At 65.2% G+C, this 220,897-nt stretch carries 222 protein-coding genes, 2 tRNA genes, 3 rRNA genes and 2 pseudogenes (2 of these 229 cut by a window edge); 111 read left to right on the top strand and 118 right to left on the bottom strand.

Features of this window, described 5'->3' with window-relative positions; genetic code table 11:
* Both MUG98_RS08860 and mce read left to right on the top strand, forming a co-directional pair.
* Positions 1-442, top strand: partial view of an aldo/keto reductase gene (locus MUG98_RS08860; protein WP_265111771.1) — the 3' portion only. Its footprint begins 398 nt before the window's first position; only the last 442 of its 840 coding nucleotides appear in the window; its start codon lies beyond the left edge, outside the window; it ends in the stop codon at positions 440-442.
* 82 nt (positions 443-524) lie between these two features.
* Positions 525-908 (top strand): methylmalonyl-CoA epimerase, encoded by a 384-nt coding sequence (gene mce, locus MUG98_RS08855; RefSeq protein ID WP_265111770.1) that lies wholly within the window; start codon positions 525-527, stop codon positions 906-908.
* Between the two features lie 38 nt (positions 909-946).
* On the opposite strand, the gene MUG98_RS08850 is transcribed toward mce, so the two are convergent.
* Positions 947-1,321: a hypothetical protein gene (locus MUG98_RS08850; protein ID WP_265111769.1), complete on the bottom strand. Its 375-nt coding sequence runs from the start codon at positions 1,319-1,321 to the stop codon at positions 947-949.
* 341 nt (positions 1,322-1,662) lie between these two features.
* On the opposite strand from MUG98_RS08850, the gene MUG98_RS08845 reads away from it, so the two are divergent.
* Positions 1,663-2,448 carry a helix-turn-helix transcriptional regulator gene (locus MUG98_RS08845; RefSeq protein ID WP_265111768.1) on the top strand — a complete coding sequence of 262 codons (786 nt, stop codon included), beginning with the start codon at positions 1,663-1,665 and terminating at the stop codon, positions 2,446-2,448.
* Positions 2,449-2,529: 81 nt separating this feature from the next.
* On the opposite strand, the gene MUG98_RS08840 is transcribed toward MUG98_RS08845, so the two are convergent.
* The gene (locus MUG98_RS08840) at positions 2,530-3,195 is read right to left on the bottom strand and encodes an FAD-dependent oxidoreductase (protein WP_265111767.1); all 666 of its coding nucleotides are present in this window, start codon (positions 3,193-3,195) and stop codon (positions 2,530-2,532) included.
* 158 nt (positions 3,196-3,353) lie between these two features.
* Between MUG98_RS08840 and MUG98_RS08835 the strand changes: the two genes are divergently transcribed.
* Complete coding sequence (locus tag MUG98_RS08835) at positions 3,354-5,108, top strand: 2-oxoacid:acceptor oxidoreductase subunit alpha (RefSeq protein ID WP_265111766.1); 1,755 nt, start codon at positions 3,354-3,356, stop codon at positions 5,106-5,108.
* Positions 5,108-5,971 carry a 2-oxoacid:ferredoxin oxidoreductase subunit beta gene (locus MUG98_RS08830; protein WP_265111765.1) on the top strand — a complete coding sequence of 288 codons (864 nt, stop codon included), beginning with the start codon at positions 5,108-5,110 and terminating at the stop codon, positions 5,969-5,971. Before MUG98_RS08835 ends, MUG98_RS08830 begins: the two co-directional genes overlap by 1 nt.
* Positions 5,972-6,175: 204 nt before the next feature.
* Here MUG98_RS08830 and MUG98_RS08825 read toward each other — a convergent pair whose 3' ends face one another.
* Both MUG98_RS08825 and MUG98_RS08820 read right to left on the bottom strand, forming a co-directional pair.
* Entirely contained in the window at positions 6,176-6,463 is a 288-nt protein-coding gene (locus MUG98_RS08825) for a hypothetical protein (protein WP_265111764.1), read from the bottom strand.
* Positions 6,464-6,479: 16 nt separating this feature from the next.
* Entirely contained in the window at positions 6,480-7,016 is a 537-nt protein-coding gene (locus tag MUG98_RS08820; protein WP_265111763.1) for a DoxX family protein, read from the bottom strand.
* Between the two features lie 392 nt (positions 7,017-7,408).
* Here MUG98_RS08820 and MUG98_RS08815 point away from each other — a divergent pair, with 392 nt between their 5' ends.
* Positions 7,409-7,780 (top strand): helix-turn-helix domain-containing protein, encoded by a 372-nt coding sequence (locus MUG98_RS08815; RefSeq protein WP_265111762.1) that lies wholly within the window; start codon positions 7,409-7,411, stop codon positions 7,778-7,780.
* A 98-nt stretch (positions 7,781-7,878) separates the two neighbouring features.
* Here MUG98_RS08815 and MUG98_RS08810 read toward each other — a convergent pair whose 3' ends face one another.
* Entirely contained in the window at positions 7,879-8,523 is a 645-nt protein-coding gene (locus tag MUG98_RS08810; protein ID WP_265111761.1) for a helix-turn-helix domain-containing protein, read from the bottom strand.
* Between the two features lie 108 nt (positions 8,524-8,631).
* On the bottom strand, positions 8,632-9,255 hold the full coding sequence (locus MUG98_RS08805) for a helix-turn-helix domain-containing protein (RefSeq protein WP_265111760.1): 624 nt from the start codon (positions 9,253-9,255) through the stop codon (positions 8,632-8,634).
* A 169-nt stretch (positions 9,256-9,424) separates the two neighbouring features.
* Here MUG98_RS08805 and MUG98_RS08800 point away from each other — a divergent pair, with 169 nt between their 5' ends.
* From MUG98_RS08800 to MUG98_RS08775, 6 genes are all read left to right on the top strand, one after another.
* Positions 9,425-10,459 carry an Mrp/NBP35 family ATP-binding protein gene (locus tag MUG98_RS08800; RefSeq protein WP_265111759.1) on the top strand — a complete coding sequence of 345 codons (1,035 nt, stop codon included), beginning with the start codon at positions 9,425-9,427 and terminating at the stop codon, positions 10,457-10,459.
* Positions 10,460-10,633: 174 nt separating this feature from the next.
* Positions 10,634-11,410, top strand: a complete 777-nt coding sequence (locus tag MUG98_RS08795) for an electron transfer flavoprotein subunit beta/FixA family protein (protein ID WP_265111758.1) — start codon at positions 10,634-10,636, stop codon at positions 11,408-11,410.
* Entirely contained in the window at positions 11,407-12,429 is a 1,023-nt protein-coding gene (locus tag MUG98_RS08790) for an electron transfer flavoprotein subunit alpha/FixB family protein (RefSeq protein WP_265111757.1), read from the top strand. The genes MUG98_RS08795 and MUG98_RS08790 overlap by 4 nt, the downstream gene beginning before the upstream one ends.
* Positions 12,426-13,781, top strand: coding sequence for an FAD-dependent oxidoreductase (locus tag MUG98_RS08785; RefSeq protein WP_265111756.1), 1,356 nt, complete (start codon positions 12,426-12,428; stop codon positions 13,779-13,781). Before MUG98_RS08790 ends, MUG98_RS08785 begins: the two co-directional genes overlap by 4 nt.
* Before the next feature lies 1 nt (position 13,782).
* Positions 13,783-14,094 (top strand): ferredoxin family protein, encoded by a 312-nt coding sequence (locus tag MUG98_RS08780; protein WP_265111755.1) that lies wholly within the window; start codon positions 13,783-13,785, stop codon positions 14,092-14,094.
* Between the two features lie 145 nt (positions 14,095-14,239).
* Positions 14,240-14,473, top strand: a complete 234-nt coding sequence (locus MUG98_RS08775; protein WP_265111754.1) for a hypothetical protein — start codon at positions 14,240-14,242, stop codon at positions 14,471-14,473.
* 179 nt (positions 14,474-14,652) lie between these two features.
* Here the strand turns inward: MUG98_RS08775 and MUG98_RS08770 are convergent, their stop codons facing one another.
* Positions 14,653-15,315: a DUF6517 family protein gene (locus MUG98_RS08770; RefSeq protein ID WP_265111753.1), complete on the bottom strand. Its 663-nt coding sequence runs from the start codon at positions 15,313-15,315 to the stop codon at positions 14,653-14,655.
* A gap of 92 nt (positions 15,316-15,407) precedes the next feature.
* Here MUG98_RS08770 and MUG98_RS08765 point away from each other — a divergent pair, with 92 nt between their 5' ends.
* Together MUG98_RS08765 and MUG98_RS08760 are read left to right on the top strand one after the other, a co-directional pair.
* A complete protein-coding gene (locus tag MUG98_RS08765; protein WP_265111752.1) occupies positions 15,408-16,529 on the top strand; it encodes a pyridoxal phosphate-dependent aminotransferase in 1,122 nt (373 codons plus the stop codon).
* Between the two features lie 372 nt (positions 16,530-16,901).
* Positions 16,902-17,213 (top strand): hypothetical protein, encoded by a 312-nt coding sequence (locus MUG98_RS08760; protein WP_265111751.1) that lies wholly within the window; start codon positions 16,902-16,904, stop codon positions 17,211-17,213.
* An 89-nt stretch (positions 17,214-17,302) separates the two neighbouring features.
* Here the strand turns inward: MUG98_RS08760 and MUG98_RS08755 are convergent, their stop codons facing one another.
* On the bottom strand, positions 17,303-18,106 hold the full coding sequence (locus MUG98_RS08755; RefSeq protein WP_265111750.1) for an alpha/beta fold hydrolase: 804 nt from the start codon (positions 18,104-18,106) through the stop codon (positions 17,303-17,305).
* A 535-nt stretch (positions 18,107-18,641) separates the two neighbouring features.
* Positions 18,642-19,619 carry a DMT family transporter gene (locus MUG98_RS08750; protein WP_265111749.1) on the bottom strand — a complete coding sequence of 326 codons (978 nt, stop codon included), beginning with the start codon at positions 19,617-19,619 and terminating at the stop codon, positions 18,642-18,644.
* 245 nt (positions 19,620-19,864) lie between these two features.
* On the opposite strand from MUG98_RS08750, the gene MUG98_RS08745 reads away from it, so the two are divergent.
* Positions 19,865-20,659 (top strand): helix-turn-helix transcriptional regulator, encoded by a 795-nt coding sequence (locus MUG98_RS08745; protein WP_265111748.1) that lies wholly within the window; start codon positions 19,865-19,867, stop codon positions 20,657-20,659.
* Positions 20,660-20,673: 14 nt separating this feature from the next.
* Here MUG98_RS08745 and MUG98_RS08740 read toward each other — a convergent pair whose 3' ends face one another.
* Complete coding sequence (locus MUG98_RS08740) at positions 20,674-21,681, bottom strand: TIGR04024 family LLM class F420-dependent oxidoreductase (protein ID WP_265112434.1); 1,008 nt, start codon at positions 21,679-21,681, stop codon at positions 20,674-20,676.
* A 185-nt stretch (positions 21,682-21,866) separates the two neighbouring features.
* Here MUG98_RS08740 and MUG98_RS08735 point away from each other — a divergent pair, with 185 nt between their 5' ends.
* On the top strand, positions 21,867-23,216 hold the full coding sequence (locus tag MUG98_RS08735; RefSeq protein ID WP_265111747.1) for a sulfatase family protein: 1,350 nt from the start codon (positions 21,867-21,869) through the stop codon (positions 23,214-23,216).
* Between the two features lie 69 nt (positions 23,217-23,285).
* On the opposite strand, the gene MUG98_RS08730 is transcribed toward MUG98_RS08735, so the two are convergent.
* A complete protein-coding gene (locus MUG98_RS08730; RefSeq protein ID WP_265111746.1) occupies positions 23,286-23,609 on the bottom strand; it encodes a DsrE family protein in 324 nt (107 codons plus the stop codon).
* A gap of 102 nt (positions 23,610-23,711) precedes the next feature.
* Positions 23,712-24,011 carry a DUF8152 family protein gene (locus tag MUG98_RS08725; protein WP_265111745.1) on the bottom strand — a complete coding sequence of 100 codons (300 nt, stop codon included), beginning with the start codon at positions 24,009-24,011 and terminating at the stop codon, positions 23,712-23,714.
* A gap of 118 nt (positions 24,012-24,129) precedes the next feature.
* On the opposite strand from MUG98_RS08725, the gene MUG98_RS08720 reads away from it, so the two are divergent.
* Positions 24,130-25,560: an FAD-binding oxidoreductase gene (locus MUG98_RS08720; RefSeq protein ID WP_265111744.1), complete on the top strand. Its 1,431-nt coding sequence runs from the start codon at positions 24,130-24,132 to the stop codon at positions 25,558-25,560.
* A gap of 139 nt (positions 25,561-25,699) precedes the next feature.
* Here the strand turns inward: MUG98_RS08720 and MUG98_RS08715 are convergent, their stop codons facing one another.
* Positions 25,700-27,391 carry a thiamine pyrophosphate-binding protein gene (locus MUG98_RS08715; RefSeq protein ID WP_265111743.1) on the bottom strand — a complete coding sequence of 564 codons (1,692 nt, stop codon included), beginning with the start codon at positions 27,389-27,391 and terminating at the stop codon, positions 25,700-25,702.
* Between the two features lie 132 nt (positions 27,392-27,523).
* Between MUG98_RS08715 and MUG98_RS08710 the strand changes: the two genes are divergently transcribed.
* On the top strand, positions 27,524-28,384 hold the full coding sequence (locus MUG98_RS08710; RefSeq protein WP_265111742.1) for a UbiA family prenyltransferase: 861 nt from the start codon (positions 27,524-27,526) through the stop codon (positions 28,382-28,384).
* A gap of 45 nt (positions 28,385-28,429) precedes the next feature.
* Here the strand turns inward: MUG98_RS08710 and MUG98_RS08705 are convergent, their stop codons facing one another.
* Complete coding sequence (locus MUG98_RS08705; RefSeq protein ID WP_265111741.1) at positions 28,430-28,906, bottom strand: GNAT family N-acetyltransferase; 477 nt, start codon at positions 28,904-28,906, stop codon at positions 28,430-28,432.
* Between the two features lie 130 nt (positions 28,907-29,036).
* The gene (locus tag MUG98_RS08700; protein WP_265111740.1) at positions 29,037-30,215 is read right to left on the bottom strand and encodes a redox-regulated ATPase YchF; all 1,179 of its coding nucleotides are present in this window, start codon (positions 30,213-30,215) and stop codon (positions 29,037-29,039) included.
* 151 nt (positions 30,216-30,366) lie between these two features.
* Here MUG98_RS08700 and MUG98_RS08695 point away from each other — a divergent pair, with 151 nt between their 5' ends.
* A complete protein-coding gene (locus MUG98_RS08695) occupies positions 30,367-30,777 on the top strand; it encodes a DUF2267 domain-containing protein (RefSeq protein ID WP_265111739.1) in 411 nt (136 codons plus the stop codon).
* Between the two features lie 227 nt (positions 30,778-31,004).
* Here MUG98_RS08695 and MUG98_RS08690 read toward each other — a convergent pair whose 3' ends face one another.
* Positions 31,005-31,736, bottom strand: a complete 732-nt coding sequence (locus MUG98_RS08690; protein WP_265111738.1) for a GNAT family N-acetyltransferase — start codon at positions 31,734-31,736, stop codon at positions 31,005-31,007.
* Positions 31,737-31,923: 187 nt separating this feature from the next.
* On the opposite strand from MUG98_RS08690, the gene MUG98_RS08685 reads away from it, so the two are divergent.
* A complete protein-coding gene (locus MUG98_RS08685) occupies positions 31,924-32,388 on the top strand; it encodes a hypothetical protein (RefSeq protein WP_265111737.1) in 465 nt (154 codons plus the stop codon).
* 158 nt (positions 32,389-32,546) lie between these two features.
* Here MUG98_RS08685 and MUG98_RS08680 read toward each other — a convergent pair whose 3' ends face one another.
* On the bottom strand, positions 32,547-33,215 hold the full coding sequence (locus MUG98_RS08680) for a helix-turn-helix domain-containing protein (protein ID WP_265111736.1): 669 nt from the start codon (positions 33,213-33,215) through the stop codon (positions 32,547-32,549).
* A 239-nt stretch (positions 33,216-33,454) separates the two neighbouring features.
* On the opposite strand from MUG98_RS08680, the gene MUG98_RS08675 reads away from it, so the two are divergent.
* The gene (locus tag MUG98_RS08675) at positions 33,455-33,667 is read left to right on the top strand and encodes a hypothetical protein (protein WP_265111735.1); all 213 of its coding nucleotides are present in this window, start codon (positions 33,455-33,457) and stop codon (positions 33,665-33,667) included.
* Between the two features lie 91 nt (positions 33,668-33,758).
* Positions 33,759-33,917, top strand: coding sequence for a hypothetical protein (locus MUG98_RS08670; protein ID WP_265111734.1), 159 nt, complete (start codon positions 33,759-33,761; stop codon positions 33,915-33,917).
* 84 nt (positions 33,918-34,001) lie between these two features.
* Here MUG98_RS08670 and MUG98_RS08665 read toward each other — a convergent pair whose 3' ends face one another.
* Positions 34,002-34,400 carry an SPW repeat domain-containing protein gene (locus tag MUG98_RS08665; protein ID WP_265111733.1) on the bottom strand — a complete coding sequence of 133 codons (399 nt, stop codon included), beginning with the start codon at positions 34,398-34,400 and terminating at the stop codon, positions 34,002-34,004.
* A 165-nt stretch (positions 34,401-34,565) separates the two neighbouring features.
* Complete coding sequence (locus tag MUG98_RS08660) at positions 34,566-37,958, bottom strand: PAS domain-containing sensor histidine kinase (RefSeq protein WP_265111732.1); 3,393 nt, start codon at positions 37,956-37,958, stop codon at positions 34,566-34,568.
* Positions 37,959-38,278: 320 nt separating this feature from the next.
* On the opposite strand from MUG98_RS08660, the gene MUG98_RS08655 reads away from it, so the two are divergent.
* The gene (locus MUG98_RS08655) at positions 38,279-38,632 is read left to right on the top strand and encodes a DUF7344 domain-containing protein (protein ID WP_265111731.1); all 354 of its coding nucleotides are present in this window, start codon (positions 38,279-38,281) and stop codon (positions 38,630-38,632) included.
* Between the two features lie 520 nt (positions 38,633-39,152).
* On the opposite strand, the gene MUG98_RS08650 is transcribed toward MUG98_RS08655, so the two are convergent.
* Entirely contained in the window at positions 39,153-39,467 is a 315-nt protein-coding gene (locus tag MUG98_RS08650; protein ID WP_265111730.1) for a HalOD1 output domain-containing protein, read from the bottom strand.
* A 1,010-nt stretch (positions 39,468-40,477) separates the two neighbouring features.
* On the opposite strand from MUG98_RS08650, the gene MUG98_RS08645 reads away from it, so the two are divergent.
* Complete coding sequence (locus MUG98_RS08645) at positions 40,478-41,311, top strand: tyrosine-type recombinase/integrase (RefSeq protein WP_265111729.1); 834 nt, start codon at positions 40,478-40,480, stop codon at positions 41,309-41,311.
* A 693-nt stretch (positions 41,312-42,004) separates the two neighbouring features.
* On the top strand, positions 42,005-42,952 hold the full coding sequence (locus tag MUG98_RS08640; protein ID WP_265111728.1) for an outer membrane protein assembly factor BamB family protein: 948 nt from the start codon (positions 42,005-42,007) through the stop codon (positions 42,950-42,952).
* Between the two features lie 421 nt (positions 42,953-43,373).
* Here MUG98_RS08640 and MUG98_RS08635 read toward each other — a convergent pair.
* Together MUG98_RS08635 and MUG98_RS08630 are read right to left on the bottom strand one after the other, a co-directional pair.
* Positions 43,374-43,548: transfer RNA gene (locus tag MUG98_RS08635), tRNA-Trp, on the bottom strand.
* Between the two features lie 46 nt (positions 43,549-43,594).
* On the bottom strand, positions 43,595-44,593 hold the full coding sequence (locus MUG98_RS08630) for a DUF5794 domain-containing protein (RefSeq protein WP_265111727.1): 999 nt from the start codon (positions 44,591-44,593) through the stop codon (positions 43,595-43,597).
* Between the two features lie 540 nt (positions 44,594-45,133).
* On the opposite strand from MUG98_RS08630, the gene guaB reads away from it, so the two are divergent.
* Positions 45,134-46,636, top strand: a complete 1,503-nt coding sequence (guaB, locus tag MUG98_RS08625) for an IMP dehydrogenase (RefSeq protein WP_265111726.1) — start codon at positions 45,134-45,136, stop codon at positions 46,634-46,636.
* Positions 46,637-46,838: 202 nt separating this feature from the next.
* Here the strand turns inward: guaB and MUG98_RS08620 are convergent, their stop codons facing one another.
* Positions 46,839-47,318, bottom strand: coding sequence for a cupin domain-containing protein (locus MUG98_RS08620; protein ID WP_265111725.1), 480 nt, complete (start codon positions 47,316-47,318; stop codon positions 46,839-46,841).
* Between the two features lie 130 nt (positions 47,319-47,448).
* Here MUG98_RS08620 and MUG98_RS08615 point away from each other — a divergent pair, with 130 nt between their 5' ends.
* Positions 47,449-47,871, top strand: a complete 423-nt coding sequence (locus MUG98_RS08615; protein ID WP_265111724.1) for a GNAT family N-acetyltransferase — start codon at positions 47,449-47,451, stop codon at positions 47,869-47,871.
* Between the two features lie 86 nt (positions 47,872-47,957).
* Complete coding sequence (locus tag MUG98_RS08610; protein WP_265111723.1) at positions 47,958-48,422, top strand: twin-arginine translocation signal domain-containing protein; 465 nt, start codon at positions 47,958-47,960, stop codon at positions 48,420-48,422.
* A 28-nt stretch (positions 48,423-48,450) separates the two neighbouring features.
* Here the strand turns inward: MUG98_RS08610 and MUG98_RS08605 are convergent, their stop codons facing one another.
* The 10 genes from MUG98_RS08605 to MUG98_RS08560 all read right to left on the bottom strand — a co-directional run bounded on the left by MUG98_RS08605 (position 48,451) and on the right by MUG98_RS08560 (position 56,853).
* Positions 48,451-50,199 carry a YcaO-like family protein gene (locus MUG98_RS08605; RefSeq protein ID WP_265111722.1) on the bottom strand — a complete coding sequence of 583 codons (1,749 nt, stop codon included), beginning with the start codon at positions 50,197-50,199 and terminating at the stop codon, positions 48,451-48,453.
* A gap of 101 nt (positions 50,200-50,300) precedes the next feature.
* Positions 50,301-51,737: an MATE family efflux transporter gene (locus tag MUG98_RS08600; protein WP_265111721.1), complete on the bottom strand. Its 1,437-nt coding sequence runs from the start codon at positions 51,735-51,737 to the stop codon at positions 50,301-50,303.
* Positions 51,734-52,390 carry a TetR/AcrR family transcriptional regulator gene (locus tag MUG98_RS08595; protein WP_265111720.1) on the bottom strand — a complete coding sequence of 219 codons (657 nt, stop codon included), beginning with the start codon at positions 52,388-52,390 and terminating at the stop codon, positions 51,734-51,736. Before MUG98_RS08595 ends, MUG98_RS08600 begins: the two co-directional genes overlap by 4 nt.
* 128 nt (positions 52,391-52,518) lie before the next feature.
* Complete coding sequence (locus MUG98_RS08590; protein ID WP_265111719.1) at positions 52,519-52,956, bottom strand: RNA-binding protein; 438 nt, start codon at positions 52,954-52,956, stop codon at positions 52,519-52,521.
* Positions 52,957-53,007: 51 nt separating this feature from the next.
* Positions 53,008-53,211 (bottom strand): DUF1918 domain-containing protein, encoded by a 204-nt coding sequence (locus MUG98_RS08585; protein ID WP_265111718.1) that lies wholly within the window; start codon positions 53,209-53,211, stop codon positions 53,008-53,010.
* A 109-nt stretch (positions 53,212-53,320) separates the two neighbouring features.
* Complete coding sequence (locus MUG98_RS08580; protein WP_265111717.1) at positions 53,321-53,629, bottom strand: hypothetical protein; 309 nt, start codon at positions 53,627-53,629, stop codon at positions 53,321-53,323.
* The gene (locus MUG98_RS08575) at positions 53,626-54,435 is read right to left on the bottom strand and encodes a succinylglutamate desuccinylase/aspartoacylase family protein (RefSeq protein ID WP_265111716.1); all 810 of its coding nucleotides are present in this window, start codon (positions 54,433-54,435) and stop codon (positions 53,626-53,628) included. Before MUG98_RS08575 ends, MUG98_RS08580 begins: the two co-directional genes overlap by 4 nt.
* A gap of 165 nt (positions 54,436-54,600) precedes the next feature.
* Entirely contained in the window at positions 54,601-55,632 is a 1,032-nt protein-coding gene (locus MUG98_RS08570; RefSeq protein WP_265111715.1) for an aldo/keto reductase, read from the bottom strand.
* A 131-nt stretch (positions 55,633-55,763) separates the two neighbouring features.
* Positions 55,764-56,063 (bottom strand): hypothetical protein, encoded by a 300-nt coding sequence (locus MUG98_RS08565; protein ID WP_265111714.1) that lies wholly within the window; start codon positions 56,061-56,063, stop codon positions 55,764-55,766.
* A gap of 112 nt (positions 56,064-56,175) precedes the next feature.
* Positions 56,176-56,853 carry a type 1 glutamine amidotransferase domain-containing protein gene (locus tag MUG98_RS08560; RefSeq protein WP_265111713.1) on the bottom strand — a complete coding sequence of 226 codons (678 nt, stop codon included), beginning with the start codon at positions 56,851-56,853 and terminating at the stop codon, positions 56,176-56,178.
* A 150-nt stretch (positions 56,854-57,003) separates the two neighbouring features.
* Here MUG98_RS08560 and MUG98_RS08555 point away from each other — a divergent pair, with 150 nt between their 5' ends.
* Entirely contained in the window at positions 57,004-57,462 is a 459-nt protein-coding gene (locus MUG98_RS08555; protein WP_265111712.1) for an Hsp20/alpha crystallin family protein, read from the top strand.
* A gap of 3 nt (positions 57,463-57,465) precedes the next feature.
* Here MUG98_RS08555 and MUG98_RS08550 read toward each other — a convergent pair whose 3' ends face one another.
* Positions 57,466-58,467: a DHH family phosphoesterase gene (locus MUG98_RS08550; protein WP_265111711.1), complete on the bottom strand. Its 1,002-nt coding sequence runs from the start codon at positions 58,465-58,467 to the stop codon at positions 57,466-57,468.
* A 439-nt stretch (positions 58,468-58,906) separates the two neighbouring features.
* On the opposite strand from MUG98_RS08550, the gene MUG98_RS08545 reads away from it, so the two are divergent.
* Genes MUG98_RS08545 through MUG98_RS08535 form a run of 3 tightly spaced genes read left to right on the top strand, consistent with a single transcriptional unit; the run spans position 58,907 to position 61,782 of the window.
* Positions 58,907-60,088 (top strand): thiolase domain-containing protein, encoded by a 1,182-nt coding sequence (locus tag MUG98_RS08545; protein WP_265111710.1) that lies wholly within the window; start codon positions 58,907-58,909, stop codon positions 60,086-60,088.
* Positions 60,085-61,512 (top strand): zinc ribbon domain-containing protein, encoded by a 1,428-nt coding sequence (locus MUG98_RS08540; protein WP_265111709.1) that lies wholly within the window; start codon positions 60,085-60,087, stop codon positions 61,510-61,512. Before MUG98_RS08545 ends, MUG98_RS08540 begins: the two co-directional genes overlap by 4 nt.
* Positions 61,513-61,572: 60 nt before the next feature.
* On the top strand, positions 61,573-61,782 hold the full coding sequence (locus MUG98_RS08535; RefSeq protein ID WP_265111708.1) for a hypothetical protein: 210 nt from the start codon (positions 61,573-61,575) through the stop codon (positions 61,780-61,782).
* Positions 61,783-61,823: 41 nt separating this feature from the next.
* Here MUG98_RS08535 and MUG98_RS08530 read toward each other — a convergent pair whose 3' ends face one another.
* The 3 genes from MUG98_RS08530 to MUG98_RS08520 form a co-directional block, all read right to left on the bottom strand.
* Positions 61,824-62,819 (bottom strand): ornithine cyclodeaminase family protein, encoded by a 996-nt coding sequence (locus MUG98_RS08530; protein ID WP_265111707.1) that lies wholly within the window; start codon positions 62,817-62,819, stop codon positions 61,824-61,826.
* Positions 62,820-62,867: 48 nt separating this feature from the next.
* The gene (locus MUG98_RS08525; protein ID WP_265111706.1) at positions 62,868-63,083 is read right to left on the bottom strand and encodes a DUF8015 family protein; all 216 of its coding nucleotides are present in this window, start codon (positions 63,081-63,083) and stop codon (positions 62,868-62,870) included.
* A 386-nt stretch (positions 63,084-63,469) separates the two neighbouring features.
* Positions 63,470-63,895 (bottom strand): DUF3054 domain-containing protein, encoded by a 426-nt coding sequence (locus MUG98_RS08520; RefSeq protein ID WP_265111705.1) that lies wholly within the window; start codon positions 63,893-63,895, stop codon positions 63,470-63,472.
* Between the two features lie 321 nt (positions 63,896-64,216).
* On the opposite strand from MUG98_RS08520, the gene MUG98_RS08515 reads away from it, so the two are divergent.
* A complete protein-coding gene (locus MUG98_RS08515; protein WP_265111704.1) occupies positions 64,217-64,885 on the top strand; it encodes a J domain-containing protein in 669 nt (222 codons plus the stop codon).
* Here MUG98_RS08515 and MUG98_RS08510 read toward each other — a convergent pair.
* From MUG98_RS08510 to ligA, 9 genes are all read right to left on the bottom strand, one after another.
* Complete coding sequence (locus MUG98_RS08510; protein WP_265111703.1) at positions 64,849-65,490, bottom strand: toll/interleukin-1 receptor domain-containing protein; 642 nt, start codon at positions 65,488-65,490, stop codon at positions 64,849-64,851. The genes MUG98_RS08515 and MUG98_RS08510 overlap by 37 nt on opposite strands.
* Before the next feature lie 45 nt (positions 65,491-65,535).
* On the bottom strand, positions 65,536-65,955 hold the full coding sequence (locus tag MUG98_RS08505; RefSeq protein ID WP_265111702.1) for a DUF8159 domain-containing protein: 420 nt from the start codon (positions 65,953-65,955) through the stop codon (positions 65,536-65,538).
* A 60-nt stretch (positions 65,956-66,015) separates the two neighbouring features.
* Positions 66,016-66,660, bottom strand: a complete 645-nt coding sequence (gene tpiA, locus MUG98_RS08500) for a triose-phosphate isomerase (RefSeq protein ID WP_265111701.1) — start codon at positions 66,658-66,660, stop codon at positions 66,016-66,018.
* 179 nt (positions 66,661-66,839) lie between these two features.
* Positions 66,840-67,388 (bottom strand): multiprotein bridging factor aMBF1, encoded by a 549-nt coding sequence (locus MUG98_RS08495; RefSeq protein WP_320443123.1) that lies wholly within the window; start codon positions 67,386-67,388, stop codon positions 66,840-66,842.
* 69 nt (positions 67,389-67,457) lie between these two features.
* Positions 67,458-68,069, bottom strand: a complete 612-nt coding sequence (locus MUG98_RS08490) for a CDP-alcohol phosphatidyltransferase family protein (RefSeq protein WP_265111700.1) — start codon at positions 68,067-68,069, stop codon at positions 67,458-67,460.
* Entirely contained in the window at positions 68,066-68,602 is a 537-nt protein-coding gene (locus MUG98_RS08485) for an adenylate kinase family protein (RefSeq protein ID WP_265111699.1), read from the bottom strand. Before MUG98_RS08485 ends, MUG98_RS08490 begins: the two co-directional genes overlap by 4 nt.
* A complete protein-coding gene (hisC, locus tag MUG98_RS08480; RefSeq protein WP_265111698.1) occupies positions 68,599-69,762 on the bottom strand; it encodes a histidinol-phosphate transaminase in 1,164 nt (387 codons plus the stop codon). Before hisC ends, MUG98_RS08485 begins: the two co-directional genes overlap by 4 nt.
* A 212-nt stretch (positions 69,763-69,974) precedes the next feature.
* The gene (locus MUG98_RS08475) at positions 69,975-71,066 is read right to left on the bottom strand and encodes a molybdopterin-dependent oxidoreductase (RefSeq protein WP_265111697.1); all 1,092 of its coding nucleotides are present in this window, start codon (positions 71,064-71,066) and stop codon (positions 69,975-69,977) included.
* A gap of 175 nt (positions 71,067-71,241) precedes the next feature.
* Positions 71,242-72,969 carry an ATP-dependent DNA ligase LigA gene (ligA, locus tag MUG98_RS08470; protein ID WP_265111696.1) on the bottom strand — a complete coding sequence of 576 codons (1,728 nt, stop codon included), beginning with the start codon at positions 72,967-72,969 and terminating at the stop codon, positions 71,242-71,244.
* Between the two features lie 155 nt (positions 72,970-73,124).
* On the opposite strand from ligA, the gene MUG98_RS08465 reads away from it, so the two are divergent.
* The 4 genes from MUG98_RS08465 to MUG98_RS08450 all read left to right on the top strand — a co-directional run bounded on the left by MUG98_RS08465 (position 73,125) and on the right by MUG98_RS08450 (position 77,456).
* Entirely contained in the window at positions 73,125-74,684 is a 1,560-nt protein-coding gene (locus MUG98_RS08465) for a glutamate-cysteine ligase family protein (RefSeq protein ID WP_265111695.1), read from the top strand.
* A gap of 117 nt (positions 74,685-74,801) precedes the next feature.
* On the top strand, positions 74,802-75,602 hold the full coding sequence (locus MUG98_RS08460; RefSeq protein WP_265111694.1) for an aldo/keto reductase: 801 nt from the start codon (positions 74,802-74,804) through the stop codon (positions 75,600-75,602).
* A gap of 100 nt (positions 75,603-75,702) precedes the next feature.
* On the top strand, positions 75,703-76,695 hold the full coding sequence (cofD, locus tag MUG98_RS08455) for a 2-phospho-L-lactate transferase (protein WP_265111693.1): 993 nt from the start codon (positions 75,703-75,705) through the stop codon (positions 76,693-76,695).
* Positions 76,695-77,456, top strand: coding sequence for a tRNA-dihydrouridine synthase (locus MUG98_RS08450; protein ID WP_265111692.1), 762 nt, complete (start codon positions 76,695-76,697; stop codon positions 77,454-77,456). Before cofD ends, MUG98_RS08450 begins: the two co-directional genes overlap by 1 nt.
* Before the next feature lie 70 nt (positions 77,457-77,526).
* Here the strand turns inward: MUG98_RS08450 and MUG98_RS08445 are convergent, their stop codons facing one another.
* On the bottom strand, positions 77,527-78,738 hold the full coding sequence (locus MUG98_RS08445; protein WP_265111691.1) for a sensor histidine kinase: 1,212 nt from the start codon (positions 78,736-78,738) through the stop codon (positions 77,527-77,529).
* 171 nt (positions 78,739-78,909) lie between these two features.
* On the opposite strand from MUG98_RS08445, the gene MUG98_RS08440 reads away from it, so the two are divergent.
* The 4 genes from MUG98_RS08440 to MUG98_RS08425 all read left to right on the top strand — a co-directional run bounded on the left by MUG98_RS08440 (position 78,910) and on the right by MUG98_RS08425 (position 82,199).
* A complete protein-coding gene (locus tag MUG98_RS08440) occupies positions 78,910-79,758 on the top strand; it encodes a triphosphoribosyl-dephospho-CoA synthase (protein WP_265111690.1) in 849 nt (282 codons plus the stop codon).
* A complete protein-coding gene (locus MUG98_RS08435) occupies positions 79,755-80,387 on the top strand; it encodes a DUF447 domain-containing protein (RefSeq protein WP_265111689.1) in 633 nt (210 codons plus the stop codon). The genes MUG98_RS08440 and MUG98_RS08435 overlap by 4 nt, the downstream gene beginning before the upstream one ends.
* A 247-nt stretch (positions 80,388-80,634) precedes the next feature.
* Positions 80,635-81,864, top strand: a complete 1,230-nt coding sequence (locus tag MUG98_RS08430) for a cation:proton antiporter (protein ID WP_345779793.1) — start codon at positions 80,635-80,637, stop codon at positions 81,862-81,864.
* Positions 81,865-82,007: 143 nt separating this feature from the next.
* Positions 82,008-82,199, top strand: coding sequence for a 30S ribosomal protein S17e (locus MUG98_RS08425; protein ID WP_265111688.1), 192 nt, complete (start codon positions 82,008-82,010; stop codon positions 82,197-82,199).
* A 195-nt stretch (positions 82,200-82,394) separates the two neighbouring features.
* Here MUG98_RS08425 and MUG98_RS08420 read toward each other — a convergent pair whose 3' ends face one another.
* Entirely contained in the window at positions 82,395-82,658 is a 264-nt protein-coding gene (locus MUG98_RS08420) for a hypothetical protein (RefSeq protein ID WP_265111687.1), read from the bottom strand.
* A gap of 267 nt (positions 82,659-82,925) precedes the next feature.
* Here MUG98_RS08420 and asd point away from each other — a divergent pair, with 267 nt between their 5' ends.
* The 3 genes from asd to MUG98_RS08405 all read left to right on the top strand — a co-directional run bounded on the left by asd (position 82,926) and on the right by MUG98_RS08405 (position 85,839).
* Positions 82,926-83,960 carry an aspartate-semialdehyde dehydrogenase gene (gene asd / locus MUG98_RS08415; RefSeq protein WP_265111686.1) on the top strand — a complete coding sequence of 345 codons (1,035 nt, stop codon included), beginning with the start codon at positions 82,926-82,928 and terminating at the stop codon, positions 83,958-83,960.
* A 108-nt stretch (positions 83,961-84,068) separates the two neighbouring features.
* The gene (locus MUG98_RS08410) at positions 84,069-84,464 is read left to right on the top strand and encodes a DUF7344 domain-containing protein (RefSeq protein WP_320443122.1); all 396 of its coding nucleotides are present in this window, start codon (positions 84,069-84,071) and stop codon (positions 84,462-84,464) included.
* Between the two features lie 253 nt (positions 84,465-84,717).
* Positions 84,718-85,839, top strand: coding sequence for a DHH family phosphoesterase (locus tag MUG98_RS08405; protein WP_265111684.1), 1,122 nt, complete (start codon positions 84,718-84,720; stop codon positions 85,837-85,839).
* Positions 85,840-85,872: 33 nt separating this feature from the next.
* Here MUG98_RS08405 and MUG98_RS08400 read toward each other — a convergent pair whose 3' ends face one another.
* A complete protein-coding gene (locus MUG98_RS08400) occupies positions 85,873-86,877 on the bottom strand; it encodes a D-2-hydroxyacid dehydrogenase (protein ID WP_265111683.1) in 1,005 nt (334 codons plus the stop codon).
* 120 nt (positions 86,878-86,997) lie between these two features.
* Between MUG98_RS08400 and MUG98_RS08395 the strand changes: the two genes are divergently transcribed.
* Together MUG98_RS08395 and MUG98_RS08390 are read left to right on the top strand one after the other, a co-directional pair.
* On the top strand, positions 86,998-88,383 hold the full coding sequence (locus MUG98_RS08395; protein ID WP_265111682.1) for an NAD(P)/FAD-dependent oxidoreductase: 1,386 nt from the start codon (positions 86,998-87,000) through the stop codon (positions 88,381-88,383).
* Between the two features lie 129 nt (positions 88,384-88,512).
* A complete protein-coding gene (locus MUG98_RS08390; RefSeq protein ID WP_265111681.1) occupies positions 88,513-89,502 on the top strand; it encodes a cytochrome c oxidase subunit 3 in 990 nt (329 codons plus the stop codon).
* Between the two features lie 382 nt (positions 89,503-89,884).
* Here MUG98_RS08390 and MUG98_RS08385 read toward each other — a convergent pair whose 3' ends face one another.
* On the bottom strand, positions 89,885-90,436 hold the full coding sequence (locus MUG98_RS08385; RefSeq protein WP_265111680.1) for a DUF7979 domain-containing protein: 552 nt from the start codon (positions 90,434-90,436) through the stop codon (positions 89,885-89,887).
* Positions 90,426-92,717, bottom strand: a complete 2,292-nt coding sequence (locus MUG98_RS08380; protein ID WP_265111679.1) for a DUF6789 family protein — start codon at positions 92,715-92,717, stop codon at positions 90,426-90,428. Before MUG98_RS08380 ends, MUG98_RS08385 begins: the two co-directional genes overlap by 11 nt.
* A 237-nt stretch (positions 92,718-92,954) precedes the next feature.
* On the opposite strand from MUG98_RS08380, the gene coxB reads away from it, so the two are divergent.
* The gene (gene coxB / locus MUG98_RS08375; RefSeq protein WP_265111678.1) at positions 92,955-93,713 is read left to right on the top strand and encodes a cytochrome c oxidase subunit II; all 759 of its coding nucleotides are present in this window, start codon (positions 92,955-92,957) and stop codon (positions 93,711-93,713) included.
* Between the two features lie 363 nt (positions 93,714-94,076).
* Here the strand turns inward: coxB and MUG98_RS08370 are convergent, their stop codons facing one another.
* From MUG98_RS08370 to MUG98_RS08350, 5 genes are all read right to left on the bottom strand, one after another.
* Positions 94,077-94,481 carry a DUF7344 domain-containing protein gene (locus MUG98_RS08370; RefSeq protein WP_265111677.1) on the bottom strand — a complete coding sequence of 135 codons (405 nt, stop codon included), beginning with the start codon at positions 94,479-94,481 and terminating at the stop codon, positions 94,077-94,079.
* Between the two features lie 213 nt (positions 94,482-94,694).
* Positions 94,695-94,816: ribosomal RNA gene (rrf, locus tag MUG98_RS08365) — 5S ribosomal RNA — on the bottom strand.
* A 129-nt stretch (positions 94,817-94,945) separates the two neighbouring features.
* Positions 94,946-97,865 (bottom strand): 23S ribosomal RNA (locus MUG98_RS08360).
* 225 nt (positions 97,866-98,090) lie between these two features.
* Positions 98,091-98,162, bottom strand: a tRNA-Ala gene (locus MUG98_RS08355).
* 151 nt (positions 98,163-98,313) lie between these two features.
* Positions 98,314-99,788 (bottom strand): 16S ribosomal RNA (locus MUG98_RS08350).
* The 16S, 23S and 5S rRNA genes sit together here with 1 tRNA gene alongside, the layout of an rRNA operon.
* 901 nt (positions 99,789-100,689) lie before the next feature.
* Here MUG98_RS08350 and MUG98_RS08345 point away from each other — a divergent pair.
* Positions 100,690-100,815 (top strand): hypothetical protein, encoded by a 126-nt coding sequence (locus MUG98_RS08345; RefSeq protein ID WP_265111676.1) that lies wholly within the window; start codon positions 100,690-100,692, stop codon positions 100,813-100,815.
* A 53-nt stretch (positions 100,816-100,868) separates the two neighbouring features.
* On the opposite strand, the gene MUG98_RS08340 is transcribed toward MUG98_RS08345, so the two are convergent.
* The 4 genes from MUG98_RS08340 to MUG98_RS08325 form a co-directional block, all read right to left on the bottom strand.
* Positions 100,869-101,549 (bottom strand): DUF7546 family protein, encoded by a 681-nt coding sequence (locus tag MUG98_RS08340; RefSeq protein WP_265111675.1) that lies wholly within the window; start codon positions 101,547-101,549, stop codon positions 100,869-100,871.
* A 108-nt stretch (positions 101,550-101,657) separates the two neighbouring features.
* Positions 101,658-102,293, bottom strand: a complete 636-nt coding sequence (locus MUG98_RS08335) for a metal-dependent hydrolase (RefSeq protein WP_265111674.1) — start codon at positions 102,291-102,293, stop codon at positions 101,658-101,660.
* Positions 102,294-102,381: 88 nt separating this feature from the next.
* Positions 102,382-103,224: an NAD(P)H-binding protein gene (locus MUG98_RS08330; protein ID WP_265111673.1), complete on the bottom strand. Its 843-nt coding sequence runs from the start codon at positions 103,222-103,224 to the stop codon at positions 102,382-102,384.
* On the bottom strand, positions 103,221-103,415 hold the full coding sequence (locus tag MUG98_RS08325; RefSeq protein WP_265111672.1) for a Rossmann-fold NAD(P)-binding domain-containing protein: 195 nt from the start codon (positions 103,413-103,415) through the stop codon (positions 103,221-103,223). The genes MUG98_RS08330 and MUG98_RS08325 overlap by 4 nt, the downstream gene beginning before the upstream one ends.
* A 127-nt stretch (positions 103,416-103,542) precedes the next feature.
* On the opposite strand from MUG98_RS08325, the gene MUG98_RS08320 reads away from it, so the two are divergent.
* From MUG98_RS08320 to MUG98_RS08290, 7 genes are all read left to right on the top strand, one after another.
* Positions 103,543-104,094 (top strand): winged helix-turn-helix transcriptional regulator, encoded by a 552-nt coding sequence (locus MUG98_RS08320; RefSeq protein WP_265111671.1) that lies wholly within the window; start codon positions 103,543-103,545, stop codon positions 104,092-104,094.
* Positions 104,095-104,204: 110 nt separating this feature from the next.
* Positions 104,205-105,317, top strand: a complete 1,113-nt coding sequence (locus tag MUG98_RS08315) for an ABC transporter ATP-binding protein (RefSeq protein WP_265111670.1) — start codon at positions 104,205-104,207, stop codon at positions 105,315-105,317.
* Entirely contained in the window at positions 105,314-106,162 is an 849-nt protein-coding gene (locus MUG98_RS08310; RefSeq protein ID WP_265111669.1) for an ABC transporter permease, read from the top strand. The genes MUG98_RS08315 and MUG98_RS08310 overlap by 4 nt, the downstream gene beginning before the upstream one ends.
* 116 nt (positions 106,163-106,278) lie before the next feature.
* Positions 106,279-106,494, top strand: a complete 216-nt coding sequence (locus MUG98_RS08305; RefSeq protein ID WP_265111668.1) for a hypothetical protein — start codon at positions 106,279-106,281, stop codon at positions 106,492-106,494.
* Between the two features lie 37 nt (positions 106,495-106,531).
* Positions 106,532-107,845, top strand: coding sequence for a histidinol dehydrogenase (gene hisD, locus MUG98_RS08300; RefSeq protein ID WP_265111667.1), 1,314 nt, complete (start codon positions 106,532-106,534; stop codon positions 107,843-107,845).
* A gap of 118 nt (positions 107,846-107,963) precedes the next feature.
* Positions 107,964-108,179 carry a hypothetical protein gene (locus MUG98_RS08295; RefSeq protein WP_265111666.1) on the top strand — a complete coding sequence of 72 codons (216 nt, stop codon included), beginning with the start codon at positions 107,964-107,966 and terminating at the stop codon, positions 108,177-108,179.
* A gap of 218 nt (positions 108,180-108,397) precedes the next feature.
* Complete coding sequence (locus MUG98_RS08290; RefSeq protein ID WP_265111665.1) at positions 108,398-108,772, top strand: HesB/IscA family protein; 375 nt, start codon at positions 108,398-108,400, stop codon at positions 108,770-108,772.
* Between the two features lie 173 nt (positions 108,773-108,945).
* Here the strand turns inward: MUG98_RS08290 and MUG98_RS08285 are convergent, their stop codons facing one another.
* The 4 genes from MUG98_RS08285 to MUG98_RS08270 all read right to left on the bottom strand — a co-directional run bounded on the left by MUG98_RS08285 (position 108,946) and on the right by MUG98_RS08270 (position 111,564).
* Entirely contained in the window at positions 108,946-109,146 is a 201-nt protein-coding gene (locus MUG98_RS08285) for a dodecin (protein ID WP_265111664.1), read from the bottom strand.
* A 90-nt stretch (positions 109,147-109,236) separates the two neighbouring features.
* Positions 109,237-109,896, bottom strand: a complete 660-nt coding sequence (locus MUG98_RS08280; protein WP_265111663.1) for a DUF2238 domain-containing protein — start codon at positions 109,894-109,896, stop codon at positions 109,237-109,239.
* A complete protein-coding gene (locus tag MUG98_RS08275; protein WP_265111662.1) occupies positions 109,889-110,506 on the bottom strand; it encodes a hypothetical protein in 618 nt (205 codons plus the stop codon). The genes MUG98_RS08280 and MUG98_RS08275 overlap by 8 nt, the downstream gene beginning before the upstream one ends.
* Positions 110,507-110,580: 74 nt before the next feature.
* Positions 110,581-111,564 carry a metal-dependent hydrolase gene (locus MUG98_RS08270; protein WP_265111661.1) on the bottom strand — a complete coding sequence of 328 codons (984 nt, stop codon included), beginning with the start codon at positions 111,562-111,564 and terminating at the stop codon, positions 110,581-110,583.
* 173 nt (positions 111,565-111,737) lie between these two features.
* Here MUG98_RS08270 and MUG98_RS08265 point away from each other — a divergent pair.
* Positions 111,738-111,980: pseudogene (locus MUG98_RS08265) on the top strand (alanine--glyoxylate aminotransferase family protein); the annotation flags it as partial.
* A gap of 11 nt (positions 111,981-111,991) precedes the next feature.
* Here the strand turns inward: MUG98_RS08265 and MUG98_RS08260 are convergent.
* The gene (locus MUG98_RS08260) at positions 111,992-112,966 is read right to left on the bottom strand and encodes an ABC transporter permease (protein ID WP_265111660.1); all 975 of its coding nucleotides are present in this window, start codon (positions 112,964-112,966) and stop codon (positions 111,992-111,994) included.
* Positions 112,967-113,090: 124 nt separating this feature from the next.
* Here MUG98_RS08260 and MUG98_RS08255 point away from each other — a divergent pair, with 124 nt between their 5' ends.
* The 4 genes from MUG98_RS08255 (at position 113,091) to MUG98_RS08240 (ending at position 117,877) form a co-directional block, all read left to right on the top strand.
* Positions 113,091-114,287, top strand: coding sequence for an ABC transporter permease (locus MUG98_RS08255; protein ID WP_265111659.1), 1,197 nt, complete (start codon positions 113,091-113,093; stop codon positions 114,285-114,287).
* On the top strand, positions 114,284-115,333 hold the full coding sequence (locus MUG98_RS08250; RefSeq protein ID WP_265111658.1) for an ABC transporter ATP-binding protein: 1,050 nt from the start codon (positions 114,284-114,286) through the stop codon (positions 115,331-115,333). Before MUG98_RS08255 ends, MUG98_RS08250 begins: the two co-directional genes overlap by 4 nt.
* On the top strand, positions 115,326-116,543 hold the full coding sequence (locus tag MUG98_RS08245; protein ID WP_265111657.1) for an ABC transporter ATP-binding protein: 1,218 nt from the start codon (positions 115,326-115,328) through the stop codon (positions 116,541-116,543). Before MUG98_RS08250 ends, MUG98_RS08245 begins: the two co-directional genes overlap by 8 nt.
* A 128-nt stretch (positions 116,544-116,671) precedes the next feature.
* Positions 116,672-117,877, top strand: coding sequence for a pyridoxal-phosphate-dependent aminotransferase family protein (locus MUG98_RS08240; protein ID WP_265111656.1), 1,206 nt, complete (start codon positions 116,672-116,674; stop codon positions 117,875-117,877).
* Between the two features lie 13 nt (positions 117,878-117,890).
* On the opposite strand, the gene MUG98_RS08235 is transcribed toward MUG98_RS08240, so the two are convergent.
* Together MUG98_RS08235 and MUG98_RS08230 are read right to left on the bottom strand one after the other, a co-directional pair.
* Positions 117,891-118,196: a DUF7116 family protein gene (locus MUG98_RS08235; RefSeq protein ID WP_265112432.1), complete on the bottom strand. Its 306-nt coding sequence runs from the start codon at positions 118,194-118,196 to the stop codon at positions 117,891-117,893.
* Between the two features lie 246 nt (positions 118,197-118,442).
* Positions 118,443-118,682, bottom strand: a complete 240-nt coding sequence (locus MUG98_RS08230; protein WP_265111655.1) for a DUF5816 domain-containing protein — start codon at positions 118,680-118,682, stop codon at positions 118,443-118,445.
* Positions 118,683-118,832: 150 nt separating this feature from the next.
* Between MUG98_RS08230 and MUG98_RS08225 the strand changes: the two genes are divergently transcribed.
* On the top strand, positions 118,833-119,243 hold the full coding sequence (locus MUG98_RS08225; RefSeq protein WP_265111654.1) for a universal stress protein: 411 nt from the start codon (positions 118,833-118,835) through the stop codon (positions 119,241-119,243).
* Between the two features lie 11 nt (positions 119,244-119,254).
* Here the strand turns inward: MUG98_RS08225 and MUG98_RS08220 are convergent, their stop codons facing one another.
* Together MUG98_RS08220 and MUG98_RS08215 are read right to left on the bottom strand one after the other, a co-directional pair.
* Complete coding sequence (locus MUG98_RS08220) at positions 119,255-119,695, bottom strand: universal stress protein (RefSeq protein WP_265111653.1); 441 nt, start codon at positions 119,693-119,695, stop codon at positions 119,255-119,257.
* 78 nt (positions 119,696-119,773) lie between these two features.
* Positions 119,774-120,772: a mechanosensitive ion channel family protein gene (locus tag MUG98_RS08215; protein ID WP_265111652.1), complete on the bottom strand. Its 999-nt coding sequence runs from the start codon at positions 120,770-120,772 to the stop codon at positions 119,774-119,776.
* A 130-nt stretch (positions 120,773-120,902) separates the two neighbouring features.
* Here MUG98_RS08215 and trmB point away from each other — a divergent pair, with 130 nt between their 5' ends.
* The 6 genes from trmB (at position 120,903) to MUG98_RS08185 (ending at position 128,329) form a co-directional block, all read left to right on the top strand.
* Entirely contained in the window at positions 120,903-121,967 is a 1,065-nt protein-coding gene (gene trmB, locus MUG98_RS08210) for an HTH-type sugar sensing transcriptional regulator TrmB (protein WP_265111651.1), read from the top strand.
* 349 nt (positions 121,968-122,316) lie between these two features.
* Positions 122,317-123,786 carry an extracellular solute-binding protein gene (locus MUG98_RS08205; protein WP_265111650.1) on the top strand — a complete coding sequence of 490 codons (1,470 nt, stop codon included), beginning with the start codon at positions 122,317-122,319 and terminating at the stop codon, positions 123,784-123,786.
* Positions 123,776-124,855, top strand: a complete 1,080-nt coding sequence (locus MUG98_RS08200; RefSeq protein WP_425601083.1) for a carbohydrate ABC transporter permease — start codon at positions 123,776-123,778, stop codon at positions 124,853-124,855. The genes MUG98_RS08205 and MUG98_RS08200 overlap by 11 nt, the downstream gene beginning before the upstream one ends.
* Positions 124,855-125,913: a carbohydrate ABC transporter permease gene (locus MUG98_RS08195; RefSeq protein WP_265111649.1), complete on the top strand. Its 1,059-nt coding sequence runs from the start codon at positions 124,855-124,857 to the stop codon at positions 125,911-125,913. Before MUG98_RS08200 ends, MUG98_RS08195 begins: the two co-directional genes overlap by 1 nt.
* Before the next feature lie 13 nt (positions 125,914-125,926).
* Complete coding sequence (locus MUG98_RS08190; protein ID WP_265111648.1) at positions 125,927-127,114, top strand: ABC transporter ATP-binding protein; 1,188 nt, start codon at positions 125,927-125,929, stop codon at positions 127,112-127,114.
* A gap of 135 nt (positions 127,115-127,249) precedes the next feature.
* Entirely contained in the window at positions 127,250-128,329 is a 1,080-nt protein-coding gene (locus MUG98_RS08185; protein WP_265111647.1) for a Gfo/Idh/MocA family protein, read from the top strand.
* Positions 128,330-128,646: 317 nt separating this feature from the next.
* Here the strand turns inward: MUG98_RS08185 and MUG98_RS08180 are convergent, their stop codons facing one another.
* The 4 genes from MUG98_RS08180 to MUG98_RS08165 all read right to left on the bottom strand — a co-directional run bounded on the left by MUG98_RS08180 (position 128,647) and on the right by MUG98_RS08165 (position 133,454).
* Positions 128,647-129,018 (bottom strand): HalOD1 output domain-containing protein, encoded by a 372-nt coding sequence (locus MUG98_RS08180; protein WP_265111646.1) that lies wholly within the window; start codon positions 129,016-129,018, stop codon positions 128,647-128,649.
* A gap of 98 nt (positions 129,019-129,116) precedes the next feature.
* Positions 129,117-130,526, bottom strand: coding sequence for a cryptochrome/photolyase family protein (locus MUG98_RS08175; RefSeq protein WP_265111645.1), 1,410 nt, complete (start codon positions 130,524-130,526; stop codon positions 129,117-129,119).
* A 123-nt stretch (positions 130,527-130,649) separates the two neighbouring features.
* Positions 130,650-131,522: a phosphatase PAP2 family protein gene (locus tag MUG98_RS08170; protein WP_265112430.1), complete on the bottom strand. Its 873-nt coding sequence runs from the start codon at positions 131,520-131,522 to the stop codon at positions 130,650-130,652.
* Between the two features lie 186 nt (positions 131,523-131,708).
* Positions 131,709-133,454, bottom strand: coding sequence for an ABC transporter substrate-binding protein (locus MUG98_RS08165; RefSeq protein ID WP_265111644.1), 1,746 nt, complete (start codon positions 133,452-133,454; stop codon positions 131,709-131,711).
* 467 nt (positions 133,455-133,921) lie between these two features.
* On the opposite strand from MUG98_RS08165, the gene MUG98_RS08160 reads away from it, so the two are divergent.
* The 3 genes from MUG98_RS08160 to MUG98_RS08150 all read left to right on the top strand — a co-directional run bounded on the left by MUG98_RS08160 (position 133,922) and on the right by MUG98_RS08150 (position 137,418).
* Entirely contained in the window at positions 133,922-135,076 is a 1,155-nt protein-coding gene (locus MUG98_RS08160) for a tubulin/FtsZ family protein (RefSeq protein ID WP_265111643.1), read from the top strand.
* A gap of 236 nt (positions 135,077-135,312) precedes the next feature.
* Entirely contained in the window at positions 135,313-136,323 is a 1,011-nt protein-coding gene (locus MUG98_RS08155) for a TIGR04024 family LLM class F420-dependent oxidoreductase (RefSeq protein ID WP_265111642.1), read from the top strand.
* 129 nt (positions 136,324-136,452) lie between these two features.
* Complete coding sequence (locus MUG98_RS08150) at positions 136,453-137,418, top strand: MBL fold metallo-hydrolase (protein ID WP_265111641.1); 966 nt, start codon at positions 136,453-136,455, stop codon at positions 137,416-137,418.
* A gap of 103 nt (positions 137,419-137,521) precedes the next feature.
* Here the strand turns inward: MUG98_RS08150 and MUG98_RS08145 are convergent, their stop codons facing one another.
* From MUG98_RS08145 to MUG98_RS08135, 3 genes are all read right to left on the bottom strand, one after another.
* Positions 137,522-138,220: a 6-hydroxymethylpterin diphosphokinase MptE-like protein gene (locus MUG98_RS08145; protein ID WP_265111640.1), complete on the bottom strand. Its 699-nt coding sequence runs from the start codon at positions 138,218-138,220 to the stop codon at positions 137,522-137,524.
* A 132-nt stretch (positions 138,221-138,352) separates the two neighbouring features.
* Positions 138,353-139,546 carry a dihydropteroate synthase gene (folP, locus tag MUG98_RS08140; protein WP_265111639.1) on the bottom strand — a complete coding sequence of 398 codons (1,194 nt, stop codon included), beginning with the start codon at positions 139,544-139,546 and terminating at the stop codon, positions 138,353-138,355.
* A gap of 526 nt (positions 139,547-140,072) precedes the next feature.
* Positions 140,073-141,311, bottom strand: a complete 1,239-nt coding sequence (locus MUG98_RS08135; protein WP_265111638.1) for a Cdc6/Cdc18 family protein — start codon at positions 141,309-141,311, stop codon at positions 140,073-140,075.
* A 1,073-nt stretch (positions 141,312-142,384) separates the two neighbouring features.
* Between MUG98_RS08135 and MUG98_RS08130 the strand changes: the two genes are divergently transcribed.
* Positions 142,385-143,149: an RNA methyltransferase gene (locus MUG98_RS08130; protein WP_265111637.1), complete on the top strand. Its 765-nt coding sequence runs from the start codon at positions 142,385-142,387 to the stop codon at positions 143,147-143,149.
* A gap of 110 nt (positions 143,150-143,259) precedes the next feature.
* On the top strand, positions 143,260-144,300 hold the full coding sequence (locus MUG98_RS08125) for a hypothetical protein (protein WP_265111636.1): 1,041 nt from the start codon (positions 143,260-143,262) through the stop codon (positions 144,298-144,300).
* 117 nt (positions 144,301-144,417) lie between these two features.
* Here the strand turns inward: MUG98_RS08125 and MUG98_RS08120 are convergent, their stop codons facing one another.
* From MUG98_RS08120 to btuC, 8 genes and pseudogenes are all read right to left on the bottom strand, one after another.
* Complete coding sequence (locus MUG98_RS08120) at positions 144,418-145,038, bottom strand: HTH domain-containing protein (RefSeq protein ID WP_265111635.1); 621 nt, start codon at positions 145,036-145,038, stop codon at positions 144,418-144,420.
* A 181-nt stretch (positions 145,039-145,219) separates the two neighbouring features.
* On the bottom strand, positions 145,220-147,094 hold the full coding sequence (gene gatE, locus MUG98_RS08115) for a Glu-tRNA(Gln) amidotransferase subunit GatE (RefSeq protein WP_265111634.1): 1,875 nt from the start codon (positions 147,092-147,094) through the stop codon (positions 145,220-145,222).
* A 201-nt stretch (positions 147,095-147,295) separates the two neighbouring features.
* Complete coding sequence (locus MUG98_RS08110; RefSeq protein ID WP_265111633.1) at positions 147,296-147,850, bottom strand: cupredoxin domain-containing protein; 555 nt, start codon at positions 147,848-147,850, stop codon at positions 147,296-147,298.
* Positions 147,851-148,352: 502 nt separating this feature from the next.
* A complete protein-coding gene (locus tag MUG98_RS08105) occupies positions 148,353-148,652 on the bottom strand; it encodes an amphi-Trp domain-containing protein (protein ID WP_265111632.1) in 300 nt (99 codons plus the stop codon).
* Between the two features lie 48 nt (positions 148,653-148,700).
* On the bottom strand, positions 148,701-149,516 hold the full coding sequence (locus MUG98_RS08100) for a DUF7551 domain-containing protein (RefSeq protein WP_265111631.1): 816 nt from the start codon (positions 149,514-149,516) through the stop codon (positions 148,701-148,703).
* 3 nt (positions 149,517-149,519) lie between these two features.
* Positions 149,520-149,660 (bottom strand): annotated as a pseudogene (locus MUG98_RS25520) (hypothetical protein); the annotation flags it as partial.
* Complete coding sequence (locus MUG98_RS08095) at positions 149,657-151,051, bottom strand: heme ABC transporter ATP-binding protein (protein WP_425601082.1); 1,395 nt, start codon at positions 151,049-151,051, stop codon at positions 149,657-149,659. The gene MUG98_RS08095 and the pseudogene MUG98_RS25520, both read right to left, overlap by 4 nt.
* A complete protein-coding gene (gene btuC / locus MUG98_RS08090) occupies positions 151,048-152,145 on the bottom strand; it encodes a vitamin B12 ABC transporter permease BtuC (RefSeq protein WP_265111630.1) in 1,098 nt (365 codons plus the stop codon). Before btuC ends, MUG98_RS08095 begins: the two co-directional genes overlap by 4 nt.
* A 60-nt stretch (positions 152,146-152,205) precedes the next feature.
* On the opposite strand from btuC, the gene MUG98_RS08085 reads away from it, so the two are divergent.
* The 4 genes from MUG98_RS08085 to MUG98_RS08070 all read left to right on the top strand — a co-directional run bounded on the left by MUG98_RS08085 (position 152,206) and on the right by MUG98_RS08070 (position 155,064).
* The gene (locus MUG98_RS08085; RefSeq protein WP_265111629.1) at positions 152,206-153,315 is read left to right on the top strand and encodes a PGF-CTERM-anchored ABC transporter substrate-binding protein; all 1,110 of its coding nucleotides are present in this window, start codon (positions 152,206-152,208) and stop codon (positions 153,313-153,315) included.
* Between the two features lie 60 nt (positions 153,316-153,375).
* Positions 153,376-153,657 carry a signal recognition particle subunit SRP19 gene (srp19, locus tag MUG98_RS08080; RefSeq protein WP_265111628.1) on the top strand — a complete coding sequence of 94 codons (282 nt, stop codon included), beginning with the start codon at positions 153,376-153,378 and terminating at the stop codon, positions 153,655-153,657.
* Between the two features lie 2 nt (positions 153,658-153,659).
* Positions 153,660-153,896: an H/ACA ribonucleoprotein complex subunit GAR1 gene (locus MUG98_RS08075; protein WP_265111627.1), complete on the top strand. Its 237-nt coding sequence runs from the start codon at positions 153,660-153,662 to the stop codon at positions 153,894-153,896.
* Between the two features lie 106 nt (positions 153,897-154,002).
* Complete coding sequence (locus MUG98_RS08070) at positions 154,003-155,064, top strand: presenilin family intramembrane aspartyl protease PSH (protein ID WP_265111626.1); 1,062 nt, start codon at positions 154,003-154,005, stop codon at positions 155,062-155,064.
* A 67-nt stretch (positions 155,065-155,131) separates the two neighbouring features.
* Here MUG98_RS08070 and MUG98_RS08065 read toward each other — a convergent pair whose 3' ends face one another.
* Both MUG98_RS08065 and cysS read right to left on the bottom strand, forming a co-directional pair.
* Positions 155,132-155,824: a DUF6517 family protein gene (locus tag MUG98_RS08065; protein ID WP_265111625.1), complete on the bottom strand. Its 693-nt coding sequence runs from the start codon at positions 155,822-155,824 to the stop codon at positions 155,132-155,134.
* A gap of 197 nt (positions 155,825-156,021) precedes the next feature.
* A complete protein-coding gene (cysS, locus tag MUG98_RS08060) occupies positions 156,022-157,542 on the bottom strand; it encodes a cysteine--tRNA ligase (protein ID WP_265111624.1) in 1,521 nt (506 codons plus the stop codon).
* A gap of 197 nt (positions 157,543-157,739) precedes the next feature.
* On the opposite strand from cysS, the gene MUG98_RS08055 reads away from it, so the two are divergent.
* Positions 157,740-158,009 carry a hypothetical protein gene (locus MUG98_RS08055; RefSeq protein ID WP_265111623.1) on the top strand — a complete coding sequence of 90 codons (270 nt, stop codon included), beginning with the start codon at positions 157,740-157,742 and terminating at the stop codon, positions 158,007-158,009.
* Between the two features lie 40 nt (positions 158,010-158,049).
* Here MUG98_RS08055 and MUG98_RS08050 read toward each other — a convergent pair whose 3' ends face one another.
* On the bottom strand, positions 158,050-158,595 hold the full coding sequence (locus MUG98_RS08050; protein WP_265111622.1) for a DUF7523 family protein: 546 nt from the start codon (positions 158,593-158,595) through the stop codon (positions 158,050-158,052).
* Positions 158,596-158,760: 165 nt separating this feature from the next.
* Here MUG98_RS08050 and MUG98_RS08045 point away from each other — a divergent pair, with 165 nt between their 5' ends.
* The 11 genes from MUG98_RS08045 (at position 158,761) to MUG98_RS07995 (ending at position 171,225) form a co-directional block, all read left to right on the top strand.
* On the top strand, positions 158,761-159,018 hold the full coding sequence (locus tag MUG98_RS08045) for a BolA family protein (RefSeq protein ID WP_265111621.1): 258 nt from the start codon (positions 158,761-158,763) through the stop codon (positions 159,016-159,018).
* Between the two features lie 112 nt (positions 159,019-159,130).
* Complete coding sequence (locus tag MUG98_RS08040; protein WP_265111620.1) at positions 159,131-159,592, top strand: PH domain-containing protein; 462 nt, start codon at positions 159,131-159,133, stop codon at positions 159,590-159,592.
* The gene (locus tag MUG98_RS08035) at positions 159,589-161,340 is read left to right on the top strand and encodes a PH domain-containing protein (protein ID WP_265111619.1); all 1,752 of its coding nucleotides are present in this window, start codon (positions 159,589-159,591) and stop codon (positions 161,338-161,340) included. The genes MUG98_RS08040 and MUG98_RS08035 overlap by 4 nt, the downstream gene beginning before the upstream one ends.
* Positions 161,341-161,428: 88 nt before the next feature.
* Entirely contained in the window at positions 161,429-162,844 is a 1,416-nt protein-coding gene (locus tag MUG98_RS08030) for a class II fumarate hydratase (RefSeq protein WP_265111618.1), read from the top strand.
* Positions 162,845-163,095: 251 nt separating this feature from the next.
* Complete coding sequence (locus MUG98_RS08025) at positions 163,096-163,329, top strand: HVO_2901 family zinc finger protein (RefSeq protein WP_265111617.1); 234 nt, start codon at positions 163,096-163,098, stop codon at positions 163,327-163,329.
* 201 nt (positions 163,330-163,530) lie between these two features.
* A complete protein-coding gene (locus MUG98_RS08020) occupies positions 163,531-164,019 on the top strand; it encodes a PH domain-containing protein (RefSeq protein WP_265111616.1) in 489 nt (162 codons plus the stop codon).
* Positions 164,016-165,578, top strand: coding sequence for a PH domain-containing protein (locus MUG98_RS08015; protein WP_265111615.1), 1,563 nt, complete (start codon positions 164,016-164,018; stop codon positions 165,576-165,578). The genes MUG98_RS08020 and MUG98_RS08015 overlap by 4 nt, the downstream gene beginning before the upstream one ends.
* A gap of 212 nt (positions 165,579-165,790) precedes the next feature.
* Entirely contained in the window at positions 165,791-167,167 is a 1,377-nt protein-coding gene (locus MUG98_RS08010) for a carboxypeptidase-like regulatory domain-containing protein (RefSeq protein WP_265111614.1), read from the top strand.
* 1,241 nt (positions 167,168-168,408) lie between these two features.
* The gene (locus MUG98_RS08005; RefSeq protein WP_265111613.1) at positions 168,409-168,804 is read left to right on the top strand and encodes a DUF5805 domain-containing protein; all 396 of its coding nucleotides are present in this window, start codon (positions 168,409-168,411) and stop codon (positions 168,802-168,804) included.
* Positions 168,797-169,831 carry a tyrosine-type recombinase/integrase gene (locus MUG98_RS08000; RefSeq protein WP_265111612.1) on the top strand — a complete coding sequence of 345 codons (1,035 nt, stop codon included), beginning with the start codon at positions 168,797-168,799 and terminating at the stop codon, positions 169,829-169,831. Before MUG98_RS08005 ends, MUG98_RS08000 begins: the two co-directional genes overlap by 8 nt.
* Positions 169,832-170,052: 221 nt before the next feature.
* Entirely contained in the window at positions 170,053-171,225 is a 1,173-nt protein-coding gene (locus MUG98_RS07995; RefSeq protein WP_265111611.1) for an outer membrane protein assembly factor BamB family protein, read from the top strand.
* Between the two features lie 143 nt (positions 171,226-171,368).
* Here MUG98_RS07995 and MUG98_RS07990 read toward each other — a convergent pair whose 3' ends face one another.
* The 5 genes from MUG98_RS07990 to dph2 all read right to left on the bottom strand — a co-directional run bounded on the left by MUG98_RS07990 (position 171,369) and on the right by dph2 (position 177,508).
* Complete coding sequence (locus MUG98_RS07990) at positions 171,369-172,295, bottom strand: phosphoribosyltransferase HisG-related protein (RefSeq protein ID WP_265111610.1); 927 nt, start codon at positions 172,293-172,295, stop codon at positions 171,369-171,371.
* Positions 172,296-172,355: 60 nt separating this feature from the next.
* Entirely contained in the window at positions 172,356-173,921 is a 1,566-nt protein-coding gene (locus MUG98_RS07985) for an AAA family ATPase (protein WP_265111609.1), read from the bottom strand.
* A gap of 144 nt (positions 173,922-174,065) precedes the next feature.
* Positions 174,066-174,917 carry an MBL fold metallo-hydrolase gene (locus MUG98_RS07980; protein ID WP_265111608.1) on the bottom strand — a complete coding sequence of 284 codons (852 nt, stop codon included), beginning with the start codon at positions 174,915-174,917 and terminating at the stop codon, positions 174,066-174,068.
* 112 nt (positions 174,918-175,029) lie between these two features.
* Positions 175,030-175,767 carry a DUF7344 domain-containing protein gene (locus tag MUG98_RS07975; RefSeq protein ID WP_265111607.1) on the bottom strand — a complete coding sequence of 246 codons (738 nt, stop codon included), beginning with the start codon at positions 175,765-175,767 and terminating at the stop codon, positions 175,030-175,032.
* A gap of 691 nt (positions 175,768-176,458) precedes the next feature.
* Entirely contained in the window at positions 176,459-177,508 is a 1,050-nt protein-coding gene (dph2, locus tag MUG98_RS07970; RefSeq protein ID WP_265111606.1) for a diphthamide biosynthesis enzyme Dph2, read from the bottom strand.
* A gap of 345 nt (positions 177,509-177,853) precedes the next feature.
* On the opposite strand from dph2, the gene MUG98_RS07965 reads away from it, so the two are divergent.
* Entirely contained in the window at positions 177,854-178,762 is a 909-nt protein-coding gene (locus MUG98_RS07965; RefSeq protein ID WP_265111605.1) for a cell division protein CdpA domain-containing protein, read from the top strand.
* A gap of 96 nt (positions 178,763-178,858) precedes the next feature.
* A complete protein-coding gene (locus MUG98_RS07960; RefSeq protein WP_265111604.1) occupies positions 178,859-179,881 on the top strand; it encodes a disk-shape morphogenesis protein volactin in 1,023 nt (340 codons plus the stop codon).
* A gap of 141 nt (positions 179,882-180,022) precedes the next feature.
* Here MUG98_RS07960 and MUG98_RS07955 read toward each other — a convergent pair whose 3' ends face one another.
* Positions 180,023-180,193 carry a zinc finger domain-containing protein gene (locus MUG98_RS07955; protein WP_265111603.1) on the bottom strand — a complete coding sequence of 57 codons (171 nt, stop codon included), beginning with the start codon at positions 180,191-180,193 and terminating at the stop codon, positions 180,023-180,025.
* A gap of 187 nt (positions 180,194-180,380) precedes the next feature.
* Here MUG98_RS07955 and MUG98_RS07950 point away from each other — a divergent pair, with 187 nt between their 5' ends.
* Both MUG98_RS07950 and MUG98_RS07945 read left to right on the top strand, forming a co-directional pair.
* Positions 180,381-180,782, top strand: a complete 402-nt coding sequence (locus MUG98_RS07950; RefSeq protein ID WP_265111602.1) for a DUF7961 family protein — start codon at positions 180,381-180,383, stop codon at positions 180,780-180,782.
* A gap of 7 nt (positions 180,783-180,789) precedes the next feature.
* Positions 180,790-181,410 carry an METTL5 family protein gene (locus tag MUG98_RS07945; RefSeq protein ID WP_265111601.1) on the top strand — a complete coding sequence of 207 codons (621 nt, stop codon included), beginning with the start codon at positions 180,790-180,792 and terminating at the stop codon, positions 181,408-181,410.
* On the opposite strand, the gene MUG98_RS07940 is transcribed toward MUG98_RS07945, so the two are convergent.
* Entirely contained in the window at positions 181,407-183,230 is a 1,824-nt protein-coding gene (locus MUG98_RS07940; RefSeq protein WP_265111600.1) for a rhomboid family intramembrane serine protease, read from the bottom strand. The two genes, MUG98_RS07945 and MUG98_RS07940, sit on opposite strands and share 4 nt — an antisense overlap.
* 150 nt (positions 183,231-183,380) lie before the next feature.
* Here MUG98_RS07940 and MUG98_RS07935 point away from each other — a divergent pair, with 150 nt between their 5' ends.
* Entirely contained in the window at positions 183,381-183,665 is a 285-nt protein-coding gene (locus tag MUG98_RS07935; protein WP_265111599.1) for a DNA-directed RNA polymerase subunit L, read from the top strand.
* Positions 183,666-183,791: 126 nt separating this feature from the next.
* On the opposite strand, the gene MUG98_RS07930 is transcribed toward MUG98_RS07935, so the two are convergent.
* Positions 183,792-184,649, bottom strand: coding sequence for a hypothetical protein (locus tag MUG98_RS07930; protein ID WP_265111598.1), 858 nt, complete (start codon positions 184,647-184,649; stop codon positions 183,792-183,794).
* A 178-nt stretch (positions 184,650-184,827) separates the two neighbouring features.
* Between MUG98_RS07930 and MUG98_RS07925 the strand changes: the two genes are divergently transcribed.
* Positions 184,828-185,259 carry a TIGR03668 family PPOX class F420-dependent oxidoreductase gene (locus tag MUG98_RS07925; protein ID WP_265111597.1) on the top strand — a complete coding sequence of 144 codons (432 nt, stop codon included), beginning with the start codon at positions 184,828-184,830 and terminating at the stop codon, positions 185,257-185,259.
* Between the two features lie 147 nt (positions 185,260-185,406).
* On the opposite strand, the gene hisF is transcribed toward MUG98_RS07925, so the two are convergent.
* The 3 genes from hisF to MUG98_RS07910 form a co-directional block, all read right to left on the bottom strand.
* A complete protein-coding gene (gene hisF, locus MUG98_RS07920; protein ID WP_265111596.1) occupies positions 185,407-186,222 on the bottom strand; it encodes an imidazole glycerol phosphate synthase subunit HisF in 816 nt (271 codons plus the stop codon).
* 87 nt (positions 186,223-186,309) lie between these two features.
* Positions 186,310-187,680 carry a hypothetical protein gene (locus MUG98_RS07915; protein WP_265111595.1) on the bottom strand — a complete coding sequence of 457 codons (1,371 nt, stop codon included), beginning with the start codon at positions 187,678-187,680 and terminating at the stop codon, positions 186,310-186,312.
* Positions 187,677-188,348, bottom strand: coding sequence for a hypothetical protein (locus MUG98_RS07910; protein ID WP_265111594.1), 672 nt, complete (start codon positions 188,346-188,348; stop codon positions 187,677-187,679). Before MUG98_RS07910 ends, MUG98_RS07915 begins: the two co-directional genes overlap by 4 nt.
* A 168-nt stretch (positions 188,349-188,516) precedes the next feature.
* Between MUG98_RS07910 and MUG98_RS07905 the strand changes: the two genes are divergently transcribed.
* Positions 188,517-188,705, top strand: a complete 189-nt coding sequence (locus MUG98_RS07905) for a DUF7550 family protein (RefSeq protein ID WP_265111593.1) — start codon at positions 188,517-188,519, stop codon at positions 188,703-188,705.
* Between the two features lie 6 nt (positions 188,706-188,711).
* Here MUG98_RS07905 and MUG98_RS07900 read toward each other — a convergent pair whose 3' ends face one another.
* Together MUG98_RS07900 and MUG98_RS07895 are read right to left on the bottom strand one after the other, a co-directional pair.
* Positions 188,712-188,933: a ribbon-helix-helix domain-containing protein gene (locus tag MUG98_RS07900; RefSeq protein ID WP_076608356.1), complete on the bottom strand. Its 222-nt coding sequence runs from the start codon at positions 188,931-188,933 to the stop codon at positions 188,712-188,714.
* Positions 188,934-189,110: 177 nt separating this feature from the next.
* A complete protein-coding gene (locus MUG98_RS07895) occupies positions 189,111-189,410 on the bottom strand; it encodes a hypothetical protein (RefSeq protein WP_265111592.1) in 300 nt (99 codons plus the stop codon).
* Between the two features lie 286 nt (positions 189,411-189,696).
* On the opposite strand from MUG98_RS07895, the gene MUG98_RS07890 reads away from it, so the two are divergent.
* From MUG98_RS07890 to menD, 3 genes are all read left to right on the top strand, one after another.
* The gene (locus tag MUG98_RS07890; RefSeq protein WP_265111591.1) at positions 189,697-190,287 is read left to right on the top strand and encodes a sulfite oxidase-like oxidoreductase; all 591 of its coding nucleotides are present in this window, start codon (positions 189,697-189,699) and stop codon (positions 190,285-190,287) included.
* Positions 190,288-190,351: 64 nt separating this feature from the next.
* Positions 190,352-191,704, top strand: a complete 1,353-nt coding sequence (locus tag MUG98_RS07885; protein WP_265111590.1) for an isochorismate synthase — start codon at positions 190,352-190,354, stop codon at positions 191,702-191,704.
* A gap of 5 nt (positions 191,705-191,709) precedes the next feature.
* Positions 191,710-193,542, top strand: a complete 1,833-nt coding sequence (gene menD, locus MUG98_RS07880) for a 2-succinyl-5-enolpyruvyl-6-hydroxy-3-cyclohexene-1-carboxylic-acid synthase (RefSeq protein ID WP_265111589.1) — start codon at positions 191,710-191,712, stop codon at positions 193,540-193,542.
* On the opposite strand, the gene MUG98_RS07875 is transcribed toward menD, so the two are convergent.
* From MUG98_RS07875 to MUG98_RS07865, 3 genes are all read right to left on the bottom strand, one after another.
* On the bottom strand, positions 193,531-194,514 hold the full coding sequence (locus tag MUG98_RS07875) for a DnaJ domain-containing protein (RefSeq protein ID WP_265111588.1): 984 nt from the start codon (positions 194,512-194,514) through the stop codon (positions 193,531-193,533). The genes menD and MUG98_RS07875 overlap by 12 nt on opposite strands.
* A 524-nt stretch (positions 194,515-195,038) precedes the next feature.
* Positions 195,039-195,662: a plastocyanin/azurin family copper-binding protein gene (locus MUG98_RS07870; RefSeq protein WP_265111587.1), complete on the bottom strand. Its 624-nt coding sequence runs from the start codon at positions 195,660-195,662 to the stop codon at positions 195,039-195,041.
* 26 nt (positions 195,663-195,688) lie between these two features.
* Positions 195,689-196,342, bottom strand: a complete 654-nt coding sequence (locus MUG98_RS07865) for a hypothetical protein (protein WP_265111586.1) — start codon at positions 196,340-196,342, stop codon at positions 195,689-195,691.
* Between the two features lie 180 nt (positions 196,343-196,522).
* Between MUG98_RS07865 and MUG98_RS07860 the strand changes: the two genes are divergently transcribed.
* Together MUG98_RS07860 and MUG98_RS07855 are read left to right on the top strand one after the other, a co-directional pair.
* A complete protein-coding gene (locus tag MUG98_RS07860; RefSeq protein ID WP_265111585.1) occupies positions 196,523-196,864 on the top strand; it encodes an ArsR/SmtB family transcription factor in 342 nt (113 codons plus the stop codon).
* Entirely contained in the window at positions 196,864-197,157 is a 294-nt protein-coding gene (locus MUG98_RS07855; protein WP_265111584.1) for a DUF7521 family protein, read from the top strand. The genes MUG98_RS07860 and MUG98_RS07855 overlap by 1 nt, the downstream gene beginning before the upstream one ends.
* A 563-nt stretch (positions 197,158-197,720) precedes the next feature.
* On the opposite strand, the gene MUG98_RS07850 is transcribed toward MUG98_RS07855, so the two are convergent.
* The 7 genes from MUG98_RS07850 to MUG98_RS07820 form a co-directional block, all read right to left on the bottom strand.
* Positions 197,721-197,972, bottom strand: a complete 252-nt coding sequence (locus tag MUG98_RS07850; RefSeq protein ID WP_265111583.1) for a hypothetical protein — start codon at positions 197,970-197,972, stop codon at positions 197,721-197,723.
* Positions 197,973-198,144: 172 nt separating this feature from the next.
* On the bottom strand, positions 198,145-198,744 hold the full coding sequence (locus tag MUG98_RS07845; protein WP_265111582.1) for a helix-turn-helix transcriptional regulator: 600 nt from the start codon (positions 198,742-198,744) through the stop codon (positions 198,145-198,147).
* A gap of 129 nt (positions 198,745-198,873) precedes the next feature.
* The gene (locus tag MUG98_RS07840) at positions 198,874-200,265 is read right to left on the bottom strand and encodes a permease (protein ID WP_265111581.1); all 1,392 of its coding nucleotides are present in this window, start codon (positions 200,263-200,265) and stop codon (positions 198,874-198,876) included.
* Between the two features lie 575 nt (positions 200,266-200,840).
* The gene (locus MUG98_RS07835) at positions 200,841-201,263 is read right to left on the bottom strand and encodes a universal stress protein (RefSeq protein WP_265111580.1); all 423 of its coding nucleotides are present in this window, start codon (positions 201,261-201,263) and stop codon (positions 200,841-200,843) included.
* 324 nt (positions 201,264-201,587) lie between these two features.
* Positions 201,588-201,755, bottom strand: coding sequence for a universal stress protein (locus MUG98_RS07830; protein ID WP_265111579.1), 168 nt, complete (start codon positions 201,753-201,755; stop codon positions 201,588-201,590).
* A 276-nt stretch (positions 201,756-202,031) separates the two neighbouring features.
* On the bottom strand, positions 202,032-202,628 hold the full coding sequence (locus tag MUG98_RS07825; protein ID WP_265111578.1) for a methyltransferase family protein: 597 nt from the start codon (positions 202,626-202,628) through the stop codon (positions 202,032-202,034).
* Positions 202,625-203,362, bottom strand: a complete 738-nt coding sequence (locus tag MUG98_RS07820; protein ID WP_265111577.1) for an NAD(P)-dependent oxidoreductase — start codon at positions 203,360-203,362, stop codon at positions 202,625-202,627. Before MUG98_RS07820 ends, MUG98_RS07825 begins: the two co-directional genes overlap by 4 nt.
* A 431-nt stretch (positions 203,363-203,793) precedes the next feature.
* On the opposite strand from MUG98_RS07820, the gene MUG98_RS07815 reads away from it, so the two are divergent.
* On the top strand, positions 203,794-204,159 hold the full coding sequence (locus tag MUG98_RS07815; RefSeq protein ID WP_265111576.1) for an SHOCT domain-containing protein: 366 nt from the start codon (positions 203,794-203,796) through the stop codon (positions 204,157-204,159).
* A gap of 57 nt (positions 204,160-204,216) precedes the next feature.
* A complete protein-coding gene (locus tag MUG98_RS07810; RefSeq protein WP_265111575.1) occupies positions 204,217-204,828 on the top strand; it encodes a hypothetical protein in 612 nt (203 codons plus the stop codon).
* A 140-nt stretch (positions 204,829-204,968) separates the two neighbouring features.
* Here MUG98_RS07810 and MUG98_RS07805 read toward each other — a convergent pair whose 3' ends face one another.
* Positions 204,969-205,826 (bottom strand): class I SAM-dependent methyltransferase, encoded by an 858-nt coding sequence (locus MUG98_RS07805; RefSeq protein ID WP_265111574.1) that lies wholly within the window; start codon positions 205,824-205,826, stop codon positions 204,969-204,971.
* 208 nt (positions 205,827-206,034) lie between these two features.
* On the opposite strand from MUG98_RS07805, the gene MUG98_RS07800 reads away from it, so the two are divergent.
* The 6 genes from MUG98_RS07800 (at position 206,035) to MUG98_RS07775 (ending at position 211,892) form a co-directional block, all read left to right on the top strand.
* A complete protein-coding gene (locus MUG98_RS07800; protein ID WP_265112428.1) occupies positions 206,035-206,922 on the top strand; it encodes a 1,4-dihydroxy-2-naphthoyl-CoA synthase in 888 nt (295 codons plus the stop codon).
* Between the two features lie 96 nt (positions 206,923-207,018).
* Positions 207,019-207,963, top strand: coding sequence for a 1,4-dihydroxy-2-naphthoate polyprenyltransferase (locus MUG98_RS07795; protein ID WP_265111573.1), 945 nt, complete (start codon positions 207,019-207,021; stop codon positions 207,961-207,963).
* Positions 207,960-209,018 carry an o-succinylbenzoate synthase gene (gene menC / locus MUG98_RS07790; RefSeq protein WP_265111572.1) on the top strand — a complete coding sequence of 353 codons (1,059 nt, stop codon included), beginning with the start codon at positions 207,960-207,962 and terminating at the stop codon, positions 209,016-209,018. The genes MUG98_RS07795 and menC overlap by 4 nt, the downstream gene beginning before the upstream one ends.
* Complete coding sequence (locus MUG98_RS07785) at positions 209,006-210,619, top strand: class I adenylate-forming enzyme family protein (RefSeq protein ID WP_425601081.1); 1,614 nt, start codon at positions 209,006-209,008, stop codon at positions 210,617-210,619. The genes menC and MUG98_RS07785 overlap by 13 nt, the downstream gene beginning before the upstream one ends.
* A gap of 79 nt (positions 210,620-210,698) precedes the next feature.
* Positions 210,699-211,469, top strand: coding sequence for an NRDE family protein (locus MUG98_RS07780; RefSeq protein WP_265111571.1), 771 nt, complete (start codon positions 210,699-210,701; stop codon positions 211,467-211,469).
* 72 nt (positions 211,470-211,541) lie between these two features.
* The gene (locus MUG98_RS07775) at positions 211,542-211,892 is read left to right on the top strand and encodes a helix-turn-helix transcriptional regulator (RefSeq protein WP_265111570.1); all 351 of its coding nucleotides are present in this window, start codon (positions 211,542-211,544) and stop codon (positions 211,890-211,892) included.
* 146 nt (positions 211,893-212,038) lie between these two features.
* Here the strand turns inward: MUG98_RS07775 and MUG98_RS07770 are convergent, their stop codons facing one another.
* From MUG98_RS07770 to gatC, 3 genes are all read right to left on the bottom strand, one after another.
* The gene (locus MUG98_RS07770) at positions 212,039-212,833 is read right to left on the bottom strand and encodes a formate/nitrite transporter family protein (RefSeq protein ID WP_265111569.1); all 795 of its coding nucleotides are present in this window, start codon (positions 212,831-212,833) and stop codon (positions 212,039-212,041) included.
* Positions 212,834-213,331: 498 nt separating this feature from the next.
* On the bottom strand, positions 213,332-214,606 hold the full coding sequence (gene gatA, locus MUG98_RS07765; RefSeq protein WP_265111568.1) for an Asp-tRNA(Asn)/Glu-tRNA(Gln) amidotransferase subunit GatA: 1,275 nt from the start codon (positions 214,604-214,606) through the stop codon (positions 213,332-213,334).
* 2 nt (positions 214,607-214,608) lie between these two features.
* Positions 214,609-214,887 carry an Asp-tRNA(Asn)/Glu-tRNA(Gln) amidotransferase subunit GatC gene (gene gatC, locus MUG98_RS07760; RefSeq protein WP_265111567.1) on the bottom strand — a complete coding sequence of 93 codons (279 nt, stop codon included), beginning with the start codon at positions 214,885-214,887 and terminating at the stop codon, positions 214,609-214,611.
* 198 nt (positions 214,888-215,085) lie between these two features.
* On the opposite strand from gatC, the gene MUG98_RS07755 reads away from it, so the two are divergent.
* Positions 215,086-216,063 carry a transcription initiation factor IIB gene (locus MUG98_RS07755; protein ID WP_265111566.1) on the top strand — a complete coding sequence of 326 codons (978 nt, stop codon included), beginning with the start codon at positions 215,086-215,088 and terminating at the stop codon, positions 216,061-216,063.
* Positions 216,064-216,187: 124 nt separating this feature from the next.
* Positions 216,188-216,313 (top strand): hypothetical protein, encoded by a 126-nt coding sequence (locus tag MUG98_RS07750; RefSeq protein ID WP_265111565.1) that lies wholly within the window; start codon positions 216,188-216,190, stop codon positions 216,311-216,313.
* A gap of 100 nt (positions 216,314-216,413) precedes the next feature.
* Here the strand turns inward: MUG98_RS07750 and nirK are convergent, their stop codons facing one another.
* Positions 216,414-217,499 (bottom strand): copper-containing nitrite reductase, encoded by a 1,086-nt coding sequence (gene nirK, locus MUG98_RS07745; protein WP_265111564.1) that lies wholly within the window; start codon positions 217,497-217,499, stop codon positions 216,414-216,416.
* Positions 217,500-217,661: 162 nt separating this feature from the next.
* On the opposite strand from nirK, the gene MUG98_RS07740 reads away from it, so the two are divergent.
* A complete protein-coding gene (locus MUG98_RS07740) occupies positions 217,662-218,573 on the top strand; it encodes an alpha/beta fold hydrolase (RefSeq protein ID WP_265111563.1) in 912 nt (303 codons plus the stop codon).
* Positions 218,574-218,704: 131 nt separating this feature from the next.
* Here the strand turns inward: MUG98_RS07740 and MUG98_RS07735 are convergent, their stop codons facing one another.
* The 3 genes in view from MUG98_RS07735 to MUG98_RS07725 are tightly spaced (at most 5 nt apart) and all read right to left on the bottom strand, a layout consistent with a single transcriptional unit that may run on beyond the window.
* The gene (locus tag MUG98_RS07735; RefSeq protein ID WP_265111562.1) at positions 218,705-219,277 is read right to left on the bottom strand and encodes a hypothetical protein; all 573 of its coding nucleotides are present in this window, start codon (positions 219,275-219,277) and stop codon (positions 218,705-218,707) included.
* A 5-nt stretch (positions 219,278-219,282) separates the two neighbouring features.
* On the bottom strand, positions 219,283-220,179 hold the full coding sequence (locus MUG98_RS07730; RefSeq protein WP_265111561.1) for an ABC transporter permease: 897 nt from the start codon (positions 220,177-220,179) through the stop codon (positions 219,283-219,285).
* Positions 220,176-220,897 carry the 3' portion of an ABC transporter ATP-binding protein gene (locus tag MUG98_RS07725; protein ID WP_265111560.1) on the bottom strand. Its footprint extends 235 nt past the window's final position, so only the last 722 of its 957 coding nucleotides appear in the window; its start codon lies beyond the right edge, outside the window; it ends in the stop codon at positions 220,176-220,178. The genes MUG98_RS07730 and MUG98_RS07725 overlap by 4 nt, the downstream gene beginning before the upstream one ends.

Below are 220,897 nucleotides of genomic sequence, written 5' to 3'. Positions count from 1 at the left end.
CGAGGGCCTCGTCGAGCATATCGGGGTGAGCAACTTCTCCGTGGACCAACTCGAGACGGCCCGACAGCTCTCGGAGACGCCGATCGTCACGAATCAGGTGAAGTACCACCCGTATCGACACCAGGACGACCTGCTCGAGTACTGCGTCGACCATGGAATCTGCCTGACGGCGTACAGTCCGCTCGCGGAGGGGACGGTTCCGGGCGACGATCGGCTCGCGGCGATCGGCGAGGCGTACGGCAAATCCGCCGCACAGGTCGCCCTGCGGTGGCTCGTCCAGCAGCCGTTCGTGGCGGCGATTCCGAAAGCATCGAGTCGCGAACACATCGCGGCGAACGCGGCCGTCTTCGACTTCGAGTTGACGGCCGAGGAGATGCGTGCGGTCGCCGACGTGGGTGACGGCGTCTGGGATCGGCTGGCCGCCACACTCGGACTGCGCTGAGCGCGGTCCGTCTCGACGCCGGTACCGGATATCTCACGAAAAATCACAAAAGTAACACGCACCCCGCGTCGAGTACGACACGATGCACTTCGATCACGCCGGTATCGCGACCGACGACGCACAGGCACTCGCCGGGCTGTACGCCGACCTCTTCGGCCTCGAGATCGCCCACGAGGAGGAGTTCGACGGCATGCACGTCGTCTTCCTCGACTGCGACGGCGGCTACCTCGAACTGCTCGAACCGATCGAGGACGGGACCATCTCCAACTACCTCGAGAACAACGGCCCGGGCATCCACCACCTCGCGCTCGCGACCGACGGTATCGAGAGCGCGCTCACGACCGCGCGCGCGCACGACGTGCGAGTGATCGACGAGGAACCTCGCCCCGGCGCGTGGGGTCACGAGGTCGCGTTCCTGCATCCCAAAGACACGGGCGGGATCCTGATCGAATTCGTCGAACACTGACCCCCTCGTCGACGGGCCAGGGTCGACGAGTTACGGAGTTATTGCTCGTCGCCGTCCTCCCGCTCGACGTCGATGCGGTGCGGTTCGACGGGTTCGCGCTCCTTGCCCCCGCCACCGACCGGGATCTTCGTCCCGAGTTCGCTGGCGAACGACTGAACCCGATCGATCAGCGTCTCGACTTCCTCTTCGAACTGTTCGACGGATCGCTCGACGTAGTGGACCCGCCGCGAGGGGATCCGTCGAACGATATCGTGGCCTTCCTCGTCCTCGTCGGTCTTGATGATCCAGTGGTCCTGAAAGTAGGCGATGTGTTCGTTCGGGACCGTCTTCCGGACGGTCCCCTCGTCAGGTTCCTCGTAGACGATCGTCGCCTCGCCCAGATCGCGCTCGAGTTCGAGGTCTTCGTCGACCATATTGATCGGTATCGGACGAATGAGCGTAGGCACTGTGCTTGCGACGATCTACGTCCGATCGTGCTGATCGATTCGGACAGTGTAATCGGTGTCGGCTCTCGATATTTCGGGTACTTTGTTCTCGTTCTCGGTGGGGCTAACGTGTTATTGTACGTCATTGCGAGGAGCATCTCGCTCGCTCAGGCCGATCGAGTCTGAGGACCTCTCGGCAGAGCGTCGGCTGCCGATCGCTCCGCCCGGTGAATAGCAAACGTGCTACGCTACAGACAGTAAAATACGTTACAAAAATAAATTGTAGTTAAACTATAACAAATTTAATACATTATTCAGTGCTAGTATGTATGGAATCACCTGGCGAAGAGATACTCGGGCGTCTTGTCTCGGACAGGCGTGATTGTCTCGCAGCATTGGTAACTAAGCCTCGAACGAAACAGGAACTGACTAATCAACTGCCCTGCTCTCGGTCGACCGTTGATCGAGCGATCACGGACCTTTCGGATGCGCAACTCGTCGAGTACGCCGGTGGAAAATGGCGGACGACGTACGTCGGTGCATGCACATATCGGCAGTACGAAGCCTATTCCGGGCGGCTGTGCGATATCGCCGAAGCAGCGCCGGTTCTCGAGGCGCTTCCAGACGAGACGACGATGGAGGACGTGTTCGTGATCGGATCTTCCGTGTACGAGACGAATCCGTCCGTTCCGGACGGGACCTTGGATCCGATGTTTGCGTCCGTTCGAGATGCGACGCGAGTCCGCGTCGTCGTTCCGAAGGTGATGATCGGATTGGCGGATCGGTTCTATCGGAACGTGGCGACCGGAGAGACGTACGCACTGGAAGTCCTATCGGCAACGCACGTTCTCGAGCAGTTACGCGAGTTGGAGTTCGAACGCGGGACGGAGGCGATGGAAGATTCCAACGTCTCACTGTATCACGGACGGATCCCGTTTTCGTTCGGGTTCTGGATCTCTGACGAGATGGAAGTCGGCGTCATCGTCTACACGAAAACTGGTATCGCAGGGATCCTCGTCAACGACACTGACGAAGCGGTCGATCGAGCAGTGACGAAGTACGAATCAGTGAAGGTAGCTGCCGAGCCGGTTCCAACCCGTAGAGAATCCGGATAATCGCCAGTCGTCGCTACTCGACCCTCTTATCAGTGCGACGAGTTGCAAACGATGGCGGGCCCGGTCCGGAGTCGACAGGACTCAGCCGAAGTTCTCGATCAGCGCCTCGTCCGGGTCGCCACCCGCGTCGTCGATCGCGCTCGCGACGACCGTCACGAAATCGTCGAAACCGAAGGCGTAGACCTGGCCGTCGTCGTGGTAGGTTGCGATCGCGTCCGCGAGTTCGTCGTCGGCGTCCTCGTCGACGAATCGGACGTCGACGCCCTCGTCTTCGATCGCTTCGAGCCGATCGACGTGGGCCGGTTCGTCGTCCTGGTAGATGACGATCGCGTCGTGGCCCGCGTCGTGGGCCGCTTCGGCGATCGCGACGGCGGGCCCCACGCCCGGACCGCCCGCGATCGCCACGACGTCGCAGTCGCGCTCGTAAGTGATCGTCCCGAACGGGCCCTCGATGTGCACGGTTTCGCCGCCGTCCAGATCGGCGAGCCACGGCGAGAGGTCGCCGTCCGGATCGATCCCGACGGTGATCTCGAACGTTTCCCCGACCGACGGCGACGAGAGCGTGTAGTGGCGCATGACGACGTCGTCCTCGTCGACGTCCCGCTGATCGTCGCTCTCAGGGACCGCACGGAGCAATACGAACTGCCCGGGCACAGCGTCGAACTCGGCGGGCGCCTCGAGTTCGATCGCGACGGTGTCCGGGCCGACCTCGCGGACCGATTCGACGGAAACTGGCGTCCCTTTCATGTCGAACCGGTTCGGTGGGAGATTGAAAAGAGGTTCCGTTCGCCGTCCGATTCGAGCGAAGTTTTTCGCCGACGAGTGAAGATGGAAGCCGCTGATGCGGTGTATCGGCTGGGGTTTCAGAAGCCTTTTCATAGGTGGCGGGCAAGTTTCGCCCTAACATGGCTGAGGATCTCAACTGGGCGATCGGAGGCGAGGCCGGCGACGGTATCGACTCCACTGGGAAAATCTTCGCCCAGGCACTTTCCAGAGCCGGACGGCACGTATTCACGTCGAAAGACTTCGCGTCGCGAATCCGCGGTGGGTACACGGCCTACAAGATTCGGACCTCGGTCGAGGACGTGCAGAGCGTCGTCGATCGGCTGGACATTCTCGTCGCGCTGACACAGCGAACGATCGACGAGAACTTGGACGAACTCCACGAGGGGAGTGCCATCATCTACGACGGCGAACGCTCGTGGGAGGCCGAGATCCCCGACGAGATGACGGCCGTCGACGTCCCGCTGAAGTCGCTCGCCGAGGACGCGGGCGGTGCGATCATGCGCAACATCGTCGCGCTCGGTGCCGCGTGCGAGATCACGGGCTTCGACGTCGAGTACTTGGACGAGGCCCTCGAGAAGCGCTTCGGCGGCAAGGGCTCGAAAATCGTCGAGAACAACAAGGAAGCGGCCCGCCTCGGCCAGGAGCACGTCGAGGAGAACTACGACCTGGACCACCTCGGGTACAACCTCGAGACGACCGACGAGGACTACGTCCTCCTGAACGGCAACGAGGCGATCGGGATGGGCGCACTCGCCGCGGGGTGCCGGTTCTACGCCGGCTACCCGATCACGCCCGCGACGACGATCATGGAGTACCTGACGGGACGGATCGAAGACTACGGCGGGCACGTCGTCCAGGCCGAAGACGAGTTATCGGCGATCAACATGGCTCTCGGTGCCGCCCGCGGCGGCGCTCGAGCGATGACCGCGACGTCGGGAGCCGGGATCGACCTCATGACCGAAACCTTCGGCCTGGTCGCGACCAGCGAGACGCCGCTGGTCATCACCGACGTCCAGCGTTCCGGTCCGTCGACCGGGATGCCGACGAAACAGGAACAGGGCGACCTCAACATGGCGCTGTACGGCGGCCACGGCGAGGTCCCGCGGTTCATCGTCGCTCCCACGTCGATTACCGAATGTTTCTGGAAGACCGTCGAGGCGTTCAACCTCGCCGAGAAGTACCAGACGCCGGTCTTCCTCGTCTCCGACCTGGCGATGTCGGTCACCGAACAGACGTTCCCGCCGGAGGCCTTCGACATGGACGAGGTCGAGATCGATCGCGGCAAACTCGTCGACGAGGACGAGGTCGACGAGTGGCTCGACGCCCAGGGTCGATTCCGCGCTCACGCCGTCACCGAAGACGGCGTCAGCCCGCGTTCCATCCCCGGCGCGACCGACGGCGCACACATGAGCACGGGCCTCGAACACGACGAACTCGGTCGCCGGACCGAAGACGAGGACGAGCGCGTCCAGCAGGTCGACAAGCGCAACCGGAAGGTCGAGACGGCCAAAGAGCAGGAAGACTGGGACTACCGCGAGTTCGGCGATCCGGACGCGGACAACCTCGTCATCTCGTGGGGCTCGAACGAGGGCGCGCTCGTCGAGGCGCTCGGCTACCTCGAAGAGGAGGACGTCGACGTCCGCGTTATCTCGGTCCCCTACATCTTCCCGCGGCCGGATCTCGGCGAGGAGATCGAGGCCGCCGACGACGTCGTCGTCGTGGAGTGTAACGCGACCGGCCAGTTCGCCGACGTGATCGAACACGACGTGCTTACCCGCGTGAAACGCATCAACAAGTACACGGGGGTTCGCTTCAAGGCGGACGAACTCGCCGAAGAGATCACCGACAAACTCACCGAGGAGGTGCCCGCATAATGAGCTCCGACGTCAGATTCACCGACTTCAAATCCGACAAGCAGCCAACGTGGTGTCCCGGCTGTGGCGACTTCGGGACGATGAACGGCATGATGAAAGCCCTCGCGAACACCGGCAACGATCCCGACAACACCTTCGTGGTGGCCGGGATCGGCTGTTCCGGCAAGATCGGGACCTACATGCACAGCTACGCCCTGCACGGGGTTCACGGCCGTGCGCTCCCGGTCGGGACCGGCGTCAAGATGGCCCGCCCCGACATCGAGGTTATGGTCGCCGGCGGCGACGGTGACGGCTACTCGATCGGAGCCGGCCACTTCGTCCACGCCGTCCGCCGCAACGTCGACATGTCCTACGTCGTCATGGACAACCGCATCTACGGGCTGACCAAGGGACAGGCCTCGCCGACTTCGCGATCGGACTTCGAGACCTCGACGACGCCGGAAGGGCCGAAACAGCCCCCGGTCAACCCGCTCGCGCTGGCGCTCGCCTCCGGTGCGACCTTCATCGCCCAGTCGTTCGCGTCCGATGCGCTGCGCCACCAGGAGATCGTCCAGGAGGCGATCGAACACGACGGCTTCGGTTTCGTCAACGTCTTCAGCCCCTGTGTCACGTTCAACGACGTCGACACCTACGACTACTTCCGCGACACCCTCGTCGACCTCGAAGAGGAGGATCACGATCCGACCGACTACGAGGCCGCGAAGCAGGTCGTCCTCGACAGCGAGAAGGAGTACCAGGGCGTGATGTACCGGGACGAGACGTCGGTGCCGTACCACGAACAGCACGGCGTCACCGAGGATATGTCCGACATCCCGGACGAGGCGCCCGATGACGCGATGGACCTCGTCCGCGAGTTCTACTGAGAGCGACCCGCTACCGACTTTTCCCGCGACGATCGGCGTCGCCCCCGCCGTCCGAGTCCGACTCTGCCTGACGCCCCGTCGATCGACGATCCGACGGTCGGCGGAACAACGCCGCGTCGGAGACGGTCGCAAAGAAGCGGTCGAAAACCGGAGCCGCGCGAACGGCCAGTCGTGTCGGTTCGCCGATCCTCCCTGCAGTCGGTCTCAGTCGGCCGCCGGTGTCCCCTGTGCCTCGGTCACTTCGACGGTGGGAGGTCGCGTCAGTTTGTATATCGCGTAGCCCAGCCAGATCAGTAGCCCGAGCGCGATGAGATACGCCCGGAGGTCCGGCGAAACGACCGGGGCCGCGACGATCGCTCCCTCCTCCTCGACGGGCACGTGCGGTGCATCCGCGAGTACGTTCACGAACCCGAGGACGATGGTCCCGAGCAGGACCAGGCCGCCCCCGAACAGCATTGCGATGCGATCGGCCGTCGTGATGGTGTCTGTCATTCGTGGTCACCTCGTGTTAGCCCAGCAGGTAGCGCAGCCAGGGTCGGTTCTTCACTGCGTCGGTGCGTTCGAGGTAGGCGTCGACGCCCCAGACGCGACCGGCGGCGAAGACGATGACCGTCAGGAACAGTAGCAGCCCCATCAGGTCGCCGTTGACGAACCCGTGGCCCCAGTCGGCGTTCCCGAAGTAGAAGAACCCCATCAGGAGCGCGCCGTTGGCGGCGGCCAGTCGGGTCAGACAGCCCAGAATGAGCCCGAGCCCGATGGCGAACTCGCCCCACGGAACCATGAGGTTCGGGACGATCACCGCGTTCGTCGCGAACCACTCGGTGATCGGGTAGACGATCGTTCCCTCGGTTCCGAACAGCAGCCACCCCTCCGCATCGTAGAGGAGGCCGTGTTCGATGATTTTCCCGAGTCCGGACGAGAAGAACCACCAGCCCGTGAGCAGCCGAAGGAAGACCAGCCAGTAGCTGGCCCACGAGCCGTTGAGGCCGTACGACACCTCCCGCCCGAACAGACGAGTGTCGAACTGCAGGGTTTGCGTGGACATCTTCGTCACCTCGCATGTGACGGTACGAACGGGACGACGAACCGCCTGCTGCTACATAGTACAGTTGTTTATAAGGGGTCCGTTGCTGCGCCGGCGTTCGAAGTTCGATCGCCTGATCCGACCGAAGTATCCGGCACTCCCGTCGGTGGCCTTCGAGGGGGTGTCTTCGGCGCGCAGTCGGTGACCGCCGAGGGCGCATCTCCGGCGAACATGCCGCGCCGCCTTAAATACTGCTGTAATATACAGCAGGATGCCAACGACGACAGGGATCGAAGAGATCGTATGAACAGCCCTATGACAGGCGATCCACCGACGAACGTCCGAGCGACGGGTGGGACCGAGGCGGACTGTGAGGCGATCGGGCCACGACGCGTCGCGGGGGTGCGATCGACGTGACCGATCGAAGTGACATCGAACGGGTGTCGCTCTCGATGCTGATCCGGGACGTCGAATCGGTTCGCCACGTCCTGGCCTGTATCGACGACGTCCGGCCGGCAGTTCGAGTCGAGTCGATGGCCGTCGAGGCCCCGGGACAGTCCAGCGTCGAGGTCGACGTCGACGAGATCACGCCGAAGCAGTGGGAGGCGCTCGCGCTGGCGTTCGAGGAGGGGTACTACGACCGACCGCGGGACGCCGATCTCGAGTCGTTGGCCGCCGAACTCGAAATCTCCAAGTCGGCCGTCTCCCAGCGGCTCCGGGCCGCGGAGGCGACACTCATCGAGTCGATCGTGACCGAAAGACAGCCCGTGCTGGCCGACGGTTGAGACGCAGCCACGCTGGAACTAGGTCCGGGCACGTTCCGACGCTCATCCCGGCGCGATCGACAGCCTACCGTATGCCGATCGCGCCGGCTGTAGGTCGTCTATCCTCCGGGATCTCGGTCGACCAGCGACGTGACCAGCGTCGATTCGACGGCCGAGAGCCGCTGGGAGACGGCCGACTTCGAGACGTCGAGCCGATCGGCCAGTTCGTCGAGATCGGTCCGTCGAGGCGTCTCGTAGTAGCCGGATTTGACGGCAGTCAGGGCGGTCTCTCGCTGTTTGTCGGTGATTCCGTTCAGGTCGAGTTTCAGACGCTGGCCGTCGCTCTCACTGGACGGGGCCGTGAGACGCCGGAGCCGCACCGACGCACCGGTCTCACGAAGTGCGGCGACGATGGTCTCGAGTTCCGATCGATCGGGGACAGTGAGTTCGACCTCGAGGGTGCCCGCCTCGAAGCGTTCGATCGACGCGATACAGTCGTGGGACCGAAAGACCGGGCAGATACACCGGTCTCGAACGGCTCCCCCGACGAACTGTCTGTCGCCGCTGTTCGCGAGCGTCACCGCCGATCGACACTGGCAACCGCGTTCACAGGTGCCGTCCCGGCAAACGATGGCCTGACTCACGTTCTCACCGCGAGAGCCCGAGGCGAGGACCGCACAGTTGGTCTCCGGGTGCGGTTCGATCGTGAACACCGCCCGGAGGTGACCGCCGGATCGCTCGGTCGCCGTGCGTTCTCGCGACATCACGGGAGATACCTCGGCATACAGCGGCGTAAAACGGGGTGAGAAATTCCACTCGGTGGGAGTACCGCCGGACACGCGCGACCGGCCTGTGGCGCCGTCGTCGGCCGATCAGGTCGTCACGAAGGACTCGACCAGCGTCAGTTCCACGGCGGTGAGTCGCTGGGAGACGGCCGATTTCGAGACCCCGAGATGGTCGGCCAGGTCGGTGAGCGTCGCGCTCCGCGGCCGATCGTAGTAGCCGAGTTCGACCGCCAGTTCGACCGCTTCGCGTTGTTTGGCCGTGATATCCGTCGCGTCTATCTCGAGCGTGGCGTCCCCGTCGTTCGGCCGGTGTGCGAGTCGCTGGAGTCGGACCGTCGCACCGGATTTCCGGAGTGCGGAGACGATCCGGCCGAGCAACGACCGATCCTCGACGACCAGTGAGATCACGAGCGAGCCGTTCGTGACTTCCTCGACGTCGAACACGCAGTCGAACTCGCTGATCGTATCACAGACGCAGTAGCTCGTCGTCGCCGACGACACGTAGGATCGCTCGCAGTCGCCGCCGTCGACGACCGTGACCTCGCTGTGACAGCTACCGTCACCGGTGACGCTTCGGGTGACCGCCGCCGCGTTCGGTGCTTCCGAGACGACGGGACAGTCCCCGTCCGAAGCGGGTTCGACCTCGAGCGTCGCCCGAAGCGGCGGCGTTTCTGGACCCCCTGCCGATCGCTGCGCGGGCGTGACAGTCATGTGTATTGCTGGTGGCGCCGGGACGGTATAAGAGACGGGCGGTTCTTGATCAGTGGGGACGACCTGAACGTGTTCACCCGCCGATTCACGTTCCGGGAACGAGACCATCGGTTTTGGATCCGGCCTCTCGATCACTCTCGTATGGGATAGGGACCCATGTGATACTATGATGACAGCAGATCAGCTATGGGGTCGGCTTCGTGCAGTCGAAGACCCGGAACTGGGAGTGGATATCGTTTCGCTGGGACTCGTGACGGACGTTCACGTCACGGACGGGACCGCTGCAATCTCCCTCGCGTTCAACGCCCCGCTGTCACCTGCGGAGTGGACGATGTGCGACGAGGTCCGTGCGCTCTGTCGCGGCGTCGGACTCGAGCCACGAATTTACGCCGACGCGGACGATCGACGCGATCCCTTCCCTGGCGTCAAGAACGCGATCGCGATCGGAACGACCGACCCCGACGCCCGAACGGGGCTCGTGACCGCGAATCTGGCCATGGGCCTCGCGTCGCTCGGCGCTCGCGTCGGCGTGATCGACTGTCGGATCGACGAGAGCGGCGAGACCTGGCTCGAAACGGCCGATCCGCCGGATCTCTCGGCCGACCCGATCGTTCCTCCGACCGTCAGGGAGGTTCCGGTCGTCCGTCTCGGCCCGGCGATCCCGGACGGCGACGACCCGCCGTCGGGCGAGACCGTCTTCGAACTCGTCTTTCCGCCCATCCTGGAGGCACTCGAGTGGGGTCCGCTCGACTACCTGCTCGCGACGCTCCCGGAGGGAACCGATCGGATTCCGCGAGTCGTCGTCGAAGCGGCGCCGATCGACGGGACGATCGCGGTCGCATCCGCCGACGCGGACCCGACGGCCGTTCGAACGATGATCGAGACGTTCGATACGCTCGAATCCTCGATGCTCGGCGTCCTCGGGACCGTCGACGGTCTTTCGAGTGGCTCCGACGGGCGGGCGAGCGGACACGAATGGTGGGTCGATCGTCCCGGACCAGTCTCAGGGTGTCCGCCGCTCGGAATCGTCCCGTGCGATCGGAGTACGCTCGCAACGCCAGCGGATCTGTCCCGTTGTACTGGCCCCGACGCGGCGAGAGCGAGCGGGGACGATCGGTCGCCGTTCCGGCGACTCGCCGTGTCGGTCGCGGACCGCGTCGGGGCGGTCAACCGGCAAGGCGTCGCTCAGCGACAACGCGCCTGAGTCGGGACTCGCGCCGGACAGGGGCCTCCCGGCCGAGAGGGCCGGGATACCAACGCAGGGCCGGGAGGCCGCCGACTACATAAACGTCTGTACCCGTAAAGGAGGTTCTCACGCGGCTGGAAATGACGTAGTAGAACTCCCGTCTCGCGTCCTACGTCCGCACGTGGTGATACAATGACATGGACGATCGTCGTCGGGATCAAGCAGGTGCCCGACGCTGACGAGGTCGGCATCGATCCCGACACGGGGCGACTCGACAGGGCGAGCGCGCCCGCGGTCATGAACGGCCCCGATCGGCACGCGCTCGAGGCGGCCCTGACGATTCGGGACGCGGTCGACGGCGAGGTGATCGCGATGACGATGGGGCCGCCGAACGCGACGAGCATCCTCGAGGAGGCCGTCGCGATGGGCTGTGACGACGCGGTCCTGATCTCCGATCGAGCGTTCGCGGGCAGCGACACGTGGCCGACGAGCCTCACGCTCGCGCGCGCAGCGGCGGAACTCGGGGCCGACGTGGTCGTCGCCGGCGAGGAGACCACGGACTCCTCGACGGGGCAGGTTCCGCCGGGTATCGCGGCCCACAACGGCTGGGCGCAGTTGACCTACGCCGAGGCGGTCGATCCGCGGCCGGAGGAGGGACGACTCGTCGCCAGACGCGACGTCGAGGGCGGGTACGAACTCGTCGCCGCCGAGTTGCCGGTCGTCGTCGCCGTCGCGTTCGGCGAGTTCGACCCCCGGCCGGCACCGCTCCACCGCAAAATATACGGCGAAAACGACTTCGAGCCGACCGTCTGGGACGCCGAGGACCTCGGGATCGAGGACGAGGTCGGACTCGACGTCTCGCCGACGTCGGTCGGCCGGATGGAGACCGTCGATCCGGTCGAGCGGAAGAACGAGGTGGTCGACGACGTCGACGACCTCGCCGAGGCCATCACGGAGGTGACGGCATGACCGACGACGGACCCGCGATCGATCCGGGCGAGTACGAGGACGTCTGGGTGTTCGTCGAGGAACACGACGGCGACGTGATGCCCGTCTCCTGGGAACTCCTCGCGGAGGCCGAACGACTGACCGAGCAGACCGGCGACGATCTGGTTGCGCTGGCGATCGGCGAGGACCTAGCGGACGTGGCCGAGGAGGCGATCGCCCGCGGTGCCGATCGTGTGCTGGTCGCCGACGACCCGGTCTTCGAACCCTACCGCGCCGATCCGTACGGCGAACAGTTCCGCGCGATGGTCGAAGAACGGAAGCCCTCGATCGTCCTGATCGGCGGCACGCACACCGGCCGGGACTTCGCGGGCCGGGTCGCCGTCCCAGCCCACGCCGGCCTCACCGCCGACGTGACCGAGATCGACGTCGACGACGAGGGGATCCTGCAGGCCCGCCGGCCCGCGTTCGGCGGCGACATCCTCGCGACGATCCTCTGTGAGGAGCATCGGCCGCAGATGGCGACGATCCGGCCGGGCGTCTTCGAGGCTGCCGAACCGGATCCCGACCGGACCGACGGCGAGGTCGTCGAGGTCGACGTCGTCGTCGACGACGCGATCAGCGAGGTCCTCGAACGATCGGTCGGCGACACTGCGGACATCACGGAGGCCGATCGGATCGTGGCGGTCGGCCACGGCGTCGAGGGCGACCTCGAACCGGCCCGCGAACTGGCCGAGGCCCTCGACGCCGAACTCGCGGCGAGTCGCGCGGCGGTCGACGAGGGCTGGATCGACGGCGCGCGACAGGTCGGCCAGACCGGCAAGACGGTCAGGCCGGAGCTGTACGTCGCGGTCGGGATCAGCGGCGCGATCCAGCACGTCGAGGGAATGAACAAGAGCGAGACGGTCGTCGCGATCAACACCGATCCGAACGCACCGATCTTCGACCACGCCGACTACGGCATCGTGGGCGACCTCTTCGAGGTCTGTCCCGCGCTGGCCGATCGACTCGGAGACGAGCCGATCCAGGAGGTGGTACAATGAGCCCGGAGCTAGAAACTGACACGCCGGACGAACCGAACTACGACGACGAGTTCGACGCGATCGTCGTCGGGGCCGGGCTGGCGGGCAGCGCCGCGGCCCTGACGATGGCGAACCGCGGCCTCGAGGTACTGCTCGTCGAACGCGGCACCTCGCCGGGAGCGAAGAACGTCTTCGGCGGCGTCCTGTACACCCCGACGATCCGCGAACTGACCGACTTCGAGGACGCCCCGCTCGAGCGGTACGTCGCGGAGCGGCGGTTCAGCATGTTGAGCGACGAGGACGAGACCGCCGTCTCTCTGCGACCCGGCGAGTGGCACCGGGAACCCCACAACGACTCCTACACTGTGTTGCGCGGGGAGTTCGACGAGTGGTTCGCCGAGCAGGCGGTCGCGAACGGGGCGACGCTGGTGACCGAAACCACCGTCACCGGCCTCGTCCGGGAACGGGACCGCATCGTCGGCGTCGAGACCGATCGGCCCGACGGGACGATCAGGGCACCGTACGTCGTCCTCGCGGAGGGGGGTAACTCGCTGGTCAGCGAGGGGGCGAACCTCAAGGAGACCGAGAGCCGGGAGAACGTCGCCGTCGCGGCGAAAGAGGTCCTCGAATTCCCCGAGCGCGACGGGGTCATCGAGGATCGATTCCGGCTGGTCGACGACGCCGGCGTCTCCTACCACTACTTCGGAGAGGGGGCGGTCGGCGACGCCTTCGGCGGCGGGTTCGTCTACACCAACGAAGACACGGTCAGCGTCGGCGTCGCCTACCGGATCGAGGACGCCGTCGCGGCCGACCAGTCGCCCGAGGAGACGCTGAACGCGTTCAAGACCCACCCTGCCGTCGCACCCCTGCTCCGGAACGCCCGAACCGTCGAGTACAGCGCGAAGACCATCCCCGAAGGTGGCGCGGAGAGCATCCCCGAACTCGTCCACGACGGCGCGGTGATCGTCGGCGACGCCGCCGGACTGGTGCTCAACAACGGCGTCCACCTCGAGGGGACGAACATGGCCGTCGAGAGCGGCTACCACGCCGGCACCGCGATCGCACGGGCAGCCGAACGAGACCGCACGGGTGCCGACGCCCTGCGGGCCTACCCCGACGCGCTCGAACAGTCGTTCGTGGTACAGAACCTGGAGCGGTACGCGTGGATGATGGACGCGGTCGAGGAGGACCGCGACCTGCTGTTCGAGGACCTGCCGCGCGCGTTCGCCGACGCGGGCACGGAGTACTTCCGGATGGATCGCAACCCGAAGGAGGTCCACGCCGAGAACGCGAAGCACGCCGTGCTCGACGCGCTCGGCGGCTGGACCGGGGCCGCGAAACTGGCGTTTCGATACCGAAAGATGGTGACCTGAGATGAGCGCACAACCCCAGACGCCCGACGTGACCAACGACTCGATGGAGGATCGCCTCTACACCGTCAAGTACGACGACCCCGGTGAATCACACCTCGACGTGAAGGTGCCGGACATCTGTGCCGAGTGCGAGACGAACGACTGCGTGAAAGTCTGTCCGGCGAACGTCTGGCGCGAGGGCGAAGACGGCGTCCCCCACATCGCCTACGAGAACTGCCTCGAGTGTTCGAGCTGTCGGTTCGCCTGCCAGTACGACAACGTCGTCTGGGAGTACCCCGAGACCGGCGGCGGCGTGACGTTCAAACACGGGTGACTGTCCGCACACGTGTGCCGACGTCACGACCGGCGGGTGCACCGACCGGGATATAGGGACCTGTACCGGTCCATCCCGTTCCCAACCCGCGAGAACCGAATGATCGTTTCTTGGGTGACAACGACAACCGTACACGTGGAGGACCATGACCGACTCACTCACCGGCCACGACGACACGACCGGAGTCAAGACCAGAGAAGAAGCCGCCGTGCTCGCCTACGACACGCTAACGGACGCCGGTTGCGAGTCAGTCGTCACGTCGATGCCCCACCGCACGCGATCGACCTGGATCGTTCCCGCGACGAGCGAGTCCGGGGCGTGGCGGGTGCACATCGACCCCCGATCGGGAGCGACGCGCGTCGTCCGGAGCAAGGGATAGCCCCCCGACGACCGGGTCGGTCAGTGCCGAGACCGGGGTTCCGGCGAGTAATAGGACGCCAACACGCCCCACAGTCCGAGTTTTTGTACACTGCGAGCGGGTGTGACGACTGCCAATCGTGTGAACCAAGACGTGCCCGATGACGGGACGTGCCTGGTCCGAATATAGACGTGTCTGGCTCAGTTCGAGACCGGGTGTTCGACCGACTCCATCAACTCCTCGACCGCCGGCCCCTCGTCGGCGAGCATCTCGGGATAGCTCCCCAGCAACACGAGGATGTCGCCCTCGTGATCGAACGAGGTCATCCTGAGTTCGACGTCGACGCGCTCGCCGTAGATCTCGGTTTCGCCGACGAAGACGTCGACGTCGCGCGTCTCGTCAAGCACCTCCAGCGTGAACGACTCGTCGTGTTCGACGTCCTCGACTTGGCCGTGTTCGCCGTCCATCTCGCCGAGGAATTCGTCGAGGAGTTCCTCGTTCGTCATGTCGTCGAGGGGGTTGAGCGATCGGCCAGCGACCTCCATCGACGGTATCGAGATGGCTGCAAACAGGCTTGCCTCCATCTGTTGGCCCTTGTACCCCACCGTCTTCGTGTACGTCGAGAGCCAGACGGACGCACTGACCTCTCGCTCGACGCCGACGTCGACGCTCTCGTCGATCGCCTCTTCTCGGACCTCCCGCTCCTCGTAGTCCGTGTCGTCGAGCGTCGACTGTGTCGGTGCGACGCGGTCCGCGTGGAACTCGAGCGGTTCGGTCCCGCGGACGAAATCGAGACATCCCGCTGTCAGTGAGAGTCCGCCTACTGCTCCTGCGGCGAGAAACGCGCGTCGAGACGTGGTCATCATAACGGAGATGATCGAGACACGATAAATTAGTTTTGGCTGACCCCTCACATTCATCAAGAGTTATCGGGGTTCACCGCACCCGTCTAGGCATGACGGAATTTGCAGCCCGGGTCGAACAGGTGTCGATCAGCGGCATCCGTGAAGTCTTCGAAGCCGCGAGCGAGGACGCGATCAACCTCGGTCTCGGCCAGCCGGACTTTCCCACTCCCGAGCACGCCCGCCGCGAGGCGATCGACGCGATCGAGGACGGACTGACCGACGCCTACACCTCGAACAAGGGGACTCGGTCGCTCCGGGAAGCGATCGCGGCGAAGTACGACCGCGACTACGACATCGGGATCGATCCCGGGGACGTCATCGCCACCGCCGGCGGAAGCGAGGCGCTGCACCTCGTCCTCGAGGCCCACGTCGACCCGGACGAGGAAGTGATCTTCCCCGACCCGGGCTTCGTCTCCTACGATGCCCTGACCCGGATCGCCGACGGGACGCCGAAACCGGTCCCGCTTCGCGACGATCTCACCCTCGATCCGGCGACCGTCGAGGAGGCTATCACAGACGAGACCGCAGCGTTCGTCGTCAACAGCCCCGCGAACCCGACCGGGGCCGTCCAGAGCGAGGCCGACATGCGGGAGTTCGCTCGCATCGCCGACGAACACGACGTGCTCTGTCTCTCCGACGAGGTGTACGAGCACATCGTCTTCGAGGGCGACCACCGATCGCCGTTCGAGTTCGCCGAGACGGACAACGTCGTCGTCGTCAGCGCGTGCTCGAAGACCTACTCGATGACCGGCTGGCGACTCGGCTGGGTGGTCGCGTCGAATCGTCGGATCGAACGGATGCTCCGGGTCCACCAGTACGCCCAGGCCTGTGCCTCCGCACCCGCCCAGTACGCCGCCGAGGGGGCGCTAACGGGCCCACAGGAACCGGTACGGGAGATGGTCGACGCCTTCGAACGACGACGCGACGTCGTCCTCGACGGACTCGAGGACGCCGGACTCGACGTCCCGAAACCGGAGGGCGCGTTCTACGTCATGCCGAAGGTCCCCGAGGGCTGGTGTGAGGAAGTGCTCGATCGGGACGTCATCGTCGTCCCCGGTGACGCCTTCGGCGCGAACGGCGAGGGGTACGCCCGCCTCTCGTACGCGACGAGCACGGAGGAGTTGAAAGAGGCCCTCGAAATCATCGACGACGCGACGCGGGCGGTTCGGTAGGATCGATCCCGAACGCGTCCGGGAGAAGGGACGCCTATCGAACGACGAGAGCGCTATCGGCCACCGACGGTGTTTGCGCGTTCGTACTGAAAGCGGGCGGGATGCAACGCCGGGCGTACTCGCGATCGGATCGAATCGTTCGGTACGTAGCGCAGAGAGTGACAGACGATATTTTTAACCAGTGTACACGCTACTGAATCGTCGTGGTCGAACGATCCCCGACCACGTCGCGGAGAGGTACTTTGCCGGAGGAGTGACGATGCTGACCGCATTGTCCGGCTGTTCCGGCCTCTCTGCCAACGATGACACCACGGAGTCCGCCTCGAAAACGCCCCTCGAACGAATCGTCGTTCGGAGCGACACGGGGAGACGATGCCATTGCGGCTGACGCTGGTCTGTGGCCCTCGAGACGAGGATCCCGAACGTCCCGTCTTAGGCCCCGTTGACGCGCCTGCCGACGGCGAACCCACGACGGCAGTTCAGGAACTGGACACAGGGGCTGGCGTCTGCAGCCCGACTACGGCCTCGAAGCGTCACGCCGACCGCGAAGTTGCGTCGTTCAATTCGGTAGTTCAGCGCGGAGAGAACTTTCAATTCGAAGTCGTCGGAAAGCACGCCGGCGACCTCTGGGTCGATATAAACGACGCCGGGACCTCCATCTCGATTCCCGGATACGACAAGTAACGGGTCGACGCCGAGTTCGCACCTGTAGTGATCGATGCGACGAGGCGGGTCGAACTACGCGAGGCCGTCGTGGTGAACTCGGGGCGTATTCATCGAAGCGAGTCGACGAAATCGCTCAGCACCCGATTGAACCGGTCGGGTTCCTCGATCGTGAGACAGTGTCCGCTCTCCTCGAACAGTTCGAATCTGGCGTTCGGAACGAGGTCTGCCGCATATTCGACGGCTGGAACGCTCCGCCACTTCTCGTCGGCACCGGCGCATACTAACGTCGGGACGTCGATCTCGGGAAGCACGTCCCGGTAGTCGCAAATCGTCGTATCCGTGATGATCGTGCTCTTGATCGGCGGCGGACAGCGGGATAGCTCTTCAAATATCAGCGTTCGTTGCTCCGCGGACGGTGGCTCTTTGAGAACGGGCTCTGCGATTCGTTCGATAAAGCTTACGTGGTCCGTCTGGATGCTGGTCGTGATCTCTTTGAGGCGCTCGGCATCGTAGGTGCCGTGTTCGCTATCTTCCCAGCGGAACGGTGCTGGCTCCATGTCGATATTGACCAGCGCCCCGACCCGATCGGAACCGAACTGATCGACGTACTCCCACGAAACGAGCGCACCCATCGACCATCCGGCCAGAACGACGTCGTCGAGTTCTCGTCGTTCGAGGAAAGCACGGATATCTCGGGCGTACTGTGAGAGGGTATGTCCACCATGCGTTTTTTCGGACCGACCGTGTCCTCTGAAGTCGACGGCAATCGTCCGGTAGTCGTTCGATAGCCCGGTCAACTGCGACTCGAAGAACCTGAGCCCCGCCCACACCCCGTGGAGAAAGACGATCGGACGGCCCTCGCCGTACTCTTCGTAATAGAGGCCCGCACCGTTACACTGGCTGACAGGCATGGCGGGGATAGTACGTTACGCTCAACGATAATCGTATCAGGTCGGTCATCGGACTGTGAGGAAGGCAAACGGTGTCTTCGGTTCGCTAGTTCTGACACCATTTCGGTCGTCGAGTCACTCGGTGTTGAATAGAAGGCGCAAATAGAACTCGGTACTTGTTTAGGTGTATATCAAATTTGGCAAGGGAAACTCGTTCCCTCTAAATTCCTGTTTGGAGCGTTCAGAATTCGTAGTGAGCAATCTCTTGCCACTTACAGTTGGGACATTCGTCGACGTCTTCTGCGAGTTTTTCGCCGCAGTTTCGACACTCGTACAGCTCTGTATTGCTGGTTTTTCGCAGCGCTTTGAGCACCCCCATCTGTGACCCCCTCGTAGGTATTTCGGGTACGTCATTATTAATCCCGTTAGTCTCAGTAGAGAAAATCACGTTACATTCTCAGTCTGTACTGATCACGAGAGCTGGCTGTCCTCTCACCGAGTGGGAGCTATGATAACTCTCGATCGAACGCCGTCTCCGACCCGGGACCCTGGACGGTCAGTCCGACCTGAACCCTCTCGGTTCCTCCTGCGGGGGTTGATCCTCGATCGTTCGGAACCTCGCAGGCAGGTCGGGAAGTCGCGGCCGGACGTCGATCGACTCGGTACCTAGCACCGCGAAGCCGGCGAAGATCGTCAGGAAACCGACCACCGCGAGCGGTGCGATCGACTCACCGAGCAGGGCCCAGCCCCCGATCGTCGAGACAACCGGGACGACGTAGAAGACGAGGTTCGATCGGATCGCACCCGCCGAGTCGAGGAGGGCGAAGTAAGCGATGTACGCGAGCACGCCCGCGACGACGGCGACGTAGCCGAGCGACAGGACGGCCGCCGGCGTCCACGCGATCGTCGCCGTCGATTCGCCGGCGGACCAGGCGAAGCCGTGGGTGAGCAGTGCGGCCAGGGGGAGTCCCCACGCGATCCGGACCGTACTCGTGAGGGTGGGCTCGGCCCGCCGGATGAGCACGGCACCGAGCGCCGCGCTAATCGCGCCCGCGAACAGGATGGCTTTGCCGACGGCGTCGCCGCCGGCCAGCGTCGCGGGGTCAGGGCTGACCACGAGCGCGACGCCGAGGAGGCCGAGCCCCATCCCGATCGCGCCGCGGGCCGAGAGCCGTTCGTCCGAAAGGAGGACGGCCGCGAACACCGGGGTCAGGATCGGGTTGAGGCTGAAGACGATCGCGGCGACGGCGCTGGTGGCGTACTGCTGGCCGACGAACAGCAGGGCGTTCGTCAGGCCGATCACGAGCACGCCGGTCGCGAAGATTCCCGTGACGTCGCCCCGGGTCGACGGGAGCAGGTCGTCCCGCGTGGACGTGGCGAGGACGTAGCTCAGCAGGACGACGGCCGCGACGTCGAACCGGAGGGCGACGAACAGCAGGGGCGGGAAGTATTCGAGTCCGGCCTTGGCCGCGACGAACGTCCCGCCGAAGAACAGGCTCGACAGGACGAAGAAGGCGATCGTCCGACGGTTCACTGGCGGGCCAACACCTCCGGGGACGGCACTGTCCACCGGGGACTACCGTGGACGGCCGGGCGTCGATCGTAGATCATTGGTTACGAGAACGGAAGGGACCGAGCCATATAACATAATTCAGAAAGGCGTTCACGGAAAGAAAATGGGCGTTCCCGTGGCAGCGTTTCCTGGACCGACGCTCGTTCACGGAGTGAAAAGTATTCACCCTCCGAAACACACTTCTCCGATCGGAGTGAGTCCCCGGTATGGACGGGATTCTCGAGGAGATCGAGTTTCTCGCGCTGTCGGGGAATCGGATCGACGTGCTGAACGCCGTCAGTGCCACGCCCCGGACGCGACGGGAACTCGCGGAAATCACGGACGCGTCGCAGCCGACGCTCGGTCGGGTGCTCCGGGACTTCGACGATCGAAACTGGATCAGCCGGACCGGTGACGAGTACGAGGCGACGGCGACCGGCCGCCTCGTGGCCGACGGGATCACGGACCTCTACGACATCCTCGAGACTGAGTTGAAGCTCCGCGACATCGCCGCGTGGCTCCCCGAGGAGGCGATGACGTTCGATCTGCGACGGCTTCGGGACGCGACGATCGTCGTCCCGAGCCAGACGAGACCGAGTGCGCCAGTACGACGCGTGACGGATCTCGTCAGCCACGCCGATCGGGTCCGCGTCGTCTCCCACGCGTTCAACGAGCGCACGCTCGAGGGCGTCCGCGAACGCACGGTCGAAGAAGGGGGGACGTTCGAGGGGGTCTTCTCGGCGAGCGCGATCGAACCGGTCGCCGAGGACGCGGTGTTGCGACGACGCCTTCGAGACCTCACGACGGCAGCAAACGCGGACGTCCGGATCCACGACGGGGACGTGCCCCTCGCCGTGACCGTGGCCGACGGGGTCGTGAACATGCTGGTCCGCGACGACGACGGCATGTTGCAGGCGTCACTCGAAACCGACGACGAGACGGTTCGAGACTGGGCGCTCGAACTCCACGAGGGATACTGGGGGGACGCGCGGCCGCTCGAGGCGAGCGAACTCACGGACTAGCGCCGAATCGCGACTTACACCAGTTCGGCGAGTGCCTCCATCGTGGTCTCCTTGTCCGCGTCGGTCATCCCGTCGACGAACCCGACCCGCACGGCGTCGACCCCCTCGAGGTCCGCGTACTCTTCGACCCACTCGCGAACCTCGTCGGGTGTCCCGGCCGGTGCGAGGTCGTCGAGCACCTCATCCGGCAGTCTCGCGGCCATGGCATTCGTGTCGCGTTCCCGCCACGCCGCCCGGACGTCCGCGACGACGTCGGGATACCCCTGTTCGGCGACCGAATCGCCGTAGTAAGGCCCGTAGGCTCCGAGCATAAACGCGATCGTTCCGCGCGCCAGTTCGCGGGCGCGCTCGCGGTCCTCGGCGGCGATCCCGCGGACAATCGGACTGACGCGCAGGTCCGAGAGATCCTTGCCGGCGAGGTCGGCACCGCGCTCCAGATCCTCGAGTCGATCCGCGAGGCCGTCTTTCGTGAACATCTGGGGCGCCCAGCCGTCGCCGAACCGGCCCGCCATCTCCGTCGCCTTCGGGCCGAGCGTTCCGAGGTCGATCGGCGGCGGAGATTCGGGAACCTCGCGTTCGTAGTTCAGCCCCTGAATCTCGAAGATGTCGCCCTCGTAGGCGGGATTGCCCTCCTCGTAGACCGTCCGGATCACCTCGATCGCCTCCCGCGTGCGCCGCAGCGGCCGATCGAACGATTCGCCGTGCCAGCGTTCGGTGATCGCCGGCGAACTCGGCCCGAGTCCGAACCGGAACCGGCCGTCGGCGGCGTCGTGCAGCGTCAGCGCAGTCTGTGCGAGCATCGCCGGCGACCGCCCGAACGGCGAGATGACGTCGTTCGAGACGCCGAGTTCGTCGGTGCGGTCCGCGACGAGCGTCAGCGGCGGGACGATGTTCCAGCCCGTCGTCTCGCCCATCGAGACGCGATCGAAGCCCAGTTCCTCGGCCTGGACGGCCCGGTCGGCGACGTCCTGTGGGCGATCGTAGTCGTTGAGTCTGACGAGCAAATCCAGTTCGGCGATCACGCGACTCCCCTCCGCGGCGTTCGAGGCGTCCGATCCATCATCATCGTTCACCGGGCGGCCGATCGACTTAAAACTGCGTGGAGCGGCGCTGAACGTTCGGAGACGACGCGAGCCTGGCGAAACCGGCACCGCCAGCACGTGTACCCTCCAACACTTATCCGATCGGTCATGGTAGTGACGGACTCATGGACGGTTCGCGACCGAACGTGCTCCTGATCCACTGCCACGACCTCGGCCGGCACCTCGGCTGTTACGGTGTCGACGTCGAGACGCCGGCGATCGACGCGCTGGCGGCCGACGGCGTCCTCTTCGAGAACCACTTCGCGACGGCACCCCAGTGTTCGCCGAGTCGCGGGAGCCTCATGACCGGCCGATACCCCCACGTGAACGGGCTGATGGGGCTCGCACACACGCACTGGGAGTTCCACGAGGACGAGCGGATCCTCCCACACTACCTCGACGACGCCGGTTACGAGACCCACCTCTTCGGCCTGCAACACGTCACGCAGGACACCGACGATCTGGGGTACGACCACATCCACTCGGAGGGGAACCTGTTTCCGGGTGTGTCGCCGTCGGTCCACCAGACGAACCGGGCACAGGCCGTCTCGGCCGTCGTCTCGTCGTTTCTCGAACGAGGCGGATACGAGGAGCCGTTTTTCGCGTCGATCGGGTTCTTCGAGTGCCACCGGGTCGAGGAGGAGAACGGCCGGTTCGGCTTCGACGCCGACCGCTACGACACCGACGACCCCGACGAGGTCCGGCCGCTCACGTACCTCCCGGACCGACGGGGAATCAGACAGGACCTGGCGGAGATGCACGGGATGGTCCGGGCGGTCGACGACGGGGTCGAGACGATCCTCGCGGCGCTCGAGGACGCCGGACTCGCCGACGACACGGTCGTGGTCTTCACGACGGAACACGGCATCGCCTTCCCGCTCGCGAAGGGGAGCTGTTACGACCCCGGGATCGAGGCGACGTTGGTCGTTCGCTATCCCGACGTCGCAGACGGCGGGCGACGGTACGAGCAACTCGTGAGCAACGTCGACGTGCTCCCGACGCTGCTCGAACTACTCGGGATCGGCGTGCCGGACGACCTCGACGGCCGGAGTTTCCTGCCGCTTCTGACCGACGACGGGTACGAGCCGCGCGATCGGGTATTCGCCGAGATGACCTGGCACGACCTGTACAACCCGGTCCGGGCGATCCGGACGGAGCGGTACAAGTACATCCGGAACTTCTGGGACCTGCCCGCGGTCTACCTCACGAAGGACATCTTCGCCAGCGAAGCCGGTCGCGAGGTCCGCGAGACGTACGGCGTCCCCCCGAGGCCGTACGAGGAGCTGTACGACCTCCGGAACGCGCCACAGGAAGACGAGAACGTGGCGTTCGAACCGCGATACCAGGACGCCCGCCGCGACCTCTCGCGACAGCTCTACGAGTGGATGGACGGGAGCGACGATCCGCTCCTCGACGGACCTGTGACCCCCGGCAACTACGACGCGATCCAGACCTGGCCCCACGAATCGGCGTGAATCGGGGGCAAAATCCGGCCCGTCGGCTGATTCGAACGCGATCGCGTACTCGCGCCCCTCTCGGCGCGCTCACCCGATCGTCAGGACCTCGTCCGCGTCCTCGACGATCGAGAGCAGGTCACCCATCGTCCCGCGCGGCCGGAGGTCGTCGGCCGCGAGGTCGCGCGAGTCCAGGCACGTCCCGCAGGCGACCAGTTCGCCCCCGTTCCGGGTGTACTTCAGCATCACGCCGTGCGGATTGAACTTCTCGTGGTCGAGGTCGGGAGCGACGACCCCGTCGCCGAGCAGGAACGTCTCGACCGCGTGGTCGGCGTCGAGCGCGGTGTTCGCGAGCCTGAACGCGTTCCAGACGCGCTCCGGATCGTTCGTCTCGAGGACGAGTCCGAGCTTCATATCGACGCGTACTACCGCCCGACAGTTGAACGATGGCGTCGATTCCCGGCAGTCGAGACCGGATCGTGTGCCGATCGAAATTCGGACGACGCGAGCGGACGCTCACGTCGAGAGGATCGTTTCACACAGATCTCGAGCCGCCGAAACGCGCGCTGCTGCCTCCTCGTCGGCCGGTTCGTCGGCTTCGGCGAGGAGGTGCTGTATCTCCCGAACGCGCTCTTTCGTCGTCGCAGCGTCGAGGTCGCTCGTCGCGGCGTCCCGGGCCACCGCTTCGGCCTCGCCGAGCCAGCGGTTGGTCGTCCGATCGATCGGTAACTCGGCGGTGGCCGCGAGGTGCTCGTGGAGTTCTTCGACCCGATCGGCGAGCGTCTCGTCGGCGTCGTCGGGTGGTGTCTCGGTCACGGATGGGTGAACGGGGACCAGTACCGTGACGATTCCGACGCCGATCGAATCGCCGTCGTTCCGCCCGCCCAACGAACCGGTGGGAAACGTTGATAGGAGACCTGACCGACGTTCACGTATGACACACGACTGTTCGTTCCTCGAGGACCTCGATCTCGGAGACGACCAGCTCTCGTTCGCGGAGAGTCACAGGGACTCACACGCCGCCGACTGGGGGGCGGAACAACAGGGACGCGGCGTCGTCCCCGACGCCGTCGTCTACCCCGAATCCACGGCCGACGTAGCGGCCGTCCTCGCCGCGGCGACCGATCGGGCCGTCCCGGTCACGCCCTACGCGGCGGGGACGGGACTGGAGGGCAACGCCGTCCCGGCCCGCGGCGGGATCAGCCTCGATCTCACCCGGATGGACGACGTCCTCGACTACCGGCCGGACGACTTCCAGCTCGACGTCGGACCGGGGATCATCGGCTCCGCGGTCGACGAGTACGTCGCAGAGGACGGGCTGTTCTTCCCGCCGCTGCCGTCGTCTGGCGACATCTCGACGATCGGCGGAATGGTCGCGACCGACGCCAGCGGGATGAAGACCGTCAGGTACGGCGAAATCGCCGACTGGGTGCTCGGGCTCGAGGCGGTGCTGGCGGACGGGACGGTCATCGAGACCGGGTCCCGGGCGATCAAGACCTCGAGCGGCTACAACCTGACCGAACTCCTCATCGGCAGCGAGGGGACGCTGGCGGTCGTGACGCGGGCGACGCTGCAACTCGCGGGCCGCCCCCAGCAGATCCGCGGCGGCCGGGCCATCTTCGATCGGCTCGACGACGCGGCCGAGGCCGTCTTCGACGCGGTCCGGACGGATGTCGACGTAGCCCGGATCGAACTCGTCGACGGGGTGAGCGCGCGAATGGCCAACGAGTACCTCGGGACCGACCTGCCCGACGCACCGATGGTCTTCCTCGAGTTCCACGCCAACCACGGCGTCGACGAGGAGATCGATCTCTGTCGGACCATCTTCGAGGATCACGACGTAACCCGCTTCGAGATGAGCGACGACGACGCCGAGATGGAGGCCCTCTGGCGGGCCCGGCGGGAACTGGCCTACGCCGTGGCGACGTACGATCCCGACCTCGAACCGCTCCACCCCGGCGACGTCACGGTGCCGATCAGTACCTACCCCGAGATCGTCCACGAGACCAAACGTCTCGCCGAGGAGTACGACCTGCTCGCACCCTGTTTCGGCCACGCGGGTGACGGCAACCTGCACTACAGCGTACTCGTCGATCCGGACGACGAGGAGATGGTCGATCGAGGCGAGCGGATGTACAGCGAGATCGTCGAGCGAGCGATCGAACTCGGCGGAACGGCCACCGGCGAACACGGCATCGGCCACGGGAAACGCGAGTATCTCGAGGCCGAACACGGGACCGGAGCGGTCGAGACGATGCGCCGGATCAAGCACGCGCTCGATCCGACGGACACGCTCAATCCGGGGAAGATCTTCCCGGAAACGGTCGACGACGGGCGGGTCAGGCCGCCACAGGGCGAGGACTGACGTCCGCCGACCCCGTTTCCGCCGCCATCGTGGGACCGCTCGCGAGAGCGACGTCTCGGTCGATCGGCCGTGAATCTCCGCCCGGTCGGTCATTCGCGGGGCCCGTCGCGGGCGCTCGCTCGGCGACCGTGCCCTCGCGTCAGTCGTGGACCAGCACGTCGAGCACGTCCGGGCCGTCGTTCGCGAGCGCGTCTTCTAGCGCGTCCTCGATGTCGTCCGGCGTTTCGACGAGTTCGGCGCGTGCGCCGTGACTCTCGGCGTTGCCGACGAGATCGATCGGCGGCTCGAAGTCCATGCCGACGAACTCGTAGTCGTCCTCCTCGCCGCCCAGGATGTTCAGCGTGTTGTCCTTCAGGATCCGGTAATTGCGGTTGTCCGGGATGACGACCGTGAGATCGAGATCGTAGCGGGCCGCGCTGTAGACCGCGTGGGGATAGTACAGGTACGAGCCGTCTCCGACGAAGCCGATCACGTCGCGCGGCTCGTCCCGCTGGCTCTCCGCGACGGCCGCACCGATCGACGCGGGCAGGCCGTAGCCGAGTCCGCCACCCTTGTTCGAGATGTACTGTTCCGGCGCGAAGTCCCACCGGGTCAACATCGCGTACTTCGAGGTGACTCCCTCGTCGACGATGTAGGCGTCGCCGGCGACCCGCTCCATCGCGTCGACCAGTTGTGCCTTCGAGGCCCGGGGATCGTCCGGGGCCTCGTCTTCGCCCATCTGTTCCATCCTGGCCTCGACCATCTCCTTGATCGCACTGACGCGCTCGAGACGCTCCTCGACGACGTCCTCGGAGAGACGCTTCCGGATCCGTTCGATCAGTCCCTGCATGACGAGCCCGGGGTCGCCGACGATCGCCGCGTCCGCCGGCTGGTTCTTGCCGACCTGCCAGGCGTCGTCACCGACGTGGATGCACGTGGTGTCGGGATCGACCAGCGCCTCCTCGTGGCGGGTCAGCGTCGTGTTCGTCGAACACCCGACGAACAGGAGCGTGTCGGTGTCCATCAGCATCGACGCGAGGTCCTCGTCCGGCGGAATGTAGGACACCCACTGGTCGTGATCCGTCGGGTAATCGACCTCGCAGGCGAGAATCTCGCCGTGGACGCGGGCCCCGGTCGATTCGGCGAGTTCGACCGCCGCCGCGACCGCGTCCTCGCCCGATCGGGCCACGTGATCGCCGACGACCAGGACCGGGTCGTCGGCCTCGACGAGCAGCTCGGCGGCCCGATCGAGCTGTGCGGGATCGCCGCTGCCGGCGTTCGGAATCGCGCCGAGTCGCTCCGGCTCGGCGTCGGTTTCGGCCAGCATGACGTCGAGCGGGAGGCCGAGGAAGACGGGGCCGGTCGGCGGGGTCATCGCGACCCGGACGGCCCGTCGGAGCATCGTCGGCAGCGCCTCGACGTCTAACACCTCGTCGGACCACTTGCAGAACTGTTCGGCCATGTCGACCAGGTCGCCGCTCAGGATCGGCTCCTCGTGGCGGAAGTCGGTGCTGTGGTTCCCTGCGGTGACGACCAGCGGCGCACCGGCGATCTTCGCGGCGTAGAGGTTCCCGAGTCCGTGAGCGAGGCCGGGTGCGATGTGGAGGTTCGCGACGCCGACGGGCGCGATCGACTCGTCGTGGTGGGAGTGATACCGGCGCGTCTGGGCGTACCCCGAGGCCATCCCGACCGCGATATCTTCGTGGAGTCCGAGCACGTACTCGACGTCGCTGGTGCTGATCGCCTCCATGACCGGAAGTTCGGTCGTCCCGGGATTCCCGAAGAGGTAGTCGACGCCGTAGGACTCGAGCGCGTCGACGAAGAGATCGGCACCGGTGTACTCGTCAGTCATGGTCGCTGCTGGCACGGGACACAACATGAAACTGTGTGTTTCGGAACGCGGATACGTCGGACCGGTGATATCGTCTCCGATACGCGCGAACTCGGCCGGGGTATTATATTTCAGTCCGTGGACAGCCGAACCATGCCGATCGCGAGACACGGAACCGGCCTCGGGGCGACGGGACGGGCGTTTCTGTCGCAAGTGCATCCCGTCTTCATGCTCCCGCCGCTCGCCGCGTCGCTGTTCGGCGCGATTCTCGCGTCCGAATTCGACCCGGCCGTCGCGACGGTGCACGTCCTCGCGACGTTCGCCGCCGTCTACACCGCCCACGTCAAGGACGGCTACGTCGACTTCCACGTTCGCGGCGAGGACGACGATCACCCGCTGACCGAGCGGGGCTGTCGAATCGGTCTGACCCTCTCGACGACGCTGTTCGCGCTGTGCTGTGGCCTCCTGTTCGTCTTCGTCGACTGGGGCGCCGTCGCACTCACGGTACCGACGTGGCTGATCGCCTTCCACCACGCGCCACAGCTCGACACGAACCCCGTCACGGCGACGACCGGCTATCCGCTCGGGATCGCCCTCTCGCTGGTGGGCGGATTCTACGTCCAGGCGGCGACCCTCGCCGCGGTCCCGATCGGCTTCGCGCTCGTCTTTCTCGTCCTCCTCTCGGGGATCAAGGTGATCGACGACGCGCAGGACTACGCCTACGATCGATCGATCCGGAAACGGACCGTCGCCGTGGCCGTGAGCCCGGACCGGGCCTATACCGTGGCGTACTGGCTGATGGCCGCCGCGCTGCTGATCGTCGTCGGATTCGCCGTCGCCCGGGTCTTCCCGCCGACGTCGGTGCTCGCGGCGCTCGCGTTCGCTGCGGTCGCGATCGCCGCCCGGCGTGCCGGTCCGGAGATCGCGACGATGTTGCTCATCCGCGGCTCGTACGTGTTTCTGGCCGTGCTGGTGGCCGCCGTCTGGTTCGAACCGCTGGCGGCGATCGGATAGCAGTCGGGTATCCGATCAATCACATATCGGTGGCCGCCCCCGAATCTACAATTCCTTCTCCATATCGACCACTGTCATCTCCGCGGAGGACGAGTCGCTGGTGATGGCTTTCCGATGGGTCCCGACCCGTTCGTAGCCGATCCGCTCGTAGAACGGTGCTGCATTCGGAGCGGCTTCGACGTACACCGAGTCGGCACCGGTAGACCGGAGTGACCGTTCGATTTCCTCCGCGAGCGCCGTTGCGATTCTCTGGTGCTGGTACGCGGGGGCAACGTAGAGTTTGTCCAGTTCCGGGTCGTCCAACGACGCTTCTGCGAATCCGGCGATCTCGTCATCGCTCTCTGCCACCAGAAATTCTGTCTCCGGATCGTCGATCGGGTAGCTAACCGACGAGGCCCCGGCTTCCCAAACCGCCAACTCCGTCTCGTCGTACGCTGTCGAATCGACACCCCGTATCGAGGCCAGGTGTGTCCGGGAAATCCCCTCGCGGTCGGCAGCCCGAGCCCGACGGATCTGCGCCATTACCGAACGCGTCGAGCGGGGGTGTAATAGAACTGGCGCAGCTCGTCCGAAACGTCTTCGCCGATACTGTTCGCCGTGTCCGGGTAGAAATCGGACGGAACAGCGGAGTCGATCGTAAACCGTGCGGCCGTCAGTTGGTGCTCACGATCTTGATTACGTCGCCCTCCTCGAGTTCGTAGTCCTCGCCGACCTCCCGTTTCGATCGGGCGTCGACCGCGTGGAGGTAGCCGTCGCCGATGTCCGAGTGGACCGCGTAGGCGAGGTCGACGGGCGTCGAGCCGCGAGGGAGCAGGAAGGCGTCCGGCAGGATATTGCCGCTACCGTCGGACCACTTCGAGGCGTCCTCGACGGGATAGGCCGTGAGGTGATCGAGCAGGTCGTAGACCGCGTGATCCAGCGCCGACTGGACCCCGGTCCCGTCGTATTCAGCCATCGTGTCGGCCAGTCCCTCGAGCGCCTCGCGCTGAGCGTCGCTGACGTCGTCGCCGATTTCGATCGTCTCGTCGCCGGGATCGTATTCGACCAGTCCCTTCTCGGCCGCGCGGCGAAGCGCGAGTTCGCCCTCGGCGGTGGTGGGAATCACGGGTTTGTCGAGGGCGAGCAGTTTCTCGACGTTCTCCTCGGGCGCGACGTCGATCTTGTTCGCCGCGACGACGATCGGCTTCGTCCGCTGGCGAACGTCGCGCGCGAGCGCCTCGCGGTGTTCGTCCTCCCACTGGATGGGGTCCTCGGGGTAGTCGAGGTCGCGGAGGACGGTTGCGATCTGTTTCGGGGAGGCGCCAAAGCCCGAGAGCATGTCAGCGAGCGCGTCGTCGACGTCGAAGTCGGGCGATCGGGACTTGCGCTCGACGGACTCCCAGTTGCGCTCGACGATGCCGGCCAGCCAGAGGTCCATCTCCTCCTCGACGAAGTCGATGTCCTCGAGGGGGTCGTGTTCGCCGATATCGACCGGTTCACCCTTCTCGTTGGTCCCGCCGGAGGCGTCGATCACGTTGATGATCACGTCCGCGTTCGTGAGTTCGTCGAGAAACTGGTTCCCGAGCCCTTTCCCCTCGTGAGCACCCGGCACCAGTCCCGCCACGTCGAGGAGTTCGATCGGGACGTATCGTTTCCCGTCCTCGCAGTTGTCGGCGTTGCACCGCTCGTCACGGTCGAGACAGGGACACTCCGTCCGGACGTAGCTCACCCCACGGTTGGCGTCGATCGTCGTGAACGGATAGTTGGCGACGTCGACCTCCGCCATCGTCGCCGCCGTGTAGAACGTGGACTTGCCGGCGTTTGGCTTCCCGGCAAGCGCGATCGAAAGCATGTCCTCCCGTAGCCACGTCCGGTGGAATTGTCTTTCGGTTCGAGCCCCGTTTGCGAGCGCAGCGGCCGCGATTCCGGGACGCCGATGGGATCGCGGAGACCCTTTCAGTTAAAGGGTACTGTCTCATCGGGGCGGCAAAAAAGGACCAAGTATGAAATACGACGGCTTCATCGGCGAGGTGCAACACCGCGCACAGCTCGACTCGCGAGAGGCCGCCCTGGGCACCTCCCGAGTCACTCTGACGACGCTCTCCGAGCGCATCGATCCGGGGCTGGCGGAGAACCTGGGGGCCAAGCTCCCCGAGAAACTCGGTCGGTTCCGCGAGGAGGTCGACGACGTCGAACGGTTCGCATTCGACGAGTTCGTCGATCGGGTCGTCGAGCGCGAGGATATCGGCGAGGTCGAACCGGCAGACGCGGCGTTCCACGCACAGGTGGTCGTGGACGTCGTCGACGAGGCCGTCACCGAAGGAGCGCTACAGGACGTCGAAGACCAGCCACCGGACGGCGAAGGCTACGAGAATCTTTTCGAGATCGCCGACGCCGAGGGGAGTCCGACGTAACTACGTTGCTGGCGTCAGCGCCTTCCTCGACGATCGCGTGCTCCGGATCGCGGATCGCGTCCGCGTCCGGCCCTACTCGATCGTGTCGACGAGTCCGGATGCGTCGAGTGACCGCGTCGGGCCGCCGACGCGGTCGTTCGGCTTCCGAGACGGCCCTCACAGACCCAACGTTGCAGATCGGCGATCGATACACACACCGAACGGGACGGCCGTTCGGTCGCGGTGACTCACAGTTCGACTGCCATCATCACTTCGTCGACGTAGCGGCCGCCGAGTTTGTAGTGGTCCTCGCGGACGGCCTCGGTCTTCCAGTCGTTCTCCTCGAGGAACTCGATCGCCTCCTCGTTGGTCGAGGGGACGCTCTGGTACACTTTTTCGAAGTCGTTCGAACCGGCCCACTCCAGCCCCCGCGCGAGGAGGTGCGATCCGATGCCGTGACCGCGATACCCCTCGAGCACGCCGACGGTGAGTTCGGCGGTGTGGGAGAGTTTCTCGAGTTCCGGCGCGTGGAGGTGGACCCAGCCGACGACCTCGTCGTCGACGGTGGCCACGAAGAACATCCGCGACTCGAGTTCGTTGTGTCGGAGCAGGGTTTCCTCGTGGTCGATCTCGTCTGCGACGCTCTCGGCCTCGATGTAGGTCCGCTCCTCGGCAACCTGTCGGATCGCGCCGACGATTCCCGAAAGGTCCTCCTGTCTGGCCGGTCGGATGTGAAACTCGAGGTCCGCGGAGACGTACTCCTCCTCGGCCCCCGCGTCGATCGTCACGCGCAGTTTGCCGTCGACCTCGTCGAGACGGCCGTCGCGCTTGAGGATCGCCACGTGGTGGCGGAATCCGCTGGGATCGATCCCGAGGTGGCCCTGTACCGCGTCGGGATCGACCGCCCCGTGGCGTTCGACGTGCTCGTAGATTTTCTTGCGGTCCGCGTGGCCGAACTCGAGCGATTCGCTGAATTCCATGGCATGCCATACCGGCCCACAGTACTTAATCGCTTGGCCGATCGGGCGCTCGCGGAACTTAAAACACGGATCCGTACACCCGGGCGGATTACCGACGGGAGTCACACGACTCGGTTGCGTGGGATCGCACACGACACCGTCGCATCGTCGACGATCACGCCCCCACCGTGTGGGTCTCACGCGAGACATGATCGGAACGGATGTGGCAGTTGCAGGCTGTGTGCTCGCCGCCGGCGTCGTCGCCGGACTGGTCGCCCACGAGTGGTCACACGCGCTCGTCCTCAGGCTGACGGGCGTCGACTACGACATCACCTACGTCCCCGGACGGGTGAACGGCGTCGTCGGCCTCCTCGCGAGTTGTCCGTGGGCGGTCGTCCACCCACGACCGGCGGGCTCCGAACCGGCCTGGCCCTTCCGGTTCGCAGCTCTCGCGCCGTTTCTCCTCGCCGTCCCCGTTCTCGGACTCGGATTCGGCGGCTACCTCACGACCGAGACGCCGATCGTCGCTGCGGGGGCGATCGGGTGGCTCGCCTGTGCGATCCCGAGTCCGCAGGACTTCGCCGTCGTCTTCCACGCCCATCGCGTCCTCGAGAGCGAGTCGGCCCACGAATCCGAGCCGAACGCGGCGAGTCACGCGTCCCGCGCCGATTGACGGTCACCGGGATTTTGCCGCGTTCGCTCGCCGTTCGTCCCGGGCGCGACGTCGAGACGAACGAGACCGGGAGCGGCTACGCAGTCACGAGTTACCGGAACGTCGTCGCGCCAGGCGATCGTTCGACGGCCGTCCGGTTCGATCGGGTCCCGAACCGATCAGGGGTCGAGTTCGACCGGCGTCATACCGCCGGACAGTTCCGCGCTGACCAGTGCCGCGTGGCTACGGCGGAGTCGCTCGGACAGCGCCTGGTGGGAGATGCCCAGTTCGGACGCCAGTTCCTCGAGCGTGACCCCTCGCGGCACGTCGAAGTAGCCGAGTTCGTACGCCTTGTAGACCGTCTCGTACTGGGTTTTCGTCAGCGGCGTCTCCGCGTTCGCGACGTCGCTCGTCCCGGTCACGCGCGTCACTTCCACCCGGTACTCGTACTGGTCGAACAGGTCGTGACACGCGGACACCGCCTCGTGATCGTGGAAGAGCAGTTTCACCGACCACCACCCCTCCTGGCCGTGTGCTGCTAGAATCGCCCCGTCGTTCTCGGCGATGATCTGCTGGAACAGTTTCACCTCGTCGCCGAATTCGAGCCGGAACAGCCAACAGTCGTTGGGGGCGGCAGCGTCCTCGGTGAGGGCTGCGATCACCTCGACTGACGGGTCCGTCTCGAGTGCCCGATCGACGGCCGATCGATCGGCACCCGAGACCCACACCAGCGGCGGTGAATCTCCGATCAGTCCACCGATCTCGAACTCGAGCGTCGGAACTCGATCGAACGTCCGGGCTAGCCCGAGTCGCTCGGCCGGGACTTCGAGTTCGACGACTGTTGTCATCAGTGGGATCCACCACGAAGACGTATAGACGGATTGTGTTTCCGGTAGCCTTTCCCGCCATCCAGTCGCCGTGACTGTCCGGATCTCGTTACGTTCAGTGCGAGTGATCAGTCGGCCCACTCGCCCGTCTTCGTTTCGGAACGAGTCCGGCGCGTTGCCTGGTCGATCGGTTCGGGTACCGTGTTGTTACTCGAGTCCTCACACGTACTTTTTGCCGCTCTACTGGCGAGCGACGACCGATGGACGACAGCGACGACACACAGGCACGCACAATCGCCGCCTGCACACGGTGTGGCTCGATCTACGCTGCGATCGAACTCGGCGAAGGGGACCTCCGACCGATCGGCAGTCGAGACGGATGTTCGTGTGGGAGCACCTCGTTTACTGATCTCGACGATACCACGGAGGTCGACCTCGCGGACGCGGACACGTCGGACGACGACCGTTCGTGATCGGACGCAGTCGGCGTTCACGATCGAGAACGACGCTTTCAGGGGCACAGGCCGGCCGTGTTCTTTTGGGTTTCAGGATCCTGTCCCCTGTATGGCGACGCGACCACCACTCGAGTGCCCGGTGTGTCACGACGGGATCGGTCCCGGACAGTGTCTCGAGGACCACCTGCTCGAGAGCCACACCAAACGCATACTGGCGCGGTTCGTCGTTGCGGAAACGAACGTGCTGGAAGAAGATATCTCCGAGTAGCCGGTCCGGGGATCCACAACGTTTCGACCCGATCGCGGGTTGCTCGACGGTCTCGATCGCATCCCAACCGTCGCGGTGGCAGGCTCAGGCACGCGTCGCCGTCCCCGACAGCTGCCAGCTTCCGTAGACGCTGGCTCCGGACAGGACCACGACGAGGGCCCCGGCGATCACGTTACTCCAGACCATTCGCCCGTCGGTTACGTTCAGGAGGAACGGCAGGGCGATCACCACGAGACCGAGCAGGAGGGTCACTACCGGGAAAAGGAGAGCGGGGCCGGGAAGCGGTCCGCCCGAGGGCCATCCCGCAGTGTACGCACCGATAGCTGCGATCGTCGCCCCGACGAGGACGTTTAGCGTGATGATCCACCCGAACCCGGTCAGGAAGACGCCGGACCAGAAGATCCAGGTACCGAGGACGGCCACGAGCCCGGCAGTTCGCGCGACCGGAACTGACGATGACGAGTCCATCGCTCGCTCGCTCATACACGACCGTACGTGGTCCAGCGCCGTAAAACGTGTTCAGGATTCTCGTCATCTCCGCCGGCGTTCGCCGTCGATCCCCCTCCGACCGACGACTGCGCGCTGTCACGCCGATGACTGCGCGCTGTCACGCCGATGACTGCGTGCTGTCACGTGGCAGTACCGCCGTCATGGGTCCACCGCAGGGAGCGTAAACGAGAACGTCGACCCGTCGCCAAGCTCGGAGTCGACCCAGATCTCGCCGCCGTGGCGTTCGACGATCCGTTCGCAGAGCGCAAGCCCGATGCCGGTCCCCTGGTGTTCCGCCTGACTGTGGAGTCGCTCGAACACCTCGAAGATGCGGTCTTCGGCGTCGGAATCGATCCCGATCCCCTCGTCGCGAACGGAGATCACCCACCGCTGTCCGTCTCGCTCTGCCCCGACGTGAATCCGCGGCGGCTCGTCGCCCGCGTACTCGATCGCGTTCGAGAGCAGGTTCTGGAACACCTGCCGCAACTGGCTGGCGTCACCGTCGATGCGTGGCAGGTCCGTCGACGTTATCTCGGCGTCGCTCTCGTCGATCTGCATCTGCAGATCCGAGCACACGTCCGCGAACAGGTCGTTCAGGTCGATCGGCTCGAACGGATCACCGCACGTTTCGATACGGGAGTACTCGAGCAGGCCGTCGATCATCTCGCGCATCCGATCGGCCCCGCTGATGGCGTACGCGAGGAACTCCTCGCCGTCCTCGTCGAGTTCGTCGGCGTAACGCGCCTCGATGAGCTGGAGGTAACTCGAGACCATCCGCAGCGGTTCCTGCAGATCGTGGGAGGCGGCGTAGGCGAACTGTTCGAGGCGCTCGTTCGACGCCTCCAGCTTCTCGATCACCTCCTCGAGTTTGCGCTTGCGCTCGGCTTCGTCGGTAATATCCTGGGCGAAGCTCAATCCGGCGAAGATCTCGCCGTCGGCGTCGCGAAGCGGCGCGGCCCACACCCGCCAGGTGCGACCGCCGAATTCCGTCGTCACTCGGTCAGTGTCGCCGTCCTCGATCGCGGCCCGGAACACCGGTTCGAGATCCGAAACCGTCTCTTCGGGGAAGATTTCCGGCAACCGGCTCCCTTCGAGTCGATCCGCGCTGGGCAACCGATCGCCGAGGACCGCCCCTTTGGTGAGCGTGTACTGGAGATTCGGGTCGTACATCCCGACCGCGCCGTTCGGGAAGTTCTCCGCGAGCGTGCGGTAGCGGCGCTCGCTCTCTTCGAGCGCGCGTTCGCGCGCCTTGCGCTCCGTGATGTCCTGTGCGATCGTCAACCCCCCGAACACGTCGCCGTCGTCGTCGGTGAGCGGCACCACACGGACGACCCACTCCCGGCCGGCGTACTGGAGATCGATCGCCTCCCTCTCGCCGTCCAGTGCAGCCCGGAACGTGGACTCGAGCACGTTCGAGACGTGGTCGGGCCACACGTCCTGAACCGGCTTCCCTTCGACGTCGGACGGAGACATCGGGAGGTCGTCAAACCCTCTCCCCGCAGCGAGCGTGTACCGGAACTCGTCGTCGAACATGGTGACGATCCCGTTCGGGAAGTTCTCGGCGAGCGTTCGATGCCGTTGTTCGGACTTCCGGAGTTGCCGCTCACGCCGCTTGCGATCGGTGACGTCGCGATCGGAGACGACGAGCGACACGACGTCGCCCTCGTCGTTCGTGACGGGCCTGAAGACGCCGTCGAGCGTGTACTGCTGACCGTTCGGCTGCGTGAGGTCGGCCTCGAACTCCACGTACTCGCCGGTCGCTGCTCGCTCGGTCCATCGCTTGACGTCGTCCTGTACGCCGTCCCCGCCGCCCCACCACGGCGTCTCCCAGAACGGCTCACCCGTCACTTCCTCGAGGTCGGCGTCGACGTACTCCATCGCCGTCCCGTTGATGTCGAGTACCGTCCCATCGGGATCGAGCAACCCGACGAGGATGTTCGGATCGTTGAAAATCGCCTCGAACCGACGCTCCGTCCGCTGGAGTTCCTGTTCGCGCTCCTTCCGATCGGTGACGTCGCGGAAGTAGACCGAGATGCCGGTCTCGGAGGGGTAGAGGTTCGCCTCGACCCAGAAATCGAGCGTGTCGTAGTAGAGTTCGTAGCTGGTCGCCTCCTGGGATTCTAACGCCGTCTGGAAGGCGTCCCTGACCTCGTCGACCTCGGCGGCGGAGGGGAACACGGTCCAGAGGCTCTCTCCGAGGAGGTCTTCCTCGGACTGCTGAAGGAGTTCCTCGGCGCGCTCGTTGACGTGCGTGAACCGGAAGTCCTCATCGACCGCGTAGAACGCGTCGGAGATCCTGCCGAGGATGCGCTGGAGTTCGCTTTCGAGTTCCCGTTCGCGCTCGTACCGATCGGTCACATCACGGGTCACTTTCAGGTAGCCCTGGTGGGCGCCGTCGGCGTCTCGAATCGCTGTGATCGTCACGTTCGCCCAGAACTGGCTGCCGTCCTTCCGGACGCGCCACCCTTCGTCTTCGACCGATCCGGTTTCCGTCGCCTGCTGGAGGTTCCGCTCGGGAACGTTCGCCGCCCGATCCTCGTCGGTGTAGAACGTCGAGAAGTGCTCGCCGAGGATATCCTCGCGGTCGTAGCCCTTGATCTGCGCTGCCCCCTCGTTCCAGCTGATGACGTGACCGCTCCGGTCCAGACGGAAGATCGCGTACTCCTCGACGGCGTCGACCAGCGAGTGAAACTCCGCCGCGGTTTTCTGGAGGGCCCCTTCCGACTGTTTCCGGTCCGTAACGTCGTAGTAGAGTTCGATTCGACCGCCGGCGTACTGCCCCGATTCGATCGGTCTGCTGTAGTGTTCGAGCCACCGGCCGTCGCGACCGTCGCCCGCCGTCACGCGACACTCGAATCGCTCGGTGTAGCTGTTGTCGTCGTAGGTGGCCAGAACGGTCTCCGCGAACCGCTCCGGGTCCGCGAACCTGTGTTTCATCGCCTCGTCGACGACCTGTCGTTTGTCGCGTCCGACGAGGGCGTCCCGATCGAGGTCGAGATACTCCTCGATCGTCTCGTCGATCCAGGCGACCTGAAAGTCGTCGTCGAGCACGAGGGCCCCGATGTTCGCCTCGTTGAGCACGTCGGTGATCGACTCGTACGACGCCTGTGCGGACGCGAGTGATTCCTGGCGCCGTCGTTTCTCGGAGACGTCTCGTGCGACACCGATCGTGCCCTGGAACGTCCCGTCCTCGACGAGCAGGTTGATCCGCAGTTCACACGGTACCCGGTCCCCGTCGGCAGTCTCGACCGTCAGTTCGACGGTCTCGATGTCGGGCGTTCCGGAGCCGGAGGTGGTCGGAATTCGATCGACGATGCGGGCGATATCGTCCTCGTCGACCAACAGCGAAACGTGTTCGCCGAGGAGTTCGTCGCGCGTGTAACCGGTGATTTCGACGATCGTTTCGTTGACCGCGACGAAGTGACCGCTCGCGTCGAGCTGGTAGATGCCGTCGTCGATCGTATTGACGAGCGTCCGGTACCGCTGGAGCGCGACGTCGTCCTCGACCTCTCCCCAGAAGGCACCCTCCGAGGCGTCCGCTCGTGTGTTCATGTCCGTTGGTCGCTCGTGAGGGGGATAAATCTCTCGCCGGTCGAACGGTACGATGGAGGGGTTTCGATCCCGTTCCAGGCACGTACTCGCGCCGAGAACGCCCGTTCCGGGACGCGGCCGGTGAGGTGCCGGTTACAGTCGTCCGTAATCGATCCCGTGCCGATGACCTCGAGTGATATCTCACCGCCCGACCCGTGACAGCAGCCGAGAACGCCGTCGCCGACGACCTCGCGGAGAGGATCGCGATCCGGGTACAGCCACCAATTGCTTTAGGTGGGGTCACTTTCAGCGTCGGCGACTTTGGTTCGGGTACCACTGAGATGGACCAGACGGAGGCATTTCGAGTTCTCGCCAGCGCCGACCGTCAGCTTCTGCTACACGAACTCGTCGAGAACGAGGGCGAGATCGCTATCGCGGCGGCCGCACGACTGGTGGCCGCCCGGAGGCATCGAATCTCCCCCGAAACGATTAGCGACGACAGGGTCGAGCGCGCCCATATTCGGTTGGTCCACACGCACATCCCCTACTTGATCGACAGCGATCTCGTCACCGTAGACTGGGACGAACGAGAGATGGCGCTCGCCGGTGGAGAGAACATCGCGGAACTGTTCGAGGCCGCTGACGAGTTAGCAGGCTGGCCGCCGGACGACTTGCTGGAACCGTCGTTCTCGTAATCGTGCCGGAACTGACCCTCTCGTGCCGGGGCGTCGATACTCGATACGTCGGCTTCCCGTTCTCGCTCCGACGGCTCGCACGATCTATCGCTCGAACGGAAGCGAACGCGCGCTCAACCCCGTTCGACGGGATCACGTCGCGACTGTGACGCCGGTATCGAGGTCGACACCGCGAGTTCGTTCAGCCGTTTGCTGCCGGCAGCGGTACCGCAAACGTCGGTCTCTCGCCGATTGTTCGGTACGGCACGGCGCGGACACGATGGTCGACAGCTTCGATTACCGGGCGCCAGTCCCGATCGACGCAACCGTTCCTCTTCGGCACGGTCGTGGAGAAACGGGCGGTGAGAGCGGCGGATCGATTTCGCGCGACCCACTGGTACGAGAGCGGCGATAACCACGGAACCGGAGCCGTCAATGCTCTCGATCGGCGGACGTCACCGCGGCAGACGCGCTCACGACGGACGAACACACGGATCACGTTCACGGCCCGAGTATCACCAGGTCAGTCACGGTCCGAGCGTCACCGACTCGGTGCGACCACAGGCGTACCGTCGTGGATACACACCTTGCCGTCGTTCGAGAGGCTGACCGTGTATCCGTCGATCGTGAACTCGATGCCGACGGCGCCGTCGGCGCGTCTCGCGTGACTGAGCAGGGCGGCCATCGCTTCCGTCTCCACCCGATCGTACAGCGGATCGAGTTCGCTGACGGGGACGCCTTTGATACCAGCCAGCCCCCGTACGATCGTCTGTATCACGGATTCTGATTCGCCCCGTACGACCCGAATCTCCTCGCGACCGCCGTTTCGCGGACAGTTGTGGTCAGGGGGGACCATATTACCGTTCGGGACTGTCAAGGGAAGAGGATTGTCCCAAAGAGGGTAGGTATCGGATTTCGAACCGTGGGCACACCAGTCCGTCTCTCCTCGCTCCCGAACACTGGTGGTCGGAACCCGTCACAGGCTGTGGTCCGAACGGCTGTAACTCGTCGTTCGTTTCGATCCAGACCCGCTTTCGACGTCGAAGCTGACGGCCCGACCGCTCGGCGTTCCGGCGATTTCCCGGCGCTGTTCGAGGGTGCGATCACCGCTACTATCGAGGGCATGGGAGTATGGAAACGATTATTGGACTGCCCGTACACAGTATCTGCAATGGCCAGTCCAGACGCGGAGAACCAGCGAAAAATCGGCATCTGTGAAGGCTGCGGAAAAGCGGCCGTGGTGTGGGTCCCGGCGAACGGAGCCATTCGGCCAGTGAGTGGACATAACGTCTGTGCCTGTACTGACGCCTCGTTCCGTGCCGTAGACGGCGACACCTCGGTTAGTGATACTATCTGAGCACGCAGACGGGTCTGTACAGTAATCGGTTTCATCACGTCGCGTGCTCCTCCGTTCGAACTGTCGCTATCGAAGCGTTCGCGAGCAATCCAGGTGTCGAGCGCGTCGCAGGCCGTCCGGTTGACGATCGCCGGCCGATCCCCCTGTCCCGCGTTCTCGAGCGGCGTCTCGGTATCCAGTCGGTGACTGAAAGTGACGGCAATCGAATCCGCGATCGTCCCGCCGACCACCCTGTTCGGGACGTATCGAGAACAGTCTCGCTAGATCTCGCGGTTCAAATCTCCCTCATACGATTTCCGCTGCTCACGACGTTGTTCGCAGCAGAAATATGGGGTCGGAGGGATTTGAACCCCAACCCGACGAGAGAAGCGCCATACAGCCCGAATATGGCGCTCTCGTCGGTAAACCGACCCTGATACTCGAGTGGTGCGCGGGGGAACTCCCCCGACTTCATCACCTGAGGGTTGATCCGGTGGTCGGCTCACGTTCGGCGGTTTACATCAATACCAGTGGCACCGAACGTAACACCGAAGCAAGCAGTAGAGGACTTCCTCGCAGAGCGTGAGGGAGAAGTCAGCAAAGCCAGCCATCGAAACTACAAATACGCACTCAAGGAGCTACTACGGTTCTGCGAGAATCAAGGCATTGAGGAGGTTGGAGAGATTCACGGCTACCACCTGAAACAGTACAAGCTCCGACGGCGAGGACAGGGCATTAAGGAGGTCACGCTGAAGAACAACCTCTCGACCCTCCGGGAGTTCCTCCGCTGGTGTGAACAGGCAGAACTTCTCGAGCGAGGGACTGCCGAACCCGTTCAACTCCCGAAGCTCGATGAGGACGATCGAGTCAGTGATGATACGTTGTCGCAGGATCGAGTGGGGGATATTCTGGACTACTTCTACAAGTTCGAGTACGCGCAACGACGACACGCGATCTTCCAGCTCATATGGCATACCTGCCTCCGCATGGGAACAGTCGTTGCTATCGATTTCGAGGACTACCTCTCGACCCAGAAGCAAATTAAGATCCGGCATCGCCCGGAGACTGGTACTCCACTGAAGAATGGCATTGAGGCGCAGCGGAAAATAAACATCGGCAACTCAGTGCGGGAAGTCCTCGATGACTACATCGAAGGACACCGGCACAATATCGTCGAAGAAAGTGGCGGGAACCGCTGTTCACCACTCGAAATCAACGAGTCTCCCACACCGCATTACGGAAGAATATGTACGGGATCACCCGACCGTGCAAAGTCCACGGTGGTTGTCCACACAATCGAATCATTGAGGAGTGTGACGCTGCTGAGAGAAAGAAAGATTCGTCGAAATGCCCTTCCTCAATAAGTCCACACCCCCTACGACGAGCGGCTATCACGTACCATTTGAACCAAGAGTGGCCGAATGAGAAGTTGAGTGAACTGGCGAATGTAACTGTAGATGTTCTTGAAGAGCACTACGACACACGTCAGGAGGATGAGAAAGCAGTGACAAGAAAGCAATATCTTGACAATCTCTGAATTGACTCTGTTGAAACCCTCACCACTTGACAGATACATCGTGCGAGATACAGAGGGTGTATCCAGCAAGCGGCCACCCTTTGTTTCACAATGAGGTGGCCGAAGATACTGATACGTTCGTAGTGCGATTGTATCGATTCACTCTGTATCGGGAGAAGGGACATACAGCCTAATTGTTTTGTCACTATGCAGAAAAAATTTACCGGCCGATACGAAAAGGTGGCGCATGCCCAGGCCCTCTCACGCTACTCGCTCTCGACGCCATGCACTTCGACTGGTTGGCTCGACAGTTACCGTCGCCCTCGCTGGCTGTCTCAAGGGGGGCTCCGTCTCGGAGCCAAACAATCAATCCGAATCCGACGGTGACGGTACTAGCACTGAGACTAATTCTGGAGACACGGCTTCGAATGTCCAGTTCCAATATAACGCGCAACACACCGGTGTCAGTGGTACTGACGCTCCCGAACGGGTCGAACGCCGATGGCGGTCACGCGTATCGCCGATTGATGGGGGAATCGCCGTGGCTGACGGTCGTGTGCTCGTTACGACGGCACGTGGTTCGCTTGTCGCCCTGAAGACTGACGACGGAAAAGAACTGTGGACTGCTGACGTGGGCCAGACCAGTGATGCAGCGCCGGTGGTATCGGGTGATACTGCGTACGTTACGACGTGGAACGGTGGGGAGAACGTCGACCGTGGTGTCGCGGCTATCGACCTGGCGGACGGAAGCGAACGCTGGCGAGCAATCCCTGACGTCGACGTCAGTTCGGCGGCGACGCTGGCGCACGACACAGTGTACGTGGGTGGATCGCGGAAACGTAGCCATGTTATCGCCCTTGATGCGATGGACGGGAGCGAACGGTGGCGATTTCGTGCGGGGGAGTACGCCTCGACACCGGCTGTGTTCCAGGGAATCGCCTACGTTAGCGGTGGGAAGGAACCCACCGTGTACGCGCTCGACGCAGTCGACGGTGAGGAACGCTGGCGAGTCGACGTGGACGGCCGTGTCTGGGGGGCTCCAACGATCAGTGGCGAAACGGTATACATTGGAACACGCAAGGGCACTGTGTACGCGTTGGCTGCCGCTGACGGCGAAGAGCTATGGCACATCGAAATTGGCGACGACGTACGAGAGTCACTAGCAGTGACCAGCGACATGATCTACGTCCCTGATCGAGGTTCAATACACGGACTCTCCACAGACGGGGAGGGACAGTGGTCCGTCGATGCAAGTAGCTATGTGTTCCCACCGACTGTGGCGGGGAATTCGGTAATCGTCACAGATAGATCCGAGGCGTTTGGTCTCGACGCGGCGACGGGAGCTGAGTACTGGCGACACGCAGTTAAGAGAAGAACGATTAGCGACATGACGTTCTCCGGAATCATGTGTGAACCCGTCGTTCACAATCATGTTGTCTACGTTGCTTCCTTGGGTGGCGACGTATACGCTCTCCAACGCCCGGAATAGCAGCGAGCTCATCCTCTGACTCGGTAGAACGCTGATGGAATTCGATGACCACCCTGAGCGATATATCGTTTTTCTTTATTTACCACCCCGATCCCTCGCCAGATGCTAACCTGCCAGTGACCGATTCGCGTGCTGTATTCAGCACGATCGCTAAAACCCGTCATTGTTTGAGGGTTTCAACAAGCCCTAGAATTTCTAACCCTTTTCTTTCATCTTTTACAGAGGGATCGATTTACTCCACTAAATTCGGTGTATCAATTCATTGAGGGGGGTATCACTTTCATCTCCCTACCTACGACAGAACTGCTAGACGGAACTGTACATCGTAACCTGATCGACTGAAATATCGGCTGGGGGGGTCGGACACGCGACATAAATCCCGCAGTCCCCGCTGTGGGTTTGGAATGATTCGATAGAGGGATGGGGTCGGAGGGATTTGAACCCCCGATCGACTGATATCTCCGGTGCGCCTCGGAACTCCAGAGGGTCATCACACGAGCACTGATCAGGTGCCCGATCAGTATATCAGTCTGGAGTGTCGTCCCGGGCGCGGTGCCTCTGGAGTCAGTCGCCATGCCTGGCTTGGCCACGACCCCGCGAATTCTCCTTGGTGGATCCGCCGTAAAGTGGTTTCGATTCGCGTCACAACCACGGGGCCCTGCCCTCGGTGTCGGTCGAATCGTCGCCGGGGTAGGCGCCATCGTCCTCCTCCTCGTCGGCGTCCGCCGTCACACTGTCGTCGGCCGATCGCTCGCCGTCGTCCCGATCGTTGCTCCCCGAGCCACCGTCCGGCAACGGACCGGTTCCGACTGCGGGGGCGGTTCCCATCGTCTGGATCGGCATCCCGGTCGCGTCGGCCGTCGATGAGCCGTCGGCCGCCAGGTTGGCCGCGGCCGTGTCCTGCTCGCCAGCCCGATCGAGTTGGATGTCGATCGCGAAGACGGCCGCGACGAGCAGGGCGGCCAGCGGGGCCTGTCCGAAGGCCATGCCGAGCAGCGACAGCGGGAGCAGGCCCAGCGCCACCGCACTGCCGAAGCGGAACCGATCGATGTCCATGTACTCCCGCAGATACGGACCGGCCAGCGCGATCGTCAGCGCGAAGGCGACGCCGACGACGGCGGCCAGCGTCGCGTTGGCGACGAGAGCCGGGTCGTCCATGACGTCGAACGACGCGCCGGTCGGGTCGATACTGGCGACCAGACCCAGTCCGATGATCACGCCGGGATTAGGCAGGTAGTCGCCGATCGTAGCGCTCGCGGTCTTGGCCGCGATCGCGGCGATCACGAGCGCGGCGAACCGCTCGAAGATGACGATGTCGATGACGCTCTCGATCGCCGGCGCGAGTGCCGCCTGGACGGCCGCCAGCAGTATCAGCGGGAGGCCGACGAGCATGACGACCGCCGCTTGCTCGCGGGGCGACCCGGTCATCTCGGCGAGGATCACCGCGACGGTGGCGCTCCCGCCGAAGATCAACAGGCCGACCTGGATCGAACCCAGGGGATCGTCCACTGCGCCGGCGAGGATCAGCGCCGGGAAGACGCCGTCGATCAGCGGCAGCATCATCACCAGCGCCAGTAATCTGGCGTTACCGCCGACTATGCCCTCGAGACGGAGTGCGACCGGATGTTGAGACGTGCTCATCGCTCAGGGTCGATGGCCGTGACCCGAGGCCGGTGGGTAATAGGGTGGACAGTCCCGGACTGACTCCGTACCGGAGAGCCAGTTCGTCGTCCAGTTGTGGCCTCGCGCTGTGAGTTTCAGTGTAAATTTCCCGAAATTGATGCCGGTGACAGAGTCGACACTCGTCAGGCCATCGAACCGGGAATCACTGCAACTCACAGCGTGCATACCCGAACAGTGGACCGGACTGTCAATAAACGTTGTGTGGGACGCCGTTGCATAACTCGTCGATGTTTCGCCAATGGCGTTCAAATTCCGACGAAAGTGAACGAATCTGCCATCACAGTAGACGGACGCCAATCCGTCGGGCGATCGGGAGAGGGCGAAGGCCCCGATCGACTGCGGACGCGATCGGACGAACTCGCGTCGATCGGACGAACTGTGCACGTCCGAAGCGGGTGCGGCGGGTCCCACACCGAATTCGCCGTCGACGGCTCCATCGCCCGTTCTCGGTCGATGCTATCTCGCAACGCTTTTTGCCGACGGGTCCGGACGGTTGACATGGCGAACGACGTTCCTGAGCACGAGCCCTATTCCTCGAAACTCCAGGTACCGGAGGCACTGACGTTCGACGACGTCCTCCTCCGGCCCAAGGAGAGCCGTGTCGAACCGGACGACGCCGACCTCACCTCGCACGTCTCGAAGAACGTCGCGGTCTCCGTCCCGATCCTCTCGGCCGCGATGGACACCGTCACCGAGAGCGAGATGGCGATCGCGATGGCCCGTCACGGTGGCCTCGGCGTGCTCCATCGCAACATGAACGTCGACGAGATGGTCGAGGAGATCGAGCGCGTCAAGAGCGCCGACGAACTCATCATCCCGCTCGACTCCGTCGTCACCGCGGACCCCGAGATGTCCGTCCGCGAGGTCGACGAACTGATGGCCCGCGAGGGCGTCGGCGGCGCACCCGTCGTCAACACGCGCGGCGAGGTGCTCGGCATCATCTCGAGTACCGACATCCGGCCACACCTCGAGGTCAACGAGGACGACCCCGTCACGGCGGCGATGACCGACGAGGTCATCACGGCTCCCGAAAACATCGACCCGCGCGACGCGTTCGACCTGATGTACGAGCACAAGATCGAGCGCGTCCCGGTCGTCGACGACGAGAACCTGCTGGTCGGACTGGTGACGATGCAGGGCATCCTCCAGCGCCGCGAGTACAAGCAGGCCGTCCGCGACGACGACGGCCGACTCCGCTGTGGCGTCGCCGTCAGCCCGTTCGAGCACGATCGGGCGACCGCAGCCGACGAGGCCGGTGCGGACGTGCTCTTCATTGACACCGCACACGCCCACAACATGAACGTCATCGACGGGGCTCGCGAGATCAAAGACAGCGTCGAGGCCGACGTCGTCGTCGGAAACGTCGGCACCCGCGAAGCGGCCGCGGATCTCGTCGACTTCGCCGACGGCATCAAGGTCGGGATCGGCCCCGGTTCGATCTGTACGACCCGCGTCGTCTCCGGCGCGGGGATGCCCCAGATTACGGCCGTCGCGCAGGTCGCCGACGTCGCGAACGAACACGACGTGCCCGTGATCGCCGACGGCGGCATCCGCTATTCGGGCGACGCAATCAAGGCGGTCGCCGCCGGTGCGGACGCGGTCATGCTCGGCTCCTACTTCGCCGGCACCGACGAGGCACCGGGCCGGGTGGTCACGATGAACGGCAAGAAGTACAAGCAGTACCGCGGTATGGGGTCGGTCGGCGCGATGAAATCCGGCGACAGCGATCGCTACCTCAAGGACGAACCCGAGGAGGACGACGAGTACGTCCCCGAAGGCGTCGAGGCCGCCACCCCGTACAAGGGGACGCTCAAGTCCGAACTCCACCAGCTCGCCGGCGGCATGCAGTCCGGGATGGGGTACGTCGGCGCGGCGACGATCCCAGATTTCAAGGAGCGATCGGAGTTCGTCCGCGTCTCCTCGGCGGGCCAGGCCGAGAGCCACGCCCACGACGTCGTCATCACGGACGAGGCCCCGAACTACTCGCCCAACGGCGAGTAGTCGCCGGCCGCACCGTTCGGTCGAATCGTCGGCCTGCGTCGGGTCGAACACCGCGTTTCGATTTCCGATACTCTTCTGTGAACGCCGATCGGCGGATCTCCCCGGTCGTCTCAGGGGAAGTTCCGCCCGGAACAGGTCAGCAGCGACGGACGAGAACAGATACCGAAGCGGCCGCAGAAGGGGCCGGAAATGCCGCAGTCGATTATCCCATCATAAACGAGTTCTCACACTCGTTGCACGTCAGCCGGAACGCCCCATCGTCGGTGAGTTCGAGGCTGTGGCCCAGTTCCTCCTCGCAGTCCTGACAGTAGACCAGCGACTCGAGGTCCTCCCAGTCGTGCTGGGCCCCGGGTGCGCCGAACGCGAAGCCGACGACTGTCTCGTCGCCGTCGTTGTACCCCTTCTGGAAGTCACCCGGCGCGAAGCGGATGACTTCGCCGTCCTCGACGGTGACTTGGCCGTTCTCGGTGTCGAACGTCGCGGTTCCCTCCTGGACGTAGAACACCTCTTCCTGATCGTAGTGCGTGTGCATCCCGCCCGAGAAGGACTCGCCGGGTTCGAGTTCGAAGTAGTTCATCGCGAAGTCCGTGAACCCGAGAGCCTTCGAGATCGGCCGTCTGATCGAGTGGACCTTCATCGGGTTGGGTTCGGTCTCGACGTCGTCGATCGCGACTTTCTCCATACGCGATCATTCGAACATCGTGATAAAAATCCTCGTGATATCGAGTGATAATCCGGGCAAACGAACGAGGTCGCACCATCGGATCGGCCACTACCCGGTTTTTCTTTACTGCGCGGCCAAAAGCGATTTTATGGAAATCCGATCGTTGCAGACGGAATCCGATCGTCGATCGGCGGTCCCGCTCCTCCGGCAACTCTGGGCCGACGCCGCTCGGGACGAGATCCTGTCCTGGACCGACGGCGACGACTATCATCTCTTCGGGCGGTTCGACGGCGACGAGTTGATCGGCGTCGCGGGCGTGCTCGAAGCGACGCACCTGCATCACGTCCGGCACGCGTGGCTCTACGATCTGGTCGTGGACGAACCACGGCGCGGCGAGGGCCACGGCGCGGCACTGGTCGAGCACGTCGAGGCGTGGGCGACCGATCGGGGCTGTGAGTACGTCGCGCTCGCGTCTCCGCTCGGAAAAGACGGGGTTCACGAGTTCTACGAGCGCCAGGAGTACGAGAAGTGGGGCTACGTCGTCGAGAAATCCCTCCAGGGGAACGACTGAAACCGGTCACACCATCGCGCGTCGGCCCTGGAACGGGTCGGCCGAGAAAGGCAACGCCTACGTGCGTCCGGCCCCGAAATCCGCCTGTGAATCGCCGTACGGTACTCCGATCCGCCGGCGTGGGGGCCCTGGCGGGACTGGCAGGCTGCGTCGAGGGGATCCAGAGCTACTACCAGGGTCGCGTCCGGGGGCGCATTCCGATCGAGATCACCAACGAGAGCGATCGAGCGCAGAACATCCGGCTCGAAGCCTACGAGATCGGAACGGACCGACAGACCTACGACGAGAACTACTCCGTCCGATCGAACGAACTCGTCCATCCGCCACACCTCGACGAGATCGAACAGCGGTTCCGCGTGATCCGGTTCGAGGGCGAGGAGTCGAGTTCCGTCGACACCGCCCGGATCTCCCCCGACGCGCAACTCGTGTTGATCACCGTCTACGAAGACGACGTCGAACTGGAGGTCGTCTACGACGAGGACGAGGCGCAGAACGAGTCGGCGGAGGGCGACGAGAACGCGACGGCAGGCAACGACGCGAACGCGTCGTAGGTCCGCTTCGCCACCCGATCGACCCCGCTCAGGGGTACGGGTGGAACGGGCGATCGAGCCGCGGTTCGAACCCGAGGTCGTCCGGGACCGATCGGGCCCGCTCGCCGAAGAACGGCTCGCCGGTGAACAGCGGCTGTGCGCCCGGCACGACGACCCGGACCGCCTCGAATCCCAGTTGTTCGACGTCACGCGTCGTGAGTCGTGCCGCGTACGGCGTCGGCCCGTTTTCGGTCGTCCGCGAGACGAGCGTCTCGAGCGCGTCACGCCCCGTCGGCACCGGATCGGGACCCACGTTCGCGGCGGAAACCGTTCGATCGGTCTCGACGAACGCCCGTGCCGGTTCCGGGAAGGCGGCGTACTCGCCGATCGCGCCGGAGGCGTCCTCCGCTTCGTCGGGACCGAGGCTCCGGAGTTCCATCCAGTTCTGCAGCGCTTCCGCGAGTGCCGACGTCGCTGCGTCGGTGGCGTCGAGCCCTGCCGCGGACCCGGCCGCGAACGCGGGCCAGGCGTCCGACGCGCCGGGGTCGTCGACCTCGTCGGCGCGGTGGACTGCGACCGCCACCACCGGGACGTCGATATCCTGCGTGACCAGCAGCGGCGTCACGGACAGTCCTTCGCTCGTCGCCCGACGCTCGAGCGCCACGAAGCGTTCGTCCTCGACGGTGAGTTCGAACGGCTCGAACGTCGAGTACCACGCGAGCATCGTCGCGTCGCGTTCGAGGACCTCCGTCAGTCCCGACACGAGGGCGTCGACCGTCGAGGAGCCGAGCCCGAGTCCGGTCGTGATCGCCGGCACCAGCCGATCGCCGGGCTGCGGGAACTGGACCGCCGCCGCGGGCAGGTGTGCCGTCTCGCCGGTGTCGAGGGTCTCGCCCTCGACCCACCGGTACTCCTCGCTCGGGTCGTATTCCGGCGCGTCGTCCGGGCGAACGAGCGCGGTCGGAGCCACCGCGGTTTCGAGATCGGCTTCGCTCGCGCGCACGAAGTCGTCGTCCCGGTAGACGCCGGCACAGTAGCGCTCCAGGGCCTCGCCGACGGCTTTCATCAACGCGGCGTTCCAGTCCTCGTCGACGCCGGCCGCCTGACTGGCCGCGCTCGCGTCGCTGTACCCCCGCGTCTCGGCCGTCGTCGCGAGGTAGTACGGCGCGGGGAACGACTCGGCCTCGCCGATGCTGGTGACGAGTCCGACCCGATCGTCGATCGCCCCCTCTGCGTGCTCGACGGCGGTCTCGAGGTCGAACGCGTCGTCGTCGCGGCCGAGCGATCGATCTCGCTCGCCGGTTCCACAGTCACAGCCCGGAACCGGGAGGAACCGTCGTCGCTCGTGCGGGAGTTCGACCGTGTGCCCGACGATCGATCGGTCCTCGCCGGCGAAGACGCGGACGCACTCCCGGCCCGCGACGGCCCCGGCGAGCCGTGCTGCACTCCGATCGGCCGTGGGTTTCTCGGCCGGTTCGCCGACGGTCGACGCGACGCGGGCGCTCAGACAGTCGAAACAGCCGGTCGCGGGTGCGAAGCCGGAGACGGCCGCGTCGACGGCGTCGATCGGAACGCCCCCGACGCCGCCGATTTCGACGGCGATCCAGGGCGTCGAGCCCGATCGGGCGGCCGCGTTCGCGCGGTCGAAGGTCGTCGCGCCGGCGACGTCGCTGACGACCGCGAACCGGGCGTCGGCGAGATCGGTCGGGCTGGCGTCTCGAGCGGTGACGTCGACGTCTCCGAGGGCGGCGACGACCTCCTCGCGAACCGGGTCGTCACCGATGACGTGGACTTCCATACAGTCAGGATTACGGGCGGAGGGCAAAAGGCCCCCGCTCGTCCAGACGGGTCGCCGTCGGCGGAGCCGCCGATCGGAGAGCGGATCGGATCGAACACCGTTCAGTCGTCGGTGCTGACCTCGACGTCCTCGCTGAACTGGGGCGTCGCCCCGTCGGCCGTCACGTCCGCGTTTCGCCAGGTTCCCCTGCGGTACCAGCCGTACGCGAGGAGGGCACCGACGACGTTCGAGGCGGCGAACGCGATCCAGATGCCCCGGTAGTCGATCGTCTGCGAGAGCACCGCGGCGACGGGGAGTCGGACCGCCGCGTAAATCACGAGGACGATCCCCGCGGCGGTCAGCGTCTTCCCGGTCCCGCGGAAACTGCCGTTGTACGAGCGCATGACGCCGATGAGTCCGAACGTCGGCGCGACGTACCGGAGGAAGGTGACGCCGACATCGACGACCTCAGGATCGGTGGTAAACGCGGCGACGATCGGCCGTGCGCCGACCCACGCGACGACGCCGAACGCACCCAGGACGACGAACATCGTGCGGGCGGCGAAGTCGGCGGCGGCTTCGGCGCGATCCGGCTTCCCGGCACCGACATTCTGCCCGGTCATCGTCTCGACGCCCCGGGCGATCGCGATCGCGGGCAGGAAGACGACCGAGAACACGCGCGTCCCGATGCCGTAGGCGGCGACGACCGTCGTCGGGAACAGGCCGACGATGACCAGCAACAGATTGATCGACAGCGCCCGACCCATCCCCTCGACCGACGCGGGGACGCCGATACCGACGAGTTTCCGCGCGAACGAGAGGTCCGGGCGCATCTGCCCCAATCGGATCCGGACGCCTCTGGTCCCTCGAAGCATGATCGCGAGGCCGACGGCGAGCGCGAGGCTGCGCGAGAAGACCGTCGCGATCGCCGCCCCCTGGATCCCGAGTTCGGGGAACGGTCCCCAGCCGAAGATCAGGAACGGGTCGAGAACGACGTTGATCAGAACCGAACCGAACATCACGAGCATCGGCGTGATCGTGTCTCCGTAGCCGCGCATGAGCGCGATGAAGACGAAGAAGCCGAACAGGAACGCGAGGCCGAGCGAGATGACCTGCATGTAGTCGGTGGCAAGCGGCAACACCTCCGGCGAGGCACCGAACAGCGAGAGCAGGTCCTCGACGTATACGTAGCCCACGATCCCCATGATGAACGCCCCCAACAGCGACAGCGCCACGGTCTGGGAGGCGGCGTACTCCGCCTCGGCTTCCTCGCCCGCGCCGACGTGCTGGGCGACGAGGACGCTCCCCGCGACCGACAGCCCCATCCCGACCGAGATGAGCAGGAACACCATCGGGAACGCGAAACTGATGGCCGCAAGCGCGTTCGTGCTGTACTGGCCGAGCCAGAACGTGTCGATGAGGTTGTACGCCGTCTGCAACAGGTTCGTCACGACGATCGGCAACGAGAGGTAAAACAGCGGCCGCGCGATGCCGCCCGAGGTCAGATCGAATTCCTCGCGGCTCTTGAAGAGGCTGGAGAGGCGATCCCCGAGACTCATTCGTCAGCGCCCCGCTGGCCATCGTCGGCCGTGTCGGCTGAGTCGGCGTCGGTGGCAGCACCCCTACCGGTCTCCGCGTCCGATCGCAGCACCTGGTCGATGTACTCGTGGACGGACACCTTCGTCCGATCGAGCGAGCGATCGACCGCCGCCGCCCGGGTCTGGCCGCCGTGGAAGACGGTGACGAGAAACTCCGCGGTCTCGTCCGGATCGACGGTCGCCCGAAACTCACCGGCCTCGATCCCCGCGTCGACGAGGTCCGCGATCCGGTCGTGCAGCGCACGGTCGAACTCCTGGAGTTGCTCGCGGTAGGCCTCGTTGTACGGCGACTGAGCCTTGATCTCGAGCACCGCCGTTCGAAACTCCTCGGCGGCTTCCTCGTCCGCCGGCGTCAGCAGTTCGTCGAAGAGCGCGTGGAGTCGATCGGCCGGCGTCTCGCCGGGAACCCGCTCGGTTCGCTCCTCGAATCGATCGAGCAGAGACGCCAGAAACGACTCGAGGAGATCCCCCTTGCCGTCGAAGTGGTAGTGCAGCGTCCCCTTGCTCTTGGACGATTCCGCGGCGATATCCTGCATCGTCAGCGCCGCGTAGCCGTGCTTGCAGAGCGCTCGATACGTCGCATTCATGAGATCGTCGATCGTCTCGTCCGCCATTCGATTGCTACTCTAACTTACTGACTGGCCAGTCAAGTACGTTCCGGAGTACTGGCAGGTCGATCGACTGAATACCGGGGGTCACGACCGCATTCCGTTCCGGAACGGCGACTCGGTTCGGACGCGGGTCAGTCCTCCTCGCGCAACCGCTCGAGGACTTCCTCGGCGTTCTCGACCGCCTGTTCTTTCTTCGCGGGGTAGGCTTCGACTTTCGCACGGAAGGTGATGCCCTCGCCGAGTCGAACCGTCCCCTCGAACGCGGCCTGTTTGTCCAGTCGCAAGAAGAGTTCCGTGTTCTCGGTCACCCGTTCGTCGAGTTCGTCGATCAGGCGATCGAACTCCTCGAGATCGGCCAGTCGCGAGAGGACGTGCCGGATGTCGTCGGCCTTCTCGACCCGCGCCGAGAGGACGAGGATCCGATCGCCGTAGTGGCCTTCGCTCTCGACCCGTTCGATCTCGAACTCCTCGGGCAGGAAGGTCCGAAGCGCCTCCACGACGCGCTTCTCGTCCTCCGTGGCGTAGCAGAACGTGCGTAAATCGACGTAGTGAAGCGGGATCTGTGGCATCTGTGTGGTCCGATCGCGGTTCGAGTGACTGGCTCGCAGCCAGCGACCCGGTTACTCGTCGTCGTCGTCTTCGTCTTCGTCGGCTGCCTCGAGGGCGTCCTCCGGCACGCCGGCTTCCTGTCCGTCCTCGAAGCTGATCGTGTAGGTGACGTCCCCGAACATCGATTCCATCGTCTGGGTGACGGTCCCGGTTTCTCCGTCGAACTCGCTGTGCTCGTCGTGCAGAACGACGCGATCGTCTTCCTCGAAACTCATAGCCGATCCTTCCCCGGCGTCGCGTAAAAAGGGACTGATTCGCAGTAACGCGACCGAACGCGAGAGTGGGACGTTCCCCCGGGATCGATCCGGACCCGCCACCGCACCGTCACGGTCCGCCGCGCGAATCGTCTGCCCTCCGGTCGCGCCACCACTCGTAGCCGACGCCGACGACGCTCGCGACCCCGTAGGAGCCGACGAGGAACGGGACCCAGTAGATCCAGAACTCGAACCGCGGCGCGAGGGCGTTGCCGATCGCCGTGCCGATCCCGTAGAGCAGGTAGCCCGGGAGCGCGAGCGGCGAGAAGAATCGTGCATCGAACCAGCCCAGGGCGAAGGGGACGATCAAGAGGGCGTAGGTCCCGATCGTCGCGGGGCTGGCAGCGACCCGTCGCAGCGAATCCGGCGTCGCTCTCATCCCACACCCTCCGCGTCGAGCAGGTCGTGCATCGCGAGGACGTGTGCCGTCGCCAGTCGCGTCATCTCGACTCTCGTCGCCCGATCGAGCAGGAACTTGGTCGTCTCGAAGAGGTACGCGCTGGCCCCGAGGTCGCGGGCGGCCTTCTGGAAGAGCAACGACCCCGAGAGGGAACTCTCGCGTGCCGTAAACCGGTGCAACGGCAGGTACCACGGCACGGCGACGTCGTCGAGCGCGTCGGCGAGCGCGTCGCCGCGGGCCGCCGGCGAGTGAAAGATCGCCTGTCCCACGAACTCCCGGTGGAGCCCGTAGATCCCGAGCGATCGGTGGAGGTCGAGGACGACGTCGGGATCGTGACGTTCCACGGCGTCCCAGACGCCGCGTGCGAGTTCGCTCGCGGGTTCGCCGTCGACCGGGAAGTGGCGGTTCAGGTCGCCGTCGACGCCCTCGCGTTCGCCGTTCTCGACGGCCACGCGGTTGGTCTCGGGCACGACGACCAGCGTGCCCGCGTCCGGCTGCCAGTCGGTGACCTCGTGAGCGGTCTCGATGCCGCTTCGCTCGTCCCCGTGAATGCCCCCGAATACCATCGCTGTGGGGCCGTCTCGCGGCGCGTCGATCTCGAACAGGGGCGTCTCGTGAGCGGTTCCGGGAAGAATGGGTTCAGTGGTCGTACTGGCCGCGCCCGCGTCACCGGGTTCCCTGGCCGCCGCCAGCAGACGAGCGTTTCCCGACGGTTGGCTCGCGACGCCAGCGGTGACCGTCCCCACGAGGACACCACCGCTGGCCAGGATCGTCCGTCGCCTCATCGGATCGGGCAACGACGTGCTCCCTAAAGCGCCTTCCCATCGGCGAAGCGAATGTCTTCTGGATTGTACGTTTCCCCCTCGATACCACGTTTCGGCGGTGATCACCGCTGCGGCCGATCGATCCCGTGAGGTCCAGCCGCCGATCGCGATTCGCTCCGTTGCAGGTCAGGACCGGTGTCCCCACCGCTCGCCAGCCTCGTCGTAGCGGGCGTCGACGATCCGATCGAACTGGCCGTCGGACAGCGAGACGTCGATCGCGCCGACGTTCTCCTCGAGTTGCTCGACCGTCCGGGCACCGACGATCGGCACGCAGGTGAACTGGGGTTGCTCGATCAGCCAGCGCAGGGCGACCTGTGCCGGCGTGGCGTCGAGTTCGTCCGCGACCGCGCGAATCTCGTCCAGGACGTGCCAGCCGCGCTCGGAGAGGTAGAAGTCCTCGAACCGATCGTCGAGCGAGCCGCGCGCACCGTCGGGGCCTTCGAACTGCGTCGGGTCGTCCTCGTCGACGCGCTCGTACTTGCCGGTCAGGAAGCCGCCCGCGAGCGGCGAGTACGGACAGACCGCCAGTTCCTGGTCGGCACAGACGTCGAGATAGTCCGTGACGTCGTCGCGGTAACCGGCGTGAAACAGCGGCTGTGTGACCTCGAAGCGTTCGTAGTCCTCGACGTCGCTCGTCCAGAGCGCCTTCGTGAGTTGCCAGGCGGCCATCGTCGAGGCTCCGAGGTAGTGGATCTTCCCCTCCCGGACGAGGTCGGTTAGCGTCGAGAGAGTCTCCTCGATCGGCGCGTCCTCGTCCCAGCGGTGGATGTAGTAGAGGTCGAGATAGTCCGTTCCGAGGCGATCGAGCGTGCCCTCGATCTGGGCGCGGATGTGCTTGCGCCCGAGCCCCGAGTCGTTCGGGCCGGGCTCACCCCAGCCGTCGAACGGGAAGTAGACCTTCGACGCGACGACGAAGTCCTCCCGATCGTGATCGGCGAGCCAGTCGCCGACGTACTCCTCGGCCGTGCCGTGTGGCGTCCCGTAGACGTTCGCCGTATCGATGAAGTTGATGCCGTGGTCCCACGCCGCGTCGAGCAGGGCGTGGGCCTGCTCCCGATCGGTCTCGACGACTCCACCGGTCTCGCGACCGAACCGCCACGTTCCGAAACACAGTTTCGAGACCGTCGTCCCCGTCGAACCGAGCCGTGTGTACTCCATAGGTGACCCATCCCCTGCAACAGCCTAAACCCTGGCGTGGTCGGCAATCCAGTCGGGATCTGACGTCCACGTGGGAGAGACGCCGTCGGGAGTGGAGGCCTACACCACTGTCAGCGTGGCACGCGAACCGATTACTGGGGGCTGAACCGGTTGGTCCGATAATCGTCACCGCCATCGCCGTCAGGTCTCTCGTGTTCCGCGCCGGGATTCTCGGCTTCGTCGTAGATGTCGATGTGGTGGACGGCGGCCGGAGAGAGCAGTCGCTGTCCCTCGAGTTCGATCCATCCGTTCGGATGCACGACGATCGGGCCCTCGTAGAGCGCGTCGTCCGCGCCCGCGTCGTCGTAGATGACGACGTCCCGGTACGCCCGCGTGAAGGGGTTCATCTCGTCGGAGACGATCGACCGATTCGAGAACGGTCCCGGGAACATCGTTGCTGTACGGCAGTACGGTCTCGAAAGCAAAATCGATTGCACTCGACAGCGGCGAGAGTCCGATCGGTGCGGTCCGAAGCCCCCGACGGAGGCCGGTCGAAGTCTCCGCCTAAACGCCGAGTTCGTCGAGCAGCGTCTCCGCGGCCGCACGTGAGGACCCGGGGCCGCGACCCGTGATGAGGTCGCCGTCGACGGTGACGCTCGTGTCCTGGTCGAGTTCGGCGTCCCAGTTGCCGCCCGCGGTTTTCACTTCGTCTTCGACCCAGTAGGGCAGTTTGCGCCCGTCGGGCATGCAGTCGTTCTCGTCGACGATCCCCTCCTCCCACTCGTTGGGGAAGCCGGTGACGTCGCGATCGCGGACGAGGAAGGCGCCGTCGCTGTCGCGCGTGAACGCGAGGATGCCGACCGCGTGACAGACGACCATCGCCTTGCCGTCGCCCTCGATCGTGTCCCGGAGGATTTCGCGGGCGTGGCTGTCCTGGTTGATGTCCCACTCGGTCCCGTGGCCGCCGGGGAAGACGACGGCGTCGTAGGCCTCGGCGTCCGCCCGGGCGGTCGGGATCGGATCGTTCAGTCGCTCGTCCGTCTCGTGGACCTCCCGGACGTGCTCGGCGGTCTCCTCGCCGACCTCGTCGGGGTCGATCGATCGTTCGTCGATCCGTGGCTTGTTCCCCGACGGCGTCGCGACGGTGATCTCGACCCCTGCCTCGGACAGGGTCTCGAGCGGTTCGACGCATTCCTCTCCCCAGTAGCCCTCTTCGCTGACGATAAACAGTGCGTTCGTCATACCCCCCCTACGTCGAGGAGCGTAAAAACGTCCAGCCCACCCTTCGGTTCTGCCGCAATCGGAGGACAGAACGTGTTCCGCGGACTGACCGTCACGGACGTCGCGGATGGCCTTTTTCGCCGTCGACCGCCTACGTTGCTAGGTGAAACCATGGCAGACCGACCAAGTCCGTTCGACGGCATCGAAGACCTGCTCGAGCGACTGAACCGACAGTTCGAGACCGCGACTCGATCGTGGGAGACGGGGCTCGAGGACCGATCGCAGTTCAATCTCTCGACCGACACGGCGGGGACGAGTCTCGACCTCGCGGACGAGGGAAGCGAGTTCGTCGTCACCGTCGACGTTCCCGGCTACGAAACCGACGACATCGATCTCCGACTCTCCGGCGATCGGCTTTCGATCACCGGCGAGCGTGAACAGGAGGTCGAAGAAGGCGACGAACAGTTCATCCGCCAGGAGCGGAAACAGCAGTCGTTCAGCCGGCAACTTCGGCTTCCCGAACCGGTCGTGACCGACGACGTGGAAGCGAGTCTCAACAACGGCGTCCTGACGGTCAGACTCCCGAAACACGATCCGTCGACCGAGTCACAGTCGATCGACATCGACTGATCCCTACTCGTCCTCCTGGAGCGCCTCGAAGAACCGCCTTGCCAGGCGGTCGTCGACGATCGCCAGCACGTCGTCGGATTCGTCGGCGGACAGGTCGCCGTCGAACCCCTTCACGTCGATGCGACCGCCGGCCATATCGTGGTGCCCCCCGACGGAACCGAGTTCGTCGAACCCCTCCTGGAGCACGCTGCCGATGTCAATCTCCGGGTCGATCGATCGCGCACTGAGCCGGACCGTATCGTCGACGACGCCGAAGGCCAGCACCGTGTCCACGCCCTCGAGGTTGAGCAGGTAGTCCGCCGCCTGCGGAAGCGCGTCACTCTCGGTGGTCTTTCCGACGCTCGCGGCCATCGTGGAGCCCCGGCGTTTACGGCTTCCGATCGCCCGGCCGATGGCGTCGATCGTCGCCGCCGAGAACGCGCTCCCGTACAGCTGTTCGAGCGTCGGGAGGTCGGCGTCGGGAAAAACGGCGAGGGCGGCCTCGTACTCGCGACGGGTCGGGTTCCGGAGGAAATCCAGTCGTTCGCGATGGAGCGCAAAGAGCAGGGCCGACGCGAGCCGCGTGGTCAGTTCGACGTCGAGATCCGACAGATACTCGATGAAAATCGTCGCCGTCGCACCGTACTCGGCCCGGACGTCGGCGAACGTCGCGTCGACCGCCGGCCCGGGGTGATGGTCGACGACGATGTCCGGTTCGGCTGCGTCGAATTCGGTGTTGACTCCGGGACGGGAGTGATCGACGAACGCGATCCGAGCGTCGTCCGCGAAGTCGGTCTCCGCGAGGGGCTGGAGACTGATGTCGAGCATGCGGACGAACGCCCGGTTTTGCTGGTGTGAGATCTCGCCGCCGTAGGCGATCTGCACGTCGGCGACGTCCTGTTCCGTCGCGATCGTCTCGAGAGCGAGGGCGCTGGCGAGACAGTCCGGATCGGGGTTGTCGTGGCAGACGATGACCAGCGAGTCGGTGTCCGCGAGGACGGACGCCAACTCGGCTGCACGGGACATATTTCCTCGTACGGGCCGAAGCAATTTGAACCTCGGCACCGATCGTGAGAGCAATTGGTCGCCAAAGAGTCGTTGACCGGGAGTAGTCGCCGCCTACGAGAACGTCTGGGCCGAAGACGTCCGGGTATCAGCCGAAGACGCCCGACAGTAGCGACTCGTACCGCGCAGTTCGCTCCCAGGATTTCCGGAACGCTGGCACCACCGGGACGAGCACGGGAATGATTTCGATGCGGCCGAGGCCGTGGCTGTCGCACAGCCGAGCCGATCGACCGGCAGTTCAGTGTCGAAGCTCCTGATAGAGCCCACAGGGACAGCCACTCCCGCAATTTCGACCGTGAATTCGAAGGCGTCCGATCCGGAGCCAGCGAGCACGACCCTCCAGCAGGTAGCACACGATCGATCGTGTACTTATTTGAGTGCTGGAGGTAGATCCACCAGTATGCGAGACGCGTACCTGGTGGGAGCGGGCCAGTCCGAGTACGGGGCCTTCCCCGAAGAGAGCTATCGATCGCTGTTCCGGACGGCATTCCAAGCCGCCGTCGAGAGCGTTCCGAGGGGGATCGACCCGGCGGACGTGGACGAGGCGTTCGTCGGCAACCTGGGCGTCGGCGGTCGCCAGCTCGGCCTCTCCGGACCGGCGGTGACCGAACACGTCGGACTCGACGGCGTCCCCTGCACGCGGGTCGAGAACGCCTGCGCCGCGAGCGGGTTCGCGGTCCGACAGGCCGTCCAGGCCGTCAAGTCGGGGATGGCGGACGTGGTCCTCGCGGGCGGGTTCGAGGTCATGTCCGACACGAGTTCGGACGCGACGAAGTATTGGCTCGGCGTCTCCGGCGAGACCGAGTGGGAGCGGCTCTCCGGCACGACCTTTTCGGGCGTCTACGCCCAGATGGCCTCGGTCCACATGGAACGGTACGGTACGACCCGCGAACAGCTCTCGCGGGTCGCCGTCAAGAACCACGCGAACGGCGCGAAGAACCCCCACGCTCAGCTGGGGTTCGAGTGCTCGCTCGAGGACGCCCAGTCGGCACCGATCGTCGCCGACCCGCTGAACCTCTATCACTGCTGTCCGACCTCCGACGGGGCCGCTTGCGCGCTCGTCGTCAGCGAGGACGTCGTCGACGAGTACACGGACGAGCCGATCCGGGTCGCGGGCGTCGGCGCCGGCAGCGACAGCGTCGGGCTCTTCCAGCGGGACTCCTACACCGGCGTCCCCGCGAGCCAGCGTGCCGCCGAGTCGGCCTACGAAATGGCCGGCGTCGAACCCGCAGACCTCGACTTCGCGGAGGTCCACGACTGCTTCGCCATCGCCGAACTGCTGGCCTACGAGGACCTGGGGTTCTGTGAGCGCGGCGAGGCCGGCCAGCTGATCGACTCCGGCACGACAGAACTCGGCGGCGAGTTGCCGGTCAACACCTCCGGGGGCCTCAAATCGAAGGGACATCCGATCGGCGCGACCGGTGCGGGGCAGGTCGTCGAGGCGTTCAAACAGCTCTCCGGCGCAGCGGGCGAGCGGCAGGTCGCGGAGCCGACACGGGGACTCACGCACAACGTGGGCGGGAGCGGCGGTGCTGCCGTTGTCCACGTCTTCGAGAAGGAAACGGAGGTGAGCGCACGATGACCGCGATCACCGCCGTCGGGGCGTACGCGCCGCGGTTCCGGATCACCGCCGAGGCGTTCGAGGAGGCCTGGGGGCAGTTCCAGGCCGCTGGCGTGAACGAGAAGGCCGTCCCTGCCGCCGATGAAGACGCCCTGACCATGGGGTTCGAGGCCGCCAACCGCGCGCTCGAAGCCGCCGATCTGGGTGGTGAGGACCTCTCGTGGCTCGGTTTCGCGACCGCGAACCCGCCGCTCGAGGAGGGTGACCTGACCGCCCGACTCGGGGCGATGCTCGCGCTCCCGGAAGACGCGTCCCGGCAACTCTTCACCGGCAGCACCCGCGCCGGGACCCGCGCGCTCTGGGCCGGCATGGACGCCATCGCGTCCACGGGTGGCCGCGGACTGGTCGTCGTCGCCGACGCGCCGCGGGGCGATCCCGACGACGCGATCGACCACGCCGCCGGTGCCGGCGCCGCGGCGTTCGTCCTCGAGCGCGATGGGCCAGCGGAAATCGTCGATCGGGCCGAGTACGCGGCGCCGTACCCCGGAACTCGCTTCCGGAACGCCGGTGCAGACGAAACGCAGGGACTGGGCGTCACTCAGTACGATCGGCGGGCGTTCACCGAGACGATCGGGGGTGCGGTCGACGGGCTCGAAACGGCACCCGACCCCGACGCCGCGGCGATCCAGGCACCCGACGGGAAGCTCCCGTACCGCGCAGCGGGCGCGGCGGGCGTCGGGACCGACGAGATCGGGGCGTGTGCGACGGTCCACGACCTCGGCGATCTCGGGGCCGCGAGCGTCCCGGTGTCGCTCGCTCGCGCGATCGCGGACGGCCACGAATCGATCCTCGCCGTCGGCTACGGGAGCGGCGGGGCCGCCGACGCGTTCGTCGTGGAACCGACCGCCGACGTGCCGGCGACGATCGCGATCGACGGGGGCGCCTCGCTCTCGTACGCCGAGTACCTCCGCCGGCGCGGGATCGTCACGTCCGGGCCGCCGTCGGGCGGCGGAGCCTACGTCAGCGTACCGTCGTGGCGGCGATCGATCCCGCAACGATACCGGCTCGCGGCCGGGCGCTGCGTCGACTGCGAGGCGCTCGCGTTCCCGCCGGAGGGTGCCTGTGACGACTGCGGATCGCTCGCCGGCTACGAGACCGTCGAACTCCCGGGATCGGGAACGATCGAAGCCGTCACCACCATCTCCCAGGGCGGTGCACCGCCGGAGTTCGCCGAACAGCAAGCCCAGTCCGGGGACTACGCGGCCGCGATCGTCGCACTCGACGCCGAAGCGGCTGGTGAGACCGTCAGCGTCCCCGCGATGGGTACCGACGCCGCGCCGTCGGCGTTCGCGGTCGGCGATCGGATCGAGACGACGATCCGCCGGGTCTACACGCAGGAAGGTGTCACCCGGTACGGGTTCAAGGTTCGTCCCGCGGGCGACTGAGGAACGAGGGGACGCGAACGTCTAAGGTGCGTCAAATGGTATCATACAACGGGGTGAACCATGTCCGTCGAGAACGAACCCACCCTGGAACCACCCACGTGTTCGCTCTGTGGCGTCGAGATGGAGTTCAGAGCCGGGGGAACCGAGAAAACGATTCCGGTCATCGGAAGTGAAGTCGGGTACCAGCGGTTCGGCTGTCCCGAGTGTGGACAGGGCGCTCGATACGAGCGAGGCGGGCCGGACGAGGAGTGGTCGCGCGCCGGTGTCTAGCGGTTCCGGACGAGCGACGGCTGCGGGATCGGAACCGATCGTCACCCGGTGAGGGCCTCGCTGGCCGGGGCGAACGAAATTTCCGTCCCCCGGCCCTCCTCACGTGCGCGCTCGTAGAGCATGTATGCCGCCGCGACGGTCTCGATGCCGGTCCCGCCGCTGTCGAAGACGGTGATTTCGTCTTCGCTCGTTCTCCCCGGTTCGGTTCCGGCGACGACCTCGCCCAGTTCCGCGTGGACGTGGTCCTCCGTGACGACGCCCGCGTCGAGCGCGGCGAGGAACGACCCGGCGTCGAACGTCGCGCGCTCGCGGAGGTCCGGCACGTAGGTCGCCCGTTCGATCGTCGTCGTGTCGAGTTCCCGCGCGTCCCGACTGTACTGGCCCATCGCAGTCACGTGCGTTCCGGGGGCGAGCGCGTCGCCGTCGAAGACCGGTTCGCTCGCCGTCGTGGCGGTGATCACCACGTCCGCTCCGCCTACGGCGGCCTCGCTCGAGTCGACGGCACGGACGGTCGCCTCGAGCGCGTCGTCGAAGTCGGCGGCGAAGCGCTCGCGGTTCTCGGGCGTCGGCGAGTAGACCCGCACGTCGGTGAACTCGCGGACGGTCGCCGTCGCCTTCAACTGGCCCCGGGCCTGAGCCCCCGTCCCGACGATACCGATCGTCTCGGCGTCGTCGCGGGCGAGTTCGTCGACGGCTACGGCGCCGGCCGCACCCGTCTTGAAGGGGTTCATGCTGGCCCCGTCGAGTAACGCGAGCGGTTCGCCGCTGTCGGCGTCGAACAGCGGTGTCATAAACCAGGCGTCCTCCGCTCCGAACCCGGCGCTGTACATGTAGCCGCCCATCGCCCCCGTCTCCGGGAGGATGGCCGCGTAACTGGTGAACATCCCCTCGGGATCCCCCCGGAGGAACTTCGATCGGGGCTGGGCCGGGGCTCCGTTTCCGCGCTGTCGATACCCCTCACGAACCGCGTCCATGTACGCCGCTGGGGTCGCGAGGTCACGGACGTCAGCACTCGTGAGAAACAACGTGTCGGTCATACCCGACCAGACGGAACGGAGACGGAAAAAGGAGGGCGAAAGCCGAACTCAGTCCGCGTTGAGCGGCGGCCGAGTGGACTGGGCCTCGTCGGAGACGTCCGCGGGGGTATTTACGAACATTGCATGGCCGATGATCGCCATCGCGACCAGGGCACCTATCGGAACGGCAGCAGTCAACGCGATTCCCACGAGTGTCAACGCTGCGGTGATTCCGAGCAGTGCGACTGGGATGAGGCCAAGAACAATGTCGTAATATCCAGTCATAATCTATCCTATAGTATGGAAAATAGGCATATAAGTGTTTCCCATAATCGCTCTATACCGGATCGATCTGTCACTCGTATTCGAAGCGCTGGTTTCCCATAAGTTATGAGGAATTCATTTCGTATATGGTGGTTCGATATTCGTCGTCGGGGAGGGAAATCCGAGTTCGCATCGACGACTCACGGCGATCGGCGAACGGGCAAAAACGCAGGGGGCAGCCATTCTCGGACGACTTTCGTGCGATCGGACGAGATCGGGCCGGAACCGACCGGGGATACTCGCTTCGCCGATCAGGTTCGAAGCGTGTCCGAACCTCGATACGTCGACGGGAAGAGACCGCGATCGACGCGTCCGGACCCCGCCCGAGTCGTCCGTTCGGGGCCCGATCAGGAGTCGGGACTCGCGACCACGGCGTAGCCGACTCGCCACGCGACCAGGGTCAGCAAGCCGAACCCGGTTATGACGAGGTTGAACGGCCAGACCGAGCCCCCCTCGAACAGCGGCGACGATCGGAGAATCAACCCGACGTTGGCGGCCCCGATCCAGGCGACGGTCGTCACGCGAGTCACGTGAGCGAGCGACGTCGAACGCATCGTGTAGACCCCCGCGAGGGGTGCGATCGCGAGCCAGCCGACGACGAACGGGGCGACCGTCTCGAGAGCGGCGAGCGGTTCCGTGATCGGATCGGTGCCGTGACTCAGCAGTCCGACGACGACGAACGCGACGACGACGGAGACGTCGACCGCCCCGAGCAGGAGCGTCTCGCGGTCGACGAGTCCGTCACGCGTCGTCGTCCGAGATGCCGTGTCCATACCCTCGCGTCCGGACCGCTGACGTATTGCAGTCCCGGTTTCGCTCGGGCATCGAAAAACCTGACAGGAGAGGAGGAACCCGGCGACGGTTCGTCACCGGGTGCCGTCCAACGGACAGGGCGTCTCCGTGCGAGGGGTGACCTCGCACGTCCACGCTGAGGGGTCGATCGTACTTTGTTATCGACGACTTTCAGGCCGACTCGATTTCTGTCGGGTACCGCTCGCTCGAGTAAGCACGTCCTACGGCCCCCGCGGCGATACGGGAGAAAGTCATCCCACGATGACAGGACTGATATGGGAAGACGACAAATCAGTGAGACGATGGCTGCAGTCGGGAAACGTCAAGCTGGCTGTGACGGGTGCGGCCAGACGGTGCCGCTCGAGGAGTTGACGACCGTGACGATGCCGGACGGTGACGCGGCCGTCTGCTGTCCCGCATGTGTCCCCCACGCACGAGCGGCTGCCGAGAAGCCCGCCTCGCTCGACCAGCGCCGCGGAACCTGTGACGGCTGTACTGGCGAGTTCCTCGAATCGCAACTCGAGGCGGTGACGCTGCCCGATGGCACGACGGTCGATTGCTGCTCCTCCTGTATCGCCGACGCGCCCCAGCGAGACGGCGACGGAGCCGACGAGACGACGGGGGCCGACGGCACCGAGAGCGAAACCGAATCGCTCTGTCGACAGTGCCACGAGTTGGTTCGCGAGGAACTGTTCCGGGTGACCACGATCGACGGCCGCAACGAACGGCTGTGTGCGTCCTGCAAAGACGAGGCCGAGGAGGCCGGGGTCGTCAGGGACGTCGAACTGCGGAAGTCCCGCGCCCGCGAGATCCTCGACGTCGAGCAGGGAGCCAGCGACGACGCGATCCGCGAGGCGTATCACGAACACGTCAAGCGCGCCCACCCGGACCACAAGAGCGGCAGTCGATCGGCGTTTCAACTGGTCAAAAACGCTTACGACCGCCTTCGAGAGGCAGAGTTCGACCGCTGAAAGCCGTCCTCGCGGCGAACGAACCCGATCGTCGCCGGATCGAAGTAGTACGTCGATTCACACACCTCACAGGACGTCGTGAGGAGTTGGCCGTGTTTGTGGAGTTTCCAGAGCTTCGTCTGTCCCTGCTCCAGTTCCAGCGTCACCGGGTGATCACAGTCGGGTAGCGTACAGGGAAACCGGATGTACCAGTTCGGAACCGACAGCGCCCCCAGCGGCGCGAGTTCGCTCCGGAGCCGACAGAGCAGATTGAAGATGGTAAACGAGAGGTTTTGCCGATCGATCGTCACGCCCTCGACGTCGCCGACGAACCCGCCCCGATGGCTCTCGTCGGTGTACAGCGGGAGGACCGGGATTCCCTTCGCCAGCGCGTACCCGATCTCCTGGTTGATCCACTGGCTCTCCGCCGATCGCGCCGTCAGTACGGCGACGACGACGTCGCTGTTGGCGAGTCGACTCTCGAGCCGTTTCCGCGATCGGCCGGATTCGATCTCTTCGAGGGCGACGTGAACGCCGAACGGGAAGTTCTTGACCGTCGAAAACAGGTCCTGCACGAGGTCGAGATCCGCGGGAGCGTGTGAAACGAAGACCTGTTCTCCGGTCATGCCGTAATCTACGAAAGAAAAGCGAACGAGACATTATTAAACTATCTAGTCCTCGTTCGAATGATTGCCTCTCGTATTCAGGACGCGCTGGGAAAACTCGATTTCGGATAGATCGGCCCCGAGTCCCTCGAACCACGCCCGTTCGACGTGCCAGTGACCCCGCAACTCGCCGTCGGTGGTCCGCGACGTCGCGTCGAGTCTGCCGGGCGTCCACTCGCGTTCGTCCGCGATCGACAGCAGCGTCCGGACCACCGCGCTCACTTCCTGGCTCGTGACGACCGGTGCCTCGGCGACGGTCTCGTACTCGAGCGAGAACCCGGCTCCGTCCGGCGGTCTCGTCCCGTCGTGATCGCCGTCCCGGTCCGGCCGCGACGGACCGTCGTCCCACGTGAACTCCGAGACGTAGATACCGTTGCTCATGAGGCGGTTCTCGAGGGCCACCGGAACGGGATGCTCGCGGGCCATAGTGTGTGATTCGTCGGGCGGAACGAAAAGCGGTCGGCCGATCGGACTCGGTCCGCCGGCTCAGAGCGGGTCGACGAGATCCTCGAGCGCCGCCCGCGGATCGTCGGCTTTCGCGACGCCGCTGGCGAGCAGGACCCCCTCGGCACCGAGTTCGCCGGCGGCGACGACGTCCTCACCCGTGCTGATGCCGGCACCACAGAGCACCGACACGTCGTCGTCGACGCTCTCGGCGGCCGCGACGGCGTCCTCGACGATCTCCGGATCTGCCTGACTGACCGGCGTTCCCGTACCGATGAGTTCCGGCGGTTCGACGGCGACGGCGTCCGGACCGAGCGCCGCCGCGGCACCGATCTGGGCCGGATTGTTGGCACAGACGACCGTCTCGAGGTCGGCACGTCGAGCGGCCCGGACGGCCCCGTCCACGTCGGCGAGTTTCAGTCGCCGCTCGGAGTGGTTGATCAACGTTCCCTCCGCACCCACCTCGGCGACTGATTCCGCGAGGGTGTGTCCCGTGTTGCTGCCGTAGTCGATCGGATCGACGTGCTGGGCCCACGTCTCGACGCCGGTCTCGGCGACGCGGTCGATGTGGGCCGCCTGCGGCGCGACGGCCAGTCGGGCGTCTGTCGTGTCGTTTACGTCCCGGACGGCCTCGGCGACGGTGACCGGGTCGCAGGGATACGTCTTCAGGTTCACGAGGACGAACATACTGTGTACGCGATTCCGGGTCCCAAAATAGCTTGCGAGTCGTAGACGGGCGAAAGAGACCGCCCGACCGTCGGGCGGTGGCGACGGCGATGGTGGCGTCGCGGGTCCGGCGATGGGTCGTGGCTCCGTCGACCGGCGCTGTCCGTGGTCGGCCCGCGCCGGTCCCTGGTCCCGGACCGTCAGTCCTTCCGCTTGACGACGTCACCCAGCGTGTAACTGCCCGTCGAGGAGCCGCCGGACCACTCGGAGTCGCCGCCGGAGGCCCCCTCGGCGCTCAGGTCGATGTCGAGGAACCGCTCGAGTTTCGACTGGACTCGATCGCTCGGGAGCGTCTCGCTGCGTTCGATCTTGCGGATGAGACTCGCCTTCTCGTTGAGTTCGTCCGCGAGTTCGGACTGGCTGAGGCCCTTGTCTTCGCGGGCGTTGCGGACGCGATCGTCGTAATCCGTCGCGAGTTCCTCCATGTCGTCGAACATGTCCTGTCGGCGCGAGCCACCTGAACTCGCGGAGCCGGTCGAACTACCCCCGGACGATCCGGTACCCCCGCTCGAACTCGAGGACGACGAACTCGATCCGGTCGAGTACTTCGTCGACGTGCTCGAGGACGAGGTCTGTTTCACCTCGGTACCGAAATCGGTGCAGTTCGAGCACACGTCCAGCTCGGCACCTTCGACTTTGATGGTCTTCGGGGACGACGTCTCGGCGCCACACATCTCGCACTGAACCATGACAGAGACTATATCGCGGCGAGTGATAAACCATGCGGCGCGTTCCCGGATCGAACGAACGGCCCGCGATCAGTCCAGCGCCGACCAGGCGTAGGCGAAGCGCTGGAGGGCCGTGAGGTGGCCGACGGTCGCGAGGAAGACGAGCAGCCAGCCGACCAGCGTGAGTCCGCCGTACTCGCCCGGGATCGGGTACGCGAGGAAGCCGACGATTCCGATGATCGCCAGCCGATCCGCACGGCCGACCAGCCCGCCGTAGACCCGATCGAGGCCGACGGCCTGGGCCTGGGTGCCCAGGTACGAGGTCATCACGACGCCGGTAACGGCGAGGAATCCGAGCAGGTAGTCCTCGACGCCGGCCGCCAGTCCGCCGATGACGACGATGTCGGCGTACCGATCGAGCACGTGATCGAGCAGGTCGCCACCGGCCGAGGCGACCTCCTGCTCTCGGGCGAGCGCCCCGTCGACGATGTCGAGCCAGCCGTTCAGGAAGACCAGCGTGGCGGCGACGACGTACCAGATCGGGTCCGCGCGACCTCCGAGCAGGAACGCCACCGCGGCCAGCACTGCCATCCCGAAGGCGAGCACGCTCACGCCGTCGGGCGTCATCCCGACCCGGTCGAACCCCCTCACGAACGGGTCCAGGAACCGCGAGACGTACGGTCGAAACTTATCGAGCGTCATGCGAGATACCCCACGAAGTCGACCTCGCCGGCGCTCGGTTCGCGATCGCCGGCGACGACCGCCGCGAGTTCGTCCGCGACGGCCTCGGGCGCGCGATCGGTCGTGTCGATCTCGTAGACCGACTCGAGCCCGTGTTCCTCGACGGCCTCGGCGAGGATCACGTCCAGCGCCTCGCTCTCCGCGTTCTCCGCCGCTTTCGGGTCGCTCTCGCCGCGATCGCGCAACCGCTCCTCGAGCACGTCGGGCCGACAGCGCAGGACGACCACCCGATCGGCCGCGAAGTGGTGTGCGAGGTGGGACTCGATCACGGCGTCGTCGTGACCCTCGAGGTGTTCGGCGAGCGCGTCGAGGTCGGCGACCTTGCTCCCGCGATCAGCGTCGATTTCCGTATAGAGCCCCTCGCGATCGAGGATCTCGTTGAGGTGGACTACCTCGAGGTCCGGCAGCGCGTCGTCGGCGTCGAACCGCGACGCGAGCAGGTCCGTCGCGGTCGTCTTCCCCGTTCCGGGGGTGCCGGTGACGGCGACTCTCACGTGTCGGGCACCTCCGCGTTCGCGTCGGCAGACGCGTCGTGCTCGACGTCAGTCCCGGGGTCGGCGGCGAGGTCCGCGAGGGTCGCGTTGAGCGTCTCGACGGCGCGATCGGTCTCGTCCTCGGTCCCGCAGGTGATCCGGATACAGCCGGGCAGGCCGAAACTCGAGCAGTCCCGGACGATGACGCCGCGCTCTTGCATCTCCTCGGCGACGGCCGACGCGTCGCCGACGTCGACCAGGACGAAGTTCCCGTCGCTCTCCCAGACGTGGGCGTCGACGTGTTCCTGCATGTACTCGCGAGCGGCCAGCGTGGTCTCGACGGTCCGATCGACGTGTTCATCGTCGTCGATCGCGGCGAGGCCGGCGCGGCACGCGAGTTCGCTCGCTGCGAAGGGCGTGTTCACGCGTGCGTACGCGTCGCTCCACGCCTCGGGAACGATCGCGTAGCCGAGGCGGACGCCCGCCAGCCCGTAAGCCTTCGAGAACGTTCGCAGGACGGCGACGTCGTCGCGGGCGGCGAATCCGTCGCGGCCCTCGATCAGCGAAACGGCGCTGTGGACGTCGGCGAACTCGCCGTAGGCCTCGTCGACGACGATCAGCGTCTCGTCGTCAGTTTCGTCGGCGAGACGGTCGATCTCGTCGAGCGCCGTCGTCACTCCTGTCGGATTGTGCGGACTCGTGAGCCAGACGACGCGCTCGCCGTCGTAGGCGTCGAGGACAGTGTCGGCGTCCTGTGCGAAGTCGTCGTCCTTCGCGAGCGCGTACTCGCGGACGCCACCGTGGTGGAACCGGGCGCTCATCCCGTAGTACGCGAACCCTGGCTCGGGGACGAGCACGTCGTCGCCCGGGTCGAGGGTCGCCCGGTGGAGGTAGTCGATCGCGCCGTCCCCGCCGTTTGCCAGCCAGACCTGATCGTCGGCGACGTCCCACCGATCGGCGACGGCGGCGGTGAGGTCGGCGTGGGCGGCTTTCGGGTACGAGTTTACGGTCGCGGCGGCGTCGCTGATCGCCACGGCGGCCGCCGGCGAGGGGCCGTGTGGGTTCTCGTTCGAGGCGAGTTTGACGAATTCGGAGGGGTCCCGGTCGAGTTCGCGGGCGACCTCCTCGATGCCTCGACCCGCCTCGTAGGCGACGTGATCGGACAGGTCGCGCGGTTGCATACGCCAATCCAGTTTCTGATTGCTCTTAAGGGTGCTTACATGTGATCGATCCGCTGATTACGGGGCCCATCGTGCGAAAGCCGGCGATGGCTTCGCGATCGCCACGGGGCCTGATACCGGATACAGGTGGTTCTCGTCGAGTCGTGCCGAGTACAGCACGTGATTTCAGCGACCGGACCCGAGACGCTACTCGGAACGGAGAGGGCCGCGTTTCAATCGAAGCCACTGGATAGCGTCACGATCCACTGCGCCGGGTCGGCACGGCGACGGACGTCCACTCGTTCGATCCACTTCACCCACTGAAAGCCGCGACGATCGGGCGCCACGAGACGCATCGGTGCCCCGTGGCCGTGACTGAGCCGTTCGTCGTCCACGTGCGTTGCGAGGAGCGCCTGCCGTGCCTCTTCGATCGGGAGTGACCACCGGTAGCCGGTAACCGACACGAACCGTACGAATCGCGCCTCGTCTCGGACCGCGGCTTCGTCGAGCAGGTCACCGACACGAATTCCACGCCACCGTTGAACGGTGTACCAGCCGCTCGTACAGTCCAGAACCGCCGTTTCGTCGCTATCCGGAGACAGCATCTCGTACGGGTAATCGAGCGGTGTCTCGACTTCGCCGCGGACGGTCAGCGTCCAGTCGGACCGATCGACCGGTTCGGGGTCGTCTGCGACCCACGAGGTGACCGGAAAACTCCCGTTTCCGGCCCCACGTCGCGGCTGCGAACCCGTAAACCGCCGATCGGCGCCGCGCGTGTCGAGGAGACGATTCGCGAACTCCTGGGCCCGGTAGGTTACTGCTCCACCGACCAGCAGCGCCGTATACTCGAGCGTCGCCCGGCGACGGTCGAAGTCGCGCCGGGTCGGAAGCCGAAACCGGGTCGTGAGATGCCACACCATCAGCGGAACGAGTACGAGACCGAACCCGACGTGGACGCTCAAGAGCGTCCAGTAGGAGAGCCGAACGTCCAGTCCGAACACCCAGGTGATACCCGTCGCGAGCGCTCCCATCGCCGCAATCGCGGTGAGTACCGACAGGAGCGTGGATGGGCGCCACTGCTCGCTCTCGGTAAGTCGATATCGAACCCGAGCGAGTTTGAATCCCAGGAGCACGACGAGCGTCACGCCGAAGATCCGATGGAGCCAGAACAGTGGCCATCCCGACGACGACCCGATCGTGAACGATCCGATTCCCGAGGCGGCTTCGAACAGGACGATTCCGAAAATCGACCAGTCGACGAGACGAGGGGGCGGTCTGACGGCATCGAGGACGGTCCGCACGAGAGACACCGGCCCGTACCCCATGTACTGTGGGATGGACTCGCACAGTGAGAAGCGTTCCGATTACCGCCGTGCATTCGTCCGCAAGACGATCGTCATCGAGGCACTCGTTCGCGATCCCGAACGGCTTCGATCCCTCTTTCTATCGATCGCACGTTCGGTGTCTCCAGCAGTTATCACGCCACAGACGCGTCGGTCGCTACCCCCGAAGGCGTTCGATTCGATCGATCGTCTCCGCATCCTCGGGATCCTTGTCGTGACGCACCCCCAGAAAGCGCGGGAACCGGAGCGCGTAGCCCGACGAGTACGTGGGCGAGGATTGGATCTCCTCGTAGCCGACCTCGAAGACGACCGCGGGTTCGAGGTCGACGTCCTGGCCGTCCTCGGCGGCGATGTGGGGTTCGAGCAGTTCCGTCAGTTCCTCCAGGTTCTCGTCGGTGATCCCGGTCGCGACCTTCCCGACGGTCTCCAGGTCGTCGCCGGCCCGGACCGAGAGTTCGAACGTCCCCAGGTACGTCGCTCGACGACCCTCGCCCCACTCCGCGCCGGTGACGACGCAGTCGAGCGTCTCGACGTCGGGTTTTCGCTTGCGCCAGTTCTTCCCGCGCCGCCCCGGGGAATAGACCGAGTCGGGATTCTTGAGCATGATCCCCTCGTGACCCGCTTCGAGGGCGTCGGCGTCGATCGACTCGATCGCGTCGGGATCGTCGATCCGCCACAGGAGGGACAGTCCCCGTACGTCCTCGGGGTCCTGATCCGGGTCGTCGGCGAGGACGCTCTCGAGCCGATCGTGGCGCGCCGTCAGGGTGTCGTCGAGCAGGTCATTCCCGCCCGCGTGGAGACAGTCGAAGAACACCGGTCGGACGGCGACGTCCTCGCGGGCCTTCGCGACGTCGTGTTTGCGCCGGAATCGCTTAAGGACCTCCTGGAACGGCAACGGCGTGCCGTCCTCGTCGACGGCGACGACCTCGCCGTCGAGGATGACGGGTCGATCGAGGTGCTCGTCCGCGAATTCGACCACCTCGGGGAGGGCGTCGGTGACCTCCTCCATGTTTCGCGAGAAGACGCGCGTCTCTCCAGCGGCGGCACCAGCCGCGTCGGCGGTGCCGGGATCGTGGTGTAACTGGATTCGAGCCCCGTCGAACTTCCACTCCACCGCCGCTTCGCCCCACTCCGCGAGCGCGTCCGTCACCGTCCCGGTCTGTGCGAGCATCGCCTGGACGGGCCGGCCGATCGCGAGGTCCATCGCGTCCAGTCCCGCTACGCCCTCCTCGCGGGCGATCCGCGCGACCTCGCCGTAGTCGTTGGACACCTGCAGGGCGCGCTCGACCCGATCGACCGGCACGTCGAAGGCGGCGGCGATCGCGTCCCGGACCGTTCCCTCGCCGACGCCGATGCGCATCTCCGAGAGGACGAGGCGAGCGAGATAGCGGGCTTCCTCGCTCGAACAGCGGTTGAACAGCCCGAAGAGGAGGTCGACCTTGCGATCCTGACTCCCGTCCCCTTCGGCGGCCGCGAGATCGGTGAGCGTCTCGTGGACCTCGCGGACCGTGAGGTCACCGCCCTGGCCGCTCGAATCCGCGTCCGCTCCGCCGCCGGTAAACGCACCGAGTCCCTGCTGGCCGCCGAACTCGTAACTCGCCGCCACGTCACCGATCTCGCCCAGGTCCGCGAGACGGTCCTCGACGTCGTCGCCGTCCACGTTCGTGCCGGCCGCGCGAGCGATCGCCTCGTAACACGTGGTCGGGCCGATGTCGAGCGTCGTCGACTCCCACGCCGGGACCACCCGCCCCTGGACGAAACGAGCGACGATATCGAGATCGGCGTTCGCGTCCGCGAGCAGGTCGGTCACGTGGTCGACGATCTCGAGGTCGGCGGGTTCTGCTTCGATCGCGGCGGCCCGATCGGCGAACGTGGCGAACTCCATCGGGGGTGTGTATCGCCGGCGGGAGTAAAACGGTTCTGAGATCGGGCGTTCGCACGGCCCGCACGCACCGCTCGGTTTCGATCGACCGAGAAGGTCGATCTCGCCCGGGCCGACGACGGGGTGCTTTAAAGACGGTCGAACACGCAGTCGGGGGTATGTCAGGAGAGGACCTCGCGTCGCGAGTCGCAGACGTGCTCGCGGTCGACGCCGACGAGTTCCGCGAGCGAGCCCACGAGGACGCCGACGTGATCAGGGACGCCGTAGAGGACGGCGTGTTCGACAACCCGCAGGCGATCGTCGGCCTCGAGTACGAGTTTTACGCGGTCAAGTCGGACGACTGCGCACTCCGCCGGGTCCCGCGACGACTGCTCGAACTCATCGGGTTCGAGAAGGAACTCGGCCTCCACAACGCGGAGATGACGACCAGTCCACAGCCGCTGAATACCCACGGGCTGCGGGCCCAGGAATCGGAGGTGAAGTCACGACTGCGGACGGCACTCGACGTGACCAGTTCCGAGCGGATGCGGCTGGTCAGCGACGGGCTGTGGACGATCCCCCCCGAGGGAGAGGACGCGACGACCTACCTCACCGACAGCGTCGAACGGACCGCGATCGCAGCGGACGGCACCGAACGGTCGATCCGCGTCGCGACCAACATGAGCGATTCGGCGCGGTACCACGCGATGGCCAACACCGATCGGGCCGAGGCGGCGGGGATGCGCATCGAGGCACCGCACGTCTCGCTCGAGGCCGACACCGTCATGCCGGAGAGCCTGATCACGTCGATCCAGCCCCACTATCAGGTGCCACACGCGGCCGATCTGCCCGACCACTTCAACTACGCGCTGCGGATCGCGGGACCCCTGCTCGCGCTCGGCGTCAACTCCCCGTTCTTCCCGCCGGACTGCTACGACGAGGACGCGACGGCCGACGACGTGCTCCGGAACGGCTGGAAAGAACACCGCATCAGCGTCTTCGAGACGGTCCTCAACGATCCGACGACCGGCGAGGGGAAAGTCCGATTCCCGCACGACCTCTCGAGCGTCGACGACGCGATCGATCGGATCGCGAGCGACGACACGATCGTCCCGATGCCCGTCGAGGCCGGCGAACGCTTCGACGATCGGTTTCCCCACTTTCGGCGCAAGCACGGGACCTACTGGCGGTGGATCCGGCCGGTCTTCGGCGGCCCCACGCGATCGGCCGCGAACGCCCGCATCGAGTTCCGCCCGATCCCGGCCCAGCCGACGGTCAGGGACAGCGTCGCCTTCCTCGCCGCCTTCGCGGGACTCGTGGAGAGCCTCACCCGTCTCGAACACCCGGTCCTCGAACTCGACTGGCAACACGCCCGCGAGAATTTCTACGCCGCGATGCGGGACGGGCTGGACGCCGACCTGGACTGGATCACCAACGACGGAAAGGAGACCACCGACCGCCTCGCACTCTACGAGGACCTGCTGGCCCACGCCGAGGACGGCCTGACGAACCGCGGCCTGACCGAGGAAGAGGCCGCGAAGTACCTGTATCCCCTGCGACGACGGGTCCGCCAGAACGTGACGCCCGCGTCGTGGAAGCGCGAGCAGGTGCGCGAGGCGATCGACGACGGGGCCGACCTCGCCGGGGCGATCACGACGATGCAGCGCCGGTACGTCGATCGGCAGTCGGCGACGCTGCTCGAGGGGAGTTTCGCCGACTGGATCGGCGACCAGCAGTGATCGGCGACCAGCAGTGATCGGCAACCCCCGTGGCGTCGCGCTCCAGCGGGGCGGTACGCGGATTCCCGTTTTGCCGCTTCCCATACCGGGGAGGACGGCGGCTGCGTAGGGCCGCCGATGACCGCGACGGAGATTCCACAGCCGGGGTTCGGCACGTCCGGCCACGAGGACGAATCCTGTACCGACGCCGTCCGCAGGGCACTCGACGCCGACTATCGACACGTCGATACGGCCCAGATGTACGACAACGAACGCGCAGTCGGCCGCGCGCTCGATCGAGCCCACGTCGATCGGGAGGCGGTCTTCCTCGCGACGAAGGTCCACCCGTCGAATCTCGCGGCCGAGGACGTGATCGAGTCCACCGAGGAGAGTCTCGATCGGCTCGGCGTCGACGCCGTCGACCTGCTGTACGTACACTGGCCGACGGACGCGTACGACCCGGAGGACACCCTGCCGGCGTTCGACGAGGTCCGCGATCGAGGGTGGACCCGTCACGTCGGGGTGAGCAACTTCACGATCGAGTTGCTCGAAGAGGCGATGGAGATCCTCGAGTCGCCGATCGTCGCGAATCAGGTCGAACTCCACCCGCGGCTCCAGCAGGACGACCTCGTCTCGTTCTCGCGGGGCCACGACGTCCGAACGGTCGCGTACTGTCCGATCGCGAGGGGCGACGTAACCGCCCTCGAGACGCTCCAGGAGATCGCAGCGGCCCACGACGCGACGCCCGTCCAGGTGGCGCTGGCGTGGCACTACGGCCGCGACGGCGTCGTTCCGATTCCGAAGGGGTCGGGCGAACACATCCGCGAGAATCACGCCGCGCTCGAGATCGACCTGTCCGACGAGGAGCGAGCGCGAATCGCGGCACTCGATCGGGGCGACCGCCTGATCGATCCCGACGAGGCAGCCTGGAACCGGTAGTCCGGTCCGGCCCACCGTCCACCGTGGCCGACAGCGTGGGGCCACGCTGGACGGGAACCGGCCGCAAGTGATTAAGTACCTACGCTCGAGAGTGTGAGATATGGTTACCTTCCTCTCCGGGGGCACCGGGACACCGAAGCTGTTGGACGGTGCTGCAGCTGCGTTCTCGCCGGAGGAGACGACCGTCGTCGCCAATACGGGTGACGACATCGAACTCGGCGGCCTCTTCGTTTCGCCGGACGTCGACACGCTGCTCTTCCAGGGCGGTGGCCTCCTCGATCGCGAGACGTGGTGGGGTATCAAAGGCGACACCCATCGGACCAATTCGGCACTGACGGACATCGCGACGGCGATGGACCTCCCGGACGGCCCCCAGTATCTTCCCGACGACGAACAGACCGCGAGCCGGGAACTCGCCAACTGGCGGCGGTTCTCCGGCATCGCCGAGTTCATGACGATCGGCGATCGCGATCGCGCCGTCCACATTACCCGGACGAGCCTCCTCGACCAGGGGTACACGCTGAGCGAGGTGGTCCAGCGATTCGCCGACGGGTTCGGGCTGACGATCGACCTGTTCCCCATGAGCGACGATCCGGTCGCCAGTCTCGTCCACACGGACCGGGGCATGATGCACTTCCAGGAGTACTGGGTCGGTCGCGAGGGCAGGCCGACCGTCGAGAACGTCGAGTTCCGCGGCTCCTCGAGCGCGGAGCCCGCACCGGGCGTCCTCGACGCGCTGAACGATACGGTCGTCATCGGTCCGTCGAACCCCGTCACGAGCATCGGACCGATGCTGTCGCTGTCGGGCATCGCCGACGCCCTCAGCCAGACGACGGTCGTCGCCGTCTCCCCGTTCCTCGGCGACGAGGTCTTCTCCGGACCGGCCGGTGACCTCATGGAAGCCGTCAACGCGGAGCCGAGCACGGAGGGGCTGGCGACCGCCTACCCGTTCGCGGACGCGTACATCGTCGACGAGGACGACGATACCGAGTTCGATCGGCCGACGATCCGGACGGACATCGAAATCGAATCCCGCAAGGACGCCGCACGCGTCATCAGAGCGATCGACCACGCGATCGAGATCGTCGGCTGATGTTTTCACCACCGCTCGCCCTCGCGAGTCTCAGCGGCGAGGCGGACGCCGACTGGGCTCGCGCGGGGTCCGACCACGCGGGGGCCGCGTTCCTCGGCGGCATCGCACTCGACGAGAACGCGAGAGCGGCCGCACGAGAACTCGTCGCCCGCGATCGAACCGAGTTCCTGCCGCCCGATCCGGTGCGGTTCGTCGACCGGCAGGTCGCCGCGCTCGACGACGTCCCGATCCGGCCGGCGTTCAACGTCCGGAGTGTGACCCCGGAACCGATCGTCGAGGCCGCCCGGGTCTGTCGCGATCACGACGCCTTCCTCGAGATTAACGCCCACTGCCGGCAGGACGAACTGTGTGCCGTCGGCTGTGGCGAGAGCCTGTTGCGGGACGCCGATCGGCTCCGGGCCTACGTGAAGCGGGCGGCCGACACCGGCGCGACGGTCGGCGTCAAGGTCCGTGCGGAGGTTCCCGGGGTCGACCTCCCCGATCTCGCACGGACGATCGAGACCGCGGGTGCCGCGTTCGTCCACGTCGACGCGATGGACACGGAATCGGTGATCGCCGACGTCGTCGACGCGACCGATCTGTTCGTGATCGCTAACAACGGCGTCCGCGACGACGAGACCGTCCGCGAGTACGCCGACTACGGGGCCGACGCCGTCAGCGTCGGCCGGCCCAGCGACAACCCGGTCGTCCTCGATCGGGTTCGCGAGGCGGTCGACCGACACCTCGATACCGGGCCCGGACTCGAAGCCCGATTGCAGTGAGGTACGACCGCCACGGGAATCACGACCCACCACTGACGCTCGGGTTCCGGAAACCGGCGAACGGCGACGGTCACTGCTCCGAAGAGATCCCGGATAACGCCGCCGATTCCTCGCAGGGGGCGACGGTGAAGCGAAACGTCGATCCGTTACCGGGTTCGGAGTCGACCCAGATGTCGCCGTCGTGGCGGACGACGATACGACGACAGAGTGCCAGTCCCATCCCCGAGCCGCCGTGTTCGTCCACCGCGTGGAGACGCTGGAACATCTCGAAGACGCGCTGCCTCTCGTCGGGATCGATCCCGATCCCATCGTCGCGGACCGAGATCGTCCACTCGGATTCGTCTCGTTCCGCCTCGACGGTAATTCGGGGCGGCTCGTCCCCGCTGTACTCGATCGCGTTCGAGAGCAGGTTCTGGAACACCTGTCGCAGTTGGCTCGCGTCACCGCGCACACGAGGCAACGGATCCGCCGTGATCTCGGCGTCGGTTTCGTCGATTCGCACCTGGAGATCCGTGAGCGCATCCGCAAGCACCGCGTCGAGTTCGACCGGCTCGAGCGGCTTCCCGTTCGTCTCGACCCGCGAGTACGTGAGCAGGTCGTCGACCATCACCTGCATCCGATCGGCCCCGTCGACGGCAAACGCGATGAACTCTTCAGCGTCGTCGTCGATGTCGTCGTACCGATCGTCGAGTAGTCCGAGATATCGCGAGATCATCCGGAGCGGTTCCTGCAGATCGTGCGCGGCTGCCGAGGCGAACTGATCGAGCCGATCGTTGGACGCTTTCAGCCGCTCGTTCGCGTCTTCGAGTTTTCCCTGCGTCCGGGTCAACTCCCCGTTGCGCCGTTCGAGTCGTCGCTGGATCTCGTTGAGTTGCTCGTTTCGGTGCGTAACCTCCTGTTCACGGGTGAGTGCCTGTGCCTCGTTGATCCCGATCCCGAGGCCCGCGACCGATCCGATCGCGAGGCTGATCGCTCTCGTTCCGAGCGAAAACTCCGCGGTGACGCCGGGGTGAACGCTCCGCAGCACGAGGAGGAGACCCATCACGCCCACTCCACCGAGACACCAGATCGCGATTCTGGGGAAGAGCGCCGGGTCGAGATCGCTGTTCGACAGCCAGTTGCCGACGTACAGCAACAGGACGCCGGACAGACTGATGAGGACGAAATCGATCCCCGCTTCCGGGACGACCCCTCTGCTAGTGACCGTGAACGCAGCCTGTCCGGCCGCGATGAGAATGAACAGGACACCCAGCGCGGGAATATAGCGAAAGCGGGTGGGCATAGTACGCCTTTTACACCACCACGGTACTTGAGGTGCGTGTTGAGCCACGGACTCCCTCGAAGGAGGGTCCCGGCCGAAATCCGGTCCCAGAACGGTGACAACTCCCGGTTCCGGCGTCGGACGTCGAACGACACGAATACTGCTAAGTTTCACGAGCGCACACGAGAGTGCATGGACGACCCCGCCCGCAACGCGGAACTCGCACTCTTGCTCGAGGTCGCGGGCACGCCGAAACCCGGCAACGTCGATCGGCACCGGGACCTCGACGATCTCCGGTTCGACCACTTTCTGGCCGGTGCAGTCGGTGCTCGCGAGGGCCTCGACCTCGCCGCGAACGGCGCGGCGGTCGGACCAGCCTTCGAGCGCGCGATCGAGGGAATGGCCGCACAGGGCGAGAACACCCAGTTCGGCGCGCTGCTCCTGCTCGTGCCGCTGGTCCGGGCCGCTCGCGAGGACCTCTCTCAGCCCGTCGTCGAATCGGTCGTCGAGGGGACGACCGTCGCCGACGCCGCTGCGTTCTACCGCGCGTTCGAGCACGTCGACGTCTTCGTCGACGAGCCGCCCGAGGAGGTGGAACCGCTCGACGTTCGCCGCGGCGCGGACGCCGTTCCCGCACTCGAGGACCGCGGCCTGACGCTGCTCGACGTGATGGAGTACAGCGTCCCCGGCGACGACGTCGCTCGCGAGTGGGTCCGCGGCTTCGATCGCTCGTTCACCGCCGCCGAGCGCCTCGCCGAGGCGGAGGGGGCACCCCCCGATCGGGCCGCGTCGGTCTTCCTCTCGCTGCTCGCCGAGCGACCCGACACGCTCGTCGTCAAGCGCCACGGCGAGGCGGTCGCAGCCAAGGTGACGGACCGGGCCGCCGATCTCGTCGAGCGAAACGCCCTCGAGACGGATCGCGAGGCCGTCGAATCCTTCGCCGACGAACTCGTCGACCGGGGCGTCAACCCGGGGACGACCGCAGATCTGACCGCGGCCGGGCTTTTCATCGCCCTCGAGCACGAAGCAATCGAGATATGAGCGACGACGCTGGGGCTGGCGATCGGACCGGTGTCGACGACGGCGACCGCGACGGCGGGGCCGATCGGGTCGCGTGGCCCGTCGCGCTCACCGGCGTCACCGAGACGGTCGTGACGACGCTCGGTCCGAACGGACTGTGGAACGCCGCCGCGCTGGGGCTGTTCGCCGGCGATCCCGTAACCGCACGGACGTGGGGCAACACCCGGACGCGCCGGAACTTCCACCGGCAAGGTGAGGCCTACGTGCAGTTCACGCGCGACCCCGTCGACTTCGCCGACGCCGCGCTGTCGATCTACGAACTCGAGGACCCAATCCTCGCGTCCGCGGGCGCGTGGGTCCGGGTTCGGGTCGAGCAAGTGGACGCCGGGACCGAGGGCGAGACGGAGTGGGAGGAGTGGGCGCTCGACCCCGTCGACGCCGCGATCGAGACCGAGACGGTGCCGACGATCGACCGGGGCGTCTGTGCGGTCGTCGAGGCCACCGTCGCCGCGTCTCGACTCGGGGTCACGGGGTACGACGAGGATCGACTGCGGAATCGACTCGACCGCTGCGCGTCGATCGTCGACCGGGCTGGCGGCCCGCGGGAGCGCGAGGCGCTCGAGCGCGTTCGCGAACACTCGTCGTGGTGAACTGCGCCGCGCCGGTCTCGCGGTCGAGGATCGCCCCGAGACGGGAGTAGCCCGTGCGGGAACCGACGGGACCTCCACTCGAGCGTAAGTGGGCGACGGGGGCGGGCCCGACGCGGGAAGAGGGTTTTGTCAGTGGAAGTGGTATACGGCCCCATGTCGGTCGAGACGCCCGGCCAGCGCCGGTGGCTCGCCAATTCTTCCGAAACGTATCACGCCGAGAGCCGCGATCCAGGAGGTGGGTGAACTGGTGTCCATCCACGTCGACCTCGACCTCGTCGCGCTCGTCGCGGCCATCGTCGGACTCGGCGTCACAGCCCAGTTTCTCGCCGCGAAGTATCGCGTTCCCAGCGTGCTGTTTCTCATCGTCGCGGGCGTCGCCATCGGCCCCGAGGGGCTCGCCATTGTCTCGATCGACACCTCCGGGGAGGCGCTCTCGACTATCGTCGGGGTGAGCGTCGCCATCATCGTCTTCGAGGGGGCGTTTCGACTCGAGTACGAGACCGTCCGAGACGCGCCGCGGGCGATCGAGTGGTTGATAACGATCGGCGCAGCGATGGCGTTCTTCGGGACCGCCCTGACCGTTCGACTCCTGCTCGGCGCGAGCTGGGATATCGCGTTTCTCGTCGCCGCGCTATTGGTCGCGACCGGGCCGACGGTCATCACGCCGATTCTCGCGGTGGTATCCGTCCGCGAGGCAGTCGCAACGACCCTCGAAACGGAAGGGATCGTCAACGACGTCACCGCCGCGATCCTCGCGATCGTCCTCTTCAAAGCGATGACGGCCCAGGAACTCGCGCCGAGGGGGTACGTCTTCCTGTTCGCACAGCGCCTCGGGATGGGGATCCTCACCGGCCTCGTGATCGCGGGCGTCGTCTGGTATCTCATCACGCAGGTCGAACTCCCGGCCCAGGCGGCGCCGCAGACGGCCCGGTTACTCACGCTGGCCGCCGCCGTCATCGCGTTCGCGATCGCGGACTCGGTGTTCTCCGAAGCCGGTATCGCGGCCGCAGCCACCGCGGGGTTTACCCTCGGAAACCTCGACCTGCCCCACCGGGAGAGCATCCTGCGATTCAAGCAGGACGTGACGCTGCTCGTCCTCTCGTTCGTGTTCATCGTGCTCGCGGCGTTGGTCGAGTTCTCGAAACTGCTCGCGCTCGGCGTCGCCGGACTCGCGGTCGTCGCGGTGTTGACGCTCCTGCTCCGTCCGCTGGTCGTCTTCGTCTCGACGGCCGGCGGCGGGTTCTCGATTCGCGAACGGCTGTTCATCAGCTTCGTCGGTCCCCGGGGGATCGTTCCCGCGTCGGTCGCGACCCTGTTCGCCATCCGCCTCCGGTCGAGTACTCCCCCTTCGGATCCGGCGGGAGCGGATCTCTTACTCGGTACGGTCTTTCTCGTCATCCTCGTGACGGTCGTCGTCGAGGCGGGCTTCGCGAGACAGATCGCGGCCGTGCTCGGGGTGATCCAGACGGACGACTGATCGTCGATCGCCGTCCCCGAGCACGGTTCGTCGGGCTTCGCGCACGTCGATCCCGTCTCGTGGATCGACGACTGGACGTACCCCCGCTGCGGGCCATCAGTGGAAATGGTGCGTTATAAGAGTCTCTAGACGGATCTTCCAGTATGGCCATCAAACCGGCATACGTCAAGAAGACCGGGAACCTCCTCCTGGAGCGGTACCCGGACGCGTTCACGACCGACTTCGAACAGAACAAAGACAGCGTCGAGAAGCTGACCAACGTCGAGTCCAAGGGCGTTCGAAACCGGATTGCGGGCTACGTCACGCGAAAGAAAGGCGCCGAAGTGACTGCGTAAGTCGAAATTTTCGTCTCCGGAACCGCACTCGTCAGCAGCAGCATCCGTGATGGCGATCGGGCAGACGGGACCGGTCACCCATCGGCGACTGGATCGGTTTTCGGTGAGCGAGAGGGCTGTCGACGACGGGGAGACGGGGGTGCATCGACGATCTGTGGCTGCGAGCGCGAACAGTAGAGGCAGGGGTCGAACGCGTTACTCGTCGAATCCGGGCTCCATGTAGACCGCAGCGACCCACGCGACGACGGCGATGCCGGCACAGATCGTCGCCCCGACGAGCCCGGTCAGAATCGTCAGCTGCGGGCCGACGAACAGGAGGCTCATCTCCTGATACCCGCTCCAGAAGAAGGCGAGCGCGAGCAGGAGCGTCACGGCAGAGAGGGCCGTCGCCGCGATGTTGAACGGCGTCGCGAACAAATTGAGGTCGCTCGAGTCCGCGGCCGATCCCGTATCCGTCATCGGGACCACCCCGCGCTATCGGTGGTCGGTTGCTCGACGGTACGTGTCGCGTCTCGCCTGGCCGACTCGGATCGGGCCAGCCCGACGTCGGCGAGTCGGTCCTGCTGGTGATGCATCGATCGATACGTGCCGCTCCGGTTTCTTAATAGCTTCTATGCGACGATACGGCCGGCGCGACCTTCCGATCGTACAGCGAGGACCACCGTGAACGGGGGTACGAGACGGAAACCCAAACGGTTTTGCGGACACGCCTCCGAGGGACCGAAAATGGCAGTACGAGTAGGCGTACTCGGCGCAACCGGTGCCGTCGGACAGCGACTGATTCAGCTTCTCGATCCCCACCCGGAGTTCGAGATCGCCGCACTGACCGCGAGCGAGTCGAGTGCCGGCAAGACGTATCGACAGGCGGCCAAGTGGCGCGTCGACAGCCCCATCCCCGACGACGTCGCCGACACGACCGTCTCCGCGACCGATCCCGACGAAGTCCCCGACGACGTCGACCTGCTGTTCTCGTCGCTCCCCTCGAGCGTCGGCGCGGACGTCGAGCCGGCGTTCTGTGAAGCCGGCTACGTCATGTCGTCGAACTCCTCGAACGCGCGCATGGACGACGACGTCCCCCTGGTCATTCCGGAGGTCAACGCCGAGCACATCGATCTGCTCGAGGTCCAGCGCGACGAGCGTGGCTGGGACGGTGCGATGATCAAGAATCCCAACTGCTCGACGATTACCTTCGTCCCCACGCTCGCGGCCCTCGCGGAGTACGGCCTCGAAAAGGTCCACGTCGCGACCCTGCAGGCCGTCTCCGGTGCCGGCTACGACGGCGTCACCTCGATGGAGATCATCGACAACGCCATCCCCTACATCGGCAGCGAGGAGGACAAACTCGAGACCGAGTCCCGCAAACTGCTCGGCGAGTTCGACGGTGCCTCCCTCGCGCACAATAGCGTCGAGGTCGCCGCCTCCTGTAACCGCATCCCGACGATCGACGGCCACCTCGAGAACGTCTGGGTCGAGACGGCAGACGACCTCACGGCCGACGCGGCCGCCGCGGCGATGCGGGAGTACCCGTCGCTCGACCTCCCCTCCTCGCCCGATCCGCTCATCCACGTCTTCGAGGAGCCCGATCGGCCCCAGCCGCGGATGGACCGCACGCTCGGCGACGGCATGGCGATCGCCGCCGGCGGCCTCCGCGAATCCTCGTTCGGCCTCCAGTACAACTGTCTCGCCCACAACACGATCCGCGGCGCTGCGGGTGCGAGCGTGCTGAACGGCGAACTGCTGCTGGAGAACGGCTACCTCTAGATCGATACGGACCCTGTACGATTTGGCGGCGGGCCCAAGTACCGTCCATCCCAACGGCAGGTAATGCTTCCACTCGTCTCCGATCCCGAATCCCTGTCGACGCCTTCTATGCAGTCGTCCGACGAAACGGCCGCGACGTCGGACCTGCTCGCGGATCGCTACCGCCGGGCCGTCCTCCGCGCGCTCGACGAGTCCGGACAGCCGGTTTCGCTGAACGACCTCGCGGATCGGGTGGCCCTCGACGAGAGATCGCAGGATCGCGGTCCGATCGCCGACTGGGGCGACGCGCTCCTGGGGACCCGACGCCGCGTTCACATCTCGCTCCGGCACGTTCACGTGCCGAAGCTAGCGGACGCCGAGGTCGTCGACTTCGATCCCGACGCGAACACCGTCGCCCTTCGGGAACCGGGAGCGGACCTCCTCACCCGACTGGATTCGATCGACGAGGAGCGCACCGACGGCAACCACCAGCCGGGAAGCGTTCCCGGGGTTCCGGCCCCGTAGATCGCGAGATCGAAGACCGAGTTCTCGGGATCGTGAGGCCGTCTCTCCACCACAACAGGATGTACTGGCCCTCTCTTTACAGATGACTGACGATCGTGGCGTCCCTATTCAAGCAGCGGACTTATTTCCGTTCGGACCGTGCCAGACGGTGACAGAGGCTGGCACTGGCTCTTCGTTTCGACTCGGGGCCACGCCGATGTGGCGTCGACTGACTGTACCGACACGCCCCGGGTCGTACGCGGACTGATCTCCCATGTCCAACGACAATCATCCGGCCGCTGGACCAGAATCACAATCGGAACCGATCGATCCCGAACCCGAAGAGACTGGCACGACCGAGCCAGAGTCCGTCGAACGATCGCGCGCCGACCGGCTGGTCGAGCTGTTAGACGGGACGGACTCGCTGGCGATCGTCTGTCACGACAATCCGGATCCGGACTGCCTCGCGAGTGCGCTGGCGCTAAAACGCGTCGCCGAGTACGCCAGCGTCTGGGACGTGGAGTTTTTCTACGGTGGCGAGGTCACTCATCCTCAGAACCGGGTGTTCGTGAACCTGCTCGACATCGACCTCCAGTACTGCAGCGACGCCGTCGACGATTACGACCGGATCGCGCTCGTCGACTGTTCGATCCCGGGGCGAAACAACAGCCTCGAACCGGGGACCGAGGTCGACATCGTGATCGACCACCATCCCGGCGACGAACCGCCGACGGAGTTCGCCGACGTTCGCGACACGTACAGCAGCACGACGACGATCATCGTCGAGTACCACCGGGCGCTCGACCTCCCGCTCGACGCCGAACTCGCGACGGCGCTGCTGTTCGCCATTCGGCGCGAGACCCTCGACTTCCTCCGGAACGTCACGGAAAAGGAGTACGAGGCGGCGCTGTATCTGCATCCGTTCGTCGACCTCAACCTCCTCAAGGAGATGAACGATCCGCCGCTGTCGGAGATCACCGTCGACGCGATCGCGAACGCCATCCAGACCCGGACCGTCCAGTCGGCGTATCTCGTCGCCACCGTCGGCCGGAGTACCGAACGGGACACGCTCCCGCAGGCGGCCGACTACCTCCTGAACCTCGAGGGCGTCCAGACGGTCCTCGTCTTCGGCATCACCGGAAACGAGATCCACGCCAGCGCCCGATCGACGGACTCGCGGGTCGATCTCGCCAACCTCCTCGAGGAGGTATTCGGCGACGTCGGCTCCGCCGGCGGCCACGAGGACATGGCGGCCGCACAGATCCCGCTGGGGCTCTTCGCCGACGTCTCGGAAGAGGGTGACGACCTCATCGACATCGCCGCCAGGATCATCGAGCGGCGCTTCTTCCGGGCGGCCGGATACGAGGACAAGGACATCCCAAAGCGAACTCGGTGAGCGGGCGCGACCGATCGGATCGAGGGACAGCGGTTACGGCAGCACCTCATTCTCGAACTCGGCGTCCGATCCCTCCGCCGCGAACCGCCGGGCGTTCCCGGCGACGATGTCGGCCAGTCGATCGTAGTACTTCGGCGTGTGACCGGCGTTGTGGGGCGTGATCTGGACGTTCCCGAAGTTCCAGAGCGGGTGCTCTTCCGGCAGCGGTTCGGGATCGGTCACGTCGAGCGAGGCGCCGCGGATCCAGTTCGAACGGAGAGCGTCGACGAGCGCCTCGGTCTCGACGACCGGGCCGCGGGCGATGTTGACGAGGACGGCGTTCGGATCGATCGTCTGGAACGCGGCCCGATCGATCAGCCCGCGGGTCGTCTCCGTGAGCGGACAGGCGAGGACGAGATAGTCGGTCCGGGCGAGCGCCGCGTGGAACGCCTCCTCGTCGAAGCCGATCACCTCGTCCGCCGGGCCGCCCTTCTCGGGCGAGTAGCGCACGCCGATCGTGTCGACCCCGAACGGTTCGAGACGCTCACAGACGGCCTGCCCGATCGCGCCGAGGCCGACGATCGTGACGGTCGACCCCTGTAACTCGTGGGCCTGGTAGTGGCGCCACTCACGGCGGCGCTGTCGCCTCCCGGCCACGTGGAATCGGCGGGTGAAGTGGAGGATCGCGCCCAGCACGTGTTCCCCGATGTTCGGCCCGTGGACGCCCGAAGCGTTGGTGACCGCGACGCCGCGATCCGCGAGGGCCTCGAGCGGCAGGTGCCCCGTCCCCGCGTAGGCGCACGCGAAGACGTCGAGGTTCTCGGCGGCCGCGAGCAGATCCTCGTCCAGTGTCATCCCGGTGACGAACGACGCGGTTTCGATCGCCTCGCGCTCCTCGCCCGGGGTGCGCGCGAGTCCGACGGTCAGGTCGGGCAGCCGGTCACGCAACGCATCGGCGTACTGTTCGATCGGCGTTCCGTGAGTCCCCTTCCGGAGGACGAGGACGTCCGCGCTGCCTGGATCAGTCGTACTGGCCACACTGTCGCTCTCTCCTGTCATGTGCGTGCCCTCGTCCGGTACGATCAAAAGCGTTCGTCTCGCGGCGGAGAGCAGCGACACCGCGCTCTCGGCCGGAACGTTGGGACAATTTAATAATGGCTCGTTGAGTCCCCACGGCGTATGGAACGCGTTGACGTCGCGATCGTCGGTGGCGGTCCAGCGGGGGCCTCTGCAGCCGAACGGGCCGCGGCACACGGTGCCGAGACGGTCCTGTTCGAACAGGGCGTCCCCCGGGAGGACCGAGACGGACTCGGCCCGGACTCGACCGACGCCGCCGGCATGCTCGACTACTGGATCGACATCATGGACTTCGACTACCGGGAAATCCCCGACGAAGTTATCCACCAGGAACTCGAGGGGACGGAGTTCATCGGCCCGAACAGCACCGTCGAACTGACGACGACGGGGATGGAAGCCAGCTACCCGAAGTTCGGGTTCACCTTCCACCGGGCCCGGATGGACGACTGGCTCCACGAGCGGGCCGAAGACGCCGGTGCCGATCTACGGGTCGGGACCGGCGTGAAGTCCCTCGAGACGGACCTCCGATCGTCGACCCCGAAGGGGCCGATCCACACGCTGACGCTCTCGAACGGCGACCAGATCGAAGCGCAGTACGTGGTCCTCGCCGACGGGCCGCAGCGACGCGTCACGCTGAACGCCCTCGACCAGTTCACGGCCCCCGGACGGAGCGTCTCCGACCACCTCTCGCCGCCGGAGGCCAACCACATCGCCTACCAGGAGTACCGGGAGTTTCCGGACGAACTGTTCCCCGAAGACCGGCTCAAGTTCTGGTGGGGGTACATGCCCGGCGAGACCGCCTACCCGTGGGTGTTCCCCAACGACGGCACCGTCGCCCGCGTGGGCCTGACGATGCCGATCGGCATGGAACTCTCGGACGTCGAGAACCCCGGCGGCTACAAGTTGCTGAAACCGACCGACGACCGGATTCCCTCGGGCTCGGAGTACATCAGCCGGCTGCTCGAACAGGAGTACGGCGACGAGTACGACGTCGAGGAGGACATCCCGATCGTCGAAGACCGCGGCAAGTCGAAGGGGACCGAGACGTACCCGATCTCCTCGACGCGGCCGATCGACTCGCCCGTCGACGCGAACATCGCCGTCGCCGGCGGTGCGATGGGTACCACCTCGGCGTTCCACGAGGGCGGCTACCACGTCGCCGTCCGGACGGGCAAGATCGCCGGTCGACTCGCCGCAACGGACTCGCTTGCGACCTACAACGACGTCTGGAAGCGCGCGATCGGGGACGAGATCCGCCGCAACGTCGCGTTCGCGGACATCGTCGCGGACTACGGCCCCGACGACTGGGACCGGGCGTTCGACATCGTCACCGACATGCAGGGCGACAGCGGCGAGCACGTACTGCTCAACAGGCGATACTCCGCGGGGATCGGCGCCGCGAAAATCCTCGCCGCGTACAAGAAGACGAAGTTCCAGTACCGCAACGGCGCGTACGTCCAGCTCTCGGAAGACGAGTACGTCTACTGATCGAACGCCGCCTCATCGCTTTCGGCCGATGACCCGGCCAAACGGTTCTGACGGCGTGACAATCCCCTTCTCGTTGTTCTCACCGCGCGATCGACGACGTTTTTTCGGCCCCCGCGTGGTAGCGGTGGTATGAGCGGTCGATCCAGCACCGATCCCGATCGCGACCCGACCACGCGAGCGGACGGCTCCGGCCACGGCCGGGCAGGCGATCGATCGGAACGCGATCCCGCCGGTTCCGGACCCGCCGCCGGAGATACCGGACGCGACCACCGTGGCCCCGCTGGCCCCGGATCCGATCCCGACCCCGGTGGCCACGACCGTCACGGACTCGACGATCACGAGCACGAACACCGGAGCCGGTGGCCCCTCGTCACCGGGATCGGTGCCGCCGGCCTCTACGGCGGCGTCGCGATCGCCCTCCTCGGCGCGGCCGCCGGCGTCCTCCCGCCGGTGATCGGCGTCGGCCTCGCCGTCCTCGGAGCGATCGTCCTGCTGGTCGGCGTCGCTGGCTGGATCGACGAGACGTTTCTCGCGCCCGCCCGCGAGGCCGGCACCGGCGGGAAGTCCCGCGACTCGTACGTCTCGACGACGCTGCTCTTTCTCACGACCGACGTCTCGACGTTCGGGGCGCTGTTCGTCTACTACTTCTTCGTCCGGGTCGGCGCGTGGCCCCCGCAGGAGGTGCCGTCGCTCTTGAGTTCGCTCGTGGCGATCAACACCCTGATCCTGGTCACGAGTAGCGTCACCTTCCACTACGCCCACGAGGCGTTGCGGGACGGCCATCGCCGGCGCTTTCTCGGCCTCCTCGGGACGACCCTGCTTCTCGGCGTCGTCTTCCTCGCCGGCCAGGCCTACGAGTACTACGAGTTCGTCGTCCACGAGGGCTTTACGCTCGCGGACGGGGTCTTCGGCAGCGCGTTCTACGGGCTGACCGGCCTGCACGGGCTCCACGTCACGCTGGGCGTCGGCGGACTGGCCGTCCTCTGCTGGCGCGGACTGCGAGGCCACTACGGTCCCGATCGGGACACGTCGATCGCGACCGTCGGCCTGTACTGGCACTTCGTCGACGCCGTCTGGCTGTTTCTCGTGGTCGTCGTCTATCTCGGGACGGCGGTCTGATCGCACCGCGGGTGGCCCGACTGGGAGCTAGAACGTGATGTCACCGTCGAGAACTCGAATATCGTCGTCGTCGCAGTGACAGAGTTCGGTCTGTCCGAGCGGCTGTATCGTCCCGTCCGGCCAGATCTGGACGATTCCGATCGCGCCACAGTTGGCACATCTCGCCGCAGATCGTTTCTTCGTACCGTTCTCGCCCACGGGGATCACTCCGATGGATTCGGGCTACGACGGTCAGTGATGAAAAACCCCCTGCCGTCTGTAGCCCCGCGAGTATCTTCCGGGGTTATTCCACGGCTTCGATATCGACGGCGACGACGCGGCGATCGACGAGCATCCACGTGGTCGGTATCGATCGACGGCAAGGTCACGCCTGACAACACTGCTACCTGCGCCGATCCCGTTGCATCCGTTCCTCGAAGCCCGCCAGTTTCCGATAGATCGGGGGCGTCAGGACGCCGGCAATCCCGACGAGAATCGCGACGCTGCCGATCGGGAACAGCAGCGGCTGGGCCTCGAGACAGGAGTTCAGCGACGCGATTCGCACGTAGTAGCGATCGCCGTCGACCGTGACGATCACGCCGTCGAGCAGGGCCTCCTCGTTTACCAGTCGGTCGCCCTCGACCGTGGCCTCGTTGTGCGGGCTGTCGATCGCTTCCCGTACGGCCCGCTGTTCGGCATCCGAGAGGTTCTCGTATGGGATGGTCTCGATGGTCTCGGCCGGGCGTTCGTCCGCACCGACCGCCCGCACCTCGATGTCGGGATCGCCACAGAGCCCGAAGGTGTCCTGTACGACGACGTAGCCGCCGACGATCGCGAGGGGAATGCCGGCGGCGATCAGGAGGACGCCGAAAAACGGGGCGACGTAGGTGAGGACGCGCGACTCTTCGGCTTCGGTCGGCTCACCCGTGACCGGCGGTTCCTCGTCACTGCTCATAGTCCTGGTCCTCCGCGGGAGACGAGAGCCTCCCGCCGAGGTACTCGATCGTCCCGGCGAGGCCGAGTCCGTAGATCCAGTGGGCGAGCAGGACGAACACGAGGTAGGCGACGAGTTCGAGGCCCGTCTGGTCGGTGTAGAACCCGATCGCGAACCCCGAGGCGATGACCGTCGCGTACCACAGTCCCGTGACGAGGTTGAGTTCGCCGGGCAGGTACTCCCCGAGCGCGAGGAAGAGCAGGGGCCAGATCGTCATCCCGCCGAAGAGGAAGATGGCATAGCCGAGGCCGACGTTCGCGGGCAGGCCGACCAGCGTCGCGAGACCGGCGAAGGCCTCCAGGTCGAACGCGCCGAGACCGACGGCGACGGCGAGCACCCCCGACATGAGTATCGTGCCGACGAGGCCGCCGACCGCGCCCGTACCGGCGTCGTTCACGACCGTCCGCGCGACCGGTTTGATCCGGCCGAACAGCGAGGGCGGGCGCTCCTCCCGCGCCGGGACGTACGAACGGCGGACTTCGTCCGGTTCGGCGGGCGGAATCCCGCGTTCGCGCTCGAGTTTCTCCTCGAACCACTGCCACTCGGGCGTGAACTGGTTGGTCGTCTTGAGGTCCCACGGGTCGGCCGCCTCGACCGGGTCCCCGTGGAAGTACGACCAGAGCATATTGTAGAGCCACAGCAAGACGCTGAGGCCGATGAGGTACGACCCGACCGTGGCGACGATCTGTAACGAACTGAACGACGGCGGATACGTCGCGTACCGGCGGGGCAGTTCGAGATACCCGATGATCATGAGCGTGCCGAACGTGAGCGCGGCACCGGCGACGAGCAGGGTCGACTGGAAGAGCGCGAGGCGTCGATCGTACAGCCGACCGGTGATGATCGGGTACCAGTAGTAACTCGCGGCGAACATCATCAGGGGGATGATCCCCATCAGGATGAGATGGAAGTGACCGACGACGTAGTAGGTGTCGTGATAGACGATGTCGACCGGGATCACCGCGAGAAAGATGCCGGTGATGCCGCCGTAGATGAACATCCCGATGCCGCCGATACAGAGGATGAGCGGCGACGCCAGTTTGACGTTCCCGTTCCAGATGGTGGTGATCCAGTTGAAGATCTTGATCGCGCTCGGCACCGCGATCGCGATCGAGGTCGCCATGAAACTCGCCCGGACGCGGGGATCGATCCCGGTCGCGAACATGTGGTGGGCCCAGACGCCGAACGAGAGGACGCCGATCGCGATCGTCGAGTAGACGATGAACTTGAACCCGAACAGCTTCCGACCGACGAACTTCGGGAGAATGAGGCTCATCAGCCCCGTCGCGGGCAGGAAGATGATGTACACCTCGGGATGGCCCCAGAACCAGAACAGGTGTTGCCAGAGGATCGGGCCGCCGCCCTCGGTCGCGAAGAACGTCGTTCCGAAGTTGCGATCGAACAGCAACATCAGGAGAGCGGTCCCCAGCAACGGGAAGGCAAAGAGGATGATCGCGCTCGTGACCAGCATGTTCCACGAGAAGATGTCGAGGTTGGCCCAGCCGATCGACGAATCGCGTTCGTAGACGATCGTCGTGACGAAGTTGATCGCGGCGATCGTCGTGGCGATGCCGCTCAGGTGCAACCCCAGTAACAGGAAGTTGATCTGTGGATTCGGCGTCGACGTCGACAGCGGCGCGTACATAGTCCAGCCGATCGCCGGCTCCCGGAGCGCGAACAGGACCGAGAGCCACCCCTCGGGAACGACCAGCGCGAGCGTCTTCCCGGTTACCTCGGCGACGATTCCCAGCCGCGAGAGCAAGAGCGCGGGCGGGAGCATCCAGAAGCCGACGGCGTTCAACCGCGGGAACGCCATATCGTCGGCCCCGATCAGCAGGGGCAGGAAGTAGTTGCCGATGCCGAAGAAGACCGGTGCGATGAAGAAGATGAGCATCGTCAGCCCGTGCATCGTGAACAGCTCGTTGTACGTCTGCTCCGTCCAGATGTCCGCCCCGGGCGTCAGCAGATGCGTCCGCATCATCATCGCGTCGGTCCCGCCCCAGACCGCCGCGACGGTACCCAGTGCGATGTAGAGCATGCCGATCTCCCGGTGGTTCGTCGTGGTCGTCCACCTGATCGCAGCGGCTTTCGCCTCGCCCCAGGTCAGTCTCTCCCGTCCGATCGTCGCGTACCCGCCGTCGGGAGATGGCTCTGCCTGCAGCCGCCGGGCCACGAGGATCGTACAGAGACAGCCGAGGAAAATCGCGGCCAACAGCGACGCCTGGACGATCGCTCGGTCCATCGTTACGCCGCTCCTCCGACCGGATCCACGGCTGTCCGAACACGTCGCCACCGACCGCAGTCGTTCATAGCCGTGGCCTCACCATCGACGCCAATAAGCCCAATTGACGAATTATTAAGAGTCACGAGCGCTGATCACTGTCCCAGCTCCGGTCGATCGCTCCCGATCGATCAAATCGCATTACAGTCAATTGATCGATGAAGACCGTATATTAGTCTCGTCGTCGAACCCCCGACAATGAGTCGTCGGGTCACCATCGGCGTCGCGGTACTCGCTGGGTTGTGGATCCTGACCGGCAGCGTCGCGGCACAGTCGGAAAACCGCGACCTCATCGAGGGACTCGAGTTCCAGTTGCTTTACGTCGCGTTGCCGCTCTCGCTGTTCGTCCTGATGATTCTCGTCTACGCCGCGGTCAAGTTCCACGACAACGATGATCCGAAGCCGACCGCGGAAGACCCGGCGCTCGAGATCACCTGGACCGCCGCGACGGCGATCATCCTGCTGTTCGTCGGGATCGCCGGTTACAGCGTCCTCGTCAGCCCGTACGTCTCCCCGTCCCAAGCGTCCGACCTCGCCGGCGGCGAACAGGGAACGGCCGACTCGATCGAAGATCTCCCCGAAACCGACGACGAGGAACTGGTCGTCCGGGGCTACCAGTGGGGCTGGGACGTGACCTACCCCGAGCACAACGTGACGACCGAGGACGAGATCGTGATCCCCGCAAACGAGGACGTGACGATGTGGTTGACTTCCGACGACGTCATTCACTCGCTTTTCATCTCGGACCTCGGCGTCAAACAGGATGCGTTCCCCCAGGAGTATACCCGTCTCCGGACCAACGTCTACGAGACCGGACAGTACGACGCCGACTGTACCGAATTCTGCGGAGCCGGCCACTCGCGGATGGACGCTGACGTGATCGTCGTCGAACCCGACGAGTACGAGTCGTGGCTCGAGGAAAACGAGGACAGCCAGGCGACGGCCCCCGACGGATGATAGTGAGCGGCAGTGACTGGAACACTTAACCGTCCCGACGGTCTAGTTCGACTGCGTGTCCCAAGTCCCCGTCCGAGCGAACCCATACGGGTGCGATGACAGCACGGCGAACCCGGGCACGTGACACTCGTACGGTGGTTCACGCCACCACGAGGCGGCGCGAGCCGTCTCACGTGGGGACTGCATACGAGGTCCCCCGCCCGGCACGAGGGTTAGCCAGCCGACGCGGCACGCCGCCACGGGATGAGGCTGGACGTTAGTGTTCCGGGCGACACACCAATCATTATACAGATATAATTTCGCGGTACCGATCCGCGCCGACCCAGCTAGACGCTCGTCACCGATTGCATCGGCGTCTAGCCCCTACTGGTCTTCGTTACTGGACTCCTGTAGCGGCTCGCTGTAGAGGAACGACTCGTCCGATTCGTCGATCACGACGGCATCGTCGGACGCGTAGGCCCGTTCGACGATCGCCCAGAGATCGTCAACGGCCTCGACGGCCACGATGTCACCACTCCGATCGTCGTACTCGACTACGCCGTGGGATTCGAGTTTTGGTAAATGGCTGTGCAGTAACGAGACGACGACGTCCTTCCGATCGGCCTCGCTGACGGCCGTCACCGGTTCGTCGTTCTCCCAGGCCGCTAGCTGCAGCGAGAGCCCCTCGACGTTCGCTCGATCGTTGTCGAGCAGGTAATACAGGATATACCGCCGCCACGATGCTGCCAGGAGTCCGTAAATAGTGTCCAGACTCGACGGGTCAGCCATATCCCCCTGTTAGCGCCCACACTCGTGTAAGTCTCTCTCCAAAATAATTTGGTACTAGATGCTAGTGTATCGATATTTATCGTATCGCCGCGTCGACGAACGTGGCGCCGGCAGCGTGCATGCAAAACGGACGGCACGGGCGACGTGCCGTCCGTACATGTAGAAAGCCCCGCACAGCCGTGGCTGTGCGAGGCTCGAAAGGTGAGTATGAGTGGTCGGCGGCGAACCGGATTTCCCAGAGGGTCTCCCACTCCAGTACTCGCCGGAACGCAGGCGGGCTTATCTTCCGTGTTCGGGATGGGTACGGGAGGAACCCCGCCGCTGTGGCCGCCGTAACGCCGATTCACGGAATCGAACCGTGATCATGCCAATATCGGTGGCTTCTGATGTGACCGTCATGTACGTGTAGTCCAGTTAGCGCCCGGACCCGTTCACCGCGTCACGGATCCAATGCGATAGTTATGAATGTGTGGCTTGGCCGGTTAGTGCTCGCGGGCTCAACACCTCGTTGCCTTGGTGCGTACACCCCGAGTCTATCGAACTCGTCTTCTACGAGTGGCCTCGGTGGTTCCTCTTTTCCAGGTGGGTTTCGAGCTTAGATGCGTTCAGCTCTTACCCCGTGGTGCGTAGCTGCCCGGCACGTGCTCTTTCGAACAGCCGGTACACCAGTGGCACCCATTCGTAGTTCCTCTCGTACTATACGAACGTTCCCGTCAGGAACCGTAACACCCCCAATAGATAGCAGCCGACCTGTCTCACGACGGTCTAAACCCAGCTCACGACCTCCTTTAATAGGCGAACAACCTCACCCTTGCCCGCTTCTGCACGGGCAGGATGGAGGGAACCGACATCGAGGTAGCAAGCCACCCGGTCGATATGTGCTCTTGCGGGTGACGACTCTGTTATCCCTAAGGTAGCTTTTCTGTCAGCAATTGGCCGCATCAAGCAGCCTAATTGGTTCGCTAGACCACGCTTTCGCGTCAGCGTCCGTCGTTGTGCCGGACACTGTCAGACTTCCTTATGCTCTTGCGCTCTGTCCCGGATCTCCGACCCGGGTGAGGAAATCTTGGGGCGCGCCCGATATCTTTTCAGGCGCGTACCGCCCCAGTCAAACTGCCCGGCTACCAGTGTCCTCCGCCAGGAGTGAGAGTCGCAGTCACCATCGGGTAGTATTTCAATGCTGGCTCGGTGGCCCGCTAGCGCGGGTACCTGTGTAACGCCTCCTACCTATGCTGCACAATGGCGACCACGTCTCAGTGACAGCCTGCAGTAAAGCTCTATAGGGTCTTCGCTTCCCCTTGGGGGTCTCCAGACTCCGCACTGGAACGTACAGTTCACCGGGCCCAACGTTGGGACAGTGGCGCTCTCGTTGATCCATTCATGCAAGCCGCTACTGAAGCGGCAAGGTACTACGCTACCTTAAGAGGGTCATAGTTACCCCCGCCGTTAACGGGTCCTTCGTCCCCTTGTAAGGGGTGTTCAGATACCCGCACTGGGCAGGATTCAGTGACCGTACGAGTCCTTACGGATTTGCGGTCACCTATGTTGTTACTAGACAGTCGGAGCGCCCGAGTCACTGCGACCTGCCCCTTTGCGGGGCAGGCATCCCTTATTGCGAACGTACGGGACTAACTTGCCGAATTCCCTAACGTCGGTTATTCCCGACAGACCTTGGCTTTCGCCGCCACGAGTACCTGTGTCGGATCTCGGTACGGACAGTGTGCTCGCCTTTTCACGGGCTCTAGGTTGACCTGACTTGCGCTATCCTGCCATTCGTTCGCTTCGTGCCATTACGGCTTCCACGAAGTTCGACAGTTCGACCGGGCGAAAACCCGGCTCAGGCGGCCCCAAAGCGTCGGCTTTGAGTGCACACTGGCATAGGAATATTAACCTATTTCCCTGTTGTCGTACTCGAATTGCGGTACGACTTAGGACCGGCTAACCCTCAGCTGATCAGCATTGCTGAGGAACCCTTACTCGTTCGGCCGTCGGGGTTCTAACCCGACTAACGCTGCTACTATGACCAGGATTTTCGTTACTGAACGGTCCACACGACCTCTCGGCCGTGCTTCCACCCGAACAGAACGCCAACCTACAAGATTGCGGTGTGATCCGCACTGCTAGGTCTCGGTGGTGGACTTGAGCCCCGATCATTTTCAGCGCGCCGAACCTCGGCCGGTAAGCTGTTACGCTTTTCTTAGAGGGTAGCTGCTTCTAAGCTCACCTCCCGGCTGTCTAGGGCTCGGCACCACTTTCGATCGCACTTAGTCCACACTTGGGGACCTTAACCCAGCTCTGGGTTGTCTCCCTCACGGTACACAGGCTTACCCCGCGCACCGGACTCCCCGCGTCGAACGGCGTTCGTAAGTTCGGAGTTGGACAGGGGGGCGCACTCCTCTCGGAGTGCGGTCCCCCAATCCGTCGCTCTACCTCACGAACTACCTCGGCGGAGGTCATGCTTCGACATGTTTCGGTTGGAACCAGCTGTTTCCGGACTCGATGGGCCTTTCACCCCTAGACGTAGATCACGAGAGGGTATTGTAGGACACCAACTCTAACAGGCCTCCACGTGCCTTTCGGCACGCTTCACCTTGTCCACGCCTAGATCGTCCGGTTTCGGGTAATGCCCGATTGACTCCCCGCGCTTGAACACGGCGGCCCTCGTCGTAAGACTGCGGCCATGTCGGTTTCCCTGCGCCTTCCCCGATAATCGGGTTAGACTCGTCAATCAGGCATACTCCCTGGTTCGTTTTTCAAAACGTACGACGGAACACCGGCTTCCCGAACTTCCTACAGGAGACTCGCGTCTCGGTCGTTTTGTTCGGGACCTTTCGTGCCCCGTCGCTCCATCGCCAACTGATTTCACGCCCTATTGCACCTCCCTTCTTGGGGTGCTTTTCAGCGTTCGCTCACGCTACTTGTTCGCTATCGGTCTCGAGGAGTGTTTAGTCTTCGCGGTCGATGCCCGCGGAATTCTCGAGGGATATCCAACCCCCGATACTCTGGAGCTGACTCGTCCGTTACTCGTCGACAGTACGGGACTGTCACCCTGTTTCGTGCTCTGTTCCAAGAGACTTCGTGTCGAGTTTCGCGGAGTGATCGTCAGTCCGAACACCACATTGCCCGTAAGGGCTTCGGTTTGGACTGCGTCGCGTTCATTCGCCATTACTAACGACATCGCGTTTGCTTTCTATTCCTGTCGATACTAAGATGTTTCAATTCTCGACGTTCCCCATTGCGCGAAGCAATTGCGGTGGGGATTCCCATTCGGAGATCCTGAGTTCTTCGCCTCCGTGCGGCTCCCTCAGGCTTTTCGCAGCTTGGCACGTCCTTCTTCAGCTCTCGAGCCGAGCGATCCACCAGCTGGCACAGTAGCCACGTTCATCGGATCGGCGATTGCACAATGCAATCACGTAGTGACCCGGGAACGGGTCCAGTGGACGCCTGGACTACACGTACACACGGTCTCATCCGCACGCTTGTAGACTGCAAGCGTGCATTAACCCTTCCCACCCACGCTTGCGCGGGGTGGTGCATCGGTTGTGTTCGGATTCAATCGTCGGGCCGTCTCCCACTTAAGGGATACGATCCGAGATTTCCTCCGAGACATGGACCCACAGGGATTCGAACCCTGGGCATCCTCCTTGCAAAGGAGGCACTCTACCACTGAGCTATGGGCCCACCCCTGCTGGAGTGACCAGCAGGGAGCAAGTGTTAGCCTCGACAGTTCAAAGGTGCCCGATCGGCCGTGCGTGGTCGATCGAACGTGTGGCCACAGGTTGTGGCCGCGAATCGCAAAGGTGAGCCGGGGCGTCGCCCCGGTCTCGGTCTGTGGAGGTGATCCAGCCGCAGATTCCCCTACGGCTACCTTGTTACGACTTAAGCCCCCTTGCGGAGCCCAGATTCGACCGGCGTTACGCCGGCCTCATCCGGACCCCACTCGGGTGCTTTGACGGGCGGTGTGTGCAAGGAGCAGGGACGTATTCACCGCGCCCTTCTGAGGCGCGATTACTACCGAATCCAGCTTCATGTGGGCGAGTTTCAGCCCACAATCCGAACTACGACCGAGTTTCGGAGATTAGCGCCCCCTCTCGGGGTTGCGTCCCACTGTCTCGGCCATTGTAGCCCGCGTGTCGCCCAGCACATTCGGGGCATACTGACCTACCGTTGCCCGTTCCTTCCTCCAGTTTGGCACTGGCAGTCCTCCTAATGTACCCATCGACCACAAGGGTCATGCTGGCAATTAGGAGTGCGGGTCTCGCTCGTTGCCTGACTTAACAGGACGCCTCACGGTACGAGCTGACGGCGGCCATGCACCTCCTCTCAGTGGCTCCAGTAAGCTCATCAAACTGACCTTCACTGCACACTGTCGGTGCTGGTGAGATGTCCGGCGTTGAGTCCAATTAAACCGCAGGCTCCTCCGGTTGTAGTGCTCCCCCGCCAATTCCTTTAAGTTTCATCCTTGCGGACGTACTTCCCAGGCGGTCTGCTTCACGGCTTCCCTACGGCACAACACAGGCTCGTAGCCTGTGTCACACCTAGCAGACATCGTTTACAGCTCGGACTACCCGGGTATCTAATCCGGTTCGTGACCCGAGCTTTCGTCCCTCACCGTCGGATCCGTCCTCCAGAGGCGCTTTCGCCACCGGTGGTCCGTCCAGGATTACGGGATTTCACTCCTACCCCGGACGTACCCCTCTGGTCTTCCGGTCCCAAGCCAGACAGTTTCCACCGGACGCCTCTCCGTTGGGCGGAGAGATTTCCCGATGGACTTGACTGGCCAGCTACGGACGCTTTAGGCCCAATAATAGCGGTCATCACTCGTGCTGCCGGTATTACCGCGGCGGCTGGCACCGGTCTTGCCCAGCACTTATTCGTACACCACCTTACGGTGTACAAAAGCGAGGACTATATGCCCTCGCACCTGGAGTCCCCTTATCGCACTGGCGTGCAGTGTAAAGGTTTCGCGCCTGCTGCGCCCCGTAGGGCCCGGTATCTTGTCTCAGATACCGTCTCCGGGCTCTTGCTCTCACAACCCGTACCGATTACTGGCACGGTGGGCCGTTACCCCACCGTCTACCTAATCGGCCGCAGCCACATCCTACAGCGCCGGAGCGTTTCGAGCTCGTACCATTTCCAGGTAGCGAGCCGTATGCACTATTAGCCTCAGTTTCCCGAGGTTATCGTGCTCTGTAGGGTAGTTTGGCCACGTGTTACTGAGCTATCTGCTACGAGTCTGAACTCGTGCAACTAGCATGGCTAAATCGGACTCCAATAGCAATGACCTCCGGCAGGATCAACCGGAATGCTATATTACTCCCCGTGAGGGGAGGGTCTGTTGGCGGTGAATGTTGTACACACTCACACAATTTGGGTCCACACGTTCGATGACGCGATCGCGGACCGATCGGGCGTCACCGAACTGTCGAGGCTAACATCAGATCCCATCTGTACGGCGGACCGCAGGGGTGGAATCCTCATTTCCTTCGGACGTAATCGTAGGCCATCCGGGGTACATAACCCCTTCGGACCCGATCGTCCGAGTCGACGGGACGCGTCGAGCGCCCCGTCGATCACGCGTTCTTTGCAATCGCATCCAAATTCCCTCGTATACTTAAGGGCAACGGATCGATCCCGCACCGGAAACCGCTTCCGGCGTGGGGTTTTGCGTACCATGTCGGACGCGCCCTGTACATATAAGGGCGTCGTCTCGGATCGCCGGTTCACCGGCGTCGATCGGTACTGATCCGGATGCCGTCACGAGTGGACGGATACGGTGCCTGCCTCCGCGCTGGAATACAGCCGGAGGGAACGTGGCGGCGTGCGCCACGTCGTTCGCATTAGTTTCGAACGCCGGGTGCATACATAAGGCCGTCGTCTCGGAGGCCGTCTGATCCACGTTGGTCATTCTCGCGGCAGTGTCCCTCGTAACGGCACGACGAAACGGGCAAGACCGGGGAATCGTCGCCGGTCAGTGCCGATGTCCGATCGAATCGACCGGCGGGACGGCGATCCACACGAGTGCCACGAGTTAGGATCGCGGCATCCGAGTATGGTACGGATTCCCGGACGAATGACCGGCTCGAATCCGCCGACGCCCGCCGATCGGGCGAATCGAGTCAGTCGTCAGCGATCGTCGGCACGACGCTCTCGCTCGCAGGATATCTCTTCCCGGTCAGTGAGCGGCGTGCCCCGACGGAAGCCGTCGGTGGGAAGCGATCCAGACGGAGATCGGTGCGATCGGCCGGTTCCGGGCGCGTTCTCGCATCTCGGGAGCGACGCCGGCGACCGGAAGACGGCGTTCTATGACGACGGGAACTGTTACTTCGAGTAGAACGTCCGGTTGAGGCCTCGATCGATCGTCTCCGAAGGTCAGTCGTCGTCGCCTCACTCGAACGGTCGCCAGTACAGGAGCGCGACCGTCACCACGAACGCGATCGTCGAGAGTTCGTACGCCTGCGCGTAGACGGTGGTCGCGAGCGCACCGGTGGCCCCGGCACCGCCGACGATCGAGGCGAGGATCGGCCACGAGCAGCTGATACAGGCGAATATCCCGAGAATGCCGGACGCCGCGGCGTTGGACGCATCCAGCACGGTGACGTAGACGAGATACGCCAGCGTGATGTACCCGACGAGCAGATACGGAGAGAGCGCGAGTTTTACCACCGAGGTCGTGTAAAACAGCGCCGGACCGTATCCGGGTGGCATCACGATCGTATATTCGAGCCCCAGGAACTGCTGTGCATGAGCTTCGGGGTGGCCAGCGAGCGGGAACAGGTCGTACAGACCGCCGAAGTACCCGAGCAGGGCGAAGTAGCCGACCGCGATCGCTCCTGCGACGAGCTTCTGGCGGTGGTTTCCGGACGGCACGGACGTCCGCCAGAGCACCCACCCGCTGAGGTTGAGCCAGACGAACGGAAAGACGTGAAAGAGGCCGAGGTGGGCACCCCTGACGCTCACGTAGGCGAGAATCAACGTTGCCTCGAACACCAACACGGAGGTCCAGACGACCGTCGACACCGGACTCGGACGGGAGAGTCGTCGGGTGACCGTGCCGATCGAACTCACGGCTGTCCACCCCGGACGGACGCCGATCGGCGACGAGCGGCTGTCATCGTCTGATCCGTAGCGTGGCGATCACAAATAGCCTGTCGGCTTCGCCCGATCGCCGCGGAGCTATCGGCGGCGAGGAGAATCCGCAGGCGGCCCGGTCAGGCGATTACGAACCGCACCGGCGAGTCGCGTCCCGCCGAGCAGCGTCTCGCGAAGGACGGGCACACCGTCGGCGAGCCAGAGCAGGAAGGCGACCACGGCGAGCCCGAGCTGGAGCCGAAGATAGGGCGAGAGGTCGCCCGCGAGGAGCGCACCCTGGTAGTCGTCGAACAGCCGCAGGAACGTCGTCGCGAATCCCGGCGGCCGCTCCTGTGGGGGAGCGACGACCGGGTCGACCGGCCAGAGCAGTATTTCGAACTGGACGATTCCCGCACTGACGTACCCGTAGAACACGTCCGCCGGAAGGTGTAACAGATAGCCCAGTCCGAAGGCGACGCCCGACAGCGGCCGGCCGGCCGCCCGGGCGATTACGCCGACGAACAGCACCACCGGCACCGCGACGAAAACGGAGTGTCCGACCGCGTAGCCCGACTCGAAGACGCCGAACTCCCACGCGAGCGGCTTGTCGACGAGATCCGGCACGACCGAGGCGAAGACGACGGCGAACGCCTCGAGTCCGCCCGGCGAGTCTCGATAAACGATCCGGACGAAGAGCGAATAGACGACATAGCCGACGATCGCGTGTTCCCACGGCCACATACGGGCGAGGTGTAGCGAGTACGGGATAGTTATGGAGCGCCTATGCCGGTGACGAATCGCGGGACGGATCGCAGTCGCGGGCCCGGCGCTAGGTCCAGACCGATCGGTAGTCCCGGACGAACGTCTCGAAATCGATCGGTGGCCGGCCGAGGACGGTTCGAACGTCGTCGGTCACCCGATCGGCGAGGCCGAGACGGACGGTCGTGTAGATCGCGGCGACCACGGCGGCCCGGACGAGACTCCCCCCCGAGCGGTACTGCGACCAGCAAAACCGCGGGAGTGACGGCGGGTCGTACGTGACCTCGTGATCGAGCATCGCCGAGAGTCGCCGGCAGACCGCGTCGTACTCGATCGCCTCGGGACCGGTGAGAGTGTAGGAACCCGTCGTCCCCGTCCGGAGCGTCTCGACCGCAACGGCGGCGACGTCTCGCGCGTCGACGAAACTCGTCGCCCCGGTGCCGGCGGGGACGGGGAGTTCGCCGCGCCGAATCTCCTCGCGGTGAGTCGTCGAGAGGTTCTGCATGAAAAACGACGCGCGCAGGAACGTCGTATCGACCCCCGACTCGGCGAGCCACGATTCGATGCGCGCGTGCGGAACGAGCGGGTTCCTGTCGGCTCCGATCACGGAGAGGAAGACGACGTGATCGACGCCGGCACCGATCGCCGCGGCCAGAGCGGGGACGATATCCCGTCGGACGCGGGACAGTGCCGGCGGACGAACGAGAAACAGGGCGTCGACGTCGGCGAACGCATCCCGGAAGGTCGTCGGATCGGTAACGTCGAACGCCACGACCGGACAGTCGAGCCGGTCCCGTGCTCTATCGGGATCGCGACTCGCAGCAGTGACGGCGACGTCCGGCGCGTCGCGGAGGCCGTCGACGACGTGGCGGCCGACGGTGCCGGTCGCCCCGGTGACGAGCACGGGTCTCATCTCCCCACCCCAGCGACGACCTCGACGATCCCCTCACCGGGGTATACGTCACTCTCGACGGGGGCCGCGTCGGCAGACGGGAGGTTCTCGGGCGAGCGCGCGTGCGCGATGACGATCTGATTGCGATCGATCGCCTGTCGAGGGAGCGACACACCCGTTCGCCCGGTCACATCGAAGGTCGCGATGAGCATACGCTTCCTTCGGATTTTAGAGCATTAAGATAGTAACTTCGAAGTCTCGAACCGGTGGGGAGAAACGCTACGGCTTGCCAGTGGTTCGAAACCCGAAGTATTAGGGCGTTGGTGTGGCGTAGTCGGTATGGACGAACCGTCGAACGAATCGGAGCCGAACGTCGACGCCCCCGGGACGGATAGCGCTTCAGGCGACGGACGGCCGAACGACGCCTCTCCCGTAGACGATCGATCGAACGACGGACCGCGGGAGACCGACCTGGACGGGGCCGACGAATCGCCCCTCGATCGGGGACCCGGTGCTCGGGGACAGGATCACGCCCGAAAACTCCGCAATCGGCTCGCGCCGGGGGAACGCGAACGCGTCGAGGGAACTGTCGCGGATCTGCTCGACCTGTTCGGCAGGGCCCACGCCATCGCGGTCCTCTCGACGTTCGCGTTCGCCGACGAACCGCTCCGGTTCTCGGAACTCGAGCGTCGACTGGAGATTCCGGCGAACACGCTCTCCGTGCGACTCGACGAACTGGTCGCAGCGGGGCTGCTCCGGCGGGAATCCTACGCGGAGGTGCCACCCAGGGTCGAGTACGAACCGACCGAGAAGGCGCGGGCGCTGTTCCCGGCCTTCGGCCACCTGCACGTCTGGGCCGACAAGTACGACCTCGATCCGGTCGGCGAGTGACCGGGTGAAAACGATCGATTCGGAGCCGTTTCTCCCGAGAGTTCGGATTTCGAAGTTACGAGAGCCACTCGGACTCGCTGGTTTATCCGCGTCGCCGTCGTAACGGTACTGTGACCGACTACGCGATCGAAGCGCGCGACGTGGCGGTAACCTACGCGGACGGCACCGAGGCGGTCCGCGGCGTCGACCTCCTCGTCGAGCGCGGCGAATTTTTCGGCTTTCTCGGGCCGAACGGTGCGGGGAAGACGACGATGATCAAGACGCTCGTCACCCTGTTGCGGCCGACGGCGGGGACGGTGACGATAAACGGGTTCGACGCCCTCGAGACGCCGCGGAGCGTGCGCGCGACGGTGGGCTATATGGCCCAGGAGATCAGCATCGATCCGGAACTCACCGCCCGAGAGAACCTGCGGTACGCCTGTGACGCATACGGCGTCCCCCGATCGGAGCGAGCCGAGCGGATCGAAGAACTGCTCGAACTCGTGGACCTCACCGACGCCGGGGACAAGGAGGCGGACGACTTTTCCGGCGGGATGAAAAAGCGCCTCGACGCGGCGACGGCGCTCGTCCACCGGCCGCCGCTGGTCTTTCTCGACGAACCCACGACGGGACTCGATCCCGCCGCACGGAACCGGCTCTGGGAGTACTTCCGGCGGATCAACGACGAGGGGACGACCGTCTTCCTGACGACGCAGTACCTGGAGGAAGCCGATCAGCTGTGCGATCGCCTCTCGGTGATCCAGAACGGGACCGTCGTCGCGGACGGAACGCCCGGGGCGCTCAAGCGTCGCGTCGGGGGCGAAGTCCTCGACGTGCAACTGGCGGATCCGGACCGACGGGCGCGCGCCGTCGAAATCGCTCGCGAGAATGGCCTGTTCGCAGCGGGGACGACGGTCGAGCCGACCGACGAGGGACTGGCGGTGACCGCACGCGACGCCCGCACCAGCGGGACCGACCTCCTGGTCGCCCTTCGCGACGACGGGATCGACGTCGTGGGCTTCGACGTCCGGGCCCCGACGCTGGACGACGTCTTCCTCGCCGTCACCGGCGATCGGGACGACAGCCGTTCCGAGACCGGCGATCGCGAGGGAGGCGGTCCCGGGGCTGGCGACTACGCCGGAAGCGACGACGGCGTCCCCGACTCGCGGGCAGTCGGTGACGGCGGTTCGAACGAGTCGGACGAGCAGAACGACCCGAACGACCGCGATGGAGGTCGCCGGTGAGTACCCCGTCGACGACGGTCGATCGCGCCGGCGGCGGATTCGCGAGCGACGTCCGGGTGACGTTCGTCCGGTGGACGATCAAGTCCGTCCGGAATCCGTTCGTGCTCGTGGTCTCGCTCGTCCAGCCGATCATCTTCCTCGTCCTGTTCACGCAGGTGTTCGGCGGCGTCGCGACGGCCGCCCTCGAGGGGATCAGCTACGAGACCTACCTCGTGCCCGCGATCGTCATCCAGGTCGCGCTGGTCGCGGCCGCGACGTCGGGGATCGGCCTGGTCAACGACATCGAGAACGGGATGTTCGAGAAGACGCTCGTCAGCCCGATGAACCGGACGGCCGTCTTCCTCGGCAAGACCCTCGCGGAAGTCGTACGGATCGTGGCCCAGGTCGTCATCGTGCTCGGCCTGGGCGTCCTGCTCGGGGCCGAAATCGCGACCGGCGTCCCCGGCGCGATCGGGATCGTGGCCATCTGCGTGCTCTTCTCTGTCTGGTTCACCGCGTTCTCGAACGTGCTCGCGGTCGTCACCCGCGACGAGGAGTCGACGATCATCGGGGCGAACCTGCTCCAGTTGCCCTTGCTGTTCGTCTCGAGTGCGTTCCTCCCGCTGACCGCTCTCCCCGACTGGATCCAGACGATCGCAGCCGTCAATCCGATCACCTACGGCGTCGACGCGACCCGGGCGGTGATGCTCGGCGAGGACACCATGACCGTGGTCGAGATGACCCGCTTCGGCGGGATGTGGGACACCCTGGTCCCTGCACTCGCCGTTCTGCTCGCGCTGGCGGTCGTATTCGGGAGCGTCGCGGTCTACGCGATCGGTCGTGCGGCGAGTGCCGACGTCCGGTGAGTGCGACGCGCCAGCGCCGACGGGTGCGGCGCGATAGCGTCAGTGAGCGCAACGCGACAGCGGCGGCGACTCCGCTAACCGATACGATTTAGCGATCGGACTCGAAACGAACGGGTATGAACCGATCGGGATTCGTCAAACTCGCGGTCGTCGCGCTCGGCCTCGTGATCCTGAGCTTCTTCGTCCGCGGATTCGGGCAACTTCTCCTCGGTCGCCCCACTGCGGACCTGTTGCAGGCGCCGTTCGCGATCGTCGGCTTCGTCCTGCTCGTCTACCTCTTCGTCAGGGCGACCCTGGACGCCGTCGGGATCTGGGAGGTCGAGAACGCGTAAGGAAACCGTTTTTCGCGGCCCGCCCGAAGACCGGGCTATGACAGTCGACGTGCAGCCGATCGCCGACCTCGGGCCGGACGACCGCGCCGCGTTCTTCGAGCGCGACGCCGGTATCGAGGCGATCAGAGACGACGTTCGCGGGATCGTAGACCGGGTCCGCGAGGAGGGCGACGTCGCCGTCCGCGAGTTCACGAGCGAATTCGACGACGTCGAACTCGGAAGCATGGAAATCACTGACGCGTGCGAGCGCGCGTACGACGACCTCGATCCGGACCTCCGCGAGGCGATCGAGACGGCCGCCGACAACGTCCGAGAGTTCCACGAGGCGCAACTACCGGAGGACTGGCGCGAGGAGTTCGGGACCGGGCGGGAACTGGGCCGGCGGTTCCGGCCGATCGATCGCGTCGGTGTCTACGTCCCCGGCGGCTCGGCGGCCTACCCCTCGAGTGCGATCATGGGCGTCGTCCCGGCGGTCGTCGCCGGCGTCGACCACGTGTCGGTCGTGACCCCGCCGGCCGACGAGCAGAACCCGGCCACGCTCGCGGCGATCCACGCCGCCGGGGCGGACGCGGTCTACAGCGTCGGCGGTGCACAGGCCGTCGCCGGCCTCGCGTACGGCACCGAGACGATCACGCGGGTCCAGAAGATCGTCGGCCCGGGCAACCGGTGGGTCACCGCCGCGAAGGGCGAAGTTCGCGGCGACGTCGAAATCGACTTCCTCGCGGGACCGAGCGAGGTCGTCGTGATCGCCGACGAGACGGCCGATCCGGACCTCGTCGCCGCGGAACTCGTCGCGCAGGCCGAACACGATCCGAACGCCTCCGTGGTCGCCGTGACCGACGACGAGGCGACCGCCGACGCCGTCGCGGCGGCCGTCGACGAGCAGGCTGGCGCGCGCGAGCGCGAAGACGTGATTCGCGACGCACTCGCCCACGACGCCAGCGGCGTCTTGCTGGCTCGATCGATGAGCGAGGGAATCCTCTTCACCGAGGAGTACGCGCCGGAACACCTCGCGATCGTCGCCGACGACGACGAGTCGATCCTCGCGCGTATCGACAGCGCGGGCAGCGTCTTTCTCGGCCCGAACACCCCCGTCGCGGCGGGCGACTACGCGAGCGGTACCAACCACGTCCTGCCGACCAACGGCGGCGCGCGCGTCACCGGCGGCCTCTCCGTCGAGACCTTCCTCCGATCGACGACCGTCCAGCGGCTCTCGAGCGAGGGATTGGCCGACATCGGCGGGACGATTACCGCGCTCGCCGACGCCGAAGGGCTCGAGGCTCACGCCGAGAGCGTGCGACGGCGACTCGAGACCGGCGAATCCGGGGGAGACCGCAGGGTCGACGAGTGACGACGAGACCGGTGATTGAGTGGCCGTAAGCCACGGTTAACGGCGGTTTCCGCTCGCCGAGAACAGGTCACCGAATCGCAAACTGGTTTTACGTAGCTGCGTCCCGGAGTACGTACTGATGGAACCGCGTGAGGTCGATCCGACCGATGCACGCGTCCTCGAACGAAACTACGATTACGCGCAGCGAAACGTCCGCCTCCTCTCGGTCTGGTACGACTGCGAGGTCGAGCGGATGATCGAGTTGCTGGCCGAGAACGACGTGACGCTGTCGGCCAACGACGAACGCATGTTCGGGACGTACTATCGATCGGTCCAGCGACGATCGCGCGCCTAGGGGCGAGTCCACCGATACCGGCGTCGAGCGGCGGGATGCGACGCCGGGCGAGAATCGAGTCGTGGAGTGCGACACCGGCCGAGCGTCGATCGGGCCGAAGAGTGTCGAATCCGTCTCGGATCGACGGTCCCGCCATACTCCGTTGCGGATCGTCTGGGCCGGCCAGAACAGGTTCGCGTGGCGTCACAGTTAACACCATCGCGCCGGTAAGGGATGACATGAGCACGGACAGCATGGACGGCGGGGAAGCGGAGACCCGCCCCGAGATCGAAGTGACGGAGGACGCCGCCGAACAGGCCCTCTCCCTGCTCGAGAACGAGGGGCTCGACGACGGCGAGGCGGGACTCCGTCTCTTCGTCCAGCAGGGCGGTTGTGCCGGCCTCTCCTACGGGATGCGGTTCGACGACGCACCGGACGAGGACGACACGATCTACGAACACCACGACCTGCGCGTGTTCGTCGATCCGGCGAGCCTGAAGTACATCGAGGGTAGCATTCTCGACTACGAGCACGGGCTTCAGGCCGAAGGGTTCCACGTCGAGAACCCCAACGTCGTCAGCGAGTGTGGCTGTGGCGAATCGTTCCGGACGTAGAAACGGAATCGACGCACCGTCCCGGTCGCGGACTGGAACCGGATCGAGCCCTCACTTCTCTCGAACGAAAACGAGCACACAGCGGCCGGTAAATCGTGTCGCGGGCCAGGCCAGCTGGCGCTCGACAGATCGATCGGTCGAGCGGCCCAGCGGAACGGCTCGAGAGGCTGCCGTCAGTCCTCGAGTTCGAACGCGACGGTGACCTCGGCCTGGTACTCCCGCTCGTCGACGCTTGCGATCTCGACCCCGAGTTCGTCGACTTCGATCCAGTAGACGTTCTGGAGCGTGTCTTCGGCCCGATCGATGGCGTCGTCGGCGGCGTCGTCGAAACTCTCCGTGCTCGTCCCGATCAGTCTGATCTTCTTGAAGACCATATCCCCGGGTGCTACGCCGCGTGGCGACGTAAAGCTGATCGTCGGTTTCGAGACGTGAGTCAGCGCGCGGTGCCGTCGACGGGCCGGGAGTCAGTTCGCTCGCGATTCGAACCGCTCGCGGATCGCGCCGGAGACGTCGGTGAGGTAGGCACCGCCCCACAGCGCGACGACGAGGCCGCCGATCAGATCGAATACGAGGTCGAGCATCGTGTCGGCGAGCCCGTACTGCGTGAGCACGGCGTCGGTCCCAAGTGCGTCCGCGGCGAGCGCGATGGCGAACTCGAGGACCTCCCAGAGCACGCCGAACGCGAGGACGAAAAGCAGGATGAAGACGGCGACGAACCGCTGGGGCAGAACGACGCCCTCGACGTGCTCGTCGAGCGCGCGGACGGTTGCGTAGCCCGCGGCAGCGACCAGCGACGCCGACAGGGCGTGCGTGACGTGGTCCCACCACCAGAGTTCCCCGTAGAGATTCGTCGCGGTGCCGGGGATGCCGACGGTGCCGAACGCGTGGAGGAATACGGCTGTGGTGATCCACAGCGTAAGCCGCGGATCCATCGGGATGCCGTAGTCGCGCTCGAGGACCGGAGGCAGTTGCGTCACGGCCAGCGCGACGGCGGTGTTGACGACGATCCCGCCGTTGCCCCGATCGAGCCCGATAAACAACATTCCGACGAGAGACAGTTCCATGAAATAGGAGAGTTGGCGCTGGCGATCCCGGGAGGGAAGCAGGACGTCGAGGTTACGCATCGTCCACCTCCGTCATCGCTGCCCCCTGTGCGGGACGGTACTGCTCGCGGCGGCCGAGCCGCCTGAAGTACAGTTCGAAGACGACGCCGGCACCGAGACCGACGACCGCGGAGTAGACGAATTCCCACATCACGTCGTCGTGGTCGGCCGGGAACGGGACTCCGAGGAGCCCGGCTACGGACCACCGGAGGAGTGCCCACAGGGCGGCGGCAGCCATCGTCGTGACGACGACGAAGACGACGGCGAAGCCGGGGGTCATCCGCACGGCCGTAAAGGTCTGCAGTTCGACGGCGAGGACGAGCGCAACCGCCGCGACCGAGAGATACGCTGCGAAGTGGCCCGTCAGCCGATCGGCCTCCAGAGCCATCCCGAGGACGGGCAACGCCGCGAGCAACAGCACTTCCCAGGGGAGCATCACCAGCGGTGACCGGAAGGTAAAGGGCGGCAGCAGCGCCAGGACCACGAGCGTCACCGCGAACGTCGTCCAGAGGACGCCCCCGACTACGAACTCGCCGACGCCGATGACCGCGATTACGACGACCAGCAGCCACGCGACCGCCGCGTTGGATCGGTCGTCCGCGATCAGTTCCTCGAGTGCTGTCCGGGTCACGGTAGTTCCTACTGAGCGGGATCACAAAAACGTGTGTCATCGGTCGGTACGGTCATACCCGTCGACGGCTCGCGTTACGCGGGCGCGGCGATCAGCAGGTAGACGGTAACGTACGCGGCGAGTGCGATCGTCACGGCGATCACGGACGTGAGCGCGATCTCGAGGGCGCGATCGGCCGTCGAGGGAGCGGCGCGACCCGAGGGGGTTCCGATCGACGGAACGACCGGGCCGACGCCGGAGAGGAGACCGACCCCCAGGATCGAGAAGACGAAGTGATACGAAACCTCCAGCGTCGGCGGCGCGGCCGCGAGCGGGGCGATACCGTAGCCCGCGCCGACGGCGGCCCGGCGATCGGCGAGCGCGGTGAGCGAGCGATCGGTGAGCCGACAGAGCACGACGATGGCGAACCAGACGACGGCGAGTTCGATCGCGAACGCGCCGAGCAGGTGCAGCGTCGGATCCGCGTGGAGGACGATACGGGTGGTGAGCAGCGGCGAGGCGAACGGGTAGAGCCAGTCGGGCGGCGAGCCGGTCACGAGGTCACCCCACGGGTGCGACCACAGTCCCCAGAGCGCCGCCAGCGCGACCGTCGGCGGAGAGAGGGACGTCCACCGGTCCGTTTCCGCGGCGACGAGGACGCCGCCGGCCGCGAACAGCCCCATCACGAACGCGGCCAGCGGGCCGTCGACGAGTGCGAGCGCGATCAGTACGAGGAGCAAGCCGATCCCGATGGCGCGGGCGAGTCGGGCGCGACTCGAGTCGCGGGCCGCGATCAGTCCGAACGCCGGTGCCGCGACCGCCCCGACGACCAGCGAGTGCGTGACCGATCGGTGGACGAGCCGACTCGCGTCCCAGAACGCCGTCGACGCCGCGAAGACGCCGTCCGACGCGTTCCACGCGGCGAGTCCGACGAGCGCGTACGCGACGTCGACGTCCGGTACCGTCGCGAACGCACCCGCGACGGCGCCGACGACGAGGGCCCGCCGTCGATCCCAGCCTCGCCAGTCAGCGACGAGTGCCGCGGTGGCGAACGCGAACAGGGCGTGACCGACGAACACGACGTATCGGGTACGTGACGAGTGCTCTTAAGCGGCTCGCAGTACCGACAGTCGGGACCGATAATGAGTCGTCGCCGGCGACAGATCCGCCCGACCCGGATCGCGCTGGATCGGGCCAGACCGTTCGACGACCTGTGATCACATCTTTGCGAGTGGCACGCGGCCACGCGCTCATAGCTCGGGAACCGTCGAACGAAACGGCTCGCACGCCATCAGTCGGCGAACTGATACCACCCGATCGGACCCTGATGGGGCCGGAGTCGAGCGACGGGAATCCGCGGGTCCTGTGGGCGACGAGCACCCAACTCGACCCCTCGGTCGTCGAGATCGTGGACGAGGGCCAGGACCTGCTGCGGTACACCTTCCGGACCGACAACCAGTGGGCGGTCCCCGTCTCCGGGACAGAATCGGCCGCGAGTCGGCCCGATCAGTGGCGAGCGCCGGTGTCGACGCGAGGGTCGAGGACGCTGTAGCCGACGTCCTGGACGACGTTCCCGGCGACACCGACGGCGATGATCGCGAGCGTACAGCCGAGGACGACCGGAATGTCACGGTAGAACACCGCGTCGTACAGCAACGTCCCGAAGCCGGCGATACCGAACAGGTGCTCGATGACGAACACGCTGAGTACGAGAACCGCGAGCATCTCCGTGAAAAACAGCGAAACTAGCGGAATCGCCGCGTTCCGGAGCACGTGTCTGGCGACGCGCCAGTCGCGTGCCCCTTTCGCCCGGACGAGTTTGACGAACGCTGCGGAGACGTACTCCATCGACTCCGAGCGGGCGTAACTCACCTGCCCGGCGAGCAGCGTCGTCGTCAGCAACGCGATGGGCAGCAGGTGGTCGCTGACGATCGATCCGTCTCCCACGTAGACGGGGATCCCGAGTACCAGCATGATCATGGCGCCGACCCAGAAGTTCGGGAGTCCGAAGAGGAGGTACGTCGCGGTCCGGCCGGCCTGTTCCCCGCGTGAGCCGCGGCGAAGGGCCGAGTAGACCCCCAGCGAGACGCCGAACGCGACCGACAGCGTCATCGCCGGGAGCACGTACGCGCCGGTTCGCAGGGCCGATTCGAATACCAACGACGTGACGAGTTCGCCGGATTCGATCGACCGTCCCCAGTCGAAGGTGAACATATCGATCATCCACGTCGTGTAGCTCTCGAGGAACCCACCGTCGAGGTTTCGCTCGGCGAAATACTGGTCTTTGATCTCCTCACGCCGGGAGAGCATTTCTTCCCGGGAGGCGCCCTCGCCGGCCGCGCTCATCATCGCCGTTCCGAGAATTCCGCCGAGATAGGTGTCTCGGGTCCGGGTCAGGAGGACGAAGACGACGGTTAACACGGCATGCGCCGTCGCGATTCCCAGAACGAACCGGCGAAGGAGTTGCCTGTGGAGACTCACGACCACTCACTGGCAGCGACGGCCATCCGACGGCGAGCGTAGACGGTGGAGGGCATCGACCCGTTCTTTCTGCTGATCCATCAAAATATTTGTGACACTAGCCGAAAACAGGGGGCAGATATCGATGCCCTCCGCTGACGGCCCTCCAGACCCGCCAGAAACTGCAGCGTTCGAACGCATCGACTGGGACGCCCTCGACGATCCGACCGTTCGACCGCGAGCCCGGACGATCGCGTTCCTGTTCCTGCTCGTCGCACTGGGTGGCGTGTACCTGTACGATCGGTACTACGCACACGTCTATCTCGTCGGGCAGTGGAAGGTCACGCCGATCGACTGGCTCTTCTTGCTCTCGCTGGCGGTGTTCGTCGCGTTCGTGCTCGTTCCGGCGGGACGAAACGCGGACCGCGTCGGTACCTACCTGCGTCGCCTCCGTCGAAATCGATCGGCGTTCGTCGCGAGCGGACTCATCGGCGCCTTCGTTCTCGTCGCGCTGATCGGTCCCCTTTTCGTGGGGGAGCCGCGGATCCGATTCGGACACCGGTTTCATCCGCCGGCCGGGTTTACTGCGGACGCCAGCATCATGAACGACTGTCTCGGACGGCTCTCCGGCGATCGCTGTCGCTGGGCGTGGGCCTACCCGCTCGGAACTGACGGTCGCGGCCACGACATGCTCACGCTCTCGGTGTACGGGGCGCGCGTCTCCCTCTACGTCGTGCTAATCACGAGCATGATCATCGTCCCGATCGCGGTCGGGACCGGCGTCGTCGCGGGCTACGTCGGTGGCCGTGTCGACGACCTCGCGATGACGTACGTCGACGTCCAGCAGTTCGTCCCCGCAATCGTGCTGTATCTCCTGTTCAAGGTCTACGTCGGACGATCGCTGTTCTTACTGATTCTGGCGTTCGGGCTGCTCAGCTGGGGTGGGATCGCAAGACTGGTCCGGAGCGAGACGCTCCAGCGTCGCGAGGAAGGGTACGTCCTCGCCGCCCGGAGCGCCGGGGCGAGTCGACTGTACGTCGTCCGCAAGCACCTCCTGCCGAACGTCTCGAGTACGGTGGTCCCCGCCGTCGCCCACCTGATCCCGGTCCTCGTTCTCACCGAAGCGGGAATCGCGTTTCTCGGGTTCGGAGAGACGGGCCTCAACTCGTGGGGGATGACGATCGCCCACGGGCTAAACGCCACCTCGTCGGGGAGGGTGGATCCGCTCGACCAGTGGTGGGTCTCGACGATCCCGGCGATCCTGTTGACGGTGACCGTCGCGGCGTTCAAACTCGCCGGCGACGGCCTTCGTGACACACTCGATCCGCGAGGTGAACGATGACGGCTCCGTTACTCTCCGTGTCGAACCTGCGGACCTACTTCAGGACGGACCGGGAAACGGTGCGGGCGGTCGACGGTGTCGACTTCGACGTCCACCGCGGCGAGACGGTCGCACTCGTCGGCGAGAGCGGATCCGGCAAGACCGTGGCCTGCGAGTCGATCACCGGGCTACTCGAGCCGTCGGCCGAACTCGTCGGCGGCGAGGTCGAGTTCGACGGAATCGATCTGACGGGACTCTCGTCGGGCGAACGCCGCTCCGTTCGGGGAAACCGGATCGGGCACGTCTTCCAGAACCCCCAGCGATCGCTGTCGCCGGTGTACACGATCGGCGAGCAACTCGTCGAGGCGATGACGATCCACGACGTCGCGGCCGGCCAGGCGGCCCGCGACCGGGCGATCGAACTCCTCGACCGCGTCGGGATTCCCCGTCCCGCAGCCCGCATCGACGACTATCCCCACCAGTTCTCCGGCGGGATGCGCCAGCGCGTCGCGATCGCGATCGCGCTTGCAGCCGATCCGGAGTTGCTCGTCGCCGACGAACCGACGACGGCCCTCGACGTAACCGTCCAGGCCCAGTTGCTGGAACTTCTCGGAGATCTTCAGCGGACGCTCGATCTCGCGGTGATTCTCGTGACGCACGATTTCCGCGTCGTCGCGGAACTCGCCGATCGAGTGGTCGTCATGTACGACGGGGCCGTCATGGAACGGGGCGACGTGGCCGACGTCTTCGACGAACCGGCCCACCCCTACACCCGTGCGCTGCTCGCACGCGAACCGGGATTCCCGGAATCCGGTCCGACAGCCGACCGGCCGGCCGACGAGATCGGGGGCGAACCGGACGGCGACGACGGAGGGTCGGCGGACGGCTGCCGGTTCAGTCGCGAGTGCCCGCACGCGATCGCCGAGTGTCGACGCGGTGTGCATCCGCCGCTGTTTTCGACGCCGACCGGACAAAGCGCGTCCTGCATCTATTACGACGAGGCGTCCGATTCGGACCTCGTCCGTGCTCGGGCCCGCGTCACGACGGAGGTGGCCGACGATGAGTGACGGGCCGATCCTCTCGGTTCACGACCTCGAGACGCACTACCCGGTTACGGAAGGGGTGCTCAGACGCGAAGTCGGTCGCGTTCGCGCCGTCGACGGCATCTCGTTCGATCTCGAACGCGGCGAGACGCTCGCCCTCGTCGGCGAATCCGGCTGTGGCAAGTCGACCGCAGCCCGGACCGTCGTCGGCCTCGAGGAGCCGACGGCCGGGACGGTTCGTTTCGACGGCGTCGACGTGACGACCCCCGACGGGCGAACGCGGACGGACTTTCACCGGCGCGTCAGCATGGTCTTTCAGGATCCCGACTCCAGTTTCAACCCGCGGATGACGGTCGGTGAGGCGGTCGGCGAACCCTTGCGGATCCACGGCCTGCGCGACGCGGACCGGGAACGAACCATCGTCACCGAGCTCCTGGAGCTCGTGGGGCTCGGAGGCGACCACTACGATCGCTACCCGCACGAGTTCTCGGGCGGTCAAAAGCAACGCCTCGCGATCGCTCGGGCCCTCGTGACCAATCCGGAGGTCGTCGTCGTCGACGAACCGGTCAGCGCCCTCGACAGGCGCGTCCAGGGGACAGTTCTCGACGTGCTGGCCGACCTGCAGGCCCGGTTCGAGCTCTCGATCCTGTTTATCACCCACGACACGGACGTGGTCCGGTCGTTCTGCGATCGCGTCGCCGTCATGTATCTCGGAGAACTGGTCGAGCGCGGGTCGGTCGATGCGGTGTTCGACGACCCGGCCCACCCCTACACCCGTGCGCTGCTCGATGCCCGGCCCGCGCTCGACCCTGCCGACAGCGGTCAGATGACGACCCTCACCGGCGAAGTCGGCGATCCGGCCGATCCGCCGAGCGGTTGTCGGTTCCATCCGCGCTGTCCAGCAGTTATCCAGTCCCCCGGGTACGACCTCCCCCGGGACGAGTGGCGCGCGGTACTCGATTTCCGTTACGCGATCGCCGACGCAGCGGCCGACGACGACCCGGTCCGGACGAGCGATCGGTCGCTGCGGACGGTCCACGACGTTCCCGACCCCCTGTCGGATCCCGAGGCGGAAGCGATCCTTTCCCGGGCACTCGCCGACGTCGCCGACGGCGCGATCGAACCGGCGGTCGAGCGCCTCGCCGAGTCGTTTTCCACCGTCTGCGAGGTCGAGGAACCGCCGGAGGTATCCGTCGACGGACGGCCGGTGACCTGCCATCGGCACACCGACTGAGAGCGGCCCCCGCGGAGACGCCGGGCGATCGTCGCTCGAGGTCGGTTCTGCGATCGGCGTTCGGATACGGGGTCGGAACGGTCGCCGACTCGTGAAGACTTTTGCCGATCCCAGTTCCACACGTTAGTATGTCGGACGATTCCGCTTCGAACGAAGCGCCACATGTCGACGAGCTGACGCCACCTAATCGGACGCTGATGGGGCCGGGGCCGAGCGACGTCAATCCCCGCGTCCTGCGGGCGATGAGCACGCCCCTCGTGGGCCATCTCGACCCCTCGTTCGTCGAAATCATGGACGAGGTCCAGGAACTGCTGCGGTACACCTTCCGGACCGACAACCAGTGGACGATCCCGGTTTCCGGAACCGGATCGGCCGCGATGGAGGCGGCGATCGGCAACGTCGTCGAGCCGGGAAATACGATGCTCGTCCCGACGAACGGCTACTTCGGCGGACGGATGGCCTCGATGGCCCGCCGGGCGGGCGGCGAGGTCGTCGAAGTCGACGCCCCGTGGGGCGAACCGCTCGATCCGGCCACCGTCTCCGACGCGCTCGCGGAACACGACCCCGACGTGTTCGGGTTCGTCCACGCCGAGACGAGTACGGGCGTGCTCCAGCCCGACGTGCCGGAACTCACCGCGGCGGCCCACGATCACGAGGCGCTGGTGATCGCCGACACCGTCACCTCCCTCGGCGGGGTCGAGTTGCGAGTCGACGAGTGGGGGATCGACGTCGCCTACTCGGGGCCACAGAAGTGTCTCTCCTGTCCGCCGGGGGCCAGCCCGCTCACCCTCTCCGACGAGGCCATGGACAAGGTCCTCACGCGCGACGAAGACCCCCGATCGTGGTACCTCGACCTCTCCCTGCTCGAGGGGTACTGGGGCGACGAGCGCTCGTATCACCACACCGCGCCGATCACGAACGTCTACGCGATCCGGGAGGCACTGCGGCTGGTGGCCGAGGAGGGCATCGAACAGCGGTGGGCCCGTCACGAACGTCTGGCCGGCGCGCTGAAAGCCGGCGTCGAGGCGATGGGCCTGGAAATGAACGCCCCCGACGAGTACTGGCTTCCGAGCCTGAACGCCGTCCGGGTGCCCGACGGCATCGACGACGGCGCGGTCTGTGCCGAGCTGCTCGATCGGTTCGACCTCGAGATCGCGGGCGGCCTCGGCGACCTCGACGGTGAGATCTTCCGCATCGGCTGTATGGGCCACTCCGCGCGACCGGAGAACGTGATCTACGTGGTCACGGCGCTCGGTGACGTGCTGGAAGAGATGGGTGCTGACGTCGATCCCGGCGCTGGTGTGACGGCGACCAGGCGTGCGCTAAAAGAATGATCGATCGCGGCCGTCAGGCCGAGACGCGCGGTCCCGGCGGGGCCCGTTCGACCTGATAGTCCTCCCCGTCGGCGACGATGATCGCCCACTCGTAATTCGGGTTCACGCTTGTGAGCCGCTGCTCTAGATCGTCTGCGTCTTCGGGACGAGCGACGAAACAGTGGAACCGTCCCGATCCGGATGGAAGCGATCCGTTCTCGAGGACCGCATTCACGTGGACGACTTTCCACTCGCGTTCGGCTCGAAACTCCGGGCCGTCCCCTTCGACGGTGTAGCCCAGCTCTGCGAAAATCGATCTGGCCTGCTCGACGAGTCGCATGTTAACAGGACCCATTCGTATAGACGAACGTGGGCATCCAACATAAACGTTAGTACGTAACAAGATTTCGCCGCTTCGGTCGAACGATCGGGCACGGAGAGTGGTATTTGCATAAAATATCGTAACAGTTCGGCTCGATCGTTGGGCAGTGGATGGTAGTTGCTGACGGAATACGTGTGATCGGAATTCGGGTCGTCTACGTCGGGAATCGACTCCTCGTCGCGGCCGCACCGCCGATCGAAGCGCTCACTCGTGGGCAGCGTCCCACTCGGTCGGCTTTCGGAAGTTCCCACACCGGTTGCACTTGATCCGCCCCATCGAGTCCATCGCGTTGTCGAAACTCTCGCAGTTCGTACAGAACCAGCCGTATCGACGGTCGGCGTCGCGAGATTCGTAGGCGACGAGGAAGGGTCCCTTCGAACCCTTGTCCCCGTCGGTTTCGGACACGTAGACCGTCGTGTCGTCCTCGGTCGTCCGCGTTTGCATGGGCGGTCGTAGCGTCGCGGGCGGTAAAGGCGTGTCTTTCCGCCAGTCGGGGCGCGATTCACCACGCCCGCAGCGTGGTACGGGGTGTTTTATCAGGGTCAGACGAGACAACTGAAAAGCTTACCCGGCAGGAAATCGTTCGATGTCGTGATGACGTTGGTCGTGGTCCCCGTTCGGTATCCGTTGACGAAACACTCGCGTTGGACGCTCGAGCGGGCGATCGAGGTCGCTCGCGAGCGAGACGCGGCGTTGACAGTCTTGCACATCGATCTCTACCAGAACGGGCGAAAAGTCCGCCGAACGGACCTGAAAAACGCCGTCGAGGAGACGTTCGGCCGCATCGAGAACACGCGGTACGTCGTCCGAACGGGGTTTCTCGTCGAGGAGAGCATTCTCGACGAAGTCGCGGCCGAGGAGGCCGACGCCGTCGTCATCGGCACGCGCCAGGCGAGTCGACTGCGGCGGATCTTCCAGCGGTTCACTGACAATCCGGACATCGATCGCTACCTGCGCGAGCACCTCGACTGCGACGTGATCACCGTCGAGAGCGCAGCGGCGTAGTCCCGGCCCGTTCAGTCGTCGCCCGCCCCTCGCACGACGAACACTGGAATCGACGCGTTGTCGACGACGCGCTCCGAGACGCTGCCGAGCGAGGTAACCTTCTCCCGCGGACTCTTGCCGCGCGTCCCGATGACGATCAGGTCGATTCCGTTCTCGTCGGCGTACTCGAGGATCGCCTTCGATGGAGTCCCCTCCCGAACCTCGCCGACAGCGTCGAGACCCTCCGCCGCCGCCCGGTCCTCGACGGCAGCGACGGCCTCCCGTCCCTCCGCTTCCAGTGACTGTTCGAGATCCGATCCCATTTCGTCGGACGCTGCCGCCGTGATGCGACTGTCGACGACGTACAGCGCGTGGACCGTCGCGTCGTTCGTCGCGGCGATCGGCAACCCGTGTGCGAGCGTCTCGGGCACCGTGCTACTGCCGTCGGTCGGAATGAGAATGTCGTCGTACATCCGTCGGCGGCTACGTATCCGACCCCTATCAAAATACCTTCGCGGCGGTCGGATCGCCCCTGTACACCGATCGATCGGCTACTCGTCTACCTCCCCGGAACCGTCGCCCACCTCGACCGACCCACCGGCGGGGACCCGGTCCGATCGGTTCTGATCGACGGCCACCTGCGCGACGCCGCTGGTGTCGTCGAAGACGTGGTGGCGACGTGGGTAGGCGAACTCGACGTCGCGCTCCGCGAACCGTTCCCGGACCGCCGCGTGGACGGCCGACCGTGCGACCGCCTGCTTGTACGGCTGGTTGAGCCAGAAGTACAGTTCGAGCATGATGCCGTTGTCGCCGTACTCCGCGATGTTACAGAGAGGTGCTGCCGCGTAGCGGGCGCTCCCGATCCGGATGTCCGGTCCGCCGGAGATGACCGCGTCGACCGATCGAGCGGCCCGCTCGGCCTGCTGGCGCGCGACCTCGATGTCGCTGTCGTAGGTGACGTCGAACTCGATCGAGAGGCGGGTCCGTTCGTCTTCTGCGGAGTAGTTGACGACGTCGCGGGACTGGATCTCGGCGTTCGGGACGACGATGAACGTGTTCTGGAGGGTGAAGATTTTCGTGTACCGCATCGTGATGTCCTCGACGAAGCCGACGTGGCCCTGATCGACGACCTCGATCATGTCGCCGATCTCGTAGGGCCGATCCGCGAGGACGAACAGGCCGTTGATGTAGTTGCCGACAAGCGGTGCGAGCACGATCGCGATCACGGCCGAGATGACGGTCACCGAGAGGAAGATCTCGGTGCCGCCGACGCCCAGGATTCTAAGCGCGACGAGGAGCGCGGTGACCAGAACCGCCGCCTTGACCCCACGTAACACTGTTCGGGTCACGCTCGGGCGTTCGATCCGCTGGGCGACCGTTCGGCCGGCGACCCTGACGGCGAGTTTCGAAAGGTACCAGCCGATCACGAGGACGATCGCGGCGAGAACGAGATCCATCAGCGGATCCGGGACGTCGATGGGGAGGACGCCCTCGACCTCCTCCGTCGCGTTGCTCACATTGCTCGCGTTCGACTGCGCGACCCCTCGCATGGGAACAACCTCAGGTCGGCCGTGGTTAAGCGTTCTGACCCGCGGATCGCCCCTCGACAACGCGATTTCGAAAATGCGTGTTACTCGATGCATAATAAATCATTTACCCATCGGGACCGTTCCGTCGGATATGGCACCAGACGAGCTTCGCTCGACGGTCGAGCGCGTCGGGGACCGGTTCAACCTCGGCGAGTACGAGATCGACGCCTACCTCACCGTCCTGGAACAGGGTCAGCTCACGGCGAGCGAGATCGCGGATCGCACCGACATCCCACAGCCCCGCGTCTACGACACCGTCCGCAGCCTGAGCGATCGCGGCCTCGTCGAACTGCGCGAATCCCGTCCGATGAAGGTCGTCGCGATCGATCCCGGCGAAGCCTTCGAAAACGTCCAGAACTCGCTGGAACAGATGATCGACGAACTCGAGGCGCGCTACACCGCACCGGCCCGGGACACGGAGGCCGTCTCGCTCGTGAAGTCCCGATCGACGATCCTGCGGTACCTGGAGGAGGTCATCGACGCCGCCGAGTACGAACTCTCGCTGTCGCTGACGCCCGATCTGCTCACCCGGTTCGAGGAGGAACTCGGGGCCGCCGTCGACGCCGGTGTGAGCGTCGATCTGATCGTGACGCCGGCAGCCGAGGCTCCCGACCCGGCCGAGTTCGACTACCTCGAAGTGGCGACGACGGCCCGCGCGCGCCGCGGGATCACCACCCCCGTCGTGGCCGTCGCCGACGGGAACTACTCCGTGTACGCGACCCAGGACGCCCTCCGCGACGACCAGGACCGGTACGGCGTCATCTTCAACCGCTCCGCGCTCGGCTTTCTGGTCTCGGGCTTCTTCGGGACCGTGCTCTGGACGACGGCCGAACGGACCCTCGGCGAGGACGGCAGCGCGAGAACGTACCCCCGCAAGTACGCCTCGATCCGCCGCTGCGTGAAGGACATCATCGACGACGGCGGCGAGTTCTACGCGACTATCGAGGGACGGGACGTCGCCGTCGGCGGCCAGCGGATCGTTCGCGGACGCATCGTCGACGTCTCGTTCGAGGTCAGCGAGGAAGTCGCCGCCCTCACGATGGAGAGCGAGGACGGCGGGGAGGTCACGATCGGTGGCCGCGTCGCCGCACTCGAGGACGTCGAAGCCCACGAAATCCACATCGGTCGCCACGAACCGCCGACGATCGAGGACTGATCGACTCGAGCGAGAGGACAGCGAGTCCGCCGAATCACGGGAGACGGCGATTCAGTGACGCCACGGCCCGGCCCCCCGACGCGAGAACGGTGACTTTCCTCGTCGTAAATGCCAGCAGACAGGATCCTTGGACGCTCTAGTGACGTCCTCCCCGTCGTGAACGACGGGGCCTTCCCCGCATAGCTTGGCAGCCGATCGGCGGTCGGTGATCCGCGGAAAGACCGGAGTCGACCGATATTACGGAGGTCGTAATGGCCGATTACACTAGCACGCGATCCCGACTGTCTCAATTAGTTACATTCGTGCAAGCCAACCAATTAAGAGCCAGTATGTCATTTAGCTACGTCGGATGGGACCAGATAGCACAGGACGAAACGGTCGTCCCGGGGTATCCCGTCGGACGTTCGTGGCCGCGGCGGGGACGTCCGCGACGTTGGGCGCGACGGCGATCGCCGGCTGTGTCGGTCGCGGACAGCGACCGAACACCGTCGTGATGACCGCCGCAACGGATGTCGAAGGGATCATGTACAGCGACGGCGACGGCCCTTCCGTCCAGCAGGCGCTTTGGGACGCCGGCCTCGACGAGGACATCCGCGTCGACATCCAGACCGTCGTCAGCGATTCCGCAACGCGAATGCAGACGACCCAGTCGGCGCTCGAGGCGGGTCGCGCCCCGCCCGACATCCACCTGATGGACAGCGGCTGGACGGTTCCGTTCATCCTTCGGAACCAGACGGTCAACCTGAGCGAGAACCTCTCGGACGACGTTCTCCAGCGTGTCAACGACGACTACCTCGAAGCGATCCTCGAGACGGCGCGTCATCCCGAGTCCGGGGATCTCCACGCGCTGCCGATGTTCCCCGATCTGGGGTTCACGTTGTACCGGCAGGACCTTATCGAGGACGCAGGACACGATACCAGCGGCTGGGGAACGGATCCACCGAGCTGGGAGAAGTTCGCGAACGCAGTCAGCGACGCGAGGGACCAGGCCGGCCTCAACTACGGGTACACGACGCAGGCGGCCGCCTACGAGGGGCTATCCTGCTGTACGTTCAACGAGGTGATGACCTCCTGGGGAGGGGCCTACTTCGGCAGCTCAGAGAACCTGTTCACCGCCGGCGAGCGCCCGGTCACCGTCAACGAACAACCGGTCATCGACGCGATCCGGATGATGCGCTCGTTCATCGAGGGCGAGAGCGGGAATGCGCTCGACGGGTACCCCCAGATCTGTCCGTCACCGATCGTCCAGTGGACGGAACAGGAATCGCTCAGTCCGTTCGCGGCCGGGAACGCCGTCTCGAACCGCAACTGGTCGTACGCGATCGCGGAGACGGGAACCGAGGAGGTCTTCGGTGAGAACCTCGGCGTGATGACGAGACCGTACGCGGTCTCCGAAGAGGAAGCCGAGTACGAGGGCACCGGCGGCACCGCTGCGGCACTCGGCGGCTGGAACCTCGCCGTGAGTCCGTTCTCGGAACGCCAGGAGGAAGCGCTGCAAGTCCTCGAGGCGTTCAGTCACGAGGAAGTAATGCTCACCATCTTCGAACTCGCGGGGTTTCTCCCGCCGAACCTCGATCTGGTCGGGGAGGCCAATCCGGACGACGTCGGCCCAGTCGCTCGCTACGGGGACGTGGTTAATTCGGCCAGCGAGAACGCGATCCCACGGCCGGCAACCGACCTCTGGCCCGAACAATCGGCGCTGATCTATCAGGAGATCAACGCGGCGTACCGCGGCGCGAAAGCGCCCGAATCGGCGATGAACGATCTCGCGGAAGAGCTCGAACAGAGCGAAGCGGAGGTGCAATCGAATGGTAACTGATACCGACGACAGCCCCGTGACCGACGACGAAATGGTTACAGACGGTGGAAGGCTGGCCGGCGGCGAAGCGGGGAGGGCCAGAGACCGTGATCGGACGGGCAACGCCGTCGTCAACTGGATGGAGAACCTGAGCGAGGCGGCCTACGCGTACCTACTGTTGTTCCCCGCGTTCGCGCTGCTGGCACTGATCGCGTTCTACCCGTTGCTTCGGACGTTCGTCATCTCGTTGCGCGCCGACCAGACGCGCGGGATGGATCCGCTCGGTGCGTTCGTCGGCGTCGAAAACTACGTCGACATTCTCACCGGGAACGCGCGGCTGGCCCGGCAGTTCCTCGACGTGGGGCTGACGTCGTCGATTCCTTTTATCGAACTCGGCACTCCGTTCTTCCAGCAGGCCTTGTTCGTCACGCTCGCGTTCGCGGTTATCAGCGTCGTCATGGAGACGGTGATCGGGTTCGGGCAGGCCTACGTGCTCGACCAGGACTTCCGGGGCCGACGCTGGGTCCGCGTGGCGATCATCCTCCCGTGGGCGGTGCCGATCGTCATCCAAGGGATGATCTTCTTCCTGCTGTTCCAGCCGACGGTCGGATTCGGCTCCGACCTCATGCAGAGCCTCGGCATCTTCAGCGGAACACCGCTGGCCAACAGCCGGGACGCCTTCATCATCATCCTCGTGGCCGACATCTGGAAGTCGTCGGCGTTCATGGCTCTGTTGATCCTCGCGGGGCTCCAGAGCGTCGATCGGAGTCTGTACGACGTCGCGCGCGTGGCCGGGGCCTCGCCGTGGCAGCGGTTTAAACTAATCACGCTCCCGCTGGTGATGCCGGCGCTGTTAGTCGCGATGCTGTTCCGGACGATGGACGCGATGCGTGTCTTCGGCTTGATCGAATCCACCGCCGGCTGTACGACCGTGCCGTCGTTGAGTTGCCTCGTCGTCGAGGCGATGTTCGGCGGGACCCGCATCTACGCGACCGCTGCCGCCGTGGCATTCGCGACGGCGCTCGTCATCGGCCTGATCATCGCCGTGTACGTACTGCTCTTCCGCGATACCGAAGGGGGGATGTACTAATGACCGATCCGAAAGATTCCACGGACCCGCGAAACGCCACCGAACCCAACGACACTGGAGGTATCGGCGCTGACAGGGATGACCCGTCACGAGATCCGACGCTTCGCCGAACCGACGGCGGCACGGTCCTCGAGGACGACCGCGACGCGGAACTCGACCGCGGCCCGTTGCAGCAGTGGGTCGCCGACTCCATCTCCAACCCGAAGCGGGTCTACCGGGCGATGTTCTACGTCGCGGCGATCTTCTTCCTGTTCACGACGCTATTCCCGTTCTACTGGCTGCTCATGGTCGCGCTGACGCCGGAAGGACAGCTCCAGGACATCGTCTTTACGCCTAACGGCTTCAATCCTGGCGCGTTCGTCGAGGTCTTCGAGGTCATTCCCTTCCACGTCTACATGTTCAACAGCTTCGTGATCGCGCTGGCCTCGACGATCGTCGTCCTCGTCATCGCGAGCCTCGCCGGCTACGCGTTCGGTCGCCTCGAGTTCCCCGGCCGAACGCCGCTCATGCTACTGGTGTTGGTAATTTCCTTCTTCCCGCCAGCCGCCTTCTTCATTCCGCTGAACGACCTCTTTAACACCTCATTCGCAGTCCTCAGGCCGATCACCGGTGACGGCACGCTCTACAACACACCTTTCGCCCTCGTGACTCCGCTGTCGGCGATCTTCATGCCGCTAGCGATATTCATCCTCACGACGTTCTACGGGCAGATTCCGGACGGCCTCGAGGACGCGGCTCGCGTCGAGGGAACGACTCGACTCGGTGCGCTGTTCCGGGTCATTATTCCCCTGTCGGCGCCCGGCGTCGCGACCGCCGGCGTGTTGACGTTCATCGCGGTCTACAACGAGTTCTTCTTCTCGTTCCTGATGACGGACGGCCAGCCCGAGAACTGGGCGCCGATCCTCGACGGCATTCTCGCCTATCAGGGGCAGTACCAGGTGCTGTACAACCTCATGGCCGCCGCGAGTATCATCGGGGTGATACCCGTCGCGATCCTCGTCGTCGTGGCCCAAGAAAAGATCGTCAGCGGACTCACCGCAGGCGCACTCAAAGAATAAGGAGATCACAATCATGGCACGAGTACGACTCGAGAATATCACGAAACGCTACGATGACGTCACCGCGGTCGACGACGTGAACATGGAGATCGAGGACGGCGAGTTCGTCACTTTCGTCGGCCCCTCGGGCTGTGGGAAGTCGACGACGATGGAGACAGTCGCGGGACTCACCAAGCCGACGGAGGGCCAGGTGTACATCGGCGACGACGACGTCACGACCCTCGCGCCGAAGGACCGGGGCGTCGCGATGGTCTTCCAGAACATCGCGCTGTTCCCCCACATGGACGTCTTCGACAACATCTCCTTCGGCCTTCGACTGCGCAAGTACGACGACGACGAGATCCGCCGCCGCGTCGAACAGGCCGCCGACGTCGTTCAACTCGAGGGGATGCTCGATCGCATGCCCGACGAGATGTCCGGCGGCCAGCGCCAGCGAGTCGCGATCGCACGCGCGATCGTCCGGAATCCGGACGTCTTCCTGATGGACGAGCCGCTGGCGAACCTCGACGCGAAGCTGCGCGTCCACATGCGCACCGAACTCCAGCGGCTCCACCGCGAACTCGGGACGACGATCATCTACGTCACCCACGACCAGGCCGAGGCGATGACGATGTCCAATCGGATCGCCGTCCTGAACGAGGGTAGACTCCAGCAACTCGCGGCGCCGCTGGTCTGCTACAACGAACCCGCGAACCTGTTCGTGGCCGGCTTCATCGGTTCACCGTCGATGAACTTCGCCGAGGGCGAACTCATCGAGAACGGCCTCGAGACGAAGAACTTCACCGTGGAGTTCGAACCGACTCAGGTTCCGGGAGCGACGGTGGGCGACGCCATCACCCTCGGAATCAGGCCGGAAGACGTTCACATGGTCCAGTACGCGAACTCGCTCGAGTCGTCGACGGATCCGATCGACGCCCGGACCGACGTCCTCGAACCGATGGGCGACGAGGTCTTCGTCTACCTGTTACTCTCCGAGGCCACGGTGGGATCGATGGAGGAAGATCCCGCGACGTCGCCCAACCAGTTGCTGATGAGCGTCACCCCCGACACGGATATCGAGGCGGACCAGGAGATCGAGGTCGTCCTCGACCGATCGAAGATTCACCTCTTCGATTCGGCCACCGGCGAGGCGCTGGTCCACGGGATTACCGACCTCCCGGAACGAGAGCCCGGCACGACCCCGACCGAGGCGGATAGCTGACGGATCGTCGTCCTTGCCGTCCCGAATCCGCTCTCAGTTGGCGACGGATCAAAGACGATCGAGCACCAACACTTCGGAAAGGGATCCCAGGTGTATCGACCCGAAACGAGCCACCACTGCCCATAGAGACCTCCGATGACACCCGATCGATCAGACTGCAGGACCGGTATCGTCGGCCTCGGCAATATCGGCCAGTACCACGCCGAACGACTCCGCGATCTCGACGTTCCGCTCGTCGGTGGGATGGACGTCGCCGCCGAGGCGCGGACGCGCTTTGCCCGTCGGTACGACGTCGACGTCTACGAAGATCATAACGACCTGTACGACGTCGTCGACGCCGTTATCATCACGACGCCGAACAAGTACCACGAGGAGTACGCCATCGACGCCTTCGGGCGAAACCTGCACGTCCTGCTCGAGAAACCCCTCGCACACTCGATCGAGAGTGCCGAACGGATCGCCGACGCGGCGGTGGACTCCAGTGGTTACTGTATGGTCGGGTTCAATAACCGGTTCGCGAACACGGTCCAGATCGTCAAGAACCGGATCGATCGGGGTGATCTCGGTGAAGTGGGCCACATCGAGGCGAACTACATCCGTCGACGGGGGATCCCCGGTCGCGGGTCGTGGTTCACCCGCCGCGAGATCGCCGGCGGGGGCTCGCTCATCGATCTCGGCGTTCACGCGATCGACCTCGCGCTGTACCTGTTCGGGTACCCCGACGCGACGGAGGTAAACGGCGTGACGAGGGGCGAGTTCGGCGGTCGCGAAGAATACGCGTATCTCGACATGTGGGCAGAGGACGAAGGGGCTGCTGGTTTCGACGTCGACGACTCGGCGAGCGCGTTCGTTCGCTGTGACCGGAACCGGACGATCTCGCTCGAGGTGGCGTGGGCGACGAACCGGCCAGCGAACCACGAGTTTTTCGTTCGGGGAACCGAGGCGGCCGCCCGGTTCGACCTGCTCGACGGCGATCTCTCGTTCCACTCCGCGAGCAAGGTCGGCCCCGACCACCTCGAGAACACGTCCATCGAAACCCGGCAGAACGACACTCACACGGAAGAGCAGAAGGCCTTTTTCGACGCGATCAGCGACGGAGACTACGAAAACGAGGCCATCAGCGACAGCATCGAACGAGCACTGAAGGTCCAGCAGATCATCGACGCGATCTACCAGTCGAGCGAGGAGGGAGCGACGGTCTCGATCGGTGAGTAGCGGCTGCCTACCCGGCCGCGATCGCGACCCGACCGACAGCGCGACTGAGACTCGATCGTGACAGCCCCAGTATGGACACGGTAACAAATTGTGATATCCGAAATCATCGTACCATGACAGATAGATCTCGATCCACCGGCCGATCGTCCGACCGGTCCGTCCGTGGCGCGATCGCAGGGCTACTCGGGCGACGGAACCGGACGGTCGTCGTCGAGTGTCGGCGATGTGGGACGTCAGTGGAGCAGGGCGCACGGACGTGTCCTACCTGTAGCTGTGACGACATCGTCACGTACACGATCTAGTGAGGGCGAAGACCGTCACTCCTCGATCGGGTCCCCGGTGGAGTCGTCCCCAGTGGGTTCGTCCTCCGCGGATTCGTCCCCCGCGGACAGTTCCGACAGTTCGACGTGGCCGTCGCTGTAGACGGTGATCTCGTACCCCTCATACTCGACGACGACGCGTGCGTCGGGGGCGTCGTTTGATCCCGTCGGCGTCTCGCCGGCCCGGGTCTCGATCGATCGAAACAGGGCGTCGAGCGCCTCGGGATTGATCACCGTGTACAGCGGATCGTACGCCGGTGGCTCGACGTCGGTCACGTCGACGCCATCGCGTGCGGCGATCGCCTCGACGATGGCCTGGCTCGGTGGCACCGATCCAGAGGACGACGACGGGTCGGGCGACGGGGACATACTGTTTGCTAGACGGTTCACGCTCATAAGCATGCTGCCGGACGGGAACACGTCTCAAGCGCTGCGGCTCCCGTTCGGCCGCACCGAGCGGTCAGAGATCACTGTTCCTGATCGCCTCCACGCGCCCGCTCGAACGCCTCGATCGCCCGTTCCCTGCGATCGGCGTGGTCGACGATCGGTGCCGGGTAGGCGGGTGCGATCCGCTCGCGATCCGCGGGACCGTGCTCGTCCCAGTCGTGAATCTCCGCCGGGGACGCGTCGGCGAGTTCGGGCACGTACGTTTTGACGTACTCGGCGTCGGGATCGTAGTCCCGTCCCTGTTTCATCGGGTTGAACACGCGGAAGTACGGCTGGGCGTCCATCCCGGTCGAGGCGGCCCACTGCCAGCCGCCGACGTCGTTCGCAGTCTCGTGATCCGCCAGCTTCCGACGGTACCAGTCGTACCCCGTTCGCCAGTCGATCAGCAGGTCTTTCGTCAGGAACGACGCGACGATCATCCGGACGCGGTTGTGCACCCAGCCCTCCTTGCAAAGCTGGCGCATTCCCGCGTCGACGATCGGATACCCCGTCTCGCCGGCCTTCCACGCGGCGAGTTCGTCGGGGTCGTTTCGCCACGGGATCTCGAACTCGTACCCGCTGAAGTTCTCGACGACGATCTCGGGGTTGTACGCGAGCACGTGCGCGTAAAACTCTCGCCACGCGAGCTGTCGCCGAAACGCCTCGACGCTCGCTCGCTCGGAGGGTGCGTCGGCCCGATCGGCCGCCCGCTCGGTGGCCGCGTAGACCGTCCGTGGCCCGATCGTCCCCCACTTGAGGTGTGGCGAGAGCCGCGAGGTCGCGTCGGCGGCCGGATAGTCGCGTTCGTCGGCGTACCGATAGATCGGCCCCGAACAGAACTCGGTGAGGCGCTCGCGGCCCCGCTCTTGCGTGACGGTCGGCGGCGACGCCTCGGGATCGTCGAATCCAAGGTCGTCGACCGACGGCAGCCCCTCTCCGGAGACGGCCGCGAGATCGGCCTCGGCCGGCGGATCGATCGGGGCGGCCTTCTCGCGGTCCTGCCACTTCGTCCAGAAGTACGAGAACACCGAGTAGTGGTCGCCCTGGGCGGGCGTGATCGATCCCGGTTCGTGGTGGACGGCGTCGTGAGCCGTCTCGACCTCGATGCCGTCGTCCTCGAGGGCGGCTGTGACCGCTCGATCCCGATCGCGGGCGAGGCCGCTGTAGTCCGCGTTCCAGACGACGGTCGACGCGTCGTACGTCGCCGCGAAGTCGCGAATCACCGCGCTGGCCTCGCCGCGGCCGACGAGCAGATCGCTTCCGCGGTCACGATACCACGATCTGAGCCCCGCGAGCGCCTCGAGCAAGCAGTGCACCCGGATCGGCGAGGCGTGCTCGAGGACGGTGGGATCGAGGACGAAACACGGAACGATCGGATCGCCGTCGGCGGCGCGAGCGAGCCCACGGTTGTCTCTTCCCCGGAGATCACGGCGGTGCCAGTGCAGGATCACATTCGTCGAAGACGGGATGGGCGGTGAAAACGTCCGGGTACCGGCGATCCGCGAGAACACGCTGGACGCCGAACCGTCCATCCGCGAGTGCCCGTTGGACGTCCGACTGGCGGGTGTGGCGGCTCACCTGTCGAGTTTGCCACCCGTTTCGAACGGCGTCACGAGGAACGCCCGTACCGACGCGAGGATTTCCTCGACGGTGTAGTTGTGGCCGATGTAGACGCTGATGAGCGCGAGGGCCGTCCCCGCAACCACGTCCGAGAACCAGTGGATCCCGAGATACATCGTCGACAGGGCGACGCTGATCGCGAAGAATCCGGCGATCGGGACCCAGAGCGGGTACTTCTCGCGGGTGAGCCACGCGACGAAAAACACCGTCATCGAGAGCGAGGTATGCAGCGAGGGGAAGACGTTGGTGCTCTGGTTGACCTGATTCGTGAGGAGTCTGGCCTGCGGAAACGACTCGTAGAGCAGTCCGTCGAACAACAGCGGATCGAGGTTCCGTGGCCCGTAGGCGATGAACAGGACGTAACACACCAGCCCGATCGCGTAGTTGGCGGTAAAGGCGAGCACTAGCGTCGACAGGGAGTTCATCTCGTCGAGCGCGAAGTACGCGATCAACGGGAACAGGAGCAAGAACGCGTAGCCGTAGATGTAGCTGAAGACGAAAAAGGACGTGAGCGGTTCGGCCTGGAACGACTGGAGGACCGCCACCGGATTCGTCCCGAACACCGTTCGCTCGAGGTCGAACAGGTACGGCGTGATGTTGGTCCCGAGGACTCGCCGCTCGAGTCGCTGGAAGACGTCGCGTGTCGACCACCGGACGAACAATACGACGGCGAGCGCGACGAGCGGGAGCGCACACGCCTCCATCCGCCACCGGAACTCACGCAGTGCTGCCACGAGCCGACGTGGACCGACGATGACCAGCGTCGCGGTTACGAGCATCGTCGTAACGACGAGGGCGAGTTCGAGGACGACTCCGATCAGCGCCATCGGGGATTCGGGCTTCACTACACGCCGGACGCCATTAATAGCGACCGGTTGTCCGCCCGCCGCTTCGACGGCTGTCGTCGCGATCGACTCACCGCGGCCACGACGGCCGGCATCTACGGCCTCTGGCAACGGGGGCACCCGGCGTAGCCTCTGGCAACGGGCGAAGCCGTGGACAGCCGCTCCCCGTCACTCGAGCAGTTGGTCGTTCTCGTAGCGGTATCCCACGTCCGCGAACAGCGATCGAACGCGAGGGATCGAGAGTTCGCCGTCGGTGCCGGGAAAGACAACCGTACTGGGCGACTCCTCGTACTCAAGATCCTCGTCGGGGAAGCCGAACAGCGAACTGTACGTAGTCGCAGGTTCGGCCATTCCGTCGAAAAATTCCGTGACAGTGTGCTCCCGATCGATCAGTCGCGACAGGATCCGCCGGAAGTGTGGATTGCTGAGCTGGGGGTGTTGGACGTTGTATCCGATCATGTAGAACGCGTCGGTACGCCCGGTTATCGCCGAGACGTCTGATGCGGCCCTGATGGTGTCGGCTTGATCTGTCGGGACGTCGCCAACAGTAACGTCGATTTCGCCGTCGACGAGCGTCTCGATCATCGCACCCGGGTTCGGGGCGATCTGGAACCGGATCCCGTCGAACTGGGAGAAGTTCTCGAACAGGTCCGGTCGATCGGCCGTCGTCCGCCGGAAGACGTGGTCGTCGAACGAGTCGAGGACGATTTCGGTGTCGGCTGTCGACTCCTCGAAGCTAAACAGTCCGGATCCGATCGGGCCCTCATTGTCCGTCACGAGGGCCTCCGTCCGTCGATCCGCGACGACCGTCGATCGGTCGTCCCAGACGTGTTCCGGCAACACGGGAACGGTAAAGACGCGGGTGGCGACTGGACGGACGGTATCACCGAACGAGAAGCGGACAGTCCGCGTGTCGACGACCGTGACGTCGTCGACGAGCGTCACTCGGCCCCGATATCGGGGTGCTGGCACGCCGCTGTCGACCTCGCCCTGTGACGTATCCGTGAGAAACTCGATCGTAAACGCCACGTCCTCCGCATCGAGGTCGGTCCCGTCGTGCCACAGCAGGCCGTCACGGAGCCTGACCTCCGCTTCCAGTCGTTCCGTTTCATCCCAGTCGATCGAATCTGCCAGCCACGGAACGATCTCGTCGTCTAGCCGACGCACGAGGGGGTCGTACAACAGTTCCAGCAGGCCCTCGATCCGGTTTCGATCGACGACGATCGGATTCAACCGCTGGGTGAGTCCCTCGCCGTAGACGCCCACCTCGAGCGGTCGATCGTCGACCCAGTCGTTGCCCTCGCGGCTCATGATGTCGACGTAATCGACGAGACGCCGGGGAGGACGCGACACGTCGAGCGACCGTCGGCTGCCCCCGAACTGATACGGGTACGCCACGACGGTGTACGGTGCCGTAGTTTCGAGGTACTCGAATAGCTCCCGGAGCGTCTCGGTCCGCTTCGATTCGTCGGTCCGTCGCTGGGTCTCCAGGTGTTCGTCGGCCGTCACGTCGGAGTAGTTGAACGGGTTCTGCCACCCTCGTTCGCTGACGAACCGGGAGTGCAACAGGCCACGAACGGCGTCGTACTCGTCGAGCCCGGAGTGTCTGAGGACGAACACGTCGTAGTTCTCCTGCAAGAGCACGTCGCGGTAGAGATCCGCCTCCGCGACCGGTTCGTGCGTCGCGTCGATTCCAGCCGCGCGGAAGTTCTCCCGGAGCTGGCTCAGGATTTTGGCTGCGACGACGTCGTCGTCGGCCGGGACCGTCTTGATCGAGAGCGACACCTGTTTTGGGCCGTTGTTTTCCGCCTGGGACCAGAGGCGTTCCGTACACCCGGCGAGGGAACTGGCTCCTGTGATACCCGCACCTGCGACCAGCTCTCGTCGCGTCAACGGCGGCCCTCCGTCGTCCATGTAGCTGTCGGTAGGCCACCACGGAGTATAGGACTTACTCTCGAGACGACAGTTCGAGGAGGTGTCCGAACCGACGTCTCGAGCAGGAATCGACGCGTGGAACCGCGGGGACTCACGGGCTTCGACGTCACGGTCGTGCCTCCGTCGCGTCCCGAAACCTGACCGTCGAACGGGTGACACGGAAGGGCCGTCTTCGGCACCGATCCTGCGCTGGAATCGAAACCAGACCCTCGAGGACCGGCTACAATAGAAACCGGACCATCGAGAGCCGGCTACAATAACTATCGCATGAATTTCGGTTTTTGAAGAATCTATAGAGTAGAAGACAGTCTTTTCTAACAGTATATGATCGCATTAACAATACCTCTCACTGGCGACGACACAGGTGTGGTACCCGTTCACAGGCCGGCAACCGAGATCGGCCCCCGCCGATCGACCGGCTGAGTGGACGGCCACGGAAGACAGCTATGAAACTCGCACTCATCGGGTTCGGTCAAGCAGGCGGGAAGGTCGTCGACGAGTTCCTGGCGTTCGACAGCAGCATCGACGGCGGTTTCGTCGAATCGGCGATCGCAATCAACTCCGCGACGACCGATCTACAGGGCCTCGAGCACGTGTCACGGCGGAATCGCGTACTCATCGGCCAGGCCCGCGTGAAGGGCCACGGCGTCGGTGCCGACAACGAACTCGGCTCGCAGGTCGCCGAGGAAGACATCGACGAGATCCAGCACGCGATCGATCGGATCCCCGTCCACGAAATCGACGCGTTCCTGATCGTCGCCGGCATGGGCGGCGGGACGGGATCGGGCGGCGCGCCCGTGCTTGCGAAACACCTCAAACGGATCTACACCCAGCCCGTCTACGGTCTCGGCATCCTGCCCGGCACTGACGAGGGCGGCATCTACACCCTCAACGCGGCCCGATCGTTCCAGACGTTCGTCCACGAAGCCGACAACCTGCTGGTCTTCGACAACGACGTCTGGCGAAGTGCCGGCGAATCGGTCGAGAGCGGCTACGATCGGATCAACGAGGAGATCGTCGAACGGTTCGGACTGCTGTTCGCTGCCGGCGAGATCGAGCAGGGCGATCACGTGGCAGAGAGCGTCGTCGACTCCTCCGAGATCATCAACACCCTCTCGAACGGGGTCTCGACGATCGGGTACGCCAGCGAAACCGTCGCGGACGACGGACTCCTCTCCTCGTTCACCGGCAGCAGTGGCTTCGACGAGGGCGAGTCGGTCAACCGGATGACCAGTCTCATTCGGAAGGCGACGCTCGGCCGACTCACCCTGCCGTGCGACGTCGCGAGTGCCGATCGTGGACTCGTCGTGGCCACCGGACCGCCCGAGTACCTGAACCGCAAGGGCGTCGAGCGCGGTCGCCAGTGGCTCGAGGACGAGACCGGGAGCATGGAGATCCGCGGCGGCGACTTCCCGATCCCCGATCGGAACGAAGTCGGCGCGATCGTGCTCCTCTCGGGCGTTACGGACGTTCCGCGAGTCGACCAGCTTCAGCAGGTCGCGATCGAGGCCCAGGAGACGACCGAACAGGTCCGTGCCAGCGCCCAGGAGGACTTCGAGACGCTGATGGACACCGATGGCGAACTCGACGCGCTCTTTTAGCCCTGCGCGGCTCTCGCCGTCGCGGCGACGTATCAGACAACTTTAAGAGCGTTGGTTGAGTGTCTTCGAGCGGGAACCTCTCGCACGGTTCGGGCGGGGAGGGTCCGGTGACGCGACTGCTCCACCGGGCCCGCCGGGTGTTCGCAACGTCCGATCGATCGTCGAACAGCCCGCGATACCGTTCATCGGCGCTCGTGTGAGACCGACCGTCGCGGTTCGACACAGTGTGATCGTCCATGCCAGATCGAAGCCTACACCTGCCAGTCGCAGCACAGCCTCGCGTCGAATCACTCACCGCCCTCGCACAGCGCGGCGAGGACCACGGCTACGAGTACGCCTGGCTCCCCGAGACGTGGGGCCGGGATGCCGTCACCGTCCTCACGGACATCGCCCGGGAAACCGACGAGATCGGTCTCGGACCGAGCATCGTCAACGTCTACTCGCGATCGCCCGCTCTCCTCGGCCAGACCGCCACCACGCTCCAGGAGGTCGCAGACGGCCGCCTACGGATGGGGATCGCCCCCAGCGGCCCGGCCGTCATCGAGGGCTGGCACGGCGTCGACTTCGATCGGCCGCTCCGGCGGACCCGCGAGTACATAGAGATCGTTCGCAAAGTCATGTCCGGAGAGACGCTGAACTACGACGGCGACATCTTCTCGCTGGCCGGCTTCCGCCTTCGCTGTGACCCACCCGAAGCGTCCGTCCCGATCGACGCCGCGGGGATGGGGCCGAAGTCCGTCGAACTCGCCGGTCGATTCGCCGACGGCTGGCACGCAACCGTCTTCACGCCCGAGGGACTCGAGGAACGGCTGGAGGACCTGCGCCGCGGGATGGAACTCGGCGATCGCGACCCCGACGACGTTCGGGTGACGCTCTCGATGACCGGTTGTGCCCTCGAGGACGGCGACCGCGCGCGCGAACTCGCTCGCCAGCACCTCGCCTTCTACGTCGGTGCGATGGGCACCTACTACCGCGAATCGCTCTCGCGACAGGGCTACGAGGACGAGGCCCACGAGATCGCCGCCGCGTGGGCCAGCGGCGATCAGGAGGACGCTCTCGCGGCCATCTCCGACGACCTCCTCGACGACCTCGGTGCCGCAGGTACGCCCGAGCGCGCCCGCGAAGAACTCCGCAAGTTCGAGTCGATCGAGGGCGTCGACGACGTGGCGATCGGCTTCCCGCGCGGCGCCTCGCGCGAGGAGATCGAATCGACGATCGAGGCGTTCGCGCCCGAAGCCCAGCGGTAGTCGACGATCCGTTCGTCGGTACTGTCGTTCTCGTTCCGCTGCCGATTCGATCGGCCCCAGATCGACTGCCAACCGAGTGTGGGCACCGAACCGGCGGACTGACGGTTCTCGACGGCACACCGACGAGTAATGACCGGCGTCGAGACCGCCGCGAGCGTCGATCGGATCGCGATCGGGGACGGTTCGCCCGAGGGAACCAACAGCGCCTACGTCGTCGCCGACCGAGCGATCGTCGATCCCGGACCGCCGACCGACGACGCCTGGGCGGACCTCCGCGAGGGGTTCGATCGGGTCGGCGTCGATCCTACCGATCTCGAATACGTCCTCGTCACGCACTGGCACGTCGATCACGCCGGTCTCGGACCGCGACTCGCGCGGACGGCCGACGCGACGATCGCGATGGGGGCGAGCGACGCGCCGCTGGTCGCCGACTACGCGGTCGAACGCGAGCGCCGACTCGAACGCGACGCCGAGACGATGCGCCGACTGGGCGTTCCGGACACCATCGTCGACGACGTCATCGAGGAGGATACCCCGTCATCGATGCCGGACGCCGTCCCCGTCGAACGGCTCGCGGACGGGGACACTGTCGCCGGAATCGAGGCGCTGTCTACGCCCGGACACACCCTCGGCCACACCGCGTACGCGATCGACGACGTTCTGCTGGTCGGCGACGCGGTCCTCCCGACGTACACGCCGAACGTGGGTGGGAGCGACACGCGAACGCTCTCGGCGCAGCGGGAGGGGGCGTCCGCCGAGTACGATCCGCTGGCGACGTTTTGCGAGACGATCGATCGACTGGCGGGCCGCCCCGAAACGCTGCTTCCCGGCCACGGAACGAGCCTCGAGACCGATCGGATCGACGAGATCCGTGCCCACCATCGGGAACGATCGGCGCGAGCCCGGTCGTCGCTCGAGGCAGCCGGATCGGGGACGATGACACCGTGGGAACTCGCCCGCGACCTGTTCGGCGACCTCGCGGGGATTCACGCCAAGTTCGGGGTCGGTGAAGCCGCCGCCCACCTCCGGACGCTCGAACGCGACGGGCGAGTCGAGCGGGTGACGACCGACCCGGAGCGATACGAACGCCGCTGAGAACCGATCACCGTCGATCACGTCTTCCCCCGTCGATCACGTCTTCCGTTCCCCTCCAGTCTCGATCCATCGGATCGCGAGTCAGTCGTTCGCCGGATCGCAGTCAGTCGATCGGGAGCGTCGTCGTATCGACGGCGGTGCGGCGGCCGTCGAGCACGTCGAACCGATCGCCACGTCGCTGCTCGAGCCAGTAGAGGAGTCGTTCGGCCCAGGCGAGTTTCTTCTCCTTGATCGGTCCGACCGCGGGATCGTCGAGGTCCCAGCCGACGAAGACGAGCCGATCGGCCCCGAAGTGATCCGCGAGGAAGGCGGCCCGATCACCGTCAGTGAAGCCCCCGAAATTGCAAACCGGTCCCGCGGGTGCGACCTGCGTGGTCGGCAAGACGTACTCCTCAGCACAGTCGGGGACGACCGCCCTGACGGCCGCGACGTTGTCGCCGTGGGCGTGGACGGCTACCGGCGTTGCGCTGTGAGTGAGTCGTCGCACCGTCTCCGGGTTCTTGTCGAGATCGGTGACCATGTAATCGACCGCTACGCCCGACGATTCGAGGTCGTCGACCGCCGTCGAGGCGGCCACGACGACGTCCGCGTTCGACGCCCGTTCGCGGGCCCGATCGGTCCCGATCGACGGCCCGGCACCCGCGATCGCGACGGTGGCGTCTCGGATCGCGTCGAGGTAGTCGAAGTCGAACGGCACCGTCAACTCGGCGAGTACGTCGCGTGCGCGTTCGTCACCGGCCCGATCGTAGCCGAAGTCGCGACGGATCGCCTCGTAGACGGGTTCCCACTCGTCGTACTCCATAGTCGTCACTGAACGGTGTAACACCACAATAATTCCGTGTTGTGGGCCGGGGGTCGCCTCCAAAGTACCCCTACCCGGGAGGCCGCCCGGCGTCCACTCCCTATTTTCGATGCCTCCGGTATAAGCTTTCTCTTAGCGCAGCATTTCACGCAACGTGATGTGTAGGCGAACGAGACTGTCGGTTTCGCCGCGTAGCTGGGCTTCAACGTCCGATACGGCCGTCGTCGACCCGAGCAGCAGTACGCGATCCTGGTCTCCCGCGTGGACCACCGCGCCACGATCGACCGCGATCGAGGCCAGCCGATCGCGAGCCCCGGGGTCGAGTCCCTCGATCTCGACGACCTCCGTCTGCCAGTCGTCCGCGGCCGACGGGTCGATCCCGAATTCGGCCAGCTGTCGCCGGAGATCACGCCTCGACCGGACGTCGAGTCGGGTCGCCGAGACGTCGCCGGCCGTCGCGCTCGCCCGTTCGGTGAACGCGTCGCCGATCAGTGCGGCGTCGCGCGTCTCCGACACGTCGTGGGTCCGGATCACGTCTGCGCCCCGCTCGACCGCCATCGAAGTCGCCGCCAGACTGACCGGCAGGCGCTCTTCGGTCTCGCGATCGGCGATCTCGCCGAGGAAATTCTTCCGGTTGATCGAGACCAGTATCGGCCGGCCGAGCGCGCGAAACTCCCGGAGCCTGCTGAACGTCTCGCGATCGTCCGCGAGGGTCTGGGCCTCGCTCCAGCCGCCGAACGCCGGGTCGACGATGGTCTTGTCGGTGAGTCCGTTCTGTTTCAGCGCCTCGTAGACCCGATCGACGTAGTCGGCCTGTCGGGCCCATTCTGGAGACTTCCGGTCGGCCCACGGCGTCTCCTCGACCGCACCCGGGCGCTCGATATCCGGCGGACTCGCCATCTTCGCGACGGCGGCGTCGTGGTCCTCACAGACCGACGGCATCTCCGGATCGGCGAAGCCCGCGACGTCGTTGACCATGTCGAACCCCCGATTCAGCGCCGCCTCGGCGACCTCGGCGTACCGGGTCTCGATCGAGAAGATCGCGTCACCCGAGACGCTCTCGATCGTCTCACAGGCAACGGAGAGGCGATCGAGTTCCGCCTCGGCGGAGCGGACGTCGAACCGCTTGTTCGCGGATTCGAGTCCGACGTCCACGATGTCCGCTCCCTCGCCGATCAGTTCCTCGTCGACGTACTGGGCGGCCTCGCCGGGGTCGTCGTAGACGCTGGGATCGTAGGGCGACTCGTCGCTGACGTTCAACACGCCCATGATCCGGGGCGGGTACTCGTCACCGATCCCCAGTCCGGCCGCGTCGACGCTGTTCATACTTTCGCTGGGGAGGGGAGACGGAAAGGAGACGCGATTGCGGCGAACGGGACTGCGGTGGTCGTCGGTCAGCCCCGGCCGTCCGACGTAGCCAGCCAGCGTTTGCGGCCCGCTAACCGCGAGTTCGACAGGACCGCCCGGCCTCTCGAGGTCCGTCGTTCGGACCGCCGGGAACGATTCTCCGATCGAGTTTCCGCCGGCGTCGGTCGCTCCGACGTGTGTGATAGTACACCCAGGTGGTCACTTCCGCCGTCGCCATCCGGAATCGACGAGTCGAGGGCGGCAGCCGCGGCCAGGGGCGAATGCGTGTCTCTGACGGCGAGCGGGTCCTGTCCTTGTCGACGTGCGCGATCTGTCCACGATCGTCGTCGGAACGCTGGGCGACGTGGACACCGCTGCACACCCGGGACCGAGCCGTTCCTGAGCGTGCCATAGAAGGATCCAGGTCGAACTGCGAAAATACGGGTCAGAGCCCGGGAGTCGCGATACAGGGACCGTCTCACGGCCCGCAGTTACCGATCGACCGTCAGGCGTCCGGGTTCGCGTCCTCGAGAGGGGCGAGTCGCGAATCTCGCAACAGCACCTTCTTGACGATCGAGGGATTCTCGAGCAAGCGGTGTTTCGCGTGAGCGCCGCGCCCGCGCCCGCGACCCTCGCGTTCCGACTGGATCACGTTGAGGAAGTTCTGTTCCTGGAGGATCTCCTGGACGCGCCGTTCCGAGAGCACGTCGAAGTCGAGTTGGCGGGCGATCTCCTTGTACTGGTTGTAGATGATCTTCGTCGGGAACTCCTTCTCGCTGCTGTTCTCGGTCAGCAAGGTCAACGAGTAGAGGATCGCCTTGGCCTGCTGGGGCGAGCCCTCGATCAGTTCGTTGAACCGATCGGCTTCGGTCTTCTCTTTCGCGTCACGGACGTGGTCGGCGGTGACCCGGGTGTCGGTTTGTTTCTTCGCGATCCGGCCGGCGTTCCGGAGGATGTCGATCGCCTTGCGTGCGTCGCCGTGTTCCTGGGCCGCGAGCGCGGCGGTCAGCGGGATCACGTCGTCGGAGAGCACGCCGTCGTGGAACGCGTCCCGTCGTTTCTCGAGGATTTCGACGAGTTGGTTCGCGTCGTACGGGGAGAAGACGAGTTCGTCGCGCGAGAGGCTCGACTTGACCCGTTCGGAGAGGTGATCCGGGAAGTCGATCTTGTTCGAAATGCCGATGATCCCGATACTCGAGTCCGAGATCCGACGGTTCTCGCCAGCACGAGAGAGTTTCCGGAGCACTTCGTCGTCCTCGAGCATGTCGATCTCGTCCAGGATGACGATCGTGACGTCGGTACAGTCGTCGACGGCCTCCCAGAGCCGTTTGTAGTAGTCGCCGGTGCCGAGACCACGATCGGGGACGGTGACGCCGCTCCGTTCGGGTTCGTTGACGATCTGGGCGATCGTCTTGACGATCGATGCTTCCGTATTCTGTTCCCCGCAGTCGATGAAGGCGTACTTCACCGTGACGTCGTCGTGTTGGGCTTCCGTGATCACTCGCTGGGTAACCGACCGGGAGATGAGCGACTTGCCGGTGCCGGTTTTCCCGAAGATGAACAGGTGATTGGGTTCGCTCCCGAAGATCGCAGGATTCAGGGCGTCCGCTACCCGTTGCATCTGGTCGTCGCGCCCGACGATCCGGTCCGGACCGGGGAGATGCGTGATCTCGAGCAATCGCTCGTCGGCAAAGACCGGATCGTCGTACCGAAAGAGTGGATCACGATCGTCGTTCGCGGACATTGCAGTACCCGGACCGTTTCAACTGGATTGAAATAAAGCTATGGAGATCGATCGCGGGTGTAAATCTCCTAATAGAGTCCCTGATAGTCGGGAAGAGTGCCGTAAAACGAGTATATCGGACGGCCGCCTACCTCGCGTTTCTAAGGCGGCCCGGATCACCGCTTCGTCCCGATCGTCCGGATCGGCCACTGGGACCTGTAGCGACTCCATCGTTCCCATCGTCCGAAGCGTGCCCCCGACACCCCCCTCGCGGATGTAACTGTTGGCGTGTCGACCGGAGTGGTCGATCGTGCCGCCTCGTTCCGAGGGAGTCGACGGCTCCGACGGGCGGGACGGAATCCGCGGCGGACTGTCGAAACTCCGTCTCGAGAGTCCGATCCGAGCACCGGCTTTACCGGGGTTCGAGCGATTGAATTACCGGAACCCCACGCACACCCCCGTCGCGGATGTAACGGCAAATGGGTGGGGGGTGATCGATCGAACCGTCGATTTCGGCCGTATCTGTCGTCGGAACGACCGATATTACATCCGCGACGAAGGTGTGTAGCCAACGAAGACCCCCACACGAATGTGGACTTACAAACGCGAGGGGGGTGTGTCCCCGTGTCACTCCAGTGGCTGCTGTCCCACGAGCGGGTCAAACGGACGCTGGCAGATCGTTGGCACGAGGGACGAACTCGATCCCGATATTCAAAACGCGGGATTCCAAATGCAGGACGTCTCGGTCAAGCAGTGGGATCAAGTTCTAGTCTCAATCGTCTCTAGATGACTTCATACTAGTTCTTTTCATACTAGTTCTAGATCTATTCTAACCTATTCTAACTACCCGAACCTATCCCTTATCCTCTAGGGATCCTCTTATCCTCCGAGGAACCGATGCTGGACCACGCTCCGAAAACCGATGCGAAGATACTGTCAGCGCGATCGACTCTCAGTAGGTCGGAGCGGGAAGACGGCTCTCTCCGAACACGTCACTTTTGACGCCACGGTCGATAGCATCCGTATGAGCGGTTCGAGGGAGTCCGTGCGGTCGTCAGCCAACGAGATCGACCGACGTCGCGACAGACGAACCAATGACTGACGAGCAGTCCACCCGCGAGTTGCCGGACGGGCGAACACCTCCGGCAGTCGCCGTGGTTGACGCAACGACCCCCGGAAACGTGGGCACGATCGCGCGAGCGATGAAGAACTTCGGGTTCGAGGAGTTGTTGCTCGTCGATCCACCCGAACTCGATCCCGAGGGTGATGCGTACGGGTACGCCGGGCACGCCCGCGACGACGTCCTTCCGAACGCCACCGAGATCAGTTTCGATCGACTCGTCGAGGAGTATCACACGATCGGCTGTACAGCCGTGACGAACGAGGACGATCGGCGTCACGTCCGCTTTCCATACTCGACGCCTGCGGATCTCGCGGAGCGATTGCTGCGGGTCGAGGCACAGACCGCGCTCGTCTTCGGGCGCGAACGGGTCGGACTCACCAACGAAGAACTCGCCCGGATCGACGAGATCTGTTCGATCCCGGCCAGCGCCGAGTATCCCGTCCTCAATCTCGGTCAGGCCGCGACCGTGACGCTGTACGAACTCCGATCGCTCACGCTGGGCGGCGACACTCAGCTTCCGGACGTCGAGCGCGTTCGGGCCCCCGAACCGGCCGTCGATCGACTCTACGACCAGTGGGCGGACCTGCTCGTCGAGATCAACCACCCCGAAGAGAAACGCGAGAAGACGATGCGCATGCTCCGTCGAGTCTACGGCCGTGCCGACCTGACCGAACGGGAGGCGAACACGCTGCTCGGTCTCCTGCGGCGCGCGACCGAACGACCGGCCGATCGGTAGTTCACTCTCACGAGGATCCACGGCTGGTGGTGACGAACTGCGGCACGTCGTGACGACCACCACAGTAACGACCACCACAGTAATGTGATGTCAGCCTCCACTGCTACTGGATGACTGAGGTACACCGACGGAGAGTCCTGCACCTCCTTGGTGTGGGGACCGGAACGACACTTCTCGCTGGCTGTTCGGAGTCGAGCGACGACGGAACCGATCCGGGGGGCGAGTCGTCGGACGACGATGGTGAATCGGACGGCGAACTGCCGCGGTACGCGTCTCTCCTCCCCGAAAACGACGAGTCGAGATACTTCTACGGTGCGATCGATCAGGAAACGATCGCCGCGCTTCGCGACGACGAGAGTCCCGAAGACGGCGCGGAACCGAGCGATCCGTTGCTCGGCAATCCGATTGCCTTCACGTTCAACTACTATCTGTTCGGCCTCGGCCAACTGGCCGATTCGTCCAGTTTCGATCCGTATCGGGAAAACGACGAGACTGACGATGGAACCGGAGCGTTCGTCTTCGTCGATGGCGTGTACGCGCTCGCGGGTTCCTACGCGTTCGACGACCTCAGGACCGATCTCGAGGACGCCGGCTACGACGTCGAAACCGACGCGGAGACGTACGCAGTGTACACCGATCCCGACAGCGGCGAAGTCGTCGGCGTCAGCGACGAGGTGTTCGCGTTCAGCTATCCGAACGCGACCGATCCCGACTTCGATCCGGTCACGGCGGTCGAACGAACGGTCGCGACGGCGGCCGGAGACCGCGAGCCGAAACACGAAACGGACGACGAGTTCGCGTCACTCATCCGGACCGGCGAGGACGACGGGATTACCCTCTGTCTGTACACGACGGACGACGAATTCGACGCGGAGACGCTCTCGAACGATCGATCGGACGACGCCGACGGGCCCACGTTCGAGTTCGCCGCCTTCACCGGCTCCACCGGTATCCACCAGCGACTGTCGATCGTCGAAGACGACGTCGGCGCCCGTGCGACGTCCGTCGTCGACTACAGTTCCGACGACCTCGTCGACGAGGATCGCCTCGAGTCGGAACTCGGATCGGACGCCGACACCGTCACCGTCGATCGCGTCGGCACCACTGTGACCGTCGATGCCGAGTACGCGGACGACGTCGCCGACGAGTGAGCGATCTGTCCGGTGTGAGAACCGCGTCGTCCGATGCAAGAAACGGGCCGTCCGGTGGGCCGCGTCACCGATCGTCGCCTGTTCGCTCGATAGACCCTGCTACCGGAGCGTCACTTCTCAGTTCTTGATCTGGCGTTCCGGGGTTTCGTCCGGCACCGAGTGGGAAACGTACTCTCCTGTCCCGGTGACGGTCCCGACCCAGCCACAGTCGGAACACGCGAACAGCCCCTGTCCGTCGACCAGCGAGCCGCCACAGGCTGGACAGTCACCCGGCGTCGTCCCCTCGATGTACGTTTCGCCCTCGAGTGGTGTCGGCAGGTCCCCGGTCCGGAGCGTCGCGATCGCCTCGTCGGTGGTGTACGTCTCGTCGTCCGCCGAGTGGGGGAACACTCCGATCAGTTCGTCGTCGGCGTACACCTCGAGACACAGCAGGGGCGTGACGAGCAACTCCGTCGTCTCGCCGGTCACCTGCGAGGTCGTCGTCCGCTGTCTGAACGGCGGTTCGACGCTCACGCCCTGTCGATCGGCCCAGTCGGTGAGCCGATCGTACGTTTCGAGGACCTCCTGGTGGGGGTTCGATTCCTTCAGCGCGACTTCCTTGGGCCAACTGCGAAGCAGCAGATCGTCGACCGCGCCTTCGGACTCACACGCCTGCAGCGTCTCGACCTGTCTATCGATCGGTTCGAGGAGCAACGGTGCGCGCACGTGACACACGGCTGTAACGGATTCTTGGTTCATCGGGACCACCTGGTTGTGTAATCCGGCAACGTTGGTACTGATAAATGTTTGCGACACGTGATGTCATACCATCCTCGACAGTCGAGAAAACTACCGCCAGAAACGGGATTCGCACCGAAAACGGGATTCACACCGAAAACTGAATCCGCACCGAAACGTAGAACTCGACGGTCCCGTCGAATCAGGCCCGGTTCTGTATCTCCTCGCGCAGGAGTTGGCTCACCAGGTCGCCGTCGGCTTTGCCGCGGAGCGCACCCATACACTCGCCCATGAGGGCCGAGAACGCCTGCATGCCCTCGTCCTCGACCTGGTCCGCGTTTCGTTCGACGACCTCGACGACGGCCTCGCGAACCTCGTCCTCGGCGGCCGAACCGAGCCCCGCAGCGTCCGCGGCCTTCTCGGCCGATCGGTCGGGGTCCGACGCGAGTGCCCGCAGCAGGTCCGGGATCCCCTCTCGGGCGAGGTCGCCGCCCTCGGCCATCGCAAACACGTCCTCCAGGTGCTCTCGCGTCACGTTCTCCACCGGGACGTCGTCCCGGCGAAGTTCGGTCAGCGTCGACTCGAGCGTCGTCGCGGCCAGCGTCGGGTCGACGCCGTCGGCCACGACGTCCTCGAACAGCGGCATGTACTGCCCGTAGGCGACCTGTTCGGCCAGTCCCGCGTCGAGACCGTACTCCCGCTGGTAGCGATCGACTTTCTCGGTCAGGAGCTCGGGTTCCGGGACGTCGCTCGGGTCCGGTTCGACCGGCGGGACGTCCGTCTCGGGGTACATCCGCGCCGCACCGGGCAGCGGACGCAGGTAGCGTGTCGTCCCGTCGTCGTTCGCGCCGCGGGTCTCCTCGGGGACCCCTTCGAGCGCCATCCCGGCCCGATCGGCCACGGCGTCGATCGCCGTCTCGGCCGTGTCGGTGTCGTCGGCGACGATAGCGACGGCGTCCTCGGGGCCGGCACCGACGGCCTCGCGAAGCGCCTCGACCTCGCCTTCCGTGACGCCGTAGGCGGGCAGTTCGTCCGTGTGGAAGATCCCGCCCGCGCCGTGGCGCTTCGCGTGGTCGGAGAACTCGGTGCCGAGGCGACGATCGGGCGCGATTTCGCGCCCCACGAGGCCGTCGAACTCGTACAGGGGGACCGCCATCACCGAGCCACCCGAGTTCAATGCGCCGTTGATCACACCGCTCTCGGTGTCTTCGAAGACGCTGCTCACGTCCTGTGGCTCGTCGACAGACGCCTCGCGATCGGCCAGTTCGTCGGTGATCGCGACGAGTTCCACCTGCCGGGCGACCTCGTTGCGAACGATATCGTCGATGTCGTCGAGACTCTGGACGCCCTTGATCTCGACCCGGGCACCCTCCTCGATCGAGACGTTGACGTCCTGGCGGATCGTTCCGAGTCCGCGCTTGACCTTTCCGGTCGAGCGCAGCAGCATTCCGATCCGTTCGGCCGCTTCGAGCGCCTGCTCGGGCGTGGAGACGTCCGGGCTGGTGCCGATCTCGACCAGCGGAATGCCGAGCCGATCGAGACTGTAGCGCACACCGTCCTCGGTTTCGGTCACCCGCTGGGCGCTCTCCTCCTCGAGCATGAGATCCTCGATCCCGACGGAGCCCTCGCTCGTCTCGATCGCGCCGTCCGTGGCGATCAGCGTCGATCGCTGGAATCCGGACGTGTTCGAGCCGTCGACGACGATCTTGCGCATGACGTGGGCCTGATCGACCGGGGCCATGTCCATCAGCTGGGCGATCTCGAGAACCGTCTCGAGGGCCTCGTCGTCCAGCCGGTGTGGCGGTTCGTCGTCCTCCTCGACGAGACAGGTGGTGTCGTACGCGAGGTACTCGAACTTCCGATCGACCGTGCTCTCCTCGACGGCGGCGGCGTCGAGTTCGCCCAGTTCGCTCCGGGTGGGATGGAGGTAGCGTGAAAAGGTACGCGTCGACTCGTCGGGCTCGCGAAGGTCGGTCGGACAGTTACAGAACAGCTTCGTCGCCGTATCCAGTTGCTGGTGGATCTCCAGCCCGGCGACGAGTCCGAGTTCCTCGTAGTCGTACTCGGTGTCGGTCATTGCCGGGGACTCGGAGGTCGAAGGGTAAAAAACCGTCCAGTCCGGGCTGGCGAGCGAAAGCCATCGACCCCCGCTATACCTCCAGCCGTTTTCTCTGCGACGCTGTCGACGATCGGTCCAGCGATCGCGGTCCCCGACGGCGACGTCCCCCATCGACGCAATCGGCGGAATGGCGGCGCTATCGTGGACGATCGCCGGGTGTCAGTACCCGGAATCGCTCCCGCCCGACTCTTCGTCGTCCGCGGTGTCGTCGCTCTCGGATTCGTTCCCGTCGCCGTCTTCGCCTCCGTTCGAGGAAAGGTCGAAGCCGTCCCCCAGTTCGACATCGCCGCGCATCGATTCCGGATGGAACTCGCAGTAGTACTCGGCGGCGTCCTCGCTCGCTTCGAACGTCATCGAAACGGCTTCGCCCGCCGTCTCCGACGTGTCGGACGCCTCGAGTTCCTCGCCGTCCGCGGATTCGACGACCAGTTCGTGATTCACGCCGTCGACGTTGATCCAGACGAGTTCGTACTCCTGCCCCTCCTCCAGGTCGAGCGCCGGATTCTCCTCGCCTTCGATCGCCTCGGGAGCGATACCGTACCAGTACTCGGTTCGGCCGGCGAGGATGATCGGCAACCGGTCGGTCTCTTCCCCGTCCGCGTCGTCCTCGGCGTCGTCCTCCTGTGCCGTCACCGCGGTCGTCAGCCCCGTGGCTGCGGTCGTTGCTCCGATGAACCTGAGCGCCGTCCGCCGTGACCAGTGTGTCTCGCTCATACAACCCGCGGAACGTCTAGGACGGAGAAAAAGACACGTTCCCGTTTCTCCGGGCAGAGCGCGGTTTGCCGGTGAAACGAAGCCTCGGATCGCCCCGACGACGATCGGTCGTCCGCCGCGTTTGTTCCAACGAGGGATTACACCTCATCGATCGACGCGGAATATCCCCGTTCCACCGTCGATTTGATATAGCAATTATTGGTTTATAAGGTCGACGCTGGACACGGTCGTTCGGATTCATAATTCACTACAGCTGATACATCGGGTCGATTGGCCGGCGATTCGGGATCGATTCGCGGACACCGATCGTCGGCCTGGGGCGAACTCCGTCGGCGACTGCACCACCACCGTAGCCGCCGACCATCCTCCTCGAAAACACTCGCGTAACACGACCGTCTGTCGTGTGCCCCGATGAACCCACCTGACGTGGGACCTGACGATCCGTCGCGCTCACGACCGCCGAGAACGCACTCGGGCGGGACCAACTCGACTGTCCGATCGGCTACCGAACGTCGGGGGCCGTCTCGTCGGTTCGTCCCGGGAGTTCCAGTTCGATCTCCAGTTGCGGTTCGCCAACGCCGTCGAACTCGATTTCCAGTTCGACTGGGGTCCCGAAGGCGAACGGGAGTTCCCACTCGTCGGTGGCGATCGTTAGCTCGTCGCCGTCACGGAGTCGTTCACCCAGTTCGATCAGGAACGCGCCGGCTTCGTCCGCGTCGAGCCGGTACTCCTGTTCGAACTTGCGGCCGGACCGGATCGTCGTTCGCTCGTCGTCTGCCGAAGATCGTTCTGGATCAGTCATCGTCCGTCTAGTACGACGTCAACGGGGTCGTCGATCGCGGTCCGACCGTCAGGAGTGCCCGTTCCACCCACGATAGTGTCCACGTCGACCTCCCCTGTCCCCGTCGGGGTAGTCACGTGTGATCGTGCTCTCGGACGCAGACGAGCCCGCGGGGGGATCCGCCTCCGTCGCAGTGATCCGCGGACGCCACGTGGCGGGCGACTGCCGATCGATCCGCTCGGCTTCGGTGATCGCCAGTGATCGCGTCGACACACGGGCGAAGAGCCCGACGACGATCGGGAGCGTCACCAGCCGTTCGGCGGCCGCTGCAAACGTGCATCCGTCGAGTCGAACCGTCCAGGAGTGCCGATCGGGACCGAAATCGGCCGGCGATTGCGTCACTCGGGCGGACTCGAGCAGGCCCACGGACTGGAGGACTGCGAGAGTGGTGACGAGTGGAGTGGGGTCGTCACGCCCGTCCGGATCGGTCGGGAGGGACGACGCTGCCGTGGCGAGTAGCGACGCCTGTTCGTCGGGTTCGAGTCGCGCGTCGAGTTCCGTCGCGATGCTATCGAGCAGTCGCAGGCAGCGTTCGCCGGGACGGTCGATCGATTCGGCGACGTCGAGGTACGTCTCCATGACGGCGTTCTCGAGGCCGACGTGCGACGACGCGGCGATGGCCTCGAAGACGACCCCGGCGACGGTGTGACAGAAATCAATCGCTCCTCGCGTCTCGCCCACCACCGAGAGGGACGTTTCTCCCCGCCGATCGCCGGTCATATCGGTTCCGACCGTCTCCTGGATTTCCGCTGAGCGGACGTCCAACACCTCCTTGCAGACGATACCGTCGTAGGAGGGAACCGACGGGTCGTACCGTCGAAGCACCGCGCGGTACCGTTCGGTCGCTCCGGATGCAGTCGTCGACTCCGATCGGAGCGATCCGAGACGTAGTTCCGCCCGCCGTCGAGGCCGATTCCCGTCGTGGCGGCTCCGATGGCGATGACTGGCGTCTTCGAGAACCCTCGTCAGTCGTCGGTCGACTCCGCCGATGGGGACTCCGTCGACTCGGTGCGATCGGCGACCGTCTCCGATCGCTCCGAGACCGTCTCACCGTCCGGATCGAGGGCCGAGGCCAGCGCCTCGAGAATCCGATCGGGCGACGTCTCGACGGCCCGCCGTCGAATCTCCTCGTACCGGTCTCGAGCACCCGATCCCGCGAAGTTCCGCTCGGCGAACGGGCGGGTTTCGACGAGGACGAGCGAGTCGCACTCGAGCGCGCGGTCGAGGAGGATCTGATTCCCCGCGCCGACTTCGAGGTCCGCGAGGACGGTAGCGTCCCGATCGACCAGGGATCGATCGAGCGCGTCCCGATCCGCCCGCGACAGCGGGGCGAACGGTTCTACCTCGATGGAATCGATCCCGAGTTGGGCGGCCGTCTCGGCGGCCGACGATCCGCTCGAAACGGGGCCGAGACGCGCGTCCACACCGGCAGCGTCGAGGCGCGCGAGGACCTCTGCTGCGGTCGCCCCGGAGCCGAGCACGTGGACGCCGTCCGGGAGCGGTCCGGGATCGTCGTCGGGGAGCGCCGTCACCGACGCCGTTCCGGTCACCGGATTCGACGTCACCGCCGCGTTCGCGTCGAAGGCCGCCCGCAACGCGTCCGACGAGAGAACCTCGGTCGGGGATCCGGACCGGTGGACCGTCCCGTCGGCCAGCATCACGAGCCGGTCGCAGTACCGCGCGGCCAGGTTCAGGTCGTGGATCGCCGCGATGACGGTCCGTCCCTCCGCGACGAGGTCCCGGACCAGTTCGAGCGTCTCGATCGCGTGGTTGACGTCGAGACTCGCCGTCGGTTCGTCGAGGAGCATGACCGGCGTCTCCTGGGCGACCGCACGCGCGAGGACGACCCGCTTTCGTTCACCGCCGCTGACCGCCTCGATCCCACGATCGGCGAACTGTGCCGTTCGCGTCCGTTCGAGCGCGTCGTCCACGACGGCGCGGTCCTCCGGATCGGGGGGTGCAAAGCGCGATCGGTAGGGGTGACGACCCATCTCGACGACGTCTCGGACGGAAAAGGAGAACGACAGCGTCGTCTCCTGCGGGACGACCGCAACCCGGCGACTCGATTCCCGCGAGGAGAGGCCGTGAACGTCGTCCCCGCCGATCGTGACACGACCCCGATCGGGCGAGATCGCACCGCTGATCGTCCGGAGCAGCGTCGTCTTTCCGGCTCCGTTCGGGCCGACGAGTCCGACGACCTCCCCCGGTTCGGCGGAGAGCGAGAGGTCCTCGAGGACGTCGATCTCGCCGAACGAGACCGCGACGTCGCGGACGTCGATACTCGTATTCGCGCCGCCGATCGGTCTCTCGTCGCGGTTCGATTGGCCAGTCGCTTCGTCGCGATCGGACGCGCCCGTCACAGCGAGTGCACCTCCCGACGGGTCAGCAGAAACAGGAAGAACGGGGCACCGAGCGCCGCCGTGACGATCCCGACGGGCACTTCTGCCGGGCCCGCGCGGGCGAGGGTATCGGTCGCGACGAGAAAGGACGCGCCGGCGAGGGCACTGGTCGGCAACAGGATCCGGTGATCCGGGCCGACGATCAGCCGCATCATGTGCGGGACGACGAGGCCGACGAAGCCGATGACGCCTGCGACGGCGACGCCCGCTGCCGTCACGAGACTCGCGATCGCGAGCAGGAGGAGTTTCGTTCGCTCGACGTCGACGCCGAGGTGATAGGCGTCTTCTTCGCCGAGCAAGAGGACGTTCAATTCTCGGGTGAACGCACCGAGGACAACGACGCCGACGATCGTCACCGGCAGTGCGAAGCCGACGTCGCTCCAGGAACTGTTGTTGAGGTGCCCCATCATCCAGATCACGGCCCGTCTGAGGTTCTCCCCGCTGTGGACGAGCATGTACGAGATGAGCGCCCCGAGGAAGGCCTGAACGGCGACGCCGGCGAGCAACAGCGTCGCGACTGGCGTTCTGCCACCCTCGGTGGCGATCGCGTAGACGAGAAACGCGGTCACGAGCGCGCCGGCGAACGCGGAGAGGTGAAGGCTCCCGAACGGAACGAGAACCGGGAACGCGATCGCGGCGACGGCACCGGCGGCGGCACCCGACGAGACGCCGATGATCGACGGATCGGCGAGCGGATTCCGGAAGAACCCCTGCATCACCGTCCCGGCGGCGGCGAGGGCGAAGCCGACCGTCGCCGCGAGTGCGATCCGTGGCAAACGGACGTCCGCGACGATGATCTGGTGCGTCTGGGGGACGTCGAACGAGAAGACGGGCGCGTACTGGAAATGCGGAGTTGGAACGCCGACGCCGAGTCCGGGGATCGTCACGCTTCCGGACGCCACACCCGAGGGAACGACGACGGCGTTCAGGACGGCCATCGCGACCGTCAGCGGATCGATCCTGACCGGTCCGAGAGCGGCGCTGCTGACGACGACGGCGACGAGCAGCGCGGTGAGGGCCGCCGACCACGACGCGGTTCGGACCGATCGCGGCATATACTGCAACCTCGTTTGGGTTAGACAAATATTTGTTGAAGACCACCCATCTATCGGACGATGCGACAGAAACCCGTTATCCTCATCACCGCAGTACTCGCCCTCTCGCTGCTCGCACCCGCCGCGGCCGCGAGCAGTGCGGGAGGCGCTGCCGACGCGAATCAGGCGGCGTGTGAGTATCCGATCGAACTGACCGACGCGACGGGCGAAACGATTACGCTCGAGGAACCACCCGAATCCGTGGTCGCGTTGCAGCCGAGTGACGCACAGACAGTCTACGAAATCGGGGCGGAAGATCGTCTCGACGGCTTGCCGTACAGTCCTGCGACGAGCGGACTCGACCGCGGCGACCGCGCGGACGTCAGCGACGGCTGGCAGGTCAACACCGAGCGGGTGATCGACCTCGACCCGGACGTCGTGCTGGCGGCGAACATCACGTCCGAGGACGACATCGAAACGCTCCGAGACGCCGGGCTGACCGTCTATCACTTCGAGGCGGCGAATACGATCGACGACGTGCGCGACAACGTCGTCCGGACCGGCGAACTCACCGGCGAGTGTGCGGGCGCGACCGAGACCGTCGACTGGATGAACGAACAACTCGAGGTCGTCGAGACCGCCGTCGAGGACGCGGATCGACCGCTCGCGTACTACGCGATGGGCGAGGACGGGACGACGGCCGGCACCGATACCTTCATCCACGAAGTGCTGGCGACTGCCGACGTCGAGAACCTCGCCGAACGGGCCGGAATCACGTTCTACCAGCAACTCAGTAGCGAAACGATCGTCGACGAGGATCCCGAGTGGATCATTTACCCCGACGACAGGGAGGAACCGCCGATCCCCGAGGGGGCCGAAGCGACGACGGCCTACCAGAACGACAACGTCGTCGCCGTCGACGCCAACCAGATCAGCCAGCCCGCACCGCAGGTCGTCTACGCCGTCGTGGATATCGTCGAGGCGATCCACCCCGACGCCTACGAAGCGGCGAGCGAAGGCCTCGAGGAATCCGGCGAAGACGGTGAGAACGACGGAGACGGTGAGACCGGCGGTAGCAGTGAAACCGATGGCGACGACAGCGACGACGCGTCCGAGTCGATCCCCGGCTTCGGCGCACCGGCCGCCGTCGCTGCACTCCTCGGTGGCACGCTCCTGTTGCGTCGTCGGTAACCTCCAGATAGCCGTCTCGTTTTGAAAAGTGTTTACTCGTCGGCCTGCCGAGGTGATCCTATGGTCGAGAACGTCATCTGGCCCGCCTATCTCGATGCGGACCTCTCGCGGGCCGAGGGACGCCGCGTGTCCCGGGATCTGGCAGTCGCTGAGCCGACGGTCGACGAGATCGCGAAAGCCGTCCAGCAGATCGGGTACGACGCCACGATCGAGCGGGACAAGGCCTACTCGCGGGAACACTGGGCCGATCGGGGCCGCGTCGTGGTCCGTGGCGCGGACGACTCGACGAAGAACGATCTCGTCCAGGCCGTCGCGGCGTACGTCGTCGCGATGCGGGAGTAGCGATGCGCCGGATCGGACAGGTCGTCCGCACCGCGCAGGGACTCGCGATCCTGCGGGCGGACGACGGCGACGAAACCGATCGCGACGCCATCGGGACGACGGTCCTCGACGAGTCGCTCGACGAGGTCGGTCGCGTCGTCGACGTCTTCGGTCCCGTCGATCGGCCCTATCTGGCGGTGACGCCGGACGAAGACGTTCATCTGCCGTCGCTAGTCGGGTCGACGCTGTACGCGCGCTAGCCCGGGGCCACCCGCTGGCTCCGTCGCAGTCGGTCGTTACGAGTTCGCGACCGATCGTCACCGATAACACAAAACACCCATAGGACAGGGGTTCGAACGCTGGATCATGAACGACCGGACGCGGGTGCTCGCCGCCGTCGGGCTGACGGTCCTGCTGTTTCTCGGTGTCCAGTTGGGTGCGCTGGCACTGACCGACCCCTTCCAGGAGTCCGATCGGCAGGCCGTCGAGGACCCCGACAACCCGACGAACAGTATTGTCTACTTCGCGATTATTCTCGGCGCGACCGGGTTCATGCTCGCGGCGTTCAGGTACGACCTCCAGTGGCTCATCAGGGCGATGATCATCGGCGTCAGCGTGATGCTCGCCTGGTTCGTCTTCCTCGAGTTCGTTCCGTCGGCCGTGACCGTCGGCGACACCAACGTCCTCGCCGCCCTCGCGGCGATCGGCGTCGGTGCGGGCCTGCTGTTCTACCCGGAGTGGTACGTCATCGACACGGCCGGGGTCCTGATGGGTGCCGGCGCGGCCGCCCTCTTCGGGATCAGTTTCGGGCTCCTGCCCGCGATCCTGCTGCTCGCCGTGCTCGCCGTTTACGACGCGATCAGCGTCTACGGGACCGAACACATGCTCGACCTCGCCGAGGGGGTGATGGACCTGAAGATCCCGGTCGTCCTCGTCGTCCCGACGACGCTCTCGTACTCGTATCTCGCGGCCGGGAGTACCGACGACGTGCTCGAAGACGGCGGTGCCGGATCTGACGGGACGATCGAGGCGCCCCGTTCCGCGGAAGAAACAGGGGCCGACACCGACGGTGACGCGGCGGCTGCGATCGACGGCGACGACAGCGGCGACGAGGGCCCACCGGCCGACGAACTGGACCGCGACGCCCTCTTCATCGGCCTCGGCGACGCCGTCATTCCGACCATCCTCGTCGTGAGCGCCGCGTACTTCGTCGAGGTCGGGACGATCGCCGTTCCCGTGATCACGCTGAACGTCGCGGCACTGGGGGCGATCCTCGGGACGATCGCCGGACTGCTCGTACTCATGTACATGGTCCTCAAGGGCCGCCCCCACGCGGGCCTGCCGCTGCTCAACGGCGGCGCGATCGGCGGCTACCTGCTCGGGGCGCTCGCAAGCGGACTCTCGATCGTCACGGCGCTCGGTTTCTAGCTCGACGACGAGCGACTACATGTCGCGGCATTCGGTACTGGCGATCGACGACGAGCGGCCGCCGTGACTATTCGCCTTCGGTTTTGATGTCGGCGTCGACGTCGTCGCCGTGTTCCAGTCCGCGGATCATCGTGTCGATTCGCGCTTTCTCGTCCGTGACCGGGAGGTTGTAGTCGTCGGGATAGACGCCGACGATCACGAGATGGTCGTCGTCGTGATCGGGTTGTGCGACGTCCACGAAGACGTCGACGCCCTGCTGGCCCTGGAACGCCGCCTCCCCTTCGAACGTCTCGACGTCGATCGACGTTTCCAGTCCCTCGACGGATCGCTCGCCGACCGACCCGTCGACCGAGAGCGCGTCGTACTGGTTCTGAATGCGTTCCGCGATCTCGGCGTTCGACATGTCGCCGACGGGGTTGTAATCCTTCCCGGCGACGCGCACCTGTGGAGTTGTGATAATCGCGAAGACGCCCGCCTCGGTGTCGCTGCCGTCGAGGACGTCGAGCGGCGTCGTGATCGTCCGGGTGTACTGGCTGACGTAGTTCGTCACCTCGACGGACTCGTCCGTCCGGGGTACCGATTTCGTCTCGACCTGCTCGACGGTACCCTGGTACTCGTAGCCGGCCTCGTCGGCCTGATCGGCGTTGACGATCGCCGGTGACGCCGAAAACGAGGTGATATCGTCGAGAAAGCCGAGACAGCCGGCCGAGGTGCCGACGATTCCGGACGCGAACGTGGCGACGAACAGTCGTCGATTCATCCTATCCGAGGGAACTGTGTTCGCCACTATAAGTTTCGTGGGTGGGACTCGCAGGGAACAGCAGATTGCTGACAGGTAGCAGACTAGCAACGGGTTACAGGCTACCCCACACGTGGCAGATTAGCGACAGGTGTCGAACGGCGGCAAGGGCCTCGACCGTTCGGGTCCCGGCCGGATCGGGGGGATCGCGACCGCGATCACTCGGCGTCCGACGGCAGTCGGTACGTCGGCCCGTCGTCGGTGTCCTGGACCTCGATTCCGAGGGCTTCGAGTTCGTCGCGCAACTCGTCGGCGCGGTCGTAGTTGCCGTCGGCCCGTTCCCGTTCCCGGACGTCGAGCACGAGTTCGACCACGTCACCGGCGAGGGCCGCCTTGCCCGTCGTCTCTCCGGTGAACGAGAGGCCGAGGACGCCGCCGAGTTCCTCGAGCGCCTCGACGGCGCGGCGAAGGCCACGGTAGTCGTATCCGCTGTCCTCGCCGTCCCCGTTCCCGGTCGTCTCCTCGAAATGTCGGTTGACCGCCGAGGCGATCGACAGCAGCGCCGACTGGGCCTCGCGGGTGTTGAAGTCGTCGTTCATCGCGGCCGTGAACGTCTCGCGCGCGTCGTCGATTTTGGCCCTCAGCCGATCGTCCGCGACCGTGGAAAACGCGTCCGGCGAGTCGATGGCGTCGACGGCGGCTTCGTGGGCCCGCTCCAGTCGGTCCCAACGCTCCTGGGCTTCGGCGATCGGTTCGTCGCCGTAGAGCTGTTTGCTGTTGTAGGAGCCGGCGGTGAGGAACGTTCGAAGTACGTTCGTCCCCCAGCGATCGACCGCGTCTTCGACGGTGACGAAGTTCCCCAGGCTCGAGGACATCTTCTCGTCGTCCATCTGGAACAGTTCGCAGTGGAGCCAGTAGTTCGCGAACTGCCGGTCCGTGGCGGCCTCGGACTGGGCGATCTCGTTCTCGTGGTGAGGGAAGACGAGGTCCCGCCCGCCGACGTGGAGATCCAGCGTCTCGCCGAGGTGGGTCATGCTCATCGCCGAGCACTCGATGTGCCAGCCGGGGCGGCCCTCGCCCCACGGCGACTCCCAGGTCTGCCCCGTAGGTGGCTCGTCTCCGTGGTCGACGCCCTCGTGGCTGTGCTCGTGGACGGCTTCCTCGTCGACGCCGTCGGCCTTCCAGAGCGCGAAGTCCGCCGGATGCCGTTTCTCCGATCGCTCGTCCGGGTCGCCCTGGGACTCGATCTCCTCGAGGTCCTGGTTCGAGAGTTTGCCGTACTCCTCGAAGCGGGTCACGTCGAAGTAGACCGAACCGCTGGATTCGTAGGCGTAGCCCTTCTCGACGAGCGTCTCGACGAGGTCGATGATCTCGGGAACGTGCTCGGAGACCCGCGGGTAGACCTCCGCCCGCAGGAGGTTCAGGGAGCGCATGTCGGCGAGGGAGCGCTCGATGTAGGTCTCCGCGACGTCGGCCTCGTCGTCCCCGAGGTCGTCTTCGCCCACGCGGGCGACGATTTTCTCATTGACGTCGGTGAAGTTCTCGACGTGACGCACGTCGTAGCCGAGGTACTCGAGCCACCGGTGCATGACGTCGACGTGGACCCACGATCGCGCATGGCCCAGGTGGGGCGGATCCGAGACCGTCAGGCCACAGTAGTAGAGCAGAACGTTCTCGGAATCCTGTGGCTCGAACGGCTCTTTTGCGCCCGTCAACGTGTTCGTCACGTGCAGGGTCATTACGCTGACTTCCCGCGGACGAAAGTTAAACCGTGTGATGGCATCCGACCGTGGTCGACGACCTCGATCGGGTGCCGGACGGATCGATCCCGGCCGATCGGGCGCTCCTCTCCCCGGGCCGATCGAACGACGCGCCGGACTCTTGGACGCGTTCGTCAGAAACTCTTTTTCCGGACTGTCCCTGGCTCCAGTCGAGAATGGGACGCGACCACGCACCACACTCGGCCGGACGACGGGACGACGACGACGTGTCGATCGACGAAACGGCGCGTCGACGCCGCGTCCTCGAGTACCTCGACTCGGGATCGGGCATCGCAACGCTCGAGGAGTTAGTCGACGCGCTGCCGACCGGAACCACCGATCGCCGCCGTCGGATTCACCTGCATCACGAGGTCGTACCGCGGCTAGAGGAGAACGGCTACCTCTTTTACGAATCGACGAGCCAGTACGTCGTCCGCACCGACTAGCGGCGCCCGAGTCCCGCTCGGCGGCCGCACGACCGATCGACTACCGATCCGGGACCCGATCGAGGGCCGCCTCGACCGTCCGGAGGGCGGTCGCGCCGTCGCGGCGGTCGACGACGATCACCATCGTCCCGTCGCCGACCGCGGCCGCGTCGGGATCGACGTCCGCGATCGAGAGCGCCTGCAGGGCGTGGGCGAGCGCGGCCGGATCGACGCCGCCGCTCGCGACGATCGCCGTTCCCCCGCCGTCACACGCGTCGAAGGTGACCCCGCCGACCGTTAGCAGACCGGGATCGCCAGCCATCTCGCTGCCCTCTCCGTCATCGGCCTCGTTGCCGCCCTCACCGTCGTTCTCGCCGCCGATCACGCCGATCCCGCTTCGCATCCGGACCCTGACGTCACGCCCGGTCGACTCGTAGGCCGGTAACTCCTCGGCGTACCGGCGCAGTGCGGTCGCGATCGCCTCCGGATCCCCGTCGACGTTCAGGTAACGTGCGGCGGCGGTGTAGTTGACGACGCCAGCCCGCAGGGCAGCCACGAGGAAGGGGCGGCGATCGACTGCTCGGCGCGTCTCGGCTGCCAGTGACATACGACCGACAGCGGCGGGCGCCTGTATAAAGTCGACGATCGCCGCTCCGTCCGTCGGTCCGAACGCCAGGGGTCCGACCCCGACGATCCGCCGATCGGACGCTCGATCGACGCGACGTTCCCCGGGACCGCCGTGTTTTTGCCGCGAGCGGACGGACGTCACAGTATGAAGCCAGCCGACGTCGAAAACGTCATCGAATCGGAACTCGAAGGTGCCGACGCGACAGTCACGTACGCACGCGACGAGCACGACGACGACCACCTCGCGGCGACGGTCGTCTCGCCGTCCTTCGAGGGACTGCCGCTCGTCCAGCAACACCAGCAGGTCTACGACGCCCTCGACGATCACATGACCACCGACATCCATGCGCTCGAACTCTCGACGTACACCCCGGCGGAGTACGACGAAGCGGACGCCCGCTGAGGCCACGACGGGGTCGGCTGCCAGTCACGACCGATCGCGACGGTGGCGACGGCGCCGGCGCGTGCCGAGTCGGAACCCCACCTTTATCCTTCGATGTTGATAGGATACGCCTATGGAGTCCCTTCACCCCCGCATCAGGTTGTTCTGGATCGCGCAGGCGGCGATCGGTGCGATCGTCGTCGGCGTCGTTCTCGTGGCCGTCGATCGGTGGCTCAGGTCCGTCCCGACCGTCGCGCTGGCGACCGTCGTCGCGATCGGGATCGCGCTCGGCGTGGGGTACGCGGTTCGGCTCTACCAGGTCTGGCAGTTCGAACTCCAGTCGGACGCCCTCTACCTCGAGCGCGGGGTGGTGACGTTCGTCGAGACCGCAGTGCCGTTCGTCCGCGTCCAGCACGTCGACACCCAGTTCGGGCCGATCGAACGGGTGCTCGGGCTCTCGAGCGTCGTCGTCTACACTGCCGGCTCGCGGAACGCGGACGTCAAGATTCCGGGATTGACGCCGGATCGCGCACGGGACCTGCAGGACACCCTCCGTGAACTCGCCGTCGAGAGCGAGGTCGACGACGCCGTATGAACCGCCTCCATCCGCTCAGCGCGGCCTCGTTCGCCCTCCAGTACGGGTTCCTCTGGCTCTGGATCCCGATCGTGCTGGTCATCGGGCTGGCGAGTCTCACCGACGTCGTCAGCCCGTCCCGGGCACCGTTCGCCGCGCCGATCGGTTTCCTGGCCGGCGTCGCGTACGGGGTCGCGTACTACTACCGGTTCGAGTACGAAGTCACGGAGACGACCGTCGACGTGGCCTCCGGCGTTGTCGCCCGCCGGTCCCGGGAGATACCCTACCGCCGGATCCAGAACGTCGACGTCCGGCAGGGGGTCGTCCAGCGCCTGCTCGGCCTCGCGATCGTCTCGATCGAGACCGCCGGCGGTGGCGACAGCGAGGCGACCCTCAACTTCGTCAGCGAGGCCGAGGCGGAGCGACTCCAGCGCGAGATCAGGCGACGCACCGCCGCGGTGAAAGACCGACGACGACGGCGCGAATCGGACGAGCGCGACCAACGCGACGCCTCTGCGACGGCGGCCGATCGTCCCGCCGATCCGGACGCAGTCGACGATCCCGATACCGACTCCGACCGGGATGCGGCGTTCGACGCCGAATCCGATCGGCCGGAATCGGCTGCCGAGGAACAGGAACGTCGGGATTCCGATCGCCCGGTGTCCGGGACCGGGGGCGCAGCCGCAGCCGGGACGGACCGAACCGAGCCAGTCGATCGGATCGAGCACCGCCGGAAGCGGCTGTTCGACCTCGAGTCGCGCGAACTGCTGCTCTACTCGTTCACCTCGTTCCGGCCGGCTGCCGTCGCGGCCGTGACGTTCGTCTTCTTCCTCGCGACGGACACGATCATCGACCTGCTCGTGGCCGCAGCACAGCCGTTCGGCGGGCCACGGGATCTCGCGACCGGCGACCCGGGGAGCTACGGGATCTTCACGGTCGTGTCGGCGATCAACGGGATCCTCGCCACCTACCTCGTGAGCGTCGCCTACACGTTCGCGACCTACTACGACTTCCAGCTCGGCCGCGCCGGCGATGACTTCGTCTACGAGCGCGGGCTGCTCCAGCGCTACAGCGGGTCGATCCCCGTCGAGAAGGTCCAGTCGGTCACGATCACGGACAATCCCGTCCAGCGGCTGATCGACTACGCCGGACTCTGGGTCGAGACCGCCGGGTACGGCCCCGATAGCGACAGCGGAAGCCAGTCCGCCGTCCCGCTCGCGGAACGGGGTCGCGTCCACCGGTTCACCGAGAACCTCACCGGCGTCGAGACGCCCGTCTTCCGGAGGCCGCCGACGCTCGCCCGGCGACGGTACCTCGTCCGGTTCTCGCTGGTCGCGCTGGTCGTCGTCGCGATCGCGTTCGCCGTTGCGCAGGCGACCCCGCTCGATCGGTGGTATCTCGCAGCGATCGTCTTCGCCGCGGTGCCCCCCGCGGCGCACCTCCGGTACGTCCACCTCGGCTACTACGTCGGCGAGGACCACCTCGTGATCCGACGGGGCTTCTGGCGTCGACGAACGACCGTGATCCCCTACTACCGCATCCAGACCGTGTCGACCCGCCGATCGATCTTCCAGCGCCGACTGGGGCTGGCGTCGCTGGTCGTCGACACCGCCAGTTCCCGGACTTTCTTCTGGTCGACGCCGACGATCTACGACGTCGACCTCGCGGACGCGCGGGACGTCCAGGACACCGGTCGGAAGCGACTCCAGACCGCCTTGCGCGAACGCGCCCGCGAAGACGAGATCGGCCTGGAAGTCGACTTCACCTGATCGGGTTCCCGTCGTATGGCGGTCGACTGGACGCGCGATCGCGAGCCCTTTCGGTGGGTTTTACCCGACTGCCCGCGACGCCTCGCGTATGGGAGCCGACGACGAGTTCCGTATCGAGGAGGACAGCCTCGGCGAAATGCAGGTCCCGGCCGACGCCTACTGGGGCGCACAGACCCAGCGTGCGATCGGGAACTTCCCGATCTCGGGGATCACCTTCGGGCGGCGGTTCGTCCGGGCGCTCGGCGTGGTCAAGAAGGCCGCCGCACAGGCCAACCGCGACCTGGGCCTGGTCGAGGACGACGTCGCGGCGGCGATCATCGAGGCCGCCGACGAGGTCATCGCCGGCGAACACGACGACCAGTTCCCCGTCGACGTCTTCCAGACCGGTTCGGGAACCTCGTCGAATATGAACGCCAACGAGGTCATCGCCAACCGCGCCGCCGAGATCATGGGCGCGGAGATCGGCGATCGGGTCGTCCACCCGAACGACCACGTCAACTACGGCCAGTCGAGCAACGACGTCATCCCGACGGCGATGCACGTCGCCTCCCTCGAGGCTGTCGAAAAGGACGTCATTCCGGCGCTCGACACCCTCCGAGAGGCACTCGAGGCGAAAGAAGAGGAGTTCGACGACGTCGTCAAGACCGGTCGCACCCACCTGCAGGACGCGACGCCGGTCACCCTCGGCCAGGAGTTCGGCGGCTACCGCACGCAGGTCGAGAAGGGTCTCTCCCGCGTCGACAAGGTCCGCGAACACCTCGCGGAACTCGCCCTCGGCGGGACCGCGACCGGGACGGGACTGAACACCCACGAGGAGTTCCCCGGCCGCGCTGCCGAGTACATCACCAAGGAGACCGGCGTCCAGTTCCGCGAGGCGGACGATCACTTCGAGGCCCAGGCCGCCCACGACGCGATGTCCGAGGCCCACGGCGCGCTGCGCGTCGTCGCCGGTTCGCTCAACAAGATCGCGAACGACCTGCGCCTGCTCGCCTCCGGTCCGCGAAACGGCCTCGGCGAGATCGAACAACCCGAGAACCAGCCCGGATCCTCGATCATGCCCGGGAAGATCAACCCGGTCGTGGCCGAGGCCGTCAACCAGGTCCACAAGCAGGTCGTCGGCAACGACGCCGCCGTCTCCGCCGGCGCCGCCGAGGGCCAGATCGACCTCAACCTCTACAAGCCCGTTCTCGCGCACAACTTCCTCCAGTCCGCGGAACTGCTCTCGAACGCCAGCCAGGTCTTCGCCGATCGCTTCGTCGATCCGCTGGAAGCCAACCGCGACTACTGTGAGCAACAGGTCGAACAGTCGATGGCACTCGCGACGTCGCTCAACGTCCACATCGGTTACGACAAGGCCAGCGAGGTCGCGAAGACCGCGCTCAAGGAGGACAAGACGGTCCGCGAGGTCGTCCTCGAGAAAGGCTACCTCAGCGAGGACGAGGCCGACGAGGTGCTCGACCCCCGGAAGATGACCGAGCGCGGGATCCTCGGCCAGGACGACTGAGACCGACGCCGTCCCCGATCGTTCGACGTACCAGATGTCGATACATTTTCCCGAGCCCGGTTCGACCGAGAGCGCCGGCACGGTCTCGTGACAGGAAACCCCAAACACGGATCCGAGTAAACGGGGAATCCTGTCGGTCTTTTTTCCCAACGGGTAGATCCCAAATCGGCTCAGTAACGCCGAATCACGGTCGAATACAGCGTAATAAAAGAACCCAAGCAGTTTTTACGGAGGGTATCGTCAGATGAAACATGCACACCTGTCGCAACTGCAACCAGTCGTTCCAGACGGAGCTCGCCCTCGAGTTACATCGGGATACCTGCAAGAAAGGCCAACTGTTCTGTCAGGTATGCGGCGATCGGTTCCGAGAAGGAGACGCCACGAAAGACGGGTGGCACTATACCTGTCCGAACGAGGACTGCGACGGCGACGGACTGCAGGAAGATCTCTTTCACGTCGAAGACGTCCGGACGGCGACACACTGACCGGCGCCGCTCGGTACGGCCCTTCTTGCCCGGTTGTTCTCGCTGCGCTCTCTCGCCTCGCTCGTCTGTAGCGGCCCGTCAACTCTGCGATCCCGTGCGATCGTCTGAACGAGCGCAGAACGGGGTATCGTCGCCCGACCCGTCGCCGACCGGAGTACTGCTTTCCCATCCTTTATTCGCACCCTGTTCGTCACGGGTATTATGGAACGACTCACCCCGCGGGTCCGCGTCGTCTGGCTCGTCGTTGCCGGGATCCGGGCGGCGATCGTCGGCGGCGTGATCGTGGGTGGCGCGCTCGCGGTTTCGTCCACCGGTGTCTGGGCGTCCGAACCCGACTGGTTCGTCCCGGCTGCGGTCGGGCTCGCCGTGGTGCTCGCCGGCGTGCGGATTCTCGTCGCGTGGCTCCGGTACAGCGTCTGGCGGTTCGAGGTCCGGGACGACGGACTCTACATCGAACGGGGCGTCTTCACGCGAATCAAGACCGTCGTCCCGTACGTCCGCGTCCAACACGTCGACTCTCGGCGCTCGCCGATCGAGCGGACGACCGGACTCGCGACGATGGTCGTTTACACGGCTGGCTCTCGAAGCGCCGACGTGGCGATTCCCGGACTGACGCCGGAGCGCGCGGACGGGCTCCGCGAAGAGCTGCGTCGACTCGCGATCGAGAGCGAGGGCGAAGACGCCGTATGAGAAAACTCCATCCCGCTTCCGTCGCCGTCCGATCGGTCTCGCGGAGCGTCAACACCGGGCTGCTGTTTTTCGTCGTCGGGATCGTCGCCTCGCCGGGCAGTGCCGGCGCGAACCTCCTGGGCGTCGGTGGGATGGTCCTCGTCGGAATCCTGGTGGGGATCGTCTACGAGTTCGCCTACTACGAGCGCTTTCGCTACGAACTCACCGCGGACACGTTCGACGTCACGTCCGGCGTGCTCGCCCGCCGCGATCGCGAGGTGCCGCTCCGACGGATCCAGAACGTCGACGTGCGACAGAACGTCCTCGTCCGGGCGCTCGGACTCGCCGCGGTCCACGTCGAGACCGCCGGCGGGGGGCAGACGGAGGTCACGCTCCAGTACGTCGGCGAGGGTGAAGCTCGCCGACTTCGACGACGACTGCTGAACGGCAGCGTGGACGCTGACGAACTCGACTCCGATGCTGACAGCGCGGCCGATCGCGTGGATATCGGGGACGAGGAAGAACTGCTCTTCGCGATGCAGCCACGGGAACTCGCCGTCCTGAGTAGCTTCACGATCGACCCGGGGGCCAGTCTCCTCGGGGGGATCGCCCTCTCGTTCGCGAGCGGGTTCGATCCCGGAACGCTGATCCCGTTCGGACTGCTCGAGGACCTCCCCGGAACCGGACTGTTCGCGCTCGCGTGGGCCGTCCTTCTGTTCCTGCTGGCGGCCTGGATCGTGAGCGCAGCCCTGACGTTCAACCGGTACTACGGGTTTCGTCTCACTCGCGTCGACGACGAACTCTACTACGAGCGCGGCCTGCTCCAGCGCTACAGCGGCACGATCCCGCTGGACAAGGTCCAGACCCTGACGATCGCCGAATCCGTCCCGTTCCGGTGGTTCGGGTACGGTTCGCTGGCCGTCGAGACGGCGGGGTACGCACCCGGGCAGGCGGGCGCTCGCGGGACGGAATCCGCGATCCCGCTCGCCGGTCGCGATCGCGTGCTCGCACTCGCCCGCTCGATCGAACCGTTCGGCGACCTCGACTTCGAGCGACCGCCCCGTCGTGCGAGAGAGCGCTACGCCGTGCGGTACCTCGTCGTCGTCGCCATCGTCGTCGCCGCCGGGTATCTGGTGTCGACGGTCACGTCTCTGGGCGGGTACTGGTACGCCCTCGCCCTCCTGACCGTCGTCGTTCCGATCGCGGCGCATCTGAAGTGGTCGAGTCGGGGCTACCGGTTCGACGACAGGTTACTCCTCACCCGAACCGGCTTCTGGCGGCGGACGACCAAGGTGGTCCCGTACTACCGCGTGCAGGCAGTCGTCCACACCCAGACCGTGTTCCAGCGCCGCCGCCGACTCGCGAACGTGACGGCCGATACCGCGAGTTCCGCGTCGTTCTTCGGCCGGGCGGGCACTGCCTACGACGTCGACGCCGACCACGGACTCGAGATGCAGGCACACATCGAGACCCGACTGCAGGAACGACTTCGTGCGCGCGACCGGGACCGATCGAGTGGCAACTGGTTCCGGACGGTGAGTGGAGACGACGAGGACACGTCGTCAACGGAATCCTCGTAGCCGACCCGCTGCCTCCAAAAACGTCGTCCTGCCTCCCGTTCCGGCAAGCGAATTCGTTGATAAACTCGAGAACAGACGAGCTAATAGTGACAAAACAACCAAATAGTACCAAATTCCAGTCAATACGTCACGTAACATTCCGTCACGGGAGATAATACACGCCACACGAACCACAACATATATTGTTTAGAAATACTGCATGATTAGTCATAATGAACAGACAACAGGTGGGAGTGTTCCTGCTTTCGATGCTCCTCGTACTGTCGACGAGTATCGCGGTCGGGTTCGGTCCCGGCACCGTCGCTGCCCAGGAGTTCGACGAGAGCGACGTCGAGGAGGTAAACGCGAACGCGATCGCGGACACGAACGATCGTATCGAGGAGACGAACGCCGGACTCGAGAACGTCGAAGACATCGAACTCGTCGCAGCAGTCGAGGCCGAAACCGCAACCGAAGCCGAAACGGAGGCCCGACGATTGCGCGAAGAGGCGACCCGCGTGCACGATACGATGCTCGATCGGGTCGTCGAGGAGATCAACGAACAGGCGAAAGAACGTGCGGGCGTGGAGATCGCCAACCACGTCGACACGGCGGCGGAAGCACGCGCGGAAGCCGATCGGATCGAAGAAGAGTACGGACACATCAGTGACGGTGCCGATGAAGCCGCGGACTCGCTTCGACGTACTGCCAACCGCGTCGAGGCCATCGACGAAGACCTGAACGCGGCGGCGAACACGCTCGCCGGGATCGAGACGGGGACCGTGGAGGGAACGGTGACCGACGAGAACGGTGAGCCGATCGAGGGCGTCGAGATCGCCGCCACCGAATTCACCGGTTCGGCGACGACCGACGAAAACGGCGCCTACGAGGTCGAAATCGGTGTCGGCGAACAACCGCTCAGGTTCTCCGCGAGCGGATACGAGACCGTCGAAGAAACCGTCGAGGTTCGGGCGAACGAGACGGCCGCACTCGACGTCTCGATGGCCACAGAGGAAGACGGTGCAGGCGGTGACGGCGACGGCGGTGCCGACGGAGACGATGCCGGCGGCGTCCTCGGATCGACGGTCCTCGACGTCGGTGTGCTCTTTGCCGTCGTCGCACTCGGTAGCGGAATCGCGCTCGCTGGGCTCGGGGTGGCGAAGCGCTCCGACGAAGCGTTCGTCGACGTCCTCCGGAAGACGGGCGGGACGATCGGGTTCATGACGATGGTCGGCGTCGCGATCGGGGCCGCGGGCTACCTGTCGGTCGGGTGGGTCGAGGTCACCTTCGATCAGGCTATCGCCGGCCAACTCGCCCCACTGATCGGCCTGGTAGTCGTCGTCCTCGTCGCTCCCGTGTTGGCGATCGTCCTCGGGTTGAGCGAGGGGAGCCGACGGTTCAGTCGACTGCGACTCGCCGCAACGACCGTCAGTTCACTCGTCGGCGGGGTCGTCCTGGTCTTGCTCGCGATGACCCTGATCGGTCTCTCGTCGGATTCCACCGTCGCCACGCGAAACGTGATCGCGATCGCCGGTCTCGTCGGTGCCATCAGCGCTATCGGAGGCGGTGTGGCGATGGTGATCAGCGGTCGATCGAGCCTGGCTACGTAACGATCACGGCGTCGCCGGACGAGACGGAATTTCTTTTTGCAGCGCCACCGGCCGATGACTGCCAGCGTCTTCGCCGAGAGAGGACGCCAGTCTCCCATCAGATTCGAACGGGGTCTACAGACCGGCGAGAACGTGAGATTCGTGTGATCCGCTCGGGTGAGGTCTGGCAAATCAGGCGGCCGACGTGGGACTGGAGCGGAGACTGCTCGACAGTTCCGTCCCGTTGGTCCGGCCGGAGAGCCCTCGGGAGCAGTTCTGCCCCTCCGTTCAGTATAGCACTATGTGGTTTATGAGTCCGCGCTTCGAACAGCGAATGTCTCCTCTAGACGCACCCCACGTAAGCGTATCGATTCCCAAAACGGGTGAATTCGGGTCGTCTGAGGTCTATCACCGGAAGTCCCCCGGACCCGCTGCATCGACGCTCGCGACCGACCCACCGATCGGGGGTCGGCAATCCGATGCGATCGGAACTTCGCGGGTCCTTGCAGGCGGCGATCGAAATCGGGTCCAGGTCATCACTGGCCGGGAGCCAAACGACGTCGCGTTCCCCGTCGGTCGGACTGCGCCCACCGCGAGCCATGGATCAATGCCGGACAGTCCTCGATCGACGACGAGCGGCCGAACCGACGCTTACCGTCACGGTAGAACGATCAGATCCGGACTGTGGCAGGGCACTCTCCACATGAGCGGCCCTCCGGACCGATCGGATTCGAACGGGTGAGGAAGCCGACCACCGGAATCGTCGAGGCGACGTCGAGGGTGCGACGATCCGGTTCGTAACGCTCGCGGAAACGGTCCCGCCGGGCCACGTCGGTCGTCACCCGGTCGATGGCTCACTGCCAAGACCGGTACTCGATCGGGACGCACGAGGAGGGTTCTGGTAACGATTCACCCCCGATCACAGCCGATCGAGAAACCGTGTTTTCGGGACGTTACCCCAGGGGTGCGAACGGGGAAAACCACCCTCGATTAATTGTATCCTGAGTGACTACTGTGGCGGTGTCGCTCGTATCGCACCGACCCCGATCGGCTCGGACCCCGGGGATCCTCACCCACTCGATCTACTAATGCGCCAAGGATTATTTATTTTCCAATCTAGTGCTACACTCCTGCGTATTAAGGTACCACTACCACAGATAATGTATTTCCGGCCCGGTAATTGTGGGCCCTCAGAGCAAAATAAATGCCCTTATTTGTGAATGTGGGGTAGACTGAAGTGTCTCGGGTGTGAGGTAGGTCGTATGCCCGAGGACGATCGCGTCGCCGTGAAGACGTACGTGCCACGGTACCAGAAGGAGCGCTGGCGCGAGCACGCCGACGAACTCGAGATGAGCCAGAGCGAGTTCGTCCGGACGATGGTTCAGGCGGGTCGAAGCGAATTCGAGATTCCCGCGACCTCCGGGGGCGAGACCGGCGAGTCCGCGGCGCCGACAGACGCCGGGTCCGACGAGGAGTTCGCAGACCGGATCCTCGCCGTGCTCGATCGCCAGGGGCCGCTCGGCTGGGACGACCTCGTCGACGCCCTGATCGACGACGTCGAGGCCGAACTCGACGCGACGATCCAGCGGCTCCAGGATGAGAACCTGATCCGGTACAGTGGACGAACGGGCGGTTACGTACTCACGAACGATGAGTGAGGGCACACAGCGGCAGAACACGGTCCAGTACTTCCTCCAGGACATCGAACACCACGGACGCAACGAACGGACCGCAGCGGCCTACGAGCGTGTCCTGACGGATTTCGAGGCGTTTCTCGCCGATCGGTTCGACAAGCAGCCGCCCGAAGCGAGCTACAGGGACTGCATGGCGTGGGTGCACGAACTCCGGACCACCCACTCCGAGAGTACCGTCGCAACCTACGCATCCTATCTCAACCGGTTCTACAGCTATCTCGAGCGGGTCGGGCACGCCGACGAGAACCCCATGACGGTCGTGCTCGAGGAGATGAACGAATCGATCGAGTCGAACCCGACGCGACGTGATGTCACACTGGGGGAGATGCGAACGTTCGTCGACGGAATTCGTCATCCGCTCCACCGGGCGCTCGTCGTAACGTTGCTGAAGACCGGTATCAGGGCCGGGGAACTCTGTAATCTCGACCTGATCGACGTCAACCTCGATCACGAGGCCGCCACGTGGCAACCGCGGGCCCACATCGCCGGGCGGCCGGACTCGGTGTTCATCTCGGCCGAACACACGTACGGCCGAGAATCGGGCGGTGAACGCCGTCAGGCATCGAACAAGCGGAAACGAGAGACCGTCATCCCGATCGACGGCGAACTGAAGGACGTGCTCGTCCGCTGGCTCGCCGTCCGACCCGATACGCCACGGACGGGCCCTGATGTGGCAGCGCCGCTGTTTCTCGGCACGGCAGATCGGTGGGGACGACGACTGACGCCAAACGTCGTCCACCACGTTGTCGAGCAGCATGCGAGGGAAGCCGGCTGGTACAGGACCGGCGGCGGAGCGTCCGAGAACGTGACCCCACACTACTTCCGCCACTTCTTCACCACCCACCTCCGCGATCGAACCGGCGATCGGGGGATCGTCCAGTACCTTCGCGGCGACGTCGCGAGCGACGTGATCGACACGTACACCCACAACTGGGGCGATCGGGTCCGTGAGACGTATCTCGAACACATCTACGCGATTACGGGCGAATGAGGACTGCGCCGCCAGCGGTCCCGAATCGCCGGAGTCGATCGTGGTTCGCATCAAAAGCGGCCACCGATCCCGTGTAACTGGGGCCTGTCGTCCGATCGTCGTTCGATTCGCTCGAAATGAACGGCCGAAATCGAACTGATAAACTCTATATCGCTATACCGAAGGGGCGGGGTGAGCCGAATGTCAGAGGATATATTTGACCGGTTATCCGAATGACGTCCGTGCCCTCCCTCACGCGCCGCCAGGTCCTCGCGACGATCGGTTCCGCGAGCGGGACGCTTGCTGGCTGTCTCTCCAGCGGGTCTCCCTCCGGCGACCTCGGTAACGTCGGTGGCGACTGGCCGATGGACGGCTCCAACCCCGGTCACACGCGCCGAGTGGACGAAGGCCCCGCCGAACCGACGGCGGTGTGGGAAACTGACCTCGACGGAGCACGAGGTGCCGGAACACCGTCCGTCGTCGACGGACACCTGTACGTTCCGGTCGACGCCGTGTCTGACGAAGCTCGCCACCGCCACCGGCTTCACTCGCTATCGGCTACGACCGGCGAGGAGCGCTGGCGCGTACCCCTTCGATCGGACGTGATCTCGCCGCCGGCGATATACGGGGACCGGATCGTCGTCAGTGCACAACCGTCGATCGAACGGGGTCGGATCGTCGCCTTCCAGCGTCGGCACGGAGACGAAGCGTGGCTCTACGACGTCGATGCGCGTCTCACCGCTCCACCGACCGTCGCCGACGCGACCGTCTACGTCCCCGACTGGAACGGTCGTATCCACGCGCTGTCGGTCGGCGACGGTTCGATCCGCTGGTCTCGACGAATCGCGAGCGACGGGAGCACCCGGACGTTCGCAGAACCGATCGCCGTCAACAACGGGGTACTCTACCTGGGATCGCAGTCAGGAGCGACGGGCGTGATCGCACTCGACGCCGAGACCGGAGAGCAGCGCTGGAGCCGATCTACCGAGGCCGTCACCACGGGGCCGGTCGTCGCCGACGATTTCGTCGTGATACGGACGCATCGTGTCGTCGTCGCGTTCGATGCCGCCGGAACGCGCCGCTGGTCGTTCACCGTTCCCGAGTCGGCCTACCACCGACTCGCACTGGGCAATCGGCACGTCTACGTCCCCGCTCGAGGTTCTCTCTACGCGATCGATCGGAGTGGAGCCAAAGCCTGGAGCTACGACTCGTCGGATTCGCGTATCGGGCCGCCGACGGTGGTGGGCGACGACGTGGTGATCCCGGAAGCCGACCGACTCACGGCAGTTTCACGAGCGGACGGGACGGAACGGTGGACGGTCGACCTGAGCGGGGCCGGCGATGCGATCGTCACTCCGGGGGCCGTCTTCACGACTCGTGACGGCGGGCGCGTGGTCGCACTCGGGGACGAGTAGCCCTTTTGCGGCTGGCGGCGCGAGTTTCCGGCGCTAGCCGTCGCGATCGGGGTCCAGAGATAGTAGCCCCTGAAAGACATTGCACACCTGATCGCACGACAGCGTTGCGATCAGTGTGGAAATCGTTTCAGTAGCAACTGTAGCTACCGGCCGACTGCGAGTTCCGTCTCTTCGGGCCCGTTCGCCAGCATCGATCGAACGGCTGCGATCGAATCGGAGACTTCGGGGGTGCTCTCCAGCAGGACGGTTTCGCTCGGGAACAACTGCTCACCCAGCACCAGTCCGTGGTCGCGGGCGGTCGATCCGGTCATCGTCAGGTAGACGCCTACCCCGGTGTCGGCGATGGCCGCCTCTTCTTCCCGACCCTCCGGGGGATACTCGAACGAGACGTCGTCCAGCGTCCGCGTGCCGAGAACGGCCTGTACGAGGCGTTCGTAGCGCGGTTCGATGCACAGCGGGCCGTCGTACTCTTCGAGAAACGTCCGATCGAGCGACCCGGACGCGGGTGTGACCCCGGGAGTGGCCAGCAGCGTGTGGTACACGGTGTCTCCCAGCCCCGTGACCACGCGGACGTCGGTATCGGCGGGATTGATTCGCGCGTTGATGTCGGCGATCCGACCGAGCGGTTCCGGACGGAGTTCGACGACCTCCTCGAGGACGAGGTCGGCGCTGTCGAACCCGAGCGCGAACTCGTGGGTCCGGAGCGCTCGAAACGGTTCCTCGCGGCCGATCAACTGGATTTCGGTGCCGTCGGGGATACCGTCGACGTCGTCGATCGGAATCGTCACGCTGTCGAAGACGATTCGTCGGGGTTTGCCCGCCCGATCGTCGCGCAAGAGCGTGTACTCCGGTGCCGCGGGATCGTCGACGGTGCTGTAGGTGGCGAGACGATGGTAGACGTCCTCGTCGTCGGGGGTGACCGTGCCCTTCGTGAGTGCTTTCTCGTGGCGAAGCGTCGAGATGACGTCGTCCGCGAGGTCAGAAACGTCGAGGCGACGTGCGAGTCGATCGAATACCGACTCGAGTGGTCGCCCTTTCCGTGGAATCGCGATCGGAATCGTCTCGCCCATCGGTGCGTTCTCGACAGGCGACGGCTAAACGCGTTGCGTTTCGCGAATTCGGTGACTTTGTCAGTCAGAGAACATCGAGCCGAGCTGGTCCCGCCAGTTCTGGATAGTGGTCACGTCCTCGCGAACCGCCGTCAGATCGTCCTCGAGGTCGTCTACGTCGCTTTCCAGTTCGTCGACGTCGTCTTCGAGTTCCTCCACGTCGTCGGTCACGTCCTCGAGGTCGGTCTCGACGTCGAGGACGTGGTCTTCGGTGCCGGTGAGACGTTCGTCCATCGCGGAGAGGTCGGATTCGAACGTGGCGAGTTCGTCCTTGAACTCCTCGATCAACTCCTCGCCGGATCCGTTCTCGTCGAGAAACGCCTCGAGGGCGTCGGTGTAGGCGGCGACCTCTTCGACGCGGGACTGGAGGTGGTCGATCTTCGCGACGTCGGAGCCGGTCGGCTCGACGTCGAGTGCGTCCCGCAGGACCGCGAGATCCTCGTCGTCGACCGCGTCGTCTTCGAGTTCGTTCGCGAGACGCGTCGCGATCGAGTCCGACGCATCGGGTGCTGCCGTCGGTTCCGTCTCGGTTGCGTCGCCGGCGGCCGACGTGGACGCCGCGTCACCGTTCGATTGCGACTCGGCCGCGTCGATGTCGTCCGCGGCCGCGTCGCCAGCGTCGGTCGCGTCGTCCGGATCCGTTCCGACGTCGATCGTCGGCCCGTCGTCTTCCTCCTTCGCTGCCCCCGGAGCGGTGTCGGCGTCGGCAGCCGCGGCAGCCGTTTCGAGGTCGAGGCCGACATCGGGGTCGTCGTCCGCATCGTCCGCTACGTCCCCAGTTGATCCGTCGTCGGTTCCGAGATCGATCTCGACGCTTCTCTCGTCGGAGTCGGTCTCGTCGTCGGCCGTCGCGGGATCGTCGTCCCGCTCGGGGAGTTGCTCGTCGCCGAATCCGAGGTCGATGTCGGGTGCGTCGTCTTCGTCGTCCTCGTCGACCGGTTCCGGTTCGGGATCGACGTCGCCGAGATCGAGGTCGAATTCCTGTTCATCCTCGTCTTCTGGGTCGAGACCGTCCGAGACGGCGGATTCCGCATCCGACTCGTCGGCCACGTCGGCCTCATCGGCTTCCGCATCCGACTCGTCGTCCTCGTCCCCGAGGCCCGGCACCGAGTCGGATTCGCCCGAAATCATGTCCTTGACCGGCTGGTTGCGATCCTCCTCGACGATACTGCCGATAACGTCGTCGTCGATCTCGTCGGCGTCCGAGCCGCCCTCCTCCTCGGAGTTCACCGCAACGATAGCCGGTTTCGTGAGGAACTTCGACGCGTCGCTTTCGTCGTCGATCCGGATGCCGTAGACCGTTACGAGTTCGTCGTCCGGGTCGACCGTCCCGGTGAACTCGACGTGGTTGTCCTGGAATGCGGTCCAGTCGTCGCTGTGATACTCGGGGTGGAACCCGACCTTGTCCATCGGGAACGACTCGGGGATATCCTCGGAGAGTCGAAACGCGACCTCCTCGTCGTGATCGGAGTGGATCTCGAAACGGATCGCAGGTACGGGAAATTCGTCCGCCGCGAACGTCTTTCGGACCGTCAACCCGTCGCCACTGATCTTGATCGCGTCGTCCGTGTCGGCGGTGCTACTCATTACCCGAACGTTACCCTACCATTACTATAAATCGTACGGCAGAGTGGGAATCAGGACCGCTGATCTGTCGCGGAACGATCGTAGTCGCCGGAAGTGCTCACACGCCGACGTACAGTCGCCGTGCGATCGGGTGTGCACTGACGTTCAGTTACTCCCATCGAGGTCGACGCGATCGCCGATCTCGACCAGTTCCAGCCGACGCGGATGCGCAAAACTCTTCGCGTGATGATGGAGCACCTTCGGATCCGACGTCAGGCCACGCCACATGTCCCAGTGACTCGGCAGGAGGCGATCGAGTTGCAGGTCGGCCGCCGCCTCGACGATCTGGTTCTCGTCGTTGTACCAGCGAGTTCGTTTGGGCTCTCGCGTCTCTTTGTCCGGGATCCGTCCTACCGTGCCGAACGCGAGGACGCCGAGGTCGATGTCGTACTCCTCGCCGATGCGTTCGAACTCGTCCGTCGGCTTCGTGTCGCCGCCGTGGAAGAACGTGCCCGCGTCGTGTTCGAGCACGTAACTGACCGGGTGGGTCGCGTCCGGGTCGTGCGAGTCCTCAACGTGGAGCGTGAACTCGCCGATTTCGACGGTCTCGCCCTCCTCGACCTCAGCGAATTGATCCGCACTCACGTCCCACTCGTCGGTCCACGTTTCCTCCTCGCGGGCGACCGCGAGGCTGTCGTCGGGAGCGTAGAGGGATGCGCCGGTAGTCGCGAGAATCGGTGCCTGGCTCGGGCCGTGAACGTGATCCGTGTGTTCGTGCGTCGCGAGCACGGCGTCGGCCGCGGTGACGTCCGCCGGATCGAACGGCACGGGTATCATCCGCACCGTTCGTGGCGGATCGCCCAGGCCGACGTAGGGGTCGATGAAGAGCGTCGTTCCCTCGCGGCCTTTCAGGACGAAGCCGTTACAGCCGAGATACCAGATCGCCACCCCGTCCGGGTCGGCGTCCTCGATGTCGCGAACCAGCCAGTCTCCCCAGTCGCTCTGGATCTGCGTCATACCGGAGCGTGTGCGGACCGACTGGGTAAGTGTTGTCGTCTCCGATCGATCGGGGTGCCCGCGACGGCGGGGATCGGGACGCGGGCACGCCGACGCTGGAACGGCCTCCTGCTCAATCGCTGGACGGTGCGATTCCCGCGAGGCGCGCGGTGATATCGAACCCTATCTCGTCACCGTTCGCACCCGGATCCCGATCGGTGTCGACCCACGCGGTCCGGAGCACGGGATGGCCCTCGTAGGCGACGCGGCCCTCCGCGTCGTCGTAGGAGACGAGTCCTGCGTCCGCGAGCAGAGGAAGGTCGACGTGGACGAGCGATGTGAGCACCCGATCGACGCGTTCGGACGGGACCGATCGTTCGGGCAACTCGGCTTCGCGCGCCGCGACGTTTCGGGCGAGCGTTCGCGTCGAGAGCGCCTTGGGCTGGTCCCGGAGGACCGACAGGATCGTCCGCCGACGCGACTCCGCGAGCGCCGCGAACACCCCGTCGAGTTCGTCGGGTGGGCGCCCCGCGAGCGCGTCGTCAAACCCGTACTCGTCGAACGCCCAGTGGTCGGTCGCGGCCACGGACCCGTCCTCGCGCTCCGCGAGCAGTCCGGCGTCGGTCAGGGCCGGCAGATCGCTGTGGGTGAGCGCGACGCTCGATTGCCGGCGTTCGTCGTCGGTCACCGCGTCGAGAGGTTTCTCGTTCGTCACTGCCGCGAGTCGGGCCGCAAGATCGGCTTTCTCGATCCCGTCCGGCGATGGGCCGGCGAGGAGGCGGACGATCGTCCGTCGGCGCTCGCTCGCGAGGGTCCGAAACAGGCTGTCCACCGGTGCGGTCGATCGGTCCTGCGAAGTCGTGTTAGTCATCGACTACTGGTCGGGACGCTGCGGGCAAAAGATTCCCTCCAAACTGTGTTGGACTCAGCGGTCGATTACCAACGATTCCGTGACTATCTGGCGAGATACACACTCTTTTTCTCAAATGTAATCATGGATTTCGCAGTTTGCACCACAAAGTCACAACGAAGAGACGATCCGAGATCGATCAGCGACCGTCGCTGGAACGTCGGCGGCAGCCGATACCAACTGCCGCGATCGCGTCCGGACGATCGACTGACGGGTCGATGCGTACCCCGTACCGCACCGTGTCGACGCGTATCCCGCGCCTCGACGGATCAACGGACATCGTCAGTTTCCGATCATCCGCGGAGGTTCCACGTCGACTAGCGACTCGCCGGTCGACGAGGGGACCAAGTACCGGGATCGCGCCGAACACGGTTCGGATGAGTGCTCCGACGAGAAGACCGCCCCACCTGTTCGGTCGTCCAGCGAGGGCCATCCCGTAGGCGACCGTCGCGAGGACGTTAGCGACGATCGTGAACTGGACGAGCGATGCCACCACTGGCTCCACTGTCGGCTCGGCGGCTGCAGTGATGCTGGCTACGACGACGCCGGCGAACGGAACGCACCAGCGACTGCGACGGATCGCGGAGGGCATACACCGAACGAGTTAGCGATCCGAGATATCCCTGCTGAGATCGGAACGGAAACCGATCACTCACCAGGTACCGTGGAAGGTGTCGAAGGAGAGTTCGTCGAGCGGCTTGTTCCCGACGGCGATCTCGTACTCGCCGGGCGTGAGCATGGGTTTGTGGAACTGCGGGCCGTCGTCGGTCGTGATTCGCGGACAGCCGGTGTTGACGAAGGCGTCCATGTCGAAGTTCCGTAGGCGATCGGGGGTGACCTCGTCCATGGTGATGAGGTAGGCGTCGTCGTTGCCGTCGAGGATCTCCTGGGCGACCTCCCAGCGCCCCTGGCCGATCTTGGTACAGAAGATGACGCCCCACTTCTCGGCGTCCATCGCCCGGTGGACGGCCCCGTAGCGCTGTTTCATGAATTTCTCCGTGTCCGCCACGGTGACGACGTTGTTGACCGGGTCGGCGATGACGACGTGTTTGTCGGGGTGTTCCATCGCCAGTCCGAGCGGGTGGAACTTGCCGCCGCCGACGTAGAGCACCTGGTCGGCGGGGACGTCCGCGCTCGCGTAGTTACAGCCGAGCACCTGTCCCTCGTGAGTGAGCCGATCGTCGCCCCGTCGGCTGTGGACCTCGTAGCCCCGCTCCTCTAAGAACTCCGTCATCTCCTCGTAGCGGTTCATGTGCTGGGCCGTGGTGACGAGGCCGACGCCCTCGATCTCTTCGGGCGGTTCGAGCGTGTCCAGGGCCTCCTCCATGATCGGCGTGACCTCGACGTTCGAGAACAGCGGCACGTAGATCACCTTGTCCGTGTCCTTCATCGGCGAGTGGCCGAAGTGGACGAACACGTCGGTGCGTTTCATCAGGTACGTATCGAGGTCGCAGGCACCGTAACACGGCTGGCCCGAGAGCATGAACGTCACGTCGTCGTCGGCGAGTTCCCGGAGGTCGTCGGCGACGGCCGGGCCGCGCCGTTTCAGCCCTTCGGGAAACTGTAGCCCGACCTTCGTCGCGTCTCGGTCCTCGATCGTCTCCACGATCGTCTCGAGTTCGTAGTCCCACTCGCGATCGTGTTTGAGACGCATTCCGGTCTTCCTGAGGTCTCCCTCGCTGTACTCCGACTCCTGACTCATTGGCCGTTGTTACAGCCACGGACGTATAACGGCGACGCTTCCGATACCGGCCGCTCGACGTGTGTGATCGGTGGACGGGTGCGATCGGCGAACGGGTCGACTGGCTCGACGAGGGATTCGCCTCAGGAGCGGTGGTGGCCGTCAGTGCCGGAGGGTCCGTCCGTGACGAGAACGACGTTACTGTCGTCTCGCACGTGTCGATACAACGTAACAATCGATCCCGTATCGATGTATTCTACGTGCGATTATAGTTCAAACATTTTACTAAATCAGTCGGGACTGTGACTGAACGAGACCAGTCACTCGTCCCAACAGTCATAGTACTGGAGTGTAAACCGGGTGCCTATGGCAGCGGAATCGCCCTCGGAGGGCTATCTCTTCGACCTCTATCGCCAATACATCGGCGAACCGGAGGACCGGACCGACGTCTACCTCGGGTTCGGATTGTTCCTCGGTGGAATCGGATTCGCGATCGTCGCACTGCTACTCTACCTGTGGAGTAGCACGTTCGAGGCCCGTACTGCATCCCACCTCGCGTGGGCGGAACCTGCATACGCACTCGCGATGGTGGCCTTGCCGGTCCTGATGCTCGGGATCGTGGTGTTGCTCCCGTCGGAACGACGGGTGCTGTACACGTCGATCGCCGGCGTCGCAGTGGCGATCGTGGCAATCGGCGGGTTCCTGTACGCGTATCCGGACCACTGGAACGGCTACGGATACGATTACACTGCCCAGGTCGTCGCGGTCTACGCCGTGGGCCTCGCCGGGATCACCGCCTCGACCGGCGCGGCGCTGATCGCCCACTATCTCGACATGGCACGCACCGCAAAACACGTCGAGACGGACGACGACGAAGACGACGACCCGGAACTCTCCGACGCCGATGTACAGCGCGACATCGACGACGCGATGGAGGGCGTCGAACTCTCCTGGGGCGGCGTCGAGAAGACGGAACACAACCGTCTCTCCTTCTCCGAGAACGAGTTCGACGAGGTCAACGTCGACACTGCCGCGGGAACGAAGACGACTCGATCGTCGGGCGTCGATCAGCAGGTCGCCGGTCTGAAGGGACTGAAGGGCGGCGAGACCACGACGACGACCTCGAGTTCGACGGTCGACGACCAGACGCAGAAACTGAAGGAACTCCGCGAACAGAAACGGCGGGAAGAAGCGACTGGGGACGACGACACCGGGGCGTTCTCGTTTTTCACGACCGTCCGAAGCCGGTTGCGTGAGATACTCGATCGGAATTAACCCATCCGTACGCGGGTTAATACTAGTTTGGCACTGAATATAAAAAGTGAAATTACGGCACATAGATTTATAATCCGTCAGTGGCCTTGACAAACCATGGCCAAAGGCCTAGACGTTGGAACGATGAACATCCTGTCGGCACAGCAGGATGGGAATGACACGGTGTTCGTGCAGCAGCGTAACTCCTTCGTAGAGATCGAGTACTCGGATATGGCAGAGCAGATGCTCTCGCGAAGTGAAGTCCTCCACATTCGAAAGGACGACAAGGTGTACGTCGTCGGTGACGACGCCCTGAATTTCGCGAACATATTCAACAAGGAGACCCGTCGGCCGATGAAACACGGGATCCTCTCGAACGACGAGAAGAGCGCGATCCCGATGATGAAACTCATCATCGAACAGGTCGTGGGCGAACCTGCCTATCCCGACGAGAAACTCTACTTCTCGTCCCCTGCGGACCCGATCGACTCGGATCTTTCGACGCTGTATCACCAGAAGACGATCGAGTCGTTCCTCGACGACATGGGGTACGACTCCGAACCGATCAACGAGGGGATGTCCGTCATCTACAGCGAACTCGCGGACAACAACTTCACCGGCCTCGGCATCTCGTTCGGTGCCGGGATGACGAACGTCTGTCTGGCCTACTACGCGGTGCCCGTTATGAAGTTCTCCGTCGCCCGCGGTGGCGACTGGGTCGACGAGCAGGCCGCCCGTGCGACCGGCACGCCGGTCGACAAGGTTACCTCGATCAAGGAGGACGACTTCGAACTCGACTTTACGACGGACGTCGGCGGCGTCGAGGGTGCCCTTTCGATCTACTACGAGAACTTGCTCGACTACGTGATCGAGAACATCGTGAAGGAAGTCGACGAGGAGGACGTCGAGGAAGGACTGGACGTTCCCGTCGTCGTCACCGGCGGCACCTCCAGTCCGGACGGCTTCGAGGCGCTGTTCCGTGACCACCTTCAGGACGCGAACATCCCGTTCTCGATCAGCGGCGTCACGCACGCGAACGAACCGCTCTACAGCGTGGCCCGCGGTGGCCTCGTCGCCGCTCGTTCCGACGAGGACGTCGACCACGAGGAGGAAGCCGAACCGGCAGCAGCGAACGAGTAACCCCCAGGTTCCCCCTCGAGTGCGACGACGAGCGACTGCTGATTCCGTCCGGGTATCCGATCGGCGGTTCGCTTCCCGACCGTCACGTCACGTCGAACCTGTTATATCGCCTGGAATCGCGTCACGTCTCGCCGAACCTCGTTACTCCTCGTAGAACCGATTGAATGCGTCTCGCCAGGATTCCCGCTCGTCCGGCGGGCGCTCGTGCTCGACCGGAATGTCCGCGTAGCTACAGTGCGGACACGTCACGGTCGAGACGTCGCCCAGTGAGAGTTCCTCGATGGCCCCCTGGCACCGTGGACACTGCTCCATACGTGTATCTGACACGGTACGGCCTTAACTCTAGTCGATATTATTGCGAAAGTGTCACGAATTCCGGCTGTCGCCAGTGACCGGTGCTCCTCCACCGCGACCGTCCGATCGTGACGTCGCTCGTCGCCGAGTATTACTATTATGTATTCAACAAACTTTTTGTATGCAGCCCATGTATGGCATGGCAATGAGTACGATTTCCACGTCCGACGGCGAACCGGCGATCGACGGCTGCCGGCCCGCAGACGTCACGCCCGTCACGCTCGAGGCTGCGGCCCTCGAGTCGACGGCACCGCAGTACCTCCGCGAGTTCAAACGAGGCCTGATCGGCGAGGGACTGACACCGGCCGTCCTGACCGTCGAGGCCCGTTTCGACGACGATTGCTCGCTTGCGACCCAGGAGGAGATCGATCGGATTCGACGCTACGTGCGCGCCGGTTCGTTCCTCGGCGTCGGAACCGTCACCGTCGCGATCGACGACGTTGCCGCCCCCGAGAAAGTGCGCCCGGCGCTTTCGGCGACCGCCGAGCGCGCCGAACGGGACGGACTCACGCTCGATGTCGCCGGCGACGTGACCCTCGAGTACTGACGCGGTCATGCCCGGTCCCTCCCGTCGAACGCTCGCCCGACGGCTCGAGTCCGTCGAGGATTTCTCCGAACCGTCCGTATCCCTCGAACAGTATCTCACACCCGCCGATCTCGCCGCGCACGTCTGTCACCTCGCCGGCCTCCAGGGCGACCTCGATCGGCCCGTCCTCGACCTCGGCACCGGGACGGGAATGCTGGCGATCGGTGCATCGCTCGCCGGCGCGGAGCGAGTCGTCGGTGTCGACGTCGATCCGGACGCGCTCGCACTCGCCAGGCGGAACGCGGTCACCGTCGGCGCCGGCACGATCGACTGGCTTCGCGGTGACGCGCTCCGGCCCCCCTTCGCGCTGCGCGATGCGACCGTGGTTTCGAACCCGCCGTTCGGTGCCCAACACGGGAATCGAAACGCCGACCGCGCCTTTCTCGAGACGACGGCCGAGATCGCCACCGTCTCCTACACGATCCACAACGAAGACAGTCGGTCGTTCGTGGAGTCGTTCGCCGCGGACCACGGCGCGACCGTGACACACGCGTTCCGGGCCCCGCTGCCGATCGGGAACCGGTTCGAGTTCCACACGGAACGCGAGCAGACCCTCGACGCGGAGGTCTTCCGGATCGAGTGGCGCTAGTTGTAGCTCTCTTCGCGCGCGACCGCGACTTCCGTGCCGTCCGCACTCGCGTAGATCGTGTCGTCGACGCGTTCGAACGCGACCCCGTCGGCCGTAGTCGTCTCGTTGTCCGCGGGAACCGGCGCGGTGCTGGTGGTGCCGTCGGATTCGACGTCGAGTTGGAAGTCGCCGTCGTCGGACGCGATCGTCACGTTCCGGTCGTCGATCCGGACGTCGGCCCGTGACGCGTTCGACTCGTGTGCGATCCGGCGGTCGCCGCCGTCTTCCCAGAGCCAGACCTGGTAGACGGTGTCGTTCCCGACCGGTTCCCACCCCGTTCGATCGACGTGGACGGTCTCGCGCCAGCCGGGACCGCCGACGTGGACCGTCTCGTTGCCGGTGAACGCGAGCCGCTGGGTGGAAACTGCCTCCAGCCAGATCTCGCGCTCTTCGCTGACGACGATCACGCCGCTCGACTCCAGCCGGACGTCGTCCTGGAGCGGTCCGAACCCGATCGCTGTGACGAGTTCGTTCTCGACGTCCTCCGCGTAAGTGACGGTGTAGTCCTCGACCTCGATCGCCGCGTTCGACGCGGCGGTCGACTCCTCGAGCACGAAGAGATTGACCGGGACCGCCATCCCCGCGACGACTGCGAAGACGACGAGCACGGCGAGGAACGCGGCTTCCCGATTCGTCACGGCAGACAGGCGCGACTCGCCGATCCCGCTTACAGTTCCGGTGCCCGTGGCGCCGGCGATCGCCCGGAGCCGATCGGGCCTGTCGACGACCCTGCCGGTTCCGACCCCGGCCTGGCAGCCGAGTTCGAGGGCTCGATCGGTCGGTGTCCTCGCTGTCGATCCCGTCACGCGACCGACGAAGCGATCGAACCCCCGCGGGACGAGCGGCGTGTCGGGACCGGCGACCGCGAGCGTGACGATCAGCGCGAGGACCGTGACCACGACGACGCCGGGGCCGCGAAAGAGGATGTAGGTGTTCTCACTGCCGAACCAGTAGATCGCCCACAGCGAACTCGAGAAGCCGTACAGCAGGACGGCGAGCCAGACGCGAACCGCGTCGGGACGCAGGCCGCGGCGTCTACAGACGAGCGCTCCGAGTACGAGCCCGATGAAGAAGCCGAGCGCGTGGCCCTGGATGGCGATCGTGGCCCACGACGGCGGCGACGGCGGGCTGGGCTCGGAGACGTAGACGGCGATCGGCGACTGCAACGCGCGGTAGATCGTAACGAGGACGCCCTGGATACCCAGGGTGGCGACGATCGTCACGATAGGGTAGTGGACGATGGCGAAGCCGGCGAACGCGAAGACGACGCCTGAGAAGCCGATCACCGGCCCGAGCGCGAAGACGCTCGTCAGGAGCGCGATTCCGACGACGATCGCGGGAAAGAGCACGAGCGCCCGCACCCACGGGTTCGTTCGCCACGACGCGAACGACTGGGAGCCGCGCTCGTCGGGGTAGTGGCCCCACGCGTACTCGGCGATCGGCGCGACGACGATCGTTCCGAACAGGTTTCCCAGCAGGTGCCCCGGTCCGGCGTGGGACAGCGGGGCCATCACCATTCCGAGCGGGTAGAAGTACGACCACGATCGGAAGGGGATCGTCACGGGATCCTGGAAGTCGGTGATCCCGTCCTGGACGAACAGGTAGAGCGAGAAGACGACCGCGATCACGACGAGCGATCCCCACGGAACCCCCATCACCAGCCGGGCCCGGGCGACGTCGCCCCAGCGCGGCTCCGGCCGTCGGATTCGCCTGACGATCGCGAGCGAGCCCAGCAGCGTGACCGCGACGACGACCGCGATGGCGGTCGCGATCGAGAGCATGTCCTGTGGTTCGACCCGATCCGTATAGTGGTTTACATTCCAAAGCCGGCGTTGTGGAAGGGGCGTCCCTACCACGGAGCACCGTCAGTACTCCCGCGAGTCAGCAACGGCTTCGAAAGGTACAAGCGGCCGACCCACGGAGTATCGGCCATGGAACTGCGGGTCACCGAGAGCAGCGAGGACGAACTCTCGATCGAGATCGCGGGCGAAGATCACACGTTCATGAACGTCCTCAAGGGAGCACTCCTCGAACACGAGCAGGTGAGTGCAGCGACCTACGACGTCAACCCCGAACAGTCGGGTGGACAGACCGAACCGATCCTCACGATCAAGACCGACGGCAGCATCGATCCGCTCGAGGCCCTCGAAGAGGCCGCCGTCGACGTCCGCGAGAAGGCGACGTCGTTCCGCGACGCGTTCGGAGCTGCCGCATAGACCGATCGATCACGAGCGATCGACGCGTGTTTTCGTCGTCCCGATTCCCGTCGTCTCGCGAAGCTCAAAGACGGATCGTAGCCTCACGGGCCGCCGATCGCCTGTGCGACGGAGTACGTCGCTCGCTCAGCAGACCGCGTAGAGCAGGTAGACGCGATCGTCCGGGGCGACGTGGACGTCGATCCCCTCGGCGTCGTACCCGCTTCGGACCCCGTCTCCGAACCGGGACGAGAGGAGTTCAGCGGCGAGGTTGGCCGCGAGATCGGCCTCGTCGTCGTAGTTCTCGAGCGTGAGTCCGTCGACGGTCAGCGGGCCGATAGCGGGGGTCGACTCACCGCACGCGGGATCGAACTCGCTCGCACGTGGCGGGTCACCGGGGTCGTCGTCGCTGTACTCGGCGATGACGAGCTGGCGGTTCCGATACTCCGCGTACGCCGCGAGCCCGTCGTCGTACGAGCGCGCCGGATCCCCGGCCGCGTCCCGTTCGTCTGCGAGTCGCTCGTGGATCTCTCGCTCCGTCGTCTCCAGGTCCAGCCCCGCGGCCTCGGTTTCATTGCCGGGGGCGTCGGGCGGGGTCGGGGTGCCGAACCCCGGGAGCAGCGACAGGGGGACGATTCCGGTGGCAAACAAGAGGACGACGAGTCCGACGACGACGAACAGCGGCGCGTACGGTTTCGCCACCTCGAACCAGCCCGGGGTGGCGAGGTCCCGATCGACGTCGTCGTAGGTCTGTTCGGTCTTCTCGAGGTCCGGATTGCCACACCGCGAACACGGCGGGTTGTTCCTGACGTGCTCCCGGCCGCAGCTGGGACAGGCCCAGACGTAGGTCGTCCCGGTGTCTACCGTGCGGCTCGCCGCCTCCTCCCCGGTCACGTCTTCGCCCTCGCGAACGACTGCCTTCTCGAAAGCGTTGTGGCCGCAGGCGTCACAGGGTGGATCGTTTTCCGCGTGTGGTTTGCCACACCACGTGCACCGCCACTTCACTGGTAGAAGTGGGCGACCGCGAGGTGATAAGCGTACTGGATACCCGAACCGTGACGCTCCCGTCCGCGTTACCGCTCGGGATCCGGCCGCGCCCCCGGTCCCAGATCCCACGCTCCGGGACCGGGATCCGCCGCGCACCCGGTCACGGGTTTTTCGTGCTTGACACCGTCGATTCCGTATGACGCCCGCGGAACGAGTGTTCCTCGAACGAACTCGCGTCGCCGCACTCGCCACGGTCGACGAGGACGGCCGCCCCCACGTCGTCCCGATCTGCTACGCTTTTCTCCACGGATCGGACGGCACCCGACTCGTCACGGCGATCGACGAGAAGCCGAAATCGACCCGCGAACTCCAGCGGATTCGAAACGTTCGGATCGAACCGCGGGTAACGGTGCTCGCCGATCGATACCGGGAGGACTGGTCGCGGCTCGCGTGGGTTCAGGTTCGCGGGGAGGCCCGCGTGCTGTCGCCCGGGGCGGGCGTTCACGAGGATGCAGTCACCGCTCTCGAATCGAAGTACGACCAGTACGGGGATCAGGACCTCTCGGACCGACCGATAATCAGGATCGGGGTTGAGGAAACCCGATCGTGGGGTGACCTCGAGACGTAGCGTCGGTCGACACCGACCAGAGCCGGACGGGAACGCCGCGCCCGTCGAGAGACCGCGTTCCCACCGTTTCCGTTCGGGTGTGACCAGCACACCCTCACGCAAAAACCTGGAGCAAAAAGCCGCTCACTCGCTTCGCTCGCTCGCGGATCAGAGCCGGACGGGAACGCCGCGCTCGTCGAGATACTCCTTCGTCTCCTCGATCGAGTAGTCGCCGAAGTGGAAGATCGATGCGGCGAGGCCGGCGTCGGCACCGGCCTCGGTGAACACGTCGTACATGTCCTCGGGGCCGCCACAGCCGGAGGAGGCGATCACCGGCGTGTCGACGGTGTCACAGACCGCCTCGGTCAGCGGAAGGTCGTAGCCGTCCTTGGTGCCGTCCTTGTCGATCGAGTTGACGAACAGTTCGCCCGCGCCCCGGGATTCGGCCTCCTGGGCCCACTCGATGACGTCGATGCCAGTTCCCTCCCGGCCGCCTTTCTTCGTGCACTCGAACCAGCAGGACTCGCCGTCGATCTCGACGTAGTGTTCGCCCCGCTCGTCGAAGCGCCGTTTGGCGTCGACGCTGATGACGATACACTGGCTCCCGAACGCGCGGGCACCCTCGTTGACCAGTTCGGGCCGTTCGAGTGCGCCGGTCGTGATCGAGACCTTGTCCGCGCCGGCCCGCAGCGTCTCCTTGACGTCCTCGGTCGTGCGGATGCCGCCGCCGACCGTGAGGGGGATGAAGACCTCGTCGGCGACGCGCTCGACGACGTCGAGCATGGTCTCGCGACCCTCCGCGGAGGCAGTGATGTCGAGAAAGACGAACTCGTCGGCCCCCGATTCGTTGTACGCTTTGGCCATCTCGACCGGGTCGCCGGTGTACTCGAGGTCCTCGAAGTGAACGCCGGTGTAGACTGCCGGGTTCCCGTCCTCGTCCAGGTCGACGTCGATACACGGGATGATTCGCTTGGTCAGTACCATTTACTACCCGGACCTTCGCACCGGGGGTAGTAAAGGAGTCTGGATCGGCCGATCGATCGCGAGGGGAACGGTCGGATCGCGGGTTCGTCAGGGTTCGGGTTCGAGCAGTCGCGTCCGAAACGCGTCGACGGCCTCGGGGAGCACTTCGAATCGCGCCCGCAGGCAGACGTACTCGCCGTACTCGCTCGAAAGCGTGACGACGACGTCGGGATCGCCGTCGGTCTGGCGCCGTATCTTGTCGTCGGTCCAGCCGAGCGACTGGACCGTCTTCGCGAGGCGATCGACACCGAGCGACGGTCGCGTGAGTTCCTCCGAAGCCGATTCCGCGGCCGAAATCGCGGCCGTGCGTTCCGAACTGACGGTCTCGATCGAGTCGGGTGTGGAGAGGTCCCCCGCTTCGAACCGGTCGCGGATAAGTTCGAACGCCCGGTATTCCTGTTCGAACCGGAGCGCGTCCGCCAGTCCCGGGCCGGATCGATCGTCTTCGACGGCGTCTCGGAGTCCGTCCCGCGCGTCGTAGACCGGCCTGACTGCCTCCCAGAGCACGGTCTGGTCGAATCCGGTTTCGACCTCGCCGGCGACGAGGTCAGCGAGCAGGTCGTCGCCGCTCCGGTCGGGGAGATCGGCCCCCTCGGCGCGGTCGGACGACATCTCGAGGGCGCCGGCAAAGACCGGTTCGAGGTCGACTCGATCGCCGGTTTCGGCCGCGTACCGATCGGTACAGTGGTCCCAGATGGCCGTCGTCGCCGTCGCGAACTCGACCTCGCCGGCATCGGCACCGACGTCGATGACGGTCGCGGTTTCGTCGACGTCCCACCGCCTGACGCCGTGGCTCGCTCGCGCGAGATCCCCCTCGAGTTCGGCGAAGAAGAGCGCCGCACGGAGCCGTCCGTCGTCCCCGTCCTCGCCGCGGTACTCGATTCGCTCGCGTCGGTCCGCGAGCGTCGACCGGACGGCAGCGCGCTCGTCCGAAAGGTCCGCGATGAGCGTCTCGGATTCGGTTTCGATCGCGGCCAGCGTCGTGGCCGACGCCCGGGCAGCCTCGCGAGCGTCTCGGAGCGTCCGCAGGGCGTTGTATCGATCGGCTTTGGACGCGCCGGCTGCCTCGGTGCGAAACTCCGTCGCGCTATCGCGTCGATCGGCGATCGATTCCCGGACGACGCCGTTTGGCACGTCGCCGGGGCCGAGGGAATCCGGCACGTCCGCCAGGAGTTCGTCTACGCGCGATCGTTCCGTCTCGAGTGCCGTCGCTGCTGGCTCGACCGGAGCCGGTCGATCGACGTCCGGCACGGCCCGAGCGGGGTCGGCCAGGATCGCCTCGACTTCCGATCGGGCGAACGTCGTCGACGACGTCTCGGCCTCCCAGGGAAAGTCGTTGCACCCGGCGACGGCGATTCCGGCCGCCGTGGCGAACCCTGCGAGGAATCGTCGTCGGGACCCGTGGAGTTCGTCGGTCATCCGTCGTCTTCCTCGTCGGTCCGGGTCTCGTTTCCGGCTGTCTCTCCATCGGGTTCGTCGGACTCGAACACCGAGTCCGGACACGACGTTCCCTCGCTGCTTCCGCGGCTCGAAGGGCTGTCGTCGTACGCCCGCTGGACGCGGACGAACGTCGCCTCCATGACCGTCACGTCGGCCTCGCACGGCGTTGTCGGTGCCTTCAGCCGCCGACAGTACTGCGTCCGGAACTCGTCGGGGTTGGCCTGCACGCTCAGCAGGTGCCGGCGATAGCAGTCGTCGATCGTCCGTTGCTCGATCACGATCGATTCGGTCTCGAAGTCGGTTGCCCCGAGGAACGAGCGCGCGGCGTCCGCGTCGTCGCCGTCGATCCGAACGTTGGAGGCCTCGTCCTCGGTCAGGACGAAGTCGACGGATCGTTCGTCCGACAGCGATCGATCGGGGTCGGCCTGATCGTCGGGCGAGTCGGCCGAAGTGACGAAAAAATCGTCGTCGTCCGAGCGCAGCGTCAGGGAGTCGTACTCGTCCGACGGCATCGGCGTTCCGTCCTCGGAGACAGTGCGTTCGGTGGTAGTCCCCGACTCGCCGACGCCGGCACAGCCGGCGAAGGCGGCCGAGAGACAGCCACTGGCGGCTAACAGCCGTCTGCGGGAGAGGTCGGTGGAGGGCATTCGGGAAATAATTTCCAATCCGACAATAAATACTCTCTGGATGAACGATCGGTCACGGACCGACACCGCGGCGGCGCCGATCGACGTGAGCGTTCGGACCCGCTAGCTCCCGGACCCGTTCGAGTCGCTGTAGATGTATTTAAGGTCCCGAGTGGGAAACATGGGGATATGGCAGACGACACAGCACCTGCGGAGGACCACGACTCGGCGGCCGACGTGGGTCACGACCTTGCAGCGGAACGGACGACCGCACCGATGAGCGAGTACTCCGCCCGTGACGTCGGCGTCGGCGTCGTCGTGATGCTCCTCGGCGTCGCCATCGCCTTCGGAATTCCGCTCCTGGCGCTACCACTATAACGGCGGTTAGAAGACGTACTCGTCGTCGTGGCCCATCATCCCGTCGTCTTCGAGTCCGGTTCCCGTTCCCTCTTCCTCGTCCATCGGTCCACTGGTCTTGTAGGCTTTGATCCCCGTCGAGAGGAGGTCCTCGATCGCTTCCTCGCGGTTGACGAACTCACCGCGCTCAACCATCTGCGCGATCTGCATCTCGAGGTGCTCCGGAATGGTGATCTCTACTTTCGGCATCTGATTCGGCTTTCGGCGAGGGGGTATTTAGCTCTGACGGGGGATTCTGCACCGACGTTGGAGAGAATTTTTCCGGTTCGGGAGTCTCGGTTCCCGATCCGGGAACTGTCCGCGTTCGGGCTACGCGATCGCTCTGGACGCGACTGTCTCGCGGTCGGTTCGGAACGGTAGTAGGCCCTACTTGTTGCCCATCATCGAGTCGAGCGCGTTCCGTAGCGTCGTGCCGGGCTGGGTGATCGAGTTGAGCTGCTGGCGCATCTTTCGCTGGTTGAAGTAACTCGCGAACGCGAGGATGGTCGGCGGCCAGAGGCCGACGAAAAGTCCGCGCTCCCGGTCTCCGCGCAGGAAGAAGTAATACCACGCGAGACCGACGGACGCTGCCGATGCGAGGGCTGCAGGCCCCATGGCCTGTTCCCCGACCGCTTCCGCTTCGTCTCCGGAGATTTCTCGCTCCGTCATCTGCTGTCTTGTAGCCATACGAAAGAGACGGAGGACGAGACGCTACTAAGGGATGACGAGGGTTTCGAGAGAAACCCCCGAGTTGTGGCTCCGGACGGACCGTTACAGCTCGTTTCGTCCCCGTCTCCGGTGTGGAAATTTCCCGTTTCCAGCCGGCGACGCACTCCTGCCACGTTAGCACATCACAATATCAGGTCTCGTGACGACGGTGGTCGGTCCACCGTCACGATCGAACGCCGATCGCAGACGAAATGCCAGCGCACGAAACGCCAACGTTACGTCCCCGAGGCCGGTAGCGCCCTCCATGAAGGACGTCACGGACCTCTACCGAGAGTTCGGCGAGGAACGCCTCCCGCCGGGGCAACGCGAGACGAGCGAGTTTCCCGTCCTCTCGAAGAGCGGAACGCCGGACTGGGACCCTGAAACCTGGGAGTTCACCGTTACCGGCGCCGTCGAGACGGAACTGACGTTCTCGTGGGACGAGTTTCGCGACCTCCCGAGCGAAACCCAGCGCCAGGACTTTCACTGCGTGACCGGCTGGAGCAAGTTCGACTGCGAGTTCACGGGCGTTCCCGTCCCCGAACTCGCGGATCGGGCCGGCGTTTCCCCGGACGCCGTCCACGTCATGTTCTCCGGGCTGGACGGGTACACTACGGATCTGCCGCTCGACGACTGTCTCCGCGAGGAACTCCTCCTCGCGTGGGCGTACGACGGCGAGCCCTTACCCGCCGACCACGGCGGCCCGCTTCGCGCCGTGACGCCGCACCGGTACGCCTACAAGGGCGCGAAGTGGGTCGACGGGATCGAGTTTCTCACGGAGCCCGAACGCGGCTACTGGGAGAAGCGCGGCTACTCGCAAACGGCGAATCCGTGGCGAGAGGAACGGTACAGCTAGCGGTGGCACGAATCGGTGGGACGAATAGTTAGGCTGAAGGCACGGCAGTCCTGAACTGCGTTCGATGGACCGAGCGTCGGGTGAGAGACGGCTGGCGGGTGAGCCGGGACCAGAGGCCGGCCTCGCAGAGGACCTCGAACTGGTGAGCCGCAGCCGCGAACTCGAAGACGTCTCGTTCGGTGCGATCGCCAATCCCGCCGAGGAGGCGCGGATCCAGTGGGCGACCCCGGACGGCCTCGAGATCGTCGGCCGCGGCGTCGCAGTCCGCTTCACGGCCAGCGGCGCGGATCGTATCGACCACGTTCGACGGCGCGCGGCCCGGACCTTCGCCGCGCTCGATCACGACGGGCCCCCGGTCGCCCGGCCGCGGGCGTTCGGCGGAGTTTCGTTTCACGACGGCCACGAGGCGACGCCGCCCTGGACGGGGTTCGACGCCGCCTCGTTCGTCGTTCCCCGGCTACTCGTCACCCGTAGCGACGACAGCACGTGGCTGACGACGGTCGCGCAGGACGACGGGACGGCCGTCGATCGACTCGAGCACTGGGTACGGCGACTGGCCGAATTGCCGCCGATGCGCCCGAGCGGTACGGGGCCGGGCGTCGTCGCGACGCGACGGACCACCTCGTCCGCGGCCTGGACCGCGCAGGTCGAGACCGCGCTCGATCGGATCGCGGACGGTCGACTGACGAAAGTGGTGCTCGCACAGGCCCTCGAGGTCGACCTCGAGGAACCGATCGACGTGCCGGCGACGCTCGAACGGCTGCGCCGCCAGTATCCCAACTGTTATCGATTCCTCGTGAACAACGAGGTCGGCGGCACGTTCTTCGGGACGCCACCGGAGCGGCTGGTCTCGAAGCGGGGGCCCCGAGTCGAAACCGAGGCCCTCGCGGGGTCGGTTCCCCGGGGTGAAACGCCCGAGGAAGACGAGGAGTACGTCGATCGGATGCTCGACGACGAGAAGTTCCAGCGCGAGCACGGGCTCGTCGTCGACTCGATCCGCGACCAGCTCGAACCGCTCGCACGCGACCTGGACGTCGAGGAGCAGACGATCCGACGGCTGGCGACGATCCAGCACCTCCAGACGCCGATCGCGGCCACGCTCGCGGACGACCACCACGTCCTCGAACTCGTCGATGCGCTGCATCCGACGCCGGCCGTTGGCGGCGTCCCGCCGACGGCGGCCTGGGAGACGATCCGTCAGACGGAGACGTTCGACCGGGGCTGGTACGCCGCGCCGGTCGGCTGGTTCGACGCCGACGGCGACGGCGAGTTCGCCGTGGGGATCCGATCGGGTCTCGCGACCGGCGAGACGGTCACCCTCTTCGCCGGCAACGGGATCGTCGCGGACAGCGATCCGGCCGACGAGTGGGACGAAGTACAGCTGAAGTTCCGGCCGATCCTCGACGAGTTACGATAAGGACGATGACTGCACCCAATCGCGCGACGCTGTGGGGCCGCGTTCTCGTGGACGAACTCGCGAAAGGCGGGCTCGAGGCGGTCTGTATCGCTCCCGGAAGTCGATCGACGCCGCTGACCGTCGCGTTCGCCGAGCATCCGGACGTCGAGGTCTACTCACACCTGGACGAGCGCTCCGCCTCGTACTTCGCACTCGGGCGCGCGAGACGGACGGGGGAACCGACGGCCCTGGTCTGTACCTCCGGCACGGCGGCGGCGAACTTCCACCCCGCCGTGATCGAGGCGCACCAGGCCCGCGTCCCGCTGCTCGTGGTGACCGCGGATCGGCCGCCGGAACTTCGCGACAGCGGTGCGAACCAGACGATCGACCAGCGCGACCTCTACGGCGACGCGCTCCGGTGGGATACCGATTTACCGGAACCCGAGGCCGACGAACGGAAAGTTCGGAGCCTTCGCACGACCGCCGCCCGCGCACTCGCCGAGACGACCGGCAACCCGCCGGGACCGGTCCACCTCAACTGTCCGTTCCGCAAGCCGCTCGAACCGATCGCAGTGCCGGGCGACGTTCCGGACGCGTTCGCGGACACGCTGGCCGGCCGGGGTCGAGACGGCGCGTTCGTCGACGTCGACAGCGGCCGCCCGCGACTCCACGACGACGAACTCGACCCGGTGCTCGAGGCGCTCGCGGGCGCCGATCGACCGCTGATCGTCGCCGGGCCGGCGGATCCGGCGGACCTGGTCGATCTCGATCCAGGGGCCGTGAGCGAACTCGCGGCGCGACTCGATGCACCCGTGCTGGCGGATCCGCTCTCGGGAGTCCGGTTCGGCCTCCACGTCGACGACGGGCCGATACTCGGCGGCTACGACGGCTATATCGACGCGATGCCGGCCCCGGACGTCGTCCTCCGGTTCGGCGCATCGCCGACGTCGAAGCCGCTGAGCCACGCGTTGCGCGATTCCGGGGCGATCCAGTACCTGATCGACCCCGCGGGCCGGTGGCGCGAGGCGACCTTCACGGCGACCGACCTGCTCGCTGCCACACCCGGGTCGATCGTCGAGGCGCTGCTCGATCGACTCGAGAGCGACGACGTGGCTACCGACGCCGGCACCGACGCCGATCCGGGATCGACGACCGACGCGGACTGGGTAGCCCAGTTCAGGCGGGCGGAGAACCGGCACTGGGAGATCCGGAACGACGCGGTGACGCCGGAAGCGCTTGCGGCCGATCCCTTCGAGGGAGCGGTCCTCGCGTCGGTGTTCGAGCACGCGCCGGACCCGGCGACCGTCTTCGTCTCAAACAGCATGCCGATCCGGGACGCGGACCGCTTCGGGCGGCCACGACCGGCCGACCTGACGGTGCTCGCGAACCGCGGGGCGAGCGGTATCGACGGGATCACGAGCACTGCGCTGGGTGCCGGAAGTACCGTCGACGAACCGCTCGTGCTCGTGACGGGGGATCTCGCCTTCTATCACGATTCGAACGGGCTGCTCGCGATCGATCGCTGTGGCGTCGACGCCACGATCGTCCTGCTGGACAACGACGGCGGCGGCATCTTCCACAAACTTCCGATCGAGGACTTCGATCCACCCTTTACCGACCAGTTCAAGACGCCCCACGGCCTCGAGTTCGAGTCGCTCGGGGACCTCTACGACCTCGAATTCGAACGCGTCGGACCGGCCGAATTCGGGGCCGCCTACAGGCGATCGCTCGACGCGGACGGGACGCAGGTGCTCGCGGTCGAGTTCGACGCCGAACGGAGTCACCGCCGTCGAGATGCCATCCGGAAAACGGTCGTCGACGCGATCGAGACGGACCGGAACGGGGAGTCAGAGGCGTAGCGCCCACCGGACGGCCATCGCGTAGCCGAACGGAATCCAGCAGAACGCGATCGCCAGGAGTCCGAGCAGCGATACCGGGTCGGCCGGACCGGCGAACAGCCCGATCGGGAGGAGGACGCTCCAGCCCCCGAACGCGACGACCGCGACCCGGGGGAACGTGAGCATGTAGCCGACCAGGAGCAGCGTACAGGTGGTGACGACGAGATTCGTCGGGAACGAAAACGTCGGCGAGAGCGACGCGTAGACGAACAGCGGGTACAGCACCGAGACCGTTCCGAGACCGACGATCGTCGGCTGATCGAGTCGGCGGTCACCCGTGTCCAGATCGATCTCGTCGTTCCAGCCGTGGACGGCGTAGCTGAACTCGGTCTCGCTGCGTTGGTCCGATCGCTCGGCGGTCGATGCCGTTGTCGTCGCCGTCGCCGTTCCAGCGGCACCCCGACCGGACGTCCGGTCGCGGTCGGTATCGAACGGCCACTCGTCGCTCGATCGCTGTGCCGCCGTGCGCCGCTGCCGCCTGGAGCGCTGTCTGGCGTGGTGACTGCGACCGCTGGTTCGATCGCTCTCCGCGTCCGACCGGCCGTCACTGCGCCAGGAACGGCGCTCGCGCGTGCGCTGTCGACGGTTCGTCGTTCGCGAGGACGTCCGCTCCGCGCCGGTGGAGGTCGTCGATCCGGACCGATCGGCCGATTCCTCTGCGGTCGAGTCGTCCGCGGCCGAGTCGTCGGCGTCTGCGCTGTGCTGGCCGAGTTTCACGTACGACTCGTGGCCGAGCCGATCGTACCGTGCACGTTCCGTCTCGTCGGTGAGTACCGACTCGGCCGTCGAGACGCGCCGGAACTGGTCGGCGGCGTCCGGATCGTCGTTGTGATCCGGATGGGTCTCGAGGACGCGATCGCGGTACGCCGACCGGATTTCGTCCTGCGACGCCTCCCGGTCGACCCCGAGGACGTCGTAGTACGTCTCGCCCATCGATTGCTTTCGTGTAGGTTCTCAGGAGCAAAAACCACTCTGATTAGCTGACTGTCACTCGGTGTGTCCGGTTGAATCCGCGTTCCGGACGAGCGGTCGGGTGATCGGAGCCGTTCAGCCGATCGAAACCAGTCGATCGCACATCCGACGTTCCGGCAGTCGACCGAATTATCGAACATATTAGACCGCTAACATTCCGGTGAGCGTCCGACAAATAAACCGAATAGCGCTATATCAAATCGGGTGCTCGATAACATCCACAGGCTCGGTAGAGACTAACAGTCGAGGCCGACTCTGGGCCGATTCGGCGTCTGGAAACGCCAGGCGCGAGATGGAGCGTTCACCCCGGCGGCGACCACGCTGAAAGGGAAGATTCTCTCGTTCGGCCGGTCGGCAGTCCGATCACGAGCGGAGAGGCGGCCGGTCCGCTTTGGACTGTCCCCCATCCGCTCTGGTTCGACCGCCAGTTACCGATCGGTCGAGGAGACGGTTTTCGAGACAATCACGACTGGTGATTCGAACCGTCACTGACCGCTGACGGTTTCGTTGTCGAGGATCGTCTCGATGGCCGGGAGTTCTTCCCGAGCAGCGGGAGGGAGTTCATCTGGAGGGGTAGTGCCCGGGCCATCCCGCGGTTCACCGACCACGATCCGTCCAACTTGCCCCATCACTTCGTGGGGGGTACAGTAGTAGTCGTAGACGCCCTCGATCGTGAACGTCACCTCGACGGGATCGTCGGCTTCGCCGAGAGTTCCCGAATCCCACGGATCGGCGCCTTCCGGGATCCGGAGCGGCTGATCGTCGTTGTCCGGATGATAGGCGGTCGCCGTATGGCTCCCGGAGGTCGTGACGAAGCGGACGGTCGTTTCCGGTTCGACGAGGAGTCCGTTCGGATCGAAGTACACCCCGTTGTCGTCCGTGATCATCTCTACGACCCTCACGTCCTCCCGATCTGCCGAGTTGCCATCGCTGTCGTCCCCGTCCGTCCGGGTACCGTCCGCGTCGTCTTCGTTCGCCGGTTGCGTTGACGACTCCGACTGTCCGCCCGACGAAGCGGAGGATTCGCTGCCTTCGCCGGCGCAGCCGGCTAGCACGACGCTTCCAGCGACCGTCAGGAACTGCCGCCGCTTGGTTCGTATCGACTTCATTGGTAAAGAAAGGATTATTGTCGTCGTCAGTTGCGTTTCCCTGCAAGGAACGCGACGAGACCGACTATCGACGCGGTCCCGGCCGCGACTCCGAAGCCTGGCAAGGCCTCGCTCGATTGCGCCTGATCACCGCTGTTAGCAGTCGCCTCCTCGTGGTTCTCTAGCTGCGTCTGGAGGTTCTCGTTCTGTTTCTGGAGTTCGTCGATCGACTGTTGCAATTCCGAAACGTCCTCGTCGATCTGATCCATCCGTTCACCGGTCGCCTCCGCCGGGATGAGTCCCACGTCCCGCTGGAACTCGAAGGCGTACTCCTGGCCGTCGATCTCCGTGACGACGGTTATCGTGTACGTGCCTTCGTCAGGGAACGTATACGCGAAATGGAAGTGTGGATCGTCGTCCGGGACGTGAACCGTTACGTGGTCGTGGACGTCTCCGGGACCGTTGATGTGCACTTCAGCCTCCGCACCGGTGACACCCGCTTCGGCCTCGGTATCCGTGATAGCCCCGCTGAACTCCGTTTCCATTCCCGCAATCGGCTCTGCAGGCGTGCTACTCACGCCGAGTTTCAGATCTCCCTGTTCGACCTCCGTTTGCCAGCTGTGCGCCGTAACCGGGCTGATGCTACCGACGAGGAGCACAGCGACGAGTCCGATCGCGAGCAGTGGTTTGCGGTGCGACATGCAGGTGAAGATCGAAGCCCCAATAACGAAGCACTACAGCGCACCCGCAACCGTCGCAACCGCGGCGAGTTATTAAGTATCTCACCCGTACTTGTTGATTATACCGCTCTCCTGGTTCTCGTGCGGTGGGAATTTGGGATATAAAAAACCTGAATGGGTTCAAACTGAGATCAGTGGCCAGTGAAAGATCATATTATCTTCGAAGCACTTGCGGACGAGGTCGCGGCTACCATCCTGACACACACGACCGAGCGAGAGCGATCCGCGGACGAACTCGCGGAACTCGTCGACGCCTCCGAGTCGACCGTGCGTCGGCGGATCGAACGACTCGTCGACGCGGGGCTCCTGATCGAACGGTTGCAACTCGACCGTCAGGGGGATCACTATCACATCTACCGGACAGCGATCAAACGCGTCGAGGCGAGACTCGAAAACGAAACGATCGACGTCCACGTCGAGCACCGAGAAGACGGAGTCGACCGATTCGTTCGGCTCTGGGAAGACATGCGAGGTGATCGATGATGCACGTCCCACTTGTCGTCGCCAAACTCGCCGTCCTGACTCTCGGATTGCTCGTCTCGGCGATGGCGTTTCAGGGTTACCGTCGGTACGGGAGAACCGCAATGGTGTACCTCGCGATCGGGTTTGCACTCATTAGCGTCGGAACGGTCATCGAAGGCCTCCTTTTCGAACTCGCTGATCTAGACATCTTCCTCGCCAGTACGATCCAGACGGTGATCGCCGCGAGTGGAATGCTCGTCATTCTGTATTCGCTGTACGGCCGCCACACGAGACGCGTCTCGAAAGACGAGTAATCGATACCTGCTCGTCGTATACGGGTGTCGGGCTCGCGGGTGGGTGGCCGATCGCGTTCGGCAGTAATAACGAGAAACCAGTAGTGATCTCACAACCGCCCGTCTTCGTTCGACATTCACCAGGGAACCGATCGAGATGGGTTGTCCTCGCAGACGTTCCGCCTTCCCGTAGCGTCTGTCTTCGCCGTTCGAACGCTACGTCCGTGAGATTGCCCCGGGCACAGCGATCGTGGGGCGACGCAAGGGCTTCGTCAGACGTCGGCGCGCGATCGCCGATCTGCAGCGACGTAGTATGTCCGGAGCGCGAGCACGACCAGGAAGAGCGATCAGACGAACATCCCGCCACCGAACGTTTCGAAATTATCAGTTCCACCCTCCATCGTCCCACCACCGTGTGTGACCGCGGTGCCGCTTGCACCCGCGAGTAGGGGGATGGCGAACAACGTCGTTCGTCTAGCGATACGTGTCAGACGACGGGCGATCTGTTGCAGGGATTCGAATCTCGAGGGTATTCGAGGAGTGGAACGGGCTCTGGTCGGCGTACCGACGGGCGGCCAGGGACGTCAGCAGTGACCCTGACCGTCCATCCCGTGGTCGGCGTGGTTGCCGTCAGCCATGTGCTGGCCCATCTCGTCGACAGCCCCACCCATGTGCGACTCCATCCAGGCCGCCCACTCCGCTGTGTCCCCTTCGGTCGGCGGTGCATCGTCAGTAGCCGTTTCGGTTCCGTGTGCACTGGCCACGGGGCCTGCGAACACGAGTCCGACGATCGCGAGGCCGACGAGCAGCCAGCGTCCGAGTTTGGCAGTGGTCATTTTCCTTCACCTCGGTTACTCGTAGGGGGACTCCGGGGTTATCCCCGCGGGTGTGAACACACGAAGGAAAACGTCCGAGAACGTTTGTAGGCTACTCTAATCGTTTCTTCCACCCAGGTTCGTTCATGTCCGCCGAATTCGAGCAGTAGTGACGGGGAGTCGAAGTGGCCTGCTACCTCTCCGGCTGCCGTTGCTGGAGTTCGTCGCTCGGATAGATACGAAACGTCCGGCCCTGCCGTTCTCGGTACAACAACCCGCGCTTTTCGAGTGCACTCACAGTCTGGCTCACCTTGCTTTTCGAGAATCCGGACCGATCGCGCAGTTCGATCTGCGTGATCCCGGGTGAGGTGAGGACTGGTTCGAGAACTCGTCGTTCGTCGTCGGGTAACAGGTCGAGAACACGATCCCGTGGGTGTGCCTCTGGATCGATCGACCTGTCTGCCCGCGGTGTCTCCGCTGGCGGATCGATAGCGTCGGGCCGTCCCGAACTGGAGCCGTCGGTCTCCGACTGGATGGGTACGTCCCTGGTCCAACGATCCTCACGAACGATCAGATACACCCCTCCGATGACGGCCGCAACGAGAAGCGTTCCGAACACGTACCAGAGCGGGTTCGGTCCGTGCATCGATCCCATCGAACCGTCCATCATCGGGCCCGTCATCTGATCGACGGCACGACGCCGCTGGTACGCTTGCCAACTGAGTGCTCCGCCGCCGAGTAGAACGGCCGCGACGAGAAGTGCGACTCCAGCATCCGTTCGACGCAGGTTCATTTGACCCACCTCGCGCGATCGTCCAGTCCGGTCATAGTCGTCCTTCGAGAGCGATCGGCGAACCAGTTTTGATTCTCCTGCGGGTCCACAGCGTAGCCGACTGCACCGGGCGAATCCGATTCAGCAATTTCAGTGGTCGCGGTCGGCGTCTGTGACGCGGGGGCCTCCGTGTGCGAACGCCGCCGGATCGGCTTCGAACGATCGTTTGCAGGTGTTCGAGCAGAAGTAGTACGGTTCGCCGTCGTAGATTGCACTCGGCCCGTCGTCGTCGTCGGTCCGCATCCCACAGACGGGGTCCCGGTACTGGCCGGGGGCACCGAGCCCCCGTCGATACACGTACAGCAGGAACCCGGAGAGGGCGAACGCGACGAGATTGAGGTAGAACGTGTAGTCGAGTTCGAAGTACGTCTGCTCGGTCGCGGTCTCACCGGCCGCCAGGTTCGGGACGATTCCGAGGGCGTCGAAGAGCAGTTCCATGACGAACCCGGTGAACGCCATCGTGACGAAGAAGACGCCGAGGATGTACAGCATGACCTTCCAGCCGTAGTACTTCCGATAGACGTTCAACACGGGGATCGTGATGAGGTCCGCGTAGACGAACGCGATGACGCCGGCGAAGCTGATACCGCCGCCCCAGAGGGCGACCGCGAACGGAACGTTACCCATGCTCCCGACGAAGCTGACGACGGCGATCGCGACGCCCATAGTCGCGTTCTCGGCGGTCACCAGCAGACTATCGCCCTGGAGGAAGAGCGTGTTCCAGACCCGCTGTGGGACGAACACGATGACGAATCCCGAGATGAGAAATCCCGCGACGACGTCCGTCCAGATCATCGACCACTCCTTGCGATACTGGTTGCCGAGTTTGTACCAGCCGCCCCACGAACGAAGTTCGTCTCGCCAGCCTCCCCGACTCGCTGCCGCTTGCCGGTAGGTCTCCAAGCACCCCTCGGAACAGAATTTCAGGGTCTCTCCCCCGTCAGTCACGATCGAATACTCGTCTTTCCCTTCCATTCCACAGGTCGGATCTTCCGTGATGCCGTGGTCGTGGTCGTGCTGGTCGAGTTCCGTTCGCACCTCGTCGAACAGCGTTTCTGGGAGCGTGAGATGGACGAGTAGCGCCATGACTGCGATGAGGACGAGTCCGCCGAGCAGCTCCGCGAGGAGGAACTCCCAGCCGAGGAGGATCAGGATCATCAACCCGAGTTCGACGATGAGGTTCGTCGAGGCGAACATGAACGCGAGGAAGTTCACCGCGTGAGCGCCTTTCTTGAAAAGCCCCTTGCCGATAGCGACGGCGCCGAAGCTACAGCCGCTGCTCACCGCCCCGAACAGCGTCGCCCTCGCGAGCCCGGCGAGGTCGCCGTCGCCGAGGACCCGGGCCATCCGCTCCTTGGAGACGTACACCTGCACGAGACTCGTGATCGTGAGCCCCATGACGATCGCCCAGGCTGCCGTCCAGAGGAAGCCGACGCCGATGCGGAGCGATTCGATCACCCCATCGATACCCGCCGCTTGCATAGTTACATCGTCGTCCGACTCGACTATTGCAGTTCTCCTTCGCAAAGTTCGATCTATATCGCACTCTCAACTCGGAATGTGAATTATACCGCTCCGATATTTTGAAAAAGAATGTGGCCTTCGATACAGGGGGACAGCCTTGTTTAGATGATCGTGAAACCGCTCTACAGCTTGTCTCAGGTCAGATCGGCGCGTCATCATTGAGAGTGTTGACCGCTGCCCGAAGCGACGATGGTTCTATATCCTCGATAGAACGGCTGAGACGACGATGTGGTCGAGCCGTACTCCTGTACGACAGATCCATGTCCGAGTCACCTGGATCCACTCAGGCATTTGAGGCTCTGTGGCTATCGAATGTCCGTGTCCAAACACGGCCCGAGGCGCGTATTCAGCACGCTTCGAAGTTCGACCAGCGAGGGGGCGACGGCAGAGCGTGTCCAGTCGAATCTCTGGCGGGAATTACGTTTGTAGCGAGTAGCCAGTTCGACCGTGCGGCGATTTCGTAGTTCGGGAACGAATCCGGATACGTACAACGCTCGGAAGCCGTGGATACCGGTCTGCGTCCTGGCCCAGGTCTAGCGGACTACAGTGACCGGTACTGGAGCCCGTCGAGTAACGTCTTCGGCAACGCTGCCGAGCAAGATACGCGACATCGGTGACCGGCCGTGGCTACCGATGACGATCTGATCGACGTCGTGTTCCTCGGCGTAGGCGACGATCTCGCGCGACGGGTCGCCAACGGTGGTCCGGGTCTCGATCTCCTCGCTGTGCTCCCTGGCAATCTCCTCCGCCTCCTCGAATAGTTCTTCGGCGCGCTCCTCGGCTCGCTCCTGAAGCTTGTCGGCCCCGACTAACGCCCGAGCGCTATAGCTTTCCTCGATGTAGTCGATGACGTACAGGATCGTAAACCGGGCGTCGGGATGCATCGAGAGGGCGTGTTCGAGTGTCTGTTTCGCCATCGGCGAACCATCCATCGGAACGAGGATGTGAACTGTCATGGTCTCGTGTACGGGTTCGTCGGCATTATTTGGCGGCGTGTCGTTCAGAGGTGTGGGACGAGTAGGAGTGCGAACGGTCCGGCGACCAGCAGGATGCCGAATCCGACGAAGAATCGGCGGTCTTCAAGCATTCTGTCCTGTCCGGCATTGATGACCGCGGCGTAGCTCGTAGCCGACGAACACCACTAGCGTGAGCAACATCGCGAGACCGATCACTAGCAGGACGACCGCGACACCTGCCGTCAGATCAACGCCCTGCACCGTCGGCATCGGTGTTCAGCGGTGGCGGCCTCGCAGATCTGGCAAAGTCCCTGGACGCTCACGCTAGCCGTTCGTCAGGATGGGACCGATCGGCCGCCGGACGACCCGTGAGGACAGACTCCGACAAAGTGCTCGTCGACGCCGGCTCAGCCCCGGGGTCGCCATGACGATCATGTCGACCGCGGCCCTGTCCGTTCCGGATTTCCCGTCGGTCGGGATGGTGTCGTCCATTACCCGAACGTCCACCTCGGACAGTAAGTACCCACACTGGGTTCCCACGTACTGGCAGTGAACGACTCCAGCCAACTCGCTTGCGGCTTGTAGCCTTCGTCTTCGACCTGACCGATGCCAGTCGATTGTCGTCATCAATCAGGATCACTACGCGAAGAGGGTTGTCCACGATTCCGACGAGTACACGGTGACGCAGGACGGGATCGGGACGCGGCACTGTCTGGTCCTGTTCGCAACGTTCGTCGATTCGACCGATCCGGACGACGGAGAGACTGTCTAGGGAACGAGATCGCGCCGGGGGAGGCCGACGAACCGTGGCGTCCGCTCGCGATAGCTGTCGTACTCGTCTCCGTACTGCTCCCGTAGCCAGGGCTCTTCGGCGAGCGGTGCTGCGAGGAACCAGACGACGCCGAGCGAGCCGAGAAGGAACGCGTAGAGGGATCCAGAGCAGACGATGAGGCCACCGATTGCGACAACGAACCCGACGTACTGGGGATTCCGGGAGTATCGATACACGCCATCGGTGTACAGTTCCGTGGTCAGGCCACTACTCGTCCGAAGATCGAGCTGTAGCGCTGCGACGATACTGAGTAGGGTTCCCGTGATAACGAGGACGACTCCGACACCGAACGCGATCCTGCCGGGTGTAAAGACGCTCCCTGCGTCGAGATATGCGACGCCCACGAGACACCCGGTGTAGACACTCCAACACAGCCATCCGATCCAGAACGTCCAGTTGCGATCGCCATGCGGCCAGAATCGATACGCCGAGCCCGCGATACTCACACCAAGACCGACGAGGAGAATTCCTGCACTCACGAGCCCAGCGCCGAAGACGATCCAGACGGGGGAACCCGTTTCCACCCCGGTCATGGTCTTCGAATTCGCTGTACGATATCCGGTCGGATGGTGGACAGTTGCCTGGAACGGCAAAGCCGACGAACGATCGCCGTCGTCTGATCCCAGAGGAAGCCGACGTCGACGTCCTGTTGCGTCGTGACGATCGGAGCCCCACGAATATACGAGTCGCGTTCGAGGACCTGGAGCAGGAACTCCGCGACGTCGGCCCGGGAGATCGGTCGCGCACGCGCATCGACGTCGACAGCGTGAATGTACTCCCCGGTTCGCGGACCGTCGGTTAGCCCACCGGGCCGAACGATCGTCCAGTCGAGGTCGCTCTGCATCACGAGTTCTTCCTGGCGGGCTTTGTCTGCCATCAGCCCCTGAAGCACGGTCACGTTCGCGATACGTACGTACCACGGGACGGTGCGCACACTCGAACCGAGCCCCATCGACGTCAGCACGACGAGACGATCGACTGCCCGCTCGTCCATCGCACCGATGACGTGGCCGGTCCCACGAGAGAGAACGTCGCGCGGATTGTTCGGCGTCCGGCCGAGCAGACAGACGACTGCATCGGTCTCTTCGATCGTCCTGGCGACTGGCTCGGGGTCGAGGACGTTCCCCTCGATGGTCGTGATCCGATCCCCCGTCGGGAGTTTTGCCGGAGATCGGGCGAGTGCCCGAATCTCGTGACCGGCCGCGATAGCCTGGGCCGTCAGTCGGCGCCCGGTCCCACCCGTGGCCCCGAAGAGAGCGAGTCTCATCGGAACGCCTGTGCGCCCTCGTGGACGCTTTCTCGATCGGTCGGTCTGTTCATGTGAACCGATACGTCGTGCCGATTCACTGCACTGTTGGATAACCTTCGAAACCGGCGACACCCCTCCTCTCCGCCGATGTCACGTCGAGGATCATTGTCTTCGGTTTCGGGCGACCAGCGGCAAGCCGGACGACGAACAGTCTTCTCGAGCACTGCGTCGCTATTCTCGGACGAGGAGGTTATCCCCTCGGCCGGGTCCGTGATCGAGCGGTAGATACCGCGGACAGGCCAGCAGGGTTTGGATACGAAAATTGGATCCGCATCTAGGCGAGGATATCGGGAGAATGTGGTCGGAAAAACAAAACGATAGAAAGGACAATCGCAATGAACGGTCGGCGTGTAACCTACGATAGCGACGAACCTCACGGAGGATCACGTATGCCAGAAACCACGTCCGACACACGACCCGTCGCGATCGTCCTCGCTATCATCGGCGCTCTCGTCGTCCTCCCGGGGGTCTTCATGGGAGTCGGTATGATGGGATTCGGCCCGGTGATGGGTGGCTGGAGCCACATGTGGGGCGATGGAACGGTACCCGGCTGGATGCTGCTCGCTGGCGTTCTGATGCAGCTCCTGTTCCTCGCCGCGATCGTCGGTGCGGGCTACCTGCTCTATCGGGCGGTTGCCGGACCGGACAGGGGCTCCGATCGAGCACTCGACGAACTCCGCCTCGCGTACGCCCGTGGTGATCTAAGCGACGAGGAGTACGAACAGCGGCGTGACGCGCTCGAGCGAGATGCCTGAACGACACGTCCCGACCGATCGACCCGACCGATGACTGGAACTCGCGGACAGGTTCGCGTGACAGACCCGTTCCCGGGCTGGCTCGATCGGTATACGACGGGCGGACTCTACGCGCTCGTGGCCGGAACGGGGCTCTGTCTCGTCGCACTCGTAACGAATCCGATCCCCGATCCGTCGTTCTCGTGGATGACGCTCCCGTCGTCGATTCGGCTCCCGATTCGGCAACCACGGATCGAACACTGGCCGGTCACATATACGATCGGGATCTGGCTGTGGATCGGCAGCTTTCCGGCCCTGTTTCTGGCAGGGTATCGTCGGTACGGGTCGCGGTCCGGTTTCGGAGCCGAACTGTGGCTCGCGGGGTTGCCGACGCTCGCGATGCTCGGGTGGACGACCTACTGCCGGTTCTTCTGGCCGAAACTCCAGCCACCCACCTGGAACGCTCCCTCGTACACGTTCGCGTGCTGGTTTTACTGCTCTACGTACGACGTCGTCTGGAGCAATATCGCGTATGGGATCGCACTGATCGGCATCGGCGCGACCGCACTCGCCATCCGACGCGATAGCCGAGCGTCCGCGGCGCTCGTCGCGTTCGGGATCCTGGCACTCCCACTCGGACTGCCCGCACTTTTCGAGGGATACCGCCGGATGAGACGAGAGCATCGCTAGACGCCTTACAGACGCCGTTCTCTCCGGAGGACCGGGCACGACGGACGAATCCGTTCGCGGGATGGATCGAACGCGGACGTGCCAGACCGATCGAACGCGGACGTGCCAGACCGATCGAACGCGCCAGCCCGGCGATCGCGTCACGCCCGGCAGATGGCGAGCATGCGCGGCGAGAGATCCGCGATCGATCGATCCGTCCGGAGCAGGTCGTTCACCTCGCGGATCGCGTCGCGATCGGCGGCGGTCAGGTCGTCGAAGTGCGATCGGCGGGTCGCGGCGACGCCTTCGAGTGCGGCGATCGTCTCGACGGTGAGTCCGGCCGTCGAGAGCAGATCTTCGAGTTCGGCCCGCCGGAAGAAGTGACAGTCGAAGAGGGCTGGCTCCACCCCGTGACGGCGGGCGAGTTCGGCCGTGTGATCCTGCTCGCGGACGAGTGCGGGTAACAGCGACGGATCGAGGGCTTCCTCGCCTCTGCCGGCGTACTGGACGGCGATCAGCACGATCCCGAGCAGTCCCATGACGGAGACGAAGACGGGGCCGTCGGGGACCGTCACGCGTTCCAGTTCGCGGGCGGCCCGCCGTCGGTCGGCCGCGTCGAGGACGTGCGAGAGCGGGCCGCCGAGACAGCACGTCGCGTCGACGGTCGCGTCGTCGAACGCGAGGTCGCGGACGTCGCCGTCCACGATCGTGACGGCGTCCGCCACGTCGTGATCCCGGATCTTCTCGCGGGCGATCGCCCGCTGAGTCTCGCTCGGTTCCGCGAGGGTCACCGCGTAGCCCTGTCGTGCGAGCCAGATACTGTACCGGCCGGCGCCGCCCCCGACGTCGAGGACGTGCGGCGCGTCGGATTCTGTTGCGGGCGGCAGGTGCGTCTCGAGTTGCTCTATCGTTCCCTCCCACTCGAGTCGGTGGAAGAAGTCCCGGTCGAGTCGCTCCCACTCGCGCTCGCCGTACTCGTCGTAGTACGATCCCGGCCCCGTTCGATCGGGCTGGTCCATTCGTGTGGCGGTTTCCGACGATGGTACATGACTGTTGTCACGACTGGTCGGCGTCCACGGCGACGGTCCCGAAGACGGCATCGGCGATGCAGACGGCGTCGGCGACCACCACGACGCCGGGGACGAAGATACCGTCACAGTATCGAACTCTCTGGGGGTCGGCGTGGACGCGAATCTATTTCAGGCCCTGCTGACCAAACTGGAGGCAATGGTTTCGGAACTCTTCGACGCGGATCGGTGGGAACCGATCGACGATTTCGACTTTCAGGACCTGACCTATCACCGGGCGGTCGACTCCGGGACGGTCCGGATCGCGTTCGATCGACCCGCGGTCCGAAACGCCTTCCGACCGGGAACGGTGGACGAACTCTACGACGCGCTGGATCACGCCAAACGGCAGACGGACGTCGGCTGTATCCTCCTGACTGGGAACGGTCCCTCGCCGAAGGACGGCGGCTGGGCGTTCTGTTCCGGCGGCGATCAGACCATCCGCGGCGAGGACGGCTACCAGTACGAGGGGGACGAAGAACGAGCCTCGGAGCAGGGTCGGCTCCACATCCTCGAGGTCCAGCGTCTCATCCGCCACGTTCCGAAGGTCGTCGTCTGCGTCGTACCCGGGTGGGCAGTCGGCGGCGGCCACTCCCTGCACGTCGTCTGTGACATGACGTTGGCCAGCGAGGAGCACGCGAAGTTCCTCCAGACAGATCCCGACGTTGCCAGCTACGACGCCGGCTTCGGTTCCGCCTACCTCGCCCGACAGATCGGCCAGAAGAAGGCCCGGGAGGTGTTCTTCCTCGGGAAGACCTATTCAGCAGCGGAGGCCGAAGAAATGGGAATGGTCAACGAGGTCGTTCCCCACGACGAACTCGAGGAGACGGCCCTCGAGTGGGGCGAGCGGATCAACTCGAAGAGTCCGACGGCGATGCGGATGCTCAAGTATGCGTTCAACATGGCCGACGACGGCATGGTCGGCCAGCAGGTGTTCGCCGGCGAGGCGACACGGCTCGGATACATGACCGACGAAGCGAAGGAAGGCCGGGACGCGTTCGTCGAGGGCCGGGACCCGGACTTCGACGACTTCCCGTGGCACTACTGATTCCGGTCGCGCGATCGACGCAGGCGCTCGAGGGGAGTCCGATCGGTCGACCGCAATGCCAACGTTGACACTCTCTCGAGTGGGATACCCGACCAAATGAGCACGGCGGAGGTCGAAATCTCGCGGACGAAGGCGTGGCTGATGGCCGCACGTCCCCAGACGCTGCCGGCGGCGGCAGCGCCCGTGATCGTCGGGACGGGACTCGCGATTCACGAGGGCGTCTTTGCGCCGCTGCCCGCACTACTGGCGTTCGTCGGTGCGGCACTGATCCAGATCGGGACGAACTTCGCGAACGACTACTACGACGCGATCAAGGGAGCCGACACGGACGATCGCGAGGGGTTCACTCGGGTCACCCAGTCCGGACTCATTCCACCCGAACGGGTCAAACTCGCGACGATCGTCACGTTCGGGCTGGCGATCCTCGCGGGGACCTACCTCGTCTACCGCGGGGGGCTCCCGATCCTCGTGATCGGACTCGTGAGCGTGCTGTGTGGCTGGGCGTACACGGGCGGTCCGTACCCGCTCGGCTACCACGGCCTCGGTGATCCCTTCGTGTTCGTCTTCTTCGGGATTGTCGCCGTGACTGGTACGTACTACGTGCAGGCCGCGGCGGTCCTCGCGGAGCCGCTCGCGACGACGATCCCCGAGGGGACGATCACCCGGGAAGCGATCGCCGCCAGCCTTCCGATCGCGAGCCTCTCGACGATGATTCTGGTGGTGAACAACGTTCGGGACAGAGAGACGGACGCCGAGGCTGGCAAGCGAACGCTCGCCGTGCGGTTCGGGTACTTCTGGAGCCGCGTCGAGTACGTCGGGTTGCTCGCGCTGGCCTACGTCACGCCGCTGTGGTTCTGGCTCGCCGCGGGGTTCGGCCCGGAAATCCTGCTCCCGCTGGTGTCGCTGCCCTACGCCGCGCTGATCGCGCGGACGATCTGTACCCGGACCGACGGTGCGGCGCTCAACCCCGCCCTCGAACGGACGGGAAAGCTCCTCGCGCTGTACGCCGTGCTGTTCGCGACCGGACTGGTGATCGTATGAGCCGGACCGAGGACCTCGCACTCGAGTGTCGATCGTTCTCGCTCGCACTCGATCGGCCGCTGGCGACCGCGAACGGGTCGATCGACACTCGCGACGGATTCCTCGTCCGACTCACCGACGCCGACGGGACCGTCGGCTACGGCGAAGCGTCGCCGCTGCCGGGCTGGACTGAATCGCACGCCGACTGTGAGGCAGCCCTCGATCGGGCGCGCGATGCGTTCCGGAACGGGGACGAACGCGACGCACTCGAGGCGGTCGACCGCACGTCCGCGGCCCGGCACGCGGTCACGCTCGCGATCGCCGACCTGAAGGCGACTCAGGAGTCGACGCCGCTCTACCGCTATCTCAGCGAGGGGCCGCTCGTCGGCCGGGTTCCGGTGAACGCGACGATCGGCGACGGCGACCCGGCGGAGACGGCAGCACGAGCGCGCGACGCCGTCGATCGCGGCTTCGACGTCTGCAAAGTGAAAGTCGGTCGGCGGAGCGTCGACGAGGATATCGAGCGAATCCGGCGGGTTCGCGAGGCGGTCGGGTCGGCGGTCGACCTCCGCGCGGACGCGAACGAGGCCTGGACCTTCGAGGAAGCCGAGACCGCGATCGGGGCCTTCGCCGAACTCGGCGTGTCGATCCTCGAACAGCCGCTCCCGGCCGGTGCCCTCGAAGGACACGCCGCCCTCCGGGGGGACGGCGTCGCGATCGCGCTGGACGAAGGGATACTCGAACACGGCGTGGACGCGATCTGCGGGGCCGAGGCAGCGGACGCGGTCGTTCTCAAGCCTATGGCGCTGGGCGGCATCGACGTCGCACGCCAGGTCGCGGCCTGGGTAGCCGAAGTCGAGATCACGCCGCTAGTGACGACGACGATCGACGCCGTCGTCGCCCGGACGGGGGCCGTCCACCTCGCCGCGGCGATCCCCGACGTCCCCGCCTGCGGGCTCGCGACGGCCGAGTTGCTCGCCGCGGACCTCGGTCACGATCCCGTCCTCCTCGAGAACGGGTCGGCGGTCGTCCCGCAGGCGAAAGGCCTCGGCGTCGAGGGGGTGTGGGAGGAGTGATCGGCGGGCCGATCGAGTGGCCGACGCGGGACCTCCTCTCGCACCGCGCGTCGACCACGCCGCAGCGACCCGGCCTGATCGACGACGAAACGGACGAGGCGTGGTCGTTTCGCGAGTTCGATCGTCGCGCCGATCGGGTCGCGAGCAGGTTCGCTCCGCTCGCCGCGGACGGCGAGCGGATCGGCGTGCTGATGAACACCAGGCCGGCATTCGCGCCCGTCTTCTTCGCAGCGATGCGGACGGGATCGACCGTCGTCCCCCTGAACGTCCGCGAGACGGCGGGGGAACTCGCGTCGAAGGTCGAACGCACGGCACCCGGAGCTATCGTCTGCGAGCGAGCGACCGAATCGACTGCCAGCGAGATCGCGCCGGACGACGCGACGGTACTGTCGGTGGACGACCCGATCGACGAACGAACGACGCCGCTGCTGGAGCAGGCCAGCGACGTCGGGGCCGGCGGACCGACGGCCGACGATCCGTCGGCGTCGATCGAGCCCGTCTCGCTCGCACCCGACGAAACGGCGCTCGTCATGTTCACGTCGGGAACTTCGGGCGAGCCGAAAGGGGTCCGACTGACGATCGGCAACCTCGTCGCCAGCGCGACCGCCTCGGCGTTCCGACTCGGCGTCGACCCCGACGACAGGTGGCTGTGCTGTCTCCCGATGTACCACATGGGCGGGCTCGCACCGGTGGTCCGATCGGTGCTGTACGGGACGACGGTCGTCCTCCAGCGATCGTTCGAGTCGTCCGAGACGGCACGCGTCCTCGCGGCGTCCGACTGCACGGGCGTCTCGCTGGTGCCGACGATGTGCAAGCGACTGCTCGACGAGGGCTGGCGTCCCCACGACGGGCTCCGGTTCGTGCTCCTCGGGGGCGCACCCGCGAGGGCCGAGTTACTCGAACGCGCACTCGACGCGGGTGTCCCGGTTTACCCGACCTACGGGATGACCGAGACGGCTTCACAGATCGCGACCGCGACGCCGGACGAGACGCGCGTCCACGGGGGGACCGCGGGCCAGCCGCTGGTCTGTACCGACGTCGCGATCGTCGACGACGACGGAAGACGGCTCGAACCGGGCGAAGCCGGCGAGATCGTCGTTTCCGGTCCGACCGTGACGCCCGGCTACCTCGACGACGACGTGACTGCGACGGCGTTCGGCGATCGCGGACTCCACACGGGCGACGTCGGCTACCGTGACGAAGACGGCCGTCTCTGGGTGCTCAACCGCCGAAGCGATCGAATCGTGACGGGCGGTGAGAACGTCGATCCCGGAGAGGTCGTCGCGGCGCTCCGGAAGGCCCCGGCCGTGGCGGAGGCTGCCGTCGTCGGCCTCGACGACCCGGAATGGGGTGAGCGAGTGGCGGCGCTCGTCGTCCCTGCGGGAGACGGCACCGACGAGCGGTCCGACGAAGACTCGCCGCGAGACGTCGCCCCATCGGGCCTGCTGGACCACTGTGCCGATCGGCTCGCGGGGTTCAAACGGCCGAAGACGATCGCAGTCGTGGACTCGTTGCCCCGCACCGCCTCGGGGACCGTCGATCGTTGGGCCGTCCGGGACCGGCTTCGCGAGGACGGGATCGACGTGGCCGAAGGCGAGTGACTCGGGTCTCCGAAGCCGATCCGGGTTCGTTTCCCGGCCGGAACGAGAGTTAAGACGATCCCGTTCCAATATCCGACCCGTGTGTACACTCACCCTCGCCTGGCAGGTCTTCGACGAGGCGCCGGTGACGGTCGCCGCGAACCGGGACGAAGCGCTCGACCGGGAGTCGATCCCGCCCGGCGTCTACAGTGAAGACCCGCTCGCGATCGCGCCGCGTGACGCCGAAGCCGGCGGCACGTGGATCGGCTACAACGAGCACGGCGTCTTCGCCGGCGTCACGAACCGCTGGAACGACGCCGATCTCGCCGGTGACCGCTCGCGAGGCCTGCTCGTCGCCGACGTCCTCGCGGCCGACTCCGCGGCCGAGGCTGCAGCCGTCGTCGAGGAGACGACGGCGGAGTACGAGTACGAGGGTTTCTACCTCGTCGCCGCCGACGCGTCGGACGCGATCTGGTTCAAGTGGGACGGCGATCTCGTTCGGAGGACCTTCGAACCCGGCGTCCACGTGGTCGTCAACGTCGCTGTCGACGACGACGCGGAGATTCCCCCGATCAGGCAGGACCTGTCGCGCCAGCAGGCAGCCAGCGCCCGTGCGGTCCGACGGGAACTCACGGTCGAACCCGACGAGACCGCGGCGGAGTGGCTCGATCGCGCCGGAGACGTGCTCGGCGACCACGAGTACGGCGTCTGCGTGCACGAGAACGGGTACGGGACCCGATCGTCCTCCCTGATCGCGATCGGCGAGAACACCCGGTACCTGTACGCGCCTGGCCCGCCGTGCGAGACCGAGTACGAGCGGGTCGCTACCGAGCACGACGCCGGCACTGTCGACGGCGAAGGGCACATTTAAGCGGTTCGATCCATCTTAAACACACATGGACGGATTCCTGCCTGTCGCGACGAACACGGAGGGGGGGTCACCGTGAGCGTCTCTGCGATCGAAGCGGAACTCTCCGCGGACGAGCGAGCGGGACTCGAACTGGTCCGCGAGACCGGTGGCATTCACCAGAGTGACTTCTGGAAGGAACTGGACGTCTCCTCGCGCAAGGGGAGTCGGATCGTCGAATCGCTCGTCGAGAAGGAACTCGTCGATCGGGAGGAGACGGTTTACGACGGGCACAACACCTACTACATCACGCCGACCGCCCGCGACCTCGATTTCACCCTCCTGATGGCCGGTGACATGCTCTCGCCGTTCATCGGCGAGGAGGAGGTCGATCCGAACAGCGACGCCTTCTCCCAGTGGATCATGAACCTCGCGTACGAGGAGTAACGGCTCGTCGCGAGCGGCCGACCGAACGTTCTCGAGCGACCGCTTTTCGCTGATCCGTTCCGTTCGCCACCCGTTCGATCGATCGGGGCGGACCGGCGGACCGTCCGCCGGACAGTGCGTTCACGGTCGGTCGATCGGTCGCTCCGCTATCGTGTTTCGTCCGAGGTTCGCGCCCCGTGTACCTGGGCGACGTGGGTGAACGTGATCAGACCGAGTCCGCCGACGAAATTTCCCGCAGTCGAGACGACGATCGTCTCGGACAGCGCTCCGTAGCCGATCTCGGCATCGAAGAGAAGTCCGAAAAAGACGTGGATCGCAGTGACGATGACGTGATCGAACGGTCCGAGGGCCAACAGAAATCCGACGGTGTAGGCCAACGTGATGCGACTCCGGACGCTATTGACGGCCTCCAGAAGGTAGGACAGTAAACTCACGAGCGCGCCCCCCACGATGGCACTCCCGAACATTGCTCGCATCGGCCGGTTGACGATCACCTCGGCGGTCTCCCCCAGCGCGTGTGCCGACCCCGAGGGAAGGACGCCATCGACAGCGAAGACGAGTGCGAAGAGGAACCCGCCGACGAGGTTGAATACGAGAGTGACGGTCCACAGGCGAACGAGCGACGAGAGCATCCACGATCCGGACTGATCGACCGCCTTCGCGGCCGGAGCGACGAAATTCTCGTTGAACAGCTCCGTTCGACCGACGACCAGGAAGACGACGCCGATACCGAACGTGAGTGCGGCCGCGATATGCGCGACGTCACCGAACTGTGGCTCGACCATTGCGTCGACGGCCCCGAGCGCGGCGATGCCGAAGACGATCGTGAAGCCCGCGATGAAACTGGTCGCCGCGAGTTCGAGCAGTGACTGGTTGAGTCGCCGTTCACCTTCGTCGACCGTTCGGTCGAATATCTCGGCAGGATCTGGTGCGACGGGCACGGAACAATTATACTTCGCTGACAGATAAGCGCGGGACATGAATACGCCGTGGCTCCGATGCCCACGACGCCGAGCGGCGGTGCTCTCGAACGATCCCTCCTCACTCACATCGGGCGCGAGAGAACGATGCGGTGACGAATCGATCGCGGTGTCCGGACTCAGAAAGCGAGTTCCGGTGATGGACGGTCGTCGATGTCGCTGCGTGGGGGCGAATCGCTCGATCAGAACGAGCGACTCCCGATCCCGGTTGTAGTAGAAACCGTCGCCGTCGATGACCTCGATCAGTCGCCTGTGGACCTTTCGAGCAGCACGTTCCTCGTCGGGATCGGATGGTGCAGACCGCGCACGTTCGTCCTTCCGTCCGATCTTCGCGAACGCCCTCTCCAGTGGGGCGTCCGCCGTGGAAATCGGTCGCACCGGTGTCAGAACACCGTCTCCGATCGGGCCGGTCCGGTGCGACGACCGGTCTCCGGTCAGGCACTGTCCTGGCCGCCCGGATCAGGCCACCGCGCTGGCCGCCCGGATCAGGCGTTGTTCACCGAACGCGGGGCCGACGAGTTGCAACCCGACGGGGAGGCCGTCGGTCTCGCCCGCAGGGACCGAGATCGCGGGCAGATCGGCGAGGTTGACCGGAACCGTGTTCGCGTCTGCGAGGTACATCTGCAGCGGATCGTCGAGGCTCTCCCCGAGTTCGAACGGCGGCACCGGCATCGTCGGCGACGCGAGGACGTCGGCGTCGGAGAGCGCCTCGTCGAAGTCCTGCTTGACCCACGCGCGGGCGTCCTGGGCCTTCTTGTAGTACTTGTCGTGGTAGCCGGCCGAGAGGGCGTAGGTGCCAAGGAGGATGCGGCGCTTGACCTCGTCGCCGAACCCTTCCTTGCGCGCCTGCGAGAACGCCTCGTTCCAGTTGCCGTCGGCGTCGGCGTCGTGGCCGTACCGGACGCCGTCGAACCGGGCGAGGTTCGAGGACGCTTCCGACATCGCGATCACGTAGTAGGCCTCCACGGCGTGTTCGATCGACGGGAGGCTGACCTCGTGGTAGTCGGCCCCGCGGTCCTCGAGGTCGGCGATCGCGTCCCAGAACGTCTCGACGACGCCCTCGTGGGCGCCGTCGAGCAGTTCGGTCGGCACGCCGATCTGCAGGCCGTCGACGTCGCCGGTGGCGGCGTCGGCGTAAGTTTCGTTTGTCTCGAGCGGGGACTCGCGAGTCGTCGCGTCCCGATCGTCGCTCCCGGCGATCACGTCGAGCAGCGCGGCGGCGTCCTCGACGCTGGTCGCGAAGGGGCCGATCTGCTCTAAGCTGTTTCCGTAGGCGACGAGCCCGTACCGCGAAACCAGTCCGTAGGTCGGTTTGATGCCCACGACGCCGCAGAAGGCGGCGGGACAGCGAACCGAGCCACCCGTGTCAGAGCCGAGCGCGAGGTCGGCCTCGCCGGCGGCGACGGCGGCCGCCGAACCGCCGGAGGATCCCCCCGGGACGCGGCCCGGGGCGGCCGGATTCTCCGTCGATCCGAAATACGACGTCTCGGTGGTCGATCCCATCCCGAACTCGTCCATGTTCGCCTTCCCGACGATCGTCCCGCCGGCGGCTTTCACCCGCTCGACGACCGTGGCGTCGTAGGGCGGGACGTACTCCTCGAGCATCTTCGAGCCACAGGTGGTCCGGACGCCTTTGGTCGATATGTTGTCCTTGACGGCGACGGTCTTCCCGGCCAGCGGGCCGTCGTCGTCGCCCTCGATTCGCTCCTCGGTGATGAAGATGTTCGCCGACATGATCAGGAAACGTTCGGCCCCTTGAAGTAGCCGTCCTCCGTCTCGGGCGCGTTCCGGAGCGCGTCCTCCCTGTCCAGCGAGTCGCGCTCCTCGTCCGGCCGCATCACGTTCGAAAGCGTCGCCTCGCGATCGACCTCCGGCACCTCGTCTAGCGTTTCGAAGTACTCGAGGATGGCCGCGAACTGCCCCGTGAACTGGTCGACCTCCGCGTCCGTGAGGTCGACGCGGGCGAGTTCCGCGACGTGGCGGACCTCCTCGGCACTGACGGCGTCGTCGCTCATACCCAATCCCACCGGCCTCCGGAGAGTAAGGGTTTCGATACCGTCGGGACGGGACTGCCCCCGAACCGGCCGCCGTTGGCGATCACAGTGTGTCATTCATCCGTCCGTACGATCGAAGTATTTAAGTGCTGACGAGTCATTACTCGTTCTCACGCTAGAGCGTTTTCCATCGAGCGTTCCGACTGGTTCCCCAACACAATGACAGATTCCACCACCCGAACGCGGAGCGATGAGCGACGCCAGGGTGAGACCGAACCGGCGCGCGAGCAGGTCGACGAGCAGGAGCAGTGTCCGGAGTGTGGTGGCCGACTCGTCTCGGACGCCGAACACGCCGAAACCGTCTGTGAAGACTGTGGTCTCGTCGTCGACGAAGGTGAGATCGACCGCGGGCCGGAGTGGCGCGCGTTCGACGCCGCCGAGAAGGACGAGAAGTCCCGCGTCGGGGCCCCGACGACGAACATGATGCACGACCAGGGGCTCTCGACGAACATCGGCTGGCAGGACAAAGACGCCTACGGGAAGTCGCTGAGTTCCCGCCAGCGCCAGAAGATGCAGCGCCTGCGCACCTGGAACGAGCGGTTCCGCACCCGCGACTCCAAGGAGCGCAACCTCAAGCAGGCCCTCGGCGAGATCGATCGGATGGCCAGCGCGCTCGGCCTCCCCGAGAACGTCCGCGAGACCGCCAGTGTCATCTATCGCCGCGCGCTCAAGGAGGACCTGCTGCCGGGCCGATCGATCGAGGGCGTCGCCACCGCATCGCTGTACGCCGCCGCTCGGCAGGCCGGCACGCCCCGGAGCCTCGACGAAATTTCGGCCGTTAGCCGCGTCGAGAAAGACGAGGTCGCCCGCACGTACCGATACGTGATCCGCGAACTCGGACTCGAGGTCAAGCCGGCCGATCCCGAGAGCTACGTCCCCCGCTTCGCGAGCGATCTCGACCTCTCCGACGAGACCGAGCGACGCGCACGAGGGCTCCTGCAGACGGCCAAGGAGAACGGCGTTCACTCGGGGAAGTCACCGGTCGGCCTCGCCGCCGCGGCGGTCTACGCCGGGGCTCTCCTGACGAACGAGAAGGTCACCCAGAACGACGTCAGCGAGGTCGCGAGCATTTCGGAGGTTACCATCCGCAATCGTTATCACGAACTGCTCGAAGCCGAAGAAGGCACACCCGCCTGAGAGACGTTCCTGCCGGAATCGGCCGTTTTAACGGCCTCCCGTGTCCGTTCTAATCCGACACTTACTGCACCAGCAGCGAGCTAATGGGTGCATAGTCAAACCCTTCGACGTGGGGTGAGCGAGTATGAACTGCGATAACTGTCGAGCGGACGAGGTCGCGTACACGCTCACGACCCACGTCGATGCCGACGGTGAGGAGCAGATCGATCTGCACTTCTGTTCGACCGACTGCCTCCGGGTCTGGACGTAGTCGAGAGCCGCCCAACTGAAGCGGCCAGGTCACCTCACGACGGTCAACCGTCCGACTCCGGCGACGGTCGGCGAAACCGCGCCGGGAGACGCCGATCGCGTTACGGTTCCTCGTCGTAGACGTCGGGATTCTCCTCGCCGGCGACGTCGACGACGGCGAGCGCGCCCTTGTGGACGACGCGACTGAGCGCGTGGTCGACGATTTTGACCGGGCCGGGGACGGGGAACTCCATCTCGCCGGCCGTGGTCGTTCCAGGTGCCACCGGGGCCGTCTCGATGTTCTGGTCGGGTTCGGAGAGCAGGTCCCCGTCACGGTAGTAGTTGCTCCAGACGTTGCCGATCGGGTGGAGCGAACTCAGGAGGTTCGGACCGCCGTTGGCGAAGTACACCCGCGCAGTTTCGCCGACCTCGGCTTCCATCGGCCCGACGCCGTCCTCGGTGAAGCCGTAGGCCTGGCCGTTGAACACCACGTAGGTGGGGTTTTCCTCCATCACCGCGTCGAAGTCGAAGCTGTGGTGTCCTTCCTCGCCGACCTCGCCGTCGGTGTAGATCTCGTGCTGGCCGAGGTAGAACTCGTTGTCGACCTCGGGGAGTCCGTCTTCGGGCTCGACGAGGATCGAGCCGAACATGCCGGCGCTGATGTGCTGGTCCATGTTCGGGACCGCACAGTGGTAGATGAACGCGCCGGCGTACTCGGCCGTGAAGGCGATCTCCGCGGCGTCGTCTCCTGGTGCGATCGTCGTCGCCTCTGCCCCGCCGCCGGGGCCGTAGACCGCGTGGAAGTCCATGTTGTGCATGGCCATGTTGGAGTCCTCCGGAACCTCGAACCGGAGGGTGACCCGATCGCCCTGGCGGACCCGGATCATCGGACCGGGGACCTGCCCCTCGAAGGTCATGAAGTCGAACGTGACGCCGGGTTCGATCTCGGCGGTTACGTCCTGGGCCCGGATGGTGACGTCGTGTTCGCGGGGCTCGTCCCAGTCGACCGGGTCCGGAATGTCGGTCGGATCGCGAGCGATCCGGTCGACGTCCACAGTCTTCGCCGCGGGCAGTCCCTCCTCGTCCTCGGTCTCGGTGCTGTTCTCCGACGCGCCGACGTCACTGCCGACACACCCGGCGATCGCGACTGTGCCGGTTGCGCCGATCGCCTGTATGAACCGCCGTCGACTTGCTGTGGTCTGGGTCATTGTACTTCTCCTCGGTTCTATCTATTCCCTGTACCCGTTCAGTCCCCTCGGCGATTCCCTCGGAGAAAGAAAACCCCGGAACATGTTCGGCGGCGGAGCTACGGTGAGAGGCGGTGCGAACGCTGCCCGGTATTGAAATCGCGTCGCGTGCAATACCTCCGTATGGGTTCGACGCCCCTTTCGGCTGGGACCGACGCGTCGTTGCTGTCGGCGCTCGACGTCGAGTCGACGTACCGAACCGTCAACGGCGTTCGACTCCACGTCGTGGCGGCCGGCGACGAGGACGATCCGCTCGTCGTCTTGCTCCACGGGTTCCCCGAGTTCTGGTACGGCTGGCGAACCCAGATCGAACCGCTGGTCGAGGCCGGCTTCCGCGTCCTCGTCCCCGACCAGCGGGGATACAACCTGAGCGAGAAACCGGGATCCGTCCGGGCGTACCAGCAACGTACCGTCGCGCGAGACGTCGTCGAACTCGTCGACACCGAGGGGCACGAGTCGGCCCATGTCGTCGGCCACGACTGGGGCGGTGCCGTCGCCTGGGATCTCGGGCTTCGCTCTCCGGACGTCGTCGATCGACTCGCGATCGTCAACGCGCCGCATCCGGCGGCCTACCGCGAGCAACTGCGATCGAACCCGGAGCAGTTGCGGCGAAGCTGGTACGCGATGGCCTTCCAGCTTCCCGTACTGCCGGAATTCGCCTGTCGAGTGGCCGATTTCGCCGTTCTCGAACGGGCACTCCGCGAGACGTCCGCGCCAGGGACGTTCCCCGACGAGGTGCTAGCTCACTACCGTCGAGCCTGGGGTCAGGACGGTGCGCTCACCGGAATGCTCAACTGGTACCGGGCCGCCGCCCGGTACCCGCCGCGTCCGTTACGGGAGCGCGTCACAGCGCCGACGCTCGTCGTCTGGGGCGAAGACGACACCGCACTCGTTCCGGAACTGGCCGTCGAGGGCCACCGATACTGTGACGACGGTCGCCTCGAACTCCTGCCCCAGACGAGCCACTGGGTCCAGCACGAACGGCCGGAACGGCTGACCGAACTGCTCGTCGCGCACTTGGACGAGACGAACTGACGCGCCCGGTGATCGCCACGAGTCGTCCCATCGAATCAGAACCGGATGTCACGAGCCAAACCGCGATCTGAAACCGACTCGTCGCTGTAAAACAGGCAAGGAGATTCTGCGTGATCTCCTGCAAATGACGGTCACTTCGAGGACAGCAGGTACCCACCGATACCGAACGAGAGGACCGCGAGTAGCGCCGCGACGAGACGGACTAACTGCGGCGTCGCACCGAGCGGTGGCGGCCCCTTCGAAATCTCCATGAGATCGTATCGCTTCACCTGTTCGCGGTGCGGTTCGGCCTCTTCATCGTTCTCCTCCGGGACCCGGTCGAACGGTTCGTCCGCCGGCGGGATGTCGGCATCCTCGGGGCGTTCGATAGCAACGACGCCGTGGCGCCCCTCTGGATCCTCTTCCCTGACCTGTTGACGTTCTGCACCGGTCAGATAGTCGAATTCTGGTGCGCCCTGTGATGGCGGGACGCGGTACTCGCCACCGGTTTCGAGCGTTTCGACGTACAGTTCCTGTCCCCGATCGGAGAGATTCCCGTAGTGGATGATCTCGATCCCTTGCTCTTCGAGTTGTTCGCGGCCGTCGAAGGTGACAGCCGTGGTGTCGTGACTCAACTCCGCCTGTACCGGGAAGAGAGCCGGGACGGTAAAGAGGAGGAGTGCGAGGACGACCAGTGCCGTACCGAGTTGGTTGCGTCGGATCATCGGAATCACTCCAGATCAGCTCGCTCGAACGCCCAGTACCCCACGAGCAACGGGACGACGAGCCAGAGCGCCAGAATGACGAGTGAGAACTCGTCGGTCAGGTAGAACGGGAGGTCGAGGTCGACCTCGGTAGCGCCTCTCCCCACGTTCGCGGCGGCGTCGACGTTTCTCGCGCTGTCCCGGAACAACCGCTGTTCCAGCCCGTCGGGGACCACGAGATTTATCGCTTTTCGATACGCGAGGTATGGACTCGTGTACTGGACGGCGTTGTAGAGATCGGGGTTGCTCTCCATGCCGAGGATAGACGCGTGAATCCCTCGAACGATGGTTTTGACCTGGATCACGGGGAATACGTAGAGAATGACGAGAACGAAATACGACGCGAGCGCTCCGGCGATCGCGCGGCTTCGAGAGGCTGCTGCGGCCGACATCGAGACGGCGATGCTGACGAACACCGAGCCGTAGACGATCGTCATCAGGAGCGTGCCCAAGACGACGCCGACGGGGAAGGCACCGTGTTTCGTCAGTGACACACTGCTGGCGGCGATAAACATGAAGACGACACCCGAAGCGACGATGCCGATACGGCTCAGGAGCTTTCCAGCGAAAACGTCACGTCTCGTATTCGGCAAGGAGAGCAGGAACTTGATCCCGCCACTTTCTCGTTCCCCGGCGATGGCGAGGTAACTCCCAGTCAGCGCGACGATGGGGAGCAATACTGCCAGCACCTGTGTTATCATCTGAAACAGCCCCTGGACGGCTTCTGCATCGGTTTGCCTGTGGCCCTGGTTGACGTAAGCCAGTAACACGGCGATCAATCCGAGCAGGGTTGCCGCAGTCCAGAGCGTTCGCGACCGCCGTGCCCCAGTAAAATCCTTCTTCGCGACAGTGCGCAGGCTCATACCGACACCTCCTGAGAGCGACCGTCTACCTCCCCGTCGGCCATCCCGTCGCGCCCACCGCCGGTATACTGGTTGAACAGGTCTTCGAGCGACGTCTCGTCGACGAAGATGTCCACGACGTCGGCTCGCTCGTCGACGCATCGAACCACGTCGGCCTTGGCCGCTGGATCCGTACAGTATGCGGTCAGCGTCGTCTCCTCGACGACCACCTCGGCGACGCCGTCGATCGCCTCGACACCCTCTGCCGCCGGTGCCACCGCACACTCGAGTTCGATGCTCGCGCGGCCGCCCGCCTTCTCCCGCAGATCCGAGATCGTATCCATAGCGACGAGTTCGCCCTCGCTCATGACGCCGACTCGATCGCAGACGGCCTCGACCTCGGAGAGGAGGTGACTCGAAAAGAAGACGGTCGTCCCGTCGTCGGCCCGATCACGGATTATCGATCGCATGCGCTGGATGCCGTTGGGATCGAGTCCTGCCGACGGTTCGTCGAGGACGAGGAGGTCGGGATCGTCGATCAGGGCCATCCCGAAGGCGAGACGCTGTTGCATTCCCGTGGAATAGCTGGCAGCCGTCCGGTCCGCGTCCTCGCGGATCCCGACGGTCTCGAGTATCTCGTCGGGATCGTCGTCGGCAGCCTTCGTTTCGATAGCCCACTCGACGTACTCGCGGCCGGTCAGATAGTCGTCGAACGCGTATCCTTCCGGTAGGACGCCGA

The sequence above is a fragment of the Halosolutus halophilus genome (genome assembly GCF_022869805.1).
Lineage (GTDB): Archaea > Halobacteriota > Halobacteria > Halobacteriales > Natrialbaceae > Halosolutus > Halosolutus halophilus.
The sequence above is the reverse complement of the archived record's forward strand: the minus strand, read 5'-3'. Positions and strand labels throughout refer to the sequence as shown.

What these genes read in the sequence shown, in the direction of transcription:
- mce (WP_265111770.1), top strand. Translation starts at nt 525, where the DNA reads ATGCACTTCGATCACGCCGGTATCGCGACCGACGACGCACAGGCACTC.
- MUG98_RS08850 (WP_265111769.1), bottom strand. Translation starts at nt 1,321, where the DNA reads ATGGTCGACGAAGACCTCGAACTCGAGCGCGATCTGGGCGAGGCGACG.
- MUG98_RS08845 (WP_265111768.1), top strand. Translation starts at nt 1,663, where the DNA reads ATGGAATCACCTGGCGAAGAGATACTCGGGCGTCTTGTCTCGGACAGG.
- MUG98_RS08840 (WP_265111767.1), bottom strand. Translation starts at nt 3,195, where the DNA reads ATGAAAGGGACGCCAGTTTCCGTCGAATCGGTCCGCGAGGTCGGCCCG.
- MUG98_RS08835 (WP_265111766.1), top strand. Translation starts at nt 3,354, where the DNA reads ATGGCTGAGGATCTCAACTGGGCGATCGGAGGCGAGGCCGGCGACGGT.
- MUG98_RS08830 (WP_265111765.1), top strand. Translation starts at nt 5,108, where the DNA reads ATGAGCTCCGACGTCAGATTCACCGACTTCAAATCCGACAAGCAGCCA.
- MUG98_RS08825 (WP_265111764.1), bottom strand. Translation starts at nt 6,463, where the DNA reads ATGACAGACACCATCACGACGGCCGATCGCATCGCAATGCTGTTCGGG.
- MUG98_RS08820 (WP_265111763.1), bottom strand. Translation starts at nt 7,016, where the DNA reads ATGTCCACGCAAACCCTGCAGTTCGACACTCGTCTGTTCGGGCGGGAG.
- MUG98_RS08810 (WP_265111761.1), bottom strand. Translation starts at nt 8,523, where the DNA reads ATGTCGCGAGAACGCACGGCGACCGAGCGATCCGGCGGTCACCTCCGG.
- MUG98_RS08805 (WP_265111760.1), bottom strand. Translation starts at nt 9,255, where the DNA reads ATGACTGTCACGCCCGCGCAGCGATCGGCAGGGGGTCCAGAAACGCCG.
- MUG98_RS08800 (WP_265111759.1), top strand. Translation starts at nt 9,425, where the DNA reads ATGACAGCAGATCAGCTATGGGGTCGGCTTCGTGCAGTCGAAGACCCG.
- MUG98_RS08795 (WP_265111758.1), top strand. Translation starts at nt 10,634, where the DNA reads ATGACATGGACGATCGTCGTCGGGATCAAGCAGGTGCCCGACGCTGAC.
- MUG98_RS08790 (WP_265111757.1), top strand. Translation starts at nt 11,407, where the DNA reads ATGACCGACGACGGACCCGCGATCGATCCGGGCGAGTACGAGGACGTC.
- MUG98_RS08785 (WP_265111756.1), top strand. Translation starts at nt 12,426, where the DNA reads ATGAGCCCGGAGCTAGAAACTGACACGCCGGACGAACCGAACTACGAC.
- MUG98_RS08780 (WP_265111755.1), top strand. Translation starts at nt 13,783, where the DNA reads ATGAGCGCACAACCCCAGACGCCCGACGTGACCAACGACTCGATGGAG.
- MUG98_RS08775 (WP_265111754.1), top strand. Translation starts at nt 14,240, where the DNA reads ATGACCGACTCACTCACCGGCCACGACGACACGACCGGAGTCAAGACC.
- MUG98_RS08770 (WP_265111753.1), bottom strand. Translation starts at nt 15,315, where the DNA reads ATGACCACGTCTCGACGCGCGTTTCTCGCCGCAGGAGCAGTAGGCGGA.
- MUG98_RS08765 (WP_265111752.1), top strand. Translation starts at nt 15,408, where the DNA reads ATGACGGAATTTGCAGCCCGGGTCGAACAGGTGTCGATCAGCGGCATC.
- MUG98_RS08760 (WP_265111751.1), top strand. Translation starts at nt 16,902, where the DNA reads ATGCCATTGCGGCTGACGCTGGTCTGTGGCCCTCGAGACGAGGATCCC.
- MUG98_RS08755 (WP_265111750.1), bottom strand. Translation starts at nt 18,106, where the DNA reads ATGCCTGTCAGCCAGTGTAACGGTGCGGGCCTCTATTACGAAGAGTAC.
- MUG98_RS08745 (WP_265111748.1), top strand. Translation starts at nt 19,865, where the DNA reads ATGGACGGGATTCTCGAGGAGATCGAGTTTCTCGCGCTGTCGGGGAAT.
- MUG98_RS08735 (WP_265111747.1), top strand. Translation starts at nt 21,867, where the DNA reads ATGGACGGTTCGCGACCGAACGTGCTCCTGATCCACTGCCACGACCTC.
- MUG98_RS08730 (WP_265111746.1), bottom strand. Translation starts at nt 23,609, where the DNA reads ATGAAGCTCGGACTCGTCCTCGAGACGAACGATCCGGAGCGCGTCTGG.
- MUG98_RS08720 (WP_265111744.1), top strand. Translation starts at nt 24,130, where the DNA reads ATGACACACGACTGTTCGTTCCTCGAGGACCTCGATCTCGGAGACGAC.
- MUG98_RS08715 (WP_265111743.1), bottom strand. Translation starts at nt 27,391, where the DNA reads ATGACTGACGAGTACACCGGTGCCGATCTCTTCGTCGACGCGCTCGAG.
- MUG98_RS08710 (WP_265111742.1), top strand. Translation starts at nt 27,524, where the DNA reads ATGCCGATCGCGAGACACGGAACCGGCCTCGGGGCGACGGGACGGGCG.
- MUG98_RS08705 (WP_265111741.1), bottom strand. Translation starts at nt 28,906, where the DNA reads ATGGCGCAGATCCGTCGGGCTCGGGCTGCCGACCGCGAGGGGATTTCC.
- MUG98_RS08700 (WP_265111740.1), bottom strand. Translation starts at nt 30,215, where the DNA reads ATGCTTTCGATCGCGCTTGCCGGGAAGCCAAACGCCGGCAAGTCCACG.
- MUG98_RS08695 (WP_265111739.1), top strand. Translation starts at nt 30,367, where the DNA reads ATGAAATACGACGGCTTCATCGGCGAGGTGCAACACCGCGCACAGCTC.
- MUG98_RS08690 (WP_265111738.1), bottom strand. Translation starts at nt 31,736, where the DNA reads ATGGAATTCAGCGAATCGCTCGAGTTCGGCCACGCGGACCGCAAGAAA.
- MUG98_RS08685 (WP_265111737.1), top strand. Translation starts at nt 31,924, where the DNA reads ATGATCGGAACGGATGTGGCAGTTGCAGGCTGTGTGCTCGCCGCCGGC.
- MUG98_RS08680 (WP_265111736.1), bottom strand. Translation starts at nt 33,215, where the DNA reads ATGACAACAGTCGTCGAACTCGAAGTCCCGGCCGAGCGACTCGGGCTA.
- MUG98_RS08675 (WP_265111735.1), top strand. Translation starts at nt 33,455, where the DNA reads ATGGACGACAGCGACGACACACAGGCACGCACAATCGCCGCCTGCACA.
- MUG98_RS08670 (WP_265111734.1), top strand. Translation starts at nt 33,759, where the DNA reads ATGGCGACGCGACCACCACTCGAGTGCCCGGTGTGTCACGACGGGATC.
- MUG98_RS08665 (WP_265111733.1), bottom strand. Translation starts at nt 34,400, where the DNA reads ATGAGCGAGCGAGCGATGGACTCGTCATCGTCAGTTCCGGTCGCGCGA.
- MUG98_RS08660 (WP_265111732.1), bottom strand. Translation starts at nt 37,958, where the DNA reads ATGAACACACGAGCGGACGCCTCGGAGGGTGCCTTCTGGGGAGAGGTC.
- MUG98_RS08655 (WP_265111731.1), top strand. Translation starts at nt 38,279, where the DNA reads ATGGACCAGACGGAGGCATTTCGAGTTCTCGCCAGCGCCGACCGTCAG.
- MUG98_RS08650 (WP_265111730.1), bottom strand. Translation starts at nt 39,467, where the DNA reads ATGGTCCCCCCTGACCACAACTGTCCGCGAAACGGCGGTCGCGAGGAG.
- MUG98_RS08630 (WP_265111727.1), bottom strand. Translation starts at nt 44,593, where the DNA reads ATGAGCACGTCTCAACATCCGGTCGCACTCCGTCTCGAGGGCATAGTC.
- guaB (WP_265111726.1), top strand. Translation starts at nt 45,134, where the DNA reads ATGGCGAACGACGTTCCTGAGCACGAGCCCTATTCCTCGAAACTCCAG.
- MUG98_RS08620 (WP_265111725.1), bottom strand. Translation starts at nt 47,318, where the DNA reads ATGGAGAAAGTCGCGATCGACGACGTCGAGACCGAACCCAACCCGATG.
- MUG98_RS08615 (WP_265111724.1), top strand. Translation starts at nt 47,449, where the DNA reads ATGGAAATCCGATCGTTGCAGACGGAATCCGATCGTCGATCGGCGGTC.
- MUG98_RS08605 (WP_265111722.1), bottom strand. Translation starts at nt 50,199, where the DNA reads ATGGAAGTCCACGTCATCGGTGACGACCCGGTTCGCGAGGAGGTCGTC.
- MUG98_RS08600 (WP_265111721.1), bottom strand. Translation starts at nt 51,737, where the DNA reads ATGAGTCTCGGGGATCGCCTCTCCAGCCTCTTCAAGAGCCGCGAGGAA.
- MUG98_RS08595 (WP_265111720.1), bottom strand. Translation starts at nt 52,390, where the DNA reads ATGGCGGACGAGACGATCGACGATCTCATGAATGCGACGTATCGAGCG.
- MUG98_RS08590 (WP_265111719.1), bottom strand. Translation starts at nt 52,956, where the DNA reads ATGCCACAGATCCCGCTTCACTACGTCGATTTACGCACGTTCTGCTAC.
- MUG98_RS08585 (WP_265111718.1), bottom strand. Translation starts at nt 53,211, where the DNA reads ATGAGTTTCGAGGAAGACGATCGCGTCGTTCTGCACGACGAGCACAGC.
- MUG98_RS08580 (WP_265111717.1), bottom strand. Translation starts at nt 53,629, where the DNA reads ATGAGAGCGACGCCGGATTCGCTGCGACGGGTCGCTGCCAGCCCCGCG.
- MUG98_RS08575 (WP_265111716.1), bottom strand. Translation starts at nt 54,435, where the DNA reads ATGAGGCGACGGACGATCCTGGCCAGCGGTGGTGTCCTCGTGGGGACG.
- MUG98_RS08570 (WP_265111715.1), bottom strand. Translation starts at nt 55,632, where the DNA reads ATGGAGTACACACGGCTCGGTTCGACGGGGACGACGGTCTCGAAACTG.
- MUG98_RS08565 (WP_265111714.1), bottom strand. Translation starts at nt 56,063, where the DNA reads ATGTTCCCGGGACCGTTCTCGAATCGGTCGATCGTCTCCGACGAGATG.
- MUG98_RS08560 (WP_265111713.1), bottom strand. Translation starts at nt 56,853, where the DNA reads ATGACGAACGCACTGTTTATCGTCAGCGAAGAGGGCTACTGGGGAGAG.
- MUG98_RS08555 (WP_265111712.1), top strand. Translation starts at nt 57,004, where the DNA reads ATGGCAGACCGACCAAGTCCGTTCGACGGCATCGAAGACCTGCTCGAG.
- MUG98_RS08550 (WP_265111711.1), bottom strand. Translation starts at nt 58,467, where the DNA reads ATGTCCCGTGCAGCCGAGTTGGCGTCCGTCCTCGCGGACACCGACTCG.
- MUG98_RS08545 (WP_265111710.1), top strand. Translation starts at nt 58,907, where the DNA reads ATGCGAGACGCGTACCTGGTGGGAGCGGGCCAGTCCGAGTACGGGGCC.
- MUG98_RS08540 (WP_265111709.1), top strand. Translation starts at nt 60,085, where the DNA reads ATGACCGCGATCACCGCCGTCGGGGCGTACGCGCCGCGGTTCCGGATC.
- MUG98_RS08535 (WP_265111708.1), top strand. Translation starts at nt 61,573, where the DNA reads ATGTCCGTCGAGAACGAACCCACCCTGGAACCACCCACGTGTTCGCTC.
- MUG98_RS08530 (WP_265111707.1), bottom strand. Translation starts at nt 62,819, where the DNA reads ATGACCGACACGTTGTTTCTCACGAGTGCTGACGTCCGTGACCTCGCG.
- MUG98_RS08525 (WP_265111706.1), bottom strand. Translation starts at nt 63,083, where the DNA reads ATGACTGGATATTACGACATTGTTCTTGGCCTCATCCCAGTCGCACTG.
- MUG98_RS08520 (WP_265111705.1), bottom strand. Translation starts at nt 63,895, where the DNA reads ATGGACACGGCATCTCGGACGACGACGCGTGACGGACTCGTCGACCGC.
- MUG98_RS08515 (WP_265111704.1), top strand. Translation starts at nt 64,217, where the DNA reads ATGGCTGCAGTCGGGAAACGTCAAGCTGGCTGTGACGGGTGCGGCCAG.
- MUG98_RS08510 (WP_265111703.1), bottom strand. Translation starts at nt 65,490, where the DNA reads ATGACCGGAGAACAGGTCTTCGTTTCACACGCTCCCGCGGATCTCGAC.
- MUG98_RS08505 (WP_265111702.1), bottom strand. Translation starts at nt 65,955, where the DNA reads ATGGCCCGCGAGCATCCCGTTCCGGTGGCCCTCGAGAACCGCCTCATG.
- tpiA (WP_265111701.1), bottom strand. Translation starts at nt 66,660, where the DNA reads ATGTTCGTCCTCGTGAACCTGAAGACGTATCCCTGCGACCCGGTCACC.
- MUG98_RS08495 (WP_320443123.1), bottom strand. Translation starts at nt 67,388, where the DNA reads ATGGTTCAGTGCGAGATGTGTGGCGCCGAGACGTCGTCCCCGAAGACC.
- MUG98_RS08490 (WP_265111700.1), bottom strand. Translation starts at nt 68,069, where the DNA reads ATGACGCTCGATAAGTTTCGACCGTACGTCTCGCGGTTCCTGGACCCG.
- hisC (WP_265111698.1), bottom strand. Translation starts at nt 69,762, where the DNA reads ATGCAACCGCGCGACCTGTCCGATCACGTCGCCTACGAGGCGGGTCGA.
- MUG98_RS08475 (WP_265111697.1), bottom strand. Translation starts at nt 71,066, where the DNA reads ATGGGGTACGGGCCGGTGTCTCTCGTGCGGACCGTCCTCGATGCCGTC.
- ligA (WP_265111696.1), bottom strand. Translation starts at nt 72,969, where the DNA reads ATGGAGTTCGCCACGTTCGCCGATCGGGCCGCCGCGATCGAAGCAGAA.
- MUG98_RS08465 (WP_265111695.1), top strand. Translation starts at nt 73,125, where the DNA reads ATGTCAGGAGAGGACCTCGCGTCGCGAGTCGCAGACGTGCTCGCGGTC.
- MUG98_RS08460 (WP_265111694.1), top strand. Translation starts at nt 74,802, where the DNA reads ATGACCGCGACGGAGATTCCACAGCCGGGGTTCGGCACGTCCGGCCAC.
- cofD (WP_265111693.1), top strand. Translation starts at nt 75,703, where the DNA reads ATGGTTACCTTCCTCTCCGGGGGCACCGGGACACCGAAGCTGTTGGAC.
- MUG98_RS08450 (WP_265111692.1), top strand. Translation starts at nt 76,695, where the DNA reads ATGTTTTCACCACCGCTCGCCCTCGCGAGTCTCAGCGGCGAGGCGGAC.
- MUG98_RS08445 (WP_265111691.1), bottom strand. Translation starts at nt 78,738, where the DNA reads ATGCCCACCCGCTTTCGCTATATTCCCGCGCTGGGTGTCCTGTTCATT.
- MUG98_RS08440 (WP_265111690.1), top strand. Translation starts at nt 78,910, where the DNA reads ATGGACGACCCCGCCCGCAACGCGGAACTCGCACTCTTGCTCGAGGTC.
- MUG98_RS08435 (WP_265111689.1), top strand. Translation starts at nt 79,755, where the DNA reads ATGAGCGACGACGCTGGGGCTGGCGATCGGACCGGTGTCGACGACGGC.
- MUG98_RS08425 (WP_265111688.1), top strand. Translation starts at nt 82,008, where the DNA reads ATGGCCATCAAACCGGCATACGTCAAGAAGACCGGGAACCTCCTCCTG.
- MUG98_RS08420 (WP_265111687.1), bottom strand. Translation starts at nt 82,658, where the DNA reads ATGACGGATACGGGATCGGCCGCGGACTCGAGCGACCTCAATTTGTTC.
- asd (WP_265111686.1), top strand. Translation starts at nt 82,926, where the DNA reads ATGGCAGTACGAGTAGGCGTACTCGGCGCAACCGGTGCCGTCGGACAG.
- MUG98_RS08410 (WP_320443122.1), top strand. Translation starts at nt 84,069, where the DNA reads ATGCAGTCGTCCGACGAAACGGCCGCGACGTCGGACCTGCTCGCGGAT.
- MUG98_RS08405 (WP_265111684.1), top strand. Translation starts at nt 84,718, where the DNA reads ATGTCCAACGACAATCATCCGGCCGCTGGACCAGAATCACAATCGGAA.
- MUG98_RS08400 (WP_265111683.1), bottom strand. Translation starts at nt 86,877, where the DNA reads ATGACAGGAGAGAGCGACAGTGTGGCCAGTACGACTGATCCAGGCAGC.
- MUG98_RS08395 (WP_265111682.1), top strand. Translation starts at nt 86,998, where the DNA reads ATGGAACGCGTTGACGTCGCGATCGTCGGTGGCGGTCCAGCGGGGGCC.
- MUG98_RS08390 (WP_265111681.1), top strand. Translation starts at nt 88,513, where the DNA reads ATGAGCGGTCGATCCAGCACCGATCCCGATCGCGACCCGACCACGCGA.
- MUG98_RS08385 (WP_265111680.1), bottom strand. Translation starts at nt 90,436, where the DNA reads ATGAGCAGTGACGAGGAACCGCCGGTCACGGGTGAGCCGACCGAAGCC.
- MUG98_RS08380 (WP_265111679.1), bottom strand. Translation starts at nt 92,717, where the DNA reads ATGGACCGAGCGATCGTCCAGGCGTCGCTGTTGGCCGCGATTTTCCTC.
- coxB (WP_265111678.1), top strand. Translation starts at nt 92,955, where the DNA reads ATGAGTCGTCGGGTCACCATCGGCGTCGCGGTACTCGCTGGGTTGTGG.
- MUG98_RS08370 (WP_265111677.1), bottom strand. Translation starts at nt 94,481, where the DNA reads ATGGCTGACCCGTCGAGTCTGGACACTATTTACGGACTCCTGGCAGCA.
- MUG98_RS08335 (WP_265111674.1), bottom strand. Translation starts at nt 102,293, where the DNA reads ATGTGGCCGTGGGAACACGCGATCGTCGGCTATGTCGTCTATTCGCTC.
- MUG98_RS08330 (WP_265111673.1), bottom strand. Translation starts at nt 103,224, where the DNA reads ATGAGACCCGTGCTCGTCACCGGGGCGACCGGCACCGTCGGCCGCCAC.
- MUG98_RS08325 (WP_265111672.1), bottom strand. Translation starts at nt 103,415, where the DNA reads ATGCTCATCGCGACCTTCGATGTGACCGGGCGAACGGGTGTGTCGCTC.
- MUG98_RS08320 (WP_265111671.1), top strand. Translation starts at nt 103,543, where the DNA reads ATGGACGAACCGTCGAACGAATCGGAGCCGAACGTCGACGCCCCCGGG.
- MUG98_RS08305 (WP_265111668.1), top strand. Translation starts at nt 106,279, where the DNA reads ATGAACCGATCGGGATTCGTCAAACTCGCGGTCGTCGCGCTCGGCCTC.
- hisD (WP_265111667.1), top strand. Translation starts at nt 106,532, where the DNA reads ATGACAGTCGACGTGCAGCCGATCGCCGACCTCGGGCCGGACGACCGC.
- MUG98_RS08295 (WP_265111666.1), top strand. Translation starts at nt 107,964, where the DNA reads ATGGAACCGCGTGAGGTCGATCCGACCGATGCACGCGTCCTCGAACGA.
- MUG98_RS08290 (WP_265111665.1), top strand. Translation starts at nt 108,398, where the DNA reads ATGAGCACGGACAGCATGGACGGCGGGGAAGCGGAGACCCGCCCCGAG.
- MUG98_RS08285 (WP_265111664.1), bottom strand. Translation starts at nt 109,146, where the DNA reads ATGGTCTTCAAGAAGATCAGACTGATCGGGACGAGCACGGAGAGTTTC.
- MUG98_RS08280 (WP_265111663.1), bottom strand. Translation starts at nt 109,896, where the DNA reads ATGCGTAACCTCGACGTCCTGCTTCCCTCCCGGGATCGCCAGCGCCAA.
- MUG98_RS08255 (WP_265111659.1), top strand. Translation starts at nt 113,091, where the DNA reads ATGCCCTCCGCTGACGGCCCTCCAGACCCGCCAGAAACTGCAGCGTTC.
- MUG98_RS08250 (WP_265111658.1), top strand. Translation starts at nt 114,284, where the DNA reads ATGACGGCTCCGTTACTCTCCGTGTCGAACCTGCGGACCTACTTCAGG.
- MUG98_RS08245 (WP_265111657.1), top strand. Translation starts at nt 115,326, where the DNA reads ATGAGTGACGGGCCGATCCTCTCGGTTCACGACCTCGAGACGCACTAC.
- MUG98_RS08240 (WP_265111656.1), top strand. Translation starts at nt 116,672, where the DNA reads ATGTCGGACGATTCCGCTTCGAACGAAGCGCCACATGTCGACGAGCTG.
- MUG98_RS08235 (WP_265112432.1), bottom strand. Translation starts at nt 118,196, where the DNA reads ATGCGACTCGTCGAGCAGGCCAGATCGATTTTCGCAGAGCTGGGCTAC.
- MUG98_RS08230 (WP_265111655.1), bottom strand. Translation starts at nt 118,682, where the DNA reads ATGCAAACGCGGACGACCGAGGACGACACGACGGTCTACGTGTCCGAA.
- MUG98_RS08225 (WP_265111654.1), top strand. Translation starts at nt 118,833, where the DNA reads ATGACGTTGGTCGTGGTCCCCGTTCGGTATCCGTTGACGAAACACTCG.
- MUG98_RS08220 (WP_265111653.1), bottom strand. Translation starts at nt 119,695, where the DNA reads ATGTACGACGACATTCTCATTCCGACCGACGGCAGTAGCACGGTGCCC.
- MUG98_RS08215 (WP_265111652.1), bottom strand. Translation starts at nt 120,772, where the DNA reads ATGCGAGGGGTCGCGCAGTCGAACGCGAGCAATGTGAGCAACGCGACG.
- trmB (WP_265111651.1), top strand. Translation starts at nt 120,903, where the DNA reads ATGGCACCAGACGAGCTTCGCTCGACGGTCGAGCGCGTCGGGGACCGG.
- MUG98_RS08205 (WP_265111650.1), top strand. Translation starts at nt 122,317, where the DNA reads ATGGGACCAGATAGCACAGGACGAAACGGTCGTCCCGGGGTATCCCGT.
- MUG98_RS08200 (WP_425601083.1), top strand. Translation starts at nt 123,776, where the DNA reads ATGGTAACTGATACCGACGACAGCCCCGTGACCGACGACGAAATGGTT.
- MUG98_RS08195 (WP_265111649.1), top strand. Translation starts at nt 124,855, where the DNA reads ATGACCGATCCGAAAGATTCCACGGACCCGCGAAACGCCACCGAACCC.
- MUG98_RS08190 (WP_265111648.1), top strand. Translation starts at nt 125,927, where the DNA reads ATGGCACGAGTACGACTCGAGAATATCACGAAACGCTACGATGACGTC.
- MUG98_RS08185 (WP_265111647.1), top strand. Translation starts at nt 127,250, where the DNA reads ATGACACCCGATCGATCAGACTGCAGGACCGGTATCGTCGGCCTCGGC.
- MUG98_RS08180 (WP_265111646.1), bottom strand. Translation starts at nt 129,018, where the DNA reads ATGTCCCCGTCGCCCGACCCGTCGTCGTCCTCTGGATCGGTGCCACCG.
- MUG98_RS08170 (WP_265112430.1), bottom strand. Translation starts at nt 131,522, where the DNA reads ATGGCGCTGATCGGAGTCGTCCTCGAACTCGCCCTCGTCGTTACGACG.
- MUG98_RS08165 (WP_265111644.1), bottom strand. Translation starts at nt 133,454, where the DNA reads ATGGACGACGGAGGGCCGCCGTTGACGCGACGAGAGCTGGTCGCAGGT.
- MUG98_RS08160 (WP_265111643.1), top strand. Translation starts at nt 133,922, where the DNA reads ATGAAACTCGCACTCATCGGGTTCGGTCAAGCAGGCGGGAAGGTCGTC.
- MUG98_RS08155 (WP_265111642.1), top strand. Translation starts at nt 135,313, where the DNA reads ATGCCAGATCGAAGCCTACACCTGCCAGTCGCAGCACAGCCTCGCGTC.
- MUG98_RS08150 (WP_265111641.1), top strand. Translation starts at nt 136,453, where the DNA reads ATGACCGGCGTCGAGACCGCCGCGAGCGTCGATCGGATCGCGATCGGG.
- MUG98_RS08145 (WP_265111640.1), bottom strand. Translation starts at nt 138,220, where the DNA reads ATGGAGTACGACGAGTGGGAACCCGTCTACGAGGCGATCCGTCGCGAC.
- folP (WP_265111639.1), bottom strand. Translation starts at nt 139,546, where the DNA reads ATGAACAGCGTCGACGCGGCCGGACTGGGGATCGGTGACGAGTACCCG.
- MUG98_RS08135 (WP_265111638.1), bottom strand. Translation starts at nt 141,311, where the DNA reads ATGTCCGCGAACGACGATCGTGATCCACTCTTTCGGTACGACGATCCG.
- MUG98_RS08130 (WP_265111637.1), top strand. Translation starts at nt 142,385, where the DNA reads ATGACTGACGAGCAGTCCACCCGCGAGTTGCCGGACGGGCGAACACCT.
- MUG98_RS08125 (WP_265111636.1), top strand. Translation starts at nt 143,260, where the DNA reads ATGACTGAGGTACACCGACGGAGAGTCCTGCACCTCCTTGGTGTGGGG.
- MUG98_RS08120 (WP_265111635.1), bottom strand. Translation starts at nt 145,038, where the DNA reads ATGAACCAAGAATCCGTTACAGCCGTGTGTCACGTGCGCGCACCGTTG.
- gatE (WP_265111634.1), bottom strand. Translation starts at nt 147,094, where the DNA reads ATGACCGACACCGAGTACGACTACGAGGAACTCGGACTCGTCGCCGGG.
- MUG98_RS08110 (WP_265111633.1), bottom strand. Translation starts at nt 147,850, where the DNA reads ATGAGCGAGACACACTGGTCACGGCGGACGGCGCTCAGGTTCATCGGA.
- MUG98_RS08105 (WP_265111632.1), bottom strand. Translation starts at nt 148,652, where the DNA reads ATGACTGATCCAGAACGATCTTCGGCAGACGACGAGCGAACGACGATC.
- btuC (WP_265111630.1), bottom strand. Translation starts at nt 152,145, where the DNA reads ATGCCGCGATCGGTCCGAACCGCGTCGTGGTCGGCGGCCCTCACCGCG.
- MUG98_RS08085 (WP_265111629.1), top strand. Translation starts at nt 152,206, where the DNA reads ATGCGACAGAAACCCGTTATCCTCATCACCGCAGTACTCGCCCTCTCG.
- srp19 (WP_265111628.1), top strand. Translation starts at nt 153,376, where the DNA reads ATGGTCGAGAACGTCATCTGGCCCGCCTATCTCGATGCGGACCTCTCG.
- MUG98_RS08075 (WP_265111627.1), top strand. Translation starts at nt 153,660, where the DNA reads ATGCGCCGGATCGGACAGGTCGTCCGCACCGCGCAGGGACTCGCGATC.
- MUG98_RS08070 (WP_265111626.1), top strand. Translation starts at nt 154,003, where the DNA reads ATGAACGACCGGACGCGGGTGCTCGCCGCCGTCGGGCTGACGGTCCTG.
- MUG98_RS08065 (WP_265111625.1), bottom strand. Translation starts at nt 155,824, where the DNA reads ATGAATCGACGACTGTTCGTCGCCACGTTCGCGTCCGGAATCGTCGGC.
- cysS (WP_265111624.1), bottom strand. Translation starts at nt 157,542, where the DNA reads ATGACCCTGCACGTGACGAACACGTTGACGGGCGCAAAAGAGCCGTTC.
- MUG98_RS08055 (WP_265111623.1), top strand. Translation starts at nt 157,740, where the DNA reads ATGGGACGCGACCACGCACCACACTCGGCCGGACGACGGGACGACGAC.
- MUG98_RS08050 (WP_265111622.1), bottom strand. Translation starts at nt 158,595, where the DNA reads ATGTCACTGGCAGCCGAGACGCGCCGAGCAGTCGATCGCCGCCCCTTC.
- MUG98_RS08045 (WP_265111621.1), top strand. Translation starts at nt 158,761, where the DNA reads ATGAAGCCAGCCGACGTCGAAAACGTCATCGAATCGGAACTCGAAGGT.
- MUG98_RS08040 (WP_265111620.1), top strand. Translation starts at nt 159,131, where the DNA reads ATGGAGTCCCTTCACCCCCGCATCAGGTTGTTCTGGATCGCGCAGGCG.
- MUG98_RS08035 (WP_265111619.1), top strand. Translation starts at nt 159,589, where the DNA reads ATGAACCGCCTCCATCCGCTCAGCGCGGCCTCGTTCGCCCTCCAGTAC.
- MUG98_RS08030 (WP_265111618.1), top strand. Translation starts at nt 161,429, where the DNA reads ATGGGAGCCGACGACGAGTTCCGTATCGAGGAGGACAGCCTCGGCGAA.
- MUG98_RS08025 (WP_265111617.1), top strand. Translation starts at nt 163,096, where the DNA reads ATGCACACCTGTCGCAACTGCAACCAGTCGTTCCAGACGGAGCTCGCC.
- MUG98_RS08020 (WP_265111616.1), top strand. Translation starts at nt 163,531, where the DNA reads ATGGAACGACTCACCCCGCGGGTCCGCGTCGTCTGGCTCGTCGTTGCC.
- MUG98_RS08015 (WP_265111615.1), top strand. Translation starts at nt 164,016, where the DNA reads ATGAGAAAACTCCATCCCGCTTCCGTCGCCGTCCGATCGGTCTCGCGG.
- MUG98_RS08010 (WP_265111614.1), top strand. Translation starts at nt 165,791, where the DNA reads ATGAACAGACAACAGGTGGGAGTGTTCCTGCTTTCGATGCTCCTCGTA.
- MUG98_RS08005 (WP_265111613.1), top strand. Translation starts at nt 168,409, where the DNA reads ATGCCCGAGGACGATCGCGTCGCCGTGAAGACGTACGTGCCACGGTAC.
- MUG98_RS08000 (WP_265111612.1), top strand. Translation starts at nt 168,797, where the DNA reads ATGAGTGAGGGCACACAGCGGCAGAACACGGTCCAGTACTTCCTCCAG.
- MUG98_RS07990 (WP_265111610.1), bottom strand. Translation starts at nt 172,295, where the DNA reads ATGGGCGAGACGATTCCGATCGCGATTCCACGGAAAGGGCGACCACTC.
- MUG98_RS07985 (WP_265111609.1), bottom strand. Translation starts at nt 173,921, where the DNA reads ATGAGTAGCACCGCCGACACGGACGACGCGATCAAGATCAGTGGCGAC.
- MUG98_RS07980 (WP_265111608.1), bottom strand. Translation starts at nt 174,917, where the DNA reads ATGACGCAGATCCAGAGCGACTGGGGAGACTGGCTGGTTCGCGACATC.
- MUG98_RS07975 (WP_265111607.1), bottom strand. Translation starts at nt 175,767, where the DNA reads ATGACTAACACGACTTCGCAGGACCGATCGACCGCACCGGTGGACAGC.
- dph2 (WP_265111606.1), bottom strand. Translation starts at nt 177,508, where the DNA reads ATGAGTCAGGAGTCGGAGTACAGCGAGGGAGACCTCAGGAAGACCGGA.
- MUG98_RS07965 (WP_265111605.1), top strand. Translation starts at nt 177,854, where the DNA reads ATGGCAGCGGAATCGCCCTCGGAGGGCTATCTCTTCGACCTCTATCGC.
- MUG98_RS07960 (WP_265111604.1), top strand. Translation starts at nt 178,859, where the DNA reads ATGGCCAAAGGCCTAGACGTTGGAACGATGAACATCCTGTCGGCACAG.
- MUG98_RS07955 (WP_265111603.1), bottom strand. Translation starts at nt 180,193, where the DNA reads ATGGAGCAGTGTCCACGGTGCCAGGGGGCCATCGAGGAACTCTCACTG.
- MUG98_RS07950 (WP_265111602.1), top strand. Translation starts at nt 180,381, where the DNA reads ATGAGTACGATTTCCACGTCCGACGGCGAACCGGCGATCGACGGCTGC.
- MUG98_RS07945 (WP_265111601.1), top strand. Translation starts at nt 180,790, where the DNA reads ATGCCCGGTCCCTCCCGTCGAACGCTCGCCCGACGGCTCGAGTCCGTC.
- MUG98_RS07940 (WP_265111600.1), bottom strand. Translation starts at nt 183,230, where the DNA reads ATGCTCTCGATCGCGACCGCCATCGCGGTCGTCGTCGCGGTCACGCTG.
- MUG98_RS07935 (WP_265111599.1), top strand. Translation starts at nt 183,381, where the DNA reads ATGGAACTGCGGGTCACCGAGAGCAGCGAGGACGAACTCTCGATCGAG.
- MUG98_RS07925 (WP_265111597.1), top strand. Translation starts at nt 184,828, where the DNA reads ATGACGCCCGCGGAACGAGTGTTCCTCGAACGAACTCGCGTCGCCGCA.
- hisF (WP_265111596.1), bottom strand. Translation starts at nt 186,222, where the DNA reads ATGGTACTGACCAAGCGAATCATCCCGTGTATCGACGTCGACCTGGAC.
- MUG98_RS07915 (WP_265111595.1), bottom strand. Translation starts at nt 187,680, where the DNA reads ATGACCGACGAACTCCACGGGTCCCGACGACGATTCCTCGCAGGGTTC.
- MUG98_RS07910 (WP_265111594.1), bottom strand. Translation starts at nt 188,348, where the DNA reads ATGCCCTCCACCGACCTCTCCCGCAGACGGCTGTTAGCCGCCAGTGGC.
- MUG98_RS07905 (WP_265111593.1), top strand. Translation starts at nt 188,517, where the DNA reads ATGGCAGACGACACAGCACCTGCGGAGGACCACGACTCGGCGGCCGAC.
- MUG98_RS07900 (WP_076608356.1), bottom strand. Translation starts at nt 188,933, where the DNA reads ATGCCGAAAGTAGAGATCACCATTCCGGAGCACCTCGAGATGCAGATC.
- MUG98_RS07895 (WP_265111592.1), bottom strand. Translation starts at nt 189,410, where the DNA reads ATGGCTACAAGACAGCAGATGACGGAGCGAGAAATCTCCGGAGACGAA.
- MUG98_RS07890 (WP_265111591.1), top strand. Translation starts at nt 189,697, where the DNA reads ATGAAGGACGTCACGGACCTCTACCGAGAGTTCGGCGAGGAACGCCTC.
- MUG98_RS07885 (WP_265111590.1), top strand. Translation starts at nt 190,352, where the DNA reads ATGGACCGAGCGTCGGGTGAGAGACGGCTGGCGGGTGAGCCGGGACCA.
- menD (WP_265111589.1), top strand. Translation starts at nt 191,710, where the DNA reads ATGACTGCACCCAATCGCGCGACGCTGTGGGGCCGCGTTCTCGTGGAC.
- MUG98_RS07875 (WP_265111588.1), bottom strand. Translation starts at nt 194,514, where the DNA reads ATGGGCGAGACGTACTACGACGTCCTCGGGGTCGACCGGGAGGCGTCG.
- MUG98_RS07870 (WP_265111587.1), bottom strand. Translation starts at nt 195,662, where the DNA reads ATGAAGTCGATACGAACCAAGCGGCGGCAGTTCCTGACGGTCGCTGGA.
- MUG98_RS07865 (WP_265111586.1), bottom strand. Translation starts at nt 196,342, where the DNA reads ATGTCGCACCGCAAACCACTGCTCGCGATCGGACTCGTCGCTGTGCTC.
- MUG98_RS07855 (WP_265111584.1), top strand. Translation starts at nt 196,864, where the DNA reads ATGCACGTCCCACTTGTCGTCGCCAAACTCGCCGTCCTGACTCTCGGA.
- MUG98_RS07850 (WP_265111583.1), bottom strand. Translation starts at nt 197,972, where the DNA reads ATGACCACTGCCAAACTCGGACGCTGGCTGCTCGTCGGCCTCGCGATC.
- MUG98_RS07845 (WP_265111582.1), bottom strand. Translation starts at nt 198,744, where the DNA reads ATGAACCTGCGTCGAACGGATGCTGGAGTCGCACTTCTCGTCGCGGCC.
- MUG98_RS07840 (WP_265111581.1), bottom strand. Translation starts at nt 200,265, where the DNA reads ATGCAAGCGGCGGGTATCGATGGGGTGATCGAATCGCTCCGCATCGGC.
- MUG98_RS07835 (WP_265111580.1), bottom strand. Translation starts at nt 201,263, where the DNA reads ATGACAGTTCACATCCTCGTTCCGATGGATGGTTCGCCGATGGCGAAA.
- MUG98_RS07830 (WP_265111579.1), bottom strand. Translation starts at nt 201,755, where the DNA reads ATGGACGACACCATCCCGACCGACGGGAAATCCGGAACGGACAGGGCC.
- MUG98_RS07825 (WP_265111578.1), bottom strand. Translation starts at nt 202,628, where the DNA reads ATGACCGGGGTGGAAACGGGTTCCCCCGTCTGGATCGTCTTCGGCGCT.
- MUG98_RS07820 (WP_265111577.1), bottom strand. Translation starts at nt 203,362, where the DNA reads ATGAGACTCGCTCTCTTCGGGGCCACGGGTGGGACCGGGCGCCGACTG.
- MUG98_RS07815 (WP_265111576.1), top strand. Translation starts at nt 203,794, where the DNA reads ATGCCAGAAACCACGTCCGACACACGACCCGTCGCGATCGTCCTCGCT.
- MUG98_RS07805 (WP_265111574.1), bottom strand. Translation starts at nt 205,826, where the DNA reads ATGGACCAGCCCGATCGAACGGGGCCGGGATCGTACTACGACGAGTAC.
- MUG98_RS07800 (WP_265112428.1), top strand. Translation starts at nt 206,035, where the DNA reads ATGGTTTCGGAACTCTTCGACGCGGATCGGTGGGAACCGATCGACGAT.
- MUG98_RS07795 (WP_265111573.1), top strand. Translation starts at nt 207,019, where the DNA reads ATGAGCACGGCGGAGGTCGAAATCTCGCGGACGAAGGCGTGGCTGATG.
- menC (WP_265111572.1), top strand. Translation starts at nt 207,960, where the DNA reads ATGAGCCGGACCGAGGACCTCGCACTCGAGTGTCGATCGTTCTCGCTC.
- gatA (WP_265111568.1), bottom strand. Translation starts at nt 214,606, where the DNA reads ATGTCGGCGAACATCTTCATCACCGAGGAGCGAATCGAGGGCGACGAC.
- gatC (WP_265111567.1), bottom strand. Translation starts at nt 214,887, where the DNA reads ATGAGCGACGACGCCGTCAGTGCCGAGGAGGTCCGCCACGTCGCGGAA.
- MUG98_RS07755 (WP_265111566.1), top strand. Translation starts at nt 215,086, where the DNA reads ATGACAGATTCCACCACCCGAACGCGGAGCGATGAGCGACGCCAGGGT.
- MUG98_RS07750 (WP_265111565.1), top strand. Translation starts at nt 216,188, where the DNA reads ATGAACTGCGATAACTGTCGAGCGGACGAGGTCGCGTACACGCTCACG.
- nirK (WP_265111564.1), bottom strand. Translation starts at nt 217,499, where the DNA reads ATGACCCAGACCACAGCAAGTCGACGGCGGTTCATACAGGCGATCGGC.
- MUG98_RS07740 (WP_265111563.1), top strand. Translation starts at nt 217,662, where the DNA reads ATGGGTTCGACGCCCCTTTCGGCTGGGACCGACGCGTCGTTGCTGTCG.
- MUG98_RS07735 (WP_265111562.1), bottom strand. Translation starts at nt 219,277, where the DNA reads ATGATCCGACGCAACCAACTCGGTACGGCACTGGTCGTCCTCGCACTC.
- MUG98_RS07730 (WP_265111561.1), bottom strand. Translation starts at nt 220,179, where the DNA reads ATGAGCCTGCGCACTGTCGCGAAGAAGGATTTTACTGGGGCACGGCGG.